This is a genomic window from Flavobacterium sp. EDS (assembly GCF_020991525.1).
Lineage (GTDB): Bacteria > Bacteroidota > Bacteroidia > Flavobacteriales > Flavobacteriaceae > Flavobacterium.
This window is the reverse complement of the sequence record NZ_JAJMOZ010000004.1, coordinates 1-230,686: the sequence shown is the minus strand read 5'-3', so window position 1 is coordinate 230,686 and position 230,686 is coordinate 1. Positions and strand designations below refer to the sequence as shown.

The 230,686-nt window shown below is 33.0% G+C and carries 182 protein-coding genes and 2 tRNA genes (1 of these 184 cut by a window edge); 102 read left to right on the top strand and 82 right to left on the bottom strand.

The window, feature by feature from the left end; genetic code table 11:
- The 6 genes from LPB87_RS08200 to LPB87_RS08175 form a co-directional block, all read left to right on the top strand.
- A protein-coding gene (locus LPB87_RS08200) for an efflux RND transporter permease subunit (RefSeq protein ID WP_230605632.1) crosses the window boundary here: on the top strand, positions 1–2,013 show its 3' portion. Its footprint begins 1,164 nt before the window's first position; only the last 2,013 of its 3,177 coding nucleotides appear in the window; its start codon lies off the left edge, out of view; the stop codon is at positions 2,011–2,013.
- 214 nt (positions 2,014–2,227) lie between these two features.
- Positions 2,228–4,720, top strand: coding sequence for a TonB-dependent receptor (locus tag LPB87_RS08195; protein WP_230605630.1), 2,493 nt, complete (start codon positions 2,228–2,230; stop codon positions 4,718–4,720).
- Positions 4,721–4,781: 61 nt separating this feature from the next.
- A complete protein-coding gene (locus LPB87_RS08190; protein ID WP_129540131.1) occupies positions 4,782–5,114 on the top strand; it encodes a hypothetical protein in 333 nt (110 codons plus the stop codon).
- Positions 5,115–5,140: 26 nt separating this feature from the next.
- Positions 5,141–5,443: a hypothetical protein gene (locus tag LPB87_RS08185; protein ID WP_230605628.1), complete on the top strand. Its 303-nt coding sequence runs from the start codon at positions 5,141–5,143 to the stop codon at positions 5,441–5,443.
- A 3-nt stretch (positions 5,444–5,446) separates the two neighbouring features.
- Complete coding sequence (locus LPB87_RS08180) at positions 5,447–7,003, top strand: PepSY-associated TM helix domain-containing protein (RefSeq protein WP_230605626.1); 1,557 nt, start codon at positions 5,447–5,449, stop codon at positions 7,001–7,003.
- Between the two features lie 112 nt (positions 7,004–7,115).
- Positions 7,116–8,228 (top strand): PepSY-associated TM helix domain-containing protein, encoded by a 1,113-nt coding sequence (locus tag LPB87_RS08175; protein ID WP_230605625.1) that lies wholly within the window; start codon positions 7,116–7,118, stop codon positions 8,226–8,228.
- Positions 8,229–8,283: 55 nt separating this feature from the next.
- Here LPB87_RS08175 and LPB87_RS08170 read toward each other — a convergent pair whose 3' ends face one another.
- Positions 8,284–8,631, bottom strand: coding sequence for a membrane-binding protein (locus tag LPB87_RS08170; RefSeq protein ID WP_195736931.1), 348 nt, complete (start codon positions 8,629–8,631; stop codon positions 8,284–8,286).
- 176 nt (positions 8,632–8,807) lie between these two features.
- Complete coding sequence (locus LPB87_RS08165) at positions 8,808–9,800, bottom strand: TlpA disulfide reductase family protein (protein ID WP_230605624.1); 993 nt, start codon at positions 9,798–9,800, stop codon at positions 8,808–8,810.
- Between the two features lie 143 nt (positions 9,801–9,943).
- On the opposite strand from LPB87_RS08165, the gene aspS reads away from it, so the two are divergent.
- From aspS to LPB87_RS08080, 17 genes are all read left to right on the top strand, one after another.
- The gene (aspS, locus tag LPB87_RS08160; RefSeq protein ID WP_230605623.1) at positions 9,944–11,695 is read left to right on the top strand and encodes an aspartate--tRNA ligase; all 1,752 of its coding nucleotides are present in this window, start codon (positions 9,944–9,946) and stop codon (positions 11,693–11,695) included.
- 112 nt (positions 11,696–11,807) lie between these two features.
- Positions 11,808–12,002, top strand: a complete 195-nt coding sequence (locus tag LPB87_RS08155; RefSeq protein ID WP_007137066.1) for a cold shock domain-containing protein — start codon at positions 11,808–11,810, stop codon at positions 12,000–12,002.
- Positions 12,003–12,249: 247 nt separating this feature from the next.
- Entirely contained in the window at positions 12,250–12,615 is a 366-nt protein-coding gene (locus LPB87_RS08150) for an NADH-quinone oxidoreductase subunit A (protein WP_230605622.1), read from the top strand.
- 129 nt (positions 12,616–12,744) lie between these two features.
- Complete coding sequence (locus LPB87_RS08145) at positions 12,745–13,293, top strand: NADH-quinone oxidoreductase subunit B (RefSeq protein WP_230605621.1); 549 nt, start codon at positions 12,745–12,747, stop codon at positions 13,291–13,293.
- A gap of 5 nt (positions 13,294–13,298) precedes the next feature.
- Entirely contained in the window at positions 13,299–13,820 is a 522-nt protein-coding gene (locus tag LPB87_RS08140; RefSeq protein WP_230605620.1) for an NADH-quinone oxidoreductase subunit C, read from the top strand.
- A gap of 32 nt (positions 13,821–13,852) precedes the next feature.
- A complete protein-coding gene (locus tag LPB87_RS08135) occupies positions 13,853–15,091 on the top strand; it encodes an NADH-quinone oxidoreductase subunit D (protein ID WP_230605619.1) in 1,239 nt (412 codons plus the stop codon).
- Positions 15,092–15,141: 50 nt separating this feature from the next.
- A complete protein-coding gene (locus tag LPB87_RS08130) occupies positions 15,142–15,672 on the top strand; it encodes an NAD(P)H-dependent oxidoreductase subunit E (RefSeq protein ID WP_035618214.1) in 531 nt (176 codons plus the stop codon).
- Positions 15,673–15,674: 2 nt separating this feature from the next.
- Complete coding sequence (gene nuoF, locus LPB87_RS08125) at positions 15,675–17,045, top strand: NADH-quinone oxidoreductase subunit NuoF (RefSeq protein ID WP_230605617.1); 1,371 nt, start codon at positions 15,675–15,677, stop codon at positions 17,043–17,045.
- An 87-nt stretch (positions 17,046–17,132) separates the two neighbouring features.
- The gene (locus LPB87_RS08120; protein WP_230605616.1) at positions 17,133–18,164 is read left to right on the top strand and encodes a 2Fe-2S iron-sulfur cluster-binding protein; all 1,032 of its coding nucleotides are present in this window, start codon (positions 17,133–17,135) and stop codon (positions 18,162–18,164) included.
- 2 nt (positions 18,165–18,166) lie between these two features.
- Positions 18,167–19,219 (top strand): NADH-quinone oxidoreductase subunit NuoH, encoded by a 1,053-nt coding sequence (nuoH, locus tag LPB87_RS08115; RefSeq protein ID WP_230605614.1) that lies wholly within the window; start codon positions 18,167–18,169, stop codon positions 19,217–19,219.
- A gap of 163 nt (positions 19,220–19,382) precedes the next feature.
- A complete protein-coding gene (locus LPB87_RS08110; protein ID WP_230605612.1) occupies positions 19,383–19,928 on the top strand; it encodes an NADH-quinone oxidoreductase subunit I in 546 nt (181 codons plus the stop codon).
- Positions 19,928–20,473 (top strand): NADH-quinone oxidoreductase subunit J, encoded by a 546-nt coding sequence (locus LPB87_RS08105; protein WP_129540145.1) that lies wholly within the window; start codon positions 19,928–19,930, stop codon positions 20,471–20,473. The genes LPB87_RS08110 and LPB87_RS08105 overlap by 1 nt, the downstream gene beginning before the upstream one ends.
- Positions 20,466–20,786: an NADH-quinone oxidoreductase subunit NuoK gene (gene nuoK, locus LPB87_RS08100; protein WP_035618229.1), complete on the top strand. Its 321-nt coding sequence runs from the start codon at positions 20,466–20,468 to the stop codon at positions 20,784–20,786. The genes LPB87_RS08105 and nuoK overlap by 8 nt, the downstream gene beginning before the upstream one ends.
- Positions 20,787–20,792: 6 nt before the next feature.
- The gene (nuoL, locus tag LPB87_RS08095; protein WP_230605611.1) at positions 20,793–22,673 is read left to right on the top strand and encodes an NADH-quinone oxidoreductase subunit L; all 1,881 of its coding nucleotides are present in this window, start codon (positions 20,793–20,795) and stop codon (positions 22,671–22,673) included.
- Between the two features lie 13 nt (positions 22,674–22,686).
- Positions 22,687–24,126, top strand: a complete 1,440-nt coding sequence (locus LPB87_RS08090) for an NADH-quinone oxidoreductase subunit M (protein ID WP_230605610.1) — start codon at positions 22,687–22,689, stop codon at positions 24,124–24,126.
- Between the two features lie 144 nt (positions 24,127–24,270).
- Complete coding sequence (locus LPB87_RS08085) at positions 24,271–25,641, top strand: NADH-quinone oxidoreductase subunit N (protein ID WP_230605609.1); 1,371 nt, start codon at positions 24,271–24,273, stop codon at positions 25,639–25,641.
- Positions 25,642–26,330: 689 nt separating this feature from the next.
- The gene (locus LPB87_RS08080) at positions 26,331–27,107 is read left to right on the top strand and encodes a Bax inhibitor-1/YccA family protein (RefSeq protein ID WP_129540149.1); all 777 of its coding nucleotides are present in this window, start codon (positions 26,331–26,333) and stop codon (positions 27,105–27,107) included.
- 56 nt (positions 27,108–27,163) lie between these two features.
- On the opposite strand, the gene LPB87_RS08075 is transcribed toward LPB87_RS08080, so the two are convergent.
- From LPB87_RS08075 to dinB, 3 genes are all read right to left on the bottom strand, one after another.
- Positions 27,164–27,679, bottom strand: a complete 516-nt coding sequence (locus LPB87_RS08075) for a PAS domain-containing protein (RefSeq protein WP_230605608.1) — start codon at positions 27,677–27,679, stop codon at positions 27,164–27,166.
- A gap of 169 nt (positions 27,680–27,848) precedes the next feature.
- The gene (locus LPB87_RS08070; RefSeq protein WP_230605607.1) at positions 27,849–28,649 is read right to left on the bottom strand and encodes a hypothetical protein; all 801 of its coding nucleotides are present in this window, start codon (positions 28,647–28,649) and stop codon (positions 27,849–27,851) included.
- A 165-nt stretch (positions 28,650–28,814) separates the two neighbouring features.
- Complete coding sequence (dinB, locus tag LPB87_RS08065) at positions 28,815–29,897, bottom strand: DNA polymerase IV (protein ID WP_230605606.1); 1,083 nt, start codon at positions 29,895–29,897, stop codon at positions 28,815–28,817.
- Between the two features lie 189 nt (positions 29,898–30,086).
- Here dinB and LPB87_RS08060 point away from each other — a divergent pair, with 189 nt between their 5' ends.
- From LPB87_RS08060 to LPB87_RS08045, 4 genes are all read left to right on the top strand, one after another.
- Positions 30,087–30,812, top strand: a complete 726-nt coding sequence (locus tag LPB87_RS08060) for a metallophosphoesterase family protein (RefSeq protein WP_129540153.1) — start codon at positions 30,087–30,089, stop codon at positions 30,810–30,812.
- A gap of 43 nt (positions 30,813–30,855) precedes the next feature.
- The gene (locus LPB87_RS08055) at positions 30,856–31,365 is read left to right on the top strand and encodes a DUF6646 family protein (RefSeq protein ID WP_129540154.1); all 510 of its coding nucleotides are present in this window, start codon (positions 30,856–30,858) and stop codon (positions 31,363–31,365) included.
- 145 nt (positions 31,366–31,510) lie between these two features.
- Positions 31,511–32,296: a hypothetical protein gene (locus LPB87_RS08050; RefSeq protein WP_230605605.1), complete on the top strand. Its 786-nt coding sequence runs from the start codon at positions 31,511–31,513 to the stop codon at positions 32,294–32,296.
- Between the two features lie 338 nt (positions 32,297–32,634).
- The gene (locus LPB87_RS08045; protein WP_230605603.1) at positions 32,635–35,190 is read left to right on the top strand and encodes a T9SS type A sorting domain-containing protein; all 2,556 of its coding nucleotides are present in this window, start codon (positions 32,635–32,637) and stop codon (positions 35,188–35,190) included.
- Between the two features lie 163 nt (positions 35,191–35,353).
- Here LPB87_RS08045 and LPB87_RS08040 read toward each other — a convergent pair whose 3' ends face one another.
- The 9 genes from LPB87_RS08040 to LPB87_RS08000 all read right to left on the bottom strand — a co-directional run bounded on the left by LPB87_RS08040 (position 35,354) and on the right by LPB87_RS08000 (position 43,864).
- Complete coding sequence (locus tag LPB87_RS08040; protein WP_230605602.1) at positions 35,354–35,755, bottom strand: hypothetical protein; 402 nt, start codon at positions 35,753–35,755, stop codon at positions 35,354–35,356.
- On the bottom strand, positions 35,739–36,302 hold the full coding sequence (locus LPB87_RS08035) for a LemA family protein (RefSeq protein ID WP_230605600.1): 564 nt from the start codon (positions 36,300–36,302) through the stop codon (positions 35,739–35,741). Before LPB87_RS08035 ends, LPB87_RS08040 begins: the two co-directional genes overlap by 17 nt.
- Positions 36,303–36,309: 7 nt before the next feature.
- Positions 36,310–37,353 (bottom strand): hypothetical protein, encoded by a 1,044-nt coding sequence (locus LPB87_RS08030; protein WP_230605598.1) that lies wholly within the window; start codon positions 37,351–37,353, stop codon positions 36,310–36,312.
- 35 nt (positions 37,354–37,388) lie between these two features.
- On the bottom strand, positions 37,389–38,201 hold the full coding sequence (locus LPB87_RS08025; protein ID WP_230605597.1) for a hypothetical protein: 813 nt from the start codon (positions 38,199–38,201) through the stop codon (positions 37,389–37,391).
- 198 nt (positions 38,202–38,399) lie between these two features.
- Positions 38,400–39,953: an aldehyde dehydrogenase family protein gene (locus LPB87_RS08020; protein WP_230605596.1), complete on the bottom strand. Its 1,554-nt coding sequence runs from the start codon at positions 39,951–39,953 to the stop codon at positions 38,400–38,402.
- Between the two features lie 85 nt (positions 39,954–40,038).
- Positions 40,039–40,932, bottom strand: a complete 894-nt coding sequence (locus tag LPB87_RS08015; RefSeq protein WP_230605595.1) for a CorA family divalent cation transporter — start codon at positions 40,930–40,932, stop codon at positions 40,039–40,041.
- A 103-nt stretch (positions 40,933–41,035) separates the two neighbouring features.
- A complete protein-coding gene (locus LPB87_RS08010) occupies positions 41,036–41,962 on the bottom strand; it encodes a magnesium transporter CorA family protein (RefSeq protein ID WP_229989007.1) in 927 nt (308 codons plus the stop codon).
- 145 nt (positions 41,963–42,107) lie between these two features.
- Positions 42,108–42,647: a 3-hydroxyanthranilate 3,4-dioxygenase gene (locus LPB87_RS08005; protein WP_129540164.1), complete on the bottom strand. Its 540-nt coding sequence runs from the start codon at positions 42,645–42,647 to the stop codon at positions 42,108–42,110.
- 146 nt (positions 42,648–42,793) lie between these two features.
- Positions 42,794–43,864, bottom strand: a complete 1,071-nt coding sequence (locus LPB87_RS08000) for an endonuclease/exonuclease/phosphatase family protein (RefSeq protein ID WP_230605593.1) — start codon at positions 43,862–43,864, stop codon at positions 42,794–42,796.
- Between the two features lie 167 nt (positions 43,865–44,031).
- On the opposite strand from LPB87_RS08000, the gene LPB87_RS07995 reads away from it, so the two are divergent.
- The 10 genes from LPB87_RS07995 (at position 44,032) to LPB87_RS07950 (ending at position 60,816) form a co-directional block, all read left to right on the top strand.
- Positions 44,032–45,051, top strand: a complete 1,020-nt coding sequence (locus LPB87_RS07995; protein ID WP_230605591.1) for a hypothetical protein — start codon at positions 44,032–44,034, stop codon at positions 45,049–45,051.
- Positions 45,052–45,166: 115 nt separating this feature from the next.
- Positions 45,167–46,066 carry an LD-carboxypeptidase gene (locus LPB87_RS07990; RefSeq protein WP_230727678.1) on the top strand — a complete coding sequence of 300 codons (900 nt, stop codon included), beginning with the start codon at positions 45,167–45,169 and terminating at the stop codon, positions 46,064–46,066.
- A 173-nt stretch (positions 46,067–46,239) separates the two neighbouring features.
- Positions 46,240–46,599: a YraN family protein gene (locus LPB87_RS07985; protein WP_230605589.1), complete on the top strand. Its 360-nt coding sequence runs from the start codon at positions 46,240–46,242 to the stop codon at positions 46,597–46,599.
- A 117-nt stretch (positions 46,600–46,716) separates the two neighbouring features.
- Positions 46,717–47,373: an aspartate kinase gene (locus LPB87_RS07980; RefSeq protein ID WP_035618292.1), complete on the top strand. Its 657-nt coding sequence runs from the start codon at positions 46,717–46,719 to the stop codon at positions 47,371–47,373.
- Positions 47,374–48,138: 765 nt separating this feature from the next.
- A complete protein-coding gene (locus LPB87_RS07975) occupies positions 48,139–51,276 on the top strand; it encodes a TonB-dependent receptor (RefSeq protein WP_230605587.1) in 3,138 nt (1,045 codons plus the stop codon).
- 23 nt (positions 51,277–51,299) lie between these two features.
- Positions 51,300–52,799 carry a RagB/SusD family nutrient uptake outer membrane protein gene (locus LPB87_RS07970; protein WP_230605586.1) on the top strand — a complete coding sequence of 500 codons (1,500 nt, stop codon included), beginning with the start codon at positions 51,300–51,302 and terminating at the stop codon, positions 52,797–52,799.
- Between the two features lie 151 nt (positions 52,800–52,950).
- Positions 52,951–54,957, top strand: coding sequence for a trehalase family glycosidase (locus LPB87_RS07965; protein WP_230605585.1), 2,007 nt, complete (start codon positions 52,951–52,953; stop codon positions 54,955–54,957).
- 42 nt (positions 54,958–54,999) lie between these two features.
- Positions 55,000–57,135 (top strand): beta-galactosidase, encoded by a 2,136-nt coding sequence (locus LPB87_RS07960; protein WP_230605583.1) that lies wholly within the window; start codon positions 55,000–55,002, stop codon positions 57,133–57,135.
- 80 nt (positions 57,136–57,215) lie between these two features.
- On the top strand, positions 57,216–59,519 hold the full coding sequence (locus LPB87_RS07955; RefSeq protein ID WP_230605582.1) for an aminotransferase class III-fold pyridoxal phosphate-dependent enzyme: 2,304 nt from the start codon (positions 57,216–57,218) through the stop codon (positions 59,517–59,519).
- Positions 59,520–60,084: 565 nt separating this feature from the next.
- Positions 60,085–60,816 (top strand): AAA family ATPase, encoded by a 732-nt coding sequence (locus LPB87_RS07950; RefSeq protein ID WP_230605581.1) that lies wholly within the window; start codon positions 60,085–60,087, stop codon positions 60,814–60,816.
- 45 nt (positions 60,817–60,861) lie between these two features.
- Here LPB87_RS07950 and mfd read toward each other — a convergent pair whose 3' ends face one another.
- Together mfd and LPB87_RS07940 are read right to left on the bottom strand one after the other, a co-directional pair.
- Positions 60,862–64,227 (bottom strand): transcription-repair coupling factor, encoded by a 3,366-nt coding sequence (mfd, locus tag LPB87_RS07945; protein ID WP_230605580.1) that lies wholly within the window; start codon positions 64,225–64,227, stop codon positions 60,862–60,864.
- Positions 64,220–64,825, bottom strand: a complete 606-nt coding sequence (locus tag LPB87_RS07940) for a hypothetical protein (protein WP_129540174.1) — start codon at positions 64,823–64,825, stop codon at positions 64,220–64,222. Before LPB87_RS07940 ends, mfd begins: the two co-directional genes overlap by 8 nt.
- A gap of 228 nt (positions 64,826–65,053) precedes the next feature.
- Between LPB87_RS07940 and LPB87_RS07935 the strand changes: the two genes are divergently transcribed.
- Together LPB87_RS07935 and LPB87_RS07930 are read left to right on the top strand one after the other, a co-directional pair.
- Complete coding sequence (locus LPB87_RS07935) at positions 65,054–66,001, top strand: L-threonine 3-dehydrogenase (protein ID WP_129540175.1); 948 nt, start codon at positions 65,054–65,056, stop codon at positions 65,999–66,001.
- 210 nt (positions 66,002–66,211) lie between these two features.
- Positions 66,212–67,420: a DUF418 domain-containing protein gene (locus tag LPB87_RS07930; protein ID WP_230605579.1), complete on the top strand. Its 1,209-nt coding sequence runs from the start codon at positions 66,212–66,214 to the stop codon at positions 67,418–67,420.
- A gap of 82 nt (positions 67,421–67,502) precedes the next feature.
- Here LPB87_RS07930 and LPB87_RS07925 read toward each other — a convergent pair whose 3' ends face one another.
- Complete coding sequence (locus LPB87_RS07925; RefSeq protein ID WP_230605576.1) at positions 67,503–69,380, bottom strand: M1 family metallopeptidase; 1,878 nt, start codon at positions 69,378–69,380, stop codon at positions 67,503–67,505.
- A 62-nt stretch (positions 69,381–69,442) separates the two neighbouring features.
- Positions 69,443–71,077, bottom strand: coding sequence for a S8 family peptidase (locus LPB87_RS07920; RefSeq protein WP_230605574.1), 1,635 nt, complete (start codon positions 71,075–71,077; stop codon positions 69,443–69,445).
- Positions 71,078–71,326: 249 nt separating this feature from the next.
- Between LPB87_RS07920 and LPB87_RS07915 the strand changes: the two genes are divergently transcribed.
- Both LPB87_RS07915 and LPB87_RS07910 read left to right on the top strand, forming a co-directional pair.
- Complete coding sequence (locus LPB87_RS07915; protein WP_230605572.1) at positions 71,327–76,828, top strand: LamG-like jellyroll fold domain-containing protein; 5,502 nt, start codon at positions 71,327–71,329, stop codon at positions 76,826–76,828.
- Positions 76,829–76,830: 2 nt separating this feature from the next.
- A complete protein-coding gene (locus LPB87_RS07910; RefSeq protein ID WP_230605570.1) occupies positions 76,831–77,532 on the top strand; it encodes a hypothetical protein in 702 nt (233 codons plus the stop codon).
- 76 nt (positions 77,533–77,608) lie between these two features.
- Here LPB87_RS07910 and LPB87_RS07905 read toward each other — a convergent pair whose 3' ends face one another.
- Complete coding sequence (locus tag LPB87_RS07905) at positions 77,609–78,466, bottom strand: MBL fold metallo-hydrolase (RefSeq protein ID WP_230605568.1); 858 nt, start codon at positions 78,464–78,466, stop codon at positions 77,609–77,611.
- 213 nt (positions 78,467–78,679) lie between these two features.
- Here LPB87_RS07905 and LPB87_RS07900 point away from each other — a divergent pair, with 213 nt between their 5' ends.
- From LPB87_RS07900 to sufD, 5 genes are all read left to right on the top strand, one after another.
- The gene (locus LPB87_RS07900; RefSeq protein WP_129540185.1) at positions 78,680–79,009 is read left to right on the top strand and encodes an iron-sulfur cluster assembly accessory protein; all 330 of its coding nucleotides are present in this window, start codon (positions 78,680–78,682) and stop codon (positions 79,007–79,009) included.
- 85 nt (positions 79,010–79,094) lie between these two features.
- The gene (gene sufB / locus LPB87_RS07895) at positions 79,095–80,543 is read left to right on the top strand and encodes a Fe-S cluster assembly protein SufB (protein WP_129540186.1); all 1,449 of its coding nucleotides are present in this window, start codon (positions 79,095–79,097) and stop codon (positions 80,541–80,543) included.
- 171 nt (positions 80,544–80,714) lie between these two features.
- Positions 80,715–81,461, top strand: coding sequence for a Fe-S cluster assembly ATPase SufC (gene sufC / locus LPB87_RS07890; RefSeq protein WP_035618340.1), 747 nt, complete (start codon positions 80,715–80,717; stop codon positions 81,459–81,461).
- Between the two features lie 80 nt (positions 81,462–81,541).
- Positions 81,542–81,931 (top strand): four helix bundle protein, encoded by a 390-nt coding sequence (locus LPB87_RS07885; protein ID WP_230605566.1) that lies wholly within the window; start codon positions 81,542–81,544, stop codon positions 81,929–81,931.
- Between the two features lie 49 nt (positions 81,932–81,980).
- Complete coding sequence (gene sufD / locus LPB87_RS07880) at positions 81,981–83,297, top strand: Fe-S cluster assembly protein SufD (RefSeq protein WP_129540188.1); 1,317 nt, start codon at positions 81,981–81,983, stop codon at positions 83,295–83,297.
- Between the two features lie 350 nt (positions 83,298–83,647).
- Here sufD and LPB87_RS07875 read toward each other — a convergent pair whose 3' ends face one another.
- Complete coding sequence (locus LPB87_RS07875; RefSeq protein WP_230605565.1) at positions 83,648–84,994, bottom strand: serine hydrolase; 1,347 nt, start codon at positions 84,992–84,994, stop codon at positions 83,648–83,650.
- Positions 84,995–85,215: 221 nt separating this feature from the next.
- Between LPB87_RS07875 and LPB87_RS07870 the strand changes: the two genes are divergently transcribed.
- The 6 genes from LPB87_RS07870 to LPB87_RS07845 all read left to right on the top strand — a co-directional run bounded on the left by LPB87_RS07870 (position 85,216) and on the right by LPB87_RS07845 (position 89,433).
- Positions 85,216–86,430: a cysteine desulfurase gene (locus LPB87_RS07870; protein WP_230605563.1), complete on the top strand. Its 1,215-nt coding sequence runs from the start codon at positions 85,216–85,218 to the stop codon at positions 86,428–86,430.
- A 13-nt stretch (positions 86,431–86,443) separates the two neighbouring features.
- The gene (locus LPB87_RS07865) at positions 86,444–86,869 is read left to right on the top strand and encodes a hypothetical protein (RefSeq protein ID WP_230605561.1); all 426 of its coding nucleotides are present in this window, start codon (positions 86,444–86,446) and stop codon (positions 86,867–86,869) included.
- 3 nt (positions 86,870–86,872) lie between these two features.
- Positions 86,873–87,298 (top strand): SufE family protein, encoded by a 426-nt coding sequence (locus tag LPB87_RS07860; protein ID WP_129540192.1) that lies wholly within the window; start codon positions 86,873–86,875, stop codon positions 87,296–87,298.
- Positions 87,299–87,517: 219 nt separating this feature from the next.
- The gene (locus LPB87_RS07855; protein WP_129540193.1) at positions 87,518–87,841 is read left to right on the top strand and encodes an SUF system Fe-S cluster assembly protein; all 324 of its coding nucleotides are present in this window, start codon (positions 87,518–87,520) and stop codon (positions 87,839–87,841) included.
- Between the two features lie 68 nt (positions 87,842–87,909).
- Entirely contained in the window at positions 87,910–88,419 is a 510-nt protein-coding gene (locus tag LPB87_RS07850; protein WP_230605559.1) for a DUF2480 family protein, read from the top strand.
- 81 nt (positions 88,420–88,500) lie between these two features.
- Positions 88,501–89,433: a DUF3078 domain-containing protein gene (locus tag LPB87_RS07845; protein WP_230605557.1), complete on the top strand. Its 933-nt coding sequence runs from the start codon at positions 88,501–88,503 to the stop codon at positions 89,431–89,433.
- 37 nt (positions 89,434–89,470) lie between these two features.
- Here LPB87_RS07845 and hflX read toward each other — a convergent pair whose 3' ends face one another.
- From hflX to LPB87_RS07810, 7 genes are all read right to left on the bottom strand, one after another.
- Complete coding sequence (gene hflX / locus LPB87_RS07840) at positions 89,471–90,703, bottom strand: GTPase HflX (RefSeq protein WP_129540196.1); 1,233 nt, start codon at positions 90,701–90,703, stop codon at positions 89,471–89,473.
- A 107-nt stretch (positions 90,704–90,810) separates the two neighbouring features.
- Positions 90,811–91,671, bottom strand: a complete 861-nt coding sequence (locus LPB87_RS07835; protein WP_230605555.1) for a hypothetical protein — start codon at positions 91,669–91,671, stop codon at positions 90,811–90,813.
- A gap of 170 nt (positions 91,672–91,841) precedes the next feature.
- A complete protein-coding gene (locus LPB87_RS07830; protein WP_230605553.1) occupies positions 91,842–93,203 on the bottom strand; it encodes a DUF5689 domain-containing protein in 1,362 nt (453 codons plus the stop codon).
- Between the two features lie 20 nt (positions 93,204–93,223).
- Positions 93,224–96,061 carry a carboxypeptidase-like regulatory domain-containing protein gene (locus LPB87_RS07825; RefSeq protein WP_230605551.1) on the bottom strand — a complete coding sequence of 946 codons (2,838 nt, stop codon included), beginning with the start codon at positions 96,059–96,061 and terminating at the stop codon, positions 93,224–93,226.
- Positions 96,062–96,343: 282 nt separating this feature from the next.
- Positions 96,344–97,567, bottom strand: a complete 1,224-nt coding sequence (locus LPB87_RS07820) for an MFS transporter (RefSeq protein ID WP_230605549.1) — start codon at positions 97,565–97,567, stop codon at positions 96,344–96,346.
- A gap of 356 nt (positions 97,568–97,923) precedes the next feature.
- Entirely contained in the window at positions 97,924–98,964 is a 1,041-nt protein-coding gene (locus LPB87_RS07815; RefSeq protein ID WP_230605547.1) for a Gfo/Idh/MocA family oxidoreductase, read from the bottom strand.
- Between the two features lie 677 nt (positions 98,965–99,641).
- Positions 99,642–100,709, bottom strand: a complete 1,068-nt coding sequence (locus LPB87_RS07810) for an NADH:flavin oxidoreductase/NADH oxidase (protein ID WP_230605546.1) — start codon at positions 100,707–100,709, stop codon at positions 99,642–99,644.
- 198 nt (positions 100,710–100,907) lie between these two features.
- Here LPB87_RS07810 and rseP point away from each other — a divergent pair, with 198 nt between their 5' ends.
- The 7 genes from rseP to LPB87_RS07770 all read left to right on the top strand — a co-directional run bounded on the left by rseP (position 100,908) and on the right by LPB87_RS07770 (position 107,681).
- Positions 100,908–102,251 carry an RIP metalloprotease RseP gene (rseP, locus tag LPB87_RS07805; protein WP_230605544.1) on the top strand — a complete coding sequence of 448 codons (1,344 nt, stop codon included), beginning with the start codon at positions 100,908–100,910 and terminating at the stop codon, positions 102,249–102,251.
- 83 nt (positions 102,252–102,334) lie between these two features.
- Positions 102,335–102,408, top strand: a tRNA-Asn gene (locus LPB87_RS07800).
- A gap of 39 nt (positions 102,409–102,447) precedes the next feature.
- Positions 102,448–102,521, top strand: a tRNA-Asn gene (locus LPB87_RS07795).
- Between the two features lie 69 nt (positions 102,522–102,590).
- A complete protein-coding gene (locus LPB87_RS07790; protein WP_230605536.1) occupies positions 102,591–102,875 on the top strand; it encodes a GIY-YIG nuclease family protein in 285 nt (94 codons plus the stop codon).
- A gap of 1,191 nt (positions 102,876–104,066) precedes the next feature.
- Entirely contained in the window at positions 104,067–105,098 is a 1,032-nt protein-coding gene (locus tag LPB87_RS07780) for a DUF2931 family protein (protein ID WP_230605532.1), read from the top strand.
- 160 nt (positions 105,099–105,258) lie between these two features.
- Positions 105,259–106,290, top strand: coding sequence for a DUF2931 family protein (locus LPB87_RS07775; protein WP_230605531.1), 1,032 nt, complete (start codon positions 105,259–105,261; stop codon positions 106,288–106,290).
- A gap of 2 nt (positions 106,291–106,292) precedes the next feature.
- Positions 106,293–107,681, top strand: coding sequence for a DUF2235 domain-containing protein (locus tag LPB87_RS07770; protein ID WP_230605530.1), 1,389 nt, complete (start codon positions 106,293–106,295; stop codon positions 107,679–107,681).
- A 257-nt stretch (positions 107,682–107,938) separates the two neighbouring features.
- Here LPB87_RS07770 and LPB87_RS07765 read toward each other — a convergent pair whose 3' ends face one another.
- Positions 107,939–108,217 (bottom strand): hypothetical protein, encoded by a 279-nt coding sequence (locus tag LPB87_RS07765; RefSeq protein WP_230605529.1) that lies wholly within the window; start codon positions 108,215–108,217, stop codon positions 107,939–107,941.
- A 177-nt stretch (positions 108,218–108,394) separates the two neighbouring features.
- On the opposite strand from LPB87_RS07765, the gene LPB87_RS07760 reads away from it, so the two are divergent.
- A complete protein-coding gene (locus LPB87_RS07760) occupies positions 108,395–108,793 on the top strand; it encodes a helix-turn-helix transcriptional regulator (protein ID WP_230605528.1) in 399 nt (132 codons plus the stop codon).
- Between the two features lie 160 nt (positions 108,794–108,953).
- Here the strand turns inward: LPB87_RS07760 and dinD are convergent, their stop codons facing one another.
- Both dinD and LPB87_RS07750 read right to left on the bottom strand, forming a co-directional pair.
- Positions 108,954–109,793, bottom strand: coding sequence for a DNA damage-inducible protein D (gene dinD, locus LPB87_RS07755; protein WP_129540211.1), 840 nt, complete (start codon positions 109,791–109,793; stop codon positions 108,954–108,956).
- Positions 109,794–110,006: 213 nt separating this feature from the next.
- Positions 110,007–111,203 carry a C1 family peptidase gene (locus tag LPB87_RS07750; protein ID WP_129540212.1) on the bottom strand — a complete coding sequence of 399 codons (1,197 nt, stop codon included), beginning with the start codon at positions 111,201–111,203 and terminating at the stop codon, positions 110,007–110,009.
- Between the two features lie 209 nt (positions 111,204–111,412).
- Between LPB87_RS07750 and LPB87_RS07745 the strand changes: the two genes are divergently transcribed.
- Both LPB87_RS07745 and LPB87_RS07740 read left to right on the top strand, forming a co-directional pair.
- A complete protein-coding gene (locus LPB87_RS07745; protein ID WP_230605527.1) occupies positions 111,413–112,210 on the top strand; it encodes an AraC family transcriptional regulator in 798 nt (265 codons plus the stop codon).
- Between the two features lie 77 nt (positions 112,211–112,287).
- Positions 112,288–113,160: a CPBP family intramembrane glutamic endopeptidase gene (locus tag LPB87_RS07740; protein ID WP_230605526.1), complete on the top strand. Its 873-nt coding sequence runs from the start codon at positions 112,288–112,290 to the stop codon at positions 113,158–113,160.
- 164 nt (positions 113,161–113,324) lie between these two features.
- Here the strand turns inward: LPB87_RS07740 and LPB87_RS07735 are convergent, their stop codons facing one another.
- Together LPB87_RS07735 and ssb are read right to left on the bottom strand one after the other, a co-directional pair.
- Positions 113,325–113,903: a DUF4136 domain-containing protein gene (locus LPB87_RS07735; RefSeq protein WP_129540215.1), complete on the bottom strand. Its 579-nt coding sequence runs from the start codon at positions 113,901–113,903 to the stop codon at positions 113,325–113,327.
- Positions 113,904–114,206: 303 nt separating this feature from the next.
- A complete protein-coding gene (ssb, locus tag LPB87_RS07730) occupies positions 114,207–114,542 on the bottom strand; it encodes a single-stranded DNA-binding protein (RefSeq protein WP_129540216.1) in 336 nt (111 codons plus the stop codon).
- A gap of 176 nt (positions 114,543–114,718) precedes the next feature.
- Between ssb and LPB87_RS07725 the strand changes: the two genes are divergently transcribed.
- The 4 genes from LPB87_RS07725 (at position 114,719) to LPB87_RS07710 (ending at position 120,034) form a co-directional block, all read left to right on the top strand.
- The gene (locus tag LPB87_RS07725; protein ID WP_230605525.1) at positions 114,719–116,248 is read left to right on the top strand and encodes a bifunctional GNAT family N-acetyltransferase/carbon-nitrogen hydrolase family protein; all 1,530 of its coding nucleotides are present in this window, start codon (positions 114,719–114,721) and stop codon (positions 116,246–116,248) included.
- A gap of 184 nt (positions 116,249–116,432) precedes the next feature.
- Complete coding sequence (locus tag LPB87_RS07720) at positions 116,433–116,780, top strand: hypothetical protein (RefSeq protein WP_129540218.1); 348 nt, start codon at positions 116,433–116,435, stop codon at positions 116,778–116,780.
- Positions 116,781–116,794: 14 nt separating this feature from the next.
- Positions 116,795–119,191 carry a M20/M25/M40 family metallo-hydrolase gene (locus tag LPB87_RS07715; RefSeq protein WP_230605524.1) on the top strand — a complete coding sequence of 799 codons (2,397 nt, stop codon included), beginning with the start codon at positions 116,795–116,797 and terminating at the stop codon, positions 119,189–119,191.
- Between the two features lie 18 nt (positions 119,192–119,209).
- Positions 119,210–120,034, top strand: a complete 825-nt coding sequence (locus tag LPB87_RS07710; protein WP_230605523.1) for an SDR family NAD(P)-dependent oxidoreductase — start codon at positions 119,210–119,212, stop codon at positions 120,032–120,034.
- A gap of 144 nt (positions 120,035–120,178) precedes the next feature.
- Here the strand turns inward: LPB87_RS07710 and LPB87_RS07705 are convergent, their stop codons facing one another.
- From LPB87_RS07705 to LPB87_RS07675, 7 genes are all read right to left on the bottom strand, one after another.
- The gene (locus tag LPB87_RS07705) at positions 120,179–120,712 is read right to left on the bottom strand and encodes a hypothetical protein (RefSeq protein ID WP_129540221.1); all 534 of its coding nucleotides are present in this window, start codon (positions 120,710–120,712) and stop codon (positions 120,179–120,181) included.
- 42 nt (positions 120,713–120,754) lie between these two features.
- A complete protein-coding gene (locus tag LPB87_RS07700) occupies positions 120,755–121,156 on the bottom strand; it encodes a hypothetical protein (RefSeq protein ID WP_129540222.1) in 402 nt (133 codons plus the stop codon).
- 119 nt (positions 121,157–121,275) lie between these two features.
- On the bottom strand, positions 121,276–122,058 hold the full coding sequence (locus LPB87_RS07695) for an enoyl-CoA hydratase-related protein (protein WP_129540223.1): 783 nt from the start codon (positions 122,056–122,058) through the stop codon (positions 121,276–121,278).
- 12 nt (positions 122,059–122,070) lie between these two features.
- Positions 122,071–123,486 carry an ATP-binding protein gene (locus tag LPB87_RS07690; RefSeq protein ID WP_129541127.1) on the bottom strand — a complete coding sequence of 472 codons (1,416 nt, stop codon included), beginning with the start codon at positions 123,484–123,486 and terminating at the stop codon, positions 122,071–122,073.
- Between the two features lie 144 nt (positions 123,487–123,630).
- Complete coding sequence (locus tag LPB87_RS07685) at positions 123,631–124,179, bottom strand: CopD family protein (RefSeq protein WP_129540224.1); 549 nt, start codon at positions 124,177–124,179, stop codon at positions 123,631–123,633.
- A 22-nt stretch (positions 124,180–124,201) separates the two neighbouring features.
- On the bottom strand, positions 124,202–125,221 hold the full coding sequence (gene hemH / locus LPB87_RS07680; protein ID WP_129540225.1) for a ferrochelatase: 1,020 nt from the start codon (positions 125,219–125,221) through the stop codon (positions 124,202–124,204).
- 145 nt (positions 125,222–125,366) lie between these two features.
- Positions 125,367–126,239 carry an AraC family transcriptional regulator gene (locus LPB87_RS07675; protein WP_230605522.1) on the bottom strand — a complete coding sequence of 291 codons (873 nt, stop codon included), beginning with the start codon at positions 126,237–126,239 and terminating at the stop codon, positions 125,367–125,369.
- A gap of 228 nt (positions 126,240–126,467) precedes the next feature.
- On the opposite strand from LPB87_RS07675, the gene hemA reads away from it, so the two are divergent.
- From hemA to LPB87_RS07625, 10 genes are all read left to right on the top strand, one after another.
- On the top strand, positions 126,468–127,724 hold the full coding sequence (gene hemA / locus LPB87_RS07670; RefSeq protein ID WP_129540226.1) for a glutamyl-tRNA reductase: 1,257 nt from the start codon (positions 126,468–126,470) through the stop codon (positions 127,722–127,724).
- A gap of 74 nt (positions 127,725–127,798) precedes the next feature.
- Positions 127,799–128,203, top strand: a complete 405-nt coding sequence (locus LPB87_RS07665; RefSeq protein ID WP_129540227.1) for a GxxExxY protein — start codon at positions 127,799–127,801, stop codon at positions 128,201–128,203.
- A gap of 174 nt (positions 128,204–128,377) precedes the next feature.
- Positions 128,378–129,304 (top strand): hydroxymethylbilane synthase, encoded by a 927-nt coding sequence (gene hemC / locus LPB87_RS07660; RefSeq protein ID WP_230605521.1) that lies wholly within the window; start codon positions 128,378–128,380, stop codon positions 129,302–129,304.
- Positions 129,304–129,969, top strand: a complete 666-nt coding sequence (locus LPB87_RS07655; protein WP_129540229.1) for a uroporphyrinogen-III synthase — start codon at positions 129,304–129,306, stop codon at positions 129,967–129,969. Before hemC ends, LPB87_RS07655 begins: the two co-directional genes overlap by 1 nt.
- A gap of 48 nt (positions 129,970–130,017) precedes the next feature.
- A complete protein-coding gene (hemE, locus tag LPB87_RS07650; protein WP_230605520.1) occupies positions 130,018–131,043 on the top strand; it encodes a uroporphyrinogen decarboxylase in 1,026 nt (341 codons plus the stop codon).
- A 138-nt stretch (positions 131,044–131,181) separates the two neighbouring features.
- Complete coding sequence (locus LPB87_RS07645) at positions 131,182–131,835, top strand: hypothetical protein (protein WP_230605519.1); 654 nt, start codon at positions 131,182–131,184, stop codon at positions 131,833–131,835.
- Between the two features lie 66 nt (positions 131,836–131,901).
- Positions 131,902–132,282, top strand: coding sequence for a hypothetical protein (locus tag LPB87_RS07640; protein ID WP_230605518.1), 381 nt, complete (start codon positions 131,902–131,904; stop codon positions 132,280–132,282).
- 22 nt (positions 132,283–132,304) lie between these two features.
- Positions 132,305–132,826, top strand: coding sequence for a GNAT family N-acetyltransferase (locus tag LPB87_RS07635; RefSeq protein ID WP_230605517.1), 522 nt, complete (start codon positions 132,305–132,307; stop codon positions 132,824–132,826).
- Entirely contained in the window at positions 132,823–133,728 is a 906-nt protein-coding gene (gene hemF, locus LPB87_RS07630; RefSeq protein WP_230605516.1) for an oxygen-dependent coproporphyrinogen oxidase, read from the top strand. The genes LPB87_RS07635 and hemF overlap by 4 nt, the downstream gene beginning before the upstream one ends.
- A 92-nt stretch (positions 133,729–133,820) precedes the next feature.
- Complete coding sequence (locus tag LPB87_RS07625; RefSeq protein ID WP_230605515.1) at positions 133,821–134,765, top strand: DUF4421 family protein; 945 nt, start codon at positions 133,821–133,823, stop codon at positions 134,763–134,765.
- Positions 134,766–134,816: 51 nt separating this feature from the next.
- Here the strand turns inward: LPB87_RS07625 and LPB87_RS07620 are convergent, their stop codons facing one another.
- Positions 134,817–136,613, bottom strand: a complete 1,797-nt coding sequence (locus tag LPB87_RS07620) for a hypothetical protein (RefSeq protein WP_230605514.1) — start codon at positions 136,611–136,613, stop codon at positions 134,817–134,819.
- A gap of 41 nt (positions 136,614–136,654) precedes the next feature.
- On the bottom strand, positions 136,655–137,287 hold the full coding sequence (locus LPB87_RS07615; protein WP_129540237.1) for a hypothetical protein: 633 nt from the start codon (positions 137,285–137,287) through the stop codon (positions 136,655–136,657).
- Positions 137,288–137,516: 229 nt separating this feature from the next.
- Here LPB87_RS07615 and hemB point away from each other — a divergent pair, with 229 nt between their 5' ends.
- From hemB to LPB87_RS07580, 7 genes are all read left to right on the top strand, one after another.
- Positions 137,517–138,509, top strand: coding sequence for a porphobilinogen synthase (hemB, locus tag LPB87_RS07610; RefSeq protein ID WP_230605513.1), 993 nt, complete (start codon positions 137,517–137,519; stop codon positions 138,507–138,509).
- A 1-nt stretch (position 138,510) separates the two neighbouring features.
- Positions 138,511–138,909 carry a c-type cytochrome gene (locus tag LPB87_RS07605; protein ID WP_129540239.1) on the top strand — a complete coding sequence of 133 codons (399 nt, stop codon included), beginning with the start codon at positions 138,511–138,513 and terminating at the stop codon, positions 138,907–138,909.
- 293 nt (positions 138,910–139,202) lie between these two features.
- A complete protein-coding gene (locus LPB87_RS07600) occupies positions 139,203–139,679 on the top strand; it encodes a methylated-DNA--[protein]-cysteine S-methyltransferase (protein WP_129540240.1) in 477 nt (158 codons plus the stop codon).
- Between the two features lie 136 nt (positions 139,680–139,815).
- The gene (locus LPB87_RS07595; RefSeq protein WP_129540241.1) at positions 139,816–140,529 is read left to right on the top strand and encodes a 3'-5' exonuclease; all 714 of its coding nucleotides are present in this window, start codon (positions 139,816–139,818) and stop codon (positions 140,527–140,529) included.
- A gap of 154 nt (positions 140,530–140,683) precedes the next feature.
- Positions 140,684–141,760, top strand: coding sequence for a winged helix DNA-binding domain-containing protein (locus LPB87_RS07590; RefSeq protein WP_230605512.1), 1,077 nt, complete (start codon positions 140,684–140,686; stop codon positions 141,758–141,760).
- 110 nt (positions 141,761–141,870) lie between these two features.
- The gene (locus tag LPB87_RS07585) at positions 141,871–143,310 is read left to right on the top strand and encodes a nucleoside recognition domain-containing protein (protein ID WP_129540243.1); all 1,440 of its coding nucleotides are present in this window, start codon (positions 141,871–141,873) and stop codon (positions 143,308–143,310) included.
- Between the two features lie 136 nt (positions 143,311–143,446).
- Positions 143,447–144,199, top strand: coding sequence for a hypothetical protein (locus LPB87_RS07580; RefSeq protein ID WP_230605511.1), 753 nt, complete (start codon positions 143,447–143,449; stop codon positions 144,197–144,199).
- 48 nt (positions 144,200–144,247) lie between these two features.
- Here the strand turns inward: LPB87_RS07580 and LPB87_RS07575 are convergent, their stop codons facing one another.
- The 6 genes from LPB87_RS07575 to ricT form a co-directional block, all read right to left on the bottom strand.
- Complete coding sequence (locus LPB87_RS07575) at positions 144,248–147,025, bottom strand: M4 family metallopeptidase (protein ID WP_230605510.1); 2,778 nt, start codon at positions 147,023–147,025, stop codon at positions 144,248–144,250.
- Positions 147,026–147,393: 368 nt separating this feature from the next.
- Positions 147,394–148,050 carry a CoA transferase subunit B gene (locus tag LPB87_RS07570; protein ID WP_129540245.1) on the bottom strand — a complete coding sequence of 219 codons (657 nt, stop codon included), beginning with the start codon at positions 148,048–148,050 and terminating at the stop codon, positions 147,394–147,396.
- A gap of 85 nt (positions 148,051–148,135) precedes the next feature.
- Positions 148,136–148,837: a CoA transferase subunit A gene (locus LPB87_RS07565; protein WP_129540246.1), complete on the bottom strand. Its 702-nt coding sequence runs from the start codon at positions 148,835–148,837 to the stop codon at positions 148,136–148,138.
- A 405-nt stretch (positions 148,838–149,242) separates the two neighbouring features.
- Positions 149,243–151,546 carry a transglycosylase domain-containing protein gene (locus tag LPB87_RS07560; RefSeq protein ID WP_129540247.1) on the bottom strand — a complete coding sequence of 768 codons (2,304 nt, stop codon included), beginning with the start codon at positions 151,544–151,546 and terminating at the stop codon, positions 149,243–149,245.
- Between the two features lie 11 nt (positions 151,547–151,557).
- Positions 151,558–152,037, bottom strand: a complete 480-nt coding sequence (locus LPB87_RS07555) for a gliding motility lipoprotein GldH (RefSeq protein ID WP_230605509.1) — start codon at positions 152,035–152,037, stop codon at positions 151,558–151,560.
- Positions 152,021–153,340, bottom strand: a complete 1,320-nt coding sequence (gene ricT / locus LPB87_RS07550) for a regulatory iron-sulfur-containing complex subunit RicT (RefSeq protein WP_230605508.1) — start codon at positions 153,338–153,340, stop codon at positions 152,021–152,023. Before ricT ends, LPB87_RS07555 begins: the two co-directional genes overlap by 17 nt.
- Before the next feature lie 439 nt (positions 153,341–153,779).
- Here ricT and LPB87_RS07545 point away from each other — a divergent pair, with 439 nt between their 5' ends.
- On the top strand, positions 153,780–154,796 hold the full coding sequence (locus LPB87_RS07545) for an oxidoreductase (RefSeq protein WP_230605507.1): 1,017 nt from the start codon (positions 153,780–153,782) through the stop codon (positions 154,794–154,796).
- 58 nt (positions 154,797–154,854) lie between these two features.
- On the opposite strand, the gene LPB87_RS07540 is transcribed toward LPB87_RS07545, so the two are convergent.
- From LPB87_RS07540 to LPB87_RS07495, 10 genes are all read right to left on the bottom strand, one after another.
- Entirely contained in the window at positions 154,855–155,085 is a 231-nt protein-coding gene (locus tag LPB87_RS07540) for a ferredoxin (RefSeq protein ID WP_230605506.1), read from the bottom strand.
- Positions 155,085–156,326 (bottom strand): peptidase U32 family protein, encoded by a 1,242-nt coding sequence (locus LPB87_RS07535; RefSeq protein ID WP_230605505.1) that lies wholly within the window; start codon positions 156,324–156,326, stop codon positions 155,085–155,087. The genes LPB87_RS07540 and LPB87_RS07535 overlap by 1 nt, the downstream gene beginning before the upstream one ends.
- Before the next feature lie 6 nt (positions 156,327–156,332).
- Positions 156,333–157,691 (bottom strand): rhodanese-related sulfurtransferase, encoded by a 1,359-nt coding sequence (locus LPB87_RS07530; RefSeq protein WP_230605504.1) that lies wholly within the window; start codon positions 157,689–157,691, stop codon positions 156,333–156,335.
- Between the two features lie 247 nt (positions 157,692–157,938).
- Positions 157,939–158,349, bottom strand: a complete 411-nt coding sequence (locus LPB87_RS07525) for a BrxA/BrxB family bacilliredoxin (protein WP_129540254.1) — start codon at positions 158,347–158,349, stop codon at positions 157,939–157,941.
- A gap of 100 nt (positions 158,350–158,449) precedes the next feature.
- Complete coding sequence (locus LPB87_RS07520; protein WP_230605503.1) at positions 158,450–159,247, bottom strand: tetratricopeptide repeat protein; 798 nt, start codon at positions 159,245–159,247, stop codon at positions 158,450–158,452.
- Positions 159,248–159,263: 16 nt separating this feature from the next.
- Positions 159,264–160,439, bottom strand: coding sequence for a lycopene cyclase family protein (locus LPB87_RS07515; RefSeq protein WP_230605502.1), 1,176 nt, complete (start codon positions 160,437–160,439; stop codon positions 159,264–159,266).
- 142 nt (positions 160,440–160,581) lie between these two features.
- Positions 160,582–161,046: a thioredoxin family protein gene (locus LPB87_RS07510; RefSeq protein ID WP_230605501.1), complete on the bottom strand. Its 465-nt coding sequence runs from the start codon at positions 161,044–161,046 to the stop codon at positions 160,582–160,584.
- Positions 161,047–161,177: 131 nt separating this feature from the next.
- Entirely contained in the window at positions 161,178–163,454 is a 2,277-nt protein-coding gene (locus LPB87_RS07505; RefSeq protein ID WP_230605500.1) for a TonB-dependent receptor, read from the bottom strand.
- Between the two features lie 183 nt (positions 163,455–163,637).
- Positions 163,638–164,549 carry an NAD(P)/FAD-dependent oxidoreductase gene (locus LPB87_RS07500; RefSeq protein WP_230605499.1) on the bottom strand — a complete coding sequence of 304 codons (912 nt, stop codon included), beginning with the start codon at positions 164,547–164,549 and terminating at the stop codon, positions 163,638–163,640.
- A gap of 110 nt (positions 164,550–164,659) precedes the next feature.
- On the bottom strand, positions 164,660–165,028 hold the full coding sequence (locus tag LPB87_RS07495; protein ID WP_230605498.1) for a MerC domain-containing protein: 369 nt from the start codon (positions 165,026–165,028) through the stop codon (positions 164,660–164,662).
- A gap of 84 nt (positions 165,029–165,112) precedes the next feature.
- On the opposite strand from LPB87_RS07495, the gene LPB87_RS07490 reads away from it, so the two are divergent.
- The 3 genes from LPB87_RS07490 (at position 165,113) to LPB87_RS07480 (ending at position 168,194) form a co-directional block, all read left to right on the top strand.
- Positions 165,113–165,490, top strand: coding sequence for a Fur family transcriptional regulator (locus tag LPB87_RS07490; RefSeq protein WP_230605497.1), 378 nt, complete (start codon positions 165,113–165,115; stop codon positions 165,488–165,490).
- Positions 165,491–165,574: 84 nt separating this feature from the next.
- Entirely contained in the window at positions 165,575–167,443 is a 1,869-nt protein-coding gene (locus LPB87_RS07485) for an Nramp family divalent metal transporter (protein ID WP_230605496.1), read from the top strand.
- Positions 167,444–167,540: 97 nt separating this feature from the next.
- Positions 167,541–168,194 carry a metal-dependent transcriptional regulator gene (locus tag LPB87_RS07480; RefSeq protein WP_230605495.1) on the top strand — a complete coding sequence of 218 codons (654 nt, stop codon included), beginning with the start codon at positions 167,541–167,543 and terminating at the stop codon, positions 168,192–168,194.
- Positions 168,195–168,486: 292 nt separating this feature from the next.
- Here LPB87_RS07480 and LPB87_RS07475 read toward each other — a convergent pair whose 3' ends face one another.
- The 4 genes from LPB87_RS07475 to LPB87_RS07460 all read right to left on the bottom strand — a co-directional run bounded on the left by LPB87_RS07475 (position 168,487) and on the right by LPB87_RS07460 (position 171,803).
- Positions 168,487–168,609 (bottom strand): FeoB-associated Cys-rich membrane protein, encoded by a 123-nt coding sequence (locus tag LPB87_RS07475; protein ID WP_230605494.1) that lies wholly within the window; start codon positions 168,607–168,609, stop codon positions 168,487–168,489.
- Between the two features lie 6 nt (positions 168,610–168,615).
- Positions 168,616–170,715: a ferrous iron transport protein B gene (gene feoB, locus LPB87_RS07470; protein ID WP_230605493.1), complete on the bottom strand. Its 2,100-nt coding sequence runs from the start codon at positions 170,713–170,715 to the stop codon at positions 168,616–168,618.
- 8 nt (positions 170,716–170,723) lie between these two features.
- A complete protein-coding gene (locus LPB87_RS07465) occupies positions 170,724–170,954 on the bottom strand; it encodes a FeoA family protein (protein WP_129540266.1) in 231 nt (76 codons plus the stop codon).
- 183 nt (positions 170,955–171,137) lie between these two features.
- Complete coding sequence (locus LPB87_RS07460) at positions 171,138–171,803, bottom strand: SCO family protein (RefSeq protein ID WP_129540267.1); 666 nt, start codon at positions 171,801–171,803, stop codon at positions 171,138–171,140.
- Positions 171,804–172,015: 212 nt separating this feature from the next.
- Between LPB87_RS07460 and LPB87_RS07455 the strand changes: the two genes are divergently transcribed.
- Complete coding sequence (locus tag LPB87_RS07455) at positions 172,016–174,076, top strand: M13 family metallopeptidase (protein WP_230605492.1); 2,061 nt, start codon at positions 172,016–172,018, stop codon at positions 174,074–174,076.
- A gap of 143 nt (positions 174,077–174,219) precedes the next feature.
- Here LPB87_RS07455 and LPB87_RS07450 read toward each other — a convergent pair whose 3' ends face one another.
- The gene (locus LPB87_RS07450) at positions 174,220–175,143 is read right to left on the bottom strand and encodes an EamA family transporter (protein WP_230605491.1); all 924 of its coding nucleotides are present in this window, start codon (positions 175,141–175,143) and stop codon (positions 174,220–174,222) included.
- A gap of 205 nt (positions 175,144–175,348) precedes the next feature.
- Between LPB87_RS07450 and LPB87_RS07445 the strand changes: the two genes are divergently transcribed.
- Complete coding sequence (locus tag LPB87_RS07445; RefSeq protein ID WP_129540270.1) at positions 175,349–177,409, top strand: M13 family metallopeptidase; 2,061 nt, start codon at positions 175,349–175,351, stop codon at positions 177,407–177,409.
- A gap of 142 nt (positions 177,410–177,551) precedes the next feature.
- Here the strand turns inward: LPB87_RS07445 and LPB87_RS07440 are convergent, their stop codons facing one another.
- From LPB87_RS07440 to LPB87_RS07430, 3 genes are all read right to left on the bottom strand, one after another.
- On the bottom strand, positions 177,552–178,205 hold the full coding sequence (locus LPB87_RS07440; protein ID WP_230605490.1) for an HD domain-containing protein: 654 nt from the start codon (positions 178,203–178,205) through the stop codon (positions 177,552–177,554).
- Positions 178,206–178,423: 218 nt separating this feature from the next.
- A complete protein-coding gene (locus LPB87_RS07435) occupies positions 178,424–179,416 on the bottom strand; it encodes an acyl-ACP desaturase (protein ID WP_129540272.1) in 993 nt (330 codons plus the stop codon).
- Positions 179,417–179,426: 10 nt separating this feature from the next.
- Positions 179,427–180,161 (bottom strand): lysophospholipid acyltransferase family protein, encoded by a 735-nt coding sequence (locus tag LPB87_RS07430; protein WP_129540273.1) that lies wholly within the window; start codon positions 180,159–180,161, stop codon positions 179,427–179,429.
- 125 nt (positions 180,162–180,286) lie between these two features.
- On the opposite strand from LPB87_RS07430, the gene LPB87_RS07425 reads away from it, so the two are divergent.
- Positions 180,287–180,709: a ribonuclease P protein component gene (locus LPB87_RS07425; protein WP_129540274.1), complete on the top strand. Its 423-nt coding sequence runs from the start codon at positions 180,287–180,289 to the stop codon at positions 180,707–180,709.
- 97 nt (positions 180,710–180,806) lie between these two features.
- Positions 180,807–182,444, top strand: coding sequence for a S41 family peptidase (locus LPB87_RS07420; protein WP_230605489.1), 1,638 nt, complete (start codon positions 180,807–180,809; stop codon positions 182,442–182,444).
- 121 nt (positions 182,445–182,565) lie between these two features.
- On the opposite strand, the gene LPB87_RS07415 is transcribed toward LPB87_RS07420, so the two are convergent.
- The 13 genes from LPB87_RS07415 to LPB87_RS07350 all read right to left on the bottom strand — a co-directional run bounded on the left by LPB87_RS07415 (position 182,566) and on the right by LPB87_RS07350 (position 216,902).
- Complete coding sequence (locus tag LPB87_RS07415) at positions 182,566–183,567, bottom strand: hypothetical protein (protein WP_230605488.1); 1,002 nt, start codon at positions 183,565–183,567, stop codon at positions 182,566–182,568.
- A 608-nt stretch (positions 183,568–184,175) separates the two neighbouring features.
- Positions 184,176–185,102: a prolyl oligopeptidase family serine peptidase gene (locus LPB87_RS07405; protein ID WP_230605487.1), complete on the bottom strand. Its 927-nt coding sequence runs from the start codon at positions 185,100–185,102 to the stop codon at positions 184,176–184,178.
- Between the two features lie 54 nt (positions 185,103–185,156).
- A complete protein-coding gene (locus tag LPB87_RS07400) occupies positions 185,157–185,603 on the bottom strand; it encodes a GNAT family N-acetyltransferase (protein ID WP_129540279.1) in 447 nt (148 codons plus the stop codon).
- Positions 185,604–185,639: 36 nt separating this feature from the next.
- Positions 185,640–186,617 (bottom strand): DUF4837 family protein, encoded by a 978-nt coding sequence (locus tag LPB87_RS07395; protein ID WP_129540280.1) that lies wholly within the window; start codon positions 186,615–186,617, stop codon positions 185,640–185,642.
- 55 nt (positions 186,618–186,672) lie between these two features.
- Positions 186,673–188,514 carry a LysM peptidoglycan-binding domain-containing protein gene (locus tag LPB87_RS07390; RefSeq protein WP_230605486.1) on the bottom strand — a complete coding sequence of 614 codons (1,842 nt, stop codon included), beginning with the start codon at positions 188,512–188,514 and terminating at the stop codon, positions 186,673–186,675.
- Between the two features lie 107 nt (positions 188,515–188,621).
- The gene (locus LPB87_RS07385) at positions 188,622–189,809 is read right to left on the bottom strand and encodes a phosphoglycerate kinase (protein ID WP_230605485.1); all 1,188 of its coding nucleotides are present in this window, start codon (positions 189,807–189,809) and stop codon (positions 188,622–188,624) included.
- A gap of 166 nt (positions 189,810–189,975) precedes the next feature.
- Positions 189,976–190,950 (bottom strand): type IX secretion system membrane protein PorP/SprF, encoded by a 975-nt coding sequence (locus tag LPB87_RS07380; protein WP_230605484.1) that lies wholly within the window; start codon positions 190,948–190,950, stop codon positions 189,976–189,978.
- A 41-nt stretch (positions 190,951–190,991) separates the two neighbouring features.
- On the bottom strand, positions 190,992–209,033 hold the full coding sequence (locus LPB87_RS07375) for a T9SS type B sorting domain-containing protein (protein WP_230605483.1): 18,042 nt from the start codon (positions 209,031–209,033) through the stop codon (positions 190,992–190,994).
- Between the two features lie 152 nt (positions 209,034–209,185).
- The gene (locus tag LPB87_RS07370; RefSeq protein WP_230605482.1) at positions 209,186–213,031 is read right to left on the bottom strand and encodes a PorP/SprF family type IX secretion system membrane protein; all 3,846 of its coding nucleotides are present in this window, start codon (positions 213,029–213,031) and stop codon (positions 209,186–209,188) included.
- 1 nt (position 213,032) lies between these two features.
- Complete coding sequence (locus tag LPB87_RS07365; RefSeq protein ID WP_230605481.1) at positions 213,033–214,499, bottom strand: gliding motility-associated C-terminal domain-containing protein; 1,467 nt, start codon at positions 214,497–214,499, stop codon at positions 213,033–213,035.
- Positions 214,496–214,897: a hypothetical protein gene (locus tag LPB87_RS07360; protein WP_230605480.1), complete on the bottom strand. Its 402-nt coding sequence runs from the start codon at positions 214,895–214,897 to the stop codon at positions 214,496–214,498. The genes LPB87_RS07365 and LPB87_RS07360 overlap by 4 nt, the downstream gene beginning before the upstream one ends.
- A gap of 94 nt (positions 214,898–214,991) precedes the next feature.
- Positions 214,992–216,281, bottom strand: a complete 1,290-nt coding sequence (locus LPB87_RS07355) for a hypothetical protein (protein ID WP_129540288.1) — start codon at positions 216,279–216,281, stop codon at positions 214,992–214,994.
- 171 nt (positions 216,282–216,452) lie between these two features.
- Complete coding sequence (locus LPB87_RS07350; protein WP_129540289.1) at positions 216,453–216,902, bottom strand: hypothetical protein; 450 nt, start codon at positions 216,900–216,902, stop codon at positions 216,453–216,455.
- A 491-nt stretch (positions 216,903–217,393) separates the two neighbouring features.
- Between LPB87_RS07350 and LPB87_RS07345 the strand changes: the two genes are divergently transcribed.
- The 7 genes from LPB87_RS07345 to recA all read left to right on the top strand — a co-directional run bounded on the left by LPB87_RS07345 (position 217,394) and on the right by recA (position 223,692).
- Positions 217,394–218,542, top strand: a complete 1,149-nt coding sequence (locus LPB87_RS07345) for a DNA polymerase III subunit delta' (protein WP_230605479.1) — start codon at positions 217,394–217,396, stop codon at positions 218,540–218,542.
- 4 nt (positions 218,543–218,546) lie between these two features.
- A complete protein-coding gene (locus LPB87_RS07340) occupies positions 218,547–218,930 on the top strand; it encodes a DoxX family membrane protein (RefSeq protein ID WP_129540291.1) in 384 nt (127 codons plus the stop codon).
- Positions 218,931–219,105: 175 nt separating this feature from the next.
- Entirely contained in the window at positions 219,106–219,735 is a 630-nt protein-coding gene (locus tag LPB87_RS07335) for a WG repeat-containing protein (protein ID WP_230605478.1), read from the top strand.
- Positions 219,736–219,746: 11 nt separating this feature from the next.
- On the top strand, positions 219,747–220,706 hold the full coding sequence (locus LPB87_RS07330) for a WG repeat-containing protein (protein WP_129540293.1): 960 nt from the start codon (positions 219,747–219,749) through the stop codon (positions 220,704–220,706).
- 185 nt (positions 220,707–220,891) lie between these two features.
- On the top strand, positions 220,892–221,803 hold the full coding sequence (locus LPB87_RS07325) for a hypothetical protein (protein WP_230605477.1): 912 nt from the start codon (positions 220,892–220,894) through the stop codon (positions 221,801–221,803).
- Positions 221,804–222,007: 204 nt separating this feature from the next.
- Positions 222,008–222,517, top strand: coding sequence for an acyl-CoA thioesterase (locus tag LPB87_RS07320; RefSeq protein WP_129540295.1), 510 nt, complete (start codon positions 222,008–222,010; stop codon positions 222,515–222,517).
- Positions 222,518–222,684: 167 nt separating this feature from the next.
- The gene (gene recA / locus LPB87_RS07315) at positions 222,685–223,692 is read left to right on the top strand and encodes a recombinase RecA (RefSeq protein WP_129541129.1); all 1,008 of its coding nucleotides are present in this window, start codon (positions 222,685–222,687) and stop codon (positions 223,690–223,692) included.
- A 256-nt stretch (positions 223,693–223,948) separates the two neighbouring features.
- On the opposite strand, the gene LPB87_RS07310 is transcribed toward recA, so the two are convergent.
- On the bottom strand, positions 223,949–224,746 hold the full coding sequence (locus LPB87_RS07310; protein WP_129540296.1) for a lysophospholipid acyltransferase family protein: 798 nt from the start codon (positions 224,744–224,746) through the stop codon (positions 223,949–223,951).
- A 310-nt stretch (positions 224,747–225,056) separates the two neighbouring features.
- Between LPB87_RS07310 and trpS the strand changes: the two genes are divergently transcribed.
- Both trpS and LPB87_RS07300 read left to right on the top strand, forming a co-directional pair.
- Entirely contained in the window at positions 225,057–226,031 is a 975-nt protein-coding gene (trpS, locus tag LPB87_RS07305; RefSeq protein ID WP_129540297.1) for a tryptophan--tRNA ligase, read from the top strand.
- A 14-nt stretch (positions 226,032–226,045) separates the two neighbouring features.
- The gene (locus tag LPB87_RS07300) at positions 226,046–226,456 is read left to right on the top strand and encodes a hypothetical protein (protein ID WP_230605476.1); all 411 of its coding nucleotides are present in this window, start codon (positions 226,046–226,048) and stop codon (positions 226,454–226,456) included.
- Between the two features lie 95 nt (positions 226,457–226,551).
- Here LPB87_RS07300 and dprA read toward each other — a convergent pair whose 3' ends face one another.
- Entirely contained in the window at positions 226,552–227,652 is a 1,101-nt protein-coding gene (gene dprA / locus LPB87_RS07295) for a DNA-processing protein DprA (RefSeq protein ID WP_129540299.1), read from the bottom strand.
- A gap of 237 nt (positions 227,653–227,889) precedes the next feature.
- Between dprA and LPB87_RS07290 the strand changes: the two genes are divergently transcribed.
- On the top strand, positions 227,890–228,852 hold the full coding sequence (locus LPB87_RS07290) for an SPOR domain-containing protein (protein ID WP_230605475.1): 963 nt from the start codon (positions 227,890–227,892) through the stop codon (positions 228,850–228,852).
- 189 nt (positions 228,853–229,041) lie between these two features.
- Positions 229,042–229,485 carry a hypothetical protein gene (locus LPB87_RS07285; protein WP_129540301.1) on the top strand — a complete coding sequence of 148 codons (444 nt, stop codon included), beginning with the start codon at positions 229,042–229,044 and terminating at the stop codon, positions 229,483–229,485.
- A gap of 173 nt (positions 229,486–229,658) precedes the next feature.
- Here LPB87_RS07285 and LPB87_RS07280 read toward each other — a convergent pair whose 3' ends face one another.
- Positions 229,659–230,345 carry a hypothetical protein gene (locus tag LPB87_RS07280; RefSeq protein ID WP_129540302.1) on the bottom strand — a complete coding sequence of 229 codons (687 nt, stop codon included), beginning with the start codon at positions 230,343–230,345 and terminating at the stop codon, positions 229,659–229,661.
- Between the two features lie 96 nt (positions 230,346–230,441).
- Positions 230,442–230,686 (bottom strand): hypothetical protein (locus LPB87_RS07275; protein WP_230605474.1); only part of this gene is annotated, 245 nt, incomplete at its 5' end.

Genomic DNA, 230,686 nt, shown 5'->3' with positions numbered 1-230,686 from the left:
TTAGGATTATCTCTTGTTGTAGGTATTCTTGTCGATGATGCGATTGTGGTTCTAGAGAACATTTATCGACATATGGAAATGGGTAAAAGCCGAATCCGTGCATCTTATGATGGAACAGCAGAAATTGGTGGAACAGTAACTTCGATTACATTAGTAATTGTGGTGGTATTCTTGCCTATTGCAATGAGTTCTGGTTTGGTTTCTAATATCATTACACAATTTTGTGTTACTGTAATTATTTCAACCTTATTCTCACTTTTAGCTTCTTTCACAATTATACCTTGGTTATCATCTCGTTATGGGAAACTAGAACATATTGAAGGAAAGAATTTATTTGGAAGAGTTATTTTAGGTTTTGAAAGTTATTTAACTCGTTTTACAAACTGGGTATCAAATTTATTAAACTGGTGTCTTGATCACTATATTAAAACCATTGCGGTAGTACTTGTATTATTCTTTGCGTCGACTGTAGGATTAGTAGGTGGAGGTTTTATTGGTGGTGAGTTTTTCGCAGCATCAGATAGTGGTGAGTTTTTAGTGCAAATCGAAATGCCAAAAGATGCTTCATTGGAGCAAACTAACTTTATGACCCAAAAGGCAGAAGCTTACTTAAAAAATGAGAAATACGTTCACAGTCAGATTACAACAGTAGGACAAACTAGTGAAGGTTTTGGAGCATCTCAAGCTACGGCTTACAAAGCAGAGATTAACGTAAAAATGATTGATCAAAAAGATCGTACTGATGACGCCTCTGTTTATGCAGCAAAAATCAAACGTAAACTTGAAAAAGTATTAGTTGGAGCCAAAGTAAAAACAGTTCCAGTAGGTATTTTAGGAACTGCGGAAGATGCTACTTTAGGATTAATTGTAACAGGACCTTCTACAGAAAGCGCCATGGCTTTTGCAAAATTAGCCGAAGCAGAATTACGTACAATTCCTGGAACAACTGAGATTAAATTAACAGTTGAGGATGGGAACCCTGAAATTAACGTTAAAGTTGATCGTGATAAAATGGCTGCATTAGGATTAACTCTTCAAACAGTTGGTTTAACCATGCAAACTGCTTTTAGCGGAAACACAGATGGTAAATATAGAGCTGGTGAATACGAGTACGATATCAACATCCGATACAATGAATTCGATAGAAAAAGTATTACTGATGTTAGTAACCTAATTTTCATTAATGCCGCTGGCCAACAAATAAAACTATCACAGTTTGCTACAATTACTGAAGGTTCGGGACCTAGTCAATTAGAGCGAAGAGATAAGTCGGCTTCGGTAACTGTAAAAGGACAAAACGTAGGAGTACCATCTGGAACCATTGTAACACAATGGCAAGCAAAGCTTGATAAATTGAAAAAACCTGCTGGAGTAAATTACATTTGGGGAGGTGATCAGGAAAACCAAAGTGAAGGTTTTGGAACATTAGGAATTGCTTTATTAGCAGCTATTATTTTAGTTTACCTTGTAATGGTTGGACTTTATGATAGTTTCGTTCACCCGTTTGTGGTATTGTTTGCAGTCCCTCTTTCGTTTATTGGTGCAATGCTGGCTTTGGCCCTAACTAATAACTCATTAAATATCTTTACGATTCTGGGTATTATTATGTTAATTGGTCTGGTGTGTAAGAACGCGATTATGCTTGTTGACTACACCAATCAGCGAAGAGCTGCTGGTGAATCAATCAGAACAGCATTAATTCAGGCAAATCACGCTCGTTTGCGTCCGATCTTGATGACAACAATTGCGATGGTATTTGGTATGTTCCCAATTGCATTGGCATCTGGAGCTGGAGCTGAATGGAAAAATGGTTTGGCATGGGTAATTATAGGAGGATTAATTTCTTCATTATTCCTAACTTTAATTATTGTTCCTGTTATCTACGAGATCATGGAAAAAATCATTCACAAATTCTCTAAAGACGAAAAGATTGATTATGAAGCAGAAATGGTTGCTGATTATGTACATACAGAACTAAGTGAAGACGGATTTAATCCAAAACATACACTTTAGATTACAAAATAATTTTAAATTAAAAAAACCTGTTCAGCTAGCTGAACAGGTTTTTTTATTTGATTTTAACAAATAAAACTATTTTATGTTAAAAAACTAACAATGAAACAAATTGAATCCTTGTTTTAAATTTTATTTAGAATAGATAAAAATAATTTGGTTGGTTTTTATTCAACAACTAAATTTGCATTATTAAAAACAATTCTAAATAATTATGAAATCCAAACTTTCAATATCTTTTTTGAGTTTCTGTTTTGCTATGTTACTAAGTACTACGACTTGGGCACAGCAAAAAGCAACTATTAAAGGGCAGGTTATTTTAACTGACAATAGTAGTGCCGACAATGTTTCGGTAGTTCTAAAAGGAACCAGAGTAGGAACAGTAACAGATGCTGAAGGGAAATATATCCTAAAGAACATTAAACCTGGAACCTATATCATAAAAGTATCGGTAATCGGACAAACTACAAAAGAAAAGAAAATAACAATTAACAGTGGTGACGAATTAATGGAAAACTTCACCATTAGTTCAAGTTCAGAAGAGCTAAGCGAAGTAGTTATCAATAGTGGTAAAAAAAATCATTATGCTCGTAAAGAAAACCAACAAGTATCAAGATTGCCACTTAAAAATCTTGAAAATCCGCAAGTGTATACAACTATTACCGGAGAAGTTTTAAAAGAACAAGTTGTAACTACTTTTGATGACGCACTAAAAAATGCTTCTGGAATCACACAATTATGGGCTTCAACAGGTCGTGCTGGAGATGGAGCTGGTTATTACTCTTTAAGAGGATTTGCAGTTCAACCAACAATGGTTAACGGATTACCTGGTTTAACAAACGGAAGTTTGGAACCGTCAAATATTGATAGAATTGAAATAATTAAAGGACCTTCAGGAACATTATTCGGAAGCAGTTTAATTTCATATGGAGGACTAATCAACACAACTACTAAGAAACCTTACAGAACTTTTGGTGGTGAAGTAAATTATACTGTTGGCAGCTACGGCCTTAATCGTACCACTGTAGATCTTAACACGCCATTAAATGACAAAAAAACATTAAACTTTAGAATCAATTCAGCTTATAACAAACAAAATAGTTTTCAAGATGCTGGTTTTAGAGAATCCTTTTTTATTGCACCTTCATTATCATATGAGGTAAATGATAGATTATCGTTTTTAGTAAACACTGAGTTTATGACCAGCGAAAGTACTAATCCGACCATGTTATTCTTAGATAGAACAAGTCCATTAAGAGTTCACAACATTGCTGAATTAAAATATGATAACAAACGTTCATATACAAGTAACGAACTTACAATGAAAACGCCTTCGTATAACTTACAAGGGCAAATGAATTATAAGATTTCTAATCAATGGACATCACAGACAGTTTTTTCAACGAGTTCAGCAAAATCAATAGGAAACTATACTTATTTGTATGAATCAACAAGCAGAAAAGCTTATGAAACAATTAAAGAAGGAATTGTTCTTGATAGATCTTTTACGGATCAAGATGCCAGAGATGTCTCTACTGACATTCAACAGAATTTTATTGGTGATTTTAAAATTGGAAAATTAAGAAACAGACTTGTAGTAGGTTTTGATTATTTCAATAGAACTGCAACAGATCATAACTCAGGTTGGTTCGGCAATGGTTCAGTATATATTGGAGATGACTTACAATCTTTCAATAACGTTATTGGCCGTCCTACAAATGGAGACACTGGTGACTTAACAAAAGCCGGATCTGACGCAATTATAGCAAATACTCCAAGAAATAATAACAAAACAAGACAAGAAGTTTACAGTGCTTATTTCTCTGACGTCATTAACTTCACTCCTGCTCTATCAGCAATGATAAGTTTACGAGCTGACCGTTTTGTAAATGGTGGTGATGTTACTACTAAAGACGACAACTACAATCAAACTTCATTTTCACCTAAATTTGGTATCGTTTACCAGCCAATAATAGACAAGGTTTCTGTTTTTGCTAATTATATGGATGGATTTTCTAATGTAGCGCCAGGACAAAATCGTAATGCAGGTATTGTTACTCCTTTAACATTTAATCCAGAACATGCTAATCAATTTGAAGTAGGAACTAAATTGAATCTTTTTAAAGATAAACTATATGCTACTTTAAGCTACTATGACATAAAAGTTACAGATAAAGTTTATGTAATAGAAACGCCATATGTGGACCCAACTGACCCAAGTGCAGTACTTCCTAATAATCAAGTTTCACATCAAGACGGTGGGCAACGTAATAAAGGTTTTGAAGCAGAACTTATTGCTAATCCGGTTAGAGGTTTAAACATCCTATTAGGCTATAGCTACAATGATGCTGTGTTGACTGCAGGTGATCCTGATTTCGTAGGCTTTAGACCAGAAAGTGCAGGGCCACAAAACTTAGCAAACCTTTGGGCTACTTATAAATTTTCTCAAGGACTCTTAAGAGGCCTTGGAGTTGGTTTTGGAGGTAATTATGTTGGAGATAACAAAATCATGAACAGAGCTACTGCAGGAACATTTACAATTCCTGAATACACAGTAATCAACTCATCTTTATTTTATACTGCGGAGAAATTTACCGTAACACTAAAATTAAATAACATTACAAACGAAGAAATTTATGATGGTTGGTCAACAATTCATCCAAAAGATCCTAGGACTTTTGCAGCAAGTTTCTCATATAGATTCTAATAAAAAACAAGGCATCTTTCTAATATTACATTAGAGAGATGCTCTTTTTAATTATACAATCATGATAACCATAGCCAGCCTTTTCGTTTTTATTTCATTTTACACCTTATACTACACATCTAAAAGAGCAGTACTATCTTATGATTTTAGTTTTCAAAAATGGATGCAAAGAAATCCAAGACAAACAAAAATCACAGGCCTATGTTTACTTCTTTTTGCCTATTTATTATGGTTGCTTACCGCCTCTTTGGGTTCAGCAACTTTATTCTTTTTTATTCAGTTAATGACAATTAGTAGCTTGGTTATCCTATTGACTCCATTAAAAGTCATTAATCTCAAAGGCGTAATTATTCTATTTGCACTATCTGGACTATTAGAATTTTACTATTACTAAACCAACTTTTTGTTAATCCAAAAAACATGCCTGCAAACCCAAAATATTTAACCCAATCCATATGGCAACGTATTGCCAAAATAACAGCTGCAATACTTGGCGGTTACTTAGTATCTATAAGCTTTCATCTCGCATTAGCTTCATGGATCAATCATGTCAATGTTATCATAACAATGGCATTTAGCGGATTTATTCTTTGGGTTGCTTTAATGATAGTTGCTTTCCTGGCAAAAAACGGATGGAAAATCTGGGGCATTTATTTATTACTAACCCTCATTTTTTGTGGTATTATATATCTTGGACAAACCTATAACCCTATTACTCGATAATTTATGAATAACAGGAACTATAATATCTATTTTCATACACACACTGTAAGTGGCATTGTAATAAGTGTTGTATTATTTATCATTTTCTTTGCTGGGTCTTTTTCGTTTTTTAGAGATGAAATCATCAATTGGGAACGAAGTGAATCTGTAGCAATAACAAAGAATATTCAACTAGATTACGATAAAGCACTAAACAATTTAGATAAGGAATATACTTTACACGGTAGAAATATTTCTATATCTAAAACAAGTGCAGAAAGAAGAGTAAATATTTACCTTGAGGGAACTAAAGATTCTTTGGCTACAGCCAAATTAAAAGAAGGCTCTTTTTTTTATTTAGACACTAAAAACTTCAAAACCCACACCTATGAAAACTCCTATTCCTTAGGTGAGTTTTTATACAGACTTCATTTCCTAGCCCAAGTTCGTTATCCTATAGGATATTATCTTTCAGGATTTGTAGCATTGTTTTTTCTATTTGCAATTGTAACTGGGGTTTTATTACATTGGAATAAAATCGTTTCCAACTTTTATATTTTTAGACCAAAAGAAAAACTAAAAACATTGTGGACTGATGCTCATACCTCTTTAGGAATGATTGGCCTGCCTTTTCAGTTTGTATATGCCGTTACAGGAGCATTCTTCATGATTAAACTGTTAATTGTTGCACCAAGTGTGATGGCACTTTATAAAGGTGATCAGGATAAATTGTACAAGGATCTAGAATATAATGATCCCGAATATAAGTTTGATAATAAAAAATTAGCCAATCCATTTAGCATTGACAAATTAGTAGCTAAAACAAAAAGCAATTGGAATGATTTTGAGATTACTCGTGTTTATATTCAAAATTACGGCGATACCAATATGCATGTTTTGGTAGAAGGCGAAATGAAGTATGACAAAAAATTCACTGGAATCGGTAAAGTAATTTATAAAGTTGCCGATGGTAGCATCGTTGCAAAAAAAGACCCAATTACAGAAACCACTTATCTCGATGGAGTAAAAAATGTTTTGTACCGAATACATTTTGGAGATTATGGAGGATATGCTCTCAAAATAGTAAGTTTTGTACTTGGCATAATTACTTGTTTTGTAATAATATCAGGAGTTATGATTTGGCTAGTAGCCAGAGATAAGAAAAATATGCCCGAAAAAAAGCGTCGTTTTAACGAAACTGTTGTACGCATCTATCTAGCAATTTGTTTAAGCATGTACCCTATAACCGCATTGGCATTTATAGCTACCAAGGTATTTCATCCTTTAGGACAATCAAACATCTATAGTGTCTACTTTATAGGTTGGTTAGTATTGACAGTGTTTTTTATCCTAAAAAAAGACAATGCATTTACAAATAAATTCAGTCTGCTTTCCGGAAGTGTTTTAGGGTTCCTTATTCCTGTTGCTAACGGAATTTGCACAGGCAATTGGTTCTGGAAAACATTTACGCAAAATCAAATCCAGCTATTCTTTATTGATGTATTTTGGATCATTCTTGCTTCAATTACATTATATATCTCATTTCATTTAAACAAAAAAGAGAAACAAGCAATATCATAAATCCATCTAAAATAAATGGACATAATTTGTGGGTTATACATTTAGAATCTAATTTTGCCTCTTGCAACAATTCTAAATTAAGATAGAACGCTATCATACTGCAAATTAACATATGGGTTTAAAAAAACAAATACGCTTTATACACAAATGGCTCGGATTAACTTCTGGGCTTATTGTCTTTATTGTAAGCATTACAGGTTGCATCTTTTGTTTCCACGATGAGATAAAAGATATTACCCGCAAAGAATGGCGTTTGGTAGAACCTCAAGACAAACCATTTGTACTACCTTCTGTTTTACAACAAAAGGCTAAAGAAATTCTACCGAATAACAAATCAAGTATGATTTCTTTTTATGGTAAAAACCGCTCTGCTATTGTTTACACGTATTCAGACACCGAAAACTTATACCTTTATTTCAATCCCTATAGTGGTGAATATCTAAAGACAGAAAACCCTGAAACTGACTTTTTCCTCATTGTCGAGCACATCCATTTGTATTTGCTCCTTCCTGATTATATAGGGAAACATATTATTGGCAGTGCAACTATTATCTTTATACTTCTTTTAATCACTGGAATCATTCAATGGTGGCCTAAACGCAAAACCGACATCAAACGTAGCTTCAGTGTAAAATGGTCAGCCAAATGGCGTCGTGTAAATTATGATTGGCATAAAACTTCTGGATTATACATTTCGATACCAATTGCAATAATTGCTATAACTGGTTTAACCTTTACATACGAATGGGTTGGCAATGGAATATACAAAACCTTCAACTTTGGCGGTGATAAGGCACTAGAAACACAAGCTCCAATAGTAGACACCACAAAATTTGAATATAATACAACTGCTGCCATAGATCGTGCTTTAGTACAGACTATGATAAAAAACCCTGAAGCCGAAATGTTTTATGTAACAACTCCACAGCAAAAAGGCGATGTCATAAATACAGGTGCATACCCTCATTCGTTACGATACGACCATCAAAGCAATTATTACTTTCATCCCTATGATGGCGAATTAATTCAGAGCGATCCTTTTGAAGAAAAGAGTTTAGGCTTACAAGTTGTTGAAATGAATTATGGAATTCATACAGGACAAATTCTAGATTTGCCAGGAAAGATAATCGCTTTTATAGCTAGTTTAATTGCAGCGTCATTACCAATAACAGGATTAATCATTTGGTACGGAAGAAATAAGAAAAGTAAATCTTCGAAAAAATAAGCACAAAAAAAAGGTTGTTCAGTCGAACAACCTTTTTTGGTTTTATAATTTAGCTTTAGTTTCTGTTTGCAAGTGCATCTTGTTTCCAGTTTTTAACAGAAGCAACGCGACTATCAGAATAATCTACTTCACTAAGATTAGATCCATTCCAGAAAAACCATTTCCCTGTTTTTTCTCCATTCGCATATAATCCTGTAGATTTTTTATTTCCATTTTCATCAAATGCAACCCAGACACCATCTAATTTACCGTCTTTAAAAAAACCTTCTTGCTGAACTTTACCATTGTCATAGTAATAAGTAGCTTTTACTTTTTGTCCAACAGCTTCTAAAACTGGTTTAGTTTCTTGTGCAACTAAAATTCCAGAGAACAATATTGCAACTAAAATCACACACTTTTTCATATCTTTAGTTATTAATGTTTTAAAATCTATAAACAAATATAACTAATACTTTACATTAAAAAAACTTTTACTTAACAATTTGGTAACATTGGAGAAAAGCTTAACATTGGAAATTGAAAGTGTGTCTAAAATCAATACCATTCAATGTATCAACACATTACAAATTAATACGATTTTTAATTCAATAATTTATCAAGAGTAACATGTAAATCTGGTGACGAAGGTCTCGGAGCATCGGCACTAACAATATTTCCCGATGGATCAATTAAGATAAATCTAGGAATTCCTGTTACCCCATAACTAACTACAAAATCAGATTCCCAATCCTTGTCAGCAAATAGTTGAACTCCACCTAAGTTTTTATCACTTACAAACTTTTTCCATTTTTCGTAATCCTTAAGTTTATCAATTGATATACTTACAAATTCGATATTTTTACCATGATACTTTTCTTCTGTTTTTTGCAAGAAAGGAATTTCGGCTCTACAAGGTGCACACCAAGTTGCCCAAAGGTCGATATAAACATATTTTCCTTTTAAATCAGAAAGTTTGGTTTTACCTCCTTTATAGTTTTCAAAATCAAAAGCTGGAGAAGCAGTACCATTCAATTTTTTCATTTTAGCCGTGCTCTCGTATGATTTTTCAGCATAAGCTTTAGACTTTTCTAATGACTTTTTTACTGACTCTTTAAATTCAGGATCAAAATCACCTTTTTCAATACTTTCCACATCGGCTTTTATCTTTGCTCCCAAAAGGTTAGCAAATTCTACAGCTTCTTTAGAAAAAGCCTCTTCTTCAAATTTTTCATCTCTTAAAGCTACCTGAGCTAAAAAATTACTTTCATTACTACCTTTTCCTTTGTAAACAATAGTCTCATCAAATTGTTTAGCGTCCATCGTTAAATTAATATCAGAACCTGGTTTTAAGTAAAGACTAGATGCCTCAGTCCCATCTGTAAATTGGTAAAATCCTTTTGGCGCATCAAATGTTGCAACAAAAGTTTCTTTTTTATCAATAGGAATCACTTGCTTAAAATTATTAGCGCCTCTAATTACAAGGGTATCGCTATTTCTATTATTGATTTTAGCAGTGAATTTAATTTTGCTTGCGTTGCCCTGTGCAAAAGTTACACCGACTGAGAATAACAGCAAAAAAGTTAATTTTTTCATATATATATAATTTGTTTAGTTGGAGTAAAAATAAACATTTAAATAAATCAAAATAAAAAATAATTAAGAAGAACAGCATTAAACATTAGAAAACTAGACTTATTTAATTTTTGTGTTTACTTTTGCAATCTAAAATTTGGATCATGTATAGAAGTCATAATTGTGGCGAATTAAACGCCTCACACATTAATACAGAAGTTACACTAGCGGGATGGGTTCAGAAATCGCGTGATAAGGGATTTATGAATTGGGTTGATTTACGCGACCGTTATGGAATTACACAACTTATTTTCGACGAAAGCCGTAGCAATAAAACCGTTTTCGAAGCAGCAAAAACACTTGGAAGAGAATTTGTAATTCAGGTAAAAGGAACAGTTATTGAGCGTGAAGCCAAAAACAAAAACATTCCAACTGGTGAGATCGAAATTTTAGTTACTGAATTAACAATTCTAAACGCAGCTTTAACTCCTCCATTTACGATAGAAGACGAAACTGATGGTGGTGAAGATATCCGAATGAAATATCGTTACCTTGACATTCGTCGTAATCCAGTAAAAAACAGCTTACTGTTCCGTCATAAAGTGGCAATGGAAGTTCGTAAATATTTATCTGATTTGGATTTCTGCGAAGTTGAAACTCCTTACCTAATAAAATCGACTCCAGAAGGAGCAAGAGATTTCGTTGTACCAAGCCGTATGAACGAAGGACAATTTTATGCTTTACCACAATCACCACAAACTTTCAAACAATTATTGATGGTTGGTGGAATGGATAAATATTTCCAGATTGTAAAATGTTTCCGTGACGAAGATTTACGTGCTGACCGTCAGCCAGAGTTTACACAAATCGATTGCGAGATGGCATTTGTTGAACAAGAAGACATTTTAAATGTTTTTGAAGGACTGACTAGACATTTACTAAAAGAAATAAAAGGCATTGAAGTAGATAAATTCCCAAGAATTACTTACGACTATGCTATGAAAACATACGGAAATGACAAACCAGACATTCGTTTCGGAATGGAGTTTGGTGAGTTAAACGAATTTGCACAACACAAAGAATTCCCAGTATTCAATGCTGCTGAATTAGTTGTTGGAATTGCAGTTCCTGGCGCAGGAAATTATACTCGTAAAGAAATCGACGGATTAATTGACTGGGTAAAGCGTCCACAAGTAGGAGCATCAGGAATGGTGTATGCTAAATGTAATGACGATGGAACATTCAAATCATCTGTAGATAAATTCTATAACCAAGAAGACTTAACTAATTGGGCAAAAGCTACAGGAGCTAAACCTGGCGATATGATTTTTGTACTTTCGGGGCCAGCTAATAAAACACGTGGTCAATTAAGTGCTTTACGTATGGAATTAGCAACTCGTTTAGGATTGCGTAAACCAGAAGAATTTGCACCGCTATGGGTAGTTGATTTTCCTTTATTAGAATTAGACGAAGAAACGGGTCGTTACCATGCAATGCACCACCCATTTACATCGCCTAAACCAGAAGATATGAAGTTATTAGAAACTGAACCTGGAAAAGTTCGTGCTAATGCTTACGATATGGTCCTAAACGGTAATGAAATTGGTGGAGGGTCTATTCGTATTCACGATAAGGCAACACAACAATTAATGTTCAAATACCTTGGATTTACTGAAGATGAGGCAAAAGCACAATTCGGATTTTTGATGGATGCATTCCAATTTGGAGCTCCACCACACGGAGGATTGGCTTTCGGATTAGACAGATTAGTAGCCATACTAGGTGGACAAGAGACAATTAGAGATTTTATCGCATTCCCTAAAAACAATTCGGGTCGTGATGTAATGATCGATGCTCCTGCTGCAATAGATGCTTTACAATTAAAGGAATTACACATCAAAATTGACGCAATATAACGAGCGAATACACTGTAAATCAATATTTTTTATAAAAAATTAACAGTTTGTTGCCTTTTGTATTATTTTATATCTTACATTTGCCTCATTATAAATTATTATTACTATTACAATGCGTACAGGTACAGTTAAATTTTTCAATGAGTCTAAAGGTTACGGGTTCATTACAGACGAAGAAACAGGAAAAGACATTTTCGTTCATGCATCAGGAATCAACGCGGAAGAATTACGCGAAGGTGACAGAGTAAGCTACGAAGAAGAAGAAGGAAGAAAAGGTAAAGTTGCTGCTAAAGTTGCAGTAATCTAAGCATAAAAATATAGCAATTTATTTTTTTTGCCACCGAATGCTTAAAAGCGTTTCGATTAATTTCGAAACGCTTTTTTTTTACCTCTATTTCTTAAAAAAATCATAAAATTTGAAATCTTATTTATAATCAATAAAAATTACACTATTACTACATTTCAAAACCTACTTAAATCATTTTTTAACTTGTGATTTACATACTTGAAAGCTATCTTTGTGACTTATTTTTAAGCAAAAAAACCCTTAAATTATGCATTCAGATCAAGTAAATTATATTCCAATTTTAATGCAGCTTATTTTGGCTGTTGGTTTTGTTGTAGGAACCATCATTATTTCTGGAAAATTAGGTCCAAAAAGAAATTCCGCAATTAAAGACAAAAACTTCGAATGTGGTGTTGAGTCTATTGGTAATGCTCGTGTTCCATTTTCTGTAAAATATTTCTTAGTTGCTATTTTATTTGTCTTATTTGACGTTGAGGTAATTTTTCTTTACCCATGGGCAGCAAACTTTAAAGAACTAGGTATTGAGGGAATGCTAAAAATGCTAGTGTTCATGTCGCTTCTTTTGGTAGGTTTTTTCTACATCATCAAGAAGAAAGCACTAGAGTGGGAATAAAAAGAGACTTTAAATTTTACAATTAAGATTTAAACACCTCAAATTAATACAATTTGATTTAAAAAAATTGATTTCAATTTTTACGATTTCAAAAATCTAAAATCAGAAATCAGAAATCTATAATAAAAAATGAGCGATTCAAAGATAAACATGGCAGCCCCGCCAGAAGGAGTCACAGGAGAAGGTTTTTTTGCTACAAAACTTAACGATGTTGTAGGTTTAGCAAGAGCCAATTCATTATGGCCTTTACCATTTGCAACTTCTTGTTGTGGTATCGAGTTCATGGCTACAATGGCTTCACATTATGACATAGCACGATTTGGTTCTGAGCGTGTGAGTTTTTCTCCTCGCCAAGCTGATATGTTATTAGTAATGGGAACAATTTCTAAAAAGATGGGGCCTATTTTACGTGAAGTTTACGAACAAATGGCTGAACCACGTTGGGTTATTGCTGTAGGTGCTTGTGCATCCTCAGGAGGTATTTTTGACACGTATTCAGTTCTTCAAGGAATTGACAAAATAATACCAGTAGATGTTTACGTTCCTGGTTGCCCACCTAGACCAGAACAGATTCTTGATGGCGTATTAAAACTACAAGAATTAGTAAAGAGCGAGTCTGTAAGAAGACGTAGCTCTCCTGAATACCAAGAATTATTGGCTTCATATAACATTCAATAAATAAAATGGCTTTAGAGACAATAGAAATTCAAGATAAATTAATTGAAACATTTGGAGAAGATGTATTCAATTTCAATCAAGATAGAGACATTTTTTCATTAGAAGTTGCTTCTGATAAAATAACGGCTGTAATCCTTTTTTTGAAAAACGACCCAATATTGCGTTTTCAATTTTTAACTGATTTATGTGGTGTACACTACCCAGACAATGAAGTTGACCGCCAATTTGCAATAGTATATCACTTGCACAACTGGTATGAAAACAAAAGAATTAAAATAAAAGCTTTTATCAATGGCGAAAAACCAGAGATAAAAACAATATCTAATATCTTCTTAAGTTCAAACTGGATGGAAAGAGAGACCTATGATTTTTACGGTGTAAACTTCATTGGACATCCACAATTGAAACGTATTTTGAATATGGATGAGATGATATCATTTCCGATGCGTAAAGAATTCCCTATGGAAGACAGCGGAAGAACAGATAAAGACGATAGGTTCTTTGGAAGAACAATCACAAATTGCTAAGACAAAATCATATAATTTTTCACATTAAATAAATGTCAGAACTATTATTATCACCAGAGCATCGCTATGCTAAAATAATTGAACAGAAACTAAACGACGATGGTAGTGAACTTTCTGTTCTGAATCTTGGACCAACACACCCAGCTACACACGGTATTTTTCAAAATGTCTTGTTAATGGACGGTGAAAAAATTATCGATGCTGAGCCAACTATTGGTTACATCCACAGAGCTTTCGAAAAAATTGCCGAAAATCGTCCATTTTATCAAATTACACCTCTTACAGACCGAATGAACTATTGCTCCTCTCCTATCAACAATATGGGATGGTGGATGACTCTAGAAAAGCTTTTGGATATTGAAGTACCTAAACGTGTTCAATACTTAAGAGTAATCGTTATGGAATTGGCTAGAATTACGGATCATATTATCTGTAATTCAATTCTTGGTGTAGATACAGGTGCCTACACAGGTTTCCTTTATGTATTTCAATTTAGAGAAAAGGTATATGAAATATACGAAGAAATTTGTGGTGCTCGTTTAACCACAAATATGGGAAGAATTGGTGGTTTTGAAAGAGATTGGTCTCCAGAAGCTTTCAGAAAACTAGATGTCTTCTTAGAAGAATTTCCAGTTGCTTGGAAAGAATTCGAAAACTTATTCGAAAGAAACAGAATTTTCATCGACAGAACAGTTAATGTTGGACCTATATCTGCCGAACAAGCAATGGCTTACGGATTTACAGGACCAAACTTACGTGCTAGTGGTGTCGATTATGATGTGCGTGTTGCACAACCATATTCATCTTATGAAGATTTTGATTTTATAGTTCCTGTTGGAAAATCAGGAGATACATACGATCGTTTCTGCGTTCGTAATGCTGAAGTTTGGGAAAGTTTAAGCATCATCCGTCAAGCATTAGAAAAAATGCCAGAAGGAAATGTATACCATGCCGAAGTTCCAGATTACTACCTTCCTCCAAAAGAAGATGTATACACCAACATGGAATCACTAATATATCACTTTAAGATTGTTATGGGAGAAGTTCCTGTACCAGTTGCAGAAATATACCATCCTGTTGAAGGTGGAAATGGTGAATTAGGTTTTTACCTAGTTACCGACGGAAGTAGAACTCCATACAGATTACACTTCAGAAGACCTTGTTTTATATATTACCAAGCGTTTCCTGAAATGATTAAAGGAGCAATGCTATCAGATGCCATTGTAATATTATCAAGTTTAAATGTTATCGCTGGAGAGTTAGATGCTTAAAAGATTTCAGATTGTAGAATAACGATTTTTGATTTCAGATTTAAAATAAAATGGAAAGAACACATTACAAACAAGAAATAAACATGACCGAAGCATTGATGAACCGCATCAATGAACTAATCAGTCATTATCCTGAAGACAAAAGGAAATCGGCTTTATTGCCTGTTTTACACGAAGTACAAGATGCCCATGAAAATTGGCTGAGCATTGAACTTCAGGACAAGGTTGCCGAAATCTTACATATAAAACCAATTGAGGTTTATGAGGTAGTAACTTTTTACACCATGTACAACCAAAAGCCAATGGGTAAATACATGTTTGAATTTTGCCAAACTTCTTGTTGTTGTTTAAGTGGTGCCGAAAATTTAATGGATTATACATCTGAAAAATTGGGTATCAAAATGGGAGAAACTACTCCTGATGGTATGTTCAGCATTGCTGGTGTAGAATGTCTAGGTGCTTGTGGATACGCTCCAATGATGCAGTTAGGTGATTTCTACAAAGAAAAACTTACCGAAGAAAAAATTGATCAGTTAATCGCTGATTGCAAGGACAATAAAATAATATTACACGATAAATAATTATGTCACAAAAAATATTATTAGATAAAATCAATATTCCTGGTATTAAAACCTACGAAGTGTACCGCAAAAATGGTGGTTATGCTTCTGTAGAAAAAGCTTTAAAAACGCTTACACCAGACGAAGTTGTAGAAGAAGTAAAAAAATCAGGTCTTCGTGGTCGTGGTGGTGCAGGTTTCCCAGCAGGAATGAAGTGGAGTTTTATTGATAAAAAATCAGGAAAACCAAGACATTTAGTTTGCAACGCCGACGAATCTGAGCCAGGTACATTCAAGGATCGTTATTTGATGGAATACATTCCACACTTATTGATTGAAGGAATGATTACTTCAAGTTTTGCCTTAGGCGCTAACCTGTCATATATCTATATTCGTGGAGAATATATGTGGGTTTTCAAAATATTAGAAAGAGCCATTGCCGAAGCGAAAGCTGCTGGATTTTTGGGAAAAAACATATTAGGATCAGGATATGATCTAGAACTACACGTTCACTGTGGAGCTGGTGCTTATATTTGTGGAGAAGAAACTGCACTTATTGAGTCACTAGAAGGAAAAAGAGGAAATCCGCGTATTAAACCGCCATTCCCTGCTGTTTCTGGACTTTGGGCTAATCCTACCGTAGTAAACAATGTTGAAACTATTGCCACTGTGCCATGGATTATCAACAACTCTGGAGACGATTATGCCAAAATTGGTGTAGGTCGTTCTACTGGAACTAAATTAATCTCAGCTTCTGGACACGTTAAAAACCCTGGAGTTTATGAAATTGAACTAGGTTTAAGCGTTGATGAATTCATGAATTCAGATGAGTACCTAGGCGGAATGTCTTCTAGCAGACCTTTAAAAGCGTTTGTACCAGGGGGGTCTTCTGTGCCAATTTTACCAGCCGAATTAATTTTTAAAACTGCAAATGGTGAAGATCGTTTAATGACTTACGAATCTTTAAGTGATGGTGGTTTTGCTACTGGATCGATGCTAGGTTCTGGAGGATTTATTGTTTACAACGATACTGCTTGTATTGTAAGAAATACATGGAACTTTGCACGTTTTTACCACCACGAATCTTGCGGACAATGTACTCCTTGCCGTGAAGGAACAGGATGGTTAGAAAAAATATTATGGAGAATCGAAAACGGTCAAGGCCGTGAAGAGGATATCGAATTATTATGGAGCATTCAGAGTAAAATCGAAGGAAACACGATTTGCCCACTTGGAGATGCTGCATCTTGGCCTGTAGCAGCAGCAATTCGCCATTTTAGAGATGAATTTGAATACCACGTTCGTTTCCCAGAAAAGATAAAAAATAGAGAGCATTTTGTTGCTGAGCCTTTTTCACAAGTGAAACATTTGGTAGGCGGTAAAGTAATCGTATAAATACAGTTTTCAAATTACAGAAAACAAAACATTAAGATTAAAGTATTCAAACAACTTGAAACTTTAAACCTGAAACAAAATTTGATTATGAAAGTAACCATAGACGGTCAAAGTATAGACGTAGAGCCAGGAACAACAATCCTACAGGCTGCACGTATGATTGGTGGAGATTTAGTTCCGCCAGCCATGTGCTATTACTCAAAATTAAAAGGTAGCGGAGGAAAATGCCGTTGTTGTTTAGTTGAAGTATCGAAAGGTAGTGAAGCTGATCCAAGACCAATGCCAAAATTAATGGCATCTTGTGTAACAGGATGTATGGATGGTATGGAAGTAAACAGCAAATCTTCTGATAGAGTAACTGAAGCACGTAAATCAGTAACAGAATTTTTATTGATTAACCACCCTTTAGATTGCCCTATTTGTGATCAGGCGGGTGAATGTGACCTTCAAAACTTAAGCTTTGAGCACGGAAATCCAAAGTCCCGTTTTATCGAAGAGAAAAGAACTTTTGAACCAGAAGATATCGGTCCGCATATTCAGTTACATATGAACCGTTGCATCTTATGTCAGAGATGCGTACAAGTAGCAGATCAATTAACAGATAATAGAGTTCATGGTGTATTAGATCGTGGTGACCACGCTAATATTTCAACTGGTATCTCTAAAGCAATCGACAATGAGTTTTCTGGAAATATGATTGATGTATGTCCAGTTGGAGCTTTAACTGATAAAACATTCCGATTTAAATCGAGAGTTTGGTTTAATAAGCCTTTTAACGCTCACAGAGAATGTACTACGCCTGGATGTTGCGGAAAAACAACTGTATGGATGTTTGGAGGCGAAATACAACGTGTTACTGGCCGTAAAGACATATACCATGAAGTTGAAGAGTTTATTTGTAACAGTTGTCGTTTTGACCACAAAAACGTTGCAGATTGGACTATTGAAGGGCCAAGAGAATTTGAAAAAGATTCGGTTATCAATCAAAACAACTACACTCGTAAATTAGAAAAAGTTGAAATCGCTACTGAAGATATTATTCTTTTAGGTAGAGAACAAGACCGTAAAAAAATTAGTATGGCACAAATTCCATTAACCAATAACGACAAAATATCTTAGAAATGGATAGTACATTTATTATAGAAAAAAGTGTTGTAATTCTTGTGGTATTTGCTGTAACCATGCTTATGGCGATGTATTCTACTTGGGCTGAACGTAAAGTTGCTGCTTATTTACAAGACCGTGTTGGTCCTAACCGTGCTGGTTGGGGCGGATTATTACAACCACTTGCGGATGGAATGAAGTTATTCTCTAAAGAAGAGTTTTTCCCGAATACTCCAAATAAATTTTTATTTGTTATAGGTCCAGCAATCGCAATGAGTACTGCTTTAATGACAAGTGCTGTTATTCCTTGGGGAGACAAATTACACTTGTTTGGAAGAGATATTTTATTACAAGCTACTGATATTAACATTGGTTTATTATACTTCTTTGGTGTTGTTTCTGTTGGAGTTTATGGTATCATGATTGGTGGATGGGCATCTAACAGTAAATTCTCTTTAATGGGAGCTGTTCGTGCTGCTTCGCAAATGGTTTCATATGAAGTTGCAATGGGGTTATCTATGATCGCATTGTTAATGATGACTGGAACCCTAAGTTTGAGAGAAATCTCTATGCAACAAGAGGGAATGAACTGGAACGTATTTTACCAACCTTTATCTTTCTTGATTTTCCTTATCTGTTCTTTTGCTGAAACTAACAGAACTCCTTTTGATTTAGCGGAGTGTGAAAATGAATTAATTGGTGGATACCATATGGAATATTCGTCGATGAAAATGGGATTCTATTTATTTGCTGAATATGCGAATATGTTTATCTCTGCTACTATAATCTCAGTATTGTTCTTTGGAGGATATAACTATCCTGGAATGGAATGGATGGTAGAGAATGCAGGAGTTAATCCGGCAAACGTTTTAGGAATGGTTGTTTTATTTGCTAAAATATGCTTTTTCATATTTTTCTATATGTGGGTTCGTTGGACTGTTCCAAGATTCAGATATGACCAATTGATGCATTTAGGATGGAAGATATTAATTCCGCTTTCTATCATCAATATTATGATTACAGGTGTTGTAATGTTAAGAGGTGAAATTGCAGCTTATTTAGGGTTTTAATAAACGAAAACTCCTAGCCCTGATAGAAGTGAAAATCCTTTGGTGTTTTGCTACCAAAACAGTAAAGATTGCAACGAATAGCAGGATTAGCTTCAGATAAAAAATAAAAGAAATAAATTTTTGAATTTGGTTTTGGAATCAAAATCGTAAATGATAAATTAAAATGTCAATAGAAACTATATCATTATCGGGTAGAAAAAAGGTAGTCTCAAATAAAGAGATGACTTTTATTGAGCGATTGTATCTTGTAGCGATTGCTAAAGGATTGTTCATTACAATCAAACATATGTTCAAACGTAAACCTACAATTCATTACCCAGAACAAGTTCGTGAGCGTAGTGATGTTTACCGCGGACAGCATATGCTAAAACGTGATGAGCAAGGTCGCGAAAACTGTACTGCTTGTGGATTATGTGCTTTATCTTGCCCTGCTGAGGCTATCACTATGAAAGCTGAAGAGCGCAAACCAGATGAAAAACATTTGTACAGAGAAGAAAAATATGCTTCGATATATGAGATTAATATGTTGCGTTGTATTTTTTGTGGATTGTGTGAAGAGGCTTGTCCTAAAGATGCAATTTACCTAACTACTTCAAAAGTATTGGTTCCTTCTAGCTATAACAGAGAAGATTTTATTTTTGGAAAAGACAAATTAGTGATGCCATTAGAAATGGCTATGAAAAACGCACAACTTAAAAACGCTAATTAATGATACATATACCTGATTTTGCTAATGCAAATGCAATACAAATTACTTTTTGTATTTTAGCTTTCATAACAGTGATTACCGCATTCTTAACGATTTTTAGTCGTACACCTATTCATAGCGCTATTTATTTAGTGATTTGCTTTTTCTCGATTGCGGGTCATTACTTACTATTAAATGCTCAGTTTCTAGCAATAGTTCACATTATAGTCTATTCTGGAGCCATAATGATCTTATTCCTGTTTACGATAATGTTGATGAACCTGAACGAGAAAAACGAAGTACATAAACCTCGAATTACACGTTTGGGAGCAATAGTTTCTTTCTGTTTAATTTGTGTTGTATTAATTGCAATATTTATTAATTCAAAACCAATTGTTGGAGAATACGACTCGACAGGAGAAGATTTCCAATCGATTAAAGTATTGGGTAAAATACTATTGAACGAATATATGGTTCCTTTTGAATTTGCTTCTATTTTACTTTTAGTTGCTATGATTGGAGCTGTGTTATTGTCTAAAAAAGAAAAATCGAAAAATAATGAATAATATTTTAAATCAAATAGGTATCGAAAACTACATATTTTTAAGTGTAGTCCTTTTTTGTGTAGGTATATTTGGTGTTTTATACAGACGTAATGCGATTATCGTTTTCATGTCTATTGAAATCATGCTTAATGCAGTAAACTTATTATTTGTCGCTTTCTCTACTTATCACCAAGATGCACAAGGACAAGTATTCGTATTTTTCTCGATGGCAGTTGCTGCAGCTGAAGTAGCAGTTGGATTGGCAATTTTAGTATCGATATTTAGAAACATACATTCAATTAGTATCGATAATTTAAAAAATTTAAAAGGATAAATGGCAATGGATACCAATTTAGCTTTAGTTTTAGTATTAGCTCCTTTTTTAGGATTTTTAATCAATGTTTTCTTTGGAAAAAGTTTAGGAAAGACAGTTTCTGGGGCTATAGGAACTCTTTCTGTAGTTGTTTCATTTGCTGTGTCTATTTATTTTTTCCTTCAAATAAATCAAACTCAACAACCTATCAGCATTTCTTTATTTGAATGGATTCAGATAAGTAATTTTAAAGTTGATTTAGGTTTCTTATTAGATCAATTGTCATTGCTTTGGTTACTTTTTGTAACTGGTATTGGTTCTTTGATTCACCTATACTCTATCAGCTATATGCATGATGATGAAAAAATGCACCAGTTTTTTGCTTACTTAAACCTGTTTGTATTTTTCATGATTACGCTTGTTGTTGGAAGTAACTTATTAGTATTATTTATTGGTTGGGAAGGTGTAGGACTTTGTTCTTACTTACTAATCGGTTTCTGGTATAAAAACCAAGACTATAATGATGCTGCAAAAAAGGCTTTCATCATGAACAGAATTGGAGATTTAGGATTACTAGTTGGTATTTTTATCATCGGTTCTATGTTCTCTACTTTAGATTATGCAACTTTAAAAACTGCAATCGCTAGTGCTACAGATTTAAACATCTATATGCTTTCTGCAGCAGCATTCTGTTTGTTTATTGGTGCTTGTGGAAAATCGGCTCAAATCCCATTATATACATGGTTGCCTGATGCGATGGCTGGACCAACTCCAGTTTCTGCATTAATTCACGCGGCTACGATGGTAACAGCTGGTATCTTTATGATTACCCGATTAAACTTTGTTTTTGATTTAACTCCAGATGTGCAAAGCTTAATTGCTGTTATTGGAGCAATAACTTCATTAGTTGCTGCAACAATCGGTTTGGTTCAAAATGATATTAAAAAAGTATTGGCTTACTCTACTGTTTCGCAATTAGGATTAATGTTCTTAGCATTAGGATTAGGTGCTTACGAAGTAGCCGTTTTTCACGTTATAACACACGCTTTCTTTAAAGCTTGTTTATTCTTGGGTTCTGGTTCTGTAATTCACGCTTTACACGGTGAACAAGATATGCGTAAAATGGGTGGATTGCGTAAAGCAATGCCAATTACTTTTATTACAATGCTTGTTTCATCATTGGCAATATCGGGAGTTCCATTGTTTTCTGGATTCTTCTCTAAAGATGAAATATTACTGACTGCATTTGATAAAAGCATTCCACTTTATGTTATTGCATCAGTTGCATCTATCATGACTGCTTTTTATATGTTTAGATTAATGTTCTTAACTTTCTTTAAAGATTTTAGAGGAACAGAGCACCAAAAAAGTCATTTACATGAAAGTCCTGCTTTGATTACTTTTCCACTAATCATTTTAGCAATCTTAGCTACTTTTGGTGGATTGATAAGCTTGCCTGGAAATAGCTGGTTGAATACTTATTTAGCACCTCTTTTTACAAAAGTAGCTGGCGAAGCTCATCATTTAGGAACTACTGAATACACTTTAATGGGTGTTGCAGTTCTTGGTGGTTTAGTTGGAATTTTTATTGCCTACTTAAAATACATCAAACAAAATAATGTTCCTGGTGAAGATGAGTCTATAACTGGAGTTACAAAAGTATTATACAACAAATATTATGTTGATGAACTTTATGACTTTCTATTTGTACGCTCTATTAATGGATTATCTAAATTCTTTAGAGATTATGTTGAAACAAGTTTATCAGCACTTGTTTTCGGATTAGGAAAAGTAACCAATGAGATAAGTTATCAAGGTAGAAGATTACAGAATGGAAGTATCGGATTGTATTTATTCGCTTTTGTTTTGGGTATGTGTGCCATTGTTTCTTATATATTTTTAGCTTAATAATTTAATAACTATGAACGTTTCTCTTATATTAATTATACTTTTAATTGGTGCATTTGTCACTTATTTTGTGGGTGATAAACTAGCTTCAAAAGTAGCCCTGTTCTTTAGTTTGGCCGCTTTAGGTTGTTCGATTGTTTTATTAAATCATTATAATCTTGGCGAAAGCATTGATTATATTAGCCAATGGATTATTCAGCCTAAAATTTCATTTGTATTAAATGCAGATGGATTGGCTATTGCAATGTTATTATTAACAACTGCGTTAACACCAATAATCATACTCTCTTCTTTTGGTAATTCATATCCAAATGCAAAAGGATTCTATGCCTTAATCTTATTCATGGCATTTGCAATGGTGGGGACTTTCCTAGCAGCAGATGGTTTGTTATATTATATTTTCTGGGAATTATCATTAATCCCTATTTATTTCATTGCCTTAATTTGGGGTAATGGTGATACTGAAGAACGCAGAAAAGCGGTAGTTAAATTCTTTATCTACACTCTTGCTGGTTCATTATTTATGCTTGTGGCATTTGTTTATTTATATACAAAAGCAGGTAGCTTCTTATTGACTGATTTATATGAACTGGATTTAACTGCAACTGAGCAACTTTGGATTTTCTTAGCTTTCTTCTTAGCATATGCTATTAAGATTCCACTTATTCCATTTCATACTTGGCAAGCAAGTGTGTACCAAAAAGCACCTACTGCAGGAACTATGCTTTTATCTGGTATCATGCTTAAAATGGGACTATACAGCATCATTCGTTGGCAATTGCCAATTGCTCCACTTCCTGCAAAAGAATACATGTCTATATTCATCGGATTAGGTATTGCTGGAGTAATATATGGATCGATTGTAGCATTAAGACAAAAAGACTTAAAAAAATTACTTGCATATTCTTCATTAGCACACGTTGGGCTAATTGCTGCAGGTACTTATACATTAACTGCTGATGGTTTAAGCGGATCTGTTTTACAAATGATTGCTCACGGTTTTGTAGTCGTTGGTTTATTCTTAGCTGCCGAAATCATTTTTAGAAGATACGAAACTAGAGTTATTTCTGAAATGGGTGGAATTCGTTACCAATCGCCTAAGTTCACTTCGATGTTCTTAATTTTGGTATTGGCATCGGTAGCACTACCATCTACATTTAACTTCGTTGGAGAATTCACAGTATTATATAGCCTTTCTCAAATTAATATTTGGTTTGCCGTTTTAGGTGGAACAACAATTATATTAGGAGCTTACTATATGCTTAAAATGTTCCAACATGCAATGTTAGGCGAAACAAATACGAAACCTTTTGCTGATGTATCTATCTCTGAAGGAATTTCACTTGTAGCAATTATAGCTGTATTATTCTTTTTTGGATTATATCCAAAACCAATTACAGATTTGATTACTCCAAGTTTAGATATAATTTTAAAAGTTATACATAGAAATTAAATTTTTAGAATAAAGTGTAATTATTTTTGACTTCAGTTTATCTGATTCTTAAAAACTTACACTGCTAAAGAATAAATAACATATTTTTAAATAAATAAATTAGGGCATCATTAGTTTTAGATTTCCTATATCAAAAAAACAAAAATGAATACATTAATAGCTATCATAGGATTGGGTGTTTTTTGCCTACTGTTTGAAATTCTTAATTTAAGAAAAGCCATTATACCAGTAACTATAATTGGTTTATTAGGCGTTTTGGCAATAAACTATTCAGAATTTGGTTTAACTGAAAGTTACTACAATAACATGATTTCGGTGAGTAAATACTCTACGTCGTTTTCATCTTTGTTTATTGTTTTAACGATTTTCTTAGTGGCTTTAAGTCATAACTTCTACGAAGATCACCAAACGAAGATATCTGATTTTGTATCTATCAAAATATTCTTATTGGCAGGAGCTGTAGCAATGGTTTCTTTTGGAAACTTAGCTATGTTCTTTTTAGGAATCGAAGTATTATCTATTGCTCTATACGTTTTAGCAGCAAGTGACAGAATGAAAATAAAAAGTAATGAAGCTGGAATGAAATATTTCTTAATGGGTTCATTTGCATCTGGAATTATCTTATTCGGAATCTGTTTGATTTACGGAGCTATGGGAAGTTTTGATGTAATTGAAATTAGTGAATTATCTCAATCTGCTGAATTGCCTATTTGGTTTCCAATTGGTATTGTTTTACTAACTGTTGGTATGTTGTTTAAAGTTGCTGCTGTTCCATTTCACTTTTGGGCTCCAGACGTTTACGAAGGTTCTCCTGCACTAACAACTGCTTTAATGAGCACTTTGGCTAAAGTTGTTGCTATTGCTACTTTATACAAACTATTAACGATACTAAATGCTGAGCTTTCTGAAAGTTATGTTATCGTGATTGTAATCGTTTCAATGTTGTCTATGACAGTTGGTAACATTATGGCATTGCGTCAAGTTAACGTAAAACGTATGCTTGCCTATTCAGGTATTTCGCATGCAGGTTTCATGTTAATGACATTATTAACCTTAGCTACATCAGCAGGAACTCTTTTATATTACACAACTGCTTATGCATTAGCTGGAATAGCAGCTTTTAGCGTAATATTATATGTTTGCAAAAACCAAGATAACGAGGATATCACAAATTTCCATGGTTTAGGAAAAACGAATCCATTATTAGCAGCAATCCTTACGGCTTCGCTTTTATCTATGGCTGGTATTCCAATTTTTGCAGGATTCTTTGCTAAGTTATTCTTGTTCAATCAAGCATTACAAGCAGGATACCTAGCATTAGTAATTGTTGCAGTAATTAACTCTATCATAAGTGTTGGTTATTATTTCAAATTAATATTAGCAATGTACACTAAAGAGCCTAACGAAGCTCGTACTGGAACTCCAGTTGTTATATATGCAGTTGCAATAATTTCGATCGTATTAAACATCATTATTGGATTATTCCCTTCATTAGTATTAGATCTTTTGAACTAGATAATATCATAGAAAAATACAAGCCATCAAGTTTTAAACTTGGTGGCTTTTTTATTTAGACCATTTATTAAAATATGAATTTTAGTTATTTTTCTTAAATGAACTTAAATGATTTACATGATTTCATATTTTATAGTCAACTTTAATAGCATAGTTTTTTTTAAGACTATACAGAATGAATTGCCTCCTGCTTTAGCTGGAGGTTAAATGAATTGATAATAAATCTGGCTTTAGCCAAAAGAATACTGAGATTTGGCTAAAGCCAATACTAGACTTACCTAATATTCCTCCAGCTAAAGCTGGAGGCAACGCATAAATAAAATGTATTCAGTAAATTTTCTCGCAAAGAGGCCAAGGCGCAAAGTTTATATCTAAATTGCTTAGTGGCTTTGTTACTTAGCGTGACAAACATTCAGTATAGCATTAAAGGGGACTTTCCTAACTTAACAGCATTTTGATTTGATTGAAATCAATTGAAAATTAAAATCATCAATTTTGAAATATTAATAATCTTCCAAACTATTATGCCTTGCAACTTTATAAAACTACATTTTATTTAAAACCCCCAACCATTTCAGAAGCCTCTTGGCATAAAAGAGGAATAATTCAAGTGTTAAAATATTTATAGGGATTAGAGCAAATATCAAAATATGCGTTATATTTGGTACGTTTTAAAATCTAAATCTATTATGGCTTTCAACTCAAACAATCCGTTTTTAAGTAATAAACGTTTTTCTCCAACTTCGGTTGCAGCAAAAAGTGAGAATCCTCATCAGGCAACAATTATCGATTATGGTAATGAAATGACACTATCTGGTACTATCAATAAAACTCTTATTTTATTTTTATTGCTTACAGCTACTGCAATGATAACTTGGTGGATGTCTTTTAACGGAATCAACCCTATGCTTCCTACAATTGGTGGAGCAATCATTGGATTAATTTTAGTTGTTGTTGCAGCATTCAAACCGCAACTTTCTCCTTACTTAGCTCCAGGCTATGCTTTGTTTGAAGGTTTATTTATTGGTGGAATATCTGCAATCTTTGAAGCAATGTATCCAGGAATCGTAATACAAGCTGTTGGTGCAACATTCGTAACATTCATGGTTTGTTTAGGTTTATATAAATACAAAATTGTAAAAGTAACTGAGCAATTCAAATCGGTTGTTATGGCAGCTACCTTGGCAATTGCAACTTATTACCTAATCTCTTGGTTAGTTTCAATGTTTACAAGCTTTACTCCTGTTCATCATGGTAGCTCTATGATGAGTATTGGTATTAGTGTTTTTGTAATCGTTATTGCTGCTTTAAACCTGTTCTTGGATTTTGATAGAATAGAAGAAGGTGTTAAAGAAAAAATGCCAAAGTTTATGGAATGGTACGGTGCAATGGGATTAATGATTACTCTTGTTTGGCTGTATATTGAATTCTTAAGATTGCTATCTAAACTAAATAGTAGAGACTAATCGTTTCAAATAATTATATACAAAAAGCCTTTTTGAAAATCAAAAAGGCTTTTTTATTAGGCTGCTTTTTCAAAAGCAATAAAATGTGTCAACTTTCCTTTTAAGTTAAAAACTGGAAATGCATTTATTGTACAGAAATAGGTCTCCCCATTTTTCTTATAATTCAAAATAGTCTTTTCGAAAATTTCATGAGATTTTATAGCTAATCTAATTTCCTCTCTAACAACGGAAGAAGTTTCAGGTCCTTGAAACATTTTTGGCGATTTACCCACAACTTCATCTTCTCTATAACCTGTCATATTAAAAATACGATTGGAAGCAAAAACAATCTTCAACTTCAAATCTGTAACTACTACAACTTCCTCTTTCAATCTTTCTAAAACATTAAATTCGGAATCATCCCAGTGAAATCTATTTGCAATATAAAGTACCTTTTGCCAATCTGAATAATTACTTTTTAAATCATTTAAAGACACATGATGAAAATCCCATGAAATCACTGGGACAACATTGCAATTCATCTCTTGATGATATTTTGCAATTGCGGCATCGTAAGCATCTAAATCATACATAAATTAAAATTTTATTCAAAGATAAATTGAAAACAGCACTAATCATGATACTTATTACTCATTTAACGCATGTTTAAGCAATTTAAAAGCTAAACTTAAGCTAAACAACGATAGCTTACTTAACTTCAATATTAAGACTGCTTAATAAAATCCCTAATAACAGAGCAGATTATAATCCTGCTTTCAAAGCTTGATCAAACGAAAACCCATTAACAACACACTTTGGTAAATGCTCTCTGAGCTGTCTTAATTCTTTTTGGTTGGCTTTGATGTTTAAATGCTTAAGTTTTTTGAGTTTCGGTAGGTTTGCTATTGTTCTCTTGAGCTTTATAGCATTCGTTACTGCTAAGTCTAAAGTTACAATGGGGATGTCCTCGTTTAAAAAATCTAATTCAGGTAGATTTTTATTGTCAGAAAGGGAGAGTATTCGTAGTTCACTCAAGCTCTCAATAAATTGGAGGTCGATATGATTTGTACAATTACGCAGAGATAGAATTTTGATTTTTTTGAGTAATTCAATATTGTCTATGCACTCTAGCTTAGGTGTATGGCTTATATCTAGCGCTTCAAAAAGCAAGTTGTTTGGCAAGATAATTTTCTGGGCTTTTCTTGCAATGTGTATTTCTAGTTTTATTAGTTTTTTGTTTAGCGCTGAGAAATCCAAAACACTACTGCTATCCTGGGAAATAGAAAGTCCACTGTAAATGTCGCTTATTCCGGCTCTCTTTATTTGATTCTCAAAACACCCTCCAGAAAAAATATTTTCACCAGAGCTCTCAATATATTTTCTTTTAATTATCAATCCAAGTGAATCTATCTCATTGATGGATAAGTTTTCACTTAAGAAAACATCTTCAATTTCACTGAGGCTCTGAATTTCAGGAATGTCGCTAAGCCAAACTTCTGTTTCATCAACACCAAACCCTACAGGGGCACTCCGTAACTTCTCAAATAAATATTCAGTATTCATAATTTACTTTTAAATTAAAAAAAGTGATTTTTTTATGTTTTTTTTAAATAACAAAAACAATATCACAACCATCCCAAATTTAAGCAATTGCTTCAACTCGAAGATAAATCTAAAAGCCAAGTAATTATAACCATATTGAGCATTTAACACCTCTTTTTAAATCATTTAAAACTCAAACTTAAGCTGTACAACAATCGCTTTTTTTACTTCAGTATTAAGATTGCTTAATGAAATCCCTAATAAACGAACTGAATCTTTCATTCGTTCCTGATACAACAACTCTTTTACAGTTTCAAGAATCAAGTTTTTATCGGCTATGAAATAAGGGAGTGTTTTACTTCGAGTTTGTTGCGTAAAGTCGCTGTACTTTATTTTAAGAGTAACCGTTTTACCAGAAATCTTATGCTTCTGTAAACGTCGCTCTAAAGAAATTGCGATTCGTTCGAGTTGCTCCAACATGAATATTTCCGAAGAAAGGTTAACATCAAAAGTATGTTCTGCTGCCACCGACTTTGTTATTCTATTAGATTTCACCTCACTATTATGAACTCCACGCACAACATGATAATAAAAAGTCCCCGATTTTCCGAAATGTTTTTCTAAAAATTCTAAGCTTTTACTCTTTAAATCAGTCCCTGTAAAAACACCAAGTTGGTACATTTTTTCGGTAGTTACCTTCCCCACTCCATAAAACTTTCTAATTGGTAATTCTTCCAAAAAAGCAATCATCTCATCTGGATTTACCGTTTTTTGACCATTGGGCTTGTTGTAATCACTGGCAATTTTAGCTACAAATTTATTTACCGAAATTCCTGCTGAAGCTGTTAATCCAACTTCATTAAAAATTCGCAATCTAATTTCTTCAGCCAATAAACTCGCACTTGGATTTCCTTTTTTGTTAATTGTAACATCAAGATAAGCTTCGTCAAGCGAAAGTGGCTCAACTAAATCGGTATATTCATGAAAAATTTTATGAATTTTATTTGATATCTCTTTATATCGATCAAATCGTGGACGAACAAAGATAAGCTGTGGACAATTACGCTTAGCCTGCATACCACTTATTGCACTTCGAACACCAAATTTACGAGCCTCATAACTTGCTGCCGCCACAACACCACGATTCTCAGAACCGCCCACAGCAATAGGTTTCCCACGCAAATCTGGATTATCCATTTGCTCTACCGAGGCATAAAATGCATCCATATCAATATGGATAATTTTTCGATATGTAGGTACATCAGACATAGTACAAATTTAGATAGGAAACCAACAATAGAGAATAAAAAAGACATAAATATTTTTACTCATAAGTTAAATTTTTCATGCAAAACAGGCAGTAATAGATTTTGAAGATAATAACAAACATTAACAAGTGAATAAGCAAAAACCAAATGATTTTCTCCTATTTTTGTAAGTACATTACAAAACATTAAAATGAGAACATTCGTTATTGGAGACATACACGGTGGCTTAATTGCTTTGAAACAAGTACTCGAAAGGGCCTCTGTAACAAACAAAGACACCTTAATTTTCTTGGGTGATTATGTTGATGGTTGGAGTCAATCTCCTCAAGTAATTGATTTTTTAATTGAATTAAAACAAAACCAAAATTGTATTTGCATCCGAGGTAATCATGATGATTTACTTCAACAATGGATGAGAGACGGCAGAGACAATGAGTTATGGCATCATCATGGTGGTGAATCAACTGTTCTCGCTTACGAATCGATTAGTGATACACACAAACAGATACACGTTGCTTTTCTTGAGTCATTACAAGGTTATTATCTAGATTCAGAAAATAGATTATTTATTCATGCAGGTTTTACTAACTTAAGAGGTGTAACTTACGAATATTCATTTGAATCTTTTTTTTGGGATAGAACGCTGTGGGAAACTGCTATGGCATTAGATCCAAATATGGAAACAGATTCACTACTCTATCCAAAAAGATTAAAACTTTATAAAGAAATTTTTATTGGACACACCCCAGTTACAAGAATTCACGAAACTGTTCCTATACAAAAAGCCAATGTTTGGAATGTTGATACTGGTGCTGCATTTACAGGAAGACTAACAATTATGGATATTGACAGTAAAGAATACTGGCAAAGCGACCCTTTGAACGAATTGTATTTTGACGAAAAGGGTAGGAATTGATATATAAAGCCTTATTTTTGCAAAAAATAAATCCCTATATTTTATGAAAAAGATTATTACACTTGCGTTTTTATTCGTATTTGGTTTAACTCAAGCACAGCAAGCATTTAGCGGAAAAGGAGACACTAAAGTTAACATTGGTGCAAACATTCAAGATGGTGGTACTGGAATTCAAGGTTCTATAGATTTTGGTCTAGGAGAAAATTTTTCTGTTGGAATTGTAAGTAGCTATTTATTAGATGTAAAAGAATATAATGTATTTGACGGAACTTTAAAGCCAGCTTTTAAAGATCGTTTTGACGCAAAGGTTAGAATGAACGCAAACTTAGGAAGCGTGATAAATGTTGATGAAAAACTAGATGTTTACCCAGGTTTAAGCCTTGGATTAAGAAATTTTGGTGGCCATGTTGGTGGTCGTTATTTCTTTACAGATGGATTTGGAGTATTCACAGAACTTGGTTTTCCAATTGCTAAATATGGTAACAACGACAAAATATTTGATCACTTAAATAATCAATTTACTTTTAGCTTAGGTGCTTCTTTTAGTTTATAGAAAAAAGACATCTAATTTCAGCTAAATAGCTTAATCATATCCAAAAGACCATTTGAATTTTCAAATGGTCTTTTTTTTACTACAAACTTACTAGCTATCAATTATTTATTAAATACATTTGTATTAAATTATTTACACTGCAATTATGAAAAAATTTATCGAAAATACTTTTTACTGTACATCAATAGCATTTTTAATACTTACAGCTACGTCATGTAAAGATTCCAAAAAGGAAACTGAAAAAGAACAGCCTAATACCTTCGCAGGTACTTGGATTGCAAAAAATTTTATAGACGATATAATTATTGATAATGGAATCAAAACCATTAACAATGGTGTTACAGAAATAATAGTGCCAGAAAATTTAAAAGACAGTATTACTTTTATTAATGAAGATCTTGAAAAAAGCAAACATTTGGCTTCTTTTAAGAACGACACTTTAGTCAACCATTTGTATGAAACCAAAACTCAAAAAGCAGTAATTCAAGACGGAAATTTAATACTACTACCACTTGATGAACGTTATCATTCACAAGAATATGTCAAAGCAGATAGCTCATTGGTCAAAAAAGCAAAAGAGACAAACGTAACTGTACTTCGTCTTTTAATAAATAAAACACTCTCAGAGAACACCTATTCAATCAAATCTTCAAAAACTGAAATTAAGTTTACTGAAGACGGGAAAGTAAGTGGTCTTTCAAATTTTAAAGACTATTATATTAGCATCAATGGCGATTCAGCAGATACTCGAGGCATAACAGCAATACGCTTTACCACTGTTGATGGATCTGATAAAAAATTAGGGATTGAATTTCAAAAAGATAAAATAGAATTATATGACCTTGTACTTCTAACTAAGTCTGATGAAAAGCCATCTTATAGAAAAGGCAAATTATTATATTCATTAAGAATAATAAAACCCAAAAAATAAACAACTGTAAATCAGAATGTAGTATTTACGTACATAATCTCAAAAAAGCAACTCTTACGGGTTGCTTTTTTTTATATCATAAATTCTCAAAAAAGAAAAGAACCGATATCGCGCGAAGTCAACATTTTTCAGACATTATCTAATACGCAACATCAAAACAATATCATTACATAATTAATATTTAAAATGGATATTTTTTTATTATCTGTATTTTTTATATAAAATAAATAATAATATATAATTTTTATTTACATTCGTGTAATCGATTACATTTTAACAATAAAACAACCGTTAACAGTAATCTATTCAAAACCAACCATTAACAAAAAACCAAAATTATGAAGAAACTATTACTTTTTTTGACAATTTCACTTGCTTCTATCCAAATATGGGCACAACAAGTATCCATTAACGAAGCTACTGGATGGCTAGAATCTGCATATGTAAAATGGCAACCTGTTGCTAACGCTCAAAGCTACAATGTGTACTATACAGGAATGGGAATAACAGATCAAAAAATAGACAATCAACTTATACGCAGTTACGGAAGCTACTATCGTGCAGACATACCAGGGATAAAAGCTGGCACATACACTATAAAAATAAAACCGGTGATAGCAGGCTCAGAAGGAACTGGCTCAACAACAACAGCAATTACAGTAAAATCTCATGACCGTGCTGGATTTGCCTTTACTAACGGTCGCGTACCCGGAGCATACAATTTAGATGGTACTCCTAAAAATGGAGCAGTAATAATTTACATAACAGAAACTACTAAAAACACAGTTTCATTGGCTGTAACTGGAGCAACACCAAGTCCATCAGTAGGCTTACAATCGATATTGGATGGATATAAAAAAGGGAAAGATTTACGCCCACTAATTATACGTATGATTGGACAGATAACAGATCTTGATTATATGTTAGCGGGTGATATCGTAATCGAAAATAATAATGCAACAGCATCTTACATCACTCTAGAAGGAATTGGGGATGATGCTGTAGCCGATGGATGGGGAATACGAATCAAGAATGCATCTAATATCGAGATACGTAATATTGGTACTATGAACTGCAACAGTGGCGAAGGTGATAATATTGGTCTTCAACAAAACAATGAATATGTTTGGGTGCATAATTGCGATTTCTTTTATGGAAATGCAGGCAGCGATGCCGATCAAATAAAAGGGGATGGTGCATTAGATAGTAAAAAATCAAATTACGTTACATTCTCATACAATCACTTTTGGGATAGTGGCAAATCAAATCTTTTAGGCTTAAGCGAAGGAGTTAATCCTGGATATATCACCTATCATCATAATTGGTATGATCACTCTGACTCACGCCATCCACGTGTGCGTTATTATTCAGCCCATATATACAACAACTATTATGATGGAAATTCTAAATACGGTTCAGGAGCTACTTTGGGTTCTTCTCTATTTATGGAAGCAAACTATTTTCGCAATGCTAAAAACCCAATGCTAATCTCTATGCAAGGTACTGACATATGGAACAGCACAAAACAAGCAAATGACCCTGGAAACCAAGGGACCTTTTCAGGTGAAGCAGGTGGATCAATAAAAGCATTTAATAATATATTAGACACGTCTATTGCTACCAACTCAATGCGCTTTGTAGCCTATGCCGACCCAAATTCTTTATATAATATTACTGGTAAAATTAATTCTACAACAGACTTCGACGCCTATGTAGCTCTCACAAGAAACGAACAAGTACCAGCAACAGTTAAATCAAGTGCAGGAGGGAATACCTATAACAACTTCGACACCAATTTGGCAATAATGTATCCATATACACCCGATAGTCCAGAAGATGTAAAAACAAAAGTTATGCAATACGCTGGTCGTATGAGTGGTGGTGATTTTAAATTTAGTTTTAACAATGCTGTAGATGATGCTTCGTATGCAGTGAACACCCCTTTAAAAAATGCATTAATAAGCTACAAAACTACTTTGAAAGCAATTCAAGGCGAACAAACTATACCTAGCAGTAGTCAAACACTAATAGCAACAACGAACAATATTAGCCAAGAGGTAGCAGAAAACACAGCTATAGAGCCTATTGTTTTAACTTGGGGAGGTGATGCTACAGATGCAATTATATCTGGGCTTCCTGAATCAGGAGTTAGCGCAGTAAAAAATACTTCTGCAAAAACAATTACAATCACAGGAACTCCTACTACTACTCTATCCTATTCAGTGACTACAATTGGATCATTAGGAACTCCAGCAACGTTGTCAGGGACAGTTAAAGTTATACCAACAGGAAGTGCATCTGGAACTCAAATACACAACTTTACAGCATCTATCAAAGAAAGCTCATTCTACAACATCACTGGTAACATGAATTCCTCGGCAGGATCTGTAAACTATTCTGGTTTAGCATTAACTGCACGCCTAAAGATAGAAACAAGCACAACTATAACATATACTACAACTAATGAATCAACATTAACCTTGGTATTTGACAATGCTTTTTCAGGAAAAGTTAAAATTAACGGTATAAACTACACTGCAAGTACAGGAATTGTTTCTATCACAGTACCGGCAGGAAATAATACCATAACAAAGGGAGATACAGCAAATTTATACTATATAAGCACTGAGTACAAAACTACATTAGGTGTGGATAAAACTGTTGAAGCAAAAAAAATAATCTTATATCCTAATCCAGTGACTGATTATTTACACTTATCAAACTCAAATCAAAATATAGAGAAAGTAATGATTTACAATATGAATGGTTCATTGGTAAAAACCACTGGAAAAGATATTGAAACAATTGACATGAGTCATTTAACCTCTGGAAGTTACTTAGTAAAAGTACAAACAACAGAAGGCACTTTAAACCAAATTATAATTAAAAAGTAATTGCTATCAAATTATTAATCAATACAAAAGGCTTCCGTAACCGGAAGCTTTTTATGTTATTGCAACTATATTGCAAAATCTATCTTAAAAAGTAAAATCAACAAAAAAACATACACAACCTGCATTAATCCAATTACTTACAACAAAAAGCAACTAAGTTGCATTATCTGTTTCTGTTTCTAAACTCCTGTTGCTCCGTTAGCTTACCAAACTCTCTTACAAACTTTTTAATTGTACTGAGATTAACCATTACAAAGAACAACATCCCCAAAAAGATTGTTATCCAACTATAAATAAGCTTTACACCTGAAATATCTGAAGCCACTACACTAAAAACAATAGTTGGTAATATGGAAAGTATCAAAGTAAGTCCTAAACACAATATTAGCGGTGATATAAAATAACTAATAATAGAAGTAAAGCCTATCTTCCTAAATATAGCTGCAATAAGTGTCAATCCTACAATACCAAAGATTAAAACTGCAAATCCGTAGATTAAAACCAAATCAGTTGCTTTGTTTATTTCAGTTTCATAACCGAAGAATCTATTAAAATTGAATTCCATTATATGTTTTTTCTTCTGTTGAAACTTCAAATAACGTTTGTGTATGATACCCTAACATTTTTGCCAAAATAAGATTAGGGAATTCCTGAATTGCGATATTATAAAGATTTACGCTATCGTTAAAAAACTCTCTTCTATCTGCAATTTTGTCTTCCATTTGTGAAACTCGCTTTTGTAATTCCAGAAAATTAGAATTAGATGCTAGTGTTGGATAATTTTCTGAAACAGCAAACAATGTTTTAAGAGATTTTGAAAACTCATTGGCATTTTCTATTTTCTCATCGACTGTTTTAGAATTTAAGAAATCCGTGCGAAGCTTGGTCAAGTTAGTCAACATTGTTGTTTCATGTTCCATAAATTTAGACGCAACTTTAACCAGTTCAGGTACTTCTTCGGCTCTTTGCATCAATATAACATCAATGTTCCTAAAAGCTTTTTCGAAGTTATTCTTGAGCATAACCAGCTTATTATAGGTACCGATAAAAAAGTTAACTAGTATAATTACCAGAATTAACCCCACGATTAAAGCAATATTTTGTGCTGACATAATATATTTAGTTTAAAATGATATAGATAAGTATAAATGTGATAAAAAATAATGTTGTTAAAAATGAAACTAGCAATGGTTGATATTTGTTCCTAAATGAGATACTTTGAGGTATTGCAACACCAAAAATTCCATTAGAATCTCCTTTTCTTAAAACAGTATTACCTTGATCTGAATCGGCATAACCAATGAGCAACATATAATCATTGTGTTTTAAATAGGTTTCGGAATATCTCTTTTTTCCTCCTTCTTGCTTATCGACTCTATCAAAATAGAACTCTAATCCTTCCCCATTTACAGCAACACTTCCGGTTTCGTCTTTTATTTTGAAATTTCCTACTTTTAGCTCTGTAAATATAGTTCTATACGATCTTTTCCCATCATCATCTGCAGGTCCTTCTTCTTCGATGGTATAATAATATCCTATACAGAGTTTACTAAAATAAGGCGAAATAATAGGTTCAATTTCTTCTAAATCACCCTCTACTTCTACTAATCCCATAGCGATCGCATTCATCTTAGAAGTTGGTAAAACTGCCTGAAGCTTGAGGAACTTGCTTTTGTTGCTGGGAAAGAAAATCATTTTTATAAAAATAAGCCCTGGAATAATAAAAAAAAGAAAATGTAATTTCTCAATATAAAGCAACCCGAAAAATACTCCAATAACCCCAACCATCATAAGCAAACCAAGGAGTTTCTTGCCTAAGGTAGTTTCTTTAATTTTATGTTTTCTATTGAATTTTTCTCTTTCTTCTTTTTCAGTTTTACTACTTCTAATTCCTGAGTAAAACATACCAATAATACCAAGTATGAAAACAGATGCGAATAAAAAGAAGAAAACCATAAGTGTATATTTGGAATCAACCAGAAAACTCAAACCAATAAACGATGGGCATAAAACAAAAAATAACCATGTTGGAAATTTTAAGTTATATAAGCCAGAAAGTATTATAGTTTGAAACAAGGCGATCCCAAGACTGAAAAACATTAAGAAAATGACCATACCGCCATCTACTTTGTTTTGATCAAAAAATGCAAAAAATTCGTTCATTATTAAAAATAAGGATTATTCAATATTGGAAATTATTAAAACACAATTTCGACTTGATTAGAAAGTAACCTTCGAATCTTATTTCGTTCTGAATCTGAAATAGGATTGTTACTTAAATCTAAACCTATTAATTGTTGTAATTTATTGACTTCGTTAGGAATTTCAGTAATATTATTATGACTTAAAATCAGAAACTTAATATTCTTAAATTGTAAAATTGCTACCGGAAAAGTATCTAATTTAGTATTAGATAAATTTAACTCTACTACCATTTCGGGTTTTAGCTTTGCTTCTTCTAATTTATAAAAGGTTGACTTTTCTTTTTTCATCCCTTCTTTCCTTTGTATTAAAAGACCTGCGGCGGCCAAAATAAGTGATGCTAAGAAAAAGATACATAGAAAAGCAACCCAAATAGGAGAATCATCTTTTTCATGAGTAAAAAGCCTTAAATAAACGAAATAAGCCAATCCTCCAAGCATGGTTAAAAATAATCCCAGCACTATTAAAAACAAAATATTTTTAAAAATTACAAAGAGCACTTTTTTAACTCCCGTTCTATTTTTACTGAATATAACGTATGTTGCAAAAACAATAACAAGAAACCAAAACACAGCAACAGCTATTTGGATAATCTTCGTACCATTCTCTATGATTGAGAAAGATATAGCAACAGGAAACATTAAAGCAAACCAAATAATAAAAGCAGTAAATCCGATAGAAAAACATCCCATTTTTTCTTTTTTGCCCGATGACTTAAGCCACATATAAGCAATTAGAACAGAAAGCGCCATCACTCCTAAGAAACCATATCCGAAAGGAGTAAGTCCTGCTAAAAAAATCAAACTCATTTTAATAATTTTTCAAAATATTATTTGGTTACTTAATTATCATTTCGGCTCCTATTTTCACAAAACAGCATCAGAAATAACAAAGTATTTCATACTAAAATGCTAATTTAAATAAAACACTATGAATTAAGCAATAAAAAAAACCGCTTCTCCCAAATAATATGGAAAAAAGCGGTTTTTACATCAATGATTATAATCTTACAAATCAAATTTTATTCCTTGTGCCAATGGCAAACTTGTGGTGTAATTGATAGTATTAGTTTGGCGACGCATGTATATTTTCCAAGCATCAGAACCTGATTCACGACCTCCACCAGTTTCTTTTTCACCACCAAAAGCTCCACCGATTTCAGCACCCGAAGTTCCAATGTTTACGTTTGCAATTCCACAATCAGAACCTACAACAGATAAGAAATATTCTGCTTCACGCAAATTATTAGTCATAATTGCCGAAGACAAACCTTGAGCAACTCCGTTTTGAATGTCAACTGCATTTTCTACAGTTCCGCTATATTTTATCAAATATAAAACGGGAGCAAATGTTTCGTGTTGTACGATTTCAAATGAATTTTCTGCTTCAGCAATAGCTGGTTTTACATAACATCCACTTTCGTAACCTTCTCCAGAAAGTACGCCACCTTCTACAAGGATTTTACCACCTTCAGCAACAACTTTGGTTAAGGCATTAGCATACATCTCTACAGCATGCGTGTCAATTAGCGGACCAACGTGGTTGTTTTCGTCCAAAGGATTTCCGATACGCAATTGTTTGTAAGCTGAAACAATAGCATCTTTTACTTTATCATAAATACTTTCGTGAATGATTAAACGACGTGTAGATGTACAACGTTGTCCTGCAGTTCCTACCGCTCCAAAAACAGCACCAATCACAGTCATTTTTATATCTGCATCTGGAGTAACAATAATAGCGTTGTTTCCTCCTAACTCTAATAACGATTTACCTAAACGTCCTGCAACTGTTTGCGCAACAATTTTACCCATTCGAGTAGAACCTGTAGCTGAAACTAAAGGAATACGTTTATCTGCAGTCATTAACTCCCCTACTTTATAATCTCCATTAATCAAGCAAGAAATACCTTCTGGAAGATTGTTCTCTTTAATTACCTGTGCAATTATATTCTGGCAAGCGATACCGCATAGTGGTGTTTTCTCTGATGGTTTCCAAACACAAACATCACCGCAAATCCAAGCCAAAGCTGTATTCCAAGACCAAACTGCTACTGGAAAGTTAAATGCAGAAATAATCCCAACAATTCCCATTGGGTGATATTGCTCATACATACGGTGTCCTGGACGCTCTGAATGCATTGTTAGTCCGTGAAGCTGACGTGATAATCCTACTGCAAAATCGCAAATATCAATCATCTCTTGAACTTCTCCATATCCTTCTTGTAATGATTTCCCCATTTCGTAAGAAACCAATTTACCTAAAGCTTCTTTATTCTGACGTAATTTTTCTCCAAACTGACGTACGATTTCTCCACGTTGTGGGGCTGGCATAAGTCTGAAAACTTTAAATGCCTCTGTCGCTGTTTGCATTACTTTTTCGTAATCGGCAGCTGTTGATGTTTTTACCGATGCTATTAATTTTCCGTCTACTGGCGAAAAGCTTTCAAGAATATCACCTGAAGAAAAGTTATTTAGTCCAGTTGATGTTCCTTCGTTTATGGCTTTTATACCCAATTGCGCCAATGCGTCTTTCATTCCGAATTGCTCTGCTATTGTTATCATTGTAACTTTTTGGTTAGAAATTGTTATATTTTTTTATGTAAATATATTTGAATTTATCTATCTATTAAAATTTTATTACATGTGGTTACATAATGTTTTTTCGTTTAAACCATATATAGATAAAAACACACATGACAAACATAAAAATAATTGCGTACAAATAGCCAAATTTCCATTCTAATTCTGGCATAAATTTAAAATTCATTCCATAAACCCCAACCAAAAAGGTAAGAGGCAAGAAAAAAGCGGAAAAAACTGTTAATAATTTAACAACATCGTTATTTTTCTGAGCAGTTACCGACATAAAAGTGTTCATTAAGTTAATCGCATCATCCATAGCCTCCTCATAGGCAAGTATAAGCTTAACGAGATTATCTTTTACATCTTCAAGAGCTGAAGCGTTTTCTTCTGGAACATGAAATTTATTAATTACATTTTGCGTAAGCACTAGAAGTTTTTTGGTAATTCTGGTTTCAGCTTTTTGAAAATACAAATCTTCTAAAGAGATTTTATTTTGTTGCTTTAAGAAAATAGTTTTCTCTACTTCATCTATCTGATCTGTTTGCCATTGAGAAGGAGCGTTATAGGTTAAAATAATTTCTTTAAAAATACGTATTAGCAATTCATAAACAGAAGTACACTTCAAATCAGATTTAAAAATGTCCTCCAAAAAAAGAAAAGAAGTTCTGTGTATCGTTATTAGCTGTTTTTCATTATAGAAAAATGCAACTTTATTTGAAAGTTCTCCTACTGTAGAATTATTATCGTATTCATTTGCAGTATAAGCTCTTAGAATAATAAAATTAAAATTCTTAATCTTTTCTACTTTAGGTAAATGTCCGTGTTCCACCGAATCTTTGACTGGAAAAACCTCCAAATCAAACTTTTGGGCAATATCTTCTAATTGTTCTTCTGTAGGTCCTTTTATGTCGAGCCAATTAAACGATTCAAATGATTTTTCGGAGATATTTTTTGCCATTATACTATTTAGTTTTTAATTAGGATTGATTCAAAACCATATAAAGTTAACGATTAAGAATTTAAAGTCATCAAGATGGTCTTTATTCCTCTTAAAAACTAAACTAAAACATGTTTTTTTTCTTAAATAAGAAAACCCCACATATTGATATTAACAATGAAATCAGTAAAATAACAACAAAACCATAACTATTTTCCTGAAGATTATTAGGAACATTCATCCCATATAGGCTTGCTACCAAAGTTGGAATCATCAAAATTATAGAAATAGAAGTTAATCTTTTCATGATAACATTCAAGTTATTCGAGATTACCGATGCATAGGCATCCATCATTCCTGTCAAGATATTGCTGTAAATGTTTGTAGTTTCTTCTGCTTGTCTCAACTCGATTTCAACATCCTCGAGTAAAACAGGATCAAAATCTTCTTTATGGTTTTTCAGATTTTTTATTCTATGAAACAACATATCGTTGCCTTTTAATGAAGTGATAAAAAATACCAAACATTTCTCTATTTGAAGTAATGCTTGTAATTCTTCGTTTTTAATTGATTTTTCAAGGTTGTCTTCAGCCAATCGAATTCGCTGATTTATTTGCTTTAAATATTTTAAGAACCAAATACTAGAAGACAAAAGCAACCTTAAAACCAAATCAAAATGGTTCTTTACATCCGATTTTTTTCGTTGGGTATATAAAACAAAATCTGATAAAATTTCTGCTTGATGAAAACTTAGCGATACAAAGACATCGTCTTTAAACATTAAGCCCAAAGGGGCTGTATTGAATGGTAATTTTGCATCATTACTTTTAAAAGGAATCCGCAATATAATAAGAAACCAGCCGTTTTCGATTTCAATACGTGGCCGTTCATCAATATCTTCAATGTCGTTATAAAAAGCTTCAGGGATTTGTAACTCTTGGAGTAAAAATTTAGTTTCTTCCTGTGTCGGACAAACTACATTAATCCATTTGTTGTTCTCACGGTTTTCTGTTGGAAATAATCCGTTGTTGTTTTTGTAAAAGGTAATCATAATGCAAAACGTTATTTTAGGAATAGCGCATGCAAGATGCCACAGCTACTCCTGTTTATCTATCTTCTTCCTCGAATAATAATCGTCCATGTGGATAATTTATTTTTTTTTGCAAAAGTATGCCTTTTATATAAAAAACTCAGAATTATTTTTTTGCAACAAATCTGGGGTCAGATTCCATCACAGTACCACATTTAGTACAAGTTCTCAAATCCTTAGAATTATAGAAATGTTCAAAGTGTGGCAAGAAATCTTTCTCGATATTATGAAGTTCAAAAAACACTTCGTACAATTTATGATTGCAATTATCACAATGCCAAAGCAATCCATCTTTATGTCCTTTTCCTGCTCGTTTTCTTTCGATTACTAAGCCTATAGAACCTTCTGAACGCACTGGAGAATGAGGTACACGAGCAGGATGAAGATACATATCTCCTGCATGTAAATCCATTTCTTTACGCTCTCCATCTTCCTGAATAATAACTTTTATACTTCCCTCAAGCTGGTAAAACAACTCTTCAGTTTCGTTATAATGGTAGTCTTTTCGGGCATTTGGTCCCGCAACAACCATTACAATATAGTCATCCGATTCAACATATAAATTTTTATTACCTACTGGGGGTTTAAGTAAGTGACGGTTTTCATCAATCCATTTAGTAAGATTGAATGGTTTTGCAATAGCCATAATTATGAGATGCTAAGTTTTGAGGTGCTAAGTTAATAAAAAGTATCATGTAGAGATGCACCGCAGTGCGTCTTAGATATGATTTTATTTTATAATTCTTTTCGCAACTATACGTTAGACGCACTGCGGTGCGTCTCTACAAAGCATTACATTTTTTCTTTAATAAGATAGATATAAACTGGAAAATGATCACTAAATCCTACTTCGGTTTCTGCATGTCGTAACGGGTATCCTTTGTATTTACCTGAATTTTGTATTAAATACGATTTATTAAAAATTCCAGCTTTCCAGAATTGAAAAGAATTGAAATCTGATTTAATTAAAGATTGGCTAACTAAAATCTGGTCAAAAACATCCCACCAATCTCGATAGGCAATAGTTCCCATTCCTCTCTTTGCCATATCCTCAAATGGGTTATACATTCCATACTCGCTAACATCATTCTTGTCCGCTTTAGCTCCTAGTGCAACTTTTACACTTTTATTATAAGGGCCATCATTAAAATCTCCCATTGTAATAACTTTAGCGTTAGGGTTTATCCGTTGCAAGGAATCAATTATTTTTCGATTCAATGCACCCGCTGCTTCACGAAACGGACTCGATTTTTGTTCTCCACCAGAACGCGACGGCCAGTGATTAACAATTATATTAATTTCCTCTCCATCTAGAAATCCCGTTACAAGTAATTGATCTCGAGTAAACACCCGTCTCTTCTTATTCTCAATTGTATCAGTAGCACTCACTATCGGTTTTTTATAAATAATAAGCGGAATATTCGAATAAGTAACTGGTTTAAAATATTTCTTCTGAAATAACAGGGCTACGTCGATACCCCGATGATCTGGCGAGTCAAAATGAATAATTCCAAATTCTTTATCTATTAACTTGGGTTGTTTTATTAAATCCTCCAGAACTCCCCTGTTTTCTATTTCGGCACACCCAATAAATGTAGGCGGATTAGGATTTTCAGGCATTCCAATTTCAGACATAACTCTGGCGAGGTTCTCTAATTTTTTAAAATATCTTTGAGACGTCCAATGTCTGGAGCCTTTTGGCGTCCATTCATCATCGCGAATAGTTGGATTGTTTATGGTATCAAAAAGATTTTCGACATTATAAAAAGCCACAGTATGAATAACATACTTTTTCGTTTGCGCTTGTAGCTGTAGCAGCAATAAATTAAAAAAAATTAAAACCGAAAAAGCAATTGTTCTCATTGTTATCCTTATTTATAAAAACTTATTTTAAAGAAATTTCTTTCAAATATAAGACTAATTCATTTAAATAAGAAGTTCAAAATACTTTCCATAATGGCTATCTTTGCTTTTAGATAATCTTATTTAAGTTCTAAATAGAGGATTCATATTACTAACATTGACATAAAATGAAATATTTAACCACAACTTTGCTTCTTTTTTTATTCAACTTTACTTTTGCTCAAACGACTTTTAAAGTGGATAATTTCTCAAAAGTTTATTATGGAAAAATCTTCATAGCTGACACCTCTGAAGTATTCTCGAAAGGATGGGTTGCTATTTATGATAAAAAAACCAATAAGCAAATCATAAAGGTTGAATCCAATGAATTAGCTTTGAGCTTACACAATGGAAAAGCTTTGGCAAATATAAAATCGTTGCCTTATGGAGAACAAAGTCTGATCATGTATGAAGATTACAATTTTGATGGAATTAAAGATTTCGCCATCAATGACGGACAGAATAGTTGCTACCATGGTCCTTCTTTTAGAATATATTTAGGAACTAAAAATGATTTTAAATTCAGCTCCGAATTTACAGCACTGGCTCAAGACTATTGTGGCATGTTTCAGGTAGACTATAAGCAAAAGAAATTAAGTACAATGACTAAAAGCGGTTGTTGCTGGCATCAATTTTCAGAGTTTGTTGTCGAAAATAACAAACCCAAAGTAATTAAAATAGTTGAGGATGATCAAATGAATTTTCCTTATAATAATTACAGTGAACAAAATTGGGATGGCAAGAAAATGGTCGTAAAAACAAAAAGAATGATTACCCTTGATGAAAATGAAGGGGTAAAAACCATCCTTTCCTTTACTGTGGATAAAAATCAAAAAAAGGTTGTTTTATTTAACATCAATGATCGAACACTTAACTATGTTTTAATTGATAAAAATGACGAAGTAGAGTTTTCTTATCCTATAAATACAGTCTATCAAAATCCAGATTTCAACTTTGATAGAAAAGACAACACAGTTACGTTTAAAAACAAAAATGTTGTTTATACAATATACGATAGTAGCAATACTGTTGGAATAACAATAGTAACTGGCGGGAAAACATATAATTGGACAGGAAACAAGACCACCAAAAAAGGAAAACTAACAGATATAACTGCAACACCACTAGATAATGTTGTTGTAAACTAAAATTAGAAAAATGAATACAACCCAATTCCAATACCTAAAGAAACATTTTGCTTTTTGTAAATTCACATTTCTTATTTTTGCTTTACAATCATTCACCTGTCAATCTCAACAAAACATGATAACACCACCTTATTTACAAAAAGGCGATACTGTAGCTCTAGTAGCGACAGCAAGAAAAAATATCGATGATAATTTAAAACCAACAATCGACTTACTTAAAAGTTGGGGAATAGAAACCGTAATAGGAAGTACAATAGGATTAGATACTAATCAGCTAGCTGGAACTGATGAGCAACGTGCAATCGATTTTCAACATCAAATGGACAATCCAAACATTAAAGCAATTTGGTGCGTACGTGGTGGATACGGTACTGTTCGAATGATTGACTTACTTGACTTCACTAAATTTAAGCAACATCCTAAATGGGTCATAGGTTTTAGCGATGTCACAGTCTTACACAATCATCTTAATACAATGGGCTACAAATCCATTCACGGTGTGATGCCAGTAAGTATTCCTCGTGCAACGCCTGATGCGATTGCAACTATGAAAATGGCTTTGTTTGGCAACCCAATCTCCTATTCAGTTTCACCAGACCCAATGAATCGATTTGGTAATGCAACAGGCGAACTAGTTGGAGGTAATTTATCAATTCTATATAGTTTATTGGGATCAAAATCAGCAATTGACTGCCGAGACAAAATACTATTCATAGAAGATTTAGACGAATATCTTTATCATATTGATCGTATGATGATGAACCTAAAGCGAAATGGATGCATCGAAAACCTAAAAGGAATTGTAATCGGTGCTATGACCAAAATGAAAGATAATGATATCCCATGGGGGAAAAATGCATTAGAAATTATCGACGATGTTACCAAAAAATACGACATCCCTGTAATATTTAATTTTCCAGCAGGACACATCCAAGACAATAGAGCATTGGTAATGGGAAGTACTGTTACAATCGAAGTTAATGCGGCAGGAAGCACGCTTGTTTTTAATAAATAATATAAACGATTACCTAGTCTAAGTACTTATATAATTAAGTACAATCTCCCAAAGACGCAGCGTTGCAAAGAAACCCAATTCAAACTTTGCAACGCTGCGTCTTTGCGTGAAAACTATTAGCGTAAAAAAAATGGAGACTAAAAACTGAATACTAACCTCTCAAAAAGCAAAACATGGCTGAACACAATGAGCTCGGAAAAAAAGGAGAAGATCTTGCTGTGGAATATCTCCAACAAAACGGCTATAAAATTCTAGACAGAAATTGGACTTTTCAAAAAGCTGAAATTGATATTATAGCCACCAAAGAAAACACCATGGCTATTGTAGAAGTAAAAACAAGATCGAGTCTTGACTTTGGCTTACCACAAGATTTTGTTAATCCAAAAAAAATTCAGCTACTTGTAAAAGCTGTAAATGCCTACATAAACGATAGGGAAATAGACTTTGAGATACGTTTTGATATCATTGCAATCCACAAAAATAAGGAATCCTTTGTGATAGAACATCTTATAGATGCTTTTTATCATTTTTAACATAATTTTCTATTGTTATATTTGTAACAAATTGTTTTTTAATTTATATTTGCAAAAAAATATAACACACAATTAACTAAACCAACCACACTAAGTTAGTACAAAAACCAGAAAATTATGAAAACTGTTTCCTCCATCGTAGAAAATTACATCAAAACGAAGCCTTTTTTATTAAATGCATTATCTCTTGGCATTATTAATTTGACCTCATTATCTAGAAATATAATGACTGAATTAGAAAGCGAATTTGGCAAAGAAGTAAAACAAGGTGCTGTAGTAATGTCGTTAAAACGACTAACGGAAGAATTAGATTTTAAATTAAATCATAAGATAAACAAAGTAATTAAGAATATTGGCGAGATTACAGTACGATCAGAACTTACAGATTATACTTTTGCAGCATCTGAAACTGTTTTGAACAAACAAGCTGATTTAATATCTGACATTAATACATTATCAGATATATTCTATACCTCATCTCGTGGTGTTAACGAAACCAATATTGTAGTTAGTAGCAGTATAAATCAACTAGTTGAAAAACACTTTGCTCGCGAAAAATTAATTCAGAAATTAAGCAATTTGGCTTCAATTACTGTAAAATTACCAAAAGAAAACATTGTAGTTCCTGGTATATATTACTTCATTTTCCAACGTTTAGCATGGGAAGGAATTATAATAAATGAAGTTATCTCTACATCAAATGAATTTACAATATTAGTAAGTGAAGATCAAGTAGATATTGCTTTTAAAGTGATCAAAGATTTAAAAAACTAGATTCCTTAATAAATAAATATAAATCCCTTTTTTAGTTTAAAACTAAAAAAGGGATTTTTTTTATTCTTCTACCGTTTTTGTACTATCAAAAATAGATATGAACAAATCCTTCCGCAATAATTTTAATTAAAAAAGAGACAAATTTCTACTGGTAGGGTTCTTTTATAAGGAATTAAAATAGAATACATACTTCATAAACAACTACTTTTAGTGTTAAAAAAACAGAATTCATCCCCCTATTTATTTTTCCTTTTTATGCTTTATTTATTTTTTTGAGCACATCTCGATTTAAAAAAAAATAACAATTAAAGACTTAAAATCCCCATTATGAGATTACTTGAAAACATTTCATTTTTCTCAATTTTACTTAATATTACAAAGACAAAACCTACTTTTTGTTGAATTTTAATTGTTCGTATCAATAGAAAAGCCCTCATGAACAACTTAATAATCTAATCAAGTAGTAGTTAATATTAGCTTAAAATCACCTTCAATTTATCTGTTTTATTTTCATGCAAAATAATTTCTTAAAAAGATTCTTGGCTCAAAGCTAAAAAACAAACTGGTAGGTACTGGTGTATTTTATATATGCAATCCTCTAAATTTGAATTTCATTATTCTTATAAAATTATATTCAAAAAAATCAATATCATTATTTTAAAAGGAAAATAAATAAATAATGATAAAAATTTAATATCATAAACAAATAATACCTCAAATAGAATAAAAAGCTTAACCAAAACCAGAAACCAAAAACTAACTAAAATGAAACAATTAAAAAACTTACTTAGGAAGCCTTTTCTAATGCCGATCATTCTCCTTTTTTGGCTACCAAATATCCTACTCGCACAGGAGAGTCAGACAAAAAAGACCATATCTGGAAAAGTTACTGATGACAAAAACAACTCCTTGCCTGGAGTTAGTATTTCTATAAAAGACACTAAGTATAATGCCGCAACCGATTTTGATGGAAATTATACTTTAACCTATATACCAAATGGTACGAATCAGACTATTCTTTTTTCTTACTTAGGATTTATAGAAAAAACGGAAGCTATCAATAATCGCGGTGAAATTAACGCATCGATGCAAGAAGAAACCAATAAACTTAATGAGGTAATTGTTATTGGTTACGGATCTCAAAAGAAAAGCAATGTTACAGGAGCCATTTCATCTGTTAAGAAAGAAAGCATCGAAACACGAGCTACAACAAATCCAGCCGAAGCACTACAAGGCTTGGTTGCCGGAGTAAATGTTCAAAAAAGTGGTGGTGTTGCTGGGGCCGATGTAAGAGTAAAAATACGTGGAGTAAATACTTTTGGAGCAACAGAACCTCTTTACATTATTGATGGGTTCCAAGGAAATATTAATACTGTAAATCCAACAAATATAGAATCTATGGAGGTTCTTAAAGATGGTGCAGCAGCGGCAATTTACGGATCTGTCGCAGCTAATGGAGTAATAATTGTAACTACAAAAAACGGTCAAAAAGAAGGAGTGAAAGTAGATTTTAGTTCATTTTTGGCTTATAAAAACACAGCAAAAACATTGGATTTATTAGATGCTGAAGGCTATCGTACGGTACACAAAAGAATGTATGATGAGTATAATAAATATGCAACTTCTCCTAAAGCTCTTCCAGCTTATATCACTAATCCATCAACTACCAATACCGATTGGCAAGACGAAGTTTTCCGTCCTGGGCTTACTCAAAATTATGGCATGGGCGTACAAGGAAGACAAGGTGATCTTAAATTTGCCTTATATGGTAATTATGTAAAAGAAAAAGGAATTGTTATCGATAATACTTTTGGCCAACAAACCGCTAGCGCAAGAGTTAGCTTTAAAAAATCAATCTTTGATGTAGATGGAAAAATGGCATACATTGGAACACAAAATGCATTACCTAATTTTCAACTTAGAGAAGTATATGCAATATCGCCTTTAGTCCCTGTTTACGATGCAAATGAACCTTACGGTTATGGCTTAACAAACAAAAATGGTTTACCTACTAATACTAATCCTGTTGCCGAAGAACATTTTAAAAACAGCATGATAAAAGGTCAGGATATAACTGCAAATATTGCTATAACTGCAAACATTAGCTCTTGGTTAAAATACAAAATAGCCTATTCTTATCGTGCAAAAAATGAGCAACAAACAGCGCATTTCCCACCTTATATTGCTAATCCAAAAGAAGCACATTTGTACCCATTGCAAACCGAATTAAGATCATATTGGGATGAGCAAATATTAGACAACATTATAACAATTGACAAAACTTTTGGCAAACATACCTTTGGCTTGATGCTTGGAAATACTATAAATGGAGTCTCTTCAAATTGGAATGAGGTAAGCGTAGAAGGAAAAACAACTGACTATTCTGTAGAGAACGGACAATTAGTATCAATTGATCGTCCCTCTGGATTTTTAGATCCAAATTTTGAAACTATTGGAGCAGGTAAAGGAGGAACATACTCAGCAGATGGTTCTAAATTTCAATACAACCGTCTTTCTTTTTTTAGCCGACTAAATTATTCTTTCAACGATCGCTACTTACTTCAAATGACGATTAGAAAAGATGGTTCATCTAAATTTGGAGAAGACAGTCGTTGGGGAACTTTCCCATCTATTGCATTAGGATGGAAAATAGAACAAGAAGACTTTTTCCCTAAAGACTTTATCATATCAACTTTAAAATTGCGTGCTAGTTGGGGACAATTAGGAAACGAAGCCGCTCTAGGGTATTACTCAGCAAATACATTAATTAGTACAGGAAACGGTTTAGGTTCTGGCTCTGTACAAGGTAACGGAAGTAATCCTTGGCCCGGGAGTATTGCAACAACATTAGAGAATAGAAACTTACAATGGGAGACAACAGATTCTAAAAATATTGGTATTGATTTTACCCTTAAAAACGGAAAAATTAGCGGTTCTATGAACTACTACCATAATGTAACTGATAATTTATTGATTACAAAAAAATTAGCTCCATCTGCTGGAATCGATGATCCTATTTTAAACGTAGGCAAAATTAGTAATAGCGGATTTGAACTTGAAGTTAATTACCGCGACCAGATTAATGAGTTTAAATACAATGTAGGTTTTAACATGTCTACCCTTAAAAACAAAGTAATCTCACTTGCAAACGAAGGTCAGACTATTTATGGTGAGGGATTAAAATATGGAGATGAGCATTTCCCTACTCAAGCACGCGTAGGAAATCCGATTAGTGGCTTTTATTTATACAAAACAGATGGTATTTTCCAATCTACTGACGAAGTAAATGCTCATAGTAAAAATGGTGTTTTATTACAACCAAATGCGCAACCGGGAGATATCCGATTTAAAGATTTGAATGGAGATGGTGTTATAGATGAAAACGACAAAGCATATGCTGGAACTGGATTACCAAAACTTGAAGCTAACATTAGTTTAGGTGCAAGCTATAAAGGATTCGATTTCTCAGCTTTAATAGGAAGTGGCTGGGGCAACAAATTATATAACGGAAATAGATATTTCTATGAATCTATGAATTCTGGAACTAACATGCTGGCTTCAACACTTAATTCATGGACACCAGAAAACCACAGTAACACTCCTCGTGCCGTTTTGCAAGATCCAAATGGAAACAGCCGTGAATCAGATCGTTTTCTCGAAAGTGGCGATTTTATAAGAATGCGTCAATTACAAATCGGATATACAATCCCTAATAAAATGTTAGGCGGAGCAAAATTAGACAAGCTAAGGATTTATGTAAGTGCGGAGAATTTATTCACCATCACAAACTACTCAGGTATAGATCCAGAATTCTCGCGTTCTTCTGTTCTGAATACAGGAATTGACCGTTTCGTGTATCCATTTACAAGAACGTTTGTAACAGGTGTTCAATACATATTTTAATTCTATTCCTAAAAGACACAATCATGAAGAAGACATTTTTTATACTATCCATTATAGGCCTATTAACTGTCGCTAGTTGTAGTGACTATTTAGACCAACAATCTCCCGATCAACTTACTTCAAATAATTTCTGGAGAAATAAAGCCGATGCCGAATCCGCTTTGGCAGCAACATATTCGCAACTCGAAGGTGCTGTCGATCAATGGGCTTTTGCCGAAGTAAAATGGCCCGTAGAAGCTTATAGAGAAGATATTTGCGAACTAGGAAGTGATGCTTTAAATTACCAAAGCTGGGTAGAACTTTCGACATTTACCTATACCAATGGTAATAGTCAATTTACCGAATATTGGAGACTAAATTACAGAGGAATTAGTAATGCAAATCAAGTAATTGATAAGTTACCACAAGTTCCAACTGCAACATTAAATGATGCTGATCGCAAACAAATAGAAGCCGAAGCTCGTTTTTTACGTGCTTATTACCACATGAAATTGCTTCTTAACTGGGAACAAATTTATATCAGAAACAAATATATAATTAATGAAGATGATTTAAGTATTCCATTATCAACACGTGTTGAAACTTGGAACTTCATTACAAGTGAACTTAAAGCCGTAGCCGAAATATTACCACTTAAACAAACACAAGACAAAACCGGCCGTGCAACTAGTGGAGCGGCCAATAGCTACCTAGGATTTGCTTATTTAACAAGAGCATACGAAGAAACAGCCCAAAAACAAACATTCCTAAATGAATCTCTTGCTGCATTAAACAAAGTACAAGGATATGAATTGGTTAAAGATTATGTATCCATGTTTGATGGTACTACCAAAAATTCTAAAGAATCTATATTCGAACTACAATTCACAGAAACTACTGCCAATGGTGCATTTTACCGTAATGCACTCCACTTTTGGATGGCTGCAGGAGAACTAGGCGGATGGGATGAAATTCTTCCGAGTACAATGCTTGTAAACGAATTTAAAAAAGAAGGGAAAATAGCTACCACAGGAAATTACGACACTCGTCTTTATAGCACGCTTTTCTTTAAAGATCCTTATTTTAATGATTCAAACAATCCAAGAGTATTAGGAACTACTTACGATGATAAATTTGGTGATACTGACAAACCTGTATTCCGTAAATACATACCAAATACCCAAGAAAAAATGGATCAGGAATATACAGCAATCAACATTCCGCTTATGCGATATTCAAATGTATTATTGATGCAAGCAGAAGCACTGAACGAGCTAGGCCGTACGCCAGAAGCTATTCCATACATTAACAAAGTTCGTGATAGAGCCGATATGCCTGCAATGACTGGCACAACTGGTGATGAGGTAAAAATTCAAATTGAACATGAAAGAATATTAGAATTTCCTCTAGAAAACTATCGCTTTTATGACTTACGTCGTTGGGGCAAAACAAAATCAGCACTTGATGCTGTAGGCCGTACTGGTTTTGATGCATCAAAAAACAATTTTTATCCAATTCCATTAACAGAGTTACAAGCAAATTAATCCATTGAATTATTTTAATTTTTAAAAGAATAGCCCTATATTTCTTGGGCTATTCTTTTTATCTACTGATTTCGTATTTCTCTATTAATCACTATTTAAGAATCGAGAAATGTATCACAAACCAAAAAAATTCAATAAAAAACGAAACAACATGGGCAAAAGGCAAATACTTTATATTCTTTTATTCTTTTTTATAATACAGTTCAGTTGGGCACAAAAAGACTTCCCTATTTTAGAATCTTCAAAAAACAGTATAAATTATAAAGGAAATCCAACAGAAGCTACAGATAGAAAATCATTAGCTTTCTCTGATAAAGGTGCATGGTTCGCATTTGGGTTCCTTGAACCAAGTGAGGTTAAAGCTGGCTTTTCTGGTCCTTTTTTAATGACCGAAGAAAATGGAGTTTGGCTAAGCCCTTCGTTGGTTTCATTACAACTTAATGACGAAAACAAACACGAAGCCATCAACTGGAAAAGTAGCTTGGTAAGTCAAAATAGTTACAATAGCCATTTAGTGCAACTATTTCAAAATGAAAAACTAGACGTAAAACAGCAACTTGTTTTTTTATCTGGTCATTCAGCACTACAAAAAACAAGTATTACCAATAAAACTGGAAAAGTCATCACCCTTTATCCTTCTTATGATTCCAATATTTTTATAGACAACATCCAATTATCTAAAGAAAATAAAACATTAAAAATTGTCTCTACAAAAAGCACTGCTATTGGACACATTCAGTTTCTTAATGCAACACCCGAAGTTGAAATTTTCAAACAAGGATATAAAGTTCAAACTGAAAAACTAGTATTAAAACCAAACGAAACAAAAGACCTAATTGTTTCTCAAACCTTTATTTTTCCACAATATTCATGGAAAAATGAAAATGAAATCATCACAAAAACAACATTCAATACACTCCTTAAAAACACCCAAAAAGAAAAAGAGAGTCAATTAGAACAATTAATTGCCAGAAAGAAATCAATTTATAAAGATCCTACTTACTCTGATTTGGTTGCAAAACTAGTATTGACATTACAAAATAATACCAGAATTGCTGCCGAAGGATTAAAACACGGTGGACTTTTTCCTAGTTACAATTACAAGTGGTTTCATGGTTTTTGGGCATGGGACAGCTGGAAACATGCGGTTGCGGTTGCCAATTATGACTCCGAATTGGCAAAAAACCAGATGCGTGCCCTATTTGATTATCAAGAACCAAACGGATTTATTCCAGATTGCATCTACAGAAACAACCTCCTCGAAGAAAACAATTACCGAAATACAAAATCGCCACTTGCAGCATGGGCAATCTGGAAAATTTATGAAAAAACTAAAGATGCCAATTTTATAAAAGAGTTTTATCCAAAACTAAAATCATATCATAACTGGTGGTACAAAGAACGTGACCATGATCAGGATGGTATATGCGAATTTGGCTCTACAGATGGAACATTGGTTGCTGCCAAATGGGAAAGCGGAATGGATAATGCAGTACGTTTTGATGATAGTAAAATCTTAAAGAACGGAGATAAAGCCTATTCATTAGACCAGGAAAGTGTTGACTTAAATTCATTTTTATACGCCGAAAAGAACTTTTTAAATAAAATGGCTCAAGTTTTAAAATTGAATGAAGAAGCTAAAAAATGGCAAGACGAAAGTGCAACATTAAAAGCTAAAATTCAAACTCAATTTTGGGATCCAACAACAGGTTGGTATTATGACACCACAATTGACGGAAAAACATTGATAAAAGCGATGGGATGTGAAGGATATTTACCAATTTGGGCTGAGGTTGCGACAGCCGAACAAACCAAAGCCATGAAAGAAAACATGATGAATCCTACTATTTTCAATACATATGTTCCTTTACCAACATTGGCAGCAAACCACCCAAAATTTAAACCAGAACGTGGCTATTGGAGAGGACCAATTTGGCTTGACCAAAGTTATTTTGGTATAAATGGATTGGAAAAATACGGTTATACAACCGAAGCAAACCAATTGGCACATAAACTCATTCATAATGCAGAAGGAGTTCTGGATAAAGGCACCTCTATAAGAGAAAACTACCAACCGCTTACAGGAAAAGGAATGGAAGCTTTTAACTTTAGCTGGTCGGCCTCACATTATTTAATGCTACTTTTAGAAGATAAATAGTTAAAAAATACCACAAATTCGATTAACTCAATACAACCAAGAATGTTCAAGCAAAATATACCATTAGTCAAAATTTTATTTACACTATTGCTTATCGCAAATTGTAATTCGAATCCTGTTTTTTCTCAAACTAAAAAAACCACTGCAACGGAGAAAAAAGACCCACAACGTTTTTTCTCAAAACCAGATTTAATGCAAATTGGTGTTTACTATTATCCTGAGCAATGGCCAAAAGAACAATGGGAGCGTGATTTAAAAAACATAAAAAAACTAGGATTTGAGTTTACGCATTTTGCAGAATTTGCTTGGACTTATATGGAACCAGAAGAAGGTAAATATGATTTTAAATGGCTTGATGATGCACTTGCTATAGCCGAAAAACAAGGTTTAAAAGTGATTCTTTGTACTCCTACCCCAACTCCTCCAGCGTGGATGGGAGACAAATATCCTGAAGTTTATTTGGTAGATGCAAGCGGACGTCGCAGAGAACACGGCAATAGAGCCAATGTATCTATAACAAATGAAAAATACCGAGAATTCACAGATCAAATAGTTGCCGAACTTGGAAAAAGATATGGTAAAAATAAAAATATTATGGGCTGGCAAATCGACAATGAGCCTTTAGGTACTGCCGATTTTAGTCCTTCTGCCCGCAAAGCGTTTCAAATTTGGCTTAAAGCCAAATACGGAACAATCGAAAAACTAAATACCGAATGGGTTGGGAATTTTTGGAGTACCCGTTATAATAACTTTGAACAAATAGTTTTACCTAATGCCGAAATTTATTTTGAAGACAAATTAAGTCCGCATGCCGTTTTAGATTTTAAAAGATTTACTTCTGATGCTCAAGGTGAATATTTGAATAGACAAGCCGAAATACTTCGCAAGTATGTTGATCCAAAACAATGGATAACAACCAACTTTACCAATGTAATTTATGATGCCGACCCAAGGAGTGCTAATAAAATGGACTTCATCACATATACGATGTATCCAGTAAGCGGACAAAATCCTTTGGGAGGAGATAGCTTTAGAATGGGATCTCCTAACAAAATATCCGAAGCCAACGATTACTACAGATCAATAAGTGGTGTTACTGGTATTATGGAGCTACAACCCGGACAAGTAAACTGGGCAGGGATAAACCCACAATTACAACCCGGAACAGTTCATATGTGGATATCTCAAGCTTTTGGTGGTGGTTGTTCCTTTACTTGTACGTATAGATACAGACACCCGCTAGGAAGTAGCGAAATGTACCATGATGGAATCGTAGGAACCGATGGCGTAACACTTACTACTGGTGGAAAAGAATTTGTACAATCTATCGAGGACATGAAATTACTTCGTAAAGAATACAATCCTAAAGCAGTAATCCCTCAAGAAATTGCAAAAAGAAAAACAGGTTTTTTATGGAGTCATGAAAACCTTTGGGATTTAGAAAATCAAAAACAAACCGAATTCTGGAGCACTTGGAGACATCGAAATATCTATACAACAGCTATAAAATCGACTGGTGCTCCAGTAGATTTTATTACAGAAAATGATGATTTCTCTGCTTATCCATTTATCGTTGCTCCTGCTTATCAACTAATAGATCAAAAATTAGTAGACAAATGGACTAAATATGTTGAAAACGGAGGAAACTTAATACTTTCTTGTCGTACTGGTCAGAAAGATAGAAATGGACATTTTTTTGAAGCCAATTGGAGTGCGCCAATCGTACCATTAATTGGTGCCGATGTAGATTTTTTTGATATGCTTGTTGCTAATGTAAACGGAACAATAACTGCTGGTAATAATACTCATAAATGGAATACTTGGGCTGATGTCTTGAGTCCGAAACAAGGAACAGAAGTTTTAGCAACCTATGCAGATCAATTTTACAAAGGTAAAGCGGCGGTTATTACAAGAAAACTAGGCAAAGGAACTGTTACTTATATTGGTGCAGAAAGTAAAGATGGAAATTTAGAAAGACAAGTAGTTCGTACTATTTACGAGCGTGCAAAAGTAGCTATCGAAGATTTGCCAAAAGGAGTTTTTATAGAATGGAGAGATGGTTTTTATGTAGGTGTAAACTATACAAATGAGCCTATAAACTTATCTATACCTCAAGGAAGCAAAATCCTTGTGGGACAAAACCCTTTACAACCAGCCCAGGCTATTATTTGGAAATAGGAGAAATATACTTTTAATTTATAGCTCCATTTAACACCAATGGCCTTAACAGATAAAAAACAACTTAATAAACAATACCAATGATTTTTTCAGAGACAGACATTCAGCAATTAGCGATAGAACATTATGGATTATCCGCTACCGTAAAAGCATTAGACGGTTATGATGAATTGAACTTTATCTTAACTGATGAAAAAAATCAGAAGTATATATTAAAGCTTTCTGATGAAAATCAGCCGTATCCTTTTTTGGAAGCACAAGTGAAAATTATTCAGCATTTAAGAAAGAGTCCTTTAGCCGATAGCTTTCAACAGTTTTCAATCAATAAAAATGGAGAAGCATTAACCCAAATTATCAAAGACAACAAAACGTATTACATACGAATTCTAAGTTTTCTAGAAGGTTCTTTTTGGTACGAACAGCCAAAAAAATCAGATACTGCCCTTTATAATTTAGGAGCATTTATGGGGAATATGGACAAAGCACTTCAGGATTTTTCGCATCCTGCAATGCATAGAAATTATACTTGGGATATTAGCAGAGCGAGTGATGCCAATGAAAAACTGAAATACATCACCAATCACGAGCGCAGACGAATTGCAGGTTATTTCCTTTTGCAGTTTGATACCGAAGTGCTTCCACAAATACAGCAGCTACGGCATGCATACATTCATAATGACGCCAATGATTGTAATGTAATGGCTCGAGAAGAACAAACAACGGGATTAATTGATTTTGGCGATATGGTTTATTCTGCTTTAATCAATAACCTCGCAATAACTTGTACCTATGCAATTCTGGAATATGATGATCCATTAACCGTTGCTTCATTTATTGTAAAAGGATATCACGAAGCATATCCGCTTAAAACAGAAGAACTCGATTTATTATATTACTTAATTGCAGGAAGACTTTGCATTAGCGTAACACAATCCGCATACAATACATCGTTAAACAGTGATAATATACACCATTTTATTACTGAAAAACCAGCTTGGGAATTACTACATAAACTCATCAAAATTAACCCTATAAAAGCTCAAGATACTTTTAGAAAAGTATGTGGATTTGATGGAGTAATAAACGATTCCGACTATTCAGATTTATTACAAGCGCGTCAAAAAAATGTAGGTCGAAATCTAAGTATAGGATATAATGACAAATTAAAAATTGTAAAAGGAGCGTTACAATATTTATACGATGACAAAGGAAGAACCTTTGTTGATTGTGTAAATAATCCTTCACATGTTGGACATTGCCACCCTGTCGTAGTAAAGAAAATGCAAAAACAAATTGCTACCCTAAATACCAATACAAGATACCTTAACGATACCATATTAGAATATGCCGAAAAACTTACAGCAACATTACCTCCTTCTTTAAGCGTTTGCTATTTTGTAAACTCAGGAAGTGAAGCTAATGATTTAGCCATTCGAATGAGCCGTCATTTCACCAAACAAAAAGACATCATCGTATTGGACCATGCTTATCACGGAACCTCAACTGTAGCAATGGAAATGAGTCCGTATAAATTTGATAGCAAAGGAGGTTTTGGCCAAATGCCTTGGATTCACAAGGCAATTAATCCCGATTTATACCGAGGTCCATATAAATATGGCGATACAAAGGCGGGCGAAAAATATGCTGCCGATGTACAACGAATTATCAAAGATTTAAAGAAAGAAGATAAATCTCCCGCAGTATTTATTTGTGAAACTCTATTGGGTGTTGGAGGTCAAATCCCACTACCAAAAAATTATTTAAAAACTGTATATGATTACGTAAGAGCTTCGGGAGGGGTTTGTATTGCTGATGAAGTTCAGGTAGGATTTGGAAGAGTTGGGGACAAATTCTGGGGATTCGAATTACAAGATGTCGTCCCTGATATTGTTGTACTAGGAAAACCTATTGGTAACGGACATCCGCTGGCAGCCGTGATTGTAACAAATGAAATAGCCGATGCTTTTAACAACGGAATGGAATACTTCAATACTTTTGGAGGTAATCCAGTATCAATGTCGGCTGGACTGGCTGTTCTAGAAGTAATTCAAGATGAGAAAATGCAACAACATGCTCTAGAAGTAGGTAATTACCTTATGGATTTACTCAAAGGATTAATGGCTAAATTCCCAATTATTAGTGATGTTCGCGGACATGGTTTATTCATTGGTGCCGAAATGGTAAAAGACAGAACCACCATGGAACCTGCAATTCCAGAAATTGATATTGTAGTAGAAAAAATGAAAGAAAAAGGATATCTATTAAGTACAGATGGCCCTTTGCATAATGTTTTAAAAATAAAACCACCAATACCATTCAACAAACAAAATGCAGATGAAATGGTTCAGTTTCTTGAAGAAAGTTTAAACGAGATTAGTCTTTAAAAAATAAATTAATTGTCAAATAGTTAATTACAATAATCGGGTATCATTTCTATCCCGACAAACTAAATAAGAGGATGTCCGAAAAGTAATTTTTCAGACATCCTCTTTGCTTATTTAAAACAATCTTATTCTAAGCTCAAATTTACTCAACGATAGTGCAGAAATTCTTTCTGTACCCTTAGTATTTCAATAATCAGGTTTATGATATCCTAAGTCACAGAGGGACAATACATTTATAGAAATTAACAAAGTCGTTTTACAAAACCCCATAGGGATGACATATATTCTAATCCGAAGATAAACCAAAATATCGCTACGCTGTAGCTTTAACCCAAACCCCTTTAAATTTACTATAAATATGATGCTCCGCTGGAGCAATTATCTATTACATTTTCTAAAACTTTCAAAAAAACTGCCCGAAAAATACTTTTCGAACAGTCACTTATATTGTTTCTAGAAAACATATCCGTTCAAATGTGCTAATCAATTTTACATTTTAAAAAACTGTTCCACTAAAATGTTTTACTTTTGAAAACTCTCTAATTAAATTAAAATCAACTCGTAAGTGATAGCAAACAAGCCTTATTTAAAAGAAATCTCACTCAAAAGAGAGTTGATTGAAAGTTATGAGAAATATCCTTTTACGATACCTTCTATAAAAGGATTGGATAAAATGGAGTTTCATCCTGATGTTACTTTTATTGTTGGAGAAAATGGTTCAGGAAAATCCACTTTAATAGAAGCAATTGCTTTATGCATGGGGCTAGGACAAGAAGGAGGAAGCAAACATGCTCGTTTTAGTACCCATCAAAATATCTCAGGGCTTTTTAATTATTTGAAGATTATCAAAAGTTATAGCCTTCCCAAAGATTATTACTTTCTTCGTGCCGAAAGTTTCTATAACCTTGCAACCTATATGGAGCAAACTGATAACCTTCAAGGAACGGGTCATTCCTTACATGAATGCTCTCATGGCGAATCTTTTATGAAAATTCTTACTGAAAGATTAGGTGATAATGGACTTTATGTTTTTGATGAGCCCGAAGCTGCTTTATCTCCCATGAGACAACTTACGCTATTTACTGCAATAGACGAACACGTAAAGAACAATTCGCAATTTATAATTGCTACCCACTCTCCAATCCTATTAGCATATCCAAAAGCAATCATATATCAATTGGATGAAAGAGGAATACACCAGATTGATTATGAAGAAACAGAACATTTTCTGGTCACCAAAGGTTTCCTTAACAATTATAAAAATATGATAGAGATTTTATTAGATCCTAAAAAATAAAATGCCCCAAATGTAGTTTCATTTAAGGCATTTTATTAATTGATTTTACTCCTCAAACAATTCCATCAACTCCAACGCCTTTTTAATCGATTTTACGTTGTCAAAAGTCAATAATAGACGTAAGCCGTTAACGGTTTGTTTTTCTTTCATTTTGCAAAGCGTACTGTGTTTTTGTACAAATTGCAAAACCTTTCTAAACTTTGAAGATTGATAATAATCCGATTGTTGATCAGACACGAAATATCCAATCATTTTACCTTGTTTCATTATCAGTCTTTCGATACCAACATTTGTAGCAATCCATTTTATTCGGATACTGTTAAGCAACGAAATAGCTTGTCTAGGTAATGGTCCAAAACGGTCAATTAGTTTTCTCTCAAATTCTTTCAATCCAGCTTCGTCTTTTACAGCACCAAGTTCATTATACAAAACCAATCGTTCTGAAACGTTGTTGATATATTCATCTGGGAATAACAGCTCAAAATCAGTATCGATTTGCAGGTCTTTAACGTATTCCTTAGTATCGATATTATTTTCTTCTGGATATAAATCCTTAAACTCATTTTCTTTTAATTCTTCGATGGCTTCATTCATGATTTTTTGGTAAGTGTCAAAACCAATTTCATTGATAAAACCACTTTGTTCACCTCCTAATAAATCTCCTGCTCCACGAATTTCAAGATCTTTCATCGCGATATTAAAACCACTTCCTAATTCGCTGAATTGTTCCAAAGCCTGAATTCGTTTACGGGCATCTTCAGTCATAGAAGAATATGGTGGACAGATAAAATAACAGAATGCTTTCTTGTTACTTCGTCCTACTCGACCACGCATTTGATGTAAATCCGACAATCCGAAATTATTAGCATTATTGATGAAGATAGTATTGGCATTAGGAACATCCAGACCGCTCTCGATAATCGTCGTAGCTACTAGAACATCAAAATCACCATTCATAAAGGCCAACATTAACTCTTCAAGTTTGGCACCTTCCATTTGTCCGTGTCCGATTCCTACTCTGGCATTTGGAACCAAACGCTGAATCATTCCGGCAACTTCTTTAATATTTTCGATTCGGTTATTGATAAAGAAAACCTGTCCGTTACGCTGAATTTCATATGAAATTGCATCACGAATCAATTCTTCATTAAAGCCAACCACATTAGTTTCTATAGGATAACGATTGGGTGGTGGCGTTGTAATTACAGATAAATCTCGTGCTGCCATTAAAGAGAATTGTAATGTTCTCGGAATTGGTGTTGCTGTTAATGTCAACGTATCAACATTGGCAGCGATGGTCTTCAATTTATCTTTTACGTTAACTCCAAACTTTTGTTCTTCGTCGACAATTAATAATCCTAAATCTTTAAAAACTACATTTTTATTTACCAATTGATGGGTTCCAATTACAATATCCAGCTTTCCTTCAGCTAGATCTTTTAAAGTTTGCGCTTTTTGTTTTGCTGTTCTAAATCGGTTTAAATACCCAACAGTAACTGGCATTTCTTTTAATCGTTCCGAAAAAGTACGATAATGTTGGTAGGCAAGAATTGTAGTTGGTACTAAAACTGCAACTTGCTTACTATTATCTACTGCTTTAAAAGCGGCACGAATTGCAACCTCTGTTTTTCCAAATCCAACATCACCACAAACCAAACGATCCATTGGTCGGTCGCTTTCCATATCGGCTTTTACTTCCTGTGTCGATTTAATTTGATCTGGAGTATCTTCATATATAAACGAACTTTCTAACTCGTTTTGCAAGTAACTATCCGGAGCAAACTGAAATCCTTTTTCTAATCTTCTTTTTGCATATAACTGAATCAGATTGAAAGCAATATGCTTGACACGCGCTTTTGTTTTTTGCTTTAAAATCTTCCAAGCGTTAGAGCCTAACTTATAAATTTTAGGAGGCGTTCCGTCTTTCCCGTTGTATTTTGAGATTTTATGAAGTGAGTGAATACTCACATACACTATATCATTATCGGCATAAACCAATTTGATGGCTTCTTGCGTTTTTCCTTCAACTTGAATTTTTTGCAAACCTCCAAATCGCCCGATTCCATGATCGATATGCGTAACATAATCCCCAACTGATAAAGTGGTAAGCTCCTTAAGTGTGATATTCTGTTTTTTAGAATATCCATTTTTAATATTAAATTTATGGTATCGCTCAAAAATCTGATGATCGGTATAACATGTAATCTGATTTTCGTCATCGATAAAACCTTGATATAATGGTAAGACTACAGTATGGTATTGCTTACGAATATTCTCAGAATTGGCTTCATCCAACGTTTCAAAAATATCATGAAATCGTTTTGCCTGAGCATCATTTGAGCAGAATAGATAATTCTTATATCCATTAAAATGATTATCACTTAAATTATTCAGCAATAAGTCAAATTGTTTATTGAATGATGGTTGTGGCTGAATATGAAAATCGTATTTCTTTATCGTTTTAAAAATTGGCTTACTAGCTAATTCTACAATCGAAAAATCCAATGCCTTTTTTATAAACGACTTCTGATTTAAGAATAACTGATCGGGAGTTGCTCTTTTAATTTCTTTCGATAATTTCTCGTAAGCTTCTTCGGCTCTTGCAAATTGCTTATCTAGCTGACTTAAAAAACCATCTGTGTTTTGAATAAAAAGTACCGTTTTTTCAGAAATATAATCCAAAAAGCTTTCTCTATTTTCCTGAAAAACTTTGTTCTCAACATTTGGGATTATCGTAATTTTTTTATGTGTTTCTATAGATAATTGTGTCCCAACATCAAAGCTTCGAATACTATCGACTTCATTTCCAAAAAACTCAATTCGATACGGATTATCATTCGAAAAAGAAAATACATCCACGATTCCTCCACGAACAGAGAACTCTCCTGGCTCAGTAATAAAATCAACTCTTTTGAATTCGTATTCGAATAACACTTCATTAATAAAATCAATTGAAATTTTATCTCCAACGGAAACTTTTAAAGTATTCTTATCCAACTCTTTTCGAGTCACTACTTTTTCAAATAATGCTTCGGGATAAGAAACAATTATTGCAGGTTTTTTACGCGAATTAATTCGATTTAGAACTTCTGCTCGAAGTAAAACATTGGCATTGTCTGTATCCTCAATCTGATACGGCCTGCGGTATGATCCTGGATAAAACAATACATCTTGCTCACCAATCATTTGTTCTAAATCATTCAGATAATAAGCAGCTTCTTCCTTATTATCCAAAATAATAAGAAAAGGTAATTCTGCTTTTTTAAACAAAGAACGAATTACGAATGAAACTGCAGATCCTAACAAACCGTTTAGATGCAGTTTTACTTCATTATTTTCTAATAATTGATTGGCAACTTGCTGTATTTTAGGCAAATTATCATACGTAGTATATAAAGCACTTTTACTCAACTCTTGGAATATTTGGATCTATAGGCGTACTGGGAATTGCTCTCGCAGTATCCTTTATCATTTTCATTAATTCTGATTCTCCTTCTTCTAATGGAATTTTATTCTTTTCGACTATTTTATCCATTTGTCTTTCTAGAGAAACCAACTCCTTATTAATATCTCCTATCAAGAAAACAACTTTTTCATCAGGAATTTTATCTAGATGAATATACAAATCCATCATTTTTATCTTAGTAATTAAGACAGAAATCCTACTTTTTATTTGTTGCTTATTAAATTGTTCTGGGATATTATTATTTAATGCGATTGCTTTTTGGGCAATAGCACTCGATTTTTTTTGAAAAGCACCAATTGTTTTTTTAGGTTTACCTTTTAATTCCTCAAGAAACTGGCGCCATTCGTTCCAGCTTTTTATACTTTCTTCTGAAACTGTATTGATTGGAGTATCATAAAAAACCCAGCCTTTATTGATATTATTAAAAATTAGTTCTTTCTTTTTAGCTTCTTTTTTATTTTCGGCAAGTCGCTTTTCATCCTGATTTTGACAAGAATTTAAAAGAAAAACTAAAAGAAGGAAAAGAGATATTCTATATTTCATTGGTTCAAACGTTAGGCTACAAAGTTACAAAGTAAATTTACAATTATGAATTCCCATTTAAGAAGAAGTTATGATTTTATTGTTCTGTTTTTAATCCATTTACTAAAACAGCCATTCGTGAACTATCGCGAGAAACAAACACTCTTTTTGAGAAGTCTTTAAATAATCGATAGTCAATTAAAATATAATTGCGAAATCGTTACCTTTGCTAGACTAAACAAACTTAACATGAATCCTAAAATATTAATCATTGGTGCATGCGGCCAAATTGGAACGGAGCTTACGCAAAAACTACGCAAGTTATACGGAACTGAAAATGTAATCGCTTCAGACATTCGTAAATTAAATACAGATGTTGTTAATTCTGGTCCTTTTGAAGTTGTGAATGCCTTAGATTTCAATCAAATCGAACACCTTGTAGAAGTTCATAAAATAACTGATATTTATTTAATGGCAGCTTTACTATCTGCTACAGCTGAAAAAAACCCTGCATTTGCCTGGGATCTGAACATGAACTCATTGTTTCACGTTTTGAACTTAGCGAAAGCAAAAAAAATAAAAAAGATTTTCTGGCCATCAAGTATTGCTGTTTTTGGACCAACTACTCCAAAAGAAAACACACCACAATATACTGTAATGGAACCTTCAACTGTTTATGGAATTAGTAAACAAGCTGGTGAAAGATGGTGCGAATACTACCATAATATTTATGGCGTAGATGTTCGAAGCATACGTTATCCAGGTCTAATTAGTTGGTCAACTCCTCCTGGTGGTGGAACAACTGATTATGCTGTTGATATTTTCTATAAGGCTATTGCTGATAAAAAATACGAATGCTTTTTATCATCTGAAACCAAAATGCCAATGATGTATATGGATGATGCAATCGATGCAACCATTAATATTATGAAAGCACCTGTTGAGCAAATAAAAATTCATTCTTCATACAATTTAGCAGCAATGAGTTTCACACCAACAGAAATTGCAAACGAAATTAAAAAACATATTCCTGAATTTGAGATTACTTACAATCCAGATTTCCGTCAGAAAATCGCTGATAGCTGGCCTGCAAGTATCGACGATAGTTCTGCGAGAGAAGATTGGGATTGGAAACATACTTTTGATCTTGAGACAATGACAAAAGATATGTTGGAACATTTGGGTGACAAAAAATAAGCAATCTGTTTACATTCTAAAAGTCCGTTTTTTTTAAAGCAATACCTTTAAAAAAAACGGACTTTTATCATTTACATAATAAACCTATTTATTCGCTTTTATTATTTGTATTTTAATAATTAATTACTACATAATTTTATTACTTTTAGTGCGTTTTTAACAAATACAAAAAACCAAAAAAACTAAAAACCAAAAAATTAAGTTAATTATATGACAAATCATCATCAACCAATCAATCAATCAAAAAGAACAGCAATAATTGATATACTAAGAGGCTGGGCCCTTTTTGGGGTAGCAGTAGGCAATTATTCAGGATTTCAACACATTGGAATACCTAACAAAACCAAGAATAGTATTTTATCTGAGGTACTACATAATTTTGATCAATTTTTTTTAGCTGGAAAATCATGGACTCTATTAACCATTTTATTTGGCTATGGTTTTGCGATTTTAATTAATAATGTTAAATCAAAAGGCAGAAACCCTGTTCTTTTTTTTAGTTGGCGAATGTTACTGCTTTTTGTCTTTGCCTTTATTAATTCCTTATTTTGGTTTGGTGACATCTTAAGAGACTATGCCTTTCTAGGACTGATATTGTTATTCTTTTCAAGAAGTTCTGCAAAAACATTAGGTTATATTTCTGCTATCCTTATTCTTGCTGTTCCCTTCATAATGGTTTATGTCAAAGGATTTAGTCCCGAAAAAATATCAGTTCTCACAAATCCAGAATATTTAAAATTATATCATTCTGGAAACTGGCTTGATTTTTTTAAATTTAATCTAACAGCTTCTTTTTATGAGCAAATTATTGTTCCTGGTTACGCCATTACCGCACATATTGTAATGCTGGCTTGCATGCTTTTCGGCGTTCTTCTTCAAAAAATAGATTTTTTCAATCGTTTAAACGAAATGAAAAAAATTTTAAAATATGTACTTATATTCAGCATTCCTTTTCTTGCCCTTCTAGGTCTCAGCTTTTACTTCGCTGTCAATAATAAAATCGGATTTATTAAATTCTTCCATCCCTATTTTTGGTTAATTATAAGTATAATGCTTCCTATTGCAAGTGGAATTTGCCTATTATATATTAACGGAAAACTAAAAACAATTTTTACCTATTTTAGTGCCTGTGGCAAAATGACATTAACTAATTATATCTTTCAGAATATATTAGGCGCCTTTATTTTCTCCGGGATTGGTTTAGGAATAGGAAACACAATGCCTTATTGGTTTTACTTTTCATTAGCTGTTTTTGTTTTTATTATTCAATTATTTATCAGCAAGTGGTGGCTTTCAAAATACAATTACGGTCCAATAGAATGGCTTTGGAGATCTGCTAGCTATAGAGAGTTGTTCCCTTTTAAAAAACCAACAGAAAATAATATTCCGATAGAAACCAATACACAAATAGCCAAGTAACAATTTATCATTAAAAATAATCATATAAAAAGCCCTTAAAAACAGTTGTCTTTAAGGGCTTTTTCATTATAAAAAAGGAAGTTTATTTTACTTCATATATATTATTTGTAGCTTTTACATCAGCCATTAATCCGCTTGGATCGATGGTGATTTTCTTGATAGCGCTTTTGCTTTTATCAATTGTAAAGTTATAAGTTGGCATTGCCCAAGCCCAATCATTTAAAACTGTTCTTTTTACCGAAGGATTAGGATTCTCTTTTATAAAGTTCATCATTCGCAACGGAATGTAAAAACTCTCTTTAGTTCCATCAGTATATTCTACAATTAAATCAATAGGCATTGGCATTCTTCCGATTCTTTCAAGAGTTACAACTGTTTTATTACCACTATCACTCACTTCTTTGATACCATAATCAATTATATTGGTAGTTTGCGTCCAATCTATTAAATACCAATCCAATTCAGCTCCAGAAACGCGTTCAGCAGTTCTTTTGATATCATTTGGTGATGGGTGTTTAAATTTAAAATCATTATAATATCTCTTTAATGTAGCATCAAGATTATCCTGACCAATTACATAAGCTAACTGCGAAAGAAAGATACTTCCTTTTACATAAGATGAAATACTATAAGGTCTGTTCTCATCATAACGATCACCATGCGTAGATTGTGGTTGCTCTTTACCAGAAGCAACTAAATTATAATAAGCTGTATAATTCCCTTTAAATGGGTTTGCTTCCTTTTTATCCCCAGCTAATTCATTCAAAGCCATATCTTCAACGTAAGTAGTAAAACCTTCATCCATCCATGGGTGCTTAGACTCATTTGATGCTAAAACATGCTGAAACCAAGCATGTCCTAACTCATGTGTTGCTGTACCTAACATTCCTTGTAAAGTTCCATTACCCAACATCAAAGTACACATTGCGTACTCCATTCCACCATCTCCACCTTGAATAAATGAATATTGTTTGTACGGGTATGGACCTATTTTATTATTATAAAAATCCATTACCTTAACCATTAATGGCTGTAGATTTTTCCAGTTCTCAATGATTTTCGGATTGTTTTTGTAAAAGAAATGCAAATCAACATCATTTGGCCCTTTTACCACATCATGAATATATTCATTATCTGCAGCCCAAGTAAAATCATGTACCATAGGCGCTACAAAATGCCATGTAAGTGTTTTTGTTTTTTTAGGATAAACAACAGTAACACCTGCATCTTGGTATCCGTGACCTATTTCATTTTTGTTCTGTAAATAACCAGAACCTCCTATTGTATAATCCTTATCAATTGTAATCTTCACATCAAAATTACCCCAAACACCATGAAATTCTCTTGCGATGTATGGATCTGCATGCCAACCTTCGAAATCAAATTCGGCCAATTTAGGATACCATTGAGACATTGACAAAGCAACACCCTCTGTACTATTTCTTCCTGCACGACGAATTTGTACCGGAACCTGTCCGTCAAACTCTAGTGTAAAAGTAGTTTTTGAATTTGGTAAAATTGGTTTAGCTAAAGTAACTTCCATAACAGTTCCTGAAGTTCTAGTTACCGCTGCTACACCATCTTGCTTAAAATTGGTGATATTAAGAAAACCTATTTCATTAGGCTTTAAAGTTTTCATACGGCTTTCCTTAACATCTTTACCATCAACTTTAATCTTGTTTATCATTCTTCCATCAGGGTCTTTAATAGTTTGGACTCTAGCATCCATCTCACTTCCTGGTTGAAACGCATTAAAAAACAAATGATAAAATACTTTTCGTAAAGTATCTGGTGAATTATTGGTGTAAACCAATTCTTGCTTCCCTTTGTACAAATAGTTTTTCACATCCATGGATACATCCATTTTATAATCAACATGTTGTTGCCAATAGGGAGCATTTTGAGCAACCAGAGAACCAAAACTAAGGCTCAAAAAAGAAAGTAATATAATTTTTCGCATGGGCTATATAATAAAAAATGGAAGGGTTGCCACCCTTCCATCGGATTAATATTCTTTACAATTTATTTTTTTGACATTTTTTCTGCCATCAATAACGCATTATAAGCATTCACCATTCTACCCGTTTTTGATGATTCAGTCGATGAAACAGCTACTGGTTTTTCCTCTGGATTCGGATTCTCACCCAAAATCACCATTGCCGGAAGTAAAACACCAGAATTCATTAAAATATGTTTTACCTGTGGAGCAGTTAACTTAGGATAATACGAACGAATTAGTGCTGCAACTCCAGCTGCATTTGGCGCAGCCATTGAAGTTCCTTGCAAGTATTTGTATTTATTATTTGGAACTGTTGCATATATCTCTTCTCCTGGAGCAAAAACATCAACATTTATTTTTCCAAAATTAGAAAAACCAGCTATAACCTTTTCTCCATATACTTTATTGATTGCACCAATTGTAATTAAGTTATCTGCAAATTCTTTGATGTTATCTTCTGAGTCATTTGGATAATTAATGTTTTTCTCAATATCAATATTGTATCCATCATTTCCAGCTGCATGTACAATTAAAACATCTTTTTTAGCAGCATATTTTATAGCATCATAAACCCATTGTTTATGAGGAGAAAAACTTTTTCCAAAACTTCCATTGATTACTTTTGCTCCATTATCTACTGCATAACGTATCGCCAATGCAATATCTTTATCGTACTCATCTCCATCAGGAACAGCTCTCACTGCCATAATTTCAACATTGTTAGCGACACCATCTCCACCTAAATTATTATGACGCAACTGCGCAACAATACCTGCTACGTGAGTTCCGTGTAATGCTTTTTCTTTAACTGGTCCAATAACATTATTATTACCGTAACGAGTATCTTTAATATCTTCTGGATTATCACCTACAATTTTTCGACCATCAAATTCTTTGTTCAAATTAAAATTCAACTGATCATAAACTTGTTCTCTATACTCTTCAAAATCTACTTCAGGATTAAAAGTAGCTCCTGCATTAGTAAAAATCTGAGTCATAATCATTTTACTTCTAGTTACTTTTGGGTCTGTAGAAGTAATGGCGCTTAAATCTTCAAGTTTATAGTTATCCTTATTTAATGCTTTTTTTACAGTAGAATGAACTTCAAGTAAAAAATCTACCTGTTGTTTATCTTCTAATGCCTTTTCGTATTTTTCATTATACATCGCTAAGGCATTTTTATACTGAGCAGATCCATCGTCGCCTTTCTTTACAATACGAGTCAGCTCTAAGTTCTCGTTTACTGCATCTCCAAGAAAGTTCCAACCATGAACATCATCTATAAAACCATTATTATCATCATCAATTCCGTTACCTGGAATCTCTTTTGTATTGGTCCAAATTTTTCCTTGTAAATCCTCGTGTTCGATATCAACACCAGAATCAACAATTCCCACAATAACCTTTACCCCATTTTTATTCTTCAGTAATTCGGCATATGCTTTGTCAACACTCATACCAGGAATAGTATCTTTTACTAAATCCAGATGGCTCCATCTCTTTAAATCATTTTCGCTAACGGGAGCATTTTTTTTAATAATTGCAGGAGCAATTTCAACAACTGGAGGAGTTGTAATTGATGCTTGTTTTGTAGCACCACAACCTGCTAAAACCATTAGCGCAAAAGCAGACATGTAAATAGGCTTGATACTATTCATTTATAATAAATTTAATAAAAGTTAAAATACGGGTCTAATTTATGGTTTTTTGTTACAAAAAAAAGACAGATTAACACACTGTTAGGAATCTTACTCAATCTTTTTTCATCAAACTAGAAACGGTTCAAATATAATCATTCTTTAGAAATCATTAAAAAGGAATTTATTTACTATCTGACAAATAAAAATTTAACAAGAAATCATTCTATTTTGTATTATTGCAGGTCCTAATCAAACCCAACAAAAATTATGAATAAAAAACTACTCTTATTGTTATTACTAGCAAACTTTTTAAGTTACTCCCAGACACCAAATGTCCCTAGCTACGTTCCTACAGATGGTTTGATAGCCTATTATCCTTTTAACGGAAATGCAAATGATCAAAGTGACAATGCATCTAATGGAACTCCAACTGACATCACTCTAACATCTGATAGATTGGGAGTACCCAATACCGCTTACTCTTTTAATGGAACAAGTAGTAACATTCAGACATATTTATCTAACAACCTACAAGACAACAATTCCCGAACAATAACAGGATGGTTTAAAGCCACTGATCCTGTTAACTCTAAAGAGTTTGATTTCTGTGTTTTAAATTACGGAAATACTCCAAGTTCTGCATTTAAAATAAGTTTTTATCGCAAAGGCTATTTTGATGTAGCATTTGGCTCTCAAGTTTTTTCATCTCAAGAATACTACTTTAATAATGAATGGACATTTTTTGCAATGGTCTTTGACAATACCAACAAAACATTTTCATTGTATATAAATAATGTATTGAAGATAACTGGAATTGCTAATTTATTTACACAAGAATTTGGAAGTTATTTTAGAATAGGAAAAAATGATTCAAATAATTACTTTGAAGGATCTCTTGATGATATTGGAGTATGGAACCGTATGTTAACTTCACAAGAAATAAGTAATTTATATTATTCAAATACAGCTCCCCCTAGCATTACAGCAACAATATTTTCGGGTAGCTCGACCACAGTTTGCTCGGGACAAGGTACTAGCTTAAGGGTTGAAGCATCTCCTACAGACAACTATACCTACCAATGGAAGAAAAACGGAATACCAATACCTACAAAAACACTTCCGTATTATCGAGCCGAGGCTAGTGGAGATTATTCTGTAGAAGTCAAAAATGCAAATAACAGTACTGTAACCTCAAATACCATCAAGGTTATTGTAAATGAAACAGCTCCTCCAACTAGTTCGACACCTACATATATTTTAAATGAAGGTAACACAGTTGCTGATTTAAAAATTAACGGATCAAATATCAAATTATATTACAATCCTAATAATGGTTCATCTATACCTTCATCAACAGTATTAACAACAGGGAAATATTATGCTACTCAAACAATTAACGGATGCGAAAGTACTACTAGATTAATAGTCGATATAATTATTTCAAATACCCCTATAAAATACACACTTATTCCTGATAGCAATTTTGAACAAAAATTAATAGATTTAGGAATTGATTCTGGTACCCCAGATGGAAAAGTACTAACTTCAAATATTTCATCACTTACTTCCTTAAACGTATCTGCAAACAACATATCAGATTTAACAGGGATACAAGACTTTATATCATTAACCGATTTATATTGTGGTCAAAATTCATTAACAACATTGAATGTAAGCAAGAATAAGGTTTTGACTACTTTAGATTGTAACAACAATAAAATAATCTCTTTAGATGTAAGTAATAATACTGCTTTACTTAATTTGAGTTGCTATGCAAATCAATTAACATCTTTAGACGTTAAAGCAAATACAGCGTTAACAAAATTAGATTCGGGTTCAAACAAATATACTTCTTTGGATGTAAACTCAAATACTGCTTTAACATTTTTGGGATGTAATACCAGTCTATTAACCTCTATAGACTTGAGTAAAAACACTGCATTGACTCTTCTGGATTGTCGTGAAAACAAAATAACCAACTTGGATGTTTCTAAACTCACTGCTCTAACCGAGCTATATTGTCAATCTAATCAATTAAAAGATTTGGATGTAAGCAAAAATAAATCTTTGGAACTTATAAATTGTTCAAAAAATCAGCTAACTACTTTGGATATAAGCTCACATCCAGCCGCAATTGGTTTATATGCCAATTCTAATCAATTAACGAGTCTAAATTTGAAGAATGGAAACAATGTTAACTTTCAATTGCTATATCTAAATCTTACAAACAATCCAAATCTAAGCTGTATTCAAGTAGACGATGTTGCTTACTCGAATACAAATTGGTCAACCAAAAAAGATGCAACTGCAAGTTATAACACAAACTGTTTTCTTCCTTATACATTAATTCCTGATATAAATTTTGAAAAAAAATTAATAGATTTAGGAATTGATTCTGGTAATCCAGATGGAAAAGTACTAACTTCAAATGTCTCATCACTTACTTCATTAGATGTTTCATCAAGTTTAATTTCAGATTTAACAGGAATACAAGATTTCACTTCATTAAATATATTGAATTGTGAAAACAACAAACTTTTGACCCTTGACATTTCAAATAACAAACTCCTGAAAGAATTAAATTGCAGATATAATAATTTAACCGCTTTAGAATTATCAGCAAATATAAATTTAACTTCATTAGATTGTATTTATAATCAGATTACTAACCTTGACGTATCCAAAGCGGAGTATCTTGAATCATTATTGTGTAATTCTAATCAAATTACCCATTTAGATGTGACTAATAATTTAGTTTTGAACTGGTTTGGTTGTAATGACAATAAACTAACAACTTTGAATGTTTCAAAAAACAAAAATCTGCGTTTTTTAGACTGCGGATATAATCAACTGTCATCACTGGATATTACTAGTAACAAAGATTTATCTTATTTAAATTGTGATAACAATAAACTCACTTCATTAGATGTTTCTATGCTTACTGAGTTAACGAATTTAACTTGTTCCTCAAATCAATTGAACAACCTAGACGTTTCTAAAAACACAGCTCTTGAAAAATTATATTGTGGAAATGGACAACTCACAAATTTAAATGTTTCCAAAAATAAGGCACTAACCCATTTATACTGCCAGAATAACCAACTAATTTACTTAAATATTAAAAATGGATCAAATTCACTACTTACCGATGTTGATTTTACACAAAATCCAAATTTAACATGCATACAAGTTGATGATATAGCTAATTCTAATGCAAATTGGTCAACTCAAAAAGATGTAACAGCAAGTTATGATACTAACTGTACATCAAATTTTGTCCAGATTCCAGATCAAAATTTTGAGCAAAAATTAATAGATTTAGGAATTGATAAAGATGGAAAGAATGGAATGGTACTAGATAGTAGCATTTCACAAATAATACATTTAGATGTTAATTCTAGCGCTATAAAAGATTTAACTGGAATAAGTGGTTTTATTTCACTTAGAGGTCTAAAATCATCAAACAATCAATTAATAAACCTGGATTTATCTAAGAATACTCTTTTAGACTCTTTAGATACTTCTATGAACAATCTTGTAACATTGAATATCAAAAATGGAAATAACACTAAATTTTACATCCCAAATTTAAATTTCACTGGCAATCCATATTTAACCTGCATACAAGTTGATGATGAGGCTTATTCTAATACAAATTGGACAACTCAAAAAGATACAACGGCAAGTTATAGCAGTAATTGTATATTAAATTTTGTTCAGATTCCAGATCAAAACTTCGAACAAAAATTAATAGATTTAGGAATTGATAAAGATGGAAAGAATGGAATGGTACTAGATAGCAGTATTTCGCAAATAACTTATTTAAATGTTAATTCTAGTGCTATAAAAGATTTAACCGGAATAAGTGGTTTTATTTCACTTAGAGGCCTAAAGTTATCAAACAATCAATTAGTAGATTTGGATTTATCTAAGAATACTCTTTTAGATTCCTTAGACACTTCTATGAACAACCTTGTGACATTGAATATAAAAAATGGAAATAACACTAAATTTTACATTCCTAATTTAAATTTCACAGACAACCCAAATCTAGTCTGTATTCAAGTAGACGATGTAGCTTATTCTAATACAAATTGGGCAACTCAAAAAGATGCAATAGCAAGTTATAATACTAATTGTACATCTGATTTTGCCCTGATTCCAGATCAAAATTTTGAGCAAAAATTAATAGATTTAGGAATTGATACAGATGGTCTAAACGGAAAAATTTCCAATTCAAAACTTAACACCATCACTTACCTAGACCTTTCGAATAGCAACATAAGTAGTCTGGCTGGAATTCAAAATTTCACAGCCTTAACCTATTTAGATTGCGATTTCAACAATCTTCAATCTATTGATGTTAGTCAAAACAAATTACTAACCAAGTTATCATTACATGACAACAAACTAACCAAATTAGATGTTTCTGCAAACAAAGAATTATATAACTTAACATTTAGCAAGAATCAGATTTCAACAATTGATTTATCTCAGAATACAAAAATTCATTCTCTAGCGGCAGATAGAAATAAGTTAAGTACTATTGATCTTTCTGCAAATCCTGAAATAGAAGCATTATATTGTGGTAATGTTAATCTTACAACACTAAATGTTTCAAATCTACCAAATCTAATAAATCTAAATTGTACTTATACCAACATTTCAGAGATTGATGTCACTGCAAATCCAAAATTGGAAATGTTATATTTTAACAATGCAAACTTAACAACATTAAATGTTAGTAAAAACCCTCTTTTAACACATCTAAATGTTGCCAATAATCAATTAACAACTTTAGACCTATCCAATAATCCTCTTTTAAAAGTTGTCTTTATTGAATTTAACCCTCTAACGTCATTAAATATACAAAATGGCAATAACAAAAACTTTAAAGTATCTAACACCTCTAAAAAAAATACTGAAGTTGAAGTATTAACTAGTTTTTTAAACAACACAAAACTTAGCTGCATAAAAGTAGATGATGTTGCTTATTCAAATGCAAACTGGTCAAAAATTAAAGATAAAAGTGCAACTTACAACACAGAATGTAATGAAGAACTGGCTTTACCAACAAACAACTTTATAGTTGAAACAAAAGGAGAATCTTGTCTTGGTGAAAACAATGGGGAGATAAGTATTTCTGCTAAACAAACATTTGCATACACAGCTACTATAAACGGAAAAACAACCGTTTTTACCAATAATTTACTAAAAGTTATTGGCTTAACTCCTGGGAATTATCCTATTTCGATTACAATTCCTGGACAAATTTTTGAACAAAAATTTAATGTCACTATTGCTAAGGGAGCAACCATTTCTGGAAAATCTAATATAACAGCTAGAAAAGTTGATGTTGAAATTACAGAAGGAACAGCTCCTTATACCGTTTTTGTTGATGGCGAAGCACAGTTTCAAACAACCGATTCTAATTTTTCTTTAGATTTAAACAATGGTGGTTTATTAGAAGTAGCAACTGCTAAAGCTTGCGAAGGTATTTTTTCTAAAAAAATACCTTCATTAGATGTTATAAAAAGTTTAGTAGCTCATCCTAACCCAACATCGGGAAATTTTGAAATCGACATACCATCTAACAAAAAGGAAATCAAAATAGAAGTTTACAACTTCGGAGGTCAATTAGTTTCTACTAAAAATTATAACATAGAAGATGGGAAAGCATATTTAAATATCGAGAACCAAGCTTCTGGTATTTATGCTGTTAAAATCTATTTTGACACTCCAGAATACATTAAAATCATAAAAAAATAAAAATGAAGAATTTTTTATACCTATCAATCATCAGTATTTTGTTTATTTCTTGCGGTGGCGGTGGCGGCGAAGACGATCCTGTAACTCCAGGAGTTCCAAATGTAGCACCTACAGTACCGATATTAGTTAGTCCTGCTGATAATAAATTATGCGTAGACAATACCGTTTCTTTTAAATGGGACAAAGCTACAGACACTAACAATGACGCTATAACTTATCAAATTCAAATTTCAAAAGACAATACTTTTACTCAAATTGATAAAAATTTTGAAGGAGCTGATAATAATACTTCTCTTGTATTAGACAAAAACACGGCCTATTATTGGAGGATAAAGGCAACAGATAATAAAGGGTTAGCAAGTGCTTATTCTATCGTTTACAAATTTTACACTGCGGGAGATGCTCTAGTAAATCATCTACCTTTTGCACCAAGTTTACTGCATCCAATTCTAAACAGTACATTAAGCACAGTAACTGCCTCTCTAAAATGGGAAGCAACAGATGTTGATGCTACAGATGTTCTAACTTATGATGTCTATTTTGGAACAACTAACCCACCTAACAAAAAAATAAGCGAGAACAAAGCTACAAATGCACTTGATGTAACTTTAGAACCTGCAAAAGAATATTTCTGGAGTGTTATTGTGAAAGACAACAAAGGAGGAGAAACTGTTGGTCAAGTTTGGAAATTCAAAACCAACTAAAACATCAATTAGCTAAACTAAAAAATCCCGTTTTCAAAACTATGAAAACGGGATTTTTTTTAAATTTTAATTACAGTTAAAGAATCTCTTCACAAGTAAAAACATCTTTAAGCCTTACTCCTTTTTCTGTATGTTCCACAGTTATGATTTGGTTGTGTGCGTCGTGTTCCAAAAACAAATAATAATTATTATCTGCTGCTGCATTAAGAAATTTTGACTTCTCAGGCATTGTCAATAATGGTCTTGTATCATATCCCATAACGTATGGCAACGGAATATGTCCAGCTGTAGCCAATAGATCTGCACAAAAAACAATCGTTTTATCCTGATACTGAATATGTGGAATCATTTGTTTTTCGGTATGGCCATCGACATAATAAATTCCAAAATTCATTTCTTCTGAAAAACCAAAATCAGATTCTGGACGCTTAATAAAATTTAATTGCCCACTTTCTTGCATTGGCAGAATATTTTCAGACAGAAAAGAAGCCTTTTCTCGAGCATTAGGTTTTGTTGCCCATTCCCAATGATTTTCATTACTCCAATATTTAGCATTTTTAAAAGCTGGTTCATAACCCGTTTTGCCAGCATTCCATTGCACACTTCCACCACAATGATCAAAATGCAGGTGCGTCATAAAAACATCCGTGATATCATCTCTATGAAAACCATATTTTGCCAACGATTTATCTATCGAATGATTTCCCCAAAGCGAATAATATCCGAAAAACTTATCCGATTGTTTGTTCCCCATTCCAGTATCGATCAAAATAAGTCGGCTACCATCTTCAATAAGCAAGCATCTAGCGGCAATATCTATCAAATTATTTTCATCGGCAGGATTGGTTTTATTCCAAATTGTTTTAGGCACAACGCCAAACATGGCACCACCGTCTAATTTAAAATTTCCTGATTCTATTGGGTAAAGCTTCATTATTTAATTATTTAAAAATTCAAATGTTACAAAAATTAAGATTCAATGATCTTTTGTTTGATTAATCATGCAATTTAATAAAATCCTTTTGCTTTAAAGGAAATCAAATAGACTTTATCTATTTTAACATTTGTTATAATAATGTGAACCGTTGTGGAAAAAGATTTTTATATAGTATCTTTGCAAATAATTTAGACAATAATCTACATAACAATGATAAAGGTTTCTGATTCTGCCAAAAAGAAAATTATCGACTTGATGAAAGACGATGGTTTTGATGCCGCACATGACTACGTAAGAGTAGGGGTGAAAAGTGGTGGGTGCTCCGGTTTATCATATGATTTAAAATTTGACAAAACCAAAGGAGACGACGATAAAATATTCATAGACAACGATATAACTATTGCTGTCGAAAAAAAATCATTTCTATATTTAGCTGGAACAATATTAGAATTTTCAGGTGGATTAAACGGGAAAGGATTTGTATTTAATAATCCAAACGCAAGTAGAACTTGTGGTTGTGGCGAAAGTTTTTCACTTTAGCCAACGTCGAAAGTCATAAAATCAAACGGAGCTACACATACTTCGGATCTTAAGACATTCAAACTTATAAGACCATATTGAAACAATGAGCAAATACACTGAAGACGATTTAAAAATCGAACTCGAAACTAAAGAATACGAATACGGATTTTATACCAATATAGAATCAGAAACGTTTCCTATTGGGCTAAACGAAGATATTGTTCGTGCCATTTCTCTAAAAAAAGAAGAACCACAATGGATGACCGATTGGCGCATTGAAGCTTTTCGTGCATGGCAAGAAATGATCGAGCCAGAATGGGCAAATGTACATTATCAAAAACCCGATTTCCAAGCAATCTCATATTACTCTGCTCCTAAACAAGTAGATCCTAATAAAACATTAGATGATGTAGATCCGGAACTTTTAGAAATGTACAAAAAGTTAGGAATCTCTGTCGACGAACAAAAAATGATGAACAATGTCGCTATGGATATTGTAGTCGATTCTGTTTCTGTTGCTACAACTTTCAAAAAAACATTGGGAGAAAAAGGGATTATTTTCTGTCCTATTTCTGAAGCGATAAAAGAGCATCCTGAATTAGTTCGTAAATACCTAGGAACAGTTGTACCACAAAAAGACAATTTTTATGCTGCATTAAATTCAGCTGTTTTCTCAGATGGTTCTTTCTGTTATATTCCAAAAGGCGTTCGTTGCCCAATGGAACTTTCTACTTATTTCCGAATCAATCAAGCAGGAACAGGGCAATTTGAAAGAACATTGGTTATTGCCGACGAAGGAAGCTATGTATCATACCTAGAAGGATGTACAGCACCAAGTCGTGACGAAAACCAACTGCATGCTGCTGTAGTAGAGCTAATTGCTCTAGACGATGCAGAAATCAAATATTCAACTGTTCAAAACTGGTATCCAGGAAACAAAGAAGGAAAAGGTGGTGTATTTAATTTCGTAACCAAAAGAGGTTTATGCGAAACGAATGCAAAAATCTCATGGACACAGGTAGAAACAGGTTCAGCCGTAACATGGAAATACCCATCTTGCGTTTTAAAAGGAGACAATTCTGTAGGTGAATTTTATTCAATTGCCGTTACCAATAATTTCCAACAAGCAGATACTGGAACAAAAATGATTCATTTAGGTAAAAACACTAAATCAACAATCATCTCTAAAGGTATCTCTGCTGGAAAATCACAAAATAGCTACCGTGGATTAGTACAAATAAGTGCTCGAGCAGATAATGCAAGAAACTTTTCGCAATGTGACTCTCTTTTAATGGGTAACAATTGTGGCGCACATACTTTTCCATATATCGAGAGCAAAAATCCTTCTGCAAAAATAGAACACGAAGCAACAACAAGTAAAATTGGTGAAGACCAAGTATTCTATTGTAATCAACGTGGAATTCCAACTGAAAAAGCAATTGCATTAATCGTAAATGGTTTTAGCAAAGACGTTTTAAATAAATTGCCAATGGAATTTGCTGTAGAAGCACAAAAATTATTAGAAATTTCTTTGGAAGGTTCTGTGGGTTAATACGTTTAAAGTTTTAGGTCTAAAGTTTGTAAAACACACTTTAAACTTAAAAAGAAACTTTTCACAAAAACCTAAATTGAAAATAAATAGTTTAAACAAGAAAAAATTTAAAGTAACCGTTCCTTAATAAAACTAAAGAACTTGAAACTTTAAACTTTAAACAAAAATAACATGTTAAGTATAAAAAATCTTCATGCCTCAATTGGCGACAAAGAAATTCTTAAAGGAATAAACATAGAAGTTAAAGCTGGTGAAGTACATGCCATCATGGGACCAAACGGTTCTGGAAAAAGTACACTTTCTGCAGTAATTGCAGGAAATGAAAACTACGAAGTAACACAAGGAGAAGTTTTTCTTGACGGAGAAGATCTAGCCGATTTAGCACCAGAAGAAAGAGCACACAAAGGTGTATTTCTTTCATTCCAATATCCTGTAGAAATCCCTGGAGTTAGTGTAACTAACTTTATGAGAACTGCAATTAATGAAACACGTAAAGCAAACGGTCAAGAAGAAATGCCAGCTAATGAAATGCTGAAAGTAATTCGTGAGAAATCAGAATTATTAGAAATTGATCGTAAATTTTTATCACGTTCACTTAACGAAGGATTCTCTGGTGGAGAGAAAAAACGTAACGAAATTTTCCAAATGGCAATGTTAGAGCCAAAATTAGCAATCCTTGACGAAACAGACTCAGGTTTGGATATCGATGCATTAAGAATTGTTGCTAATGGGGTTAACAAACTAAAAAGTGATAAAAATGCAATTATTGTTATCACGCACTACCAACGTTTACTAGACTATATCGTTCCTGATTTCGTTCACGTACTTTACAACGGAAAAATTGTAAAATCTGGTGGAAAAGAATTAGCATACGAATTAGAAGAAAAAGGATACGACTGGATTAAAGCGGAAAACTAGATTTTTGTTCCATGTTTCATGCTTTTTTAGTTTCAAGTTAAACTTATCTTTTGTAAGTTTAAACCTAAAAACAAAAAACCATGGCAACAATAAATAGGTTTGAAGATTTAGAAATTTGGAAAGAAGCGAGACGATTAGCAAAAGAAATTAATCTCATTGCAAATGAAACTGAATTAAAATCAGATTTCAGATTTAAAAATCAAATAAACGCATCATCTGGTTCAGTGATGGACAACATAGCAGAAGGTTTTGAAAGAGATGGAAATTTAGAATTTCGACAATTTTTATCCATTGCGAAAGGTTCAGCTGGAGAAACAAGATCCCAACTTTATCGAGTTTTTGATTTTGAATACATATCAGAACAAAAGTTTGAAATTTTAAAAACAGATTATGAAAACTTAAGCGGTAAAATAAAAAACTTTATCACTTATCTTAATAAGAAGGATTTTAAAGGAAATAAGTTTCAATAGGTAAAACTTGAAACTTTAAACCTGAAACCCCGAAGGAAACAAAATAAAAATGGATTTGAAAGAAAAATTAGTATCGTCTTTTATGGCTTTTGAGGAACGTGTAGATGTCCATACGGATCTTCATGAAATCAGAACACAAGCGATAAAAAACTTCGAAAATAAAGGTTTTCCAACCAAAAAAGAAGAAGCTTGGAAATATACATCACTAAATGCCATCTTAAAAAATGACTTTACTGTATTTCCAAAACAAGATAATGCAATCGAATTTAATCATGTAAAAAAATATTTTATACATGAAATAGACACCTATAAAGTAGTATTTATAGATGGTGTTTTCAGTTCGCATTTATCTTCTACAACACACGATGGAATTGATGTTTGCTTAATGTCTTCGGCATTAACCAAACCTAAATATAAAATGATTATTGATAAATACTTTAATCAAATCGCAAATACAGAAGATAGTTTAACTTCTTTAAACACTGCATTTGCAATTGAAGGAGCTTATATCAATATTCCTAAAAAGAAAGTAGCTGCTAAACCTATTGAAATCATGTATTTCTCAACAGGAAATGAAGCAGCACTTATGGTTCAGCCAAGAAACTTGGTAATTATAGGTGAAAATTCTCATGTGCAAATCATCGAGCGCCACCAAAGCTTAAATGAAAACCCTGTTTTAACCAATTCCGTTACAGAAATTTTTGCTGAAAAACGTGCGATTGTAGATTACTACAAAATTCAAAATGACAATAGCGAGGCCAATTTAATTGACAATACTTACGTTTCACAACAACAAGAAAGTCATGCATCGGTTCATACGTTTTCATTTGGAGGGAATTTAACCCGAAACAATCTGAATTTCTATCACTTTGGTGAAAGATTAACAAGTACGTTAAACGGAATAACAATTATAGGCGAGAAACAACACGTAGATCACTATACATTAGTCAAACATTCAACTCCAAATTGCGAAAGTTTCCAAGATTACAAAGGAATTTTTACAGACCGTTCAACAGGAGTTTTTAATGGAAAAGTATTAGTTGAAAAAGTAGCGCAAAAAACAAATGCATTTCAAAAAAGCAACAATATCTTATTAAGTGATAAGGCAACTATAAATGCAAAACCACAATTAGAAATTTTTGCTGATGATGTAAAATGCTCTCACGGTTGTACAATCGGACAACTAGATGAAACAGCAATGTTCTACATGCAGTCACGCGGAATTCCTCAAAAAGAAGCAAAAGCATTATTAATGTATGCATTCTCAAATGCCGTTATTGAAAGCATTAAAATACCAGAATTAAAGAAACGAATCACTACAATTATTGCTAGTAAACTAGGAGTAAAAATGGGATTTGATTTATAATTAAATTCTACCAAAATACAAAACCGACAAACTCTTAGAATTTGTCGGTTTTTTTTTATAAGCTAATCCCGCTATCCGCTACAATCTTTCCCTTTTTTAAAGAAAAAAGAAAAAGGATTTTCACTTCTATCAGGGCTAAAACATGTGGTATATCTCAATTCCTAAAATTGATTTTTCCATAATCCAATTACAAATACTAACAAACCTAAGAAAGATAAACCTAATCCCAATATCAAACAAATTGAATTAAAAGGCACTCCGATATTTATTGACCAAGCAAAACCAATTAAAACAAAACCAATAATCATAAATAAAAAGGGCAATAAAATTCTATATTTTCTCATTTCAAATTATTTCCTAACACTTGCTGTTACCTCCTTCAAAAACAAATTAAAATCAAATTCAAGATCATCTGTCAAGCCCATTCTTACAATGACTAAATCCAAAGATGGAATAATAAATACTTTCTGACCTTGAAAACCACTACAATAAAACATATCACGAGGTGCATCTTTATATTTTCCACCTGCATTTAACCAAAATTGAGCACCATAATCTCCTTTTGAAGTATTGGTTGGGGTAGATACATATTTCACCCAACTTTCATCCAGAATCTGTTCTCCATTCCAGTTTCCTTTATGCAAATACAGCAACCCAAATTTAGACCAGTCTCTGGTAGTAGCCCAAGCATAAGAAGAGCCAACATAATTCCCTACCATATCGGTTTCAATGACAGTAGAGTTCATTCCTATTTTATCTATTAAAGCGGAATACCAAAAATCTAGATATTCCTGATGTGTCTTAAATTGTTTTCTCAAAATAGCCGACAACAAATTACTTGTGCCAGAAGAGTAATTCCAATGCGTATCTGGTTTATACAAAGCAGGTTTTTCTAGTTGTACTTTAGCCATATCTTCTGACTCAAAAAGCATAATAGTTGCATCACAGATTGTGTTGTAATTTTCCACCCATTCTAAACCCGAATTCATATGAAGTAAATCATTAGTAGTTATAATTTTGCGTTCATCATTTTGCCATTCAGCAACTGGAGCAGGTTTATAAATATCAAATTTCTTTTGTCTTTGAAGCACTCCAAACATCGTTCCTGTAATACTTTTGGTCATAGACCACCCGAGTAACTTACTGTCTTTAGTAAAACCTGTCTCATATTTTTCACCTATCAGTTTGTCTTTATACAATACTAAAACCGACCTTGTTCTTTTATTTTTTTCTCCTGCCACATCAAATGCATTCGCAATCGCTTTTTTTAATTTAGCATAATCAACAGTAGAAAACACAGTATCTTTAGGCTCTTTGTCCCCATAAGGAAAAGGCAAATTATTAGCCAATTTTATTCTTTTGGGAACCAAGTACGGCTTAGATATGTCGAAGTTATCATTAATTAAAGTAGCACCTATTCCCTCTCGATAAATTGCTTTTCGTTCTTTTAATCCATAAACACTAGAGGTTGCAAACTTTCCTTCTTCATTAATTTTATTTGTTGCTAAGTCTAGCAAAGGAATATCATTATCTCCTTTTTCAATCGATTCCTGCGAGCGATTATCTATGAAATGACATGAAGCAATACTTTTAGAAGTAAAGCCAGAAATCAAATCAAGTTTAGGATAAGTAGTAAATCTGAAATAAATAATTATGATAATAAGAAGAAGAACAAGTAATTTTAAGATTTTTTTCATAATAATACAGGTTAATTTACACTGCAATATAACCATAATTTCTTCACAAATTAACTTTGAATCCTCTCAAAATCAAATACAAACCTTCAAAAAATGCCAAATCTGTAAAACAATATTGTTTTTAATAGGATTATCTAAAACCATAAAAGGAAATTTAGCAATTACTGGATAAAACAATTTAGTTTTAGTACTTTTGTAATTAGAATTTTTCTAAATAAGATATGCTAGATATTCATAAAATAAGAGCTGAGTTTCCGATACTTTCACAAAAAGTAAACGGGAAACCTTTGGTATATTTTGACAATGGAGCCACATCACAAAAACCACAGGTTGTGATTGATGCGATTTCAAAATATTATCAAGAAATAAATGCAAACATACACCGCGGAGTACATACTTTGAGCCAATTAGCAACTGATGCTTACGAAATCTCAAGAGTAAAGATCCAACATCATATTAATGCTAAGCATTTACATGAAGTACTATTTACTTCTGGAACAACCCATGGGATTAATTTAGTAGCAAACGGTTTTGCTTCAATACTAAAACCTGGAGACGAAGTACTGGTTTCGGCTTTGGAACATCACAGTAACATTGTGCCTTGGCAAATGTTATGCGAAAAAACTGGCGCTACTCTTAAAGTGATTCCAATGAATCAAGATGGAGAACTTATCATAAGCGCGTACGAATCTTTACTATCTGAAAAAACAAAAATAGTTACCGTAAATCATATTTCGAATGCATTAGGGACAATCAATCCTATAAAATATATGATTGAGAAAGCTCATGCTGTAGGCGCTGCCGTTTTAATAGATGGCGCACAAGCTGTACCGCATTTAAAGCCAGATGTTTTGGATTTAGATTGTGATTTTTATGCTTTTTCGGGACATAAAATGTGCGGACCAACTGGAACTGGAATTTTGTATGGAAAAGAAAGCTGGTTAAATAAACTCCCTCCTTACCAAGGTGGTGGCGAAATGATAAAAGAAGTTACTTTCGAGAAAACTACTTATGCTGATTTACCACACAAGTTTGAAGCAGGAACACCAAATATTGCTGGTGGAATTGTTTTAGGAACTGCAGTAGATTACATGAACAGTATAGGTTTTGAAAACATTCAGAAACAAGAAAAAGCGTTACTTGCTCATGCTACTAAGCAATTACTTGAAATTGAAGGTTTAAAAATCTATGGGACTGGTAAAGAAAAAACTTCAGTAATATCTTTTAATATTGATGGAATTCATCCCTTTGACATTGGTTCAATAATTGATAAATTAGGAATTGCAGTACGCACTGGACACCATTGTACGCAACCAATCATGAATTATTTTGGAATACCCGGAACTGTAAGAGCTTCTTTCTCTTTTTATAATACAATAGAAGAAATTGATTTAATGGTCGAAGCGGTTAAAAAAGCTAAAATTATGTTATCTTAATCAAACCAAACCTATGAAAGTACTATCTTTTTTAATTCTGACAATTTTTATTGGAAACAGTTGTGTAAGCCAAAAAAATATAGATATGAGTGCTGTAGAGATAGTATATTCTGCTGTTTCTCGTGGTTATTACCAAAAGATAGTAGTTAAAAATCAGATGGTATCCATTACTAAAGGCAGAGGAGAAGAAGCTGTAACAAACAAAATCAATGGAGCACAATGGGCGAGAATTGTTTCTGAATTTAAAAAAATCAATTTAGAAAGTATTCCACAACTAAAAGCACCTACTGAAAATCGTTTTCATGATGGAGCAGCCATTGCTAATTTAAGAATAACAAAAAATGGAAAAACATACGAAACTAATGGTTTTGACAATGGTTTTCCACCAGCAGAAATAGAAAAATTAGTAACTTTATTAGTTGCTTTTACTCAAGAATAGAACATGACAATAAAAGAAATACAAAACGAAATAGTCGAAGAATTCTCGATGTTCGATGATTGGATGCAACGTTACGAGTATATTATCGAATTAGGAAAGAATCTACCATTAATAAAAGAAGAGTACAAAACTGAAGAAAACTTAATTAAAGGTTGTCAGTCGAAAGTATGGCTTCAAGGCGAACAGAATGGTGATAAGATTGTTTTCACAGCCGATAGTGATGCTATTTTAACCAAAGGAATCATTGCAATCTTAATTAGAGCTTTTTCTAATCAAAAAGCAGAAGACATCTTAAAAGCTGACGTAGATTTTATAGATGAAATTGGATTGAAAGAACATCTATCTGCAACCCGTGCCAACGGATTGGTCTCGATGATTAAAAACATCAAGATGTATGCCTTAGCATTCGACTCGAAAAACAAAAATTAAATTAATAAAACATAATGTTTTTAATTCGAACCCGTAAGATATTAAGTTTCATAAAGAAGCAAGATTAATCATCGTACTATAAGTAATTAAAACATTGAGATATTAAATTTCATAAAGAAGCAAAACTTAATTTTCTTATTATCTTAATGGTAAAAAAGTAAGCTTGCTGTTTAAAATGAACCTACATCATTTATATGGTGAAAAAACAAAAACAAGAAAATGGAACAAGAAATAGACACTAACGAATTAGGAGAATCAATCGTAAAAATCTTAAAAACAATTTACGACCCTGAGATTCCTGTAGACATATACGAATTAGGATTAATTTATGACGTAATGGTAAATACTGATTACGAAGTAAAAATATTAATGACATTAACATCTCCAAACTGCCCGGTAGCCGAAAGCTTACCTAGAGAAGTTGAAGAAAAAGTAAAATCTATCGAAAACGTAAAAGACGCAGAAGTAGAAATAACTTTTGACCCACCTTGGAGTAAAGAATTAATGAGCGAAGAAGCTAAATTAGAATTAGGAATGCTTTAATATTTGTTTCAAGTTTAAAGTTTCAGGTTACTCAACTTGAAACTTTAAACCTGAAAACAACTTTTTATATGGAAGAAATAATCAATAAAGTTGCCAATAGTGCCTTAGAAGTTTTTGACCTTGAGGATTATTATCCAAAAGGATTACGTGCGCAAATTGATATTTCGCAATGGCTTTTGGAAGGTTTTCTTTTAAAAGAAAAAGACTTTCGCGAGCATCTTAAAAACCACAATTGGTCACAATATCAAGATGCTTACATAGCAATTAATTGCAGTACCGATGCTATAGTTCCTGCTTGGGCTTCAATACTGGTTGCAATTCAATTAGCTCCATATGCTAAAAAAATTGTTGATGGCACACTCGAAGATTTAGACTCCAGCCTTTACGAAGAGATTCTGCGTAACCTCGATTACACAGCATACAAAAGTAAGCCTGTAATCATAAAAGGATGCTCTAAAAAGCCAGTTCCTACTCGCGCCTACATTCTAGCTGCTCATTATTTACAGCCTTTCGCAAGAAGTATTATGTATGGAGAAGCATGCTCTGCTGTGCCTTTATACAAAGAGAGCAAGAAATAATTTACAATTAAAATTAAGTATTTTTTAACAATTTCATGGTTTTTAGTATATTTGTGTTAATCAACACTAAACAAGGAACCTATGAAAAATCTTCTTCAACTCCTTTTTATCTTCCTAGCAAGCTTTTCTCTTGTACAGGCACAGAACACCGAAAAAGAACTAATAAAAAACACTGAAAAAGCCGTTAAATTCATATCCGATACTACAGGAAACGGATGGAAAAGCACAGGAAATGTTTCGTTTCTTTTTAATCAATCAAATTTCAACAACTGGATTGCTGGTGGTGAAAACAATATCTCGGGGAATTTAGGTATTAATTACAACATCAATTACAAGAAAGATGACGTTAGCTGGGACAACAAAATTCTTGCTTCATATGGTATCTTACAAACTGAAAATTCTGATTTTGAGAAAAAGACTGATGACAGATTAGAAATTAATTCTATTTATGGAAAAAGAGCATTTGGTAATTGGTACTACTCCTTTTTTGTAAATTTCAGAACACAATTCACAAAAGGATATGTGTATGGCCAAGATGCAAATGGCGCTGAAATACGAACTGAAAACACAAATTTCATGTCTCCGGGCTATCTTACGTTTGGTCCTGGTATTTTTTGGAAAAAGAGCGACAATCTAAAGTTAAATTTCGCCCCTCTGACTTCAAAAATGACTTTTGTAGACAAACTATACACATCTGATATTGGATACGTAGACGAGTCTTATTTTGGCGTTAAAGCAAACAAAACGATGCGCTATGAATTAGGTTTCTACGCTTCGGCATATTACAAACTTGATATAATGACCAACGTTACTGCTGAGAATATTTTAAACCTATATTCGAATTATCTAGAAGACCCACAAAATGTCGATATTGATTACTCATTAAATATTGTAATGAAAATAAATAAATTCCTGTCAACTAACTTGTCGTTTCAAGCAATTTATGACGACAATGCTTTTCAAGGATTTCAAACCAGAGAAGTTTTTGGCTTAGGAATAAATTACTTATTCTAAAACACAAAAAAAGCGCTTGCAATTGCAAGCGCTTTTTTTATTCTTCATCTTCCTTTTCGATTGCATCCTTATAATCAGGATACAAAAATTTATTATACGGAAACCTAGTAATATGAATTTGTCTAACAGACTCATACACTCGCTCTCTAAATTCTTCGAAATTTTCTTTGTTTGTTGCCGAGATAAACAAAGCATTTTGCTCTCCTAAACGATGCATCCAAGTCGTTTTCCACTCTTCAATCGTGTAATGTCTTGGTGTTTTTTCGGTAATCAAATCATCCTCATCAATAGTTAAATGCTTATAAGCATCTATCTTATTAAAAACCATAATAACTGGTTTGTCATGAGCCTTAATATCTAACAAAGTTTGATTAACAGATTCAATATGATCTTCAAAATCTGGATGTGAAATATCTACAATATGTAATAACAAATCAGCTTCACGAACCTCATCTAATGTACTCTTGAATGAATCTACCAATTGAGTTGGCAGTTTACGAATAAAACCAACTGTATCAGAAAGCAAGAACGGTAAGTTTTTAATCACTACTTTTCGAACTGTTGTATCTAATGTAGCAAACAATTTATTCTCTACAAAAACATCGCTTTTTCCAATAGCATTCATTAATGTTGATTTTCCAACATTTGTGTACCCTACTAAAGCCACACGAACCATTGCGCCACGATTACTACGTTGCACACCCATTTGCTTATCGATAGTTTTTATTTTTTCTTTCAACAATGCAATTCGATCACGAACGATACGTCTGTCTGTCTCGATTTCTGTTTCTCCAGGTCCACGCATTCCGATACCCCCTTTTTGACGCTCAAGGTGAGTCCACATACCAGAAAGTCTAGGTAGTAAATACTGACATTGCGCCAATTCAACTTGGGTTCTTGCATAAGAAGTTTCAGCTCTTTGAGCAAAAATATCTAGAATTAAGTGTGTTCTATCAAGGATTTTACAATCTATAATTTTAGAGATATTCTTTTGTTGCGAAGGAGACAATTCATCATCAAAGATCAAAGTCGAAACACCATGCTCTTTTACAAAAAGATTGATTTCGTCAATTTTACCAGTTCCAACAAAAGTTTTAGGATTCGGACGTTCCATTTTTTGCGTGAAACGTTTTATAACTTCACCGCCAGCAGTATAAGTCAAAAACTCTAACTCGTCCAGATATTCATTTAACTTTTCTTCACTTTGATTTTGAGTTACAATCCCAACAATGGCTGTTTTCTCAAAATTTAGTACTTCTTTTTCTAACATAACTTTAAATAAGCTACAAATTTAGTGATTTGCAAGGTACTAAAGCCTATTGATGCATTTTTTTAAATACAAAAACAAAGACTTCAATTGGTAATAAGTAATAATTCCTATTCGTAAATATATGTTTTATCAATTTTTACAATTCCATTTTGCTCTAAAAAAGAAGATGAAATTGGATAATTCAATACATTATACTTATATTTTCCTGATACTCCTGTGTAATTTGTTGTAGAAGGAGCAAATGCCAATTCATTATTATAAGAAATGGATTCAAAGCTAAATTCATCTTCATGAAAAGAGATTAACGGTACAATAACTTTATAATTTGGACCAAATAAATTTTGTACAATCAATAAATCAACTGATTTTTTATCATCAAAAGTAAAACTATTAATCATTTTTTCACCCAGAACTCCTTTGTGACGTACTACATTATCATTAGAATATACATATTCAATTTTATTAAAAATCTGTTGATTTCTATCTCTGGAAGAACGTCTTATAACAAGTCCATTTTCAACTACATATTCAATATCCTCAAGTATGGTATGAATATTGCTTTTTTTGGTTATTACTTTAATTCTTGCTCCTTCATAACTCATCGTTACTGTCTTAGTTACAGTCTCGCCGTTTTCATCGTACTTTTTCATGAACTTAGTAATCCTATCATCTTTGTCGTAACTATATTTTACAACTTCTTTCCAGTTACTACCTATTCTCTCTTTTACTGTCATATCCAAAAGCCCTTTCAAATTGTAAAAAAAACTATGTACAACATCTGATGTTTTTATGGTTAGAAGCTTACCGTCTTGGAACAAAACCGTTTTATTCTCAATTTCACCACTTTTTGAATCGCGGTAATTTGTCTTAACGACATTTATTTGTTTTAACTTAATTTGCTGATCTTGACTGTGGATCAAACATGAAAAAGCCATCATAAAAATGGCAATGAAGTAATTTTTCATCATGGTATTTATATCGATTTGGGATGACCAAAATACAAAAAACATAGAAAAAATACTGTTTTCACAACCAAAAAACGAAACCTTATTATAGATTTTAAAAACAAGCTATCTAATATTAACTGAACACTAGATACTTATGTTTATTTATAAATATGCAACTCCACATACAACCTTTACTTATCTCCTACAATTACAACATCATCTACCATAAAAGCGCCGTTAAGTATCTTATCCTTTCCTGATCCAACATACTTAAAAGCAATATGAATATTTCCTGAATAGGAGGACAAATCAATACGGTCCGAACTTATAAATTGACGAACAGGAGTAGATAATGTAGGAAGTATTGCTTCTAACTTAATCCATTCAGCATTAGCGACATTAAAACCATCAAAATTAGTTGACACATAAACTTCTAAAGAATTCAATGGAGAATCAACTTTTAAATCATGTTGCGCGCTTCTAAATGACAATACTGCATTTTTATAATCATCTATATTTATCTTTGGTGAGACCAACCATGCAACGATTTCAGCTGCTGTGGTACCTGTTGTGTTAAATTCAGCATAACCATTGCCTGCAAAAACGGTACTTTTCCATAATTTAGTTCCTTTCTCAACTATATTACTCCAACCTGGCAGGCTAAAGTTTACATTATTCTGTACCATTTGAAAGTCTTCTGAAAAAAACGGAACAGAACGTTTTCCTTCCATCGATATATCTTTCTCAGATCGTATCATAATTTGATAGTCTGAACCGTATTTTGTCAAAATTCCTCTCACTGTTCCGCTCCCTTTTGGCACTAACTTACTTGCAAAATTAGCGTATCTACTCGTTCTAAAAATAACTTGATTCCCTGCTTTATCTCTTAAATTCCAATTGGTTGCACCGCCAATATTATTACTTTCTTCAAAATAATGACGCCCCATAGCTGCATCTGAAAATTGAACATTACTTAATTCAACTAAAGTATTAATATTATTATCATTCAATAATTCTGAGATCGAAAGCGAACGAATCAGCTTACTCTCATCAATAACTTCGCAAGAAGCATTGAGTACATTTTTATAATCATTTTGGTCAATTCTTCCAACTGAAGTATTTCCATAGGCATTAACATACAAGCTCCCTATTCGTAAACTTCCATAATTTATATCAGTAAATTGATTTTTTAATTTAATAAATACCTTTCTTCCAACTCTATAATTTATATATGTATTTGTTGCATCAACACCAATACTAAATCCTTGAGTAACGACATTTTTAGCAGGAAGTGTTTGAATAGATATTGTTTTAAAAAAATTACCCGATTCATCACTAGAAATCACATAGCCTTCCATGATATCATCGTACAAATATTTAGCAGCAACAGGATTTGTATTATTACGAACCTCAACAACTGATGTGTTTATAGCTAAATTCGGTTGGTTGCACATAAGTTCTGGAATAGACGTTTCATCTTCCACGCAACTTAAAAAAACAAGAGATATTAGAGATATTATAGAAAATACTAAAGGGCTGTATCTATTTTTCATAGTAAACACTTTTTTAAAATTCATAGATTAATTGCTAAGTTCCCAAAATAAGATCTCCCGTATCCATAAAAATATTTTGGACCAAACGAAGGCGTACCGCTTGATTGTTGCTGGTCTAATCGGCGAAAATTTGCATTTCTTGCCTGCTCAAAACCTCCTGTTTTATATGTTTTGTTCAATGCATTATTAATACTCACAAACAGGGATATGTATTTTCGGCGGACACGCCATGATTTCCCTCCTGTAATATTTAATAACCTAATCGGATCAAATTTTTCTTGTTTCAATACTATTTTTGCTCTTTCTGGCGAGGCTTCTGGAAAAGAAAAACCACTCTTGGGATTAATATAAAACTGTGCTGTTCTAGAAATTGGAGAAACATCTATATAAGAGTTTGCTAGATAATTTATATTAGTTCCGAGCCACCAATACTTAGGATTACGATATTCAACTGCTAATGAATAAGCTTGCTGGGGCATTCCAGGCTGTTTATAATTCTTCAATGTTGCATTTCCAAAATTAAAGACGGGATTGCTGTTTTCTAAAGATACTCTTGCATTATCTACAACAACAACATTAGGATTGCTATCATAAGTATATTGACCGTAGGCTACAGACAAAATAGTTTTAAAAGTCGGTAAGATTTGATGTTCAAAACTCAGCTCGACTCCAATATTTTTTTTATTCAGATGAGTTAATGTTTGACTTACAAATGCATTTGTGTTATCGAAACCAGCCCCATTATCAAAAATTCCTTCAGCATAAAAAAAGGAAGTTTGTGTTGCATTTTTTATCAAAGAATAATATCCTGTAAGTCGTGCTTTTATCTTAGGCGAATGGAAAATATAATTCCCTTCAATACTGCTAATATTCACACTTTCTATTCCATCTACAATGCTATTATTAAGTCGTGCATTAGGAAACGTATTTCTAATTGTAGGTGCTTGAGTTAAATAAGCTCCATTAATAAACAACCATTGTTTTCCTGATATTTTATAAGTCAAACCTCCTTTGAAAGCAAAATTTTCGAAATTTACTTTCTTACTTTTCCCGAAAGAATTAGTAGCATAAATTCCATTTTGATATAAACCCTCTCTTTGATAAGTCGAACTAGAGAAAGCTTGAGCAAGATAAAAATCGACTTTACGATAAGTGAATTTAAATTGCGTAAAAAAATCAATTGTATTGGCTAGATAATTATAATTATATCTGTATGAATCTCCAACTCCAACCCTCCTATTGGGATTCTTTAAATCCGATTGTGACTGGTCACCTTTATAAAACAAATCGACATCTTCAAAATACAAACCCCCTAATAAATCCGTAAGCAATTGGTAATTATGTGATTTTAAATTTCTGAATGCTATTCCACCATTAAAGAAAATATTTTCTGTTAATTGGGAATTCACATTAGAATTAAAAGATATTGTTTTATCATCAGTTCTGCCTTCATACAAAATATAGCTACTTTGTGCTGGCACATAACCAGTAACACTTTTGATTGAATTTGTTGTTAGCATTTGATTTGCTCGATATAATTCATTCCAATTTATTTGTGAATTTGTAATAAATAGGATTTCATTTTTTTTAGCATTTTGATAATCTGGAATAAAACTGCCTGGGTATTCTCCTTGATCTTTTGCATAAACAGAAGTATAATAACTTGGTAATTTACGGTAATGTGTTGGATCTGGACTATTTACATTTTGATAATCTATATTACTATTACTTACTTTCCCAAACTGATATGTTATACTTGAATTTAGAGTTGTTTTATCATCAATTCTAAAAAAATGGTTCAACATTAAAACGGGTTCTTCCACTCTTTTAATTCTGGCATTTTTTTTCTTTCCGCCTTGCCAGCCCCAATAGGAATTATATCGCTTACTTGTAAGCTGAGTTACTTCATCTGTATTTGGTGAATTTTTCCCTCTAGAATTTGGAGTATAAAAGCCTGTAAAATTAAAAGAATGTTGAGTGTTTAATTTCTTTTCGATACTCATAAAAAAAGAATCTGCATCGTAATTTGTTCCTTCAAAGAAACCTTCATTGGCCTTACGTTTTCCTGCCGAAACGACATAAGCCCATCCCGAAGACATTAAACCTGTAGCATAAGTAGCCATTACTCGAAAACTATAATTTGTATTACTACTCGAAAATGTAATTCGAGAACTTGGCCTATAGATTGAAGCTCGTACATTAATTTGTTGTGTTCCAAGAATCCCTCCGAAAGTATAATCTGAGGTTGCAACTCCAACTGAGAATTCCTGATTCCGTGTAGCATCATTTAAACCTCCCCAATTTCCCCATTGTGGTCTACCATCGTACATTTTATTCATTGTGACTCCATTGATAGTCATCGTAGCATGTTGACTATCCAACCCGCGCATTCTAAAACGTGCTTGACCCCAATTAAAAGCTGATGCCTGTATAAAAGCATCACGTGAAGATTGTAAAAGTCCTGAAGTATTTTCGGAACTAGAATTGTCATCATTTAAGTCGTTTTCCGACAAAGAAATCATGAACGCTTCTGATCCGATTTGATTATCCTCCTCTAAAACTAAAACACCTAGATCTATCATTTCTCCAGAAACAACTTTTATTGGAAATAATAAATCTTTATATCCCTGACTATGCAACAATAGCAATTGATTTCCTTCTGATTGCAAAACCAACTTAAATGTACCATCACTCTCCGTCAATTTCATAACTACAGAATTTTGAATACTAACCACAACATGTTGAAGTGGTTTTTGTGTTTTCATATCAACTACCTTTCCAAAGAAACCAGTTTCGTTCTGCGCAATAACAGTCATTAATTGGAAAATCAATAAAATTACAGTTATACACTTTTTCATACACATTCTATTTAACTATCTCAGATTCTTTAATTAGTAAAGTCAAAGGATTAAAGTTTTGATTGTGGAATAATTTGAGATGATAAACCTTCAGCTTATAACAACAATCAAGAAATGTTTTGGAAAAGTGGTATCTAAATACTTACAAAAAAATAAGAATTTTACTATATTTTGTAAGCGCCAAATATAAGCAAGAAAAACAATATATATTATTTTTCTTGCAAAATTTTAAATTAAAAACAAAAAATAGTATTAGAAGTACGTTTTAAAAAGTATGTTTCTCTATTCTATAGCTTTTATTCTAGAAACCATAAAAGCGATGAAGAAACCGAAAACACCAATAAATGCAAAAGAAAATCGAAGACCAAAAACTTCGGCAATGTAACCAATAACAGGTGGGCCCATTAAAAACCCAAGAAAACTTACACTCGAAACTATCGTTAAAGCTTCTCCAGCAGGAACTGTTGGATTTTTCCCTGCTACACTATACAATGTTGGCACGACTGTAGAAACACCAAGTCCAACAAACATAAAGGCAATCGTACATGGAATTATATACGGAAATAACACTGAGGTAAAAAGTCCGACTGATATAACTAATCCGCTAATTTGTAGCACTTTCTTTCTTCCAAATTTAAGAATCAGTCCGTCACCAAGAAAACGACCACTTGCCATCATTATCATAAACGAAGTATATCCTAAAATTACCAACGCTCCAGGAGCTTTTACAACATCTTTAAAGTAAACACCACTCCAATCAAACATAACTCCTTCGCTCGCCATGCAACAAAATCCAATTACTCCCAACCAAATAAGTGAACTGTCGGGTTTTGTAAAGAGTTTCTTTTTCTTCTCTTCTACTTTTACTTTATTTTTTTCTTTCGCTTTAATCAAAAATTTATAATTAAAAGCGATCATAACCAATACAATTCCTGCTACAATTACAAAATGATAATATGGTGTAAATTTTAAAGCAAGCATTCCTAATCCGACTAAAGCTCCTGAAAAACCAGCAAAACTCCACATACCGTGAAAAGAAGACATTATTGTTTTCTTAAAAAGCACCTCTGTATATACTCCCTGAGTATTTACAGCAATATTGGCTAAGTTCCCGAATATTCCAAATACAAACAATGCAAGTGATAATTGCCATGACGCAGTAGCTAAACCTAGATTGGTTAAACTAAAAGCATAAAATAATAATGAAAGAATAAGAATTCTATGACTTCCGAATTTAGTTACTAGCTTACCTGAAAAAGGCATAACAACCAATTGACCTAATGGTAATGCAAACAAAATAGATCCTAATTGTCCTTCGCTTAGACTTAAAGCCGTTTTAATATCTGGAATTCGGCTTGCCCAAGTAGCAAAACACAAACCCATTGCAAAATAAAACATACCTACCGCAAAGCGAATTCGATTTAGATACGATGCTTTTACATTTTTATACGTTTTTTTAAATTTTGCTTTGGTCTTAAATCTGCCAAGGAAGTTTAAATCTATCAAAATGAATTATTTAGGGTTTGATTGGGCAAAATTACAAAATTCATTCTTTTGATTAATTTAACTCAACCTGTTAAAATGATTTATAACGTTATTGTTTATAAATTAAGTGAAACGCAAATTTTTTAAAACAGTCCCAATCGTGAAGCTCCGGACAATCTTCTTAAGTCAAAGATATGTCTGCAATACTTTCCTAAATAAGTCTCTCGCCAAGTCGCTAAGAAAACGTACATAACTTAGTGACTTGGCGACTTGACGAGAAAATTTATTAGTAAAAAAGCTTAACTTGAATGACATTGAACTTAGGAACGGAAGAAAAATTCGTTTAATTCACGTTCCATCCGAAAAGAGTTAAATAACTACAAATCAATCACTTTATTTTGGGCATTACTCGCAATAGTAGCTTCTATGATTGTCATGGTTTTAACGCCATCATCGGCAGTAACAGGTTCTACTGTATTTGCTGTAATCGATTGGTAAACTCCATCAAAAAAATCATAATAATTACCCTGAAAAGTTGGAATTTTTTCTTTGACGATTTCACCCTCAATTTCAGTATGCAAAAGTCCTTTTAGCGCTTCGGACTCTGTTCCCCAACAGGCTAAATTTGGTATTTTACTTAGTTTTAAATCATCTTCCTGAACATCTCCACGAGGTTTTAAGAATGACCCTTTTTTACCATGTACAACATAAGCCGGATTCGCTTCTCGTACAAAGAAACTCGCTTTTAATCGAACTCTAAAATCATCATAGTACAATAGTAAATCGATATAATCATCTACCAATGAGTTTTCACGTGTAGTCCTGATATCAGCAAAAACTGATTTTGGGAATCCAAACAAATGCAAAGCCTGATCTATTAAATGTGGTCCTAAATCTTTTAAAATTCCTGCTCCCGAATTAGCAGTTTCTTTATGTGTTTTAATACTCAACGACGGATTATAACGATCAAAATGAAATTCAGCTTCGACTATATCTCCCAAAACACCATCTTTAACAACTTTTTGAACCGTTTTAAAATCACTATCCCATCTTCTGTTCTGAAAAACTGCTAATTTTAATCCTTTTGCTTTAGCTAAATCAGCCAATTCCTGAGCCTGAGCAACAGTAGTTGTAAATGCTTTTTCGACTATAGCATGTTTACCAGCTTCTAATACCTTTTTGGCATATTCGTAATGGGTTTCAACAGGCGTATTTACAATAACCAAATCGATGTCGTCTGCAAGAACATCTTCGATAGTTGGATAGCTTTTAACTGTTGGGTAATCTTCCTGTATAAGTTTTTTGCTTCTTTCCCAAGAACCCACAAGTTCAAATCTTGGATGAATAGCGATAAATGGTGCGTGAAAAACTTTTCCCGACATTCCGTATGATAATAGTGCTGTTTTTATTTTTTGCATTTTATGTTATTTTTTTTTCACAGATTAAGTTTTCTTCTAACCATTAAGATATTAAGAAAAATTAAGTTCTTAATAAAAAAAGATTAAAAGAATTTTTCAAACCAAGTAGGAGATTAATTAAGATGCACTCTTAATGAAACTTAATCTCTTAATGATTCAAATTAAAAACATTATGTTTTATTTTCTCTAACCATTAAGAGATGAAGAAATTTAAGTTCCCCTTATTAATGAAACTCCGTTAATATTTATTTTTTCACCAAAGATTAAATAGATTGAAGAAAATTGAGTTCAAAGCTTAATGAAACTTAATCTCTTAATGGTTCAAACTAAAAACATTATGTTTTATTTTCTCTAACCATTAAGAGATGAAGAAATCTAAGTTTCCCTTATTAATGAAACTTAGTTGATATTTATTTTTTCACCACAGATTGAATAGATTGAAGAAAATTGAGTTCAAAGTTTAATGAAACTTAATCTCTTAATGATTCAAACTAAAAACATTATGTTTTATTTTCTCTAACCATTAAGAGATGAAGAAATTGTAAGTTCCCCTTATTAATAAAACTCCGTTAATATTTATTTTTTCACCAAAGATTAAATAGATTGAAGAAAATTGAGTTCAAAGCTTAATGAAACTTAATCTCTTAATGGTTCAAACTAAAAACATTAATGTTTCATCAAATTTTAGCTCTTTCATATTGTTTTGGCCATTGAATATCGGCGTTTAACTCCGATGCAAAATGCAATGCCAAGTTAGGATCACGAAGTGATTCTCTTGCAAACAATATTAAATCTGCCTGACCTGAACTTAAGATAGCTTCCGCTTGTCTGGCTTCAGTAATTAAACCAACAGCTCCTGTTAAAATCCCAGTTTCTTTTTTGATCCTTTCAGCAAAAGGCACTTGGTAATTTGGTCCAATTATAATTTTTTGGTGAGAAACCAATCCTCCTGAAGAAACATCAATAACATCAATCCCTTTAGATTTTAAAATTTCCGAAAGCTGTACTGACTCTTCAATACTCCAACCTCCTTCTGCCCAATCGGTTGCCGAAATACGAACAAACAAAGGTAAATCAGCAGGCCATTCTGATTGTACTGCATCTACAATTTCGAGGGTAAGACGAATTCTATTTTCAAAACTTCCACCATATTCATCGGTTCTAAAATTAGACAATGGCGACATAAACTGATGCAACAAATACCCATGCGCTCCATGAATTTCAAGAACCTGATATCCTGCAGTAACAGCTCTCTTGGTAGTTGCTTTAAAATCAGCGATTACTTTTTCGATTCCCGCTTTGTCCAAAGCTATCGGTGCCGTTTCAGTATCATGATAACCAATAGCACTTGGTGCAACGGTTTGCCATCCGCCTTGAGCGATATCTAATTTTTTATTCCCCTCCCAAGGTGCCGAAACACTTGCTTTACGTCCTGCATGAGCAATCTGGATTCCAGGAACTGCATTTTGAGAAACAATAAACTTATTGATTGTTTGTAATTTTTCTATTTGTTCGTCTTTCCACAATCCTAAATCTGCAGTTGAGATTCTTGCTTCGGGTGAAACTGCAGTTGCTTCCTGAATTATCAATCCCGAACCGCCACTGGCGCGAGCACCCAAATGTACCAGATGCCAATCGTTGGCAAAACCATCAACAGCAGAGTATTGACACATTGGTGAAATAACAATTCTGTTTTTTAAAGTAATTTTTTTTATAGAAAGTGGAGAAAATAATACTGATGCCATACGATGTAACTTTTAATGGTTTTACACTACTAATACTTTAGAGAGTGTTCAAAAAGTAAAGTTACTGCATCTTGACAAAACAGGAAATTTAAATGTTTATTAATTAACAAACATTTAAAACCTTATAACTTATATTGCACTACGAATTAAAATAGAAAACGTTACTTTTGTGCGTTATTTAAGAACAAAAACTAAACAATGGATATAGTTATCAAGCTTTCTCAATTTTTATTGAGTTTATCATTACTTATTATTCTTCACGAATTAGGGCATTTTATCCCTGCAAAATTATTTAAAACCAGAGTCGAAAAGTTCTATTTATTTTTTGACGTAAAATTTTCTCTTCTAAAAAAGAAAATTGGCGAAACTGAATACGGAATCGGATGGTTACCTCTAGGTGGTTATGTAAAAATCTCTGGAATGATCGACGAAAGTATGGATAAGGAACAGATGGCTTTACCGCCACAACCTTGGGAGTTCCGTTCTAAACCAGCTTGGCAACGTTTAATTATTATGCTAGGTGGAGTTACTGTAAACTTTATTCTTGCGTTTATTATTTATATAGGAATGGCTTTTGCTTATGGCGAAACTTATGTTGCCAATGCCGACATAAAAGATGGTCTTTCGATTGAAAATCCAGTTATGATTAAAGCTGGTTTTAAAACGGGTGATAAAATTCTTGCTATAGATGGTAAAAAAGTAGCCAATTTTGACAGTCAGATAAACATGGATTTAGTGATGTCTAAGCAAGTTCTTATTGAAAGAAATGGCGTTGAGCAAACTATCAACATGCCAAATGACCTTGTTGACCAATTATCAAAACATGAAAAAAGTCCGCTTGTTTCTATAAGAATGCCATTTGTAATTGGAAATATTGCTACGGAGTCTCCAAACAAAGAATTACAGCCGAAAGATTTGGTTATTTCTCTTAACGGACAAAAAGTAAAATATTATGACGAAGTAAAAGCAATACTAGAAAACAATAAAGGAAAAACGGTTCCTGCCGTGGTTTTAAGAAACCAAAAAGAGACTCCTGTTACTGCTATTGTTACAAAAGAAGGAAAACTTGGTGTAAATGTGGGTACTCTAGGAATGGATTCGTTAGAAAAATTAGGTTACTATAAAGTAAGTACTAAAGAATTTGGTTTCTTTGAATCGATTCCCGTTGGAATTGAAAAAGGGAAAGATCAATTAGTAGGTTACGGAAAACAACTAAAAATGATTTTTAATCCAGAAACCAAAGCATACAAACAAGTAGGTGGTTTTGCTGCTATTTACAATATTTTTCCAAGTTCTTGGAGCTGGGAAGTGTTCTGGTCTATTACTGCACTTTTATCAATAATGCTTGGAGTTATGAATTTATTGCCAATTCCTGCACTTGATGGTGGTCATGTGATGTTTTTATTATACGAAATCATTAGTGGCAAAAAACCGAGCGATAAATTCCTAGAAAATGCGCAAATGGTTGGCTTTGTCTTACTTATCTCATTGCTTTTGTTTGCTAACGGTAACGACATTTACAAAGCAATTGTTGGGAAGTAAAAAAAATAAATAAAAAGTGCGAAAAAATTTTTTAGAAAGGAAAAAACCTTCTATATTTGCACTCGCTAAAAAGAACAACAACTTCCTCCTTAGCTCAGTTGGTTAGAGCATCTGACTGTTAATCAGAGGGTCCTTGGTTCGAGCCCAAGAGGGGGAGCAACTTTTTTTTAGCAAACATATTTACCTTTAAGGTGATTCCTTCTTAGCTCAGTTGGTTAGAGCATCTGACTGTTAATCAGAGGGTCCTTGGTTCGAGCCCAAGAGAGGGAGCTTCAAAATACCACTTACAAATTGTAAGTGGTATTTTTTTTTGTACCTTATTCAGCCAATCTATTCTTTATGCACTTTGTTTACATTATTTACTCTCCAAGCAAAGAAACCTACTATATTGGAGAAACTTCAGATATTCAAATTAGAATACAATGGCACAACTCTGGTCAGTTTAAAAATTCACATACCAAAATTGCAAATGATTGGATATTGTTTTATTCTATTGTATGCATTAACATTGAACAAGCTAGAAAAATTGAAAAACACATAAAAAGCATGAAAAGCAAAACATACCTTCTTAATTTAAAAAAATATCCTGAAATTACAGAAAAGCTATTATTGAAATACTCTTAATCAGAGGGACCTTGTTCCGATAGCTATCGGAACGAGCCCAAGAGAGGGAGCAAAAAAGACTATCAGAAATGATGGTCTTTTTTTTTGGTTACATCACACCTATTCTTTAAACGCAAAGGAAAGCGCAAGGATTTACGCAAAGTTCGCAAAGCTTGATCATCGATGAGCTTTGCGAACTTTGCTTTTTCTAACTTTGCGGGCTTTGCGGTTAAAAAGGATCAAGTGCAAAAGTTAGGGATCAAGCAAAAATATTAGATAATCTGAATAAGAAGAAATCCACTTTTCGTACTCCTCTAAATTGACTTCTAAAGACCTTTACTTTAGCGTTAAAAGATTCAACTGAAGCATTAGTACTTAATATTATCAAAATAGCTTAAGATTGACTGATAATTAACGAATCAACATCAAAACCTGTGGAGCTGCAGAAATTAAGCAACTATATTAGTTAGCCAAAAGGAAAACTCAATATTTCTTACTCGTATAAGTCTAAATACTTTTATTTTAGTATTGAACGATTCCGCTGAAGTATTAGAATCTATAATTGATTTACTTTTTCATACCTTTTTATTAGCTTAACAAAACCAATGATTATATCTTTTGTGTTTTCGAAGATATTTCGATTCTTGAGGTAGATTATATCCTTTTTAAATATCAGGAGAGGATTAAAATATTAGTTAGCCTCAAAATCCTCTGCAACATTAAGCAATCGCTAAATTCACACACACCATAGCGACTTCATTGCTTTTTTATGAAAAATAGTACAAAATAATTTGTTTATTTCATTTGTAGTTATATATTCGTATAAAATTGATTACAAATATTCACTGACTTCATAATAAGAAGCAAATCAAAAAATACTTTATTTAGTACAAAAGAAGAATTCTAACTCATTTTAAAAATATCTCTTTTTCTGTTCATACTAGTCAAACAAAATAGAGAGAGTTCTAAAAAAAATAGACTTCAATTATTTTCATTATAGCATTTAAAGCAATTTTAAAATTTGAAGCCTCGAAGGAGAATCTAAATTTGATTTCGAATAAAAAGTAAGCTTCCATAGTAAAGAGTAAGAATCTTTAATATAGGATAGATTATAGAAATTCAGGTTTTTTCTGATGCCAAATAAAACACAGACCGATAATGATAAAAAAAACAATGCTTTTATTGCTTTTAGCAATAACAATAAATTCATGTATGGAAAAAAAGTATGAGTGGTCAGCAAATATTGCTGCACCAAGAGAATATCCTGTAGAAGTGTACACAGGAGCAGTTGGAGGTTATTTTTTTAGCCAAATGGGAGGATTTCGTAACTCTGGTTGGGGCGGCTCAGGTAGTATAAATTTTATTAAAGCGCCCTTACCTGATAAGCTTGATATGACATGGTTGTCGTATGTTGATGATAAATTTTATACAGGCGAATGGAAACTCCCTACAGAAAAAATACAACAGCTATTTGATGAGGGTTTTTATGCTAAAAGAGGAGAAGAAGAAGTAACAGAGCCTTATGAATATATAAAAATTGGCTTAGCTCCAAAAGGAATGGTAGTAGTTTGGGTTGCCGGAATTACAAAACAAGTTGAAATAGCTCGTTTTCAAGCTCATGACACAATTATTAACCCCAAACTTATTAGCAAGGATGAGAAGTATATGTTTAGAAATGGTTATAGTCAACATAGATTGGAAAACAATTTTGTAATATCTAAAGACATTCGAGAACAAATCAAGCAATACGGTTACCCACCACCAGAGGCTTATGAGGAGTATCGTGAAAAATACAACTGGAAACCAAAAGTGATCTTACCCGAAGGTAGCAAAATAACCTCAATGTATATTAAAATGTGTAACGGAGAAATGGAAGATCCGTATGATAGACCAATAGACCAAAAAAACAGGGCAATTCCTTTTTCTTTTCAAATATTCTGGTCTGTAGGCAGTGGTAAACAAAAACAAGAGTTTGTTTCTAGAATAGCTTTTACAAACGATAAAGAATATTGGGCTAAATACCTTGAAGGTGGAGAAAATGAAATTCCAGTAGATTTTGATAAAAATCAAATTAGAAAATTGTTTAAAGAAGATCTTGATAAAAATAAGACTACAGAATTGGTTATAAAAATTGATCCAACAAAAGAAGATGATGATAAATGGGTAACTAATTTTTACATAGAGCAATTTGAGAAAAAATATAATTTAAACCAAATCTGTCAAGATTCGGGTAAATACGAATAGTTATGAGCGTTATATTTGGACATTATACTCCTCCTAAAAAAAAAGACAAAGTTAGGAAACTAACCATCGGCATTTTTTCTGATGTCAAATAAAACACAGACCGATAATGATAAAAAAAACAATGCTTTTATTGCTTTTAGCAATAACAATAAATTCATGTATGGAAAAAAAGTATGAGTGGTCAGCAAGTATCTCTGCACCAAGAGAATATCCTATAGAAGTGTACACAGGGGCTGCAGGAGGTTACTTTTTTAGCCAAATGGGAGGATTTAGTAATTCTGGCTGGGGTGGCTGGGGTAGCGTAGATTTTATAAAAGCGCCCTTGCCAGATAGACTTGATATGACATGGTTGTCGTATGTCGATGATAAATTTTATACAGGCGAATGGAAACTCCCTACAGAAAAAATACAACAGCTATTTGATGAGGGTTTTTATGCTAAAAGAGGACAAGAAGCAGAAACAGAGCCTTATAAATATATAAAAATTGGATTTGCTCCAAAAGGAATGGTAGTAGTTTGGGTTGCCGGAATTACAAAACAAGTTGAAGTAGCTCGATTTCAGGCTCATGAAACCATTATAAACCCGAAACTTATTAGCAAAGACGAGAAGTATATGTTTAAAGAGGACTATGCGAAAAGGGCTCTAACTTACGATGGTACTATATCTAAAGACATTCGAGAACAAATCGAGCAATACGGTTACCCACCACCAGAGGCTTATGAGGAGTATCGTGAAAAATACAACTGGAAACCAAAAGTGATCTTACCCGAAGGCAGTAAAATAACCTCAATGTATATTAAAATGTGTAACGGAGAAATGGAAGATCCGTATGATAGACCAATAGACCAAAAAAACAGGGCAATCCCTTTCTCTTTTCAAATTTTCTGGTCAATAGGCAGTGGTAAACAAAAACAAGAGTTTGTTTCTAGAATAGCTTTTACACACGATAAAGAATATTGGGCAAAATATCTTGAAGGTGGAGAAAATGAAATTCCTGTGGATTTTGATAAAAATCAAATTAGAAAATTGTTTAAAGAAGATCTTGATAAAAATAAGATTACAGAAATGGTTATAAAAATTGATCCAACAAAAGAAGATGATGATAAATGGGTAACTAATTTTTACATAGAGCAATTTGAGAAAAAATATAATTTAAACCAAATCTGTCAAGATTCGGGTAAATACGAATAATTATGAGCGTTATATTTGGACATTATACTCCTCCTAAAAAAAAAGACAAAGTTACAGAACTGACCATTGGTGTTTTTTTTGATGGTACCAATAACAATAAAAACAACACCAATGCCAAAGAATATTATGATAAAAGGGCTAGAGGTGAAAAATTAACACCTGAAGAAACTATTTCTGCAGAGGCGTATAGAAAAAATGGCAAAAACTCCCCAAGTAGCAGTTATCATAATGCTTGGTCTAATGTAGGACGGCTTCATGATGCTTATCCTACAAAACTAGCTGTATATGTTGATGGTATTGGTACGGAGACGGAAAAAGGAGATTCGCCATTAGGGGCTGGTTTCGGAACAGGATTTATTACCAGTGGTACAGGTATATTAGGAAAAGTACAAGAAGGCTGTAAAAAGTTAGCTAAGAAAGTAGTTGAAGAAAGTAAAAACAGTAAAATAAAAATACTTAATTTAGATGTTTTTGGTTTTAGTCGAGGTGCGGCGGCAGCTCGAGTTTTTTTGGATGAAATTGAGAAAAAAGCAGATCTAACGGCTGTTAAATTTAAAAATAAAAGAGGTTATTTTGGGTATTATTTAGCCAAAGACAATATCACGATAGATGTGGTAAGAGTTCGTTTTCTAGGTCTTTTTGACACAGTATCTTCTTACTCGAAAGGAATAAGTGTGAATCCGAATTTTGATAATGATGCAACCGAAATAGAACTAAACAATCTATCTCGGGCAAAAACAGTCATGCACTTTACCGCTACTGATGAACATAGAGCCAATTTTTCGCTTACCAAAACAAGAGTTGGAAAAGAAAGAGAATTTCCAGGTGTGCATTCTGATGTTGGCGGAAGTTACAATGATGGCGTTGAACTAGTAAAGGTTATTGAGAAAAATTTTAAGGACGAACTAAAAGAATTTTCAAAGAAACTAATAGCAGAGTCTTGGTATTTTGAAAACCAATTAGAGGTTACTTTTTTTGGACCAAAGCATGAACTTAAAGGCACACGAGAGTTAAGCAAAAACTACAGTTACATCCCATTGCATTTTATGGCAGAATCAGCCATAGCAACACAAAAAGTTCCGTTTAAAATAGATAAAATAGAAATTGATAAATATAGCATTACTAACGATGCCTTGCTTATGCGGGTGAAAAAGCGTTTGCGAGAGTATGTTTTAGGTGATGGTGAGCCTTACACATTTAAATGGTTTGGAGCAATTCATGAAAAGTATAAAGGGGTAAAAGCTGGTGATAAACAGTTTGTAGCTTACCAACAAGAGTTACAAGAGCAAAAAGATTTGCGAAAACTACGTAATGAATACTTACATTGGTCTGCAGACAATGGATCTCTCGGTATGAAACCAGCAAAAGATAGGATACGTGAAAATTTATAAATTATCCAATCAACAAAATTTGTAAAAACAGAAAAGTAATAATTAAAAATGACTATCCTTTAATCGTAGCGATAAATGGACAATAACAACAAAGAACACAATCCTGATAGTTATCGAAATTCGCAAAGTTCGCAAAGCCTGATCGATAAGCTTTGCGAACTTTGCGCTTTTAAACTTTGCGGGCTTTGCGGTAAAAAAAACGGCTCAACTTTATAACTTCACGATTAAACCAAAATTAAGCCCCACAACAAACAAAATTAAGCTTCAAGAACTCTAACACAAGCTTCTTCTATTTGCGCATCAGAGAACGGCTCAAGTGCCTTTACCAACATCTTACATGTTTTGATACAACCTATCATTTTAGTTCGCAGATCGAGGTCATCGCCAAGTTCTGTTTTGAGGATATCTTCAAAAATTTCTGCTAAATACTCAGGTTGATCCCTAAACTCACCTTCGAACCAAAGTTCTGAAAGAAATTTTGCTACAGCTACCATTACATCATCATGATGTGGTACAGTATAATTTTCTTTTTGCATATTTATATTTTTTTGCTTTTAAATACTACTTGTCCGAAAAATTGTATTTTTGTTTAACAAATTGCAATTAAACAATAAATTATACTGCTTCAAAACATTCAAAATTGTATCCAACCAAGACAAGCTTGTGTTTTACCATGCAGATAATTTATCAAGAATTTTAAATATCTTTGAACCATGAGCACAGTAACAAAACCAAAACATATTGGAAGAAATATAAGCCGAATCAGAGAGCTTAGAGGAATGAAACAAGAAGCACTTGCAATAGCAATTGGCATAAGCCAGCAATCTATTTCTAATATTGAAGGAAGCGAAATTGTTGATGATGAAAAACTTCAAAAAATCGCCGAAATTTTAGGCGTGTCTGTTGAAGCAATTAAAAACTTTTCAGATGAAGCAGTTTTTAATATTATTGGAAACACAGTTAACAATCATGATAATGCATCAATGAATGCAAATATTCAATACCAGCCAACATTCAATCCCATAGATAAAGTTGTAGAACTTTACGAACGTTTAGTTCAGGCTGAAAAAGAGAAAGTGGAATATTTGGAGAAGTTGTTGAAAGGGAAATAATTCTTTGTAGAAGTATATTATTGACAATAAAAGAAAGATTCTTCCCCCCCCCCTTCTTTAAACCAAAAAAAGCGTTGCAATTACTTGTAGCGCTTTTCGTTTTATTAAAACTTCTCATATTTTTAATTCTGTCGAATTCGATGGAATTAAAAAATTACATTTATTTGTTTTTCTTTTTAGCATCTTTTAGTACTTTTTTATCATCACTATCTAACTTCCGTTGTATTTTTTTAACATCCTCATCCTTAGGAAGATTCTCAGGTACAATCCCTCTTTGTGTAAGCATGTTTCTTACTGCTTTATTATTTTCAATATGTTCACTTTCGATCTTGTTTTGGCCTTTTAAATCTTTACTCTGTACATTTAAACCAGTCATTTCTGCTGCCAAATCCTTAGCTTTGATACTTATTGTAGGCAAAAAATCAGCAACTGGTCTATTATCCGGAATTCCCATTTTCTTCTTAAGTTGCAATGTTGATAAACGAAACAATGCCTGATCTCCTTTAGAACGTATTATTCCAAAACCTTTATTATCAACACCGCGCTCAAATAATATTCCAGAAAGCTGTTTTTCAGTTTGAGTAAGTTTTTCTCTTGCTTTTACTCTTTCAAATTCCAATAAACGTTGCTCAATTACTTCTGCCCTTCTTGTTTGAACAGCAAAATAATTTTGAGCAAAAGCAATTTGTTCTTTACGACTGTCTCCATTCTGAGCAATTAAATAACAAGCATAACGAGTTAGCGCAATATCATCAATAGAATGCTGAGCACCTTTTCCTGCTTCTATCACCTTCCCGACATCAGGAAAGTGATTATTGACATCTTCTCCTGCATTTGCACAAGCATCTTTTGCTTTTTTAATAACCTTATCAAAATTTTCCCATTTACTATACCCTAATAATTTTTGCAATTCTCTTGCACTCCAACATTCAACTCCTTCTATGTTTGATGTAACTTCTTCAAATTGTCGAAAAAGATCTATAATTTCCTGACTTTTCATGCTTACTTACTTTTATCTATTTACGTAATAAAAATGGCTAAATCTAAATAATTGATGCTCTCTCATTGCAATACTCTAGAAAAAACATTTAATATATAATGATTTCAAATATACATTTTATCTAAACAATTAATTCATTAAGAACACATTTAAAAAGAAAAGCGCTACAATTACTTGCAACGCTTTTTTTATAGTTTGAGAACCCGATTAAACTTAAACCCCTAATTTTTTAGCGATTTCAGCAGGTATTCCGCCTTTGTTTACCAATAGAGCAGTAGTTTTATACTTCACGAAGTTTTTGGTCACAAACAAGAAGCCTTTGTAGTCATTTGTTTCTCCCCAAGAATTTTTAACGATATAGTATTCTTTACCTGTTTGATCTTTGGCTAAACCAATAATATGCATTCCGTGATCATCGGTTGTTGTATAATTATCAAAAGCGGTCTGACGCATTTCGGCAGTAATTTCTGGCTCTGCTTTTGGTCCATTAAACATGTCTGCTTTTTCATCGGCTGTCATATCATCGAACTTTTTGTTCGCTACATATGCAACTCCGTTTTTCCAGCTAAAGCTTTTTTCACTTACATCTGTAGCCCAAGCAACTGTATATCCTTTTTTCAAAGCATTATCAATAACATCTGTCATATCATTTACTTTTACATTATATACTTGATCTAATGACCAGTTGTCTGGAACCATCATAGTTGTTTTTTGATAATATGGAGAAGTAGTAAATGAAGACAACTCTACATATTCGTCAGGATTAATCCCTACCACCTCTTTAGCAAATGATTGTGGTGTATAGTTTTTTCCTTTGTAAGTAAAGTTTTCCGGCACTTTTCCTAAGTAAGAATCAATAACGGCAGCATATGCTTTTTGCCAGTTTGGTGTTAATTCTCCGTTAGGATTTTTAACTACAGCTGTTAAAACTCCTTCGATAAGAGCTCCCATTTCTGCAAATTTATTTTTGTCTGTTCCATAGTTTAGTCCTGTATAAACTTCTCTAGGCACAGTTCCGTATTTTTTATACATATTAATAACATCATGCAAAGCTCCACCATCACCTAAAGTAATTGCTCCGTGCATACGTACATAATTTACTCCTTTGTCTACATAAACATTTCTTGCAGAAAAAATCTGAGACAATTCTACAGGTTGTTTTCCTAAACGAATCATTTCAGACTCAAGGAATGAGTTTGTAGAATAACTCCAGCATGTTCCAGATGATCCTTGCGCTTTTACCGATGTTGTCCCTAAGTTAATTACTTCGGTAAATTTGAAGTTCTCTTTACTTTTTTCGCTAGCGTTTAATTTAAGTGAATTTACTAATACGTCTTGCGCAAAACAGCCACTCACTCCTACCATAAAGGCAGATGCGGCGAATACCGATTTCATTGAAAATTTGTACATAATAATTATTTAATGATTTTGATAAATTAGTAGTGATAATTTATTTTTTGTTACAAAACAATTAAATATAAAACAGATTGTTTAGAATTAAACCGTTAATATTTCTATAATTTTTTTGTTAAGGCGTAAAAGATTACAAAACGCTTTTTATTATTTTATTAAATAAAGTAGTAATTTGGTTGCTGTAATTTCAAGCAACAATCCTAAAAATGTACGAACTCGAAAAAGAGAAATACTTAGGCAATACCAAAAAAATATTTAACAATACACAAGGGATTGCAGTTATAGAAACGGAGTATCAGAGTAAGGTCTTTGAAGGCTGGCATTCTCATGATAATGCCCACATAACTCTTTTCCTAAAAGGCGGTACATCCGAAAGAAGAAAAAACTCAAGTAAAGCTGTTACTTCAGGCTCGTTATTATTTTATCATAGCGATGAATTACACCTAAATCAGAATACACTTTTCCCTTCTAAAAACATCAATATTGAGATCGATGAAAATCTAATTAAGGAACTACAGCTAAGCGAAGCTATAATCGAAAAATCAGTACAAAATACTACGCTTACCAAATTTTTGATCCTTAAGATTTTTAAAGAATCTTTGATTTCTGATACATTTTCTGCCGACACAATTAATATGCTATTTGTACAATTAGCCAACTCACATTCTCATTTAGAAAAATTTGAAAAAAGTCCGTTTTGGGTCAAAAGCCTTAATGAGTTACTAAACGACTGCTGGAACGAAAACCCTAACCTACAAGATTTAGCACAGGTTTTGAACTTAAACCCCATTACAATTTCTAAACATTTTTCCAGATATTTTGGTTGCACTTTGGGAGAATATATGCGACGAATCAAAATAAATCGTTCTCTTACACTTATAGAATCCAACCAAAGCAATCTCACCGAAATTGGTTTTCAATGTGGTTTTGCTGATCAGAGTCATTTTACAAGAACCTTTAAAAGTCAAACTGGTTTTTTACCTAAACAATTTCAAAAATTATAAGACAGGCAAATTTCATTCTATTTTTTGGTTTTACTACTGCATACTTTTGCTCCAACTTAACTTTTAAACCAAAAAAAATGAATACCCTGACTACAAAACAAAAAATTTTTAATTCCCCAATAACCAAAATAATCCTCTCTCTGCTTGTATGCATTCTTATAGTCAACATAGGACAAGAAATTGCAAAAAAATTACTGAGCTTTACATCTCTAGACAAAAGCTATAGAAATCTTCTCAAGGGCATTATCGTTTCTATCTTAGCAATAGGCAGCTACACACTTTTCTTTAAATATTATGAAAAAAGAAAAATAACTGAATTATCTACCAACAGACTTGCTCGTAATTTAATTCTCGGAACTTTAATTGGCGCGATTCTTCAGTCTCTCACTATTTTAATTATTTATTTAAATGGAGGTTATTTTGTTGCTTCTATAAATCCTTTTTCATTTATAATAATCCCACTTACTGTAGCCTTCACAACTGCTATTCTTGAAGAGATATTAATTCGCGGTATTGTTTTTAGACTAATTGAAGAAAAGCTAGGAAGTTATTATGCTTTACTTATTTCTGCAACTCTATTTGGAGCATTGCATTTACCGAACCAAGGCAGCACGTTTCTTTCTGCACTAAGCATTGCCATTGAAGCTGGTTTGTTACTTGGTGTTGCTTTTATGTATAGTCGCAATTTATGGTTTCCAATTGCATTACATTTTGCTTGGAATTTTATGCAATCAGGATTCTATGGTGCGATAACATCTGGAAACGAAAAAACTAATAGTTTACTGATTAGCAAAATTCAAGGTTCAGAATTAATAACTGGAGGAGAATTTGGCCCAGAAGGCAGTATTCAAGCAATCCTATTTTGTCTTATTGCTACAATTCTATTACTCGTTTTATGCCATAAAGAGAACAAAATAATCCCTCCTTATTGGAAAAACAAATTAAGATAAAGTTCTGTGTAATTTTAATTTAACTTTCCCTTTCATAAAATTGACTTGCATTTTTAAGATCAATATTCTCTAAAAAACTTCTTATTCCTTATACATAAAAAATGATTAAGCCTATCTTTTAAAAGATAAGCTTAATCATTCTCTACTATGATTTATAGTATTCTTTAATTTTCAGCAACTAATCCCGGAGGGAATCCAGCTAAAATTTTCTTAACAGAAGAGTTTATAAATTCATCTGGATTATCAGGTCTTTTATCAAATTCGGTATTACCGATTCCTTGCCAAACTAATTTTTGTGTTTTAGAAGACACTATATCGATTATCAAAGATCCATCAACATAATCGTACGTATTGTACCTTGTTGTACCACTTACCATACCGCCACCCCAATATCCATACGGACGATACATTCCGCCATATCCGTAGAAATCAGAATTTGATGTAACCTGTTTTTTGTCTTTTAAAATCGTAACCGCATTAACTTTCAAATCAGGATTACTAGTCACTTCTTTAAATCCTTTGTTAATCATTTCGACACGAATTGCATTTGTAACTCGATCTGCGTTTAACTGACTCATTTGGCCCTCTTGTGCCTTTAAGTCATAAACTGCAAATGTTTTATACTGCGAAAAATCAACTGATCGATCGTAATCGTTTGTAACTTTTACCGTTGGACCACAGCTGTAAATTAAACCCAATATCATGATTGGGAGTATAAATAAGGCTTTTCTTCTTGTATTCATTTTATTAAATTTTAAAGTGATTATTAAAAAAATTAGTAAGCTATTAAACTCTTAAATAAATGATCAAACTGTCAGATGAAAGGGGGGATTCCTGCTTAAAATACTTGTTTTATAGGTATAAATATTCACAGCTATATGTGGTATTTTGATTAAAGATAAATTATTTTATCTAATTAGTAAGAATAAAACCGAATAAATATTCGCTATAACAAACTGAATTAGGAGTAATTACCCTAAAAATAAAGACACAAAAAAGTCCCATAAAATGAATTTTACAGGACTCTTGATATTCACAACGATACTTTATTTACTCCCTAACAAAAGAAGCTCAGTTATAACAACTTCTGTTATAAAGCGTTTTTCACCATTTTTATCATCATAGCTTCGATGAGTTAACTTTCCTTCGATTGCAACTTCCTTACCTTTAACGACATATTTCTCGATAATTTCGGCAGTTTTTCCCCAAGCAACAAGACGATGCCATTCTGTTTGTTCTACCTTTTCTCCTTTGTCATTGGTGTACCTTTCATTTGTAGCAATTACTAAATTGGCTAATTTTTTACCTCCATCAAGGTCTTTAATTTCTGGATCGTTTCCTACGTTCCCTACTAACTGTACTTTGTTTCTTAATGTACCCATGGCTTATACTATTTAAATGGTTATATATATTGTTGAAATCACCTTGAAATCAACAAGGCAAAGATGCGACATGAGGCTATCCTTATTCGGTTGATAACTATTTACTTTCGACTGTAACTACTTGTAAACGTTTGTAAATGGGAATAATTCATTATATTTGAGGAAAATCGCACATTATGCAGGCAAAAATCAACAAAGTAGAATTACGAAATTTAGAATTTGAAGATTATAAACAGCTAAAGAATTCTATGGTAGAATCTTATCCTGCAATGGCCGACTCTTACTGGAGAGTGGAGCATATTGAGAAACTACTTGAGATTTTCCCTGAAGGCCAATTGGTTATTCTTGTAGATGGAAAAGTTGTTGGATCTGCATTATCACTAATTGTAGATGAAAAGCTAGTTGACAAAAAGCATAATTATCTTCAGATTGTAGGCAACTATACATTTTCGACTCACAATAAAAATGGGGAGATTTTATATGGTATTGATGTCTTTATTCATCCTAATTACCGTGGTTTGCGTTTAGGAAGACGTTTATATGATGCCAGAAAAGAATTATGTGAGCAACTGAACTTGAAAGCTATTGTTTTTGCTGGCAGAATTCCTAATTATGCACAACATGCTAAGAAATTATCTCCAAAAAATTATATCGATAAGGTAAAACATAAAGAATTACACGATCCTGTGCTTTCGTTTCAGTTAAGCAATGATTTTCACGTTATCCGAATCATGAAGAATTATTTGGAAGGTGATGAAGCTTCGATGGAATTTGCTGTTTTACTAGAATGGAATAATGTTTATTATGATGAAAGTCCTAAGTTAATCAATCTGGACAAAAGCATTATCCGACTTGGATTAATACAATGGCAGATGCGCCAATTAAACAATATTGAAGCTCTTTTTGAACAATCGGAATTTTTTATAGATGTCGTTTCAGGTTACGGAAGTGATTTTGCTTTATTCCCTGAACTTTTTATTGCGCCACTTATGGCCGATTACAACCATTTGTCTGAAGCTGAAGCTATACGAGAATTAGCCAGACACTCGGATCCTATTCGCAAACGTTTCCAAGAATTTGCTATTTCCTACAATATCAATATTATTACTGGTAGTATGCCTTATATGGAAAACGGTAATTTATACAATGTTGGTTTTTTGTGTAAACGTGACGGAACATCTGAGATGTATAGCAAAATTCACATAACTCCCAACGAAGTACAACATTGGGGTATGAAAGGTGGCTCTGAAATTAGAACCTTTGATACTGATTGTGGTAAAATAGGGATTTTAATTTGTTATGATGTTGAATTCCCTGAGGTTTCCAGAATCATGTCTGATGAAGGCATGAATATTTTATTTGTTCCTTTTTTAACTGACACTCAAAATGCCTATATCAGGGTAAAACATTGTGCGCAAGCTCGAGCTATAGAAAATGAATGTTATGTTGCTATTGCTGGTTGTGTTGGTAATTTGCCTAAGGTGAACAACATGGATATTCAATATGCTCAGGCTGCCGTTTTTACGCCTTCGGATTTTGCATTTCCTAGCAACGGAATAAAAGCCGAAGCGACACCCAATACAGAAATGACCCTGATTGTTGATGTAGATTTAGATTTACTGAAAGACATTCACGAACATGGTAGCGTTCGAATTTTGAAAGACCGCCGACATGATTTATATGAAGTTAAAAAATTAAACACTTGAGAATATCAAGATGCGAGAAATAAGAAAACCATTAACCCTCATTAGCCCTGATAGAGCCGATATCCTCGCAACGTAGTGTAGAGATAAAGGCGAAAGCAGGAACAATGTAAACAAATAAAAACTATTATTTCGCTCAAAATAACTGAAGAAATTAAGCTCAATTAGTAGTAAAAAAAGTAAATCCATGAGAAAATGCTTGGAATGCGCTGAAAAAATTGTAGGTCGAGAGGATAAGAAATTCTGCTCCGACAACTGCCGTAATGCTTATAATAACAAAATAAACAAAGACAGTACTAACTTTATGCGTAACGTAAACAACAAATTACGAAAAAATTACCGCATATTATCGGAACTTAATCCCGAAGGAAAAACAAATACAACAAGAAGTAAAATGCTTAGTAAAGGATTTGATTTTGAATTTTTTACTAATATCCTTGAAACCAAAACAGGAAACACCTACTATTTTTTATATGATCAAGGATACCGTTCTTTGGAGAACGATTATTTTATGCTTGTTAAGAAAGAACTTTAGCCCCCAAATACCACATGAAAAAAAACATCCATTCCGTCTTATCCATTCTAGTCATTATTGCTGTACTAGCTTTTATTTATATAACCCTCAAACCTCAATGGGTTTCTAAGGGAGAAGAAGCACTTGCCGAGTTTTCGACCGACAGGGCTTTGACTCATGTAAAAGAAATTGCTCAAAAACCCCATTATGTTGGTTCGGCAAATCATGAAGTAGTTGCGCAGTATATAGAATCGGAATTAAAAGAACTTGGACTTGAAACTTCTATTCAAGAGGGTTTCACGATGAGCGACTGGGGGAATCTGGTTAAATCTAAAAACATCATGGCTCGCATTAAAGGGTCTAATAACACCAAAGCTTTATTATTACTCTCGCACTATGATAGTGCCCCTCATTCGGCTTCTCATGGCGCAAGCGATGACGCATCGGGCGTAGCGACTATTTTAGAAGGAGTTCGTGCTTTTTTATACAGCAAGGAGAAACACAAAAATGATATTATTATCCTTTTTACTGATGCCGAAGAACTAGGTTTAAACGGCGCTGCACTTTTTGTAACGCAACATCAATGGGCTAAGGACGTTGGTTTGGTAATAAATTTTGAAGCTCGTGGAACATCGGGACCTAGCTACATGCTTATGGAAACCAACAGCGGAAACGCTAAGCTGGTTAAAGAATTTGCAGAAGCAAAAACAACTTACCCAGTATCAAACTCTCTTATGTACAGCATATACAAGATGCTTCCTAACGATACCGATCTGACCGTTTTTAGAGAACAAGGCGATATTCAGGGATTTAATTTTGCTTTTATAGACGATCATTTTAACTATCATACCCAACAAGATGATCTTGCACATTTAAACAAAACTAGCCTTACACATCAGGGTAGCTACTTAATGCCGTTGATGAAATATCTTTCGAATACTGACTTAAATAAAGCTCCAACTACTGAAGACTTTGTTTATTTTACAGTTCCGTTTACATTTATAAATTATCCTTTTGCATGGGTTTTACCAATGACTCTTATTGCATTAGGTCTTTTTGTATTATTAATTTTTATAGGAAAAGCTAAAAGGATTATCACTTTTAGCGAAATATTTAGAGGCTTTGTTCCTTTACTTGGGGCAATTGCTATTGCTGGTATTGTTACTTTTTTAGGATGGAAAATCATATTACAAATTTACCCTCAGTACAATGACTTACTAAACGGATTTACCTATAATGGTCATCTCTATATTGCCGCTTTTGTATTACTAACAATTGCCATTTGCTTTGCATTTTACAACAGTTTCTCTGATGCAAAGTTGACAATGAATCATTTTATCTCACCATTATTTTTATGGATAGTTATTAATTCAATACTGGCATATAGTTTAAGAGGTGCAGGTTTCCTGATTATTCCTGTTTACTTCGGATTGTTTTTATTTGCAATTTATGTAGTTACACAAAAAGCAAATCTGATAATCAGTCTTTTATTTGGCATTCCTACTTTATTGATTATTGCACCATTTATTCACATGTTCCCAATAGGTTTAGGATTGAAAGTGCTTTTTGGAAGTGCTATTCTGACTGTTCTAACCTTCGGATTATTACTTCCTGTTTTTGGTTCATTTCTAAAAAAAGGAATTTGGGCACTTATCTTTTTTGTAGCTTCTATTGGATGTTTTGCTTGGGGAGGTTATACTTCTGGTTATGAAAACGGAAAAGCAAAATCGAATAGTTTATTATACATCTACAATGCAGATAATAATACTTACAAATGGGCAACCTACGATGTTAACCTAGACGAATGGACTAAAAAATATTTAGGTCAGGAGCCAAAAGATGCCATTGCTTTAAACGACCTTCCCTTATTTAGTAAATACAGCTCTGGATTTACCTATAGTGCTGATGCTCCAAAAATAACATTATCTAAACCTACCGTTAGCTTTCTTTTGGATAGTGTAAGAGGAAATACGAGGTATTTAAAAATTAAAATTACACCTAACAGAAACGTAAATCGTTATGACATTTTTGGTAGCACAAAAATGGATTTCAATAATTTTAAAGCAAACGGAGCAGCTCCGCTTGGAGAGAAAGGGAATAAATTGAAACGTAAAGGGGCTAAAATATTGAGTTATTATGTTATTAATAACGAACCACTTATTATGCAATTTAATATCGATGCTAAATCTGTTTTTGACATGACTTTGATAGAGAGCTCATTTGACTTATTGACCAACCCGTTGCTAAATGTTAGCAAAAGAGCTTCTTGGATGATGCCAACTCCTTTTGTATTAAATGATGCTGTTGTTATTAGAGAAAAAATAAAACCTACGAAAGTCGTTTTAGATTCTACTCCTACTGCAACAGTTGCTAAAGACAGCCTGAATGTTGCAAATGACAGTTTGAGACCAAGCCCAATTGTAGTACCATAATCTGATTTAAAAAACATAATGACAAAGATTAGCATTTTAGGTTGCGGATGGCTTGGATCTCCTTTAGCGAAAGCAATGATAGCAAAAGGATTTTCTGTAAACGGCTCTACAACCTCAACGGAGAAAATATCGAGATTAAAAGAATCCGGGATTAATCCGTATTTAATAAACATAACTCTCAACGAAGACAATTCGCCTTTCGACAAAAATATATCACTTGAAATTGAAACTTTTTTAAACGGAAGTTCTGTTTTGATTATCGATATTCCGCCCAAATTGCGTGGTGAAAACACGGAAAGTTTTGTAGATAAAATCACATTTTTAATTCCGTTTATTGAAAAATCAACAATCGAAAAAGTGCTTTTTATAAGTTCTACTTCTGTTTATGGCGAAAGTAATTTACTAATAACTGAGCAAACTAAGCCAAACCCTGAAACAGAAAGCGGAAAACAACTATTGATTTCCGAAGCTCTCTTGCAGGACAACAACAATTTTAAGACTACTATCCTACGTTTTGGAGGTTTAATTGGTGAAGACCGAAACCCTATTAAGTTTCTAGCTGGAAAGGAAAATATTGAGAATCCTGAAGCGCCTATCAACTTCATTCATCTAGAAGACTGCATGGGGATCATCTTGAAAATAATAGAATCTAATTCATGGGATGAACTATATAATGCCGTTGCTCCTTTTCATCCTTCTCGCAAAGAATATTACACTCTAAAAGCAAAAGAAAACAATTTGCCTTTACCTAAATTCAATCATGATAATATAAGCCTCAAAAAGGTTATATCAAGCGCTAAAATTGAAAATGTACTAGGATATACTTTTACCAAAAAACCATAGGTTTCGGTTTTTAGTTTGCAGTCACAGTATTCGGTAATGTCATCCTGAGGCAGAGTCGAAAACAGTTACAATTTTCAGTGTTTGTATTGTGTTTATAACAAAAAAAAGAGCCAAAGTTTATGGATTAAACTTTGGCTCTTTTTTTTATTCTTTGACACTGTAAAGTATTTTTTGAAAATCAGCTTTGTATTTATCTTTGTCTTGTAGCGAAGACCAAGATAAGACTTTATAAAACGTAGTTTTTGTTTCTACGATTCCAACAAAGTAATAAATGCTATTGTTTATTTCTTTGTCAAAATAGCTAGCATCTGTTTCTATAAAGTTGATATCGCCTTTTTTAGTTGTTTTAAATTTTGAGATATCTCTTTTTTCTTCGTCTTTTAGAAAGTCTTTAATGAAATCTTCATAAAATTCATTAACAGAAGTGTAATTCATATCCAGAAGACCTAGTTCCTCTTTAGTGTCATAAATAACAATTCCGTAAATGTCTTTTACTTCATTTTTATATTGTATTGCTGCAGAACTGTTTAAGTCAGCAGTTTTACTCATATAATCAGGAATACTTATATTAAATATATGTCCGGCTTTATACTCTTTCATTTTTGTTTGAGCAAAAGTAATAGTACTCATAAAAAGAGAAACAGTTATAAATAAATTGGTTACGGTAGTTTTCGTCATGGGGGTCTTAGGTTGGTTTAGGTTTAAATGATAATTTTATATTTATACGATACCTTTTTCAATCATCTCTAACATTACAGGAGATGCGTTCTTAAAGGTAGGCGCTTGCTCAATAATACTTCCCACATTTTTTTTATTTACTTTAAAAGTAATATCCGCATCGGTTGTAAATAATAAAGCAGTAAGGAACGGGTTTTTAATGTAAGGTGCTAAAACAATAAAAGCTTCTTCGAGTGTATGGAAAGTTTCTATTTCTTCTGTTTTATAGCGTGAAGTCAGCGATACACCATAAGTATTGTTTTCGTTGATAACAAGTCGAAAATATATGTTTTTTAATTCGGTGTCGCCTATCGTTTTGGCTAATGTTAGTTTAGCAAAAGTTCCGTTTAGGATACTTTCTTTTACTTTTTGCCAAAATTCGTTTAATATAGATTCGTAAGACATGATGTTGTTTTAATATTATTTTGTGATTTGCGATTTAATCATAAAGTATGTAATGTTTAGCTTAAATCTTCTTTACGAACTTAACGCGAAAAAATTAGCCTTCTTTGCGGTTAAGAAACCTATTTTCCTGTAAAAACAGCTTTTCTTTTTTCTAAAAATGCAGTTGTTCCTTCGATGAAATCTTTAGTTCCGAAGCATTTACCGAAAGATTTTATTTCAACTTCATAACCATTTTTGCCATCTTTATAATTAGCATTGATAGCTTTAATTGCTTTAGAAATTGCAATTGGAGCATTCTTAATTATCTTCTCAGCAATAGTATTGCAATAAGTAATAAGTTCAGCCTGAGGAACGACGTGATTAACTAATCCGTATTCTTTTGCTTCTTCAGCGTTAAGCATTCCTGCAGTCATAATCATTTCCATTGCACGACCTTTACCAATAAGTTGTGGCAAACGTTGCGTTCCTCCATATCCAGGAATAAGTCCCAGAGAAACTTCAGGTAATCCCATTTTGGCATTATCAGAAGCAATTCTGAAATGACAAGCCATTGCTAATTCTAATCCGCCACCAAGAGCAAAACCATTAACAGCTGCAATAACAGGTTTTTTTAGATTTTCGATAAAATCAAACAATTTCTCCTGACCTTCGGCCGCTAAAGCAGTTCCTTCTTCGATCGTATAATTTGCAAATTCAGATATATCAGCTCCAGCAACAAAAGCCTTTTCGCCACTTCCGGTTAAAACAATCACACGAACATCATTGTTTTTTGCTAATAGCTTAAAAGCTTTTTGTAAATCATTAATAGTCTTCTTATTTAACGCATTAAGCTTAGTCGGACGATTAATTATTATTGTTGCAATTTTCTCTTCGATTGAGATTAATATATTTTCGTAGTTCATGACACTATTGTTTTATGAGTTTGTAATTGGTAGCGTAACCGTAAATGTGGTTCCTTTTCCGTATTCTGTTTCAAAGGTAATTGTTCCTTTATAATTTTCGATAATGTTTTTTATAATTCCGAGTCCAAGACCCATTCCGCTATTTTTTGTAGTGAATTTTGGTTCAAAAACACGATCAACATCTTGCTTTTGTATTCCTATTCCGTTGTCTTTTACAGTAATTTCAACATTGTCCCCTTTCCTTTTAACTGTAACTAAAATCGATTTGTTGTTTTGAATTTCAGGAATAGCTTGAGTAGCATTTTTAACTAAATTGGTAATAATTCGGATAAGTTGTGTTCGATCCATTTTAGAAATGATTTCCTCTTCATCACTTTGAAACACCAGATATTCTTCGTTAAAGATGTCTAACGAAAGTTCTACAACTTCTACCACATTTAATGTTTCATTTTGTTGCGCAGGCATCGAAGCAAAATTTGAAAATGCGGAAGCTACAGCAGACATAGTATCTATTTGCTGAATTAATGTTTCGGAGTAATCATTCAATTTTTGTTTTACATCAGGAGCCGAAGGATCAAATTTTCTTTGATAGCTCTGTACCGTCAGACGCATTGGCGTAAGCGGGTTTTTAATTTCGTGTGCCACTTGTTTTGCCATTTCACGCCAAGCTTCTTCACGTTCGCTTTGTGCTAGTTTTATGGCGCTTTTTTCAAGCTTTTCAACCATTCCGTTGTAAGACTTGATTAAGAAATTAATCTCTTTGCTACTGGCTTCTAAAACAATCTTTTCATTTTTCTGATTCAGATTGGTTTCGCTTAGCTTATCCGAAATAGTTTTTAATGATTTGGTAATGTATGTTGACAGGAAATAAGCTAATGCAAATGCTACAATAAGCATAAATGAATAGACCTGTCCTAAACGGATTAAGAAAGTATTCAATTCATTTTCATAATAACCGTCGTCTTCTATGTATGGTAAGTTTAAGATTCCAAGAGGCTTGAATTTTTCATCTTTAATCAAACTATAAGAAGAACGGTTTTTTACACCATCTTGAGTTTTTATATCTACAAAACGTTTCTCGATAGAAGAACGTACTAGTTTTAAGATGTATTCAGGGATTGGAGGAGGAACTTTATCAACGGCAAAAGATTCTTTAGATGATTTTAAAAGTTCTCCTTTAAGACTGTAGATATTGATTTCGATATTATGAATTTGAGCTAATTCATGAATTTTATCTTTAAAAATCAGATCTAAGTTAGCCGTTTTTAAAGGATAAGTAGTTGTAGATAACACATAGTTAATGTGTTCTTTAACTGCATTTTCTTTGCGCTCTAACCGTTCTTGATGGTATTCTTTGGCTTCATTCTTAAATTGAATGATAGAAATCGAAGCCAGTAAAACAGAAGCCACAACAATCAATACAATCATCGAAAGGAATATCCTAACACGCAACGAAAGCATTGACATTTTGAAGTTCTTAAGCATAAGTTTTGTTTTCTTTGTTTTAGATTTCAAGTTTCAGATTCCGTCGCAATTGGCAACTTGAAACCAGAAACTTGAAACTAAAAAAAACTATTTCTTCTCTCGTAATCTTTTATAAAATTTAAATCCGAGCATGATTAAAACAGAAAATAAAAAAATTCCGATTACACCATAAATCCAGTTGATTGCATTTTTTAAAACAACTAAAAACACTACAGCAAACAAAATTATCGTTGCTCCTTCATTCCACAAACGCATGAAATTAGTGGTGTATTTTACATTGTCATTTTGCAATTGTTTGAATATCTGATGGCATTTTCCGTGATATAAATATAATAAAAATACGAAACCAAGCTTTACATGCATCCAAGGCATTTGTAACCAAGCTTTTCCTATATCGGTAAAAAGCAACATCCAAAAAGCAAAAATACTTGCTAATACTGCTGATGGCCAAGTGATAATGTACCACAATCTGTAGGTCATTATCTTGTATTGCTTTTGTAAAATTTCTTTCTCAGGAGACGGCTTGTCATTCGCTTCTATTTGGTAAACAAACAAGCGTACAATATAAAACAGCCCAGCAAACCAAGTGATTACAAAAATGAGGTGAAGCGATTTCAGGTAGTTGTAATATTCCATAAAACGTATCTAAAAGAGTTTTCTAGTTTTTCTTTTGCCAATCTTTAATCCAATTTCCAACAGTTTCGCACCATTCATCATCATCATTTAAACATGGAATTGCTAAAAACTCTTCTCCACCGTTTGCTTCAAAATCTTCTTTGGCGCGCATAGCGATCTCTTCTAATGTTTCTAAACAATCAGAAACAAAAGCAGGAGTTACAACTGCAAGATTCTTGATTCCTTTTGCAGGCATTTTATCAATTTCAACATCAGTGTAAGGCTCAAGCCATTTATCACCAGCCAATCGAGATTGAAAAGTCAAACTGTATTTATCAGCAGGAAGCCCTAATAGTTTTACAACCTGTCTTGTCGTTTCATAACATTGGTGGCGGTAACAGAAATCATGCGCTGGAGACGGTGTATTACAACAAGAACCATCAATTTTACAATGTGATTTTGTTATGTCGGTTTTACGAATATGACGCTCCGGAATTCCGTGATAAGAAAATAATAAGTGATCGTAATCAAAACCAACCAAATGTTTCTTGATAGAATCGGCAAGGTTTTTAATATAATCAGGTTTATTGTAAAATGCAGGAACATCAGTAAAAGTCATCTGTGGAAATTTCTTTTTACGAATCTCCTCAGCTTTAACTAAAATTGTTAAAGTCGATGCCATTGCATATTGAGGATATAAAGGAAAAAGCAACACTTCGGTAACTCCTTTTTCATGTAATTCTTGAAGTCCCTTTTCAATTGTCATACTACCATAACGCATAGCCAATGAAACGGGAATATCTACTAATGGTTGTATTTTTTTCTGCATTCTTTCAGATATAACCACAAGCGGAGAACCTTCGTCCCACCAGATTTTTTCATATGCATGTGCTGATTCTTCTGGTCTTTTTCTTAAGATGATTCCACGAACTAATAATGCTCTCAATAAATACGGAACGTCGATTACGTATTTATCCATTAAAAATTCATCTAAATATGGTTTTACGTCTTTTGGAGTTGGACTTTCGGGGGAACCCAGATTTACTAATAATACACCTTTCATTATAATTTTATTGCTTTAGGCTTTAAGCTTTAGGCTTTAAGCATTTGTTTGTTTAAATTTTAGCAAAAGTATAGATTCTTACTTTTGTTAAATTGCGATTAACTATTTTTTAATTATTGTTTGATATAGAAAACTGATACTGATTTTAAACATTAGTATTAATCGACATCAAATATTTCTTGGGAGTCGTTGCGAATTTCTTTTTAAAAGCGGCAATAAAATGACTTCCAGTACTATATCCTATTTTTAACCCAACCTCGTTTACGTTATATGAACCGCTATCGAGTAACTTTCGGGCATAGTCCATTTTATAATCAAATAAAAAACCATAAACAGTATCACCGTAAATTTGTTTGAAACCCATTTTTAGTTTCTTTAAGTTCAAACCAATTTCATCTGCCAATTCCTGTAAACCTGGTGGCTCGGCCATATTAGCAATAATGATTTCTTTGGCTTTTCGTATTTTTAAAACATTGTCTTCATCTATTAAAAATGGACATTGTTCGGCATTTGGGTCTTCGGTTCTATTAAAGTATAAACTTAATAACTCGTAGCCTTTACCCTTGTAATACAAGTTTTTTATAGATGGATGTAGATTATAATGAAATAGTTGACTAAGTACAATCGCCATCGATGGACTAATTTTTCCTTCGTTATAATATTTTTTATCCTTGTTGTCGGCGCTCAAGAAAGTTATGTAATCAGCTTCGGTCGAGAATAATGCGTGAAATTTTTTGATAGAAACAATTACTGATATTACCCAAGAATTAGGAGCAAGCTCTAAATGAAGTGGCAATTCTTTTTGAGGATTGTATAAAAGCAATGATTTTTCTTCTTGTAGTTCCAATGCATAATTGCCCTGATTGAACAGGAATTTTGCTTTTCCTTTTATACCAAAGTGAAACTGTATCAGGCCACTACCGATTTCTCGTTGGGCATTAAATACCTCCGAACTGTCATTCTGAAAACGAATAAGCGTAAAGTCGTCTTCAATTTTAATAATTTCTTGAGAACTCATAGCGATATTTTTTTTTGTTAAAAACGAAAGCTAACTCTAAATCTTATTTAGAATAACTCTAAATAAAACAATTCGAAAGACTTGATTTTGCTGCAAAAATAACGTTTTTTGCATAATTACAACCAATTAGAATTAAAAAAACACATAGCGACACAAATAGTACTTTGAGCGTTACTTTTATAAATACTATAATGATAATTTTGTTGCACTTTTATGATAAGGGTATCTATGGAAAATAATAACGTATCGAAACATCACTATTTTTATTCAGTTGGACTGAGCTATAAAAAAGCTGATGCTGCGATTAGAGGTAAGTTTAGTTTGGACGCTGATGCAAAATTGCGCCTGCTGGAACAAGCCAAGAATGAGGGAATTGAAAGTTTAATAGTTACGTCTACTTGTAATCGTACCGAAATATACGGGTTTGCTGAGCATCCTTTTCAACTTATAAAATTGATTTGCGAAAACAGCAATGGTTCTATCGAAGAATTTCAAAAAGTAGGTTTCGTATATAAAAATCATGAAGCAATTAATCATCTCTTTAAAGTAGGAACTGGTTTAGACAGTCAGATCTTGGGAGATTTTGAGATTATTGCACAAATAAAATCAAGCTTTACACAATCAAAATCTTTAGGTTTGGCCAATACTTTTATCGAAAGATTAGTAAACGCTGTGATTCAAGCTAGTAAGAAAATTAAAAATGAAACCGAAATAAGTTCAGGTGCCACTTCAGTATCTTTTGCTTCGGTTCAATATATTATAAAAAACGTAGAAGATATCGGTAACAAAAACATCTTGTTGTTTGGTACAGGTAAGATTGGTAGAAATACATGTGAGAATTTAGTAAAACATACTAAAAACGAACATATTACTTTGATAAATCGTACTAAAGATAAAGCCGAAAAACTAGCTGGTAAATTAAATCTTATTGTAAAAGATTATTCAGAGTTACATCTTGAACTACAAAAGGCCGACGTTGTTGTTGTAGCAACTGGAGCACAAAACCCTACGGTTGATAAAGCAATCCTAAATCTTAAGAAACCATTATTGATTTTGGATTTATCGATTCCTAAGAACGTAAATGAAAATGTAGAAGAACTGGAAGGAGTTACACTAATCCACATGGATTATTTGTCACAACTTACAGATGAAACATTAGAGAATCGTAAAAAACACATTCCTGCAGCCGAAGCTATTATTGAAGAAATTAAGGAAGAATTTGTAAACTGGACCAAAGGAAGAAAATTTGCACCAACGATAAATGCTTTGAAAGAAAAACTGAATGCGATAAAAAATTCAGAATTGGATTTCCAAAGTAAAAAAATAGCTGATTTTAATGAGGAACAAGCCGAAATTATCAGCGCAAGAATCATTCAGAAAATTACAACACATTTTGCCAATCACCTAAAAGATGATGATACTATGGTAGATGAAAGTATCGAATGGATCGAAAAAGTATTTAAAATAGGAGTGGGTGCAAAATAAAATTTTAACCATTAAGAGATTAAGAAAAGTTAAGTTTTTTATTCTTTAAAGAATGGTGAAAAAATGATGTTCTTATGACAAAAAAGGAGGTTACTCAATTGGCTTATGAAATTACTGGCTTTGCAATTAAAGTTCATAGAGCACTTGGGCCTGGTCTTTTAGAAAGTATTTATGAGCAATGCCTTAAATATGAATTAGAACAAAATGGATATGATGTAAAACAACAATTAGTAGTTAAAATTGATTATTATGATCTTGAATTAGAGTCAGATCTAAAAATAGATTTATTAGTCAATGATTGTGTTGTTGTAGAGTTAAAAGCAATAGAAAATTTATTACCAATTCATGAAGCGCAATTATTAACATACATGAAATTATTGCAGAGACCTCAAGGGTTATTAATTAATTTTAATACTTTAAACATAACAAAATCAATGAAACCGCTTGTGAACGAGTTTTTTTCTAGATTACAAGATTAGGAAAAAGAAATAGAACCATTAAGAAATGAAGAAAAGTTAAGTTCTAAATTAGTGAAACTTAATTCTTAATGATTTTAAATATAATAATTAGCAACTTAAAAACTAAAGACAATGCTTAATGAATCTTAATATCTTAATGGTGAAAAAAGCAACTTTTAGTTTTAAAAAATAATAATGGCAGACAAAATCATAAGAATAGGAACTCGCGATAGCGAATTGGCTCTTTGGCAAGCGCATACGGTCGAGAAAAAACTAAACGATTTAGGATATAAAACCCAAATTATTGCGGTTAAATCACAAGGAGATATATTACTTGACAAACCACTTTACGAACTCGGAATAACTGGGATTTTTACGAAAACACTCGATATTGCTATGATTAATGGCGAAATAGATATTGCAGTGCATTCTATGAAAGATGTTCCTACGGCTTTGCCAAAAGGAATTGTTCAGGCAGCCGTTTTGGAAAGAGCCAATTCATTAGATATTTTGGTTCATAAAGGGAATCTAGACTTCTTAAATGAGTCAGCTACTATTGCAACTGGAAGTTTACGTCGTCAGGCGCAATGGTTAAACAAATACCCAAATCATAAAGTAGTCGATTTACGTGGAAATGTAAATACACGCATGCAAAAGTTAAACGATAGCGATTGGAGCGGAGCCGTTTTTGCAGCAGCCGGATTAGAAAGAATCAATTTAAAACCAGGAGATTATATTAATCTGGATTGGATGATTCCGGCACCTGCTCAAGGTGCAATGGTAGTTGTAGCAATGGAGAATGATAATTTTGCATTGGATGCCCTGACCCAACTTAACGATATCGAAACTGAAATAGTTACCTATATCGAACGTCAGTTTTTAAGAACATTAGAAGGAGGTTGTACCGCACCAATAGGAGCTTTGGTTCAATATAATGAAGAAGAAGATACACTTCATTTTCAAGGCGCTTTGTTTTCATTGGATGGAAAAGTTAAAATGGAAATAGATAAGACTGTTCCAATCGAAGAATGGAAAAAATTAGGATTTAATATGGCAAAAGAAATTCTTGAAAACGGTGGGGCCGAATTGATGAAAACGATTAAAGAATCTCTAAAGAAATAATGGCAAAATCAATTCAAATATTATCTACAAAAGTACTTTCTAGCATTCAAAAACAAGAATTGCAAAAAGCAAATATTGATTTAGTCGAAGCAAATTTCATTGAAACCCAAAATAAACCTTTTAAGATTCAAGATATCAATGAAAATTTGATATTTACAAGTCAGAATGCGGTTCATAGTGTTTTATCTGATCCAAAATCAGAAGAATTAAAAAGTAAAAATGTCTTTTGTGTTGGTTTAAAAACAAAGATATTATTATCTGAAAGCGGATTTAATGTAATAGCTTATACAGGTTACGCAGCGGATTTAGCCGAAATAATAACTCTGATTTATGCTAATGAAAGCTATACTTTTTTTAGTGGAAACCTTCGCAGAGAAACATTGCCTAAAGCACTAAAAGATGCTGGGGTAAAATTAAATGAGATTAAAGTGTACGAAACTACCTTAACACCTCAAAAAATTACTTCACCAGTAGATGGAATCATGTTTTATAGTCCATCTGGAATTGAAAGTTATCTGAAAGACAATACTATTAAAAATGAAAAATGCTTTTGTATTGGAGAAACCACAGCAGAAGCTTTAGAAAAAATTACTAAAAATATCATCATCGCAGATCAACCAACTGTAGAAGATGTTATAGAAGATGTTTTACACGAATATAAATAAAACTTTGCAACCCTGTCACTTTGTGGCTTTGCACCTAAAATAAAAACCATGTTAAAAAACGACCTATTTTTAAAAGCTTTAAAAGGAGAAACAGTTCAACGTCCGCCAGTTTGGATGATGCGTCAGGCAGGAAGATATTTACCAGAATTTATCGCTTTGCGTGATAAATATGATTTTTTCACCCGTTGTCAAACTCCAGAATTAGCTGCAGAAATCACTGTACAGCCTATTCGTCGCATTGCTCCAGATGCTGCAATTTTATTTTCGGATATCTTAGTAGTTCCACAAGCAATGGGAATTGAAGTATTGATGAAAGAGAATTTTGGTCCGTTTTTGCCAAATCCTATTCGTACAATGCAGGATGTTCAAAGAGTTTACATTCCGGACATTCAAGAGAGCCTTGGTTACGTAATGGATGCAATTAAACTAACAAAGGAAATGCTGAATGATGAGGTGCCTTTAATTGGTTTTGCAGGTTCACCTTGGACAATTTTCTGCTATGCTGTAGAAGGTAAAGGTTCTAAAAGTTTTGATACTGCAAAAGGATTTTGTTTTTCAAACCCAGCAGCGGCACACACATTGTTACAAAAAATTACAGACACAACCATTTTATATTTAAAAGAGAAGGTAAAAGCCGGAGTTGATGCTGTTCAAATTTTTGACTCATGGGGAGGAATGCTTTCACCTGTTGATTATCAAGAGTTTTCATGGAAATACATGAACCAAATTGTTGAAGCTTTGGCTGATCATGCTCCAGTAATTGTTTTCGGAAAAGGATGCTGGTTTGCTTTAGGCGAAATGGGACAAAGTCGTGCTTCGGCATTAGGAGTTGACTGGACTTGTTCAGCAAGAAATGCTCGTTATTTATCTGGAGGAAATATTACACTACAAGGTAATTTTGATCCATCAAGATTACTCTCACCAATTCCAACCATTAAAAAAATGGTACATGAAATGATTGATGAGTTTGGAAAAGATAAATATATTGTAAATTTAGGTCATGGAATTTTGCCACATATTCCTGTAGATCATGCAAAAGCATTTATTGATGCGGTTAAGGAATACGGCAATTAGTATATAGTTATCGGTTGCAGATTTCAGACTCACTAAAGGCTGAAATCTGTTACTGAAAATAAATATTTCGGTACGAGATGAAAGGCCTAATTGGATAAATGTTTGTTTATTTGATGTTTTAAAAGAATGGGAAAATAAATGCTCGCAAACATAAACTTTCATAGAAACTCACCATTCTCTTTTATAGAGTATGGTTTTTATGCCTATTATGCGTCTGTATTTTTGATGGTTTGGTTATACCCTGAACAATACAATGTTAGCTTGATAAACGATTTAGCAGTATTAATCGTTTTTGAATTTATAATGGTTCATTCAGGAGTTTTTATGGCAGTTTTACCAAAGAGGTACTCTATTTTGGTCTTTTTTCCCATGTTTGGTCTTTTTGCATATAGTTTTAATAATTCTGTTATTGATACAAATATTTTTTATATTTATTTGCTGACAGTTTTAAATAGAATGCGATTTGCTTTTTCAAATGTTAGTATTGAAGTTAGAGCAATAGAAATCGCAAAATCAGTTTTTCGAGCTATATTATATTGTACCCTACTTTGTGCCACTGCATTAGGAAATGAGTTTATACCAAAATTGGGACTTACCTCCGAATTTTTGCAGAAATATCATTACTTTGACACAATTAAATCTAGTGGGTTAATTATGGAAAAGCCTTATATAGCAATGTGTATGGGTTTTTTATATTATTCATTACCCGTTTTATTTTTCTTGTTCAGAATAATAAAACGTGCTCATCATTCTTATTTTGTAAATGAAAGAGTGATAAAAAGATATTCTTAAATTGCTGAAATGTTGATGATGCAATAGATAATATTAGAAACTTTGCAGAAAATAAAATATTAAAATATGCTAAACAAAGGATTACGAGACGAAGAAAGTACCCGAATAGACAATGTGCTTAAAGTATTAATGTCTATTGGATTCTTGCCTAAGTTTTGGAATGTAGAAGACACGAGTCTTATAGATAATGACCTTAAAAACTTTGGTTTAAGCGTGGAAAGCCTGGTTAATCTTAGCGAAAAAGATTTAATTACACTTCTGGTTCGATGCCATTTAGATTGGAATCAATTAGAGTTATTTGGAGATTTTCTAGTTAAATTCTCAATTGTTGAAAATTATAATTTTTCAGGAAAAGCAATTGCTATTTATGAATATGTTCAACAAGAAAGCAAGACTTTTTCATTTGGAATCATTAGCAAAATAGCTTCAGCAAAAGCAAATTTATAATCAAGTGTTAATGTATAAAAATGTGGACTTTCAAATAACAATCTTAACTTCAAAAGATGCAGTAAGTCTTCATGAATTAATGTTTTCGAATACGGAACAGTTTAAAAGATATTTCCCTAAAACACTTGCTAAAAATCTAACACTTGAAGCTTCAGAAAAATACATTTTGGAGAAACATCAAGAGATTCAATTGAATTCTGAACTTACATATGCAATTAAAGAAAATAGGACTGGTAAAATTGCAGGGTTAATTATTATCAAAAAGTTGAATTGGGAGACCAAACAAGGTGAATTTGCTTATTGTATTGGATTAGAATATCAAGGAAAGGGCTGGATGTCTGAGGCCGTAAGTCAAATTTCAAATTATGCTTTCAATGAATTACAATTGAAAACATTACAAATCATTTCTCATAAAACGAATTTCGGAAGTATTAAAGTCGCACAAAATTGCGGATTCTCATGGAGAAAAACATTAATAAATGAATTTACTCCAACAGATGAACTTCCTTTAGATATGGAACTATACGAACTAACAACAAGATGAAAGAACAATTTTATAAATACATACAAAGTCTTCAAGATACAATAGTTACAGGATTAGAAGCAGTTGATGGTCAAGCCAAATTCCGCGAAGACATCTGGGAACGCCCAGAAGGCGGAGGAGGAAGAACACGTGTAATCGAAAACGGAGCTGTCTTTGAAAAAGGCGGTGTTAATATATCGGCAGTTCATGGTAAATTACCAGAAGCCATGCAAAAAATGTTTAATGTAGGCGAAGCTGATTTTTTTGCATGTGGATTAAGTTTGGTGTTACATCCAAAAAATCCAATGGTTCCTACAGTACATGCCAATTGGCGTTATTTTGAAATGTATGATGAGAAAGGAAAAGTAATTCAGCAATGGTTTGGCGGAGGACAGGATTTAACGCCTTATTATTTGTTTGAAGAAGATGCCAAGCACTTTCATCAGACTTGTAAAACAGCTTGTGATAAGCATAATCCAGAGTTTTACCCAAAATATAAAAAACAATGTGATGCTTATTTCTGGAATGCACATCGCAACGAAGCTCGAGGAATTGGAGGATTGTTCTTTGATTATTGCAAGGCTACAGATGACATGAGTATGCAGGATTGGTATAATTTTGTTACTGAAGTAGGAAATAGTTTTCTAGAAGCCTATGTTCCTATTGTAGAAAGAAGAAAAGCTTTATCATATACTGAAGAGCAAAGAAAATGGCAAGAAATTCGTCGTGGTCGTTATGTTGAGTTTAATCTAGTTCATGATAAAGGTACCTTATTTGGTTTAAAAACTAATGGTCGAATCGAGAGCATATTAATGAGTTTGCCACCTCATGTACAATGGGTTTATGATCATCATCCCGAAACAGGAAGTGATGAGGAAAAGTTAATAAATGTGTTAGAAAATCCAGTTGATTGGATTCAATAATAATTTTTAAAATCTAGATTAAACAGGATATATCGCTCCACTGGAGCTTTGCTTAGAAAACATATTAAATTGACTTATTATAGATATAGAAAATGGATCTAAAACTGATTTATATTATGTTTTTTGCAGGAGTTTTTGGGTGTTATGCTCAAAAAGATTCTCTTCAAAATTCATATTTTAAATCATATGATGACAAAGTAACAGCAAGTCTTTATTATCTAGATACATCAAATAATTTTCAGATTGTTTACCCTGTTTCAGAAAAGGAGAAGGCAACACTTGATTTGATTCCAAATCGAAAAGAACAATTAGGAGCTTCGCTTTCGTTTAAGTTTGTTGATTTGTCATTTGGTTTTTCACCAAAATTTCTAAATGCCAATAAAGATAATATTGACTCTAAGCTTTTAAATTTTAATGCAAGATTGTATCATAAACAATGGATGCAAAGCTTTACTTATTTTTATCAAAAAGGGTTTTATGTAAGTCAAGATGGGATAAATGCTGCTTTTCCAGGATTTCGTTCCTTAAAAATAGGAGGTGCTACATCTTATATTTTCAATAAAAAATTCTCGTATAAGGCAATTGCTGGTCAGAACGAGTGGCAGATGAAAAGCGCAGGGAGTTTTATCCCTAATTTTTCGGCTTATTACACTAATATAAAATACAAATCACCAGAGGATAGAATAAACGGAGATGTATATTTATTTTCGCTAGCACCATCTTATTTTTATAATCTAGTTTTAGGAAAAAATGTTCTCGTTTCGGCAGGGTTATCTATGGGAGCTGGAATCAATATTACAGATGGAGAAACAAAAGTGCTTTACGAAATAGATACAAGCTTAAAAATAGGTTACAATTCCGATTCATTTTTTGTGTTCATGAATGTTAATCATCTCAATTTTATTCAGGGCGAAACAGATAGTATTGGTTTAAATGATAACATATCGACTCTAAAGATTACCGCAGGTTATCGATTTAATGCTCCTAAAAAACTGACTCATATTTATGATAAAATAAATCGAGAAACAGGATTATAAAAAAAATGGCTAACATATTTAATGTTAGCCATTTTTAGAAATATATCTAAATTATTTACCAAGTTCCTCAACAAAATCTAAGGTTTGTAAAATAATATTTTTGTTTGATTGTAGCGAATTCAATTTCAATTCAAACTTCAATTTGTTGTTTTTTAATTTTTTAGAAGACAAAATTGAAATATCACTAAACTGTTTTGCTAATTGGTCGAGCCTTTTAACATCCGCAATTTTAGGTTTTTCAGAATTTTTATAAGCATTTGCTGTTTCAGCAATGTTTAATTTTGCCAAAAAGTAATTTGTTTTTAGTTCTTTTTGAGTGTCTTTTGCAAACCCACCATCACCAGACTGTAAGTAATCAAGACTATTTCCTATTACTATCACATCATTATCTTTAAGGATAAACATGTCACCGTATTCTTTGGTTCCTGTTATTTCGTAATAATTACCCTTTTGTACCAATAGGTTTTTACGAACACCTAATTGAATCAATTTGTCGCCAAAAGTAGGATGAGTAGAAGTGAAAATTATAGAAAAAAGCGGAACTGTCTTTTCTATTTTTTTTAGGACTTCAGTTTCTTCATAATTCTCGTCGTATTCATACGTTTTTTTAGTTATCTCTATTTCTTTGGTACCGTATAAAAACATGCTTAAATCACCATCAAATAATCTTGCAGTAGCTTCTTCATCGACAATAGTCGAAATCAAATCAGTTACAATAGCAATATCTTCCTTCTGGAATTTAGGATTATCTAATATCTTACTTGTTAACAATGGAATATTTTCCAGTGCTGCTTTAGAATTAATGTGGTACGATAAATATCCTAATGGTTTTTGGTTAGGGAAATATTTAAAAATTCGATTATTAATTCTTCTATTGGTTATTTTACCTGCAATTGTAGCAATAGGATCACTATATTCAACAATTTGTTCCATGCGAGCACCGTTATTGTCAAAATAAAAATCAATGTTCATTCCTTTTACAAAGTCGCCATAATTTTTTTGTGTAGGTAAAAATTCTTTATAGGTTGTAAATGGATATAAAACACCAAAACTTTTATAAAATGAAGACATAGCAGTACCATAATCAACCCAGGAACTAATATCGGCATTTGCAGTTATTTTATCAGAAGTTGGAGCAGTAAAACCATTTTCAAAAAGAGTTTTAACAAAGTTCGTTTGTTCAATTAGTTGTAAACTATCAAAAGCGACACGTTCTCTTTCATATTTTTTAAAATCTTCATCGGCTATAAGACTATCTATTCGAATTCTTTCTTCCATTTCCTCTTCAGTTTCTTCAACTGGCTCTTCAACAGTTTCTTCTGGAGCTACTTCGAGAGTTACTTCTTCTTGAATAGAATCATTTTCGTATAGATTAGAAGGATATTTTTTGGTAAACTCAATAATTACAAAGTAGTTATCATTCCATGCTATTGAAGTTTTTTTATCTCCAGTTGTTAAAAGAGTATATAGAGGAAACTCTTGAATTGTAGCTTGTGGTAACGAATCGGCTTCTTTTTTTGCATTTAATTTTTGCATGAAGTCCTTGATTTTACTTCTGTTTCTTGCCGGAATTGTAATTTGATAATATGGAGTTTCGCCAGTAAAATTTCCGTTAACTGTTGTCTTCTTGTCTAATTTAAAAAGATCTGCATATAGTTGAAAATCAAAATCGGCATTTTTTTCCTTGTATTGCTTTATTAATGAATGATTTAATACATCAGCGACACTTACTTTTTTCGAAAGTTGATCGCCATTAAACTGTATAAAATAATCGTATTTTTTAGAAATTGCCTGACTATTGGCTACTAAAGTTATTAATAGAATTAAATAAGTAAAGAACTGTTTCATTTATGGTTAGAGTTTGTTTTAGGGATTATAAATTGTGTGTACTAAGGAGTTAATCGGATTGTATTATTCATTAAAGATGATTTCTTAAGCACGCTGTACATGCTTTGTTTTAAAAAAACGGTCTTTTTATTTTTAGATATCTTACTGTTCGGGTTTTCAGAAATTGCAATATCACGGTCAAAAGTATAAATAGAGATAATGTTTGCCTGTTCTAAATCCTGTTTCTTCTTTTGGTCTTTTACCAAGTTTTCAGGAACAGGATAAGAAGCAATTCTCTCAAAGCCTTTTGTACTACTGTTAAAATGTATTTGATCACTTTGGTTATTAATGCTATTCACAACAGCATTAAGCGCCTTTAAATTCGCGTAATTCAGTTTAATAATGAAAATATAATTCTGAAAATCGGTTTTGGTGTTTACTCCTGTAATTCCTTCAATTTTTAAGGCTTTCGCTTTAAAATCGGCTAATTTTTTTGTGATTTCTTGTTCATTTGGAATTTTCACACCATCAACTTCTTCAAGCCAAATGGCAGATTTTGTTTTGAACCATGATTTCGAAAAATCAATCATAAGCGTATATTCACCACTTTGGTCATCATGGTGTTTGATTCGTTCTGTTATCTCAAAACATCCAGTTAACAGTAAACAGCAACATAAAGCGAGAAATTTCTTCATTCTGCAAATTTAAATCTAAATATTTGAAAAACCATGATATAAGAAGATTCTGAAAAAATATTTTTAAAACAATAAATTTTAGATAATATTAACGCATTCTAAACAATGCTAAAAGCCTTATTCTGTTGATTTTTCTTTAACTTTGCGACACAATTTTAATTTCAACTTTAAAATGAATGTGAAGTCGATTTTGCAGTAGCATTCTTTTAAAAAAATATAAAAATCATATATGTTCCCACTACAAAGAAACCGCCGTTTAAGAACTAATGAATCTATTCGCTCTTTAGTTCGTGAAACTACCCTAAGTCCAAACGATTTTATGCTTCCGATGTTTATTGCAGAAGGAAAAGATGTAAAAATCAAAATTCCATCAATGCCAGGAATCTACCGTCATTCGTTGGATAACACCATCAAAGAAGTAAAAGAAGCTTGGGCACTTGGTATTAAAGCAGTAAATCTTTATGTAAAAGTTAGTGAGAACCTTAAAGACAATAAAGGGGTAGAATCTTGGAACAAAGACGGATTAATGCAACAAAGCATCCGTGCAATTAAAGATGCTGTCCCAGAAATGATTGTTATGCCTGATGTGGCACTAGACCCCTACTCTATTTATGGACATGACGGAATCATAGAAAAAGGTCAAGTGATAAACGATGCAACTGTAGATGCACTAACTCGCATGAGTTTAAGTCATGCCGATGCAGGAGCAGATTTTGTTGCACCAAGTGATATGATGGACGGTCGTGTTCTGGCAATCAGAAGAGCATTAGAAGAAAACGGACATCACAATGTGGGAATTATGAGTTATAGTGCTAAGTACGCTTCGGCATTTTACGGTCCATTTCGTGATGCTTTAGATTCTGCACCAGTAGATCTTCAAGAAGTCCCAAAAGACAAAAAAACATACCAAATGGATTATGCTAACCGTATCGAAGGAATTCGCGAAGCATTGCTAGATGTAGAAGAAGGTGCTGATATTGTTATGGTAAAACCAGGAATGGCATATCTAGATATTGTTCGAGAAGTAAAAAATGCAGTTCATGTTCCAGTAGCTGTATATCAAGTCTCAGGTGAATATGCAATGGTAAAGGCTGCTGCAGAAAGAGGATGGCTAGATCACGATAAAATTATGATTGAGCAATTATATTGCATTAAGAGAGCCGGGGCCAGTATTATCTCGACTTACTTTGCCAAAGAAGCAGCAGTAATATTAAACAAATAACATGAAGAAAATACTACTGGTATTAGTAATACTTGCATTCGTTTCTTGTAAAAAAGAAGAGAAAGTAACGATAGATAATTCAGGAATGCCAAGCGAAGAAACGGCTACTTTAACTGCTAAAACTCCAGAAGAATTAGGAAAAGCAATTTTTGAAGGACAAGGAAATTGTTTTGCTTGTCATCAGGTAGACCAAAAAGTTATAGGCCCAAGCATTAAAGAAATTGCTAAAATATACAAAGAGAAAAACGGAGATATGGTTGCATTTCTTAAAGGAAAAGGGGATCCGATTGTTGATCCAAGTCAGTTTGAAGTCATGAAGACCAATTTTCCTGTAACACAAGCTATGTCTGACGAAGAACTTAAAGCAATCGAAACTTATTTTTATAGCTTTTTAAAGTAGGAGCTGATCACGCTTTCCGCTATATCTTTATGTTTTTAAAGGAAAAACATAAAGGATGTCGCTTCAATCGTGGCTAAAAAAACAAAAACCATTCGTATCTATGAATGTTTTTTTTTATACCTGCAAGGTTTTCAGAACCACAACTTTGTACTTCTGAGCAGAGTCGAAGAACCTCACAAGTACTTCCATAATATAAGGACCCCTTTGTCAAAGTTTTGAACTTTGACAAAGCTCACGATGAAAGTCCACAAAGAATTGCAGGCCTTAAGCATTATTTTCTTTACTTTTATAAAATGGAAACAGCATACATTAATTCACCTTTAGGAATCACCAAAATTGTTGGCGATGAAAACGGAATCTCAGAGATTACCGTTGCTAACGCTGGAGACAATGGGGTTTCTGACAAAATTGCAACAGAGTTGCAAGAAGCTGTTTCGCAATTAAACGACTATTTTTTAGGCAAAAGAATAGAATTTGATTTTAAGCTAAACCCCAAAGGAACAGATTTTCAGCAAAGAGTTTGGAAAGGATTACTTGAGATTCCTTTTGGTAAAACCATGAGTTATTTAGAACTATCCAAAAAGTTAGGAGATGTTAAAGCTATTCGTGCCGTAGCATCTGCAAATGGGAAAAATCCACTTTGGATTGTTGTTCCTTGTCATCGCGTAATAGGAACTGATGGATCACTAACAGGATATGCTGGAGGATTATGGCGTAAGAAATGGTTATTAGAACATGAAAATCCAGTAAAACAGCAAAGTCTATTTTAGTTTGCCAAGATTAATTTCACGAATTTTGAAAGTGTCAAAATTTAAGTACATTTATACAGGCGATGAATTAGTTTTTAATGCAGTCTAAATATCTAAGAAGCCTAAGCCGTCTAACCAATCTAAGAAGTCTAAATTAATGATTGAAAAAATAAACTTAAACAACATCCTTTTTCTAGATATAGAAACCGTTCCTGAAACAGCAGCGTTTGGAGAACTAGATGATGAGATGAAAGAACTCTGGGAGCATAAAACACAATATCAGCGAAAAGAGGATTTTACACCCGAAGAATTTTATGACCGTGCAGGAATTTGGGCTGAGTTTGGTAAGATTGTTTGTATTTCTGTAGGGTATTTTACCATCAAAGGAGATATTCGAAATTTTCGAGTGACATCATTTTTTGGAGATGAGATAAAAATCCTTAAAGATTTCAATAATCTACTAAACAACCATTACAATAAACCGTACCATGTTTTATGCGGGCATAACGCAAAGGAATTCGATATTCCGTTTATCGCTAGACGAATGATTATCAATCAAATTGCAATTCCAGACAAGCTGAATCTATTTGGAAAAAAACCATGGGAAATTCCACATCTGGATACCTTAGAGCTTTGGAAATTTGGTGATTATAAACATTTCACTTCCTTAAAACTATTGACAAAAATCCTCGGAATCCCTTCTCCAAAAGGAGATATTGACGGAAGTCAGGTCGGACATGTTTTTTATGTAGAGAAAGATATTGATAGAATCGTAACCTATTGCGAAAAAGACACCATCGCTGTAGCGCAAATCTTCCTTCGCTTGCGACGTGAAGATTTATTGATTGATGATGAGATTATTCATGTTTAGCTTTTTAAGTTGCAAAAGGGACAGAGAATAAATAGACAACGATAAAAAAATACGTTTTAACGTCTTTGCGAGAAATAATTAATGCAAAGAAATTAATTAAAATGTTTTAAGCAATACGCTAATACATCTTGTATGCTTTAATAAAACTTAAAAAATGACACATCCAGAAATAGCTTTTTTAAGAATGGCTTCACAAAAAATATTGAAGACCAATTTTCATGAACCTCAAGAAATTGTAAAACATCTGGGAGCTATGCAGGCGCAAGATTATTCGATGGCAAAATGGGCAATTGGTTCACGATGTGATGCTTCAGAAAAGAGTATTGAAGAAGCAATTAATTCTGGCAAAATTATTCGAACACATATTTTACGCCCAACTTGGCATTTTGTTTCTGCAGATGATATTTATTGGATGTTAGATGTTTCAGGGCCTCAGGTAAAAAAAATTGTGCTTTCTGCAGCTAGAAAAAATGGTTTTGACGAAAAGAAATTAGATAAAGTTAATTCATCAATCCAAAAGATATTAGCAGGGAACAATTCATTGACTCGTGATGAAATTATGCAAGAACTTGACGTTAAGAAAAATTCGGGTGATGGATTTTTCAATAGCACCATCATTATGATGAATGCAGAACTAGATGGTCTAGTTTGTAACGGAAAAATGAAAGGAAAGCAGTTAACATATTCATTACTAGAAGAGAAAGTCCCAAAAACAAATACTAAACTAACAAAAGAGGAAGGGCTGGCAAAATTAGCAAAACGATATTTTGAAAGTCATGGACCTGCAACATTATTAGATTTTACATGGTGGTCAGGTTTTCCAGCTACAATAGCAAAATTGGCTATTTATTCAGTTGAATCAGAGCTAGATTCTATTGTAGTTGATGGTAAAAAGTATTGGTTTAAAAAAGGCCTTCCTTCAGAAATTAATACGCCGAAAAGTATCCATTTTCTACCTTCGTTTGATGAGATTCTAATTTCATATAAAACGCGAGAAATCACTATTGCAAAAGAGCATCAAGCCAATGCTTTCACAAACAACGGTATCTTTTGGCCAATAATAATAGAAGACGAAAAAGTCATTGGAACATGGAAACGAGCAGCAAAAAAGGAACATACAAAGATAGAAACCAATTTTTTTGAAACGATTTCTGCAGACAAAAAGAGTCTTGTTTTGGAAGCTATCACTCCTTTTGAGAACTACTTAGAAACTAAAATTATTATAGAATAAACTGAGGTTTTATGCGAAATAGAGGGTTTTAAACAAATACTTCTCGTTTGCTAAGTAAAATGATTGTGCATATTATGGCTAAATAATTACATTTACAAAAAATTATAATTATGGTGTTAAGTAGATTTTGGCTAGCGATATTTATTTCGTCAATTGCTTTTATTGTAATCAGTTTGTTTACTGGTAATACATATACTATTGATTATGTTTTGAATGGTAAGAAAGATGAACCTATTTTAATCTCTGAAAAATATATTGAGCAAATTCCAGCATTTGTAAGAGATAGTATTAAGAAAGCGCCAGACAATACTGTTATTATCAATCGTGATGCTTCAAATGCAGATACAACCTACGTTTATAAAAACAAAACGGTAAAGATTTTTAGCGGAGTTCAGAAATCAGATGGTTTGTTACCGACTTGTAAGAGTACTTTGGTCGACTTGATTCTTCCACTTATTGCTTATCTGGCTTTTTTCTGCGGATTGATGGAGCTTTTAATTATTTCTGGAGCTTCAGGGAAATTAGCAAAAGGCTTGAGTCCAGTGTTTGTAAAAGTGTTTCCTAGTATTCCAAAAAATCACCCATCGATTTCGTATATGACCTTAAATTTTGCAGCTAACTTCTTAGGATTAGATTCTGCAGCTACTCCCTTTGGTCTTAAAGCCATGGAAAGTTTACAAGAAATAAATCCAGATAAGGACAAAGCCAGTGATGCGCAAATTATGTTTATGTGTTTGCACGCTTCAGGGCTTACATTAATAGCAACTTCTATCATCGGATATCGTGCAGCTGCTGGTGCTACTAATCCAGCCGATGTAATGTTGCCTTGTATTATTACCTCTTTTATCGGGACAATTGCTGCTTTTTTAATTGTTGGTGTTAAACAAAAAATCAATTTCAAGAGTGCTTCTTTAGTTTTAGGATTGATGGTTATGATTGCTGCCATAGTTGGACTTTTATTCTATGTAAATAGTTTAGATTTAATTGGTAAAAACTTCTTTACATCCAATCTTTCAGGATTGATATTGTTTGCAATCATAGGTTTTACGTTGGTTTTCTCTCTTAGACATGAGAAAAAATTTATTGCTGCTGAGACTACCGTTTTTGATGCTTTTGTAGTAGGAGCAAACAATGGAGTTAAAACAGGAGTTACTATCTTCCCTTATGTTTTAGGAATGTTGGTGGCTATTTCTTTATTTAGAAATAGTGGTTTGTTTGAAATTATCAGCCATTGGATCGCTTTTATTTTTTCGAATATGGGAGTGAGCAAAGAAATCACCGATGCGTTACCAGTTGCAATGCTTCGTCCTTTTAGTTCTGCGGGTTCACGAGGTTTCTTGATCGATTCGATGAATACTTTTGGAGCAGATTCTATGACCGGAAGATTGAGTAGTATTTTTCAATGTAGTGCCGAAAGTACTTTCTATGTAATTGCAGTTTACTTTGGGTCAGTAAACATAAAAAACACCCGTTACGCATTAGGAACTATGCTTTTGGTAGATGTAATTTGTGTGATTACAGCTATATTTGTGGCGAGTTGGTTTTTTTAATAAGTAGAATTTAAATTAAAAATTATATAAATATAAAACAGTATGAGAATTAGTAAATACACCAAATACATTGCAATTGCACTAATGTTGCTTTTTTTAGTTACGAGTCTATTAGCTTAAACGTTAGTTGATTAATATGAATAGAATTTACATTACGTTGTTTTTGTTGGCTCTGGTAAGTTGTAAAAAAGAACCAGCAACAGTAGGTCCAAAGTGGACTAAGGAAGACAAAAAAGAAATGACTGCAAAGCCAGCATTTAACAGGACTACCCCAAAAATAGATACGATTTATATTTCCGGGAATGAAGAAATAGGAGCGAGTAACTATATTTTAGCTTCTCTTTTAGATAAGAAAATTGATAAAGACAGTCTAATAACTGTTCAATACAGACTTGATTTCTTTACTAATAAAACAAAAGTTGGTTCTGAGAAAGTTACCATTGACCCATTTACCGAAGGTTCGAATTGGGGCGCTACATATGGTTTATCAGATGAGGACAATGCTACGGTATCACCTTTTATCCACATCAGTTTTGGTTATGAAGCTTGTGGATATAATCGACGACACTATTTGTATTATCTGAAAAATAATAACGTACAGCTTGTGCACGATTGGGACTCTATGAGTGACGGTGGTTGGGGAAGTTGGTTAGAATTTGGAGGAATAAATCCTAAAAATGAACCAGTTTCTTTTTATAGCAAAAGAGTTTCTTACGGCGGTAAAGAAGATGTTAATGATGAAGATATGGGAACCGTTGAACATTCGGATTCTATCGTATTTCATTTGAAAAACAACAAATGGGAAAAACGTTTGTTAACCCCAAAGGAAAAGGTATACTGGAAAAAAGACATTACTTTTAATGAATTTTATCCTCAATTTGCAGAATAAAAAAAGCCTCGCTGTTGCGAGGCTTTTTCGTTTTTAGTAAGCAACAATTTATTTCTTAACGAATTTTTTAACGATTCTTTTTCCGCCGTTATTTAATTCTATGATGTAAATACCAGTATTCAGGCTGCTAACATCTATCGATGTTCCGCTTAATTGTCCTGCAGTTACTTGCTGTCCAAGATTATTTGTAATCCTGAAAGTAGCTCCATCACTTTTTGCTAACGAAACATTCAACTCATTATTAACAGGATTTGGATATAAGGCAAAACTTGTATTATCATTAGTTTCTATTAATCCTGCAGTTACTTCTGGAGTTACAATTGCACCAGCAGCAGTAATATTCACAGAGTAATCCTCTACTTGACCATAAGAAAAAGCTTCACAAGAAGTTGGAATTCCGTTGTATTTCATAGCAACTCTCAATCGTGTAGTCCCAAGAGTGGCCGAAGCTGGAATTGTAATTGTTCCAGTTACAGGAGTTGTTGTAGAAGTTGCTTTTGTCCAAACAGTTTCGCCTGAATCTGCAAAATCACCATCTTGGTTATAATCTATAAAAACAGCATAACCTTCACTGTAAGTTGTAGATGTCCATGCAGGAGTTATTGTGATAGTATAAGCAGTTCCAGCAGCTACATTGGTTGAAATTGATGTAAAGTTTTCATAACCAGCTGTACCTGTTGAGGTATTGTTAATTGTACCAAATACAACCTTACCAATTCTTTCGTCGGCAGTATTGTTTCCTTGTGAAGCACAATAGGTAACAGTATTGGCTAGTGTTGTTACATTTACAGTATTACTTGCTGGCGAAACATTTCCTGCAGCATCTTTGGCTTTTACACTAAAACTATAAGCAGTTAAAGCAGTTAGCCCAGTTACAGTATAAGTTGTAGTTGTAGATGAGCCTTTAAGAGTTGTTCCTTGGTAAATATCGTATCCAGTTACGGCTACATTATCTGTTGCTGCAGTCCATGATAAATTAGTAGTTGTTCCAGTTGTTCCAGAAGCTGCAAGAGCAGTTGGAGCTGTAGGGGCAATTGTGTCTGTAGATCCTGAATAAGCAGCTCCAACACCTACCGCATAAAATGCGTCAGTTGTTGCAATTACCTCTGGTGATCCAGCGCCATATAAATCAATAGCTGATTGTATCCCAGATGTTCTGGCATTTGCAAAAGTAGAATTAGCAGTTAGATAAACACTCTCTAAACGATAAGCAATTTTTGCAGCTTTATCAATTGTAATTCCTGTTACACTATAAGAACTGCCTATATCATTTGTTCCTGTCTTACCTACAGACAAGATATAAAACCAATGGTTTAATACACCAGAATTTGTATGAACACCACAATAATCATTGGCTTGAGTAGGGGTTCCGCAATTAATAACTTTCCAGTTTGTACCACCATAAGTATCAGGTTGCCCTTCGGCTTTAGGGTTACTCATAGAACGAAGAGAAAGATGACCAGCTCTTCTTTCTATATCTTCACCAATTAGCCAAATAGATTTAGAAGGCGCGGCATAATACTCAATACAAGCTCCCCAAATATCAGAGAAACCTTCATTCATCGCACCAGATTCTTTTTGATAGGCTAAGTTTGCTGTATAAGTACAAACGGCATGACCAATTTCGTGTCCAGCTACATCAATAGCAGTTAAGATATCAAAGTAAGTTCCACTTCCGTCACCATAAGTCATTACGCTACCATCCCAGTAGGCATTATCGTATGCATTACTGTAGTGTACATAGCTTTTTATGATAGCACCTGCATTATTAAAACTATTTCTACCATGCACTGTTGACCAATAATCATACGTTTTTTCAGCTCCCCAATGGGCGTCAAGTGCACCATTATCTTTGTTCGTATTTGCATATTCAGCAGCAGTCCAGTTATTATCTGCATCTGTAAAATTTACTGCAGCAGTATAACTAGTTCCTTTTTTCATATTATACGTGTTTATGCCTAAACCTCTTGTTGCATCTGCTAGTATATATGAAGATCCACTTAAAGTTGTTTGAATTACCTGAGTTCCGCTATAACGTGTAGCCGCATTTGCTGCAACAAAAGCCATTTTAGAACCGGCATCGTCTTTTAGTTTTTTTGCATTAACATTAGTTGATTTTAACTTACTACCATGAGCATGTTCTCCAAGATGCTTTATAGTTGCATTATAAAACAGTACTTGACCGTTTTCAGCATCGATGTATAAATCCCCCCTGCTTACAGGATTTGTTGCGTAAATGTCAAATTTATAGGCTAAACGAACCTTGTCGGTTGTTCTGTTAGTACCTTGATCTTCCATAGATGGCAATAACACTAGTTCTCCTTTTGGTTTTTCATAACCAATCTCTTTAGCGTCATTAGGTGTTTCCCAAAGGTATTGCTTGGCACCAGTGTAGCTAACTGCTCTATTAAAAGCATCTTGAGCTGAAAGTTTTGGTTTTGTATTTACTTTATCGATGTTGTAATACTCACCATTCATAGAAACTAATTTACCATCTTTTGAATGTAAAGTGTAGTTTGCAAACTCTACTTTAACGCCTTGTTCATACAATTGAAATTTTTCATGTGTGTAGCCCTGTGGATCAGATTCTGTTTTGACTCTTGCAAAGGATTGATTTTCTTTTAAACCTAATTGATCCTGAAATACCTTTTGAGAATCAGAACCTTTGTAGGTTGATTTGTCACTAAAGGTGATTAGACTAGGTTGTCCATTTTCGGATACATTTTTTTGGCTTACGCGCTTATCTGTTATTTGCGCAAATGCCGATAAAGAGAATGTAAGCACAACAGCTGTTGTTGTGGCAATTTGGGGTAATGTACTTTTCATAATCGATTTGGGGTTAAATGTTAATTTGATAATTTGTTTATAAATGAATTAAAGCATGTAGGTAAATACTTTAATTAATAATAAAATTATAAACATTTTGTTAAATAAAAACACATAATTTCCTTTAATCGATAAAATACAACATTTGTTGTGGAATATTTAATAAATAATAACATTATATTAATAATAGTCAGAAATAACTTGTTTTTATTATTAAATCATTGTTTTTCAAATTAGCTAACATATTGTTTTTTAATTAATTACGAGTGTTCATATTTTAATATGGAGAGGACTGCAGGGTAGTTGAAATTAAAAAAGGCTAACATGTAAAAATGTTAGCCTTTTTTAGGATTTTTTAGAATGAATCGTTAATCGATAATCATTTCAGGAATGTCACCTTCAATTATTAAGTTTGCTTCGGTTGAAACTATAATGTGTTCAACAGAAACACCAGGAGCTCGTTCTAAAAGTTTAAAACCTTTTGGAGTTATTTCTAAAACAGCCAATTCGGTAACAACTTTCTTTACACAACCAACTCCAGTTAACGGTAAACTGCATTTTTTTAGTATTTTAGACTCACCTGCTTTGTTTACATGCATCATGGCAACAATAATGTTTTCTGCAGAAGCTACTAGATCCATTGCACCACCCATTCCTTTTACCATTTTTCCAGGAATTTTCCAATTGGCAATATCTCCATTTTCAGAAACTTCCATAGCTCCAAGAATAGTTAAGTCTACTTTTTGGCTACGAATCATTCCAAAGCTAAAAGCTGAATCAAAGAAACTAGCTCCAGGCAATGTGGTTATGGTTTGTTTTCCTGCATTAATAACATCTGCATCTTCTTCTCCTTCAAAAGGGAAAGGCCCCATTCCTAGAACACCGTTTTCGCTTTGAAATTCGACATCAATTCCTTTCGGAATATAGTTTGCTACCAATGTTGGTATTCCGATGCCTAAATTCACAAAAAAACGGTCTTTAAGCTCTTGTGCAATTCGTTTTGCAATATCTTCTTTTGTTAACATATCTTTTTTAATGTGTCAATTTTTTTAATGTGCCAATTTGATAATTTAAACCATTCAGTGAGAATTATCTAATTGTCTCAATTATCTAATTTCTCTGTCTTACCGTACGCTGCTCAATTCTCTTCTCAAATTTTTCTCCCTGAAAAATGCGTTGAACCATAATTCCAGGAATATGAATTTGATTGGGATCTAATGTTCCAGCAGGAACCAGTTCTTCAACTTCGGCAATGGTGATTTTTGCTCCCCCAGCCATGCAGGCATTAAAGTTTCTAGCTGTTCCTTTAAAGATAAGATTTCCAGCTTCATCGCCTTTCCATGCTTTTACAATTGCAAAGTCAGCTTTGAATGCTTCTTCCATAATATGCATTTTTCCATTAAATTCACGAACTTCTTTGCCTTCGGCAACTTCTGTCCCGTAACCTGCAGGAGTAAAAAAAGCAGGGATTCCAGCTTGCGCTGAACGGCAACGTTCTGCTAATGTTCCTTGTGGAATGAGTTCTACATCTAATTCTCCAGAAAGCATCTGACGTTCGAATTCAGCATTTTCACCAACATAAGAAGAAATCATTTTCTTGATTTGCTTTTTTTGCAATAATAACCCTAAACCAAAATCATCTACACCTGCATTGTTTGAGATACAAGTAAGCCCTGAGGTTTCTGTTTTTACCAATTCGGCAATAGTATTTTCTGGAATGCCACATAAACCAAATCCGCCAAACATAATTGTCATGTCGTTTTTAATTCCTTGAATTGCTTCCTGAACGGTGTTGACTTTTTTACTAATCATATTATTTGTCTTGTATTGACGTATATTTTTGATAAAAATACCAATTTTAGATTAAATTATAACGATTTCGTAAAAAATAAATCTACAAGGTAATTTGTGGGATATAATTTAACAACGATTGTGATTAACCGCAAAGGGCGCTAAGGTTTACGCAAAGTTGGCAAAGCTTAATCTATAAATAACTTTGCGAACTTTGTGCTTTTATCTTTGTGAACTTTGTGGTAAATTTTTAAGCCACAGATTACCCTGATTAAAAGGATTTAAAAACTTTGCGTGCTTTGCGGTTAATCTTTTATTTTTTTGGATTAATCTGCATTCAATTTGTTCCAAAAAAAATCCTTTTGCGTCTTCCGAAAAATCAGAAGCAACAAAAGGATATTTTTATTTTATAGAAATGAATTTAAACTACAGTTCGAATTCGTCTGTGTTTTGCTCAATGTCTGTTGTGTCTTTGACTTTTGGAGCAGAGTAGCAATCTACTTTTATCGAAAGATTTGAAGGTCTTTCAAATTCAGATTTTGATACTTGTAAAGCAGGATCGGCATAACAAAGTTTCATGAAATAACCCCAAACAGGTAAGGCTGCTGTTGCACCTTGTCCGTAGGTAATACTTTTAAAACGTGCCGAACGGTCTTCACAACCTACCCAAACACCCGTTACTAAGTTCGGAACCATACCCATAAACCAACCATCTGACTGATTTTGTGTTGTTCCTGTTTTTCCAGCAATAGGATTACGGAACATGTATGGATATCCTGTCCAGCGTTTGTCTCCACTACCGCCACCTTCAGTGCGTAAACGTGAACCTGAACCACTTTCGGTAACTCCTTGAAGCAATTTAATTACCGCAAAGGCAATGTCTTTATTTAGTACATCGTGAGATTCTGGAATTGGCTCATAAATTACTTCACCGCTTTTATTTTCAATTCGGTTTAGGAACTGTGGTTTTACATAAACACCTTGGTTTGCAAATGTGCTGTAAGCAGCAACCATATCTTCGACTGTGATTTCAACAGCACCTAATGCGATTGAAGGTTGTACTGGGATTTGAGATTTCACACCTAGTTTATGTGCTAGTTCAACTACCGCTTCAGGACCAACACGATCAATTAATTTTGCTGATACAGTGTTGATAGAGTTAGCTAAACCTTGTTTTAAAGTTACCATTCCACGATATCTGTTGTCAGAGTTTCTTGGTTCCCAATCGGCTGTAACATGATGACGTCCTTTGTGAATCATAAATGGACCATCAAGAATAGAGTCGCAAGGAGACATATTTAATTGCTCAATTGCAGCAGCATAAACAAACGGTTTGAATGTAGAACCTACTTGTCTAGCCCCTTGCCCTACGTGATCGTATTGAAAATATTTGTAATTGATTCCACCAACCCAAGCCTTGATACTACCCGTTTGTGGTTCCATTGCCATTAAACCAGCTTGTAAAAAGTGTTTGTAATAACGTATAGAATCTAAAGGGGTCATGATTGTATCTCTTTCACCTTTCCAGGTAAACACAGTCATTTTTGTTTTTTCGCTAAATGATTTTATGATTTCTTCATCGCTTTTATCGGCAGCTTTCATTACTGACCAACGGTACGAAGATTTCATAGCTTGATTTATAATTCGTTGCGTTTCAGCTTCAGAAATATTAACAAAAGGAGCATTTTTATTTGTTTTTGATTGTAAGAAAAACTCTTCCTGTAAGTTTTTCATATGTGCCGCAACTGCTTCTTCAGCATGTAATTGCATTCTAGAATCAATAGTAGTATATATTTTTAGACCATCTTTGTAAATGTTGTAGTCTGAACCGTCTGGTTTTTTATTCTCAGCTACCCATTTTTTCATATAATCACGTAGGTATTCTCTAAAGTAAGTTGCAGTTCCTTCTCGGTGACTTTCTAGTTTAAACTTCAGTGAGATAGGAAGGGCTTGTAACTTGTTTTTTTGATCCTCTGTAATCATACCTGCTTTTTCCATTTGGGCAAGTACAACGTTACGACGATTTTTAACTCCTTGCGGATTTCTTACGGGATTGTATAAACCTGAGTTCTTGAACATTCCGACTAATATTGCCGATTCGTCCATTGTTAAATCTTTCGGTTCCTTAGAAAAATAGGTTTGTGCAGCAGAACTTACACCAACGGAATAATTACCAAAGTCATATACGTTGCAATACATTGCAATTATTTCGTTTTTAGTATATTGTCTTTCTAAACGAATGGCAATAATCCATTCTTTTACTTTTTGTACAATTCTAAAAGGTAAAAATTTTGATCCTTCTCCATGAAATAATTGTTTGGCTAATTGTTGCGTAAGGGTACTTGCTCCTCCACTAGTTCCTAAACTTGCAATAGCTCTTAAAGTTCCACGTCCGTCGATACCCGAATGTTCGTAAAAACGCTCATCTTCTGTTGCTACAAGTGCTTCAACAAGACTTTTAGGTAAGTCAGAATATTTTAACTGTGACCTGTTTGTCTGGAAATACTTACCAATAACTACTCCATCTGAGGAGATGATTTCAGTAGCTAAATTAGAATCAGGATTTTCTAAGTCTTCAAATGAAGGCATAGAACCAAAGATCCCCCATGAAGCAAATAAGAAAAAGGTAATAACACCTAATAAACCATAACCGAAAATTTTCCAAAAGGTCTTTTTGTAATAATTTATGTCTTTATCAGTTTTTGTTGGATTGTTTTTTTTAGCAGCCATATAAATCTATTCTAATCTTTTTTTTCAATTCTAAAACCTACATCAGTAATTCCATCAAGTTGTTGTACACCAGGCACTTTTCCAGACTCTCTAACTGCTTGTTTGATGTGAACTTTGTATTTCCCTTTAAATTTAACGTCCTCTTTGTAAAAGAGTTTACTTTCTTTTATATCCGTAAATCCATTGCCCATTAAAGTTCCATCGGGGTGTGCCATTTGGTATTCAAGGGTATCTACTTTGGTGAATCCGCTTTGGGTTTCAATAGCAACAATTAAAAATATATTATTGAAAGGATAATTGTTATTATCTCTCAAATTTACAAATAAATTGTATCGTTTGGTTGAATCTAATTCTGGTAAATTAAATGTTACAATACTATCTTTATGCCAGGCAGATCCAACAGATTTGTATTCATCAAATACTCTTTTTTTATCGCATGAAAAAAGAAGTATAGCCATCAAAAGAAGAATCGCGCTATTTTTTATTCTCATTTTTTGTAATAATTATTGGTTTTCTAGGGCCAGCTGGTTTCTTATCATTCGCAGCATTATTGTTTGGCTTATTGTTATTATTGTTTCCAGCTGGCTTATTGCCTTTTGGATTTTGATTTTTGGGTGCTTGATTGTTAGGAGCAATTGCAGGAGCTGCAGCAGCATTTTCACCAATAGTTTTGCGTTTTTTAGCTGGTTTTTTCTTTCTTTTAGGTTGATCAAAACGAGTTAAACTTTCTTGCCCCATAGCATTATTAAAGTCTTTTTCAGGCTCTTGAGCAACTTCTATTGCAAAATCTTCAAGTGATGAAACTCTTTTTTTGAGTTTGTTTTCGGCAACGATTTCTTTTACCTGATCAATTTTTAAAACATGCCAATTTGCAAAGTTATTTGTGTAAGCAAACCACATTAATCCTTTAAAAATGTCTTGTTTTTGGCAAACAGCATCTCCTTTTTCGGTAACTAATTTAGTATCATAATCAGGAAAATCTTTAAGAGCATCCATGTAAGTATCTAGCTCATAATTTAAACAACACTTTAGTTTTCCGCATTGTCCAGCCAATTTTTGTGGATTTAAAGATAATTGTTGGTAACGTGCCGCTGAGGTATTTACACTTCTAAAGTCAGTCAACCAAGTTGAACAGCATAATTCTCTTCCACATGAACCAATTCCTCCTAAACGAGCTGCTTCTTGACGGAAACCAACTTGTTTCATTTCGACTCTGGTACTGAACTCTTTAGCAAAATCTTTAATTAAAAGTCTGAAATCGACTCTGTCATTTGCAGTATAATAAAATGTGGCTTTAGACCCATCTCCTTGAAATTCAATGTCTGAGATTTTCATTTCTAGTTTTTGAGCAATCGCTAACTCACGTGCACGAACTTTCATTGGTTCTTCTCTTTCACGAGCCGCCGACCAGATATCGATATCTTTTTGTGAGGCTTTGCGGTAAATTTTAGGAACTTCGTTACTTGCAGGATTAACTCCTTTTTTCTTCATTTGAATTTTTACTAATTCGCCTGTAAGAGTTACTATTCCTATATCATGTCCTGGAGACGCTACAGTTGCAACAATATCTCCAATACTTAAAGTTAATTTATCTACGTTTCTAAAGAATTCTTTTCTACCATTTTTAAAACGTACTTCAACACAATCAAAAGGAGCTTCTCCGTTAGGTAAACTCATATTAGAAAGCCAATCAAAAACGGTTAATTTGTTGCAGCTATCGGTGCCGCAAGTCCCATTATTTTTACAACCCTTAGGTGCGCCACCATCAGAAGTTGAACAACTTGTACATGCCATAATTTTATATGTAGTGTTGCAATTAATGCAACTTAAGTTCTTAAAAAGATTAATGTGTAAAGATAGTATTTTTTTTAGTTTGCTTTTTAATGGATTAACACTAATGCTACGTTAAATACAAAAGGCAGTACTATTTAAGAGAAAATTCTCTTGTTATTTATTTGTCTTAGTTAAAAGAACTTACTATTTAAGAATAGTTTTTTTAACCAAAAAAGCTATTCTGATTATTCTAAAATAATTATTTAAACTTATATTTGGGTTATATTTATAGGGTTTATCTTAAAATCTTAAGCTCGAGTATTGATTAAAAAAACGAAATATCCCTCATCGACATGAGTCATTCGCTACAACTGTGCAAATTATTATTTTGCTGTTGAGATTACTGTCAATACCTTCAAAATATTATCAATCTATTTTATACTATTTACAACAAAAAACCATGAACAAATTATTTTACGTTTTATTCGCAATCCCTTTTTTTATTAGCTGTACGAATAAAAAGCCTTTAGATCAAAAAAATATAAATTCAGTTAAAAAAGACACTACTCCTACCAGTGTTGTAGCAGTAGAAACGCAAAAAATATCTGATTTGGATATATATAATGTTAATTCAATTTTTGGCGAAAAAGATACCATTGCGTTAATATCATTGTCAGATAAATATCAATTAAGCGAACATAAAGACTCTCTTGCTATTCCTGATGTCAAAAAATTAGGAGAAAAAGACGCTCAATATCTAGTATTGAATTCGACATATAGAAATAGAATGCTATCTAAAATGAAAATATCAGAAAAAGATAGTGTTTATGTCTACGATTATGCTACTAATAATATCAATGCATTTTCTGTGAAATCCCTACAAGTAGTAGCGGCTATAAATGTATACGGAGCCGATTGGCCTTATTCACAACATGATTATATGATTGGATTTGCACTAGATCCTCAATTACTAAAAGGATTTAACTCCTATTATTTGAATACTCTAGTTTGCATTGGTTCAAAGAATCCTTTTGCAATGAAGCAATTGAAAGCCATAAAATGGAAAGAAACAACAATTGCTAAGGCGCCTGCTACGGCTCTAAATCCAGAATATAATAATTTGATAAAAACGGCAAGCAAAAAAATGGCTTATAGTTATAAATCAAATGGATTTGAATACTTTTTACAGGATTATATAAAAGAAGAAACAGTAGTGTTGAGAAGGCTAATTGTTAAAGAAGAAAAAACAAACCAGATAGTTTGTGACAAGTATTACCGTGAGAGCGAAGGCAACTCGATTGCACAATTAAATGACAATAGTGAAGATAAAGAAGTTAGTCAATGGACTGGTAAACTGTTTAAGAATAAACCTGAGGTGGTTTTTGGTTTTGAATACGTTTCTTTCGGTTGCCCAGGGATTTCATTCTTAGATAAAAATGAACCTGACATCTTTTTAAATTGTGATAACAGACATTAATTTAACCTTATAAAAAAGAAAAACCTATTCATTTGATATTTAGAATAGGTTTTTCTTTTTAAGTTTCTTTTACCGTAATGATTTTTACTGGGCAGGCTTTTGCTGCCAATTCACAGCTTTCCACAATAGTATGATTTGATGACTTTAAAGTAAAAAAGCCTTTTGCATTTACTGAGTGTATCAAAACTGATTTTCCATCTTTTTTTGACATCTGAAAATGTAAAGGATCCATTTCTACACAGTAATTACACCCAATACACTTGTCTCTTTGTAATGTTACAATGACCATTATACCTCAACAATTTTATATAATTTATCAGACATTCTGATTCTGAAAGGAAGTTTGAAGGTACAATCATCCCCTTTTGTTGCTTTATCAGCTACAATGTCATTTACATACATTTCGTCGATTACCATTTCCTGAGCCCCTGTACTTGGCCCAGTTACAAGAATTCTGTCCCCAATTTTAATATCGTAAGCTTCAATTTTAAATTGCCCAACTTCAGCCTTTGGAAAGAAGTGAGTTCCTTTACCTACATAGACTTTCTTTTGCGTTGCTGCTGATCCCGGAATATCGCTCCATTCACCTAGTTCTTGTCCTAGGTAATACCCTGACCAAAAACCACGATTGTAAACGGTATTCAAAGCTTCCATCCAAACTGCCGTTTTATCATTTGAAAAAGTACCATCGTAATAGGAATCGATAGCCTCGCGATATGTTTTTATTACTGTTGCCACATATTCGGGAGCACGTCCACGACCTTCTATTTTTAAAACCTGAATTCCAGAATCGATTACTTGATCAAGAAAATCCAGCGTACATAAATCTTTAGGAGACATCAAATACTCGTTATCGACTTCGATTTCAAAACCAGTTTCTTGGTCTATAACAGTATATTTTTTACGACAATTTTGCTTGCAAGCGCCACGGTTTGCCGAGGAGTTATGCGAATGTAAACTCAAATAGCACTTTCCTGATACTGCCATACATAAAGCACCATGTCCAAAAATTTCGATTTCAACTAAATTTCCATTCGGACCTTTTATTTGTTCTTTCTCAATTTGATCCGTAATACTTTTTACCTGACGTAGACTCAATTCTCGACTTAGAACCATTGTGTCTGCAAATAAGCTGTAAAATTTTATGGTTTCGATATTGGTCACATTCAGCTGTGTCGAAATATGTACTTCCATACCAATTGTTCTTGCCATCGCAATTACGGCTTGATCGGATGCAATTACGGCTGTAATATTGGCTTCTTTGGCTTTGTTTAACAACGTTTTTACAACCGATAAATCGTGGTCATAAATAATTGTGTTTAGCGTAAGGTAACTTCGAACGTTTTTGGTTGCACAACGAACAGCAATTTCTTGCAAATCGTCCATAGTAAAGTTTACCGTTGAACGTGCTCGCATGTTGAGTTGTTCTACTCCAAAATAAATAGAATCTGCGCCATTATCAAGCGCAGCCTGAAGTGACTCAAAGCTCCCTGCGGGAGCCATAAGTTCAATTGTATTGTTTATTGTCATGATGGATTAGTCTAAAATTTTATAGATTTTATCCGACAATCTAATTCTAAAGGGAACTTCAAAAGTAACTCTATCTCCTTTTTTAGCAGTAGTATTTACAGTGTCGTTAACCATCATTTTTTCTAAAATCAATTCTTGGTTACCTGTAGTTGGTCCAGAGATTAAGATGGTGTCACCAGTGTTTAACTCTTGATTTTCGATAGTAAAAAGACCAACTTGTGCTTTTACATAGTAATGTTCAGCTTTACCAAGAAGTACTTTTTTTACTTTTATTTTCTGGCGAATATCTGCTGGTTTCTCAGCCGCTGCCAAAGCTGTATCCGGTAGTTCACCAGAATGTTTGAATTTTAAATTTTCTGATTTTCCTTTTCTAAACACTTTGTTCCCAACTTGTTTTCCAGTTCTCATTCTTACCTGATCTACCAAAGGCATATGTATAACTTCAAGGCATTCTGTAGAACAGCAGTTTTCCATTGCCGATTTACATTCATCACATTGGATAAACAATAAATGACATCCGTCATTCTCACAATTGGTATGATTGTCACAAGGTTTTCCACATTGATGACATTGTGAAATAATATCATCAGTGATTCTTTCGCCTAGACGATTATCAAATACAAAGTTTTTACCAATGAACTTACTTTCTAAACCTTCTTCTTCAAGTTGTTTTTTGTAATTAATGATTCCACCTTCTAGTTGATATACATTCTTAAACCCTTGATGTTTAAAGTAAGCACTTGCTTTCTCACAACGAATTCCACCTGTGCAGTACATTACCAAGTTTTTATCTTCTTTATGATTTTGAAGTTGCTCGTTAATTATCGGTAAACTTTCTCTAAAAGTTTCTACATCTGGAGTTATGGCACCTTTAAAATGACCAACTTCACTTTCATAGTGATTTCTAAAATCAACTACAATTGTATTTGGATCTTCTAGGATATCGTTAAATTCTTTGGCCTTCAGGTGAACGCCTATATCTGTAACATCAAAAGTATCGTCGTTAAGACCGTCAGCAACAATTTTGTCACGTACTTTAATGGTTAATTTTAAAAAGGAGTGATCATCATGCTCAACAGCAATATTCAAGCGTAAGTCTTTCATGAAGTCATAGACTTCTAAAGTTGCTCTAAAAGCTTCTAAATTTTCTTCCGGAATACTCATTTGAGCATTTATTCCTTCGTTGGCAACGTAGATTCGGCCTAAAGCATCGAGTGCGTTCCAGGCTAGAAATAAATCATCGCGAAATTTTTTGGGATCTTGAATTTTTGCATACGCATAGAAAGACAACGTAAGACGTTGTTTACCTGCATCATCAATCATGATGGCTCTTTCTTCTGCGCTCAAAGTGTTATACAGTTGCATGCTATAAACAGTTTTAAGTTGAGAAATATTTTGAGGTGCAAAGGTAAGGAAAAAGTTATGAAATTACAAAGGCTCAGAGTTGCAAAGGTTCAAAGGTTTAATAAAGAAGCACTAAGGTTTCGAAAGATTGAAGAAGAAAGAACAAAGACTGCAAACAAAAAAAGCACTAAATTAATAGTGCTTTTTAAATCTTTGCTTCTTTTGAACCTCAGAATCTGAACAACTCAGAACCTTAGGAGCTTAAATATTAACAGTGCTCGTTGAAAGCATCTTTTAAGTTTTCTGCAATTAATTCAGCTGGGCGACCTTCGATGTGGTGACGCTCAAGCATATGAACTAACTCTCCATTTTTAAATAATGCCATACTTGGCGAAGATGGAGGAAAAGGGAACATATGTTGTCTAGCTGCATCAACAGCTTCTTTATCAACTCCTGCAAAAACTGTGATTAAATGGTCCGGTTTTTTAGCACCTTCTAAGCTCATTTTTGCTCCTGGACGTGCGTTTCTTGCTGCACATCCACATACTGAATTTACAACTACTAGTGTTGTTCCTTCTGATTTGATTGCGTTATCAACTTCTGCTGCACTATGTAAATCTTGAAAACCTGCAGTTGTTAATTCAGCTTGCATTGGTTTTACCATTTCTTCTGGATACATATTTTTATTTTTTTTAGTTTAACTTTTTCGAATTGCAAAGTTACAAAGTTTAAAAACAAGAACTTTAATTCAGGTATAAAGTTTTGTTATAGTTTAATTCTTATTTGCTGAACTTTTTTTGATATGGATACGTTTCGTAAACGGTATTGTCCTCATTAATAGTAAATCCCTTTGCTGCATCTTCTCTTGCAAGCCCAACTAAGGCAACCACTTCTTCTTTTGGTTTTCCTAATTTCAGCCAACAAATTGCTTTATAATATTTTGCATCCGAAAATTGTGGGTAGATTTTTAATGCTTTATCAAAAATTGCAATTGCTTCATCCCATTTTTGTAGTTCATATTTTGCTATCGCCTGATAAAAGTATGCAGTAGGATGTTCTAATTGTTGTCTGTTTTTGTAAATGTCATTTACATAATCGTCAAAAACTTTTTCCGCTTTATCGTATTCGTTTAATTGTAAATAGCAAAGTCCGATATAAAAACTATAGGTATGATCCATTACATAACCATTTCCATAAAGTTTAATGCATTCTTCTAAGTCTGTGATCGCTTCTTTATATGTTCTTGAAAAAATGCATTTTATAAAACCTCTATAGGGAAGCCATTCCTGTTTATTATATAAAACAGCCTTGTCTAAAAAAGACATTCCAACCTCGTACTTTTTGCATTTAAAATACGGCATTGCTTTTTGTTGCCATAAATAAGCTATTGTGCTGTCTTTTTTTAAACCTTCATCGATACAGCTTTGCCATTCTTGCATTTGGAATGTATAATTGTATTTATAAGCACAACTATCCAGAGATTGTTTAACAATAGCGTCTTGTGTCTTGTTTTTGGGAACTTGTGCAAATGTGAGAAAGGGAATTAAAAAGCTGCAACCTAAAATAATTTTTTTCAATGGTTATCGTTTAGAGTTAGAATTTCTTTGAAAGAAAAATCACTCTAAATAACGCTTTTATAAATGGTATTTTAGGACACTTTAAAATAACTTTAACATCTTCAATAAAGTTAGTTTCTTCGTCTAAGAACTTAAAAATCAACACTGGGTTTCCTTTTTGAAACATATCTGAAAATATTTCACTTCCGAGCTCGTTATTTCTGTCGAGTATATCTAATAAGAGCAGGTCATAAAACCAGAACTTATCTTTTTTATGGAACGAGGACATTTTAATTGGTGTCGAAGGTTTAGTATTTTGAGTTTCAAGAAACGCAACCAATTGGGTAGATTTTTTATCCGACTTCCTGAATGTGTACCCTGTACTCGCCTTTGTCCATCCACCTGCTGTACCAATGTTCAGTACACGTTTAGTGTTTCTTTTCCAAAAGGGGTAACAGGTCATCGGAATACTTCCTTTTTCTTTCTCAACTATCTCATAATCTTGAATGCCTAAATTATGAATATAGCTTTTAATCTCCGATTCATATTCCTGTTTTTCTAAAAGGGTATGCGAAAATAAGGTATATTCTACTAAAGCTTCTTTTTCTGATGTTGGCAAAACATACATGAACCGAGTGTTGTTTTTTTGTGCAACAGAAAAATCCATGAAAGTAACTTCTTCCGGATTAAGAAGATCTTGTTTGCTTTTGATGAACCACCCAATAAAGTGCTGCTGTAAAACAGGATATTGTTGCTGGTTTTCGATTAATGTATTGTTATAAATACTATTTAAAAGTTGATTGCAAGTAAATGTATTAGTCGAAGTAGCTACAAAAACATGTGTGTCGAGTTCATTAATATCAGTTACTTTGTCGTTAAGAAAGGTAACATTCTTTTGTTCTTTAATAAGTTCAAAAACAAAATTATAAAAGTCTAAACTACGAATCTGATTGTATTGATAAGGATTTAAATCTAAATCTCTTTTAAAACTTTCATTGGCAAATAATGCGGTATCCCATTTTTTTGAAATGACACTTTCCCAAATTGAGGACTCTTTTTGCCAAAAACACCAAGTCCGGTCATTGGTTTTTTTTAAATCCTCATCAATTAATAAAATAGTTTTTCCAATAAACTTCTCAGATAGCACCATCTTATAAACTGTCATCATTGCTGATAAACCAGTTCCTGTAAAAATGTAATCGAAATGCTTCATGTTTTGGTGGTACTATTTTTATCAAAAATAGGTAATTTTAATTCGTTGCGTTTATTCAATAATTTTTTTTATAACCATATAAGTAAAAACAAGTTTAAGGGCTTTATTTTAATGAATTTATATGACTTACATGGTTGATTTTTTATTCTTTCAACTTTGCTAATATTACTTCAAAGTCTTTTGCATTGCGATAGTTTGTGTCTTGGAATATGATTTCATTTTCGGGATTTAAAGCACAAATGATTGGGTAAGCTAGTTGATTGTTAACGGTGCCTAACTGAATCGCTAATTCGTTAACTCCGCTTGAGTTTCCGTTTGATTTATAATTGAATGTTTGATTATTGAAACGGATTGTTCTTTTTTCTTCTGCATGAAAATCAATAAAATAGAATTCGGAGTTGAGTTGAGCTATTATTGTTTTGTTTTTAAAAGTTGAGTTTTTCATCGCCTGACAATATTTGCACCAATCGGTGTGGATAAAAACAATAACTTTCCGTTTTTGAATTTGCTGTAAACTGTCTATTTGTTCAAACGAATAGGAACGTAGTTGAGCAAATCCATTGGAGTTAATCCCTATCAAGAAAATAATTAGAATTAGCTTTTTCATTTGTTTTTGTTTTGTTTTTTGTCAGCGATAATATGACCGCAAAGGGTACAGTCCCGATAGCTATCGGGATACGCAAAGTACACAATGGTTTGAGATTCTTTTAATTTTTATAATCTGTGCATAAATTATGTTTACCTCAGGTTATAGCGTAATCCAAAGAAACTGCGTATTCCTTGATTTGGAGCATAAACATATGTTGTGTCGAATGTCATTCCGTATGGGTTACTTGGAGTTGCAAGTACTTTTCCGTTTGCATCGTAGTCAACATTTTTATCAAAAGGATCGTTTGTTCTGGAAATCAAGAATGGATTGTCTCGTTTTGGAGTAAAGTTAAGTAGGTTTTTGATTCCTGCATACAACTCAAAATTTTTCCAACCTGTGTAGGTAAACTGAATATTTTGCAAACTATACCATGGAGAGTTTGGGTCTCTAGGATCGTTATCACCTAATAAAGGTAATTTCATTGAGCTGTATAAATTTCCGGTATAATCAATTCCTAAATCAATTGGATTGATTTTATACGAAACACTCCAAGTTGCTGTAAATTTTTCTGTTAAATATGGTCTTTCACGGACTCCGTTTTCAATATTTGAAACATCCATGATCGTTGCGCCAGCAATTAACTTTAATCCGTTATTAAAGTTTACGTCAATGTTTGTGCTGATTCCCTGACTTACAGCGTGCCCATCAATGTTGTCATAAATGATTTTGTTTGGGTCTGTATCGTAATCCGCAATTATTTTATTGCTAAATCGAGTATGAAAAGCAGTCGTTTCGATACCAATAAATGTTCCACTGTTAAAGTATATTTTCTTGATGTAGTTTATATTGGCATTGATTGATTTTTCAGGATTTAGATTATTAGCAATAACTACTTCTCTTGAACCAGTTAGAGCAGCATGGTCTTCTGTAAATAAATTCACTACTCGATATCCGGTTCCAGTATTAAAACGAAGGATATTATTGTCATTGAATTTTAATTTATAGGCAAATCTAGGTGTTACAATGTTTCCGTGGATAGAGTTATAATCGTATCGAAGTCCTAGGAGTATTTTGTGTTTTTCTGTAAATGTTATTTCATCTTGCAAAAATATACCAGGCAACCATGTTTTGTCTGGATTGTTTTTTCCTTGCACTTGTGTAGATGTTGTATTGTCGTCATAATAAGTGTAACGTGACGCTATTCCTGCTAGCAAATCGTTATTTTTAATTTTCTTATCCCAAGTAAGTTGAGCAAAACCTATTTTTTGGTTGGCAATATAAGAGGTAGTTCCGTAGCGACTGTCCTGATAGTGTACATTACCTGAGAATGAGAATATCAATTTTTCATCAGTCGGTAATTGATAGCTTCCTATAAGTTCGGCACGTTTGGTATAAACGCTTTCTCCATAAATTTCATCACCACCTCTGTATTTTTTCTCCCAGCGCAAATCGCCACCCCAGCGATCTTCATACATGCCACGCCCTGCAATAGTGAAGATTCTATTTTCTTTTCTTTTAAAAGTCCATTTTTGAAATACTGATACGCGATCCTGAAGCGTGACATCTGTGAAGCCATCATTATCATTGTCGATTCTTTGGTTGTAATTAAAATAATTAACTCCCAGTAAAGCTGTTGCATTTTTTCCAGCATTGAATTTTACTCCTAAATCTACATTTGTTTCCAGCCAACTCGTTGTAAAAACATCAGCAGAAAAAACGGGTGCATTGTCTGCACTTTTTGTTATGATGTTAATTAAACCTCCAACAGCCTCACTTCCGTATAAGGATGATGCTGGGCCTTTCACAATTTCTATCCTTTCAACCAGTGAATTCGGAATTCCTGATAATCCATAAACGGTTGATAAACTGCTCACAATTGGCATTCCATCAATCATTACTGCAGTATAAGGACCTTCGAGACCATTTATATGAATGTCTCCAGTGTTACAAACACCACAATTAAGCTGAGGACGGACTCCATTTACATTTTGCAAAGCTTCATAAATATTAGCTGTTGGGTTTTTCTTAAAAAATACTGGTGTGTAAACTTCTACAGGAACAGCACTTTCTAGCCTTTTTACCGCCTTTAATGTACCTGAAATTACTACTTCGTTTAGCTCGTTTTCATCGCTAGATAATTCAAAATCTAAAGTCAATGTTTGATTTTCTTTTGTAGAAATGCTTTTTGTTAAAGTTTGTAATCCAAGGGATGAAATTTGAATTTTATAATTGCCTTGAGGAACATTTTCTAATTTGTAATATCCTAAACTATCGGTTTGGGTTTTGTAATTAGTTTTTAATAATTGAACATTCGCTTGTAGGTTCTCTTGATTTTCAATAGTTACTCTACCAGAAATTGTAACTGTATTTTGTGAAAATGAGATCTGAAGTACCGAAAACAGCGCTATTGTAAATAAATATTTCATTTTATATAAATTATATTTTAGACAAATCTAAAAATTATATTCGACAAATAAAATTCTTACGCAGTTAAATATCATTCTTCAATTAAAAAGCGGTTTATTACTAACAATGAACCGCTTACATTTAATTGAAAACAAATCTATCTATAGCTAATAAATAATGGCATTATTAAAATTGTATTTCAACTAAGTGAAATCTTCCTCTATAAGTTCTTTGTTTATTATAGCACCAACTACAGACCCAGAAGAAACAGCCAGAGCTAGTGATCGTCCAACGGTACAATTGTCACCTGCTGCATAAATCCCGTTGATAGTTGTTTTCTGAAAAGAATCAACTTTAATAAGTCCTTGATCTGTTATTTCGCAACCTAATTCTTGTGGCACATAGGAGTGCTGTTCAAAAGGAGGTTTTGCATAAAGTGCTTTAATAGCTGTTTTTGTTCCGTTTTTAAAAACAATATTTATTATTTTTCCATCATTGTGCTGAAAGTAATCTATTTGATCTTCTACAATGGTAATATTGTTTCTTTCAAGTATATCGTTTTGCTCTTTGGTTAGTGATGTTTCACCATTCGTAAAAACGCTTAGGTCTTTTGTCCAATTGGAAATCATTTTTGTAAATTCAAAACCAATGGCTCCGTTTGCAATAATGCCAGTTCTTTCATTTTTCACCTCATATCCGTGGCAATATGGGCAATGTAATACTGAAATTCCCCAGCATTCTGCAAACCCATTTATTTGTGGAAATAGATCTTTTAAGCCAGTTGCAAAAAGTAGTTTCCTACCAGTAAATGTTTCTCCTTTTTCTGTTTTTATCTCAAAATTAGTTTCTCCTTTAAGAGCTTTGCTAACTTTGTCTTCTAAAAAAGTCACAGTTGGATATTTTAAGACTTGTTTTTTTGCCCTAGTATTTATATCCGAGGGTTTTTTTCCGTCGTGAGTTATGAAATTGTGTGAATATGGGGTTTGTTGGTTGCAAGGCTTACCGCTATCAATGATTAACACTTTTCGCAACGAACGTCCTAAAGCCATTGCTGCTGAAAAGCCTGCATAACTACCACCAATTATTATAACATCATATTTGTTGCTATTTATCATTATTTTATATTTTAGAATTGCGAAATATTTCTAGGTTTAGGGAATGGGTTTGTGTTTAAAAGCTACCTTTTTAGATAATCAGTAACATTATTTTGGGCACAAAGATTATTTTAATTTCCTGCAGTATTTTGTTCTTGTTTTTTATGACCTAGGTAATTTATAAAATGACCAACTATCATCCCAATTCCCCCAATAAAGATTAGGTAGGTGTGAACATCTAATATAATTTCTATAATTATACTTATGAAAATTAGTGTTATTGATAAAACCAGAATGCTACTAACAAGTAGAGTCGCTTTTTTTACTATTTTTATGACTGCAAAAAAACCGATGGATGCAAAAAGTAAATCGATTGTAGGATTATGGGTTATGCCAAGCGGAAGTATTGTTAATATAGGAAATACTAAACAATGTACGAGGCATATCGTTGCGCTAGAAATCCCTAAAAAATCCCAATTAAAAGTTGTTTTTGTCTTCATATTGTGTATATTAGCTTAATGCAATTATGTTGCAAATATAGAAAATTATTTCAAATGCAACATGGTTGCGTTAATATTTTATTCATGAAAGTTACCCGTAATACCGTGGCCAAAGGAGCCATCTTAGATTTAATTACCAATTCAGATTCGGCATTATCTCATTCAGAGATTCATAAATTGACTCAGGACTTATGTGATCGGGTTACGATTTATAGAATTTTAGACCGTTTGGTCAATGAAGATGTCATTCATAAAATCGTAAATCTTGATGGAACTATTAAATATGCTAAATGCCATCATGAAAATCATGTGCATATTCACAATCATGTACATTTTAGTTGTGAAAAATGTTTAAAAGTTACTTGTATGGAAAACGTGCAACCAAGCTATATAATCCCCCGTAATTACAAGGTTAACGATGTAAATTTTACTCTTTCGGGATTGTGTCCGAATTGTTTATAATTTTTTTTAACATTTAGACAAGACTAAAAATAATATTTGAGCAATGCAATTTTTGTGTATATTTGCTTTAATAATCTTTATGAAATGACTAAATCTTTAGAAGAAGTTAACCAATCGGTTCAAACGCAAAATAAAAAATCTGTTTTTAGAAAAATATTAGCTTTTCTTGGTCCAGCTTATTTAGTTAGCGTTGGATATATGGATCCAGGAAACTGGGCGACTGATATTGCGGGTGGAAGCCAGTTTGGATATGCCTTACTTTGGGTTTTGTTAATGAGTAACTTAATGGCTTTGTTATTACAAAGTCTTAGTGCTAGATTAGGAATTGTAACACAACGTGATTTAGCACAAGCTTCAAGAGAAACCTATTCTAAATTCATCAATTATATATTATACATTCTTGCCGAAGTTGCCATTGCAGCTTGTGATCTTGCTGAGGTATTGGGAATGGCAATTGGTATTAATCTATTATTTGATATTCCGCTTATTGAAGGGGTTTTAATTACTGTATTAGATACTTTTTTATTGCTTTTCTTGATTAATAAAGGCATTCGAAAAATGGAAGCTTTTATCATCGTCTTGGTTGCAATTATTGGTTTTTCTTTTGTTTTCGAAATGATTTTTGCTGAACCTGAACTAGATAAGGTAATGTATGGATTGATCCCATCACTTCCTAATTCTGCAGCTTTATATATTGCAATCGGTATTATCGGAGCAACAGTAATGCCCCATAATTTATACCTACATTCTTCTTTGGTACAAACTAGAAAATTTGATAGAAGCCCAGCAGGAATCAAACAGGCATTAAAATACAATCTGATAGATTCAACGATTGCTCTTAATCTTGCCTTTTTTGTAAACGCGGCTATCTTGATTCTTGCCGCGGCCACATTTCATCGAAATGGAATGTTTGAAGTTGCAGAGATTCAAGATGCGCATCAGTTTTTAGAACCACTTTTAGGAACCAAATGGGCGCCAATTCTCTTTGCAGTGGCTTTAATTGCTGCGGGGCAGAGTTCAACAATAACTGGAACTTTAGCGGGTCAAATTGTTATGGAAGGCTATTTAAATTTAAGAATCCAACCTTGGGTTCGTCGAATCATAACACGTCTAATTGCTATTGTTCCTGCAGTAGTAGTCATTATGATTTATGGCGAAAGTGTAACAGGAAAACTACTGATTTTGAGTCAGGTAATCCTGAGTTTACAATTAGGATTTGCAATTATACCATTGATCCATTTTGTGAGTGATAAAACAAAGATGAAAGGGTTTCATATTAGTAGATTAACACAGGTAACAGCGTGGATTATTGCTTTGATTATTGTGTCGCTAAACGGAAAATTAGTTTACGATGAAATAAGTGGTTGGTTAGAAGCCTCTGAGAATCCAATCGTACTTTGGGTTACTGTGGTGCCTTTGGCTATTGCCTTTTTAGTTTTATTGCTTTATATTGTTTTTAAACCTTTTATTGCTCGAGCAAAATCTGATATACAAAACCATTCCCCTCATAACCTTGCATTACGATTTTCTGTAAAAGAAGGATATAGTAAAAAGAACATTGCTATTTCTGTTGATTTCTCTAATGCCGACGAGGCTGCAATCAATAGTGCTTTTGAGTTAGGAGGAATAGATGGGAACTATACTTTAATTCATGTAGTAGAAACGGTTGGAGCTCTTATGTATGGTCAAAATGTTGATGATCATGAAACAACAATTGATGAAAAACTATTATTAGAATACAAAGAAATGCTTACTGCAAAAGGATTTAAAATAGAAACAGAACTAGGATTTGGTAAACCAAACAATATTATTCCGATCATTGTAAACAAAGGAAGTTTTGATATTTTGGTTATGGGAACGCACGGACATACGGGCTTCAAAGATTTAATTTTTGGAACGACAGTAGACAAATTGCGTCATAAAATTTCGATACCTTTGTTTATTGTTAAATAAAGTTGCTGAGTTACTGAGATTCTAAGGCTCTAAGATTTTTAAAATCTAAAGAAACCCTTAGAACCTTTGTGTCTTTGTGCCTTAGAACCTTAAAAAAATGACCTTCTCAGAAGAAAACTACTTAAAAGCTATTTATCATTTAACCACTTCTTCTGAAGCTGAGGTTAGTACCAATGCTATTGCCGAAATGATGGAAACTAAAGCATCATCGGTTACAGATATGCTTAAGAAATTATCCGAAAAGGATTTGATTAACTATAAAAAATACCAAGGAGTTTCGCTTACTGAAAACGGAAAACTTGCTGCTAAAATGATTGTTCGTAAACACCGTTTATGGGAAGTGTTTTTGGTTGATAAACTTGATTTCTCTTGGGATGAGGTTCATGATATTGCAGAACAATTGGAGCATATCAAATCTGAGCAATTAATTAATAAGCTAGATGATTTTTTGGGTAATCCGACCGAAGATCCGCACGGAGATCCAATTCCTGATGCTCAAGGCCGAATTGTTAAAGTCGAAAAACAATTGCTTTCAGAACTTAATGAAAAGCAAATTGGTATTTGTGTAGGGGTAAAAGATACCTCATCAGAGTTTTTGCAATATCTCGATAAACAAGGAATAGCTTTAGGCTCAAAAATTGAATGTCTATCAAAAGAAAGCTTCGATTTGTCTCTAAAAATTAAAGTAAACGAAAAAGAACTGACTATTTCTAATAAAATAGCTTCAAACCTATTTGTAAAGTTGGTTTAAGAGAAAGGTTCAAAGACGCAGAGATTTCCCGTATAGGCGTACCGCACAGTGCGTCTAATAATATAGCTTTTCCATAATGTGATTATATGTCAGGCTAAGTCCATTCGGCTTCACTTAGGATAAACTCTGTCGAAGCATCGTACGCCCTTGGAATCTGAACAGGGGAAGTAAAGTTGCAATTAGATAAAATTAAAAAGGTTCAAAAGGTTGCCACGTTTATACATAAACAGAGCAACCTTTTGAACCTTTGTTTCTTAGTGTCTTTTTAATCTTAGTACCTCAGCACCTATTCTTAATGACAACCACAGTCATTGTCTCCACAGTTTTTTTTGTTTTTTGGCTTCCAGAAAAATTTACGAATTAAGAAGACAATCGCTATTGCTAAAATTGCAAAAGCTATAATTTCTTGTACCATAATGCATTATTTTAAGAATTGATAAGCAACCAAAGCCGTAATATAAGCTAATCCGCTCATTAATACTAGCTGAACTATTGGCCATTTCCATGAGTTTGTTTCCTTTTTGGTAATTGCAATTGTACTTGCACATTGTAATGCAAATGCATAAAACAACAGTAACGAGATTCCTGAAGCAAAATTGAAGATTTTTTCACCAGTTTGAGGATTAATTTCTTCTTGCATTTTACTTTTTATAGTAGCTTCATCATCAGTGCCACCTACGCTGTAAATGGTTGCTAGTGTCCCTACAAATACTTCTCTGGCAGCAAAAGAACTTATGATTGCAATACCAATTTTCCAGTCGTATCCTAAAGGAGAGATTACAGGCTCGATGGTTTTACCCATTATTCCAATATAAGAGTTCTCTATTTTTTGAGATGCAACAGCTTCTTCATATTCAAATTCATCTAGAGGCTTGTCTTTGTGTCTTTCTGTTACAATGGCTTCCGCTTCATTAAAGTTCTTTCCGGGTCCGTACGAGGCTAAAAACCATAAAACAACAGATATTGCCAAGATTATCTTACCTGCACCAAAAACAAACGCTTTTGTTTTTTCGACTACATTAATAGCAACATTTTTAAATAAAGGTGTCTTATAGCTTGGCATTTCAACTACAAAATACGTTTTGTTCTTTATTTTCAGTATTTTATTTAAAACATAAGCAGACAGAATTGCCATTCCAAAACCTAGAAGATACAATAACATCAAGGTTAATCCTTGTAAGTTAAGGAATCCAAAAAGGCGTTCATCAGGAATTACTAATGAAATGATAATTGTATAAACAGGCAATCTAGCCGAGCAGGTAGTAAATGGCGTAACTAAAATAGTGATTAATCGCTCTTTCCAGTTTTCGATATTACGAGTTGCCATAATTGCAGGAATTGCGCATGCTGTCCCAGAAATTAATGGAACCACACTCTTCCCTGATAATCCAAATTTACGCATGATCTTATCCATAAGGAAAACAACACGACTCATATATCCACTTTCTTCAAGTATAGAAATGAAAAGGAATAAGAACGCAATTTGTGGAATAAATATCAAGATTCCACCAATTCCGGGGATAATCCCCTGAGAAATTAAATCGGTTAAGATTCCACTTGGTAATCTTTCAGAAGCTAATGTACTTAATGATGCAAATGTACCATCGATAAAATCCATTGGTATAGCCGCCCATTGAAATATAGCTTGAAATATAATAAACAGTATGGCAAAAAACACAGCATAACCCCATACTTTATGAGTTAATATGCGGTCTAGTTTCGCACGGAAATCTGTAGCTATTGTATGGTCTACTTTTAATCCTTCTTTTAAAACATCATTTATAAATTGATATCTCTTAATTGTCTCTTTTTGTTGCAAACGTTTTAACTCAGAGTGCGATTTAGTAAAGGTACTTCTGACTTCGTTTCTATCAAGATTTAAAAAGTTAACATCTTGAGTAATTACCAACCATAATTTGTACAATAGTTGATTAGGAAAAGCATGTTGCAAGCTTTTAAAATACTCCGGGTCAATAACCGATGCGTTTAAGCACGGTTCAGTCGGAATGTTTTTGTAGTCAACAATTATATTCTTAAGCTCTTCGATTCCCTGTCCTTTGCGAGAACTGATCAAAGCAATTTTTGTCTTTAAATGTTCTTCAAGATATGGAATATCTAGAGTAATTCCTTTAGATTGCATTCTATCAGCCATATTAATAACTAATATTGTTGGAATTTCAAGGTCTTTTATTTGAGTATAAAGAAGTAAGTTTCGTTTTAGATTCTCAACATCAGTAACAACCAATGCTACATCTGGATATAATTTGTCGTTTTTGTTCAACAAAAGTTCAATAACCATGTTCTCATCGATAGAGCTGGCATTTAAACTATATGTTCCTGGTAAGTCAAGAATGTTAGCTTTGATATTGTTGGGTAATTTACAGAAGCCCATTTTTTTCTCAACAGTAATTCCTGGATAGTTTCCTACTTGTTGATTAAGACCTGTTAATTGATTAAATACCGAAGTTTTTCCCGTATTTGGATTACCTATTAAGGCTACATTTATATTTTGGATACTCATTGCAAATTCTATTTGATTATTTCTACTTCAATTACACGTGCTGTTTCTATTCGAATAGCTACGTGTGAACCATTAATATTCAAATATAAAGGACCTCCAAATGGAGCAATTTGAAGTAATTCGACCATGTTACCTGGTAAGCAACCCATTTCTAATAATTTCAACGGAACGAGATCAATATCAAATTCTTTGATAGTGGCTTTTTCGCCTTTTTTAAGGGAGTGGATAGAGTGTTTCAAGTTTATTTAGATTGAATTAATATTGCAATATTAATCATTTAATATTTATTTAAGGTCGTTTTATCCTACGGTTTCAATGTTTTAAGATATAATTCACATATGAAATCAGATTCATTAAAAGTTAAATGAAAATCGTTTATTCAGGGAATTAACTCTTTTGAAAGGAATTTTAAATTGGAAAACTTATTCAGCAGATAAAAAGTTAATATCTTCTATTAGTTTTTGAATATCTTCCTTTTTGGTTCCGTCGTAAAAACCACGAACGCGTCTTTTTTGATCTACTAAAATAAAGTTCTCAGTATGCACCATATCGTATAATTGATCAGGTCTTCCCAGTTTTACAGCCAAATATGACTTTCTAGCCATGGTGTAAATTTCTTTTTTGTCACCAGTAACAAGATTCCATTTGCTGTCAATGACACCATTTTTTATAGCATATGCTTTTAGAACAGGAACACTATCCGTTTCAGGAAACACAGTATGTGAAAGTAACTTTACTTTTGGATTATTTAAAACCGCTTTTTGAACATCGGCCAAATTAGCTGTCATTTTTGGACAGATAGAACCACAAGTTGTAAAAAAGAAATCGGCTACATATATTTTTCCATCATAATCTTTTTGAGTAATTGTATCTCCGTTCTGATTTACAAAAGAGAAATCAGCAATTGTATGATATTTGCTTTTGTATTGCATGGTGCTATCAACCAGTTCCGGATTTACATCGGTTGGATTATAAATAGGTAATGTTTTACTAGGTTTTAATGCAGAATAGAACAATGAAATTGTAACAGCAGAAAATACGAATAATACCAAGAAAAATTTCCTGTATTTGTAGAGTAAAGATTTCATAAAAATAATTTGGTGCAAAAGTACAAAAACCTCTATTTAAATAAGGTAACATTGTTTTTTTTAACCAAATTATAGGATGCGCTTTTTTATTGTAAGTGTTTTACTGTTTTATTTTTATTGAATAATTAGCAATTTTAAGTTTTGAAAATAAAAATCTTGTTTTTATTCAAAAAAATAGCAATACGTTTGTGAATACTAAACCAAAACAAATTATGAAAAAACAAATTAATAAGCATTTATTGTTTGCTATTCCTGCAGTGTTAGGATTTTCAATGTCTCAAGCGCAAAATGTGGCGCCCAAAGCATCAGGTATTGATGTTTCTTTAATGGACAAAAGTGTTAAGCCAAGTCAAGATTTCTTTCGTTATGTAAACGGAACTTGGTTAGATAAAACAGAAATTCCAAGTGATAGAAATTCATGGGGAAGCTTTAATGAACTACGTCAGAAGACAGATGACGATGCTTTGGCTATTTTAAAGGAAGCTTCAAAAAGTCAAAAGTACAAATCAAGTACAGAGCAAGGAAAAGCAATTGCGCTTTTTAATACAATCTTAGATACTATTGGAAGAAATAAGCAGGGAATTAAACCACTAAAACCTTATTTGACTAAAATAGACGCTATCAAAAATGTAGCAGATTTACAGAATTTCTTAATAGAAATGGAACCTTTAGGAGGGGCAGGTTTTTTTGGAATTTATGTTAGTGCAGACAAAAAGAACAGTAAAATAAATACTGTTAGTTTAAGTGTTGGCAGATTAGGTTTGTCTGACAAAGATTATTATGTATCTGAAGATAAAGACTCTAAAGAGAAGCGTGCTAAGTATGAGCTTCATATTGCAAGAATGTTGCAGTTTATAGGTGAGTCTCCACAAAAGGCTAAAGAGAGTGCTGCACAAATTTTGGCTTTAGAGACTGCTATGTCGGCTCCAAGATTAGACCGTGTTGAGCGTAGAGATGGAAGATTACAATATAATCCAACTGCAGTTGCGGATCTTAAAAAGATGACCCCAGCTATCCAATGGGATAAATATCTTGCAGGTATTGGAATGGCAAAAGCAGATACGATTATTGTAACACAACCTCGTTACATGAAAGCGTTACAAACAATTTTTACCGAAAACAAAGTTGCTGCTTGGAAAGAATACTTAAAATGGTGTGCTTTAAATAGAGCAACTTCCCAGTTAACTACAGAAATAGAAGATGCTAGTTTTGATTTCTATGGAAAAACATTAACAGGAGCAATGAAACAACGCCCAAGTGAAGAAAGAGCACTTCAGGTGATAAACCAAGTTGTCGGAGAATCTTTAGGGAAATTGTATGTTGAAAAAATGTTTCCTGCTGAAGCAAAAGTAAAAGCGGAGAAAATGATTCAGAATATAGTTTTGGCATACCAAAATCGTATTACTAATTTGCCTTGGATGTCAGCAGCAACTAAAACAAAAGCAATTGAAAAACTTAATAAAATTGCAATAAAGATTGGTTACCCTGACAAATGGAAAGATTATAGTGCCTTAGTTATTAAAGATGTAAAAGAGGGAGGAAGTTATTTTGACAATAGCCTTAACCTAGCTAAATGGAGCTATAATGATAACATTTCTAAATACAAACAGCCAGTTGATAAAACGGTATGGGGAATGTCACCACAAACAGTAAATGCATATTACAACCCATCCTATAACGAGATCGTATTCCCAGCGGCTATTTTGCAACCTCCTTTCTACAATTATCAAGCTGATGAAGCAGTAAATTACGGTGGAATCGGTGCTGTAATTGGACATGAAATTTCTCATGGTTTTGATGATTCAGGAGCACGTTACAACGCAGATGGAAACCTAGTTGATTGGTGGACTGCAGATGATTTAAAGCAATTTACAGCTTTAGGAACAGCACTGGCAAATCAATATAGCGCATTAGAGCCTTTACCAGGAATTCATGTAGATGGAAAGTTTACATTAGGAGAAAACATTGGTGATTTAGGTGGTATAAATGCTGCATACGACGGATTACAATTGTATTTAAAAGCGAATGGAAATCCAGGATTAATAGATGGATTTACTCCTGAGCAACGTTTCTTTATATCATGGGCAACAGTTTGGAGAACCAAAAGCCGTGATGAAGCAATAAAAAGTCAGGTTAAAACAGATCCACACTCTCCAGGAATGTACCGTGCTTATGTACCGTTACAAAATGTAGATGCTTTTTATGAAGCATTCTCAATAAAACCAGGAGATGGTATGTATATCGAACCATCAAAACGAGTTAAAATTTGGTAAAATAATATACAAAAAACGGCTGCCTTATTAAAGACAGCCGTTTTTTATTTAAGTATTATGTGTTTTGCCTAAAATCCATTTTTCATAAATGCCAATATCTAAGAAGTCTAAAAGTCTATGCCAGTCTAAATAATCTAAAAAGTCTATTTCTTTATCTTCCGAATGGAAGAATTTACGAGATACAAACCAATTAAAGTTACTAAAACACCAATTACAATGGCAAGGGTAAGTGTTTCGTTAAAAAGAATGAAGCCCAATAATATTGCAACAATTGGATTGATATAAGCATAAATGCTACTAACTTCTTTTGGTAAATGTTGTAGCGTATATATAAAAGCAATAAAAGTTAAAACAGATCCAATAATAACCAAATAAGCAATTGACCACCAAGACGAAGCTGGGATTTTATCCAAAGGCATATTCGTTCCAGTTACTTCGGTTACACCAAAAAGAATAAAACTCGAAATAAGCATTTGCAACCCTAAACTAAAATAAGGATTAAAGCTGGATGCTTTTTTCATGGTATGCAAAATTCCAAATGCCCAAGTTACAGTTGAAGCTACAGATAAAAAGATTCCGAATTGAAATTCAGGATTAATAAAATCGGCAAGATGGTCGATAAAAATAATGCAAACCCCGGCGAAACATATTAAAATTCCAGCCACAGCTAGTTTAGCAATTCGTTCGCCTTTAAAAAAGCAAATAACAACAATCCATATTGGGAAAATTGCGCCAATAATTGCACCCAAACCACTACTGATATATTTTACACCCCAAGTACTTAACCCGTTACTACAAACAAAATTTAAGATACTCAAAACTAAAATTGTTTGCCATTGTTTCCCTTTAGGCCAAGGTTCTTTTTTGAGTATAAAGTAACCAACATATAAAATTCCACCAATAAATTGTCTGATAGTTGCCAGTTGTAAAGCTGGCATATGCTTAACACCTTCTTTTGATGCTAGCCATGTTGTTCCCCAAAAAAAACTCACCCAACACAAAGCGAGAATCGGTAAACCAATTGATTCAACTTTATTAGAAAAGGCCTGCTGGATTTTAGCTCTCACGTACTGATGATTTTATGATGTAAATATTCAGAAATTAATTTGAATTACTATCATGAAATTACTTTACTTATAAGTTTTATTCTAAATCTGTAACATTTTTTTTAAATTTAGACCAATCTAGTTGCAAGCTTAAATCTAACAAAAAACAACATTTTATTCAAAATAATAACAATAAGTTTGTGAAACTATAAAACCTTATTTAAAAATGAAAAAACACAATAGTAAGAATTTGCTATTTGCAATTCCTGCAATGTTAGGATTTGCAATGTGTCAGGCACAAAGTCAGACACCTTCAGTATCAGGTATTGACATCTCTTTAATGGATAAGAATGTTAAGCCAAGTGAAGATTTTTTCCGTTATGTAAATGGAACTTGGTTGGCCAAAACGGAGATTCCTAGCGATAGGACAACTTGGGGAAGTTTTAATGAGTTGCTGAAGAAGACAGATGCAAATTCATTGGCTATTTTAAAAGAAGCATCGAAAAATCCAAAATATAAATCAAATACAGATCAAGGAAAAGCGATCAGTCTTTTTAACACAATACTAGATACGGTTGGAAGAAACAAACAAGGAATTGCGCCTTTAAAACCATATCTTAAAAAAATCGATGCAATAAAAAATGTTGCTGATTTAGAGAAGTTCTTAACGGAAATAGAACCTATTGGCGGAATTGGTTTTTTTGGAGTTTATGTAAGTGCTGATGATAAAAACAGTACTAAAAATTCAGTTAGTCTTGGTTTAGGTGGATTAGGCTTACCAGACAAAGACTACTACACAGCTGAGGATAAAGACTCAAAAGAAAAACGTGAAAAATATGTACTTCATGTAGCTAGAATGTTGCAATATGTGGGAGAAACTCCTGCGGTTGCTAAACAAAATGCTGAAAAAATATTAGCATTAGAAATCGAAATGTCTAAACCAAGATTAGATAGAGTAGAACGCAGAGATAGCAGATTACAATACAATCCGACTTCAATTGCTGATTTGCAAAAAATGACACCAACCATTAACTGGAAAAATTACCTTTCAGGAATCGGAATGGCTAAAGTAGATACAGTTATCGTATTACAACCAAGATACATGAAAGCTTTAGAAACTATTTTTAAAGAAAATAATGTTGGTGCTTGGAAGGAATATATGAAATGGTACTTGTTGAGAGCAACAGCATCACAATTATCTACAGAAATTGAAGTAGCAAATTTTGATTTTTACGGAAAAACTTTAACAGGAGCAATTAAGCAACGTCCACGTGAAGAAAGAGCGCTTCAGGTAGTAAACCAAACTATCGGAGAAGCATTAGGAAAATTATATGTAGAGAAATTATTTCCAGCTGAAGCGAAAGTAAAAGCTCAAAAAATGATCCAAAATGTAATTTTAGCATACCAAAACAGAATAAACAATCTAACTTGGATGTCTGCTGAAACTAAAGTTAAAGCAATCGAGAAGTTAAATAAGATTACAATTAAAATTGGTTATCCAGACAAATGGATAGATTATTCGGCTTTACAAGTTAAAAGTCTGCCAGAAGGAGGAAGCTATTTTGATAACATGAGAAGTTATTCTAAATGGAGTTTTGAAAAAGGACTTTCAGATTTGAATAAACCAGTAGATAAAACAGAATGGGGAATGTCACCACAAACTGTAAATGCATATTACAATCCATCGTATAACGAAATTGTATTTCCAGCGGCAATATTGCAACCCCCATTTTATAATTATGAAGCAGATGAAGCTGTAAATTATGGTGGAATCGGAGCAGTAATCGGACATGAGATTTCTCATGGATTTGATGATTCAGGGGCGCGTTACAATGCAGAAGGAAATCTTGTTGATTGGTGGACTGAAAATGATTTGAAAGAATTTACAAAATTAGGAGACGCACTTGCGAATCAATATAGCGCATTAGAGCCACTTCCAGGAATTCATGTAGATGGTAAGTTTACATTGGGAGAAAACATAGGTGATTTAGGTGGAGTAAATGCTGCTTACGACGGATTACAATTGTATTTAAAAGCGAATGGAAATCCAGGATTAATTGATGGATATACTCCAGAGCAACGTTTCTTTATATCATGGGCAACAGTTTGGAGAACCAAAAGCCGTGATGAAGCTTTGAAAAATCAAGTAAAAACAGATCCACACTCTCCAGGAATGTATCGTGCATATGTGCCAATCCAAAACATGGACACGTTTTACGAAGCATTTTCTATTAAAAAAGGAGATAAAATGTATCTAGAACCAGAGAAAAGAGTAAAAATCTGGTAATATCATATTTACACAAGAAAATAGGTTGTTTCATTAGTGAACAGCCTATTTTTTTTTACCCAAAACTGAGTCTGTCCTTTGACTCTGCTCTGGATAACACTTCTGATTGTTGCAACTTGTAACTGTGGCTAAAAACGGAATACTACTTCACCCCTTCCCACTCTGCGTAAAATTGTGAAAGGAATGTTTCCATAAATCGATGTCTTTCGTCTGCGATTTGTTTTCCGGTTTCTGTATTCATTTTATCTTTCAGCAACAATAATTTCTCATAGAAATGATTAATTGTCGGTGCATTATTCTTTTTATATTCTTCTTTTGTCATATTGGTAATCGGTGCAATACTAGGATCATAAATGGTTCTATCTTTATATCCTCCATAATGAAATGCTCTTGCTACTCCAATAGCACCAATAGCATCCAAGCGATCTGCATCTTGCACAATATCTAATTCTGTAGAAGTAAATTTTTTCTCAAAATTACCTCCTTTATACGATATGTTTTCGATGATCTTTACGACATGTGCTATAATCTCTTCTGAGACATGTTCTGATTCCAGAAACAAACGTGCTGTTTTGGGTCCGATAGTCTCATCTCCGTTATGAAACTTACTATCGGCAATATCATGCAACAAAGCCCCTAATTTTACCACTGTGCTATCACAAGGAGTGTTTTTAGCAATTAAAAGTGCATTTTTATATACTCGTTCAATATGAAACCAATCATGCCCTCCTTCGGCATCATTTAGCTTATCTTTTACAAAAATGATTGTTTTGTTTATTAAGTCAGAATTATTCATATTCATGTATTTAATTAATGCTTCTTTACAAAACTAAAAAAAGCAAACAGATTTTATTGATTAAGTGGATTTAAATAGGGTAGATTTAGCTCTAAATCCTCATTTTAAATAAAAAATGTTGATTGTCAAAGTCTTGAAAACCTTAACAATCAACATAAATATTTATATTTTTTCAAAGTCAAAATTCAATTTTAAATCTAAACTCAGAAATCTTAAATTTAAAGTCTTGCTGGTTCAACCCATTTAAAGATATGTGATTCTTGAGGAATAACTAATCTTTCAGAAATCTTAGCCATTCTTCCTGGTAACTTCATTAAATAATCACGGGCTTTTTCAGCTTCATCTGTAAGTCCACCGATTTTATCAATTTCCCATTTATCAATTAACTTTTGCATGATATCAACATAATCACTAGCTGTGTAAACACCTATACGTTGTGCTGAGTCAGAGAATTGCTCAAAAGCAGAACTTATTTTTTGTCCAGATTCTCTCAAGAAGTGTGCAGGCATAACGATTTTTGCTTTCATCATATATTGAAAAGCAAGCATCATTTCGCTTGGATCTACTTGAAAAATACGGTTAACAAATTCGCTATATGCATGATGATGACGCATTTCGTCACCAGCAATCATTTTACACATTTTAGACAATTTGTTATCACCATATTTCTTAGCCATTTGTGCCACTCTGTTATGCGAAACATAAGTTGCAAGCTCTTGGAAACTAGTATAAACAAAGTTCTTGTATGGATCTGTTCCTGTTCCGATATCAAAACCATCGTTGATTAAATGCTGGGTAGTCATTTCTATTTCGCGCATGTTTACACGACCAGACAAATACAAATATTTGTTTAGTAAATCACCATGGCGGTTTTCTTCACCCGTCCATTGTCTGATCCATTTAGACCAACCGTTTCCACCATTTTCAACTTGATTGATGCCTTCTACATCCATTAACCAAGATTCATAAGTAGGCAAAGCCTCTTCAGTAATAGTATCACCAACTAAAGTTACCCAAAAATCGTATGGTAAATCCTTAGCTATTTCGCGTAGTTCTTTTACTTCTTCAAAAAAAGTATCTTTTTCAGAATTAGGTAAAAAATCTGACGGTTGCCAAATCTTTTCAACAGGTATTAAATACTGTTCAACGAAGCTGTCTACGTTTTTCTCTAAAAACTGCATTACTTCTAATCGAATGTTCTTTATAGACATTTTATATAATTTAAATTTTAACTCCTTCTACTACAGCCTTTTCCGACTTTTCCATTATCGTTGCAAAATCATAATCTTTCACTGCTAACGGTTTATGAATGGTAAAGGTAAGATGATTTCCTAAACCCACGGGAAAAAAGCCAAATTTTACCATTTTCCATGAGTTATTAATACTAACTGGTACAACATATGCTGATGGTGCATATTTGCATAATATTTTCAAACCGCTTTGAGCAAATTCCTTAGGTTTACCAGTTTTACTTCGAGTACCTTCAGGAAAAATTACAGCAGAACGATTGTATTTTTCTATATATTCAGACAATCCTTTAATTGCTGGAATGGCTTGTTTAGGATCTTTTCTGTCAATTAGGACTGAACCCCCATGACGTAAATTATAAGACACACTTGGTATCCCTGAACCTAACTCCTTCTTACTTACAAATTTACAATGAAAACGGCGTAAATACCAAATCATTGCTACAATATCGTACATGCTTTGGTGATTTGAAACAAAAATAATAGGAACCCCCTCAGGAATCAGTTCTCTATTCTCAAATTTATAGGTTGTCCCAATGAGGTTGGTGCATTTTACCAAAAAGAAATTAAGGTAATCAACACTTTTTTTATGCGCCTGGTAGCCAAAAACATTAAGACAAACCCATTGAATTGGATGGAAAATTGCTAGACAAAATCCAAAACACAAATAATAAACAACGGATATAGGGTACGAAATTAGTTTTTGCATGCTTAAAAAATTAGGTGCAAAAGTAATAAATATATTTTTAGCGCTAATTAAATCGCAAATAATAATAGGTTTGTTGTTAAATTGTACCTTTGTTACATAATTCACAGTTTTTTCAAAATCAAAAAATGAGCTTTACTTACCCAAAAAAAGAACGCCTAAAAAGCAAAACAACAATTGGACTACTCTTTTCTGAAGGGAAATCAGTTTCTAAATATCCGTTGCGCTTAGTTTATTACTCAGGTGATATAAAGCAAGATGAGAAAATAAAAATGGGTGTTTCGACATCTAAAAAATATTTCAAGAAAGCAGTTGACCGCAATTACTTCAAACGTGTTTTACGTGAAACTTACCGATTAAACAAACACATTTTACTTGACAATTTAGACAAACCCTATTCGTTTATGCTTTTTTATCAAACAAAAGACAGGCTGTCTTATGACGAAATCAACACCAAAACGATTCAATTGTTTGAAAAATTTTTACTTCAAGTAAACCCAAAACCTGAAACTGAAGCTAAAACAGATTTACAAAACGATACTATTCAATAGTTTTTAACTCCATAAATCGTGTTTCCTTACTGACCCGCATTAATGTTGCTGAATTATTCTTATTTTAGTACTCTGAAATTTAAGATAAATCACAAACATGGTCACGTTTTTCAAAAAAAAAATTATAATTCCTATTGTTGCAGCTGCGTTTTTATTCATTGGAACCAGTTTCAAAGATGACTTCTTTGAAATTGCCAAACAAATAGAAATCTTCACAACCTTATTTAAAGCTGTTAACACCAATTATGTAGACGAAACCAATCCTGGTGATTTAATGGACAAAGCCGTTAAAAGCATGTTGGGGAGTTTAGATCCTTACACGGTTTACTTTAACGAACAGGATGTTATCAATTTTAAAATCAATAATACTGGGGAATATACTGGAATTGGTGCTATAATTACTCGCAAAGCCGATCGATTAATTATAAAAGAACAATATAAAGATTATCCTGCCGATAAAGCGGGACTTAAAGCTGGTGACGAAATCATTCAGATTGGTGATGTGTTAATTGCTGATTTCAAAGATGATGCTTCGCAATTGCTAAAAGGGGCTAAAAACACCAAAATTGCCATTAAATATATACGCCAAGGAAAAACCAATACTACTAATATTATTCTAGATGAAATAGATATCAAATCGGTTCCTTTCTATGGAATGATTGACTCAAAAACAGGATATATTGTTTTGGCTCATTTTAGCCGTAAAGCTTCTGCCGAAACACAAAATGCATTAGAACAACTTAAACGTGATGGTGCTACTCAGATTGTTTTGGATTTGAGAGGAAATCCAGGCGGGCTTCTTAACGAAGCTGTAAACATATGCAACCTTTTTGTTCCGAAAAACGAAGTTATTGTAACTACAAAATCAAGAATCGAAAAACATAACAATACCTACAAAACAACCAAAGAGCCTATAGACACACAAATTCCATTGGCAATTTTGGTTAACGGAAGAAGTGCCTCGGCATCAGAAATTGTTTCGGGAGCATTACAAGATTTAGATCGTGCTGTTGTTCTTGGAAGTCGCAGTTTTGGAAAGGGTTTGGTACAACGTTCTGTTGATCTTACTTACGGAACTCAGCTAAAAGTAACTATTTCACGTTACTATACTCCTTCTGGGCGCTGCATTCAGGCCCTAGACTATGCTCATAAAGACAAAAATGGTGTAGCTACAAAAACGGATGCTAAAAACTTTAATGCTTTTAAAACCAGAAAAGGCAGAACCGTTTATGATGGTGGTGGAGTTATGCCTGATATTGAATTAGACGACGCTAAATTAAGTGCAATCACCAATGCTTTATTAAAAAACAACGGTATTTTCGACTATGCAACAAGTTACTATTATAAAAATCCAAATCTTGGAACTCAGATCCCTACTCTAACCGATGCTGATTATAGTAACTTTAAACAGTTTTTAAAAACGAATAAAATCACTTTTGATACTGAAACTGAAACAGCATTAAAGAATACTTTGGCTGCTGCCAAAAAAGAAAAAATAGACGAAACGATTACTTCAGAATATCAGCAATTATTGAATGCCCTTGAAAAAAGTGAGACTACTTTACTTGACAAGAATCAAAAAGAAATCAAGAATTTGATTTTAGAAGAACTAATAAAAAGATACCAATACCAAGAAGGTTTGTATCAATACTATATTAAAAACAACTCTGAGATTAAAAAGGCCGTTGGGGTTTTGAACAATCAAACGGAATATAAGTCAATCTTAAAAATGTAATTCAATAAAAATAGATTTTATAAAAAAATGCAAAAAGGAATGTTTTTCTTTTTGCATTTTTTTTTGGAAGTACAAGTCTATACCCTAAAATCAATTATACTTAACTAGTTAATTTTCATTATTATAAAGTGAGCCAATTAACTATATCTTTAAATACTTCATCCCAATGATAGCTATCCTCTAAAGGATTTCCGTTAGCATCAAATTCTTTCTTTTCATAATTATGGCTATAGTTAGGATAAGCTTTGAGTTTTATATTGCTTTTTGGTAATAAGAAAGGTAGTAAATCATTGTGTGCTGAACCTATATCGGCCGATCCATACACAACCAATATTGGATTTTTAAATTTTCGTAGGCTCTCATAACTCATATTTTCGTTATAACTCAACCAGTTATTAAAATTTACATTATCCTTAAACGCTATTTTATTTGCAGGAATGTTTTTGTAATCATCAATTAATTTATCAATTTCTAATTGAGAAGCTTCATCATTATTTATTCCAAAACCCTTAACTCGCTCACGCAAAATGCTCTCGGTTACTCTATTAAAGGGATCTGCCGACATACAAACTAGTTTTGCAATTTTTGTATTATTCTCTGCTAGTTTACACGCTACTCTGTAACCTTCAGAATGTCCGATAACAAAGATGGAATCTTTTATGGTCGTTTTATCACCATATAAATAGTTTATAACCGATTGTACCTGACTAACTCTGTATCCTAAATTATTGTTTTTTATATACTCTAGAGGTACTTCTCCGTTTGAATCTAGATAACCGTTTGCATCTTTATCGTAGCTACCGATTAAAGGAATTCCTTTTCTTGCAATAATGATAAAATTAAATTTTTCAGAATACTCCTTAATACTAAACGGAATCAGAGAATTAGATACTTCTTGATCATAAAAAATTACTGGCAGAGGCAATGAACCTTGAATAAACAAAATTGTAGGCTTTGGCACTTTAGAATCGCTTTTAGATATCAAAAAGACAATTGTATCGTTCTTTGACTTCAGGGATATTTTATCAAACCCTGCTTTTTGCAAATGGAAATCTTCTCCGCTTTGTGCATGCATAACAAAACACGAAAATGAAGCTATTATAAAATATCTAAGGATGCTCATTTATTAAATTTAAATTGTTTCTATATTCTTACAGAAACAAATATATCCTATAAATGTCATTTTTACTAATCGGCTATTTAATTTGAATGTTTGGACAAAGCCAAAAAAAATATTCGCAATTAACTTTTAATCATTTCAATATGCGGGATATCATCTTCCAGATACATCTCATTAGTTTGTATAAAACCATGGCTTTCATAGAATTTTTTCAACTATAATTGCGCTCCAACAGTGATATAGGTTTCACCAAAATGGAGGTTAATCCCTGCAATTGCTTCTGTCATTAAATCATGTCCTCATTTTTTATCCCGATAATCCGGACTTACAGCTACTCACTACCCTTCCAATAGAAGCGTTATCAAAACTAATTCAGCATCAAAAAGACGTGCGTGTGCCACAATTTTACCTTCATACTCGCCCATTAGGCGCAAAGCGAGTTTGTCTTTGCCATCAATCCAAATAAACACAGTTTTGCTCCACTACAAAGACTTCGCTTCTTAATTTTAGAGTATCAATAGTTCATGAACAATTAATGCATCAAAAGGTTTTTGAAACCTTGTAGGAACAGAATTTCTATTAAAAATTTACGTTTGATTGATCAACTCAGGTTACAAATATCTTTTTAACCAATCTGCTATTTGATCTAATAAATTATCATTTACAACTTCTAAATCGTGTCCTTCATTTTCATAAACTAGTAAACGTGTAGTATATCCTTTTGAATCTAATTTAGAATAAAAAGCAAAAGCATTATTAACATCAACTTTCACATCTTTATTACCTTGAATAATAAAATGCGAAACGTTTTTATTCTGAATTGAATCGATGGCCAGCAAACTAGAACGTGATTTTAGGGCTGTAACAGAATCCTTGGCATAACCGGGAATTCTTTCTCTGTAAACACCAAACATCTCAGGTCGCTTTGTTTGGTATAAATCGGCTTGTCCCGCAATTGCAATATTGGTTTTTATGCGATTGGTTTTCTTTAGCATCAAGAAATTGGTCATCACACCACGACTCCAGCCAAAAACTCCAATTCTCTTTTTGTCAGCATTAGGCAATTGATCTATAATATCAAAAAGGCTTAAAACATCATTAACATCTTTACCACCAAATTCATCTTCTCCCTCACTTACTGATGTACCACGGAGCTGGGAACCAATAACAATATAACCTTCATTAGCAATTTTGCTAAGAAACTCTGTTAAAAATCCTGATTTTACTGCGCCAAAATTACCATTACCACCACGATTATATATTAAAACAGGATACACTCCTTTCTTTTTGGGCTCTATTAAAAACCCTCTAAGTTTAAGATTATCAAAAGACATGTAGTTGATGCTGTGAAAATTTAAAGAATCCAGAAATTGATATTCTTTTTTGAAAACTATCTTGTCATTTATCTTGTCAGAAATAACAGGATTAAAAGGGTAATCTGTGACTTTACGAATCTCTAAGGTAAAATTCGTTTTTGATGTTTGTGAAGAACCGAAATTATAAAAAAGCAATAAAGCTAAAAGAGTAATTTTATTCATAATTGACTTAAGAGATTGGTTATAGAAACAATCACAAAACTACTCTTTTAAAAACTACTTTCTCACCATTTCTATATGCGGAATATCGTCTTCCAGATACATTTCGCTGGTTTGTATAAAACCATGGCTTTCATAGAATTTTTTCAAATATAATTGCGCTCCAATAGTTATATCGGTTTTACCAAAATGAGTTTTAATCCCTGCAATTGCTTCTGTCATTAAATCATGTCCCCATTTTTTATCACGATAATCCGGGCTTACAACTACTCTTCCTATAGAAGCGTTATCAAAACTAATTCCAGCATCAAAGAGGCGTGCGTGTGCCACAATTTTACCTTCATACTCGCCCATTAGGTGCAAAGCGAGTTTGTCTTTGCCATCAATATCCAAATAAACACAGTTTTGCTCCACTACAAAGACTTCACTTCTTAATTTTAGAGTATCATATAATTCATGAACAGTTAATGCCTCAAAAGGCTTTATTTTCCAATTTGGTTTCATCTGTAATAATATAATGTAGTTTTATAATAAAGAATATTATCGGTTGTTAATTTTAACCGATTTAATAATTGCTTCAAGTTCTAACATTGAATCTCGTTCTTCATGCGAAGGAGAATAACAAAATCCCTCAAGAACTAATATTCGATTATAGGCTTTATCAATAATTGCGTAATTGATGAATGGGCCAGTCATAAAGTCATTCCTTAAATCCCAAGTCCCTCTGGTTTCATAAGCTGTTTTTCCATCAAGAATGATTTTAGAAAAATAAGGTGCATATGCTTCTTCTGTTATCATTCGGGTATTGGGTTCTCTGCCTTTAATATATCTTCCTACCGAATCTCGCATCCTTACTATATTGCCCACAATATTTGAGCTATTGGTGATATTATTTATCGGAACTTGATAAATGAGTAAACTAGTGCTACCACTTGCCATTTCTTTTTTTAGCCAAATAAAATTACGTTTATGCAATACGTATTGATATGCAGTTGGAACATCTAACTTGATATGAAACTTATTATTAAGAATGTCAGGATTCAACAATGATTTACTGTTAATTTTTTGGCACTGAGCAATTTCAGTTTCCCTAATAATTCGAATTATCTGTGGGGTGTGTATTTCAAATGCATTTATAATATCTGAAACTGATTTTCCCGATATTCGAAACACATTCTGAGGTGATGTGTATACATTTTTTGTAATTTCGAATTTATTGACATTTGATTTTTTTACCACAATAATATTTCGCCCATCGGTCATAAAACCTTCAAGTAATTTGGCTGGATATTGATTTATGGTAAATAAAGGCTCTTCTTGGATGAGCCCAACAACTGGTGAAGCAAATTTATTTCGGATGCTATCTCCTACTTCTCCATACCACAACTGATCATCTATAATAACCGAGATTGTGTTTATCTTACTGCTATTCTTGTGCTGATGTATCCTCTCATTCTTTTTTAGACATGAGAATAACAAAAATGGAATTATAAGCAATAAAAAATGGGTTTTATTCATTTTTAATTTTTAGTTAAGTTCTGAAATAAAACCCAAATTTATATACAATTTTTGATTATCCGTTTATTTTGAGTTTCATTCCGGGTTTAATGTCTCCGTTTTCTATATCATTCCATTTTTTAATATCCGAAATAGTTACTCCTGGATATTTTTTGGCGATGCTATATAACGAATCTCCTTTTTTAACATAATAATCAACTCCACTATTTTTTGCAGTTGCAGATTTTTTCTTAAATGTATCGATGTTGTTTGATGCAACTAAAATTTCTGGAGCATCCTCTGATTCTTCTGCTTTTGAATGAATAACTAACTTTTTCATTGGAGTTACTATATCCATATTCTCGGCTGTCAATCCATTCCAGTCTTTTAAGTCTGCTACCGAAACATTCAGTTTTCTTGCAATACTACTCAAGTTATCTCCTGCTTGCACCACATAAAGTGATGATTGTACGTCTTTTGAATTTTTATCTTCAACACTAGCAATTGCTTCTTCTGTACGTTTTTTATCAACAGCAGGTGCTAATTTTACTTCGTTAATGTCTTTCTTGATAATTTTAGTTTCCGAAATAATTTTTAAATTTCTACCTAAAGCAATTGAATTGCTCTTTAGATTATTCCATTTCTTCAACTGAACAATTGAAACATTGTATTTACTTGCAATTGCACCTAAATTATCTCCTGAACGAACTTTATAAAGTTGTGTTTTTGAGATAACTGTTTGTGTTGCTCTAGGCGAAGCAACTTTTGCAGATGCAATTGATGTTTGAACTTGATTTATTTTTGGATTTGATTCATAATTAAGGTAAGCATAAATCTTATCTTCATTTGAAGCAAATACTGAAGCTTTTTCTTTTGGTAACCTCAAGAAATGGTCTTCATCTTGATAAAATGGAACTACATTAAGTTTATACGAAGGATTTAGAAGTTGCAATTGTGCTTCGGGAACATCTAACAAACTTGAGATTTGTTTGAATGTCATCTTCTCTTTAATCCGTATAGTGTCTGTTTCAAAATGTTGTACAACAGCTCTATCTGGATTTATTCCGTGCTCATTGTGGTATTCATAAAGGTACATTGTTGCTAAAAAAGCAGGAACATATCCTTGTGTTTCTTTTGGTAAGTGACTGCGAATGTCCCAATACGTTTTCTTCCCTCCTGACCGACGAATCGCTTTTGATACGTTTCCAGGACCTGAATTGTAAGATGCCAAAACCAGCTCCCAATCGCCAAAAATATTAAACATCTTCGACATATAATCGGCTGCTGCAGCTGATGCTTTTAAAGGATCACTACGCTCATCGATAAACGAATCAATTTTTAAATTGTACTGCTTACCTGTATGATACATAAACTGCCAAAGTCCTGTGGCTCCCATTTTAGAAACTGCTTTAGGATTTAAAGCAGATTCTACAACGGCTAAATATTTTATTTCTAAAGGAACGTTCTGTTTAGCAAATGCTTCTTCGAACATCGGAAAATAATATTCTGATAAAGCCATTAATCGTGAAAATGATTTTTTACGATTTTTTAAGAACGACTTTATAATATTTTCCAACCCTTGATTATACTGAATATTAAAGGGCGATTTCTCGTTCATTGCCGCCAATCGTTGTTTTAGCAACTCTGTTGGCAATTCATAATCTACCTTTGCATCTGTATTTAAAGTTTGGATATCTTTTGATAAATCTTCATAAATGTCTAAACTCACTAATTCTTTCATCCAAAGACTATCTACGCGACTTGCATATTCATCTTTTACGAATGATTTCTTAACTGAATCTAAATACGAAATTTTGATTTCCGGTTTTACAAGGGTATTTGTTTGTGCAACTTCTTGTGCAAACAAGCCCATTGTGGATAACAGGAGTACTGATAATGTGGTATTTTTTACAATCATAATGTATATTTCTACTGGCTATATTTCAAACAATTATAATGCCATTATTTGCAAACTTAATAACAACAATCTAAAATACTCTTTAAAAAGTGTTAAAAATGAGATAGTTAGTCTAAAATAGCTGCTATTCCAGGTAAAACTTTACCTTCTAGCATTTCTAACATTGCTCCACCTCCGGTAGAAACGTAACTCATTTTTTCTTCGAAACCAAATTGTTTTACAGCTGCAACTGAATCTCCTCCTCCTACTAATGAGAAAGCTCCATTTGCTGTTGATGCAGCGATATAATCACCTAAAGCAATTGTTCCTTTAGCAAAAGATTCCATTTCAAAAACTCCTAATGGTCCATTCCATAAGATCGTTTTTGAATCCATGATTACTTTTTCAAAGTTTGCCAATGATTTAGGACCTGCATCCAGACCTTGCCATCCATCAGGTATTGCATACACATCTACTACTTGTGTATTTGCTGTATTAGAAAAATCATCTGCAGCAATAACATCAACTGGAATATGAATTTGAACTCCTTTTTCTTTAGCTAATCTCAAAATTTCAAGTGCCAATTCTAATTTGTCATCTTCACAAATAGAATTTCCTACTTTACCGCCTTGTGCTTTAATGAAGGTAAATGTCATTCCTCCTCCAATAATCATATGGTCAACTTTGTCTAAAATATTTTCGATAACAGTAATTTTCGAAGAAACTTTAGATCCACCTAGAACTGCTGTAACAGGTTTTTCACTATTTTTAAGTACTTTATTTAAGCTTTCTATTTCTTTGGCCAATAATGTTCCAAAACATTTTTCGTTAGGGAAAAATTGGGCAATTATTGTTGTTGAAGCATGTGCTCTATGTGCTGTTCCGAAGGCATCGTTTACGTAGATATCTCCTAATGATGCTAATTCTTTTGCAAAAGCAACATCTCCTGCTTCTTCTTCGGCATGAAAACGTAAATTTTCTAGTAATAATACTTCGCCTGGTTTTAAATTAGCAGCAGCATCTTTGGCAACATCTCCAACACAATTTGCAGCAAACTGTACAGGAACACCTAAGATCTCTGAAGCTGTTTTTAAAATATGTTTCAAAGAGTATTTTTCTTCAACTCCTTTTGGTCTTCCTAAGTGTGACATTAAAATCACGCTTCCGCCTTGTGCTAAAATTGCATCAATTGTAGGCTTTGCTGCTTCGATACGAGTTGCATCTGTAACATTAAAATTTTCGTCTAATGGCACGTTAAAATCAACACGAATTATTGCTTTTTTATTCTTAAAATCAAAATCTTTTAAAGTTTTCATTAAGGTAAGTTTTTAGTTTTTTTTGAAAGAATAACAAATATAGAACTTTTAACTTAGTAATAAATTTGATAAAAATAAAAAACAACGCTTTCTATAAACGAAAACGTTGTAATTCGATAATTATTTTAAATAAAACACAAATCTCAAAAAATAGCGAAATTAATTATCAATCATGAACTGGATTTTGGGTACATGGGCAATTACTAATTGCCTGAAGGAAATCAAATCCTATGGTTACCACATGTGTTCCTGAATTATAGGCTCCAATACGGTTAAGCGAAGCTTGGTATGAATATCCAAAATAAAAATTTGATTTCTTGAAACCTGCCATTGGACCAACCATTAATGGCTGAAAAAACTGATCGTTCAAGAATCGATAAGAAACTCCTAACCAATAATAATCTTCGTAACGGTTGTATTGTCTGAATTTAAAGTTGAAATCGGTACTTGAACGTTTATCTCCAGCAAATAATTGGTAATAAACTGATGGTTCGAACTCGATACGATTATTCTCGGCTCCTCTAAAAACATAACCTGAATATATTTGATAATTACGAAGCAAATTAGGCTCTATTCCGTCAAATCTATCTATTTCCTTGTTTAGAATATTACTTGCATTTAAACTTAAATAAAATGCCTTATTACGGTATAACACTCCTACATCAAAATTATTATTAGAAACGAATCGATTATCGGTAATACTCGGATCCGGTAGTGGATTCTCGTACGTTGGATTGAACTCGTTTATATTAATTTTAAAATTATTGATGTTATACGAAATACCAAATGACAGGTATTGTTTTGAATAATAATCAAGAATTAAGTGGTGCGCAAATGATATTTTGGCTCCTGTTTGTCTTGTATAACCATTCTTATCGTTATAAAGTGAGATTCCCACTCCTGAACGATCCAAAATTCTGAAATCAGCATAAAGCGATTGATTGTCTGGCGCATCCTTAATACCTACCCATTGTGTTAAACCATTGGCACGTATTCTTAAGTTATCACCAATACCTGCAAATGTTGAAGAGACTACAAATGGGTTATCGGCTAGGTACTGCGTAAAAACTGGCAAATTTAACTCCTGGCTGTAACCTGATGTTACAGCCATAAGTAGAAATGATATGATAATTTTTTTCATTGTATTTTTAATTTTAGATAACATAATTACTTTGTTATTTGTTATCTGTAAAGAGTGAAATGTCCAACAAACTCTCTGTCATCTTTTTTGTCATTGAGTTTCAATACGTACCAGTAATCACCTGATGGTAATTCGTTACCATTGTATCTTCCATCCCATTTTTGCCCCAATCTGTACTTGCAGATTACACGTCCGTATCTATCAAAGATATCGAATGTTAAATCTTTGTAATTCACTGTACATCCTGGTGCCCAAGTATCGTTTATGCCATCTCCATTTGGAGTAAAGTGATTTGGAATACAAACATCGATGTATTCAAAATATCTTGTTGCTGTAGCTGTACATCCATTTTTATCTGTTACAGTAACTGTATATGTTCCTGATTTGTAAATAATGAATTTATTAACTGATCCATAAGGCTCTCCGTCTAATGTGTATTGGTATTCTCCACCACCACCTGTAGCTGTTGCAACAATTTCATTTAATCCACCATCTGCTAAAGTTAATGTTAACGGTTGAACCACATCAATAGTAAATGGTAATGTTGTCTTTTCACAACCATTAGAATGTAATACAGTAACGGTATGACTACCAGGAGCAACATTTACAAATATGTTACTATCTTGATAAATAGTATTACCATCTAATGCATATTTCATATCCAAAGGATTAGTATTTGATTCATCAACCGTAATTGTTACAAAGTTGGCTCCAAAATTATCCACACAATCCGTATTAATCTTAGCTATAGGATCAAGTTTAACCGCATCTGGTGTTAGAATTTCAACCTCTGCACTACAATCATTAGCATCCTTAATGTAAACAATATGTGTACCTCCCACTAATTCTATAAATGTATGCTCATCTGCTAAAATTTGCTCATAAGTTCCATCTCTGTTATCTAGAATTACTCTGTATGGAGCAGTACCTCCAGTGATTTTTACTTTAAAAGCTCCATCTTTATCACCTTCACAATATTCTGGTAATATACTACCTGGCACTAAACTAACATCTAAGATAGGTGGTTCTTTAACTTCAACATTTTCAATAACAACTTCACATCCGTTTTCATCTTGAACGATGATTGTATATAATCCTGGATCTAAATTATCAAAAACATTAGATTCGAAGAATTGTCTAAAGTCTGGTGAAATAGCATATCTCAGCACTCCTGTACCTCCTTCTGCTATAACTGTAATTTTTCCGTTACCTGAACTATTACAAGTTAAATCTGTAGGAACTGCTTTAGCATCTACACTAGTAGTAGGTTCTATAATTGTAACTGGTAACGAAATATTTTCACAATCATCACTATTCACTTGTACAAAATAATCTCCTGCGGCAAGGTCATCAAATTGACCTGGCTTGTCTTGTCTTGCAGTAACAATATTTTTACCTGAATCTAACAAGGTATAAACATAGTTTCCTAATCCACCTACTGCTGTTACATATATACTACCTGAACTAGATCCTTTACAATGAATATCATAAACATCCACATTAGTGAAAACTAATTTTGGAACTGGTGAAAAGCTAACTGTAGTAACATCACTAATACAACCTAAAGCATCTTGTACATAATATTCATACCTAGTAACTACTGCTGTAGCTGGTAAAGTAATATCTATCGAAGTGCCAAAAGTAGTAGTAGAGAAATTAATTCCATCTATACCATATTTATAAGGTCCTGTTCCTCCCGTTGCACTAAGTGTAACCACAGGGAATCTATCACAACCCTCGATAGTTTTAATATCAACAGAAGCTTCTACTTTTATAGGATCTTTAATCTCAATAATATTAGATTCACCAGTACATTTCCAATCATCTGAAACAATAACCTTGTAACTTCCTGATTTCAGATTTGTAAACACATTAGATTCTTGTGGTCCATTATTAGTTACTACTCCGTCAGGATATGTAGCTTCTAAAGTATATAAATATTTACCTGAACCTCCTGAAACTGAATTTACTGTAATAGTTGCACCATTATCACCAAAACAAGTTAATTCTAGTTTATCAGCTGTAATTGTCGCTGTAATTGGAGTTGGAATTACTAAAGGCATATCATCAGAAACCTCACATTTACCAGTATCTCTAACTTTTACAACATAATCTCCAGCTGTTAAATCTCTGAAAATTGAATTCGCAGACCATGACCAAGGTCCTACTGCTACCCCAGGAGCAGATTTTAACTCCAATTGGTATTCGTATCCTCCTGGCCATCCACCTGAAGCTGAAGCTTCTATTAATCCATTATTATTTGCAGCACATGTAATAGCTGTATGTTGCACATAAAGTTTCAATGCTGAAATTGGTCCTGCAATAGTAAACTCAGCATCTACAGTACAGAAAGGTGAATCTTTTAATGTCGCTGAAATTTTATATAATCCTGCTTTTAAATTATCAATCGTGAGCGGTCCTAAATTTGGACTAGTAGCTTTTAAAGGAGTTAAAAGTACTGGGCTAGTAATTACATAATCAAATCCATTAAGAAGAACAGAAGGAGTTCCTTTAGAATCTACTAAAGTGAAAGTGATTTTTCCATTTGCTGCACCATAACATGTAATGCTATTAACATTACTAGCTACTAACTCGAACGTATTTGGCTCATACACTCTATGAGGTCTTTGTAAACTACATTTTGTATCAGGATTAAATACCGTAATAATATATTCCCCTACTGGTAAGTTATTAAACACTCCTGCTCCTGTTGGATCTGTAGTCACATTGCCGTTCACATCAGTGATAGAATACACAAAAGCTGGTAATGCTCCAATTCCTGTTGTAGTTGGAACAACTTTAATATTCTGACCGTTATTAGTACATGTAATTACATCAACCACCGTAATAACAATATCATCGATACTCATGAATGGTTTAATCACTGCTGTAGTACTAACTGAACAGTTGTTTTTATCAGAAACAATTATAGAGTAATCACCACCTGTTAAACCATACTCTGTGTAGCTATTGTCTGTTTTTGATTGAACAATTTTATCGTCTGCAGGTGTAGCCCCTTTTTTAATAAATACATATTTGTAATTACCATCATTATCTAGTGTACCACCCGTTGCAGTTACCACTATTGTAGCAAGATTAGACGCATTCGTATTTGCCGTACAAGCAAAATCAGTTACAGCAACCGAAGTAATACTAATAGGATTTGGTTCTTTAACTACTATTGTTGCAAGACCTTCACAACCTCTACCTGAAATAACAGTTACTGTATAGCTATCTGCAGGTAAATCTTTAAATAAAGGACTCGCTTGAACTCCTCTTATAAGACCTTTAGCTCCCACTAAACTATATTTATAGTCAGGGTTATTATTACTAGTCGCTAAAGTGACTGTAATACTTCCATCTGTTCCTCCATTACAAGAAATATGAGTTGGTGTTAAAGTAATATCAGTAACAGCTGTTGCTGTAGGTATTTCTTTTGTAATACTTGTAAAACAGCCAGTAATCATATCTTTAATCCAAAATGTATGTGTTCCTGGAGAAAGACCTCCAAATACATTAGATGTACCAAAAGTTCCTCCTACAGTACCAATAGTATATTGATAACTCGATGGTGTACTAATTGTACCTCCAGATCCTGTTAGAGTTATCACTCCTTTATCATCATTACAAGTCGGGTAAGTCGTAATTTCTGCCGACAATCCTAATGGATCTAAAATTGTAAATCCTGTTGTTGCTTTAACAATACAACCATTGGCATCTTTTGCATATACATCATGCATTCCTGGAGTTTTTACAATTAATGGACTTGCTTGGAAATTAATACCATCTAAACTATACTCAAAAGGTCCAACTCCCTTAGCAATAACATCAATAATATATTCTTCATTTGTCAAAAGATCGAAACACTGAGTTGCAACTGTAGCCTCAATATCAAATGGAACTGGGTCTGTACCAATTACTATGCTTTCTTTAATAGGGCAACCATTTTTATCGATAACCCAAACATCCCACTTAGTATTAACTGCTGGATTAAGTGTAGCCGTATTGACATCGGTATACTTTCCTGCTGGAGATAATCCATCTTCAACAAATGCATACTTATAGTCTGGTGTACCTCCTTTAACAGAAGTAACCGTAACTACAGCACCTGTAGTATTACAATTTTTAGGCACATTTGTAATCGTTTCTATGGTTAATTTTTCATCTGGTTGCGTTATTTCAACCACATTTGATGTTGTTGAACATAAAGGATAATCCGTTGCTTTAACTACAACTGTATAATTATTTCCTGCAGCTAAGCCCGTTATTATAACTGAACCAGTAGCTGTATTGGCTGCTCCTGTAGCTTTTGACACAAGTCCATCAAAAACTTCATAACTATAGTTTCCAACATATCCAGTTACATCAATAGTAATAGTTCCATTAGCATCTCCAAAACATAGAGCTGGAGCTGATGCGTTTGCAATGACCTTAATAGTGTTGAATTTCGGAACTATTTGTATTTGAGATTTTATACTACAAGTCGTATTGTTATCGAAAATTTCGAATTGATAATTACTATCTGCATCTGGTGCATTAAAGACAAAGTCTCTAACATCAACAGTCTCTAATGGACCATAAGGCAAACCATTTTTATATACTTGATAAGTAAATTTTTCTGGTGTGTTTGTCCCTCCGGTAATAGCAACATTCATTACTTGCTTATTGTTTACACAATCCATTAGATCACCAAATATTACATCCGCTGCAATTAAACTTGGGAAAGCAGGAATTGTAATCTCATGGAAAGCAACACATCCATTACTATCTTTTACATAGTATTTTAACGTTTTTGCAACATCTGCAACAACATAGAATACATTTGAATCAAAATATTCTACATTGTCTTCACTGAATTTAAATCCTGTACCTGTTCCACCTGTACCTGTAACAGTCACTTCGGTAGTCTTAGGATTGTTTCCTGTAGTACAAACAAATGCAGATTGTACTGCAAACGCGTTTACTGCAGCTGGAGCAAGAATTTCTGTAGTTTTCATAACTGGACATCCTCTACCTGAAGTAACAGTAACTGTGTATTTACCAACTGGTAAACCAGTGAATAGACCTGTATCCTGAGTAATTTCCGTCCCTGCAACTGAAGGCACTCGCTCCAACACATAGGTATAAGGCGGATTATCATTACTTGCGGCCATAGTTACAGTAATCGTTCCATTACTAATATTTCCTGGAGTTACAAGACAATTAGGCGCTTTTGGTGTTAAAATAAAATCTACCGGTGTAGGTGCCTTCATATTTACTACGCCAGTCTCATACTCACAACCTCTAGCATCCGTAACCAAGAATTGGTAATTTCCTGAAGCCAATACTGGATAATCAGTATAAGTGGCAGTGGTAGTCGCTATTGATAAATAAGTTCCTGTATTAATCTTAACCTTATAGGTATATGGCGCATAACCTCCTGTTGGCGTTACACGTATTGTTCCATTGGTATCACCAACCAGACAAGAAAGTTCTTTAATATTAAGAGCAGTAGCAAAAAGCTGTTCTTTGATTGTTGTTGCGCTTGCAACCGAAATACAACCAAATGCATCCTTAACCATTGCATTATAATCACCTGGCGCTAAATCAGAGAAAGTATCCGAAATTTGCCAAGTTTGTCCATTATTAATGCTATATGTATATGGTGTTACAGCATGTGGTGCGGTAGAAGTTGCCTTTACAACCAATGTGGTTGAATTTGTTCCAACATAACAATAATCTGAAGAAATCTCGATAGTAGCTACTGGCTTAACCGGATCTGTTAATCTAAATGAATCGTCTATAGAACATCCTTTAGCATCTTTTACGCTAGTGGTATATTGCCCCACTTCTGTAAGACCTTCGAAAATACCGTCATTATTTGTTGTAATAATTCCTGCTGGCGACGTTAGCGTATATTTATAGCTACCCCAACCTTCTTCAGCCGTCATTTTAACAGCTCCTGTAGTAGTACAGCCAAGTGGTGTAACAACATTCGCGCTTTTTAATGCAAGTGCTGGTGCGTCTATATCAAAATCAGCTGTTGTAACACATCCTGTACCATTATCTTTAAATTCTACTGTATAATGTCCAGCAGCCAAATTAGCTAAATTAATTTCAGCATCCGTAGTTGTTTCAGGGATTCCTCCATTAACAATATATGTATAAGTTACACCTGTACCAAATCCTGAAACTAATAAAGTTGCTTTACCATCTGGCGTTCCTAAACAAGAGATATCTACTGTAGACTCTACTGTAGCTTCAATTTTAACAACTTCTTTTATAGTATATTCTTCTTGGTAAGTACATCCATAATCAATATCTGTAACCTCAAATACATAATCCCCTGGTAATAAATTAGGGAATGAACCAGTAAGATTAGTAACTAATACCGGAGATGGTGCAATAGTAGCATAACTATAGTTAGCTCCTGGTCGTCCTGTTACATTAGAAATTGTAATTGTAGTTCTTGGAGCATCACATGTAATTGGTGCTAATTGAGCAAGAACAAATGCTGATGGAGTAATCAATTTGTCGATAGTTACAGTACTTGAAACTGAACAACCATATTTATCCATAATACTATATGGAATTGTTTGTGTAAGACCAGTATCATCAACCGTATAAACTGTTTCAGTCCCAAAGTCACCATTATTAAAACTATATTGATATGGTGCGCTTCCTCCAGAAGCACCTAAAGTAACTGTAGCAGATTGCGCAACGTTTCCTACACCACATTTCAATGGCACGATAATAGGTGCCACTACCACTAATGGCACAGGTTCTTTTACAATAATTGCAGTACTAACAGTCTCACATGATTTTATATCTTTAACGGTAACAATGTAGTTTGTACCAGCTCTTAATAAGTCAAATATGTTTGAATCTTGGTACGGACGTGAAATCGGACCATCTAATTTATATTGAAATTTACCACTACCTGAAGTAACATTAACTATAATACTTCCTGAATTACCAGAGTTACATTGTACATCAACAACAGTAGTTTTGAATACTGTTGGTACTTTGTCATTTACAGTAATTTCTTTGGTAATTTCACAATTCCCATCAGTTATCAAGAAAGTATAAACACCTGGATCAGCTGCTGAATAATCAAAAGTAGTACCCACAATTGGTATAATGGCTCCAAAAATTCCAGTATCAAATTTAACTTTGTATGTATATGCAGCTCCTAATCCACCAGAAACAATTCCGTGGATTGTAGCATTTGGATTCCCATTACAACTAAGTTCTTCTGTTACTTGTAAATCTGTTAGAATTTGATCATTAACCGTAAAACCTACTTTTGCAACACATTTGTTATCATCTTTTACAAAGAAAGTATACTCCCCTGGAGTTCCTATTTGGAAATCTGGAGTAGTTTGATAAGCACCTGCAACAGCTACAGTCGGAAGTCCTTTTCCAATACTATATGTAATAGATGAACCTGTAAATACTGTACCACTTACCGTTACAGTTGTTGGTAAATCATCAAAACAAATTGCTGTTGGTGCAGTAATTTTAGGTGCTGCATCATCTTTTAAGGTAACAAATGCTTCCTTAATACAACCATATGCATCTTTTACATAAACAATGTAATTACCTGCATCCTTATGGAATACGTTCGATTTATGTGATGCCAAATCAAATGTTGCAGAAAATGCAATATGACTAGCATCATAAGGGAAAAGTAACTTTTGATCCGTACCATCCAGAACACCAACATCGCCAGTATCCGGGAAAATCTGATACAAATAAGGGGTTGTTGCATTTGCCGTACCAAATTTGGCAATAGCGGTAATTATTCCCGCTTTTGTAACACAAGTATTTGAATTTTTTGTAACTGATGCTGTTAATTCTAAAGCGAAACCAGATTCTACAATATCAAATGGTAACGATGCAATACTACACCCTGCGTTAGGTGCTCCTACATCCTCTTTTACCAAAATAAAGTAATTACCAAAAGGCAATGCTCCAAAAGAAGTTACTGTTAAAAAAGGAGCTGTTGCAGGTACAGTCGCACTCACCTCTGGCCCAATTGCTACTAGCGATTGCGCATTAAATATTTGGTATTTAACCGGAATGGCAACACCGTATGTAGTAGATATAACGAAAGAAACTTTACCATCAGCATTACCTTTACAAGAAATATTTTGAATTTCTGGTGTTGTAATTTTTAGCGTAGAATTTGTTGGAATCGGCTTATCTGCTGTTTGATAATAATAACATTTTGATCCTTCATCATAAATAACAAAAGTATAAGTAACTCCAGGTACTAACTTCGTAAAAGTAGTTCCTTTAGGCATCGTTTCATCTTGCCAATCGCCAACAGTTGGATACTTCATTCCTGGCCCTGTATAAATAGCAAAATGGTAAGGTCCAACACCAGATAAAGTAGAACCAACTTTCACCACTGCAGTACCTCCTATTGCTGGATCACAACTTGCAGTAGTTTTAATATCAATGTCCAAGTCGGTAACTATAGAAGCTACCAATACATTTGGTACCTCTTGTGAACAACCATTAGCATCTACAACACGTATTTCGTACAACCCAAAATCAACAATGTTAAATTTTACCGAAGTGGTACCGTCATTATTTAATTCTTTTTCATTATAACCATTTGCTCCGGTTACAAAATAATTATATGGCCCTTTTCCACCACTTCCACCAACGGTACTAATACCATCAGTAATTTTATCAATTATAATCGACCCCATAGAGGTAACACTGTTGGCATTTCCTAAACCATCGTCTACACAAGTAATATTAACTGTATGATATTTAATCACTATTGGTTTTGGTGCGGCTATATTTATATCCTTTTTATCTGTACATCCTCTAGCGTCAGTTATTGTGATAGTATAATCACCCGCTGCCAAACCAGTAGTTAATTCAAGGTAATCTTTTCCTGTCGTATTATTTTTAACATTAAAAGTATAAGGCGCTAGACCTAATGTTTTATCATATGTTATTGTAAGAACAGATTGCTCATCACCAACACATTTAACTTCTGTTGCTACAAGATTAGTAATAGACGGATTAACTGTAGGTGTTACCTTCACAGGAACTTTCGTTTCTACAGAACAACCATTAGAAGTAATTCTAAAATAATAATCTCCTGTTGTAGCCGTTTGAAAAACAGTACCTGTAAAATCAGTCCAGTTTAATTTATTATCATTTGAATATGAATAAGTATAAGTTCCGTTACCACCATCAGCAGTAACATTTATTAGAGCATCAGTAGTAGTAAAAGGTGGCATAACTGCGCAAGTGATGTCTTTATCTAAACTTGCACTAATTGCTAATTGCTTACCAACAATCACAGTCATTTTTGCTTCACAACCATTAGCATCTTTAATACTTAATACATAAGTCCCATGCCCTGGAATTGTTTTTATTGGATTGGTATTATATACGCCATCAATTCCATACAACTTAATAGCTGCTGGATCTGTGTCATAAACAGTTCCTGTAATAGTCACTGTAATAGCAGTTCCTGAATAACATAATGGAGTCGTAATTGGATCAATCGTTGGAGCAGTATCTCTAACTACTTGAATAGACTTCATTGATGGACAACCATTTTTATCCACTACATAAACATCATAAAATAAGCCATCTACACTGGTGTCTTTAGTAAAAACAGTATTTGTAGTATAAGATCCTAACGTTGGTGTAATTCCTTTTTTAACTACAGCATACGTTAAAGGTGCTGTACCTCCGGTAGCCTCTACAGTAATTGTAGTTTCTACTTTTGAACAAAACACTTTAGTAGCTGTTACATCTACAAAGGTTATCGTAGTTGGTTCATCTAATACAACACCAAACGATGCCTTACAACCTGTATCTTTATTGGTAACCGTTAATGTGTATTTTTCTCCTCCTTTTAATCCAGAATAGACAATAACATCTCCTGTTTTAACTCCACCGGCAATTGTTCCAGAAGCACTACCTACCAATACATAATCATAATCTAATCCTTTATTACCTGAAACCGTAAATTCAATTTTACCATCAAGGACAGTATTACAAGATACAGCCGTTTTTACTTTTCCAGTTACTTGTATTGGAGCCACATCTAAAATCTCGTGACTTCCTATAATAGTACACCCATTAACATCCGTTACTCTAAAGTGATATGTACCTGGAGCTAAATTAGTGAATGTAAATGTATTGGTAAGTATACCTGGTACTGATACTGCAACTGATGTAGGCGCAGTAATTTCATATTTAAATGGTGCCAAACCATCTGTAAAAGAAACTTCCAGATCACTAACATTTTCATTAGTTTTACATGTAATAGGCCTTTTTTGTACAAAAGACAAAGGCGAAGGCGGAGTTAAAGGCTTAATTAATACCGATGTTTCGATCGTACAACCATTATCGTCTTTTACCTTAATACTTACATTCTGTGCTGTACTAACTGGGAAAGTATTGCTCTTAATATAAGTAGTTCCTCCATCATAACTGTACCAATATTTATCGGTACCTGTCATAGGAGTTCCTCCACTTGCAGTAACTGTAATAAGTGCTGATTTCGAAATATTATTCGCACCACACGTTAAATTAGTAGCCACAGCTGATACAACCAATAGTGGTGGATCAACTAAGGTTACTTTTATGCTTGCTGACTCACATTTTTTAGTGTCAATAACTTTAAAATAGTATGTTCCTGCTCCTGCATTAGCATATACATTAGAAGTCATTAAAGTAAAAGTAATATCATCATTAGAAACATAATAAGTATATGGTCCTACTCCTAAAGTACCTTTAACAACTACAGATCCTGTAGAACTTCCAAAACAAGAAGGATTACTTGGGGTAGCTTCTGCTTTTGGCAACACTTTGGCAACAATATCTTGTTTAACCACTGTTATACACCCTTTGCTATCAGTAATTTCAAAATAATAAGTCGCTGCGACCGATCCTGTATTGGTTGGATGGGTAAAAGAACTTAAACCTGCTCCAACATCCGTGTAGCCACCATTAAAAGGAGCTCCTGTATTGTTAACTCTATATTTATAATTCGGGTATCCTTTTTCTATGTTAACTTTAATAATTGCATTAGGATTTGTAGGATCACAATCTAGCTCTTTATCCAATCCAATAGTAGCTGTTATTGGAGACGCGATAGTAGTAGCTGTTAAATTTTTAAAACATCCTGTAACAATATCTTTAACAACAATTGTATATGTTCCTGGAATTAATCCTGTAAATATTCCATTATCTTGAGTAGTTGTACTTCCGTTAATACTGTATACATAATTTAGTTTTGTATTTGGAGTAACTTTAATAGTAGCTCCTGCAGCACCATAGCAAAAATCTGAGTCTACCAGATCAATTTCGGCATCGATTGGTACTATACCATCTATTACAATAGTTTGACTAACTTGACATCCTTTTAAATCGTTTACTAATACCGAATAAGTACCAGCAACTAAGTTTATAAAGGTTTTATCTGTTTGTATTATTGGTAAACCAGCAACTGGTAAGGTTTGAGTAACTGTATAAACATAGCTTCCCCAACCTCCCTTAACATTGATTACTGCGGTTCCTTTACTTAAACAAGTAACTCCGGTAGTAACTGCTGGGTCAATTTCTAAAACTGCTGTAGGACCAGCAATAGTAACATCTGCCGATTTTTCACACTTAGTAGTTGTATTCTTAACTGTAATAGTATGCGTTCCCGCACCTAATCCCGGTACCTTAATTTCAAAAGAAGAACCTGAATTTGGAGTTGTTCCTGTTCCTGTTATCGTACCAATTTTATAAGAATATGGTTTGTTATTTCCAAAACCAGAAACAGTAAATATTGCGGAACCTTTGCTATCTCCAAAACATTGTATCTCAGTATCTACTTTACTTGAAATGAAAATTTCAGGCAACGGATCAATAGTTATTGATTTTTCGAATGTACAATTATTAGCATCTTTTACTTGAAAAGTATAGGTAATATCTGGGGCTAACCCTAAAAAAATACCCGATATAGCTCCTGTTACATTTGATTTTGCATCTGCCGGAGCAGTAATTGCGTATGATTTTGTTCCTGTTCCTCCAATTACGGCACTAATCGTAACATCTACTTCATTAGATGGACATTCCAATGCTGAAGGAGTAAGAGTCATTCCTGTAGGTGGATCTAATTTTACGATAGTTCCTGCCGCTTTGGTTACATTACATCCTTTACTATCCGTAATTGTAACTGAATAATCTCCAGCTACTGTTAAATCTTTAAATATACCTGTAGCATTTGTTGCTATTGTAGTAGTAACACCACCTTTGGTAATCTTCAATTCGTAAGTATATGTAGTACCATTACCACCTGTTGCAGAAGCAGTAATTGTAGCACCACTAATACAAGTGTATGGTTTTGTTATAGAAGCTGAAGGTGTTATTACTAATGGTTCAGATAAGGTGATGAATTGCTCTATAGAAATACAGCCTTTACTATCCATAATCTGATATGAATATTTAACTCCTGCTTTTAAACCTGTATAAATAGTTTTATCAGTGAATACAGTTGAATCAAAACGATACTTATATCCTCCAGATCCCAACGAACCTAACAATGTTACCGAACCATTACTCTCCCCATTACATTTTGGGTTTGTTGGTGTTGCCGTAACTACTGGATCAGTAATTGCGGCTACATTACCCTCTGCTGTTGTTGTACATTTATTTTTATCGGTAATCTCAAAAGTATATTTACCTGCAATTTTAGTATTATAGGTGAATTTTGGACCTGCAATAGGTCCTACACTAGCAACTTGGTTGCCTGCGCTATTTTTAACAATATAACTAAATGGAGTTGTTCCTCCTTTAATTGTTACTTCTATTACTGCTTCTTTAGGATCGATACATGTTAATGAGCTTGTTGTAAGCGCATCTGCTGTAAGTAGTGCATTAATTTTTTGACTCACTGCTGTAGCTGTACATCCAAAACTATCCGTAATTAAAAATGTGTAATCTCCTGTTGCTGTCGCATCATAAGTAAATGATGTAGCAGGTGCTGGAACAGGAATTTTATCTCCATAATTTCCTGTACCATATTTAACTTGGTAAAAATAAGGAGCCACACCGTCTTTAATATCAACTGTTAGCGTTGCTTTAGTTGCATCAAAACATAAACCTGTGTTTTGTTTGATAGTAGCTACTGGAGCCACCGGAGCAGCAATAATTAAATCGGTGTCTTTATTATCCGAACAGCCATTAGCATCTACACCCGAAACTGTATATGTACCAGGCGCAACTTTAAATAATATCCCATTACTAAGGAAAGTAGTTACATTAGGAGGTGTAGCTTTATCGGTAAGTGTAAATATATATCCAGGTGTACCTCCTTTTGCGCTTGCAGTTACTGTAGCACCTTCAGAACATGTAGCAACTGTAGCTGTAGCATCAACTACAAACACTGCAGGTGAACCTATAGTAGGAGTAAAATTAAAATTACATCCCGTTACATCCTTACTGTAACGCACTCTAATATCTTGAGCACCTTCACTTAGTCCAGAAACAATAGTCTCTTGTGTTTTAGAATTAATCCAATTAATTCCTTTATCTATAGAATATTCAAATCCATTGGTAGTATCAAAATTAGATGCAATTATGGTTAAACTTCCATCTTTACTTCCGTTACATTTTGTATCAATAATATTTTTAACCTCAGCTGTAAATATTTTATTAGGATCAACAACTACTTTAAAATTTTTAGTTGTTAAACATGATTTTGGCAATTGATAAACTTCAATGTCATCAACAGCAAAATCAATCCCATTCTCTTGAGAAACTTCAAGTCGCAACACAAAATCCAAAGTGGTATTATCTCCTGGATTAATTGTTCTATTATACTCTACCCAACCATTTGTTTTTGGAATTTTACCTGTTGATTGTGACGATAACGAAGCACCTGCACTATTTTGTAGTTCTACTGTAAGAGATGCGTCAGGTTGATTGTTTCCTATTTTTAATAAATTTGTTGCAAAAAATCTAACCTGTATCGGTTGATTTTTTATTATATCTTTAATCGTTTTTCTATAAAGAACAGCATTATTAGGAATAACTTTTCCGGCATCAACCGCTAAATATTTACCTAAAGGACTTCCTTTTGTATGGTCAACAGGGTTATGCCATCCATCATATGGGTTATTTTTTAGAGAGTTCGTAACTGTATATTCTCCATTTGCAAATAACTTATTTCCGTTACATTTTGTTGCTTCAACTTGTCTCTCCCAACAAAAAGCAGGATTAATCCCTGGAGATTGCGTGTCTGGAGAATTTATATTTGCGTTTGTACCAAAATCCTCTTTTAACAAACTACTAAATGTTGGTACTGAAATTAGTCTATATCTTACAGATATTTCATGAAACCCTCCTGGACGTTTATCTGATGGTGGTACATTTAAAAAAATATTTGGTGGATTATTTGTATTTACTACTCCATTAAGTAAATATTCATATTCATAATTAGCACCACCCGTATTGGTAACTGTAACTGTTGTAGATGCACTTCCGTCACAATTAAAAGTTGGTGTTGAAACCTCAATCGTCGGATCATCCGGCTTTTTCTCCAGAATAATTCCTTCCATCGGGAAAATACAATCCGCTGCATCTTTTATATAAAAAGTATATGGTGTTGTACTCGGATTAATATAGGCTTCATTTGAATCTTGCCAAGTATTGCCTCCATCAAAACTATATAAATATGGTTTTGGTGCTGGAAAAGGTTTTCCTCCTTGAGCATTTGTAATTCTAACTTTACCTTGCTTTTCATTTCCAGGTAATCCACAACCAGCTAATTCTGCAATTCCTGCAGATGCTGTCAAAGCTGACGCTACTCCTCCTATTGTAATCTTTTTTAATTCATCAAAACAATCCACTTTGTCGTACGTATATTTTACTACAACATCATAATCACCCGGCGCTAAACCTTTAATTGGATTAATTGTACTAAAAGGCCCAGCAAGCCCATTAATGCTATATGATACAGTATATGCCGAATTTGTCGGATTTAAAGTAATTGAGATTTCCCCAGTGTCACTTCCATAACAATTAATATCTTTCTTGTCAATAGTTGCAGTTGGTCTTATAATATCTGGAACTGTAATAGTCGGAATTGTAACGCTACACCCACTGTCATCTATAACAACTATACTATAATCTCCAGCTTTATTTATGCGAATAACTGGATCAGTTAAAGGAATTTTTGCTCCATTAACATAATAGTAATAATATGGTGGAACTCCAGCAACTGGTTTACCTCCTGTTGCTACTACAGTAATTTCGCCTTCCTCACAAGTAAGTGATTTTGTAATAGTCGCAGTAGCGACTAATGAAAAATCATTTATAGTAACCTTTTCTGTTTCCTTACAACCGTCTTTTGATGTAATTTCTACATTGTAAGTACCTGGAGCAATTCCTTCAAAAAGATGAAAGTTTTTAGGATCAGCAATTTGCCCTGAATCCCCCTTTAGTGCTCCTGTTATTGCATCTTTAACTGTAAATTGATACCATCCTCTTACACCTGTAGCAGTAGCTTTGATAGTTCCTGTTTTTCCATTACAGTATGGATCTGTAGTTTCAACTTTAGTTGAAAAAGTTAATTTAGAAATGGTAACATCTGCAGTATAAATACACTTTTCGAATTTATTATCAACAGATTTTGTTCTGATATGAACTAAATATCTTCCTGCGGCAACATCATTAAAAACATTTGAAGCTTGATATGGTTCTTTCCCATCTAAACTATACTCATAACCATGTCCATCATTTGGTTTAGGGTTTGTAATCGTAATACTTCCTTTTGTGTCGCATATAATGTCTTCCTTAATGAAAGTAGGATCTACGACACTTTGCGTTACATTAAAATAATAAATATTAAAACAAGTATTATTATAAGTAACAACAAGCCTAAATGTACCAGCTTTATTAGCAGTATATGTTGGTCCAACACCTACTTCAGTCCAATTTTTAGCCTCAACATCAGGACAGCGATCACTCAAAACAGATGATGGTATGTCTTTAGTTTCTTGCCAAACTATACTTGATGCACCTGAAATTTTAGTATCGATAAATTTAGTTGCCGTTTTACCACATAAAAATATTTTAGGAAATGGCTTTCCATCATTATTACATATATATGGTAAATTAGTGTCTGGATCAATATTATCAGCATATGAATTAACTGGATTATCATTAATATCTACACTATAATCCTTAACAATGAATTTTTGTTGAATTCCTAAACAAGGTGGTGTTGCACTTGTAACCACTGTATAGGTACCTGGTTTAGTAACTGTAACTTCTTGATTGTTTCCTCCAAAAACAACTCCTTTGTCATCTGTCCAAACATAGGTTTTATAACCACCTCCTGCTTTTAGTATAACAGAACCACACAAAAATAATGTTTGCTCAAATTTACATTTATCTAGACCAATAAGAAAGTTAGTAGCAGTAGGTACACCAACATTACAACCTTCTTCTGCAGCAAGACTCCCCTCGCCAAAATTAGCTGAATTTATAACCCCATTATACTTTGAAATGGCAGTATTCTTAATAGCATTAGAGCAAGCATCTGTTAAAGATTCGCAATCTTTAATAGTCTTTACTCTAAATTTTATAGTATATATTCCTCCTTTTGCTTTAACTAAACCTGGAATTATATTAAATACTATTGTTCTTGTAGCCTTATTATATGAAGCAACTGTTACCCCTGCAGGTAAGGGTAAAATATCCTTTGTCTCATCAAAAATAATATTATTAGGCAGGATATCTGTTATCGTAAAATTTACTGCATCGTCATTCCCTTTATTTTGAAATCCTATTTCATATCTTAAATCTTTATCTATCCCAATGTCCTTGTTACTGGCATCATAATCCTTACCATTTTCATCTGTCCCTATTACTTTTTTAAGAAGAACAATTCTTGGAGCAATAATTTCTACTGCAAAAGCATTAAAATAATAAAAATAAACATCCTGATTACTCCCTAGACTTATTGTTGCCGAGGTATCTCCGTTTTTAATTATCGACCCCCCTGGAAATTCCTTGGTTGGTGGGTTATCTATTTCATACACTCCCGCATCAAAACCTAATGTATTGGCACTATTAGGCGTTCTATTATTAAGAACTGTTCCTAACGAAGTAACTGAACTATTAAAGAAATTATCTTTTGTTTCTCTACCCCATACATATTTTTGACCATTCCATATCCAGCCAGGATCTCCCAACTCCAATGGTCTTTCTGGAGGTATCGATTTCACTCCATTAATCGCTAAGAAATCCCCTTGAATATCCGCATCCCCTTCTATTGCTGAAAAAGCAAATTTTGCTTTTACTCGCCCAACTGGAATTGTAGTAAACCCTGAGACTTTTATATCTAAATTGTTATCTTTATCAATAGCACTAAATCCATCAAATGATGTAATTGCTTTTTCTGGTAAAGTTGCATTTTCATATACAAAGAAAAGTGACCATCCTGCTGATAAACCAGTGTTTAAACCATTTTCCTTATTAGATCCTTCAGCAGTAGAAACATTAGCGACTGAATAAGATCCTGTTGGATTTGGTAGTGGTGTTGCTTTGGTAAAATAATCGGTTACATTAGCATAACTTGCATAAGGTAAACTAGAACCAACTTTATTATTTTTAGCATCATAAATAACTGTCCCTTCTATATTTATATAGCTCCCCCCAGGCATTTTAAATTTTACCTTATCAATTGGGTCGGCACCTCTAGTAACTGCACTCCAATATAATCCAACATATACAATTTTGGAACAAGTCGGATTAGGCAGGTCTAATTTTGCACTACTTGAATTAAAAATACCTGGACCTCCATCAACATTAACATAGTTCATTGTGAAGTTCCCATTCTGACCCTTTTTGTCGTAGGGAACACTTGGGCCTTCACCGTTACCCCATCGATCTCTGGTATCCCTATTTAATATACTATTTCCAATCAAAAGGATATCACCACGCAAGTTTTTATTATCGTAACGTGGCTCAAAACTTTTAAAATTTTGATCCTTTTGGGAATGGGAAACAATACTTTGAAGGAATATCAAAGCAAATAAGACAATCTTTAAAATAGTAGGTTTTTTCATGGTATTTTTCATTTAATAACTTACAACATTTTCCTAATGGGGCATCAGAAAAACATTGTAAATAGCACTCTAAATATTTATTCAGGTAAATAATTTTCTAAAAACAGAAGCTTATTTACCTGCTTATTCTTATAATTTTATACAATAATTTTTTATTCGTTTTCGATTTTCACAATAGACATTTTTCCGTTGTATGGCTTATTACCTTTTGTTTCTAAAGCTTTACTTGCTTCTTGCAAATCATCATACTTATCGTAATAGATATAATATTTACTAGAACTCACATTATAAAAGAAATTAATATTCGATTGACCTGCTGAAACTGCTTTGGTCAAAAATTGATTTCTTTTATCTGTACTGCTGTGAACTGCAATAATTAAGTAATATCCACTTTCAGCATTTTTAACGTTCTTGATAATTTGCATGTTCGACTGCTCGTCTCCAAAATCAAAATCATTTGCCGTTAATGCAGTACTACTTAGTTTTGTTGTTTCTTTTATACGTTTTAAAGTAGCAACATCTTGTTGGTAACGCCCTTGGTCATTCTCAAACGCTGCACGTTTAATTCTACGTTTCCTCTCTATTTCTGTTTCGAGTTTAATATTTTCTAAACTTGCTATTAAATCAGCATTATCTCTTTCGGCTTTTAATTGTTCGGCTTTTAAAGCCTCAATTTTGGCTAAGTAACTTTTGTTAAGCGCATCATTTTTATTTGGCACTTTTTTAAGTCTCTCATTGTACAAACTTGTAAGCCTAGCAAGCGCATCTTTTTGTTCTCTATTAACTTGTGCTATTTGCATTTTTAATGCTTCTAGCTCGCTATTTTCAGACGCTACGCTTTTAAATGGTTTCGGCTCTTTATATATTCCTTTTTCACTTAAATCATTTTCTTCTCTAATATCATTAAGATCTTTTTGTTTTTTAGCAACTGTTGCGGTCAATTGATTTAACAAGTCTGTTTGTATTTTATTTGAACTATCAAACATAGTTGTTAAATTATCCATTGATTTAGCAGTCTCATCTTTGGCTGCGTTAGCAGCGGCATTAGCTGCTACAAGTGCATCTGCAGCTTGTTTCTCTTTTAGTGCTGCATCTTGAGCAAGTTTTGCCTGAAGCGCATCGGCATCAGCTTTTGCTTTTGAATCAGCTTCTAATTTTGCTTTTGCATCGGCATCGGCTTTTGCTTTGGCATCCGCTGCTAACTTAACTTGTAAAGCAATCGCATCAGCTTTCGCTTTGGCATCAGCAGCTAGTTTTGCATCAGCATCTGCTTTGGCTTTTACTTTGGCTTCGGCCACAAGTGCATCAGCATCGGCTTTGGCTTTGGCATCTGCAGCTAATTTTGCTTTAGCTTCTGCATCTGCTTTAGCTTTTGCATCTGCAGTTTCTTTAGCCAATAATGCAGCTGCGGCAACTTTAGCTTTGGCATCAGCCGCTAATTTTGCTTGTAACGCAAGTGCATCAGCTTTTGCTTTAAGTTTTGCCTCTGCAGCCAATTTTGCTTGTAAAGCATCTGATTCTGCCTTCGCTTTTGCATCGGCTTCAATTATTGCTTTCAATTCTGCGGCTTCAGCTTTAGCTTTCGTCTCTGCTTTTATTTTAGCATCCGCATCTAATTTTGCCTGAATTGCATCGGCATCAGCTTTTGCTTTAGCATCAGCAACTAATTTTGCTTGAAGTGCATCAGCGTCAGCTTTAGCTTTGGCATCTGCTATTAATTTTATTTTAAGTGCTTCCGCTGCATCAGCTTTGGCTTTGGCATCCGCATCTAGTTTAGCTTGTAAAGCAGTTGCATCTACTTTAACTTTTGCATCTGCTTCTAATTTTGCTTTCATTGCTTCAACTGCATCGGCTTTCGCTTTTGCATCAGCAGCTAACTTTGCTTGAAGTGCATCAGCATCGGCTTTAACTTTAGCATCTGCGGCTAACTTAGCTTGAAGTGCATCTGCGTCAGCTTTCGCTTTGACATCAGCGGCAAGTTTTATTTTAAGTGCTTCTGCGGCATCGGCTTTCGCTTTAGCATCAGCAACTAACTTAGCTTGAAGTGCATCTGCGTCAGCTTTCGCTTTGGCATCAGTGGCAAGTTTTATCTTAAGTGCTTCTGCGGCATCGGCTTTCGCTTTGGCATCGGCGGCTAATTTAACTTGAAGCGCATCAGCATCTGCTTTTGCTTTTGAATCTGCAGCAAGCTTAATTTTAAGTGCTTCTGCGGCATCGGCTTTCGCTTTAGCATCGGCTGCTAACTTAGCTTGAAGCGCATCAGCATCTGCTTTTGCTTTTGAATCTGCAGCAAGCTTAATTTTAAGTGCTTCTGCGGCATCGGCTTTCGCTTTAGCATCGGCTGCTAACTTAGCTTTAAGTACATCGGCGTCAGCTTTCGCTTTGGCATCGGCTGCTAATTTTGCTTGTTGCGCTGTGGCATCAACTTTAGTTTTTCCATCCGATGAAAGCTCTTTTGCTTTAAGCGCTTCAGCATCTGCTTTAGACTTTCCTGCTTCTAATCTAGCTTGTGCGGCTGCATCAGCTTTCGCTTTAGCATCGGCTGCTAATTTTGCTCTATTAGTATCAGCATTGGCTTTAGATTCATTTGCTTTTAATTTAGCTTGTGCAACTGCATCTGCTCTAGCCTTAGTATCTGCAGCAAGTTTAGCTCTAACTGCTTCAGCTTTGGCTTTAGCTTCAGCCGCTCTTGATTGAACTACTTCTAATCGTGCTTGTGCTTCAGCATTAGCTTTGGCTCTATTATCAGCGGCCAATTTAGTTCTTGCTTCAGCGTCAGCTTTAACTTTAGCTTGAGTATCTAATCTCGCTTGCATTACAGTAGCATCTGCTTTCGCTTTTGCATCAGCAGCTAATTTTATTTTCTCTTCAGCATCTGCTTTAAGTTTGGCTTGAGCCTCTAACCTTGCCTGAATTGCAGCAGCATCAGCTTTTGCTTTTTCTTCTGCAGCAAGTTTAGCTTTTTCGGCTCCATCAGTTTTTACTGCTGGACTTGTAACCTTAGCTGGTGTAACTTTTTTAACCTCAGTAGGTGTAATAAGCGCTCCCTCGTCCTCTTCATTATCGCCATAATAATAACTTTTACTTTTAAATTTATAAGCAATAACAAATTCATGAGAAGCTCCGAAATTGGAAAAGTTACCCGTTCCTTTTTCGTAATTATATTCAATAGCAATTTTTGGTGTTACATTAACTCCAAATCCTGCTGACATTCCGTATAATGTATTGTAACCTGCTTGCGCCCAAAATCCTTTTGGAATAGAGATCATAGCCAATCCAGAAATTACAGTTTTGTCTTTCTTAAATTCTGATTTTACAAGCCCCGAAAATTTACTTCTGTCAAAAAAACCAAAAGCATCAATATACCCCGTATACATAAGATGTGCCTCAACAGCTTGTTCTGGATTATCTTTCACCATTTCGGAAGTGGCAAAATTATACAGTAATAGGTTGTTTACAGACAATCCTACGTCCAAAAAGGCATTTCCGTAGTTAACCCCTGGATTTATCGTAAGCATTGAATTAGAAGGGATATTATCAATGTTAAGATTCGAATCATTTGAAATAATCTTTCCTTGATCAAGTCCACTTTTATAAAACCCAACATTGGCTCCAAAAGTCAAGTTGCTATCTTCTTCAAGCATTACATTGTGAGCAAAGTTTCCTACAATTCCGAAAGTGGTCATAAGACCATAATTTTGCTGGAACAAACCAACTCCTATTCCTTGATTTTCACTAAATCTTCCTGAATAACTAAATAAATAGGTTTGCGGAGCATTATCAAATTGTACCCATTGACGCTTGTTATAAAAACTCGCATAAGTGTTTTGTTCTCTAACAAAACTGAAAGCAGGGTTAATTATATATCTATTAAATTTTAATGAATTTCTGATAGGTATAGAAAATGGAACAACTCCATCCCCTTTGACATTGTCTTGAGAATAGAGTACTTGTGTTGAGCCGTAAAGAAAAGTAATGAATAGTAAAATTTTCTTCATATTATTTAATTACAGTTATAGATCCCTTTTTTTCATCACTACCTTTTTTAATAATGTAATAATAAACTGGATTTATATTTTTAAAATCTTTTATTTCCCATTTAGAAGGATCGTAATCCACTCCATTAAACATCACCTCTCCTTGTGAACTAACAATCATAACATTTGTTTCTGCATTTTTATAATCAGCGGGTAAATCCCAAGTATTAAATGTGCTACTTAGACTTACTATGTTGGGGATGTTTTTAAGATTTGAGTCAGATACTTGAAAATCGAATTCTTGAGTTGTTGCACAACCTGAAGTTTGAGTTACAACTACTTTATAGTTACCAATTGTCTTGATTAAATAAGTATCTGTAATTGCATCTGCAATAAGAGTTCCGTTAATGTACCATTTATAAGAAGGATCAACTGCATCAGTAGTTACAGTGACGTCTAATGTCTCACCAGTTTCTACGTTTATTGGATTACTATTTGGTACATTAAGATTCCCCGTGAAAGATCCTTGACTTTGCAAATTAATAGAACCGTTTCCTGTACACCCACCAAAGTCGATTTTAACAGTATATAATCCACTACTATTTGTGTCGTAAGTTTGTTTATCTGATACTAAAACATCTTTACCTGAAGCATCTTTTTTAAACCATTCGAATTTTATACCACCAGAAACACTTAAAGTAGTACTTCCTCCGTTTGGACAAAATGGATTACCGAGACTAGATGTTATAGTAGTACTCGCATCTGTTGTTGATTCTGAAACTGTGACTTGATTTGAATAAGAATTTGAGCTTAATATACAAGCTCCATAATTAGTTCTAGCATAATACACTCCCGGTTGCGTAACCGTATAGGTGCCATTAGTTGCAGTTGCTACTAATGTTTCAGGCAAAATAAGCCCATTGTTTTTATACCAGTTATATGTTAAACCAGAATGTTTTAATGGTGAATCATTAAGGGGGCCTCCAGGATTGTCAATAGATAAAATATAATTCCCTCCAGCACAATATGTAGCAGTTGGTATAAAATTATTTATAGTATATTGAGAATTATGAACTCTATAGTAAGCTGGAAATTCGATAGAAGGCTGACCAGTAGAAGCTGGTGCCGTCGCTTTTATTCTAAGTCTATATTTTTCACCTGCAGTATTTGTTGGAAACGCAACTTTTATTTTGCCAGGAGATGTAACTATTTCACCAATAGCAGAGGTATAAATTACAGTTGCTTTGGCAAAAGTTCCATCAGGTGCAGATAACTCTACTATAAACTGATTAGTAGCCAACAATCCTGTAGCTGGTGAAAAATTAAAATTCACATCATAGCTATTAAATCCAGGGCTAGCACAAACAGGGCTAAAATTAAATGTAGGTTGCCCAATAGTTATTTGTCCGAATACATTTGTATTTGCACAAAAAAACACACATAAAAAAAGAAAGCTTATGCGAAGATTAGTAGGTAAATCTTTAATCATATTATACGCTCTTTAATTACATCGAGGTCAAAAAATAATAAACTATCTATAAAGGTTTCTGAGAAATCATACTTACAGTTTACGTCTAATGTATTTACAGAATTATTCCATGAAGTAAATAACGATTTGGGGTCGGCATTTATATCATTAGAACTATTTCCTACCGCTGAATTTATAGCAAAGCAATCTATGGGGACAGACAACTCTACTATAAATTCATTTGTAGTACTTAATTCTAAAATTGATGAAGAGCAAAGATTCTCTACAACAGTTTCGCAAATAGAAGAAGGAACAATAGGTTTATCTGTTGTTGCCTCTTGAGCGAATGTATAATTTGTTGTTATAAGTAATCCAAATAACAACATGCATGGTATTTTTTTACAAAGTGGGGCAGTCATTTTTTTATATCTTATATGTTTCCAATTAAAAACTGTAACTCTTTTACGACTAAATCATTTAAAAAGATTAAGAATCAAACTATAGGTAGGTATTCTATTTGTTTGAAGCTGTAATCTTACCGATATTAAGTCTGAAGTCAGGTCTTTTTGGATTCGATATATCTATAAAAGTTTCATTGTTATTACTTTGAGAATGAACGTTAAAGAAGATAGTATTACCATACCAATTCTCTAAGTCTTCATTGTTAGAATTAAATTCTGTGAAAATATTTCCTTTACACATATTGAAATACATTTCTTCAAATTTAAGTTTCTTCAAATTAGCATCATTTATCTCTATTTTACTATCTAATATAACCGCTGGATTAAATCCTGAGATTACACTTCTCTTAAGTTCTATGGCAGCATTGCTACCAACGTAAATAGCTTCTTTTACCAATCCAGATTGAATATCTGCACTAATATTATCACTATCATTTAACATTGTGATATTAGCCGCTGTAACCAAAGTTTGCTTTTTAGTAAAATCAGTTTCTTCTTTCTTATCATAAGATAAAACTTCCATACAACGAGAACCTTCTTTGTTACTAGTTAAGTAAGAAGATCTAACAGCCAATGAATTATATATTTTACATTGTGTTCCTTGAGTAAATTTGAAATCGTTATTGATTGATTTATAAGAAACAAATTTCGTAAGGTTTAAATCTCCACCGATCATATCAAATGAATCACCTCCTGAGAAGCTAGCCATTACGTTATCTAAAATAGTTTTATTTCCAACACCTGCTAATGTTAAAGCATTAAAATTACCATTACCTCTTACTTTTTTTCCTGCAAATTCAATTCTAACATATCTTAAAATACCTGAATTTGATGTAACATTATCTCCTCCGTATGTAGTTAACGATGGATCAAGATCGTAATTAATAGATGACATGTTTCCAAACTTGTTTATTGGAGCATCTCCTAAAATTATAATTCCTCCCCAGTCTCCAGCTTTTTTAACACCTTTATTTGAAGTAAAAACAATAGGATCCGTTTCTAAACCGTCAGCTATAATCGAAGCTCCTTTTGTAATAACAAGAGTTCCTTTTGATTCAAAGTCACCAATTATTAATGTACCAGGTTCTATAGTAAGAACAGCATTGTTAGTAACGTAAACATTACCTTGAAGAACATATATATTCCTCTTTAATAATTTTGTGTTTACAGATATTTTTCCCGCTAAAATTTGGTTAGCTTCACCATAATCAACTTTATTTGGTTTAAATTCTGTCCAATTGTTTAACCAGTTGCTATAACCCATTATTCCTTTTTCTTGTTGTGCATTTACACTGCACACCGCAAAAAGAGCGATCCAAATAATTTGTAATGATTTTTTCATGGTAGTAGGTTTTAATATTAACACTAATAATATTTGAGTTAATGAAAATTAAAAAAACTCATTTCGTTATTTTCCTGATAAATCAAAGAAAACACCGAAAACGAGTTGCATATATCCTATATCTCGTTCAACAATATACTTGTTGATGAAGAGAATAAATAGGCAAAATAATTATTCTATATTCTCGTTAAATAAATGCAATGATTTAATCGTGTTTTCATAGAATAAAATAGCAGCTATTAAATTATTTCTATCAGAATATGGCATCATTTTTTTCTCAAATTCTACAGTTATATCTAGGAAAGAATTTGTTGCTGCTAGTTGAGCGTCTTGCATTTTTTTATTCTCATTATCCGTAGGGATACCAAGATCAGCCATCGTTACTCCAGGTTTAGTAGCCAAAGCAATAAATGGTAATGTTTTCACCAAAACTTTGATACGTTCAATGTATAGTTCTAAAAGCTCTCCCTTTTGCATTGTTTTCAATTCTTTTTGATCATGGTATTTTTTGATCAATGCCGATGTACTAATAATACTTTGAGGAGCATTCTTAGCTTGAGATGATACCATCTGTGTTGACAACGTTAAAAAGATACTTAAAAAAATAATTTTCCCTTTCATAAATTCTATTTTAAAAATTCAATTATAAAAACAAAAATATGTAAATAAACTTAACTCACAATCTTTATTACCCTTTTTTTAAATAAATAGAGCCAAAATAAGACGAAAAAATACCGCATAACGACTAAATCTATTCTTTTAACGGTTTTTTTTGACTATCTAATAAAAACCATTTTATAAGAGTATGATTCTTTTTATCAAACTATATGTCAATACATTAACACATTTATATCTAAAATATCAGACTCTTTTTTAATCCTAAAACAAACGATATTAACAAGAAATGTTAATAATTATTTCATAAAACTAATTGTTATATTTTTCACAAAAAAAAATTTTTATGAAATAAATAAAAACCGTTAAAATTGATTAAAAACAAGTTCTTATGTCTAATTGTTTTTTTACAAACGAATTTAATCTTCATTTTAAGAAGGCATTAAACTTTGTAGATGAAAATTTTCGGCTAAATCATTTTCTACTATCTTTGCTTCATGCAATTTTCTGAAATTTTAGGGCAAGACCATATCAAAAATCACTTAATAAAAACTGCTTCTTCGGGGAGAATTCCTCATGCACAATTATTTATAGGTCAGGAAGGATCTGGAACTTTACCCACTGCCATAGCATACGCACAATATATATTGTGCGGAAATACTGGTCCTGATAATGAAAACGGGAATACGTCCTGTAATTTAAAATTTCAGTCCATATCACATCCCGACTTACATTTTATATATCCAACAGTAACTACCGAAGATGTAAAAACCAAACCCAAAAGTCTCGATTTTATACAAAATTGGCGCAATTTTATTCAAGAAATGCCTTATGGTGGTTTATTCGATTGGTACAAAACCCTTGGCGTTCAAAATAAACAAGGTGAAATTCGAGTAGAAGATGCTCAAGAGGTGTTAAAATCACTTGCGTTAAAATCGTATGAAGGTGGTTATAAAATTATGATCATCTGGATGGCAGATAAAATGAATATCGCAGCTTCTAATAAACTTTTAAAACTATTAGAAGAACCATCTGATAAAACTATTTTTATTTTAATATCCGAAAACGAAGAATCAATCATTCAGACCATTCGTTCACGTTGTCAAGTATTGCATTTCAACGGATTAAGTGAGAGGATAATAGCCGATGCATTAGTTTCTAAAGAAAATTTAGAGCCCAATATGGCATTAAAAATAGCTCATCAGGCACAAGGTAATTACAACAAAGCCTTACACTTAATAAAAAATGACGAAGATGAATATCCTTTTGAACAATGGTTTGTTACATGGGTTCGTGCCGCTTTTAAAGCAAAAGGAAACGCTGCAGCAATACAAGATTTAATTACCTGGAGTGAGCAAATTGCTGCTTTAGGTCGAGAAAGTCAGAAAAAATTCTTAGAATTCTGCATCGAAATGTTTCGTCAAGCCCTTTTACTTAATTATCAAGCTCCAAGCTTAGTTTATATGGAGCCTAAAGTTGAAAAATTTAAACTAGAAAATTTTGCTCCATTTGTAAATGGAAATAACATTAACGATATATTCAAAGAGCTATCTGATGCGATGTATCATATTGAGCGCAACGGAAATGCAAAAATTATTTTAACCGATTTATCCATAAAACTAACCCGTTTAATTCATAAAAAATAAAAAGATGAACAATATTGCCTCAATTTTAATTTTAGTGTTCTTAGCTGTAACATTTCTTCAATCTGGTTACGACAAAATTTTTTATTGGAAAGATAATGTAAGCTGGCTAAAAGAACATTTTGCAAAAACACAGCTTAAAAACCAAGTACCACTTGCCTTATTTAATGTCCTTGTTTTAGAATTGATATCTGGTATACTTTGTATTGTAGGATCAATTCAGTTATTTTTAAATAGTGGCAGAGAATATGGTTTATATGGAGCAATTTTCTCTTGTATTACCCTGATAATGTTACTTTTTGGACAAAGATTAGCCAAAGATTACGATGGAGCAAGAACAATTGCTATTTATTTTATCCCGGCAGTTGTAGCAGTTTATTGGTTGAATTAAATCTCAATTCATAAGATTTCTCAAAACAAACTAATCGTACATTCAATTTACTTCAGTCCAAATATTATTTAATTAATATCTGGCAAAACACCTGTGTAACATATAGAAATAATCAAAATTGATAAACAATTACGTAAACAAAACTAATTATTTAAAAATAAATAAAAACATTATCTTGCCTTTATTAGTATTCCTATATCAAGGAAAAGTAATTGGACAAGAAGACTTTATGGATCCTATTTCGTATAAATGGGGATTAATTGATGACAATAAAAATATTATCATAACTCCAAAATATGACATTATATACCTTTTTGATGAAGGATTTGCTCCAATATCCCTAAATGGGAAATGGGGATTCATCGATAAAAAAGGTCAAGAAATTACTCCCATAAAATATGACAGTGTCCTCTTTTTTAAAGAAGGTTTTGCATCTGTTCAACTTAATAATAAATGGGGATTCATAGATAGCTTTGGAAAAGAAATTACACCAATAAAATATGATGACACAGGTTTTTTCAACAAAGGTCAGGCACATATAATTATTAACAACAAACAAGGGCTGATTAACAAAACTGGTCAAGAAATTACTCCTATAAAATATGACAATGTCGGTTGGCTAACAGAAGGACTTACTTTGGTGACTCTCGATAGCAAATGGGGGTTTGTAGATAGTAATGGTGAAGAAATAATCCCATTAAAATATGATAGTGTAACACTTTTCTATAATGGCATCTCGGAAGTAGAACTTAACGGAAAGAAATTTTATATTAATACAAAAGGAGAACAAACACCCTACAATTAAAACCAAATTTTATGAATCATTTAAAATTAAACAAGCACCTACTTTTGGTTGTATTAGCATTTGTAATTCAATCAAAAACAATCGCACAAGAAGCATATTTAGATCCCGAAACTGAAAAATGGGGGTTAATCGATGGAGAAGATAACTATATCCTTGAACCAAAATATGACAAAATGTTTGCACCCGAAGAAGGGTTCTTTATTGTAGTTAAAAACAATAAATATGGATTTATAGATTTAACTGGAAAAGAAATTGTATCCCCTAAATATGATGAAATATTTTCACCTAAAGACGGTTTTTTTGTTGTCAGAAATGGGGAAAAACATGGTGTTGCAGATCATAATGGAAAAGAAATAGTTTTACCCAAATATGATGAAGTTTATGTTTTTCAAGATGGCTTAGCAATTGTAATTTTAAACGGAAAATGGGGTTTAATTAACACGAGCGGAAAAGAAATTACTCCATTAAAATACGATAAAATATATGGCGTTAAAGAAAATTTTTCAATGGTTGTACTTAACAACAAAACAGGATTTGTAGATAGAAGCGGAAAAGAGATTATTGAACCAAAATATGATGATGCGTTCGGTTTTGACAAGGGAGTGGCAATAGTCGGAAATAAAGATAAATGGGGCCTAATAAATGCGAAGGGAAAAGAAATTACCTCATTAAAATACGACAAAATATTTGGCCTGGAAGATAACATTTCACAAGTAACTCTAAACGGAAAATCAGGATATCTAGATACAACAGGAAAGGAAGTTATTCCATTAAAATATGATACTATTTATGCCTTCGAAGGGGATTATGCACCCGCAAGCATCCAAGGTAAATGGGGATTAATTAACCGAAAAGGAGATACAATCATACCGTTTAAATATGATTCTATGACTTGTTTTTGTGGAGAGCGAGTAGAAGTTGAACTTAACGGAGAAACATTTTCTTTGAACATCAGAGGAGAACGTATTTAGTCTTTAAAAGATCCGTTTAACTTGTGCGAATTAATTTCATATGCTTTTACATTTTCAAGCTTGATATAAACATCTAAATTGCAATAAAATCAATATAAGTGTAGCGTTCTAAATCTTTATAGTTGTACTTTATCGCAATTTGTACAAAATTATTAAAGCTTATTAATGAGTCTCATATTACAATTATGAAAAAAATAATTTTATTATTGTCACTGTTTTGTCTGTTAGTTGGTTGCAAAACTAAAAAAATCACAAAACTTACCAGATTAGAAGCAAAAAGTTCAAATTTAGATTTTAATCGTTCAGTTAAAAAAGTGATATTAACTCATTACAGCATAAATGATTCTACTGAAATCATTAGCGATAAAAAACCACTTTTTGTTCAAATTCAGACATTTGATGTATTGGGAAATTTAACCGGAAATAAAGTTACACATCAGGACAAATCGAATAATATTGATGCCGAATATATTTTTGATGCGAGTAATAAAGTTACATCTTCAAAATTTTCATATAATACTTTACAAATTAATTCTATATATAAACACCAATATAAAGGAAAAAAACTACTAAATTCTGAAGAATATAATCAGGATACAAATAGCTTAGAGGCGGTTACTAAATATAAATATAATGCTAAAAAGTTAAAATCAATAGAGCACTTAATCAAAAAGGACAGCTCATTACAAATTATAGAAACCACATTATTAAGTAGTTCAGGGATAATAAAAGAAGTGATAAAGTATGATAATTCAAAAATTTCTAAACGGGATCTATACGATTCTATTGGTAGAATAATGATTTCCTATTCAGGTCCGACAAATAAAGTGTTATACACTTATGATAAACATGGAAATATTGCTACTGAAAAAGATAATGCTTATTCATTCAAATATGAATATGATTCCTATGGAAATGAAACCGTACGCTATCTTTTTGATAGTGACTTAGTTTTCTGTCCAACTGGAGATTGTATAATCGGAATCAGATATCACGTTTATGAATATGATAAAAAAAAGAATTGGATAAAGAAAATAGAATTCGATAGGCAATGTATTCCAAAAACAATAGAAATTCGCACTTTAGAATATTATTAAAAATACAATATCTAAACAAAATAATGCATTCATTGTTTATACAATTGTAACCTAAAGTGTTAAAACAGTAAACACAACCTAGTCTTTGATCAATGCAAGAGAAAAAGTTCCTTTATAATTTTAAATTTTAATTACATTTGAGGCAAATAATAAATTTCAATATTCAATAACTAAAACATTGAAATACAACAATATAAAATTTACATGAAACCTAAACATCCTTCAGAATCTTTAACTATATTAACCGATTTAGTTTTACCAAGCGAAACTAATCCTTTAAACAATCTATTTGGTGGCGAATTATTAGCCAGAATGGATCGTGCCGCAAGTATTGCTGCCAGAAGACATTCACGCCGAATTGTAGTTACTGCATCTGTAAATCACGTTGCTTTTAATAGAGCAATATCTTTAGGAAGCGTAGTAACTGTTGAGGCAAAAGTATCAAGATCATTCAAAAGCTCAATGGAAGTTTTTATAGATGTATGGGTAGAAGATCGCGAATCAGGAAATAGAACAAAAGCCAACGAAGCAATTTATACTTTTGTTGCAGTTGATGATACTGGAAGACCGGTAGAAGTACCGCCAATTGATCCAGAAACAGAGCTTGAAAAACAACGTTTTGAAGCTGCATTGCGTCGTAAACAATTAAGTTTATTATTGGCTGGAAAAATAAAACCTGAAGAAGCAACAGAACTTAGAGCGTTATTTTTATAAAAAAACAATCTGAAAAAGAGAAAATAAATCGAGTTGCAACTTCAAAAAAAAGAAGTATTTTTACGTCGATTACACGCCAATACAAATTAAATCAAGAAGTTAATACTTGATTGATTTAATATAAAAGAGTTATAAAAATTTAGATGAAAGAAAAAGACAAAAAAGAGATGAGTTCAGAGAAAGAAGCCAAATTAAAAGCGCTACAACTTACGCTTGATAAACTTGATAAGACTTACGGAAAAGGAACCGTAATGAAAATGGGCGATAAAGCCATTGTAGAAGTAGAAACAATTTCATCAGGTTCATTAGGAGTAGATTTAGCCCTAGGAGTAAACGGTTACCCAAAAGGAAGAATTATCGAAATATACGGGCCAGAATCTTCTGGAAAAACAACCCTAACATTACATGCTATTGCTGAAGCTCAAAAAGCGGGTGGAATTGCTGCATTTATAGATGCTGAGCATGCATTTGATAGAAATTATGCTGAGAAATTAGGAATCGATATCGAGAATTTAATTATTTCTCAACCAGATAACGGGGAACAAGCACTAGAAATTGCTGAAAACTTAATTCGTTCAGGAGCAATTGATATTGTTGTAATTGACTCTGTTGCCGCATTAACTCCAAAAAGTGAAATCGAAGGAGAAATGGGAGATTCAAAAATGGGACTTCATGCTCGTTTAATGTCACAAGCACTTCGTAAACTTACTGGAACAATTAGTAAAACAAACTGTACGGTATTCTTCATTAACCAATTAAGAGAAAAAATTGGGGTAATGTTCGGAAATCCAGAAACAACAACAGGTGGTAACGCCTTAAAATTTTACGCTTCGGTACGTTTAGATATTCGTCGTTCTTCTCAAATCAAAGATGGTGACAATGTAATTGGTAACAGAACAAAAGTAAAAATCGTTAAAAATAAAGTTGCTCCACCATTTAAAACTGCTGAATTCGACATTATGTACGGAGAGGGAGTTTCTAAAACCGGAGAAATTTTAGATTTAGCTGTTGAATTTGAAATCGTTAAGAAAGCAGGCTCATGGTTTAGCTACGGTGATACTAAATTAGGACAAGGTCGTGATGCAGTAAAATCGCTAATTAAAGATAATCCAGAACTAGCAGATGAACTAGAAGTTAAGATTAAAGCACATATCAAAGAATTGGCAAGTGCCTAAAAACAAAAACCCGAAAATTTAATTTTCGGGTTTTTTTATGCTTTTCACGCAACCTTTTTCAATAAACGATATCCTTATAAAGAATTACCGTTTTTAAGCCTTAAACAGCTTGTATATATTACTTTTTTAAATTTAAAAGATGAAGAAGAAACTGGGAACATTATTTCAAAAACACTGGATAACAAAAAGAAAATTAAAAATTGCCATGAATTTTATTTCACAAAAAATCATTCATCGATAGGATAAAATTTACATTTTAAGAATTAATACTAGATTGTTCCTTTTGCAAAACGATATCTTCTTGTAAGGTTTTGCCTTTTCCAAATATCAATAATTGCTTATAAATTAGATCTCTTACCTGATCACGAAGATATTTTCTATCTTCAGGCTGAAGCTTCGTTGTTTCTATAAACGAATGAATTTTCACTCTCATTTTTCCAGGACTACCACTAAAAAAAGTATAAGAAAATCGTTTTTTATTGTCAGCATATGTAATCGGAACAATCGGAATATGATGCTCAATTGCCAAACGGAAAGCACCATCTTTAAATTCGTCTAAAATAATCGATTCATCGTCAGGAACACCGCCTTCTGGGAAAATACAAATACTTAATCCCTGATTCAAACGCTTTTGTGCTCTGTTAAAAACATCCATTTTGCTTTTTGAAGATTTACGATCCACTAAAATACAGGTTCTTTTATAGAAAAAACCAAACAAAGGAATCTTAGAAAGTTCTTTCTTTCCAACAAAAACGAATGGATTTTTAATAATCGCTAGCGTAAGCATAATATCCGTCATCGAAGTATGATTAGCAACAATCATATAACTTTTTTTAGGATCAAGCGCTTGCTCCTTCTCTACTTTATAGTAAAACCCCATTCCAAAAAGGATGAATTTTGCCCAAATTCTTGCCATTCTAAAAAAATATGGGTACCCACTTTCAGTAAGAATTGATAACACTAAAAACGGAAACATTACCAATATTGGTATGGCCATTAAAACATAAAACCAAATACGCCAAATAACCCAAAAAACAATTTTTACTCCTTTCATAAACCCAAAAGTAAGAAAACAGATGTAAATTTAAATTTTTAGACCAATAGATTTTTAGATTAAAAAACTTATCAAGTAATGAATCTTAAGATATCAGTCAACTTTGCGAAAATTTTGTACACATTGTTGTTAAAAATTATTTACAAAAGACACTAGACAAACTGCAAAAAATACTTGAGATAAATTACACAAATCAACACAAGGTTTAAAAAATCTATTTAATCTTTATAATCTGTGACTAAAAACTTTGTAAACTTTGTGGACTTTGCGTAAAACTTTGCGAACTTTGCGGTTAAGAAAAAAATTTAGCATGGCAAAAATACTTACTGGCGTACAAAGTACTGGAACGCCGCATTTAGGCAACTTATTGGGAGCAATTATTCCTGCAATCGAATTATCTAACAAACCCGAAAACAAATCATTTTTGTTTATCGCAGATTTACACTCGATTACACAGATAAAAGACGGTAAAACTCTAAGCGAGAATACCTATAGCGTTGCTTCTGCCTGGCTTGCTTTTGGTTTGGATATTGACCGTGTTACTTTTTACAGACAATCAGATGTTCCTCAAACAACAGAATTAACCTGGTATTTGAGTTGCTTTTTTCCATTTCAAAGATTGACTCTAGCACATTCATTCAAAGATAAAGCGGATCGTCTTGATGATGTAAACGCAGGTTTATTCTCATACCCAATGTTAATGGCCGCAGATATTTTACTTTATGATGCTGAATTTGTTCCTGTTGGAAAAGATCAAATGCAACATTTAGAAATTACTCGCGATGTAGCTTCACGTTTTAACCACCAAATGGGTGAAACTTTTGTAATTCCAGAAGTTAAAATTCAAGAAGACAGCATGTTGATTCCTGGAACAAACGGAGGAAAAATGAGTAAATCAGCAAATAATTTCATCAATATATTTTTAGATGATAAAGCGTTACGCAAACAAGTCATGAGTATCGAGACTGATAGTACACCACTTGAAGAACCAAAAAATCCTGATACTTGTAATGCATTTGCAATTTATTCTCTTATGGCTAATGAAGATCAAATTGCTACAATGAGAGCGAATTATTTAGGTGGAAATTATGGATATGGTCATGCAAAACAAGCTTTGTTTGAATTAATTACAGAAAAATTCAAAACAGAAAGAGAAAAATACCATTACTATATAAACAACCTAGACGAAGTAGATGCTTTACTTAAAAAAGGAGCTGCAAAAGCAGCCATTGTTGCTAATGAAGTTCTAGAAAGAGTAAGAGCAAAACTAGGGTTTAGTAAATAATAATCTACCTAAGCATGACTATTGAAGATGCTATCGAGGAGTTAGAATACCAAAGCGGACAACACGAGAACATAGAAAGTGAAAGATGGGAAAATGGTTTTTTAGGTCAGTTACGCCCTTATAAAGGCGTCTTACACGAAAAAAATTACCATTCAATAATACAAGCCCTAAAAATACTCGCACCTGAATTGGAAAAAGATTTTATTGATAAAAGAATCATAGGTGCAATATGGGGAATTTGCCATTTCGGCAGAATGTGGGCTATTTATCCTGATGGAATGTTACAACGTAATGAATTGCTTAATGAACAACAAACATTACAAATTGATGATTGGTTGATTGATATATCTTATGCCGCTTTTTGTCTGCTTGAGGGGACTGGTCCTAAAGAAGCTTTTTGGAATTATGACAACAAAGAACAATAAAAGTCTCTCAAAACAACCAAGCTTTAATTAGAAAAACTACCTCACAATACATTAATAATCACCCCTTTCAGTTTAACATTGAAAGGGGTGTGTTTTTAAATAGCCTCAAATAGCTTTCCAGGCAATGGACGAATTACTCCTTTAAGTTCCATATTCAGCAACAATCCTGATATTTTGTAAATCGGAAAATCACATCTTAAAGCAATAATATCCATCAACTCTTTACCCGCTTTTAACAAATAATCATATATTTTCTGTTCATCAGGATCTAACTCAACAAATAATTGTTTCTGTACTGATTTGGACTCATTTTTAACGTCCCAGTTTAAAATATAAATCAAATCGGCTGCATTGGTCAGCACATTCGCTTTTTGAGCCTTAATCAAGTTATTACAGCCTTGACTGTATTTGTCAGTGGTACGCCCGGGAACTGCAAATACATCCCGATTATAATCATTTGCCAAGTTGGCAGTAATAAGTGAACCTCCTCTATCCGCAGATTCAATTACTATTGTAGCTTCACTTATTCCAGCAACAATACGGTTTCGTCGCACAAAATTTTCTTTATCAGGATTCGAGGAGCTCCAAAATTCAGTCATGAAACCACCATTTTGCTCCACTTGAGCGACATATTTTTTATGGCTTTTAGGATATATTTGGTTTAAACCATGTGCTACAACGCCAATAGTCTGAAGATTATTCTCTATTGCCAATTGATGTGCAACAATATCGACTCCATAAGCAAAACCACTTACAATAACGGGATTTAAGGGCGACAAATCTTCTATCAGTTTTTTACAAAATTCTATTCCGTATGAAGTAATTTGTCGCGTTCCAACGATACTTATGACTTTTTTATTCTCCAAATCAATGTTTCCAGAACTAAACAGCAAAACCGGTGCATCAATACAATGTTTTAATCTCTCGGGATAGTTTTTTTCGTCAAAAAACGTTACATTAATACTATTTGACTTGATAAAGTCGAGTTCTTTTTGTGCTTTTTCAAAAATTGATTTTTCTCTTATATTCTTTAATAAAACAGATCCAACACCTTCAATTAAAGATAGTTGCAAAGGTTTAGTTTTAAAAATTTCCTCGGCAGTTCCACATTGTAATAATAACCTTTTTGCAATTATATCACCCACTCCTTCAACACTTTGTAATGCCAATAAATAAAATAAATCTTGCTCAGTCATTTGCTACAATAATTAGGTTATTCAGATAAAATAAAAATCATATTTATCAATTACAAAGATGGTAATTTAAGGTAAATTCTTGCCAAAAAAAGATATTTAAAAAATAAACTAAAAAAAGTCAAAAAAATTTAAAATTGCAAATAACTAAATTTCAAATACTTGTATAAAAAAGTGAATTGTTAATAAAAATTGTGAATAAAATTTTGATAACTATTTTCCTTGCCTAACTTTGTTACTATGAAAATCGAAACTTACATCGCGCAGTTATTGTATCGTTATCAGTGTGTAACGGTTCCTGGGTTTGGAGCTTTTTTAACCGAAATTCAATCGGCCCAACTTAATGAAGGTTCAAATTCATTTTTTCCACCAAAAAAATTAATTTCTTTCAACCCGCATATCAAAAACAACGATGGTTTGTTAGCAAATCATATTGCTCTTACCGAAAAAACATCGTATAAATTTGCTGTCAGTGCAGTACATTTTGAAGTTTTAACTTGGAAAAAAGAATTAGAGGACAAAGGTTTCCTTTCTATTAAAAATGTTGGTCAAATTCGAATGAATGCTGACAAAAACCTTGTGTTTACTCCAAATGATCAAAAGAATTATTTAGCTACTTCATTTGGCTTAAGCCCATTTGTTTCTCCAATGGTTAAAAGACAATCGTTTGAAAAACAACTTGAAGCTTTAGAATTAGAAACAGTTGAAGAAAAAGAACCTGTAGCCTTACATTCTGCTTATAAAGGATCTAATTCTTATTTAAAATATGCTGCTATTTTTGTACTTGCATTAGGAGTAACAGGAAGTATTGGTTACCCAATGTACCAAAACCAAATTGCTAATCAAACTGTTCTTGTAGAAACAGCTGTTCAAAAACAAGTTCAGAATAAAATTCAAGAAGCCACATTCTTTATAAAAAATCCACTGCCAGCAGTAACAGTGACTCTTTCAATAAAGGAAGAAAAATTAACAATGCCTTATCACATTATGGCAGGTGCTTTTAGAAGTGAAAAAAATGCTCAAAAAGCTTACAACAGATTAAAAAAAGCTGGATTTGATGCTAAAATAATTCCTGCAAACAGACATGGACTTTTCCCAGTCTTATATGGTAGTTATGCCACAATGCGTGAGGCAGAAAAAGCTCAAAGAGAGATTCAAAATACTATAAATCCAGAAGCTTGGATTTTAATAGAAACACTATAAAATTCTATAGAAAACTTACGCAGTTTGTATTAGAGATTATATTCCCCTACTTAAAGAAACACCATTTTATATTTATTATAAAATGGTGTTTCTTATTATAAAAAATTCTATATTTAAAACAAACTAAAGCATTTTACAAACTTTGGAATAATGTTTGTAGGATAATTACAAATATTAAAAATAAGACTTATGAGAATAGTACGAAATTTCGGGTTTGCAATTTGCCTTTTTATTGCATCACAATCTTTTTATGGACAGGAAACTAATTCAAATAGTTCAAATCAAGAAATTCTATTAAATAAAGAAAAAGAACACGCAAAGAGAACATTAGAGAATCAAAAAGAATTACAAAAAAGACAAGACCTTTTAAAGCAGGACCAAGATAAAGCTCAAAAGCGTCAAAGAAAAATTGAATCCGCTCAAAATAAGATAGAAAGAACCAAAAAAGACATCAAAAAAACAGAGGATAAAAATCAAAAAATCCAAGACGAATTAAAACTTAACAAATTTCCTGAAAACAAAATTCAACAAAAGAAAATAAAATCAAAACAATATGAACTTGATGTTTTGAAACTCCAATCAAAACTAACACAACAACAACAAGATCTAACAAAACTTTTAGATTCTAAATAAAAATCAAAAGCTGTCTCAAAAAATTATGAGACAGCTTTTTTTACTTTCTATACCCGATAACGAGATGCTGTTCGTTAAAAAAGCATCCAAGCCATATCAATACACCCTTTTCTCTTTTTTTACTCTTAAAAAGCTTCTTTAGTAGTTTAAATCATTTTAAAAACCTCAACTTATTAATCTCCAATTTCAGGAAGACATTCTACTTTTTCTTTTTTTAAATCTACTTCGATAATTTTTTCATTTATTAAATCAAATTTTATAGCTTTTAAAATTTTGTCATATTTGCCAACAGAATTTACTTTATCAATTACGATGGCAAAACAAGAATGTCCTTCCATTGTTTCACAGGTATAACTAAATACTTTATTATCCCCTAAGATATAATTATAATCTCCAAGCACTGAGTATTTTTCAAGTTTTTTGATATCTTTACATTTCCAATTATCCTCTTTTGTCTTTCTAAAGAGCCCAACATACAAAACACTATTATTTTTTTGAAGTGAAAAAGCATAATTAGATATTCGAATAATACTTCTGTCATCAGCATATTCACTAAATGCGTAATCTTTCAATGTTTGATATCTTTCTTCACGATCTAAAGTCGAATCTATTATAAACTCATTAAAATCATTGTCAATTACAAATTTACCTGAACTATAATTAATCCTTACATCAGAAAAATCAAAATCATCCTCATTATATACCTCATTTATTAAAAAATTTTTGATTCCCTTTTTCTTTTCAGAATCATGGATATCTTGATTTAGAGACTTGTTATTACTCAAGTCACTATTAAATGGCTCTTGCTTTTTATTACATGAAAGGAAAGCAAACACAAAAAACAATATAAGAATTCTCATTTTTTTATTGCTAAAATATTAAATTTTTATTACTACTTCTGGTCTTCTTTATTTGGATTTATATTAACTGTGTTTTTTAATTCTTTTTCTCTGTTTCTAATTCCTTAATGCATTATTATAAAATTCTATTCCTAAATCCCTAGGGGTTTTATCTTTTGATATTGGATTAAAAAGATACTCTTCAACTAGTTTAAAATCTACATAATGCAGGGCTTTGTCATCTTCGATATTGTAGTATTTTCCTAAAACTTCTGTCTGGCACGAAGTATACCCACAGAGAATAACAAATAAGAGAAATAGTAAAATGATTTTAGGTTTCATTTGTTTTAATTTTCCTGCAA

Bases quoted from the DNA above. Each gene is read 5' to 3' on its own strand.
- LPB87_RS08195 (WP_230605630.1), top strand. From the start codon at position 2,228: ATGAAATCCAAACTTTCAATATCTTTTTTGAGTTTCTGTTTTGCTATG.
- LPB87_RS08190 (WP_129540131.1), top strand. From the start codon at position 4,782: ATGATAACCATAGCCAGCCTTTTCGTTTTTATTTCATTTTACACCTTA.
- LPB87_RS08185 (WP_230605628.1), top strand. From the start codon at position 5,141: ATGCCTGCAAACCCAAAATATTTAACCCAATCCATATGGCAACGTATT.
- LPB87_RS08180 (WP_230605626.1), top strand. From the start codon at position 5,447: ATGAATAACAGGAACTATAATATCTATTTTCATACACACACTGTAAGT.
- LPB87_RS08175 (WP_230605625.1), top strand. From the start codon at position 7,116: ATGGGTTTAAAAAAACAAATACGCTTTATACACAAATGGCTCGGATTA.
- LPB87_RS08170 (WP_195736931.1), bottom strand. From the start codon at position 8,631: ATGAAAAAGTGTGTGATTTTAGTTGCAATATTGTTCTCTGGAATTTTA.
- LPB87_RS08165 (WP_230605624.1), bottom strand. From the start codon at position 9,800: ATGAAAAAATTAACTTTTTTGCTGTTATTCTCAGTCGGTGTAACTTTT.
- aspS (WP_230605623.1), top strand. From the start codon at position 9,944: ATGTATAGAAGTCATAATTGTGGCGAATTAAACGCCTCACACATTAAT.
- LPB87_RS08155 (WP_007137066.1), top strand. From the start codon at position 11,808: ATGCGTACAGGTACAGTTAAATTTTTCAATGAGTCTAAAGGTTACGGG.
- LPB87_RS08150 (WP_230605622.1), top strand. From the start codon at position 12,250: ATGCATTCAGATCAAGTAAATTATATTCCAATTTTAATGCAGCTTATT.
- LPB87_RS08145 (WP_230605621.1), top strand. From the start codon at position 12,745: ATGAGCGATTCAAAGATAAACATGGCAGCCCCGCCAGAAGGAGTCACA.
- LPB87_RS08140 (WP_230605620.1), top strand. From the start codon at position 13,299: ATGGCTTTAGAGACAATAGAAATTCAAGATAAATTAATTGAAACATTT.
- LPB87_RS08135 (WP_230605619.1), top strand. From the start codon at position 13,853: ATGTCAGAACTATTATTATCACCAGAGCATCGCTATGCTAAAATAATT.
- LPB87_RS08130 (WP_035618214.1), top strand. From the start codon at position 15,142: ATGGAAAGAACACATTACAAACAAGAAATAAACATGACCGAAGCATTG.
- nuoF (WP_230605617.1), top strand. From the start codon at position 15,675: ATGTCACAAAAAATATTATTAGATAAAATCAATATTCCTGGTATTAAA.
- LPB87_RS08120 (WP_230605616.1), top strand. From the start codon at position 17,133: ATGAAAGTAACCATAGACGGTCAAAGTATAGACGTAGAGCCAGGAACA.
- nuoH (WP_230605614.1), top strand. From the start codon at position 18,167: ATGGATAGTACATTTATTATAGAAAAAAGTGTTGTAATTCTTGTGGTA.
- LPB87_RS08110 (WP_230605612.1), top strand. From the start codon at position 19,383: ATGTCAATAGAAACTATATCATTATCGGGTAGAAAAAAGGTAGTCTCA.
- LPB87_RS08105 (WP_129540145.1), top strand. From the start codon at position 19,928: ATGATACATATACCTGATTTTGCTAATGCAAATGCAATACAAATTACT.
- nuoK (WP_035618229.1), top strand. From the start codon at position 20,466: ATGAATAATATTTTAAATCAAATAGGTATCGAAAACTACATATTTTTA.
- nuoL (WP_230605611.1), top strand. From the start codon at position 20,793: ATGGATACCAATTTAGCTTTAGTTTTAGTATTAGCTCCTTTTTTAGGA.
- LPB87_RS08090 (WP_230605610.1), top strand. From the start codon at position 22,687: ATGAACGTTTCTCTTATATTAATTATACTTTTAATTGGTGCATTTGTC.
- LPB87_RS08085 (WP_230605609.1), top strand. From the start codon at position 24,271: ATGAATACATTAATAGCTATCATAGGATTGGGTGTTTTTTGCCTACTG.
- LPB87_RS08080 (WP_129540149.1), top strand. From the start codon at position 26,331: ATGGCTTTCAACTCAAACAATCCGTTTTTAAGTAATAAACGTTTTTCT.
- LPB87_RS08075 (WP_230605608.1), bottom strand. From the start codon at position 27,679: ATGTATGATTTAGATGCTTACGATGCCGCAATTGCAAAATATCATCAA.
- LPB87_RS08070 (WP_230605607.1), bottom strand. From the start codon at position 28,649: ATGAATACTGAATATTTATTTGAGAAGTTACGGAGTGCCCCTGTAGGG.
- dinB (WP_230605606.1), bottom strand. From the start codon at position 29,897: ATGTCTGATGTACCTACATATCGAAAAATTATCCATATTGATATGGAT.
- LPB87_RS08060 (WP_129540153.1), top strand. From the start codon at position 30,087: ATGAGAACATTCGTTATTGGAGACATACACGGTGGCTTAATTGCTTTG.
- LPB87_RS08055 (WP_129540154.1), top strand. From the start codon at position 30,856: ATGAAAAAGATTATTACACTTGCGTTTTTATTCGTATTTGGTTTAACT.
- LPB87_RS08050 (WP_230605605.1), top strand. From the start codon at position 31,511: ATGAAAAAATTTATCGAAAATACTTTTTACTGTACATCAATAGCATTT.
- LPB87_RS08045 (WP_230605603.1), top strand. From the start codon at position 32,635: ATGAAGAAACTATTACTTTTTTTGACAATTTCACTTGCTTCTATCCAA.
- LPB87_RS08040 (WP_230605602.1), bottom strand. From the start codon at position 35,755: ATGGAATTCAATTTTAATAGATTCTTCGGTTATGAAACTGAAATAAAC.
- LPB87_RS08035 (WP_230605600.1), bottom strand. From the start codon at position 36,302: ATGTCAGCACAAAATATTGCTTTAATCGTGGGGTTAATTCTGGTAATT.
- LPB87_RS08030 (WP_230605598.1), bottom strand. From the start codon at position 37,353: ATGAACGAATTTTTTGCATTTTTTGATCAAAACAAAGTAGATGGCGGT.
- LPB87_RS08025 (WP_230605597.1), bottom strand. From the start codon at position 38,201: ATGAGTTTGATTTTTTTAGCAGGACTTACTCCTTTCGGATATGGTTTC.
- LPB87_RS08020 (WP_230605596.1), bottom strand. From the start codon at position 39,953: ATGATAACAATAGCAGAGCAATTCGGAATGAAAGACGCATTGGCGCAA.
- LPB87_RS08015 (WP_230605595.1), bottom strand. From the start codon at position 40,932: ATGGCAAAAAATATCTCCGAAAAATCATTTGAATCGTTTAATTGGCTC.
- LPB87_RS08010 (WP_229989007.1), bottom strand. From the start codon at position 41,962: ATGATTACCTTTTACAAAAACAACAACGGATTATTTCCAACAGAAAAC.
- LPB87_RS08005 (WP_129540164.1), bottom strand. From the start codon at position 42,647: ATGGCTATTGCAAAACCATTCAATCTTACTAAATGGATTGATGAAAAC.
- LPB87_RS08000 (WP_230605593.1), bottom strand. From the start codon at position 43,864: ATGAGAACAATTGCTTTTTCGGTTTTAATTTTTTTTAATTTATTGCTG.
- LPB87_RS07995 (WP_230605591.1), top strand. From the start codon at position 44,032: ATGAAATATTTAACCACAACTTTGCTTCTTTTTTTATTCAACTTTACT.
- LPB87_RS07990 (WP_230727678.1), top strand. From the start codon at position 45,167: ATGATAACACCACCTTATTTACAAAAAGGCGATACTGTAGCTCTAGTA.
- LPB87_RS07985 (WP_230605589.1), top strand. From the start codon at position 46,240: ATGGCTGAACACAATGAGCTCGGAAAAAAAGGAGAAGATCTTGCTGTG.
- LPB87_RS07980 (WP_035618292.1), top strand. From the start codon at position 46,717: ATGAAAACTGTTTCCTCCATCGTAGAAAATTACATCAAAACGAAGCCT.
- LPB87_RS07975 (WP_230605587.1), top strand. From the start codon at position 48,139: ATGAAACAATTAAAAAACTTACTTAGGAAGCCTTTTCTAATGCCGATC.
- LPB87_RS07970 (WP_230605586.1), top strand. From the start codon at position 51,300: ATGAAGAAGACATTTTTTATACTATCCATTATAGGCCTATTAACTGTC.
- LPB87_RS07965 (WP_230605585.1), top strand. From the start codon at position 52,951: ATGGGCAAAAGGCAAATACTTTATATTCTTTTATTCTTTTTTATAATA.
- LPB87_RS07960 (WP_230605583.1), top strand. From the start codon at position 55,000: ATGTTCAAGCAAAATATACCATTAGTCAAAATTTTATTTACACTATTG.
- LPB87_RS07955 (WP_230605582.1), top strand. From the start codon at position 57,216: ATGATTTTTTCAGAGACAGACATTCAGCAATTAGCGATAGAACATTAT.
- LPB87_RS07940 (WP_129540174.1), bottom strand. From the start codon at position 64,825: ATGAAATATAGAATATCTCTTTTCCTTCTTTTAGTTTTTCTTTTAAAT.
- LPB87_RS07935 (WP_129540175.1), top strand. From the start codon at position 65,054: ATGAATCCTAAAATATTAATCATTGGTGCATGCGGCCAAATTGGAACG.
- LPB87_RS07930 (WP_230605579.1), top strand. From the start codon at position 66,212: ATGACAAATCATCATCAACCAATCAATCAATCAAAAAGAACAGCAATA.
- LPB87_RS07925 (WP_230605576.1), bottom strand. From the start codon at position 69,380: ATGCGAAAAATTATATTACTTTCTTTTTTGAGCCTTAGTTTTGGTTCT.
- LPB87_RS07920 (WP_230605574.1), bottom strand. From the start codon at position 71,077: ATGAATAGTATCAAGCCTATTTACATGTCTGCTTTTGCGCTAATGGTT.
- LPB87_RS07915 (WP_230605572.1), top strand. From the start codon at position 71,327: ATGAATAAAAAACTACTCTTATTGTTATTACTAGCAAACTTTTTAAGT.
- LPB87_RS07910 (WP_230605570.1), top strand. From the start codon at position 76,831: ATGAAGAATTTTTTATACCTATCAATCATCAGTATTTTGTTTATTTCT.
- LPB87_RS07905 (WP_230605568.1), bottom strand. From the start codon at position 78,466: ATGAAGCTTTACCCAATAGAATCAGGAAATTTTAAATTAGACGGTGGT.
- LPB87_RS07900 (WP_129540185.1), top strand. From the start codon at position 78,680: ATGATAAAGGTTTCTGATTCTGCCAAAAAGAAAATTATCGACTTGATG.
- sufB (WP_129540186.1), top strand. From the start codon at position 79,095: ATGAGCAAATACACTGAAGACGATTTAAAAATCGAACTCGAAACTAAA.
- sufC (WP_035618340.1), top strand. From the start codon at position 80,715: ATGTTAAGTATAAAAAATCTTCATGCCTCAATTGGCGACAAAGAAATT.
- LPB87_RS07885 (WP_230605566.1), top strand. From the start codon at position 81,542: ATGGCAACAATAAATAGGTTTGAAGATTTAGAAATTTGGAAAGAAGCG.
- sufD (WP_129540188.1), top strand. From the start codon at position 81,981: ATGGATTTGAAAGAAAAATTAGTATCGTCTTTTATGGCTTTTGAGGAA.
- LPB87_RS07875 (WP_230605565.1), bottom strand. From the start codon at position 84,994: ATGAAAAAAATCTTAAAATTACTTGTTCTTCTTCTTATTATCATAATT.
- LPB87_RS07870 (WP_230605563.1), top strand. From the start codon at position 85,216: ATGCTAGATATTCATAAAATAAGAGCTGAGTTTCCGATACTTTCACAA.
- LPB87_RS07865 (WP_230605561.1), top strand. From the start codon at position 86,444: ATGAAAGTACTATCTTTTTTAATTCTGACAATTTTTATTGGAAACAGT.
- LPB87_RS07860 (WP_129540192.1), top strand. From the start codon at position 86,873: ATGACAATAAAAGAAATACAAAACGAAATAGTCGAAGAATTCTCGATG.
- LPB87_RS07855 (WP_129540193.1), top strand. From the start codon at position 87,518: ATGGAACAAGAAATAGACACTAACGAATTAGGAGAATCAATCGTAAAA.
- LPB87_RS07850 (WP_230605559.1), top strand. From the start codon at position 87,910: ATGGAAGAAATAATCAATAAAGTTGCCAATAGTGCCTTAGAAGTTTTT.
- LPB87_RS07845 (WP_230605557.1), top strand. From the start codon at position 88,501: ATGAAAAATCTTCTTCAACTCCTTTTTATCTTCCTAGCAAGCTTTTCT.
- hflX (WP_129540196.1), bottom strand. From the start codon at position 90,703: ATGTTAGAAAAAGAAGTACTAAATTTTGAGAAAACAGCCATTGTTGGG.
- LPB87_RS07835 (WP_230605555.1), bottom strand. From the start codon at position 91,671: ATGATGAAAAATTACTTCATTGCCATTTTTATGATGGCTTTTTCATGT.
- LPB87_RS07830 (WP_230605553.1), bottom strand. From the start codon at position 93,203: ATGAAAAATAGATACAGCCCTTTAGTATTTTCTATAATATCTCTAATA.
- LPB87_RS07825 (WP_230605551.1), bottom strand. From the start codon at position 96,061: ATGAAAAAGTGTATAACTGTAATTTTATTGATTTTCCAATTAATGACT.
- LPB87_RS07815 (WP_230605547.1), bottom strand. From the start codon at position 98,964: ATGCAAAAAATAAAAACAGCACTATTATCATACGGAATGTCGGGAAAA.
- LPB87_RS07810 (WP_230605546.1), bottom strand. From the start codon at position 100,709: ATGGCATCAGTATTATTTTCTCCACTTTCTATAAAAAAAATTACTTTA.
- rseP (WP_230605544.1), top strand. From the start codon at position 100,908: ATGGATATAGTTATCAAGCTTTCTCAATTTTTATTGAGTTTATCATTA.
- LPB87_RS07790 (WP_230605536.1), top strand. From the start codon at position 102,591: ATGCACTTTGTTTACATTATTTACTCTCCAAGCAAAGAAACCTACTAT.
- LPB87_RS07780 (WP_230605532.1), top strand. From the start codon at position 104,067: ATGGAAAAAAAGTATGAGTGGTCAGCAAATATTGCTGCACCAAGAGAA.
- LPB87_RS07775 (WP_230605531.1), top strand. From the start codon at position 105,259: ATGGAAAAAAAGTATGAGTGGTCAGCAAGTATCTCTGCACCAAGAGAA.
- LPB87_RS07770 (WP_230605530.1), top strand. From the start codon at position 106,293: ATGAGCGTTATATTTGGACATTATACTCCTCCTAAAAAAAAAGACAAA.
- LPB87_RS07765 (WP_230605529.1), bottom strand. From the start codon at position 108,217: ATGCAAAAAGAAAATTATACTGTACCACATCATGATGATGTAATGGTA.
- LPB87_RS07760 (WP_230605528.1), top strand. From the start codon at position 108,395: ATGAGCACAGTAACAAAACCAAAACATATTGGAAGAAATATAAGCCGA.
- dinD (WP_129540211.1), bottom strand. From the start codon at position 109,793: ATGAAAAGTCAGGAAATTATAGATCTTTTTCGACAATTTGAAGAAGTT.
- LPB87_RS07750 (WP_129540212.1), bottom strand. From the start codon at position 111,203: ATGTACAAATTTTCAATGAAATCGGTATTCGCCGCATCTGCCTTTATG.
- LPB87_RS07745 (WP_230605527.1), top strand. From the start codon at position 111,413: ATGTACGAACTCGAAAAAGAGAAATACTTAGGCAATACCAAAAAAATA.
- LPB87_RS07740 (WP_230605526.1), top strand. From the start codon at position 112,288: ATGAATACCCTGACTACAAAACAAAAAATTTTTAATTCCCCAATAACC.
- LPB87_RS07735 (WP_129540215.1), bottom strand. From the start codon at position 113,903: ATGAATACAAGAAGAAAAGCCTTATTTATACTCCCAATCATGATATTG.
- ssb (WP_129540216.1), bottom strand. From the start codon at position 114,542: ATGGGTACATTAAGAAACAAAGTACAGTTAGTAGGGAACGTAGGAAAC.
- LPB87_RS07725 (WP_230605525.1), top strand. From the start codon at position 114,719: ATGCAGGCAAAAATCAACAAAGTAGAATTACGAAATTTAGAATTTGAA.
- LPB87_RS07720 (WP_129540218.1), top strand. From the start codon at position 116,433: ATGAGAAAATGCTTGGAATGCGCTGAAAAAATTGTAGGTCGAGAGGAT.
- LPB87_RS07715 (WP_230605524.1), top strand. From the start codon at position 116,795: ATGAAAAAAAACATCCATTCCGTCTTATCCATTCTAGTCATTATTGCT.
- LPB87_RS07710 (WP_230605523.1), top strand. From the start codon at position 119,210: ATGACAAAGATTAGCATTTTAGGTTGCGGATGGCTTGGATCTCCTTTA.
- LPB87_RS07705 (WP_129540221.1), bottom strand. From the start codon at position 120,712: ATGACGAAAACTACCGTAACCAATTTATTTATAACTGTTTCTCTTTTT.
- LPB87_RS07700 (WP_129540222.1), bottom strand. From the start codon at position 121,156: ATGTCTTACGAATCTATATTAAACGAATTTTGGCAAAAAGTAAAAGAA.
- LPB87_RS07695 (WP_129540223.1), bottom strand. From the start codon at position 122,058: ATGAACTACGAAAATATATTAATCTCAATCGAAGAGAAAATTGCAACA.
- LPB87_RS07690 (WP_129541127.1), bottom strand. From the start codon at position 123,486: ATGATTGTATTGATTGTTGTGGCTTCTGTTTTACTGGCTTCGATTTCT.
- LPB87_RS07685 (WP_129540224.1), bottom strand. From the start codon at position 124,179: ATGGAATATTACAACTACCTGAAATCGCTTCACCTCATTTTTGTAATC.
- hemH (WP_129540225.1), bottom strand. From the start codon at position 125,221: ATGAAAGGTGTATTATTAGTAAATCTGGGTTCCCCCGAAAGTCCAACT.
- LPB87_RS07675 (WP_230605522.1), bottom strand. From the start codon at position 126,239: ATGAGTTCTCAAGAAATTATTAAAATTGAAGACGACTTTACGCTTATT.
- hemA (WP_129540226.1), top strand. From the start codon at position 126,468: ATGGAAAATAATAACGTATCGAAACATCACTATTTTTATTCAGTTGGA.
- LPB87_RS07665 (WP_129540227.1), top strand. From the start codon at position 127,799: ATGACAAAAAAGGAGGTTACTCAATTGGCTTATGAAATTACTGGCTTT.
- hemC (WP_230605521.1), top strand. From the start codon at position 128,378: ATGGCAGACAAAATCATAAGAATAGGAACTCGCGATAGCGAATTGGCT.
- LPB87_RS07655 (WP_129540229.1), top strand. From the start codon at position 129,304: ATGGCAAAATCAATTCAAATATTATCTACAAAAGTACTTTCTAGCATT.
- hemE (WP_230605520.1), top strand. From the start codon at position 130,018: ATGTTAAAAAACGACCTATTTTTAAAAGCTTTAAAAGGAGAAACAGTT.
- LPB87_RS07645 (WP_230605519.1), top strand. From the start codon at position 131,182: ATGCTCGCAAACATAAACTTTCATAGAAACTCACCATTCTCTTTTATA.
- LPB87_RS07640 (WP_230605518.1), top strand. From the start codon at position 131,902: ATGCTAAACAAAGGATTACGAGACGAAGAAAGTACCCGAATAGACAAT.
- hemF (WP_230605516.1), top strand. From the start codon at position 132,823: ATGAAAGAACAATTTTATAAATACATACAAAGTCTTCAAGATACAATA.
- LPB87_RS07625 (WP_230605515.1), top strand. From the start codon at position 133,821: ATGGATCTAAAACTGATTTATATTATGTTTTTTGCAGGAGTTTTTGGG.
- LPB87_RS07620 (WP_230605514.1), bottom strand. From the start codon at position 136,613: ATGAAACAGTTCTTTACTTATTTAATTCTATTAATAACTTTAGTAGCC.
- LPB87_RS07615 (WP_129540237.1), bottom strand. From the start codon at position 137,287: ATGAAGAAATTTCTCGCTTTATGTTGCTGTTTACTGTTAACTGGATGT.
- hemB (WP_230605513.1), top strand. From the start codon at position 137,517: ATGTTCCCACTACAAAGAAACCGCCGTTTAAGAACTAATGAATCTATT.
- LPB87_RS07605 (WP_129540239.1), top strand. From the start codon at position 138,511: ATGAAGAAAATACTACTGGTATTAGTAATACTTGCATTCGTTTCTTGT.
- LPB87_RS07600 (WP_129540240.1), top strand. From the start codon at position 139,203: ATGGAAACAGCATACATTAATTCACCTTTAGGAATCACCAAAATTGTT.
- LPB87_RS07595 (WP_129540241.1), top strand. From the start codon at position 139,816: ATGATTGAAAAAATAAACTTAAACAACATCCTTTTTCTAGATATAGAA.
- LPB87_RS07590 (WP_230605512.1), top strand. From the start codon at position 140,684: ATGACACATCCAGAAATAGCTTTTTTAAGAATGGCTTCACAAAAAATA.
- LPB87_RS07585 (WP_129540243.1), top strand. From the start codon at position 141,871: ATGGTGTTAAGTAGATTTTGGCTAGCGATATTTATTTCGTCAATTGCT.
- LPB87_RS07580 (WP_230605511.1), top strand. From the start codon at position 143,447: ATGAATAGAATTTACATTACGTTGTTTTTGTTGGCTCTGGTAAGTTGT.
- LPB87_RS07575 (WP_230605510.1), bottom strand. From the start codon at position 147,025: ATGAAAAGTACATTACCCCAAATTGCCACAACAACAGCTGTTGTGCTT.
- LPB87_RS07570 (WP_129540245.1), bottom strand. From the start codon at position 148,050: ATGTTAACAAAAGAAGATATTGCAAAACGAATTGCACAAGAGCTTAAA.
- LPB87_RS07565 (WP_129540246.1), bottom strand. From the start codon at position 148,837: ATGATTAGTAAAAAAGTCAACACCGTTCAGGAAGCAATTCAAGGAATT.
- LPB87_RS07560 (WP_129540247.1), bottom strand. From the start codon at position 151,546: ATGGCTGCTAAAAAAAACAATCCAACAAAAACTGATAAAGACATAAAT.
- LPB87_RS07555 (WP_230605509.1), bottom strand. From the start codon at position 152,037: ATGAGAATAAAAAATAGCGCGATTCTTCTTTTGATGGCTATACTTCTT.
- ricT (WP_230605508.1), bottom strand. From the start codon at position 153,340: ATGGCATGTACAAGTTGTTCAACTTCTGATGGTGGCGCACCTAAGGGT.
- LPB87_RS07545 (WP_230605507.1), top strand. From the start codon at position 153,780: ATGAACAAATTATTTTACGTTTTATTCGCAATCCCTTTTTTTATTAGC.
- LPB87_RS07540 (WP_230605506.1), bottom strand. From the start codon at position 155,085: ATGGTCATTGTAACATTACAAAGAGACAAGTGTATTGGGTGTAATTAC.
- LPB87_RS07535 (WP_230605505.1), bottom strand. From the start codon at position 156,326: ATGACAATAAACAATACAATTGAACTTATGGCTCCCGCAGGGAGCTTT.
- LPB87_RS07530 (WP_230605504.1), bottom strand. From the start codon at position 157,691: ATGCAACTGTATAACACTTTGAGCGCAGAAGAAAGAGCCATCATGATT.
- LPB87_RS07525 (WP_129540254.1), bottom strand. From the start codon at position 158,349: ATGTATCCAGAAGAAATGGTAAAACCAATGCAAGCTGAATTAACAACT.
- LPB87_RS07515 (WP_230605502.1), bottom strand. From the start codon at position 160,439: ATGAAGCATTTCGATTACATTTTTACAGGAACTGGTTTATCAGCAATG.
- LPB87_RS07510 (WP_230605501.1), bottom strand. From the start codon at position 161,046: ATGAAAAAGCTAATTCTAATTATTTTCTTGATAGGGATTAACTCCAAT.
- LPB87_RS07505 (WP_230605500.1), bottom strand. From the start codon at position 163,454: ATGAAATATTTATTTACAATAGCGCTGTTTTCGGTACTTCAGATCTCA.
- LPB87_RS07500 (WP_230605499.1), bottom strand. From the start codon at position 164,549: ATGATAAATAGCAACAAATATGATGTTATAATAATTGGTGGTAGTTAT.
- LPB87_RS07495 (WP_230605498.1), bottom strand. From the start codon at position 165,028: ATGAAGACAAAAACAACTTTTAATTGGGATTTTTTAGGGATTTCTAGC.
- LPB87_RS07490 (WP_230605497.1), top strand. From the start codon at position 165,113: ATGAAAGTTACCCGTAATACCGTGGCCAAAGGAGCCATCTTAGATTTA.
- LPB87_RS07485 (WP_230605496.1), top strand. From the start codon at position 165,575: ATGACTAAATCTTTAGAAGAAGTTAACCAATCGGTTCAAACGCAAAAT.
- LPB87_RS07480 (WP_230605495.1), top strand. From the start codon at position 167,541: ATGACCTTCTCAGAAGAAAACTACTTAAAAGCTATTTATCATTTAACC.
- LPB87_RS07475 (WP_230605494.1), bottom strand. From the start codon at position 168,609: ATGGTACAAGAAATTATAGCTTTTGCAATTTTAGCAATAGCGATTGTC.
- feoB (WP_230605493.1), bottom strand. From the start codon at position 170,715: ATGAGTATCCAAAATATAAATGTAGCCTTAATAGGTAATCCAAATACG.
- LPB87_RS07460 (WP_129540267.1), bottom strand. From the start codon at position 171,803: ATGAAATCTTTACTCTACAAATACAGGAAATTTTTCTTGGTATTATTC.
- LPB87_RS07455 (WP_230605492.1), top strand. From the start codon at position 172,016: ATGAAAAAACAAATTAATAAGCATTTATTGTTTGCTATTCCTGCAGTG.
- LPB87_RS07445 (WP_129540270.1), top strand. From the start codon at position 175,349: ATGAAAAAACACAATAGTAAGAATTTGCTATTTGCAATTCCTGCAATG.
- LPB87_RS07440 (WP_230605490.1), bottom strand. From the start codon at position 178,205: ATGAATAATTCTGACTTAATAAACAAAACAATCATTTTTGTAAAAGAT.
- LPB87_RS07435 (WP_129540272.1), bottom strand. From the start codon at position 179,416: ATGTCTATAAAGAACATTCGATTAGAAGTAATGCAGTTTTTAGAGAAA.
- LPB87_RS07430 (WP_129540273.1), bottom strand. From the start codon at position 180,161: ATGCAAAAACTAATTTCGTACCCTATATCCGTTGTTTATTATTTGTGT.
- LPB87_RS07425 (WP_129540274.1), top strand. From the start codon at position 180,287: ATGAGCTTTACTTACCCAAAAAAAGAACGCCTAAAAAGCAAAACAACA.
- LPB87_RS07420 (WP_230605489.1), top strand. From the start codon at position 180,807: ATGGTCACGTTTTTCAAAAAAAAAATTATAATTCCTATTGTTGCAGCT.
- LPB87_RS07415 (WP_230605488.1), bottom strand. From the start codon at position 183,567: ATGAGCATCCTTAGATATTTTATAATAGCTTCATTTTCGTGTTTTGTT.
- LPB87_RS07405 (WP_230605487.1), bottom strand. From the start codon at position 185,102: ATGAATAAAATTACTCTTTTAGCTTTATTGCTTTTTTATAATTTCGGT.
- LPB87_RS07400 (WP_129540279.1), bottom strand. From the start codon at position 185,603: ATGAAACCAAATTGGAAAATAAAGCCTTTTGAGGCATTAACTGTTCAT.
- LPB87_RS07395 (WP_129540280.1), bottom strand. From the start codon at position 186,617: ATGAATAAAACCCATTTTTTATTGCTTATAATTCCATTTTTGTTATTC.
- LPB87_RS07390 (WP_230605486.1), bottom strand. From the start codon at position 188,514: ATGATTGTAAAAAATACCACATTATCAGTACTCCTGTTATCCACAATG.
- LPB87_RS07385 (WP_230605485.1), bottom strand. From the start codon at position 189,809: ATGAAAACTTTAAAAGATTTTGATTTTAAGAATAAAAAAGCAATAATT.
- LPB87_RS07380 (WP_230605484.1), bottom strand. From the start codon at position 190,950: ATGAAAAAAATTATCATATCATTTCTACTTATGGCTGTAACATCAGGT.
- LPB87_RS07375 (WP_230605483.1), bottom strand. From the start codon at position 209,033: ATGAAAAAACCTACTATTTTAAAGATTGTCTTATTTGCTTTGATATTC.
- LPB87_RS07370 (WP_230605482.1), bottom strand. From the start codon at position 213,031: ATGAAGAAAATTTTACTATTCATTACTTTTCTTTACGGCTCAACACAA.
- LPB87_RS07365 (WP_230605481.1), bottom strand. From the start codon at position 214,499: ATGATTAAAGATTTACCTACTAATCTTCGCATAAGCTTTCTTTTTTTA.
- LPB87_RS07360 (WP_230605480.1), bottom strand. From the start codon at position 214,897: ATGACTGCCCCACTTTGTAAAAAAATACCATGCATGTTGTTATTTGGA.
- LPB87_RS07355 (WP_129540288.1), bottom strand. From the start codon at position 216,281: ATGAAAAAATCATTACAAATTATTTGGATCGCTCTTTTTGCGGTGTGC.
- LPB87_RS07350 (WP_129540289.1), bottom strand. From the start codon at position 216,902: ATGAAAGGGAAAATTATTTTTTTAAGTATCTTTTTAACGTTGTCAACA.
- LPB87_RS07345 (WP_230605479.1), top strand. From the start codon at position 217,394: ATGCAATTTTCTGAAATTTTAGGGCAAGACCATATCAAAAATCACTTA.
- LPB87_RS07340 (WP_129540291.1), top strand. From the start codon at position 218,547: ATGAACAATATTGCCTCAATTTTAATTTTAGTGTTCTTAGCTGTAACA.
- LPB87_RS07330 (WP_129540293.1), top strand. From the start codon at position 219,747: ATGAATCATTTAAAATTAAACAAGCACCTACTTTTGGTTGTATTAGCA.
- LPB87_RS07325 (WP_230605477.1), top strand. From the start codon at position 220,892: ATGAAAAAAATAATTTTATTATTGTCACTGTTTTGTCTGTTAGTTGGT.
- LPB87_RS07320 (WP_129540295.1), top strand. From the start codon at position 222,008: ATGAAACCTAAACATCCTTCAGAATCTTTAACTATATTAACCGATTTA.
- recA (WP_129541129.1), top strand. From the start codon at position 222,685: ATGAGTTCAGAGAAAGAAGCCAAATTAAAAGCGCTACAACTTACGCTT.
- LPB87_RS07310 (WP_129540296.1), bottom strand. From the start codon at position 224,746: ATGAAAGGAGTAAAAATTGTTTTTTGGGTTATTTGGCGTATTTGGTTT.
- trpS (WP_129540297.1), top strand. From the start codon at position 225,057: ATGGCAAAAATACTTACTGGCGTACAAAGTACTGGAACGCCGCATTTA.
- LPB87_RS07300 (WP_230605476.1), top strand. From the start codon at position 226,046: ATGACTATTGAAGATGCTATCGAGGAGTTAGAATACCAAAGCGGACAA.
- dprA (WP_129540299.1), bottom strand. From the start codon at position 227,652: ATGACTGAGCAAGATTTATTTTATTTATTGGCATTACAAAGTGTTGAA.
- LPB87_RS07290 (WP_230605475.1), top strand. From the start codon at position 227,890: ATGAAAATCGAAACTTACATCGCGCAGTTATTGTATCGTTATCAGTGT.
- LPB87_RS07285 (WP_129540301.1), top strand. From the start codon at position 229,042: ATGAGAATAGTACGAAATTTCGGGTTTGCAATTTGCCTTTTTATTGCA.
- LPB87_RS07280 (WP_129540302.1), bottom strand. From the start codon at position 230,345: ATGAGAATTCTTATATTGTTTTTTGTGTTTGCTTTCCTTTCATGTAAT.